This window comes from Solibacillus sp. R5-41 (genome assembly GCF_002736105.1).
Lineage (GTDB): Bacteria > Bacillota > Bacilli > Bacillales_A > Planococcaceae > Solibacillus.
This window is the reverse complement of sequence record NZ_CP024123.1, coordinates 4083014-4283411: the sequence shown is the minus strand read 5'-3', so window position 1 is coordinate 4283411 and position 200398 is coordinate 4083014. Positions and strand designations below refer to the sequence as shown.

Here is a 200398-nt window from a genome sequence, read left to right as displayed (position 1 = left end):
TATAGAATTTGTGAAAAAGTTGTAGATAAGGGGTGTGGATAAAAAAAGGGGACAAAATAATTATTCACAACTTACGGGGACAATTCCCAAAGAGTTGTGGATAACTTGAGGGAGGGGGAAACTAGCTTATTTTCCTTGAGTGTAGGCAAGTGTGAAAAGAAGATTAAGTTCTCGGTGGTCGTGAACGCAATTTGAAAGGAGTTTATTAGAGGACGTTAGTTTAACTTGCTTAAACGGATGTCGTAGATTTTTTTGGGGAGGCTTTTCGAGCATGCTCCAGGAAAACCTGGACAAGAAATAGCCGAGGTGTAATTGATGTTTGTTGCATTCAGGTGAAACGGCTATTTGAGCTACAATATGCATGCTTCAATTCAACATTTGGACGCAATGAGGTATAATGATAGAAGTACTCCATGAACAAAAATAAGAAAAAATTGAATAGCCATTGACAAATGGTTGAAATTATTTATATAATGTCATGGTCTGTATGTAGAAATAGATATAGTAACATTCGAATGCAGGAGGTGTATACAAATGAAACGTACGTACCAACCTAAAAAACGTAAGCACTCTAAAGTACACGGTTTCCGCGCTCGCATGAGCACAAAAAACGGCCGTAATGTTTTAGCAGCTCGTCGTCGTAAAGGAAGAAAAGTATTATCAGCATAAGTCCACTGAGCCACATCAGTGGTCTTTTTTTCTTTTATTTCCGATTGAAGCAAAAAAGAACCAATGATTAGATGGGACAGGTGAATGGATCAATGAATAAACGCCAACGTATTAAGAAAAATGAAGATTTTCAAAAGGTGTTTAGAAAAGGTAAGTCATTTGCGAATCGCCAATTTGTTGTTTATTGCTTAAAGGGTGAACAACAAGAGGTGTTTCGCATAGGCTTATCGGTAAGTAAAAAAGTTGGGAACGCGGTTACACGTGTTCGAGTAAAACGCTATCTTCGCCAAGCTTTTCTTGAATTAAAAGATGAAGTAAGAAAAGATATGGATTATGTTATTATCGCCAGAACGCAGGCGGCCACATTAAATTTTGATGAAACAAAAAAAAGTTTAGAACATGTATTAAAGGTTGCACGGGTTCTAAAAAAATAATATTGATAGAGAGAGTTATTTTCTAGCTGGCCTATATAAGGATGTCATTTACAGTGAGTCGTGATTAGTTTCACATGAAGCATTAAAATAATGGGTCAATTAGTAGTATAAAAACGGATTCACATGGTAAAATATTGTCATAAAATTGAATAGGTTTGCTTTAGGAGGAAGAAGATTGAAGAAAAATCTTTGGTTAATGCTATCACTTGTATCAGTAGTTTTACTTCTTTCAGGTTGTAGTGAATTTGATCAGCCAATCTCAGCTAAAAGTGAAGGTTTTTGGAATGAATTTATCGTTTGGCCACTCGTATCATTCATTAAGCTTTTTGCGGACATGTTTTCGAGCTACGCACTTGGGATTATTATTGTAACAATTATTATCCGATTAGTAATTTTACCGTTAACAATTAAGCAAATTAAGAGCTCTAAAAAAATGCAGGAAATTCAGCCGAAGCTAAAAGAGTTACAAGCAAAATATAGCTCTAAAGACGCGGCTACACAACAAAAGTATCAGCAAGAAATGATGCAATTAATGCAAACTTCTGGGGTTAACCCACTTGCTGGATGTTTACCAATCTTTGTTCAAATGCCAATCTTAATTGGTTTCTATCATGCAATTAGCCGTATGAATGCAACACCAGCATTTGAATTAGGCACATTTTTAACATTGCCTTTAGCAGAACCAAGTATATTATTAGCAATTATTGCGGGTCTTATCCAATATGTTGTATTAATGACGGGTCCTGCTGTTGATAATCCACAAATGAAAATCATGATGTATATCATGCCATTAATGATTATTGGTTTCGGTATAGTTTTACCAGCAGCCTTATCATTATATTGGGTGGTCGGAAATATTGTTTCTGTATTACAAAACCTTGCAATTTACAAACCTTGGAATAAAAATAAACCGGAAGCTGCCGATACAGGAGGAGCGAAATAGTGAAACAAACTACGCAAATAGGCGCAACATTAGAAAAAGCGATCTCATTGGCGTTACAAAAGCTTGGCCATTCACGTGAACAAGTTGATGTGGAAGTTTTACAAGAAGGTAAAAAAGGATTTTTAGGTTTTGGGGCACGTCCTGCTGAAGTACGTGTCACAGTAAAAGAAATAGTTCAATTAAAAGAGAATAAAGAAATCACCGAGCAGCCAGTCATTAGTGAAAATCTACAACAAACTGCTACGGAAATTTCTGAGGAAGAGCCAAATCATATAAATGGGGCACAACCAATTCACCATGAACTGCAAGCTGAGGTTGACCCAATTGAGGAAGCGAAGAAATACTTAATAAGTATTGCAGAACCAATGGGGATTACAGATTTATCAATCGAACATACGTCGGATGGTAAAAATGTTTTGTTTAAATTATCAAGTGAAAAAGCGGCTTTATTAATTGGTAAGCGTGGTTATACATTAAATGCGCTGCAGCAAATAACACAGCTGATGTTAAACAAAACAGCTAAATCTTTTATGATTTTACAAATTGATGTGGAAGATTATCGTGAACGTCGTCAAATAGCACTGGAACAATTAGCAGAGCGAATGGCAGACAAAGCAACGCATACGCGTAAGCCTGTCACATTTGAGCCAATGGCATCATACGAACGAAAAATTATTCATAATGCGTTAGCAAATCGCCTAGATATCGAAACATATTCAGAAGGCGTTGAACCGAATCGTTATTTAGTAATTGAACCGATTAAATAAGTTGCGGTCAAATTAGCTTATTCATACAGACAATAAAAACGGCCCATTCCACTGGAAAGGCCGTTTTTATATTTCACTTTAAAAAGAGGAATCAAATGACATTACTTTAGATTTTGCTTAAAATATGTTAGTCTAAATTGTTAGAGAGTACAGTTCGGTAGCAACTTATCCACATGTGGATAATGATGAATTAGGAGGATACAAATGGAATTCGATACGATTGCTGCGATATCCACACCAATGGGAGAAGGAGCTATTGCGATTGTTCGTTTAAGTGGCGATGAAGCAGTAGAAATTGCAGATAAATTATTTAAATCACCAAACGGGAAACGTTTAACAGAAGTACCGTCACATACGATTCATTATGGGCATTTAATTGATCCAAAAACTGATGAAATAGTAGAAGAAGTAATGCTATCATTAATGCGTGGTCCAAAAACATTTACGCGTGAGGATGTCGTTGAAATTAATTGTCACGGTGGAATTGTGTCAGTAAATCGCGTATTACAATTAGTATTACGTTCAGGCGCAAGATTAGCAGAACCAGGAGAGTTTACAAAACGTGCTTTTTTAAATGGGCGAATTGACTTATCACAAGCAGAGGCTGTAATGGACTTAATTCGTGCAAAAACAGATCGTGCAATGAATGTAGCACTTGGTCAAATGGACGGGAAATTATCAAGATTGATTACCTCTTTACGTCAAGCGTTACTAGAGACATTGGCACAGGTAGAGGTTAATATAGATTATCCAGAGTATGATGATGTAGAAGAAATGACGATTCCGGTCTTGTTAGAAAAATGTAGCTGGGTCCGAGAGGAAATCATTCAATTATTACAAACTTCATCTCAGGGAAAAATATTACGTGAAGGACTTTCTACAGTTATTTTAGGACGACCAAATGTAGGTAAATCCTCACTTTTAAATAGTTTAGTACAAGAAAATAAAGCGATTGTAACGGATATTGCAGGGACAACGCGTGATATTATAGAAGAATATGTAAATGTGCGTGGTGTACCATTACGCTTAGTAGATACAGCAGGAATTCGTGAAACAGAGGATATTGTAGAACGCATTGGTGTGGAGCGTTCACGTGAAGCGTTAAAAGACGCGGATTTAATTTTACTTGTTCTTAATTATGGGGAAGAATTATCAGTTGAAGATGAGCGTTTATTCGAAACAATTCAAGCGATGGATTTTATCGTCGTGGTGAATAAAACGGATATTGAGCGTAAAATCGATTTAAACCGTGTGCATGAATTAGCTGGCAAGCATCGTGTTGTAACGACGTCATTATTAAAAGAAGAGGGCGTTATCGAGCTTGAAGAAGCCATTGCTGCTTTATTTTTTGAAGGCCAGATTGAAGCAAATGACTTAACGTATGTTTCAAATGCGCGCCATATTGCATTACTTCACCAAGCGCAAGCAACAATTGAAGATGCATTAATGGCAGCTGAATCGGGTGTACCAGTAGATATGATTCAAATTGATGTAACACGTACATGGGAAATCCTTGGCGAAATTATTGGAGATACTGTGCAAGAAAGCTTAATTAATCAGCTATTTTCGCAATTCTGTTTAGGGAAATAAATTCTATTTGAGTAAAGAAAGGAAGAACAGCATGCCAACAAAATATGAGGCAGGCACATTTGATGTGATTGTTGTCGGAGCAGGACATGCCGGCGTCGAAGCAGCTTATGCAGCAGCAAGAATGGGTGCAAAAACACTCATGTTGACAATAAATTTAGATATGATTGCATTTATGCCATGTAATCCTTCAGTAGGTGGACCAGCAAAAGGAATCGTCGTGCGTGAAATTGACGCATTAGGTGGTTTAATGGGGAAAGTCATCGACAAAACCCATATCCAAATGCGTATGTTAAATACAGGTAAAGGACCTGCTGTACGTGCATTACGTGCACAAGCAGACAAATTCCAATACCAGCATGAAATGAAACGAGTATTAGAAGAAGAGCCAAACTTACAAATTCATCAAGCGATGGTCGATGAATTAATTATTGAAGAGGGCGAAGTTAAGGGGGTTATCACACAAATCGGTGCGATTTACCGAGCGGCAGCTGTTATTATTACATCCGGTACGTTTTTACGTGGTGAAATCATAATTGGTGATTTGAAATATTCATCAGGACCGAATAATCAGCAACCATCCATTAAGTTAGCAGATAACTTAAAAGAACTTGGCTTGGATTTAATTCGCTTTAAAACAGGTACGCCGCCTCGTGTGAATAACCGTACAATTGATTATTCAAAAACGGAAATTCAACCCGGTGATGATGTACCACGAGCGTTCAGCTTTGAAACAACAGAATTTATTATGGATCAGCTCCCTTGCTGGTTAACGTATACGAGTGAACAAACACATAAAGTAATTGAAGATAATTTACATTTATCACCAATGTTTTCTGGGATGATTAAAGGAACAGGTCCACGTTATTGTCCATCTATTGAAGATAAAGTAACACGCTTTAACGATAAACCACGTCACCAAATTTTCTTGGAGCCAGAAGGACGTAATACACGTGAAGTTTATGTACAAGGGCTTTCAACAAGCTTGCCAGAACATGTCCAAAAAAAATTAATTGCTAGTGTCCCTGGCTTAGAAAATGCAGAAATGATGCGTGCTGGTTATGCGATCGAGTATGATTCAGTCGTTCCAACTCAATTATGGCCAACACTTGAAACGAAAAAAATTAGCGGTTTATATACAGCGGGTCAAATTAACGGTACGTCAGGCTATGAAGAGGCAGCGGGTCAAGGATTATTAGCAGGAATGAACGCGGCAGCCAAAATTTTAGGACGTGCAGAAATTATTTTAAGCCGTTCAGACGCTTATATGGGTGTACTCATTGATGACTTAGTAACAAAAGGGACAAATGAACCGTATCGTTTATTAACATCACGTGCGGAATATCGTTTACTTTTACGTCATGATAATGCCGATTTACGATTAACAGAAATCGGCTATAAAGCAGGTTTAATCTCAGAGGATCGCCATGCAAAATTCCAACTAAAAAAACAACGAATTGAAGGAGAAATTACTCGCCTTCGTGAAGTCATTATTAAGCCAAATGAAACGACACAAGCCGTTATTCGATCAGTTGGTGGAACGGAATTAAAAGATGGAATCCGTGGAGCGGATTTACTAAAACGTACGGAAATGCATTATGAACATATCGCGACATTAATACCATCGGATGTAGCGCTATCTGAAGATGAGCAAGAGCAAATTGAGATTCAATTAAAGTATGAAGGCTATATTCAAAAAGCCATGCAGCAAGTAGAAAAAATGAAAAAATTAGAGAATAAGAAAATTCCCGAGAATATTGATTATGATGCCATCTCAGGAATCGCAACAGAAGCGCGTATGAAATTAAAAGATGTACGTCCATTATCTATAGCGCAAGCTTCTCGTATTTCGGGTGTAAACCCAGCAGATATTTCGATTTTACTTGTGTATATTGAGCAAGGTAAAATTGCTCGCATTAATACGATGTAACTCCTTTTAGCAGAAGTTACCCACCCATAGAGGTGGTAAGATGAATGCGGTTTTTTAAATTCCTACTTTTGCGGGTGTCCAATAATTCACCGAAAGAAGATGGGCCCCGGCGGATGTCACAGAATAGGTAAGGAGGACTGCGCAATGAAGGTCAGTTAGCTGTTGTCGAATGGATACGACAACAGCTAACATCCTGTGCAAGTAAAAAGCTAATTCTGGATGTAATTATGCCGGGGCATGATTGATTTATTAGAGTGTCCTTTAAGAAAAGCAATGATTAAATTGCTTAAATGACGTAGTGAAAAGCTTACTACGTCTTCTAAAGGCACTCCTTCATAAAGGAGACTGGCTATATGAACGAAAAACAATTTATCGAGGCGTTAAGAAGCAAAGGAATTGAATTAACACAACAACAAATTGCGCAGTTCAAAACATATTTTGAACTACTTGTTGAGTGGAATGAAAAAATGAATTTAACAGCGATTACGGACTTAGAAGGTGTTTATTTAAAGCATTTTTACGATTCAATTAGTGCATCTTTCTATTTTGATTTTACAAAAGTAACAACTGTATGTGACGTTGGGGCAGGTGCAGGCTTCCCAAGTATTCCAATTAAAATTTGCTTCCCCCATCTAGAAATTACCATTGTCGATTCATTAAATAAGCGCATTACGTTTTTAAACCATCTAACAGAACAATTACAATTACAAAATATGAACTTTGTCCATGCTCGTGCAGAAGAGTTTGGTCAAAACAGTCAGTATCGTGAGCAATTTGATGTGGTGACAGCACGCGCGGTGGCACGTCTATCAGTTTTATCAGAGTTATGTATTCCACTAGCAAAAGTGGGCGGCTATTTTGTTGCATTAAAGGCAGCAGCAGGAGCAGAAGAAATGAAAGATGCAGCAAAGGCAATCTCTACATTAGGCGCGAAAGCAAAAGAAGAGTTTGCTTTCCATTTACCGGTTGAAGAAAGTGAGCGTTCACTTTATATTTTTGATAAAGTAAAGACCACGCCTAAAAAATATCCACGTAAACCGGGTGTACCAAATAAAAGCCCAATCAAATAAAGGGGAATTTCAATGCGTTAAGAGAGTCCTAATCTGTTTGTGGTTAAAATCAATAACATAAATAATGAAATGTTTTCGTCTTTTGATGCATACATATTTATTTTTATGTTGTTATTCTAAAATTACCGTTCATTGGACACTGTACTTTTGCGAGTGAATCATAAATAATATTGAATATGAGCTAGATAGTTACTTAAAGGTGGTGCCACACGGATGAAGAGTACTTTTTCACGTTTTTTCGGAGGCGGAGTGAAGCAAGAACAAGAGCCAGAAGTAAAAAGTGAAGTAGAAGTAATAGAAAATGTATCTATGGCTTCAGAAGAAGTAGTTAAAATTCCAATAGAAAAAATCATTCCAAACCGTTATCAGCCTCGTACTGTTTTTGATGATGAGAGGATTGAAGAGTTAGCAAGAACCATACACACACATGGCGTAATTCAACCGATTGTAATTCGTCCAATAAGTGATCAACCAGGGAACTATGAGATTATTGCAGGAGAACGCCGTTACCGAGCGATGAAATCTCTACAATGGACAGACGTACCAGCCATTGTACGCAATTTAAACGATAGGGAGACCGCTTCTATTGCACTTATTGAAAACCTTCAACGTGAGGAATTAACTGCAATTGAAGAAGCACTTGCCTATCAGCAATTGTTGGAGATGCATTCACTTACACAAGAAGCACTTGCACAGCGTTTAGGGAAGGGACAATCTACGGTAGCGAATAAACTACGATTGTTAAAGCTTCCTCAATTTGTTCAAGATGCGATTTTAAACCGCGAAATTTCAGAACGACATGCACGAGCGTTAATTGCGATAAAGGATGAACAATTACAGTTACAACTAATTGCTGCAACGAAGGAATTTGAATGGAATGTAAGACAGCTAGAAGACCAAATCCAAAAGCTATTGCAGCCAGAAGAGCCTGAAGTAAAAAGGGAAAAACCAAAGCGAAAAGCAATTAGTAAAGATGTGCGAATTGCATTAAATACGATTAAACAATCATTATCTATGGTTAGTAAAAGTGGTATTAATGTGAAAACAGAAGAAGAAGATACAGAAGATTATTATCAAATTACTGTAAAAATCCCAAAAAAGAAATAAACAAAAGTCTCCTATGTAATCTTATATAGGGGATTTTTTAGAATTTAAATAAATAATTTAATATAAATTGGATTAAATTACAAAATAAATTAATTTCATGCAACGTTTTAGATGATTTTTTGTTAGAATTAAAGTAGATTAAACTTAATTTCAGAAAATACCAAAAATAATGATGAGTCTCGAAGTTTTAATTAATGATTCAACCTAAAACGAAGTGATGAAAGCAGGTGCGCATTTGGGACGTATAATTGCAATTGCCAATCAAAAGGGTGGCGTAGGGAAAACGACGACATCTGTAAATTTAAGTGCATGTTTAGCTTTTTTAGGAAAGAAAGTATTATTAATTGATATCGATCCCCAAGGCAATGCTTCTAGTGGACTTGGAGTTAGAAAAGGTGACTTAGAAAGTTGTATTTACGATGTTTTAATTAATGATGAGGACATCAAGGAAGTAATTCAACAAACAAAAATTGATAATTTATATGTTGTTCCTGCAACGATTTCGTTAGCTGGTGCTGAAATTGAATTGGTGTCGACCATTTCACGTGAAGTTCGATTAAAAAAGGCGTTACAAGAAGTGAAGGAACGTTTTGATTTTATCGTTATTGATTGTCCACCATCATTAGGGTTATTGACGATTAACGCCTTGACAGCCGCGGATGCTCTAATTATTCCTGTGCAATGTGAATATTATGCGCTAGAAGGATTAAGTCAGCTATTATCAACAGTTCGCCTTGTACAAAAGCATTTAAATAAAAGTTTGATGATTGATGGCGTCCTTTTAACAATGTTAGATGCACGTACGAATCTGGGTATTCAAGTAATCGATGAAGTAAAACGTTATTTTCAAGATAAGGTCTATCATTCGATTATTCCGCGTAATGTTCGATTAAGTGAAGCGCCGAGTCATGGAAAACCGATTATTCTTTATGATGCAAAATCGCGCGGTGCAGAATTATATTTAGAGTTTGCAAGGGAAGTGATTAAAAATGGTTAAAGGTTTGGGAAAAGGAATCGATGCATTATTTCGTGAAGAGTCTGTACATATGGAAGATCAAGTACAACAAATTGCCTTGACGAAAATTTTAGAAAACCCCTTCCAACCGCGTAAAATTTTTGATGAAACAGCCATTACAGAGCTGTCTGCATCAATTATTGAACATGGGATTATTCAACCGATTATCGTAAGAAAAAAAGGTAGAAAATATGAAATCGTTGTTGGTGAACGTCGCTTTAGAGCAGCTAAGCAAGCTGGTTTAGTTGAAATACCAGCGATTGTGAAGGACTTCGATGAGCAGCAAATGATGGAAGTCGCTATTTTAGAAAACTTACAGCGTGAAGATTTAACACCCATCGAAGAAGCAGATGCTTATAATAGTTTAATTAATCAATTGAATTTTACACAGGAAGATTTGGCAAAGCGATTAGGAAAAAGCCGCCCTCATATTGCCAACTTAATTCGCTTATTACAATTACCTGAGGAAATCCGTGAACTTGTAAATAGTGGACAACTATCAATGGGGCATGGACGTGCTTTATTAGGATTAAAAAATAAACGTCGTATTCCTGAAATTGCAAAAAAGGTTATAAAGGATCAATTAAACGTTCGCCAGCTTGAAAAGTTAATTCAAATATTAAATGACGACGTTTCACGTGAAACAGAAAAAGAAAAAAAGGATGTTCATGTCCAAGCAACTGAATCCCAGCTACGGGAATATTTCGGAACACAAGTACAAATTAAAAAGGTGAAAAATAAAGGTAAGATTGAAATTGAATTTTATTCAGATGATGACTTACATCGAATCTTAGAAATTTTAAAGTTAGAAGAGCAATGAGAAATTTATCCTATAAGTTAAAAACGGCATTTTGATTCAAAATCAAAATGCCGTTTATTTAAAGGAACGAGTCCTTTTTAGGTATTCGTCCCTTTTTTGTTCCCAATAAAAAGGGGGGACATCATCTAAAGTTTAATTCGCAAGAGTGTTAAAATCAGTGATATTAAATGAATAATAGATTTTAATTTGCTTCAGCAGAAATCCTCCGCTCCTATAAGTAAGGGGATGAATGTCAGGAATGCCCTTAATTCAGTGGGGTTTCAAACCCCGGCTGAATTAAGTTAAAGCCCCTGGCGTATGTTACAGATTTTTAAAGGAGTTTTTCGAGCATGCTTGAAAAAAATCTGGACGCAATTACGCCGAGGCGTAATGGATTGTTAAATATAAATAGACTTATGCAGAAAGAGGTAAAATTATGGTGTTATTGGGATCTTTATTGAATGCTTTATTTATCATTATTGGTGCATTACTTGGTCGCATGTTTAAAAATATCCCTGAGTCAATGAAGAAAGCCGTTATGTCGATTATTGGTCTTGCGGTGGCAGTACTAGGTATTCAAATGGGATTTGAGAGCGGTAACTTTATTATTGTTATTAGTAGTTTAGTTGTTGGAACGATGATTGGCGAGTGGTTAAACCTTGATAAACAGTTTAATCGATTTGGCCAATGGGTAGAATCGATTTTTGGGAAAAAAGCAGAACAAGGATCAATTGCAGAAGGTTTTGTGACGGCAACGCTTATTTTTGCAATTGGTTCAATGGCAATTATAGGTGCGCTAGATAGTGGTCTGAGAAACGATCATAATGTTTTGATTACAAAAGGAATTATTGATGGATTTACTTCGATTATTTTAGCATCTACGTTAGGAATTGGTGTGTTGCTTTCCGCTGTTCCTGTTTTTGTTTATCAAGGGTCAATTGCCCTGTTCGCTGGTGTCATTAGTACATATATTCCTCAAGAAGCACTTGATTTATTTATTAAGGAAATGACAGCAACGGGCGGAATTATGATATTAGCCATTGGTTTGAATGTCGCTGGTTTAACGAAAATCCGCGTAGCCAATTTGCTTCCGAGCATTGGTATGGTTACGATTTTGGTTGCCGTTGTTTTTATCTTTCAATAAATGACGTTGCCAAGCAAGCATGAGTGCACGAACGATTTTATCACCCATTGAATATGTTAGATGCAACCTTGTGTTTTGTAATACAGTTGCTTCCATAAAGCCTCCGACGTTGACAATTCCTTTCACCGAAATGTTACCGACTGGGGGCAATTGCTTTTTTACGGCCTTTCCAGGATAAAGTGGCCCTTGATGAAGCAGTATGGAACCAATAGCATCCGATTCACCTAAGCAAGCATCAATAGCGATTATAAATGGATTTTGAAACTCCATGTGCAACTGTTCTTGTTTTTCGATTAAATTTAAAGCATGTAACGGCTGCTCCAATGTGCCGACAATACGGAATGGGAAAGAAAAGGCACTATTTAATTGGCTACCAATAATCGGTCCAAGTGCATCACCCGTAGATCGGTCCGTACCAATACAACAAAAAACGAGCGCTTCGTGATCAAATGGGATAAGCTTTAAGAAGGCGTCACTTAGATCCCAAACGGCACTTGTTTGTTCATAATGAACAGAATAATTTTGTGGAATAAAATCATAATTTTTCATATTGCATAAACTCACTTTCTTATTTTATAGTTGATAACTCGAGAAATCACATAATATACGATATATTTATGCAGTATATTCAATTTGAAAGACTGTTATACAAGAGGTGGAAAATTTGGAAAAAGAAATAAGTTTAGTAAAAGACGATTTAAAAGGAATAGCACGTTATACATCGGAGTTTTTGGACTATATAACGAGTCAAAAGTTTTGGGATTTAATTATTACAGCGTCATTTAAAATATTGGCGATTCTAATTATTTCTTATTTAGCTGTGTTTATTGGGAAAAAAATGATCACACGTATCTTCTTAATTCGGGTACACACTAATGAGCGCCGTCAACTGACCATTGTAAAGTTAATGCAAAGTGTATTAAGTTATTTAGTCTATTTCTCTGCCATTATGGGGATTTTATCGGTAATTAATATTGATGTTGCCGGGTTACTAGCAGGGGCTGGGATTGCGTCTGTTGCCATTGCATTTGGTGCACAAAGCTTAGTGAAAGATATCATAACGGGATTCTTTATTATTTTGGAGGAACAGTTTAGTGTAGGGGATTATGTAAGAATTAACGCTGCTGAAGGAACTGTAATGGAAATTGGCCTTCGTACAACGAAAATAAAAGGAATTACTGGGGAACAATTTATTATTCCAAATGGTACGATTAATGATGTGACGAACTTTTCGATTAATAATTCGAAAGCGATGATTGATATGCAAGTTGCATTAGAGGCGGATATTGAAAAAGTTCAAAAAGTAATTCAAACTTATTTAGATACATTGCCAAAACAATATGAGGAGCTTGTAAGTACACCATTATTTATTGGGGTGATAAATACAACAAGTACAGAGGCAATGATTCGCATATCATTAGAAACTTTGCCGTTACAGCAGTATGCAATTTCACGTATTATTCGTAAAGATGTAATCGATATTTTAACGAAAAATGGCATACCACTTGCGGTGCCAAAGATGATGTTCTACGAAAAAGGTCAAGGGGGAGAATAAGTAATGGAAGCAAAGCAATATCTATTAAATGACATTGTTGAAATGAAAAAACAACATCCTTGTGGTACAAATGAATGGAAAATTATTCGCTTAGGTGCCGATATTCGCATTAAATGTGAAGGTTGCGGACATAGTGTAATGATTCCGCGTCGGGAGTTTGACAAGAAATTAAAAAAAGTACTTCGTTCAACAAATACACAATAAATTGTAAAATAGACTTTTGTACGAGGAATCAATATAATAGACAAGGTTATGGAAATATAGAAAATTACGGACTAAACATAGAAAGGTTGTGTCATTTATGGCATTAACAGCTGGTATAGTTGGTTTACCAAACGTAGGGAAATCAACATTATTCAATGCAATTACAAAAGCGGGGGCACTTGCTGCCAACTACCCATTCGCAACAATCGATCCAAACGTTGGAGTAGTAGAAGTTCCAGATTATCGTTTACAAAAGTTAACGGAACTAGTTGTACCGAAAAAAACAGTTCCAACTTCTTTTGAATTTACAGATATCGCGGGTATCGTAAAAGGAGCTTCACAAGGAGAAGGTTTAGGGAATAAGTTTTTATCACATATTCGTGATGTAGATGCGATTTGCCAAGTTGTTCGTTGCTTTGAAGATGAAAACATTACGCATGTATCAGGAACGGTTAATCCAATCGATGATATCGAAGTAATCAACTTAGAGTTAATATTGGCTGATTTAGAATCAGTAGACAAGCGATTACAAAAAGTTGCAAAAATGGCGAAACAGAAAGATAAAGAAGCACTTATTGAAGAGCCGATTTTAACAAAAATTAAAGAAGCTTTAGAAAATGACCAACCTGCACGTGCAGTGGAACTTTCTGAAGATGAATTTAAAGTAATTAAAGGCCTACATTTATTAACGATTAAGCCAATGCTTTACGTAGCCAATGTATCAGAAGAAGAAGTAGCTGATGCGGATAACAATAAGTATGTTCAAATGGTACGTGATTTTGCAGCAAAAGAAGGCGCTCACGTCATTACGATTTGTGCAAAAGTAGAAGAAGAAATTTCTGAGTTAGAAGACGAAGAAAAAGCGATGTTTTTAGAAGAGTTAGGTATTAAAGAATCAGGATTAGACCAATTAATCCGTGCTTCTTATGACTTACTTGGCTTAGCAACTTACTTTACTGCAGGTGTACAAGAAGTGCGTGCATGGACGTTCCGTAAAGGTATGAAAGCGCCACAATGTGCGGGTGTTATCCATTCGGACTTTGAGCGCGGCTTCATCCGAGCAGAAACAGTTGCTTATGATGATTTAGTTGAGGCTGGTTCACAAGCAGTAGCAAAAGAATCAGGTAAAGTCCGTTCAGAAGGTAAAGAATACGTTGTCCAAGATGGCGATGTTCTATTATTCCGTTTCAACGTTTAAAGAGAAGGAAGAGTTGTCCAAAACGAAATTTTGGGACCAACTCTTTTTTTTGTACGGTAGAAAGGATAAAATTTTTAGTAAGTTCACAAAAAGAAAGGAAGATAGGGATGCTTAATGTGGCAATAAAAATAGATGAATTAGAAAATAATAAAACATTATCAAATGAAATTTTAACAGCCCTTTATGAGCAAAAGCTATTAAAGGTTTTTGTACCGGATATATTAGGTGGACTTGGGAAAAACTTAATAGATGGATTAAAAATTTTCCGACAGATGGGCCAATTAGATGGCAATATTGGCTGGGCGGTGACAATTGGCTCTGGCGGTAATATGTTTCTCCCATTATTTCAACATGATGTAGGCAAAATATATTTTGAACCTGAAAATGCAGTAATTTCAGGAAGCGGTAAACCGAATGGCACGGCACATAAAGTTGAAGGTGGCTATATCGTTTCAGGTAGTTGGCGTTATTGCAGCGGTGCAGATTATGGCACTACTTTTACAATGAATACGATAAATGAAGAAAACGGAGAAATCGTCACATGTAGTGTTAAACGTGGAGATGTAACGATTATACAAGATTGGCAAGCTATTGGATTAAAAGCAACCGCAAGCCATACGATTCAACTTGAAAATGTATTTGTTAAAGATACGGAAATATTTCAATTTGACCAAATTCAAAATAACTATAATCTACCTGTACATACCTTCCCATTTTTAACGTTTTCAGAAAGTTCGTTCTTTTCTTTGGTTATCGGGATGGCGCATAATGTTTTAACGAAACAGCAAAAAGCACTTAATGAGAAATTTAATGAAGAGCATAGCCGTTATCAAATCGTTTCAGAAAAAATACAACAAGCGCAAACGATTGTCGATCAAATTGAAGTAGCGTTTGATGCAGAAATAGAAACACTTTGGCAACAGCATACACAGCTACAAATAGATGAACAATTGGTAAGTGAGTTTTCGCAGTTTTGCCAAACAGCATCTAGTGAGTTACTGAGTGAGCTTCAATTACTAATGCGTTATTTTGGTATGGAGGCTGTATTAGAAACGAGCGAACTTAGCTATTCATGGCGTAACTTTTGCACAGCCAGTCAGCATGCTTTTTTAACACCATAATAAAATTTAAAAGTGATTAAAAATAAAAACAATAGTAGAAGAAAAAAAATATCACTTGAATGTCATTTTTTATTATGCTACAATTCATTGATGTGAGTAATAGAATTTACTTACTCCTTGCTCCCTATTTTTAGGAGAGCCCAAGTCCATAAGGAGGTGCAAACACAAATGAGAAAGTACGAATTAATGTACATTATCCGTCCAAACATTGAAGAAGAAGCGAAGAAAGCTTTAGTAGAGCGTTTCAACGAAATCTTAACTTCAAATGGTGCTGAAATCGTTGAAGCAAAAGATTGGGGCAAACGCCGCTTAGCTTACGAAATCAACGACTTACGCGAAGGTTTCTACCAAATCGTAAAAGTAAACGCTGATTCGGTTGCAATCAACGAATACATTCGTTTAGCTAACATTAGCGAAGACATTATCCGTCACATCGCTGTTCGTGAAGACGCAAAATAATTTTTAACTTAACTGCTGAAAAAGGAGGTTGAACTGATGATTAACCGTGTAGTATTAGTCGGAAGGCTAACAAAAGATCCTGAGCTTCGATATACACCAAGTGGCATCCCAATGGCACGTTTTACAATTGCTGTAAACCGTACGTTTTCAAGTCAATCTGGTGAAAAAGAAGCAGACTTTATTGGTTGCATTGCTTGGAGAAAACAAGCGGAGAACTTAGCAAACTTCATGAAAAAAGGGAGTTTGATTGGTGTTGAAGGGCGTATCCAAACAGGTAGCTTTGAAGGACAAGATGGGAAACGTGTTTACACAACGGATGTTGTAGCAGATTCTGTGCAGTTCTTAGAACCACGCGGAGGAGCAAATGCATCTCAAGGTATGCCAAATCAGCAGTATGGCGGACAAAATTATGGAGGCGGCCAGCCGTCTTATAATAGTCAACCAAATGCTCAATATGGCGGCGCGCAACCACAGCAGGATTCTTATGGTTCGTATCAACAACAGCCACCTCAAAATCAGCAAAATTATACACGTGTAGATGAGGATCCATTTGCTAATAGCAAAGGACCGATTGAAGTATCTGAGGACGATTTACCGTTCTAAGAATTCAAACATCTATAAATAAAACTTAAAGGAGGAATACGATAATGGCACCACGTCGCGGAGGCCGCAAACGCCGTAAAGTTTGCTACTTCACTTCTAACAACATTACGCACATCGATTACAAAGATGTAGATCTTTTAAAGAAATTCATCTCTGAGCGCGGTAAAATTTTACCACGTCGCGTAACTGGAACTTCAGCTAAATACCAACGTAAACTTACATCTGCAATTAAAGTTTCACGTATTATGGCTTTACTTCCATTCGTTGCAGAAGAAAAATAAGAATTGCTTTGGCGATATAAGCGCTAAAACATTCAAAACCGGTCAACTTTCTTGAAAAAGAGAGTTGACCGGTTTTTTGTTGGTCAAATAAAAATCCATTGCATGGAAAAATGAACGGATTATTTGAAAGAAATAAAGCTGTATAAGCAATTTATTTCGCATTCCGGTAACGCATATTTGTTTGCACATCCAAAAATGGTACAATGGAATGGTGAGAAGAGTTTTTTGAATTAGATAAAGGAAGGTTCTCCATGCAAAATAATCAGTCAAAGAAGCTAGCACAAGGAGCTATGATGATTGCGCTATTTGCCGTTTTAATGGCAATTGTTTTTTATGTGCCGTTAGCGAATGTTGTTGCAATGCTTATTGCCCCATTACCAATCATTTGGTATAGCGCGACATATGATAGAAAATCATCATTATTAGTTACGTTCATTGCAGTTATTATTACATTTTTTGTTGGTGGGTTAATCATTTTACCATCATCATTAATCTTTGCTGCTGCCGGAATGGCAATAGGTGATGCCATTTATAATAAAAAAAGCAAAGTCTTTATGTTTATCTCCACAAGTATTGTAGTATTAATTACATTTGCCAATCTATATTTGATTTCCTTACGTTTATTTGAATTTGATTTTATTAATGATTCACTTGCCCTATTACGTAAGAGTTACGAGGAATCAATTGAATTTGCCGAGAGTATGACTGGACAGACACCGATTTCAAAAGAAGGCTTAGCAGATATGTTTAGCATGCTGGAAATGACAATTCCAGCTTCGATTACGTTAGCGGTGTTTACATTTGCACTCATTTTTATTTCAGTCAATTTACCAATTGTTAAACGCTTTAAAGTAGATGTACCGAAATTCTCAAGCTTTAGTCATTTACGATTACCACGAGCTGTTTTATGGTATTACTTAATTACACTAACAGTTAATTTATTTATTCAACCAGAGCTTGGAACACCATTATATGTAGTCATGATCAATGTATCACTCATTTTATGGGTATTACTTACGTTACAAGGGATTTCAGTTATTCATTTTACAATCGATACATTTGGTTTACCGAAAATGTTAAAGGTACTTAGCACGATTGTAGCTATACCGCTGTATTCATTTGTCATCTTACTTGGGATTATTGATTTAGGATTTAATATTCGAGAGTATATTCAGGCAAAGAAACAAAAATGAGGAGCTGATTTAAATGGGGATTATTCGTAAAAGACCAATTCGATACCCACTTTTAGCACTATCCGCACTCGGTATAGTTACAGCTATCCTTATAATAAGTTGGAATTTATGGATTGGTATTGCGTATATTTTAATTTTTATTTTATTTATTGTATATGCTTGGAAAGTGGAAGCTATTACGCATATGGAAACAGAAAAACATATTGAATCCCTTTCCTTCCGAATGAAAAAGGTTGGCGAAGAAGCCTTTTTAGAAATGCCGATTGGGATATTATTAATTAACGATCAATATGCCATTGAATGGGCGAATCCATTCATGTTGAAAGTGCTAGATACGGAGTCGTTAATTGGTCATGATTTATTTGCGTTATCAGAAGGTTTGTATACGTTAATCAATCAAGAGCAAAAGAGTGAAATGACCATTACGATCCTCGACCGGAAATATCGTGTGTTTTATAAGAAGGAAGAAAAGTTGCTTTACTTCTTTGATGTGACGGAGCAAGTAGAAATGGAAACGCAATATTTTGCTGATCAAACGATATTAGCTATTTTATTCATTGATAATTATGATGAAATTACATCAGGTATGGATGACCAATCACGAAGTTTAACGAATACGATGGTTACTTCTATTATTAATGAATGGTCTGCGCATTATGGAATTTATGCAAAACGTATTGCATCGGATCGTTTCATCGCAGTTTTAAATGAATCCATCTTAAGCGAATTAGAGCAAAAGCGTTTTTCGATTTTGGATGTTATGCGTGAAAAAACAATGCAAAAAAACCTGAGCTTAACATTGAGTATTGGCATTGGTGCTGGCTCGGCTTCTTTAGTGGAACTCGGACAGCTTGCACAATCCAGTCTTGACTTAGTTTTAGGGCGTGGTGGTGACCAAGTAGCGATTAAGCAACCAAATGGGAAATTACGCTTCTACGGGGGGAAAACGAATCCAGTAGAAAAGCGCACAAGGGTACGTGCGCGTGTCATTTCACATGCTTTACGTGATTTAATTCAAGATAGTGATAGGGTCTTTGTTATGGGACATAAACATCCAGATATGGATTCCATCGGTGCCTGTGTAGGCGTCCGAAAAATGGCGGCGATGAATGGAATTGATGGGTATGTTGTCGTGAATTTTGATGAAGTGCGTGGTAGTGTCGGGCGCTTGATGGATGAAATCGAGGGAAAAACGGACTTTTATGACTGTTTTATTACACCGGAAGAGGCACTATCTAAAATTACGTCCAAATCGCTTGTCGTTGTTGTTGATACGCATAAACCAAGTATGACAGTGGATCAGCGATTACTTAGTAAAACGGACAAAGTCGTTGTCATTGATCATCATCGTCGAGGCGAGGAATTCATTGAAAACCCGACGCTTGTCTATATGGAGCCATATGCATCTTCTACTGCAGAGCTCGTAACAGAATTATTAGAATACCAACCGCAATTAGAAAAATTAGTGATGCTAGAAGCAACGGCATTATTATCGGGGATTATTGTCGATACGAAAAGCTTCACTTTACGAACGGGTGCACGCACATTTGAAGCAGCTTCTTATTTACGGACACTTGGAGCAGATACAATCTTAATTCAACGCCTTTTAAAGGAAGATGTGGATACGTATGTAGCACGATCGAAAATCATTCAAACCGTTCAATTCCCTCACAAAGGGGTTGCGATTGCGAATGGTGAGGATAATAAAACATATGATTCGGTATTAATCGCGCAGACCGCAGATATTTTACTGACAATGAAGGATGTTTCGGCATCGTTTGTTATTGCACATCGTAGTGATGGCCTCATTGGGATAAGTGCTCGTTCGCTTGGGGAAGTCAATGTACAGCTAATTATGGAGAAGCTGGGCGGTGGCGGACATTTAACGAATGCGGCAACACAAATGGAAGCAAACTCAATTGGTGAAGTGAAAAATTATTTAATTAAAGCAATTAATGAAGTAGTCGAAGGGAGTAATGAACAATGAAAGTCGTATTTTTAAAAGATGTAAAAGGTAGAGGTAAAAAAGGTGAAATTAAAGACGTAGCAGAAGGGTATGCGCGCAACTTTTTAATTAAAAATGGTCATGCAAAAGAGGCAAATAATCAAGCTATGAGTGAATTACAAGGCCAAAAACGTTTAGAAGAGAAAAATGCAGCAGCTGAATTACAAGCAGCAAAGGATTTAAAAGAACAGTTAGAAGCAATTACAGTAGAGATTAAAGCTAAATCTGGAGAGGGCGGCCGTTTATTCGGTTCTGTATCAACAAAACAAGTAGCAGATGCACTACAAAAGAAACATGGCTTTAAAATCGATAAACGTAAAATGGAGTGCAATGATGGTATTCGTTCATTAGGTTTTGCAAATATCCCAGTAAAATTACACCTAGATGTAAAGGCTACTCTAAAAGTACATGTAATTGAAGAATAAGGAGCGACAACTATGAACGAATCCATGATGGACCGCGTTCCGCCGCACAATCATGAAGCCGAGCAATCGGTTATTGGTGCGATATTCCTTGAACCACAGGCACTTATCACAGCATCCGAAATAGTTATGGCAGATGATTTTTATCATATCGCACATCAAAAGATTTTCCAGACGATGCTAACGTTAAGCGACAAGGGAAAAGCGATAGATGTTGTTACTGTAACAGAAGAGCTTTCAGCGAAAAAGGAACTTGAAGATGTAGGTGGACTTAGCTATTTAACCGAGCTTGCAAGTGCAGTTCCAACAGCTGCGAACATTGCACATTATGCAAAAATTGTTGAAGAGAAGGCGTTATTACGTCGCTTGATTCGTGTTGCAACTAAAATTGCAGAAGATGGTTATACGCGAGAAGATGAAGTAGAAATCCTTTTAGCTGAAGCTGAGAAGAAAATGCTAGAAGTATCAAATCGCAAAAATGCTGGAGACTTTAAGCATGTTAAAGATGTATTAGTTCAAACATTTGATAATATTGAGCAGCTCCAATCACGTGAAGGAGATGTAACGGGTATTCCGACCGGTTTCCGTGATTTAGACCGTATGACAGCTGGTTTCCAACGTAATGATTTAATTATTGTTGCAGCTCGTCCGTCGGTTGGTAAAACTGCCTTTGCTTTAAATGTAGCGCAAAGTGTTGCTGTAAAGGCACGTGAAAATGTAGCGATATTCTCACTTGAGATGGGAGCAGATCAGCTTGTTATGCGTATGCTTTGTGCAGAAGGGAATATTGATGCACAACGCTTACGTACTGGAGCTCTAGAACCTGAAGATTGGCGTAAGCTAACAATGGCGATGGGAAGTCTTTCAAACTCGGGCATTTTTATTGATGATAGCCCAGGTGTACGAATGACAGATATTCGAGCAAAATGTAGACGCCTAGCGAAAGAAAATGGACTCGGCATGATTTTAATCGATTATTTACAGCTCATTTTAGGTAGCGGGAAACCTGGTGAAAACCGTCAACAGGAAGTATCGGAAATTTCACGTTCCTTAAAAGGATTAGCGCGTGAGTTGAAGGTTCCAGTTATTGCACTATCACAGCTATCCCGTGGTGTAGAGCAACGTCAAGATAAACGACCGATGATGAGTGACCTTCGTGAATCGGGTTCAATTGAGCAAGATGCCGATATTGTTGCCTTTTTATATCGTGATGATTACTATGACAAAGAAACTGAGAGTAAAGATATTATCGAAATTATTATAGCTAAGCAGCGTAATGGCCCGACCGGTACGGTAAGTCTTGCATTCCGCAAAGAATATAATAAATTCTTAAATCTAGAATTTACACCACCACCAAGGGAAGAATAGCTATTTAATTAAATAAAAAGCGGCAAACCATCACTTTGACTCTGATTAAAGTGATGGTTTTTTGTGAGGGAAAGTCCAGCATAGATGCCAAAATAACTACATTTATTAGGGAGTAATCAATGATTGTTTGTATTATAATATTAGGTAAATTAACAAAAATATAGCAAAAAAGATAATATAATCCTTATTATTTGAATATAAAGATAGAAAAAGGTCTATTACTATAAGGGTATATGTGAAAAATATTCAAAAAATAATACAGTTTCATTACAAAAAGGCTATAGCAGTTCATTTGAAATAAGAAATATGTTACATTAACGAAGTGTGATTTTAACAATATACATTTAAACAAATGATATTTTGGAAGGGGCTTTACCATGATTTCGAAAAGAGATAAATTTGACTTTAAAAAATCAAGTCTAAATCTATTGAAGCGTCGTAGTGTAAAATTTAAAACAGCCACGATTTTTGCACTATTTCTATCAACAGCGACACTTAATATAGGTTTTGCTAATGATACAGATAAAGAAAAATTTGAAAAGATTTTCCACGTTTATGTGGCGGATTCATATATGGGGGCAGTTGCCGATGAAGCAGCTGTACAGCAAATAATTGAACAAAAAGAAAAGGAAGCAAGCGTTCAATTTAAGGGATTAAACATCGATGCGAGTTCAAGCGTTTCATTAATACCTGAACAAGTATTTAAAGTAGAGGCCGATGAGCAAGCGACATTAGCAAAACTACAAGATAGTATTACAGTTCAAGCTCAAGCTTATTCCGTACAAGTAGATGGCAAGGATGTAGCTTACTTAAAGGATGAAAATGACTTTAAAGCGGCAATTAACGGATTGAAGCTTCAATATGTTACACCAACAGAACTAAATGAATTGGAAGCTAGACCAACTACGGCTTCTTTACCCCCATTGAAGGATGATGAAACGCGAATTGTTGATTTAACATTATCGTCGGAAGTAAAAGGTAAACAAGTTGAAGTAGCACCGGCAGAAATTTTAACGGTTGATGAAGCAATTCAAGTATTACAAACAGGTTCAGTTGAAAAAGAATTATATGCGATTCAATCAGGTGATGTACTAGGTTCAATTGCCAGTATGCATAACTTAACAACAGACCAATTATTACAATTAAACCCATCAATTACAGAGGATTCCGTTTTGCAAATCGGACATCAACTAAATGTTACGGTGGAAAAACCATATGTATCAGTGAAAGCAGTTTATGAGAAAAAGCAAGTAGAAACAGTTGATTTCACGAAAGTTGTGAAAGAAGACGATACAATGTTAAAAGGTAAAAGCGTAGTAAAACAAGAGGGTGCTACAGGTAAAAAAGAAGTATCGTATGTAATTTCTGAAGAAAATGGTGTTCGTACAGAGCGTGTGCAAACGAATGAAAATACATTAGTTGATCCAGAAGACCGCGTTGTTGTCATTGGTACAAAAGTAGTGCCATCTGTTGGGACGGGCACATTTGCTTGGCCTGCAAACGGGGGACGTATTTCAAGCCAAATGGGTACTCGATGGGGACGTTATCATTACGGGATTGATATTGCACGTCCATCAGATTACACAATCAAAGCATCGGATAACGGGATTGTCAAAACAGCTGGTCGACATGCAACATACGGAAACTATGTAGTAATTAACCATAATAATGGATACGAAACATTATATGCTCATTTATCAAAAATTGGCGTATCGGTTGGACAAGTTGTTGAAAAAGGTTCTTCACTTGGTGTGATGGGATCAACAGGTCGTTCAACAGGGACACATTTACATTTTGAAGTTCACAAAAATGGTTCGGAAGTAGATCCATTAGCGTATTTAAATTAACCTTTTGAGGGACAGCCCATTATGGGGCTGTTCTTTTTTAGTGGATCAGAAAAAGAAAGTTGATATAGGAAATCACTATTGCCTCGCACAATGATTGTACGATGTTGTAAGTTATATTTCGATAATAGTTCATCTTTTATTTCCCGGAAAATACCTATTGAAAACATCTCAATAATGCACCGAAGTGAAAAGCATGTTAGAGTAAAGTAAGTGATATAAAAATAAACCGTTGATTATATAGAATTATAAATTAGTAGGGAATGGGGCAAGCTGTATGAATAAAACGATTTTAGTTGTAGATGATGAAAAACCAATTGCAGATATTTTGCAATTTAACTTAATTAAAGAAGGCTATCGTGTCATTTGCGCATATGATGGGGACGAGGCATTACAAAAAGTAGAAGAAGAACAACCTGATTTAATGCTACTTGATATTATGCTTCCTAAACGTGATGGGATGGAAGTATGCCGTGAAATACGCAAAAAATATGATTTTCCGATTATTATGTTAACAGCAAAAGGTTCAGAGATTGATAAAGTACTCGGCTTAGAAATGGGCGCGGACGATTATGTCACAAAACCATTTAGTACACGTGAATTAATTGCACGTGTAAAGGCTAATATGCGTCGTTTAAATGTTCCTGTACAAGTTGAGGAAGCCCAAGTAGAAACGAATGATATTGTTGTTGGTTCTTTAACTATTCAGCCAGATGCTTATTTAGTATTAAAGCGGGAAGATGCCATCGAGCTAACACATCGGGAGTTTGAGTTGTTACATTATTTAGCAAAACATATCGGTCAGGTCATGACGCGTGAGCATTTACTGCAAACGGTATGGGGCTATGATTATTTTGGCGATGTTCGTACGGTAGACGTAACGATTCGTCGTTTGCGTGAAAAGATTGAAGATAACCCAAGTCATCCATTATGGATTGTAACAAGACGAGGAGTTGGCTATTACTTACGAAATCCTGAACAGGAGTAGACTATATGCAAAAAGTGAGTTTTTTAAAGTCTATACATGTTAAGCTTGTGCTGATCTATGTATTGTTAATTGTCATTGCTCTACAAATTATTGGGATTTATTTCTCCAAAGAGCTTGAGGATAGTTTAAAAAATAATTTCCAAGATTCTATTTTGCGAAGAATGGAACTCGTTCAATATAGTATACGCGAAGAGATGCTAAAAGAACGTATTGAAACAGCATCTACACCTACGTCTGAATCGGGCATAGGTGCAATTTTGCGTGAATTTTCAACCGATGATATTAATGAAATTCGCGTAATTGATAGTCGAAATCGTATTTTAGCAACTTCCGAGGATAATCAGTCCATGGTCGGACAGCGTGCAAATGATGATATTGTCCGAAAAGCGATGTCAGCTGAAACATTACAAGAAAATATTTCCCTTGATAAACAAACAATGCAGCGCGTCTGGGTTTTAGCAGCGCCTATTACCGATACAGTTGGACCAAATGGTGAAGTATTAGGTGTCATTTACATTGAATCCGATATTGAAAAAGTGTTTGATCAAATGAATGAAATTAATCGTATTTTTGCTGCTGGTATTGCAGTGTCGCTTGTGATTACGATTATATTAGGTATTTTAGTAGCGCGTACAATTACACGGCCAATTTCCGATATGCGTAAACAAGCTCAGGCGATGTCAAAAGGAAACTTCTCTCGGAAAGTACGTGTTTATGGTACAGATGAGATTGGTCAATTAGCTATTGCCTTTAACCATTTAACAAACCGTTTACAAGAGTCACAATCTACAACCGAAGCAGAACGTCGGAAACTTGCAAGTGTGCTTAGTAATATGACGGATGGTGTTATTGCGACCGATCGCAAAGGAAAGATTATTTTAATAAATGAACCAGCCCTTAGCTTATTGCATGATACGCGTGAGTCCACGTTGAATCGTCCCATTGCATCCGTTTTAGGTTTAGATCAGGAATATAGTTTTGAAGATTTAATTCATATGAAGGAATCGGTGAGTTTAGATTTCAGTACAAGTGATGCACCGTATATCTTGCGTGCTAATTTTTCAGTCATTCAAAAAGAAACGGGCTTTGTAAATGGTCTCATTACCGTTCTTCATGATATTACAGAACAGGAAAAGATTGACATGGAACGCAGAGAATTCGTGGCAAACGTTTCTCATGAGTTACGAACACCATTAACGACAATGCGCAGTTATTTAGAGGCACTTGCAGATGGTGCTTGGCGAGATGAAATGATAGCACCAACCTTTTTAAATGTGACACAAACAGAAACTGAACGAATGATTCGTTTAGTGAATGACTTGTTACAATTATCGAAAATGGATAGCCAAGAATATGAATTAAGTTTCGAATTTGTTGAGTTTAATAAATTTTTTACACATATTATTGATCGATTTGAAATGTCTAAATCAAAAAATGTAGAATTTCTCCGTCTCTTACCAGAAACAAGCTATTTTGTGGATATTGATAGGGATAAATTAACACAAGTAATGGACAATATCATTTCGAATTCATTGAAGTATTCTCCTGATGGTGGAAATATTCGATTTGGTTTTACTGTTCATGAAAATATGTTGCGCGTCATGATCTCCGATGATGGGATGGGCATTCCAAAAGAAAATGTCGGGCGAATATTTGACCGATTTTACCGAGTCGATCGTGCCCGTGCCCGTTCGATGGGCGGCACTGGCTTAGGTCTTGCTATTGCAAGGGAAATGATTGAAGCACATGGCGGGAAGATTTGGGCGGAAAGTGAGGAAGAGGTAGGGACAACTATTTTCTTCACATTACCTTTTGAACTTGACGGAGCGGGGGATTGGGAATGAAATATATCGAACAAATTAAATCCTACCTATTAACTTTTCTTGTCTTACTCAGTATTGTTTTGACATTAATGATTTGGAATTATAAGCCGGAGTATGCGTTCATTGAAGAAGCGCAAGTGGATGAGACTATGATTGGTAATACTAAGCAATTACAGGATGTATTGAAACCATACCGCATACTGTTTCGACAGGACGATCAATTTTATGGCACTGTTTCAAATGATGTCATTCAGGATGTTTATAATAAATTATCAACTTGGGATGCACATGAAATTGATTTGATTAATAGCAATTTATCTGATGCGAAAATGAATGAAATGTTGCGTTGGAATAATCGTTTAACACTATTCTTTAATGATGAAGTGCCATTGCAAGTATTTAGTGGTATTTTATCTTTTAATGAAAAGGAACTACCTGATGCGAGTTTTACCCGGTTAATATTGGATTGGACCGATGTTTCATCTAACAATCAATTACAGCTGTTATTTTTAAATACCGAAAAACGAATTTTATTTCGCTCAACTATAGAATTACCTAATTCGATCCAATTTATGGAGGAGATTGTTGACCCAATAAAAGAGTACCAAGCTTATTTTGAGGTGGAACGTGATTCATCGCTATCATTGTATGTCGTACAGGAAGCGATGGAATCTATCCAATATACGTACTTTATGGACAAAACCTCACCGGATATATTTAAAAATATACTCTTTGGGGACCCAGGCATTGTTCAGCGCAATATCGAAAGTACACAGGCAGAAAAATATACAGATGGAACATCTTTAATGACCGTTGATACACAAAATCATATTTTGAATTATGTATACCCACCGGCCGAAAGTATTGCACCAATTCCATCTGCTCGGCTGTTGTTTGATAGCTTTGATTTTATTAATGATCATGGAGGATTTACAGCCGATTTCCGTTTTTCTTCAATGAATGTAGGCAAGCATGTGATTGAATATCAGTTATTTGTACAAGACTACCCGATTTATAGTTCTACGACGACATCTAGAATTATTACAACATGGGGCGAGAATCGAATTTTCCGCTATCGTAGACCTTATTATTCAATTGATCCAAGCAATGATATTAAAACCTTTCGAACAATGAAGCAGCTCGCATCTGGAGAAGAAGTTATTGAATACCTTAAAAACAAGGAAGTCCAACCGTTTGATGAAATAGATGAAATTATTATTGGGTATCATTTAATGCAGGATACAAAGCAAGGCCTATTTTTACTTGAACCAAGCTGGTTTATTATTTCAAATAATGTGTGGACACGTATTTCACCCGAGCAATTAGGGGGGGCAAACGATGGATTGGAATAGGTCAAAAACTATTTTTATTGGCGTGTTTTTAATACTCAATATCTTTCTGTATTTCCAATACCTAGATAGTTATAATGGAGAGCAGCAGCTGGAAGTATTGGGGAAAACGACGGAAATTGAGTCGCGTTTAAAAGAGGATAATATTACGTATAGTAACCTCCCGACTAATATAGAAGTCACATCGTATTATTCAGGGGCAATCAAAAACTTCAAACCATCTGAAGTTCCTTATTTTGCAAATCAACGTACAGAAATTATCGATGATAATAAACTCGTTGTGACAATGGAGAAACCCGTTAAGCTAAAGGAAACAACTACGAAGGATAGCTATACAGAATTTTTGCATAGCTATGTCCATGAGGGTACTTCATATATTTTATGGAAAGTGGATGAGGAAAAGCGACAAGCGACGTTTTTCCAAAAGATTAATAATCGCACACTTTACTATAATGTACGAGGTTATGTCCAAATTTATTGGGATGAAGAGGGGCGTGTTTTCGCATATGAGCAAACGATCCTTGAAAACCATGAAAAATTAGAAAATAAAAAATCAATTTTACCACCAATCCAAGTGCTTCAAATATTATGGGGGAAAAATTTATTAAAACCAGATTCTCAAGTGACTAGTATGAATCTTGGCTATTCAACGCTTGTTCAAATTACACAAACACAAGTATTCGCCCCGACATGGGAAGTGCGCGTGTTAACATCCGATAAAACGGAAGAAATTCATTTCGTAAATGCGGTGGACGGGAAAATCGTGGATATTCAAAATGATTTAACAGAGATTGATGCAGTTGAGGAAGCAGAAGAGTAAGGAGTTTTAAGAATGCGATTTAGTGTTTTAGCAAGTGGTAGTTCAGGTAATGCCATCTATGTGGAAAATGATGAACACTCTTTTTTAGTAGACGTAGGTTTAAGTGGGAAGAAAATGGAGCAATTGTTCTCTAAAGTTGATCGCGATATGAAAAATTTAACTGGCATTTTAGTAACGCATGAGCATAGTGATCATATTAAAGGACTAGGTGTCGTCGCTCGAAAACATAAGATTCCCATTTTCGCCAATGCACTAACATGGAATGCAATGGATGGACTAATAGGAAATATTCCAACTGAATTGCGCTTTCATTTTGATATGGAAACGGTGAAAACTTTTGGTGGTCTTGATATTCAATCATTTGCGGTTTCACATGATGCGGCCGATCCTATGTTTTATACATTTAATCAAGATGGGCGGAAACTCGTTGTCATTACGGATACAGGCTATGTCAGCGACCGCATGAAAGGCCATATTGCGGCTGCGGATTCCTATGTATTTGAAAGCAATCATGATGTCAGTATGCTACAAATGGGGAAATACCCGTGGAGCATTAAGCGCCGTATTTTATCTGATGTGGGACATGTTTCGAATGAAGATGCAGCTGTGGCAATGAGTGAAGTTGTAGCGGAAAAGCCAACACAAATTTATTTAGCCCATTTAAGCAAAGATAACAATATGAAAGATTTAGCACGTATGAGTGTTACCCAAACATTGCAGTCATGTGGCGTGATTACAGGGGAATATGTAAATCTGCACGATACGGATGCGGAAGAACCAACAATGCTTATACCAGTTTAACTTGCTTCAGCATTAATCCTCCACGTCTATAAGTGGAGGATTAATGCCAAATATGCCCTTATTTCAGTGTGGGTTCAAACGACGGCTGAATCAAGTTAAAGCCCCCGGCGGATGTCATAGATTTTTAGAGGAGTTTTTCGAGCAAGCTCGAGAAAAATCTGGACGCAACTATACCTCGGCATAATTAATAATCAAGAAAAGAACTTTGCGAAAATTTGTGCAAAGTTCTTTTTTTTTGGGCAAGCTATTACTTTCCCAAAAAAAATACTGTGGAAAAAGAAAATTTTAGTTCTTTTTTAAGTAGGATTTAAGTAATTTTCATCTAATTTTAATGTTTTATGTGTATTCTAACAGTAGGCAAAACAATGGAAGGATGATTGAGATGAGTAATTTTCCAGAGGACGAACAAAAATTAGAAATAAACGATAGAGCAGTGGAATTAGAAGAGCGTTTAAAACGGGAAGAAATCGAAAGACAGCAACGTATACAAAGGAAAAATAATAAAAGTGGCAGTAAAGTCGGCTACTTTGTTTCAGGATTGAGCGGTATTGTCGTGGGAGCCTTGTTATTATGGCTACTACTCCCTTCACTTGCAAGTCAATTACCTGGTACGAATCAAGCTTTAACAAATTCATCTGAAAAAAATCAAACGACAATTGAACAAACAGCAACAGAAGTAAAGTCAGATGTCGTAACAGCGGTTGAAAAGGCTTCGAGTGCTGTTGTAGGTATTACGAATATTCAAGAGGTTATGCCAGACTTTTGGAATAGAAGCGCGACTACAACACAAGAAGTTGGTAGTGGATCAGGTGTTATTTATAAAGTGGCAGGTGACAGAGCGTATATCGTCACGAATCATCACGTCGTACAAGGTGCGAAACAGTTAGAAGTGACATTAGAGGACGGTTCAAAAGTAGAGGCACAAAATGTTGGCAGCGACATGTGGACGGACTTAGCAATCATTTCAATTCCAAGCGAGGGCATTAAAACAGTGGCGTCATTTGGTGATTCTGATTTACTAAAACAAGGTGAAACAGTTATCGCCATCGGAAATCCACTTGGTTTAGATTTCTATGGCTCCGTGACAACAGGTGTTGTATCGGGTAAAGATCGTTCTGTGCCAGTTGATTTAAATGAAGACGGTGTAGAAGATTGGTCAACGGATGTTTTACAAACAGACGCAGCAATCAATTCAGGAAACTCAGGCGGTGCATTAATTAATATTGCCGGTCAATTAGTTGGAATTAACTCCATGAAAATCGCCGCATCTTCGGTAGAAGGTTTAGGCTTTGCAATTCCAATTAATTCAGCGATTCCAGTAATTGAGGAGCTTGAAAAAACAGGTGAAGTAAAACGCCCAACAATCGGCATTTCATTAGTCGATTTAACGGAAGTGCCGGCTTATTATCAGCAACAAACTTTACAATTGCCAGCTGAAGTAACAAATGGTGTTGTCATTACTCAAGTTGCTCCAGGCTCAGCAGCAGAAAAAGCGGGCTTAAAACAATATGATGTCATTATAGATATGGATGGCGAGAAAATTGATGGATCCATTGCACTTCGAAAACATTTGTATAATCAAAAAGAAATTGGCGATACATTAAATGTTAAAGTATATCGTCAAGGCAAAATAGTAGAGGCAAAATTATTATTAACAGATAGTGCACAATTATAAGTTGTGGATAACTAAAAAGGATAATATTTGTGAGTAGCGGGTACAAAGGGAAATAGCTTTCCTTTGCTACTCGTTTTTTCTTTGTTACAATAGATTGTGGATAACATTATGTGAAATGTGTATAAGTTTGTGGAAATTTCAGAATAGAAAGAAGGCATAAAATTGAAAAAATATAGTTGCGAAACCCATATAGATCACGCTTTAGATATGCACGTGGCAGAAACTGGCGAGTTCCCAATGATGGATTTATTGAAGGAAGGGGAAAAGTTATCAACAGTTTGTTCTTATTGCGAAGAGCAGGCAACATATATTGTATCAAGTAAATAACTTTACACAATATATGGGGAACCCCTGTGAATATGTGGATAACTTTTGTGGATAACTTGTTTGTAAATGGAATGTAAAGGTGGATAAGTTGTGAATATTACGATTGTCTCGGTTGGAAAACTGAAAGAAAAGTATTTAAAAATGGGCATTGATGAATATGTTAAACGCTTAGGTAGCTATGCAAAGGTGGAACTTGTCGAAGTGGCGGATGAAAAAGCACCTGAGCAATTAAGTGATGCCGAAATGGAACTCGTGAAAAAGAAAGAAAGCGAGCGCATCTTAGCTAAAATAAGTGACGGCACTTACGTAATTGCCCTGGCACTAGACGGTAAAATGAAAACAAGCGAGCAAATGGCAGCAGACCTCGACGCCCTAATGACTTACGGAAAAAGTAAAGTCGCCTTTGTAATTGGTGGATCCCTAGGCTTACATGATGATGTACTAAAGCGCGCGGATGAAAAGCTATGCTTTGGAAAAATGACATTGCCACACCAGCTAATGAAGCTTGTTTTGGTTGAGCAAATCTATCGAAGTTTTAGGATAATTAAGGGAGAACCGTATCATAAGTAAGTGAGTTTTTTTAAGGCAGCATCAATTTTTATATTGGTGCTGCTTTTTTGGAGGGAAATAAATGAGTATGATTTTATGTTTAGGTACAAATATTGAGATGCCGATTAATGATGAAGATAACATTGAGAAATCTTTATTTGTATTAGACAGTTGTAGAGAAGAAGGTTTAACAATTCAAAGAAATGTTTTTTCAACACCATTTGCGTATGAAATTGACTTCAATTATGGTTACGAAAGCATTTGGGCAATGACAAAATATAATGAACAATATTCGCCGCATAATTTTATAAAAGCTAAAGCTACATTTAATGCTTTTTGTGAGGAACTGAAAAAGATTATTCCAAAGGAAGACTTTTGTGAATTTTATTATTGCTGGATTGGTGAAGAAATAGATTCTATAGAAGGTAGGTTAGAACTTAATTTAAACAAAGTAGTTGAACAGTCGGTTTATATAGATGAGAAATTTTATATCAAATTCATCAATGAAGAGCCTAATTTTATTTCAACAAAAAACCGCACTTACAATAGTTACGGAGAACCGTATCATAAGTAAGTGCGGTTTTAAAAAAGATCATTTAGGACGTTGAATTTGAAACGTCTTAGGTGGTTTTAATTTAATGAGTAAGGAAATATAAATTTTCGCAGTAGGCAACATTGAAAATGCTATTATTTACGTTTATAGCAAAGTGCTTTTGATCATGATTTTAATTGATAGCCCAATAAAAATTTCATGGAAACAAAAAAGGCAACATCTCACAAGGAGATGTTGCGGTAGAATTCTTTGTTCCTGAAGAACTCTAATGGGTTTGGCACCCAACAATGGTAATTTCCTCAATCTGAAATTACCATTGTTCAGTGTCAATAATTGTTGAACATTACTTGATTATTATAGCATAGAAACCTGTAATATAATAATTAAGTATGTATTCTGTGTATACATTCGATTTATAGTTGTATAAAAATCGCACTTAAGCCTATTACGGAGAACCATATCATAAGTAAGTGCGGTTTTTCACGCCCCATAAGGATTCTAAAATAAAAATAGCATCATTCGATAATAATCTGAATGATGCTATTTAAAATCATATATTTGATTGTTGAACATCCGAAGCTGTCGTTTTATATTCTCCTCTTACATTCGTTTTTCTTGTTAAAGAAAAGACTGCACATGCTAAGGCAATGAGAACAAGGCAACCCCCATACCAAGCTGCATGTGAGATAGTATTTGTTTGATTTAAAACAATACCCCCAAATCCAGATCCCATGGAAATACCGATTTGTAATGCTGAATTGTTAAAGCTTTGCTGAATATCCGATGTAGCAGAATCTGTTTGAATTAGATAGCTTTGTTGTGGTGGAGATAGACTCCAGCTTAATGCTCCCCAAATCATCATTACCGGTATAAATACAATGAGTGAGAAGGTAGTGAATGGCAGTAAGAACAGCACAATAGCAAATGAGATTATGACAATAAGGATACTTTTAGGTGCGCCAATCCTATCTGAAAGTGTTCCCCCAAATGCTCCCCCGCTTACCGCTCCAATACCAAATAAAAGATAACAAAGGCTAATCCAATAAGAATTCAGATGAAGTTCCGTTTCCAAAAATGGAGTGAAATACGCATAGATCGTATAATGTCCTGCCAGCATAAACATGGTAGCAAGATGTGCACTCCCGATTTTTAAGCTGGCAACGGCCTTTAATTGTTGTGAAAGTGGAATTGTCACTTCACCAGGAATTCGCTCCAAAAAGATGGAAATCAGGATAAAGGAGCCTACTGATAGAATTGCAATTCCAAGAAAAATTACCCGCCAACCAAAAATATCGGAAATGAGAATACCTAGTGGCACACCCATGACAAGCGATGAACTAATTCCCATGTAAATTAGTCCTAGAGACTTTGCTCGATGGTCTGGTGAAACAACTTTTGCTGCTATTGTTAAGGATAGCACTACGATAAGTGCTGTACTCATAGCACTTAAAACCCGGGCAATCATCATAAAGGTAAAATTTGGACTAAAATAAGTTATGATATTACTGATGAAAAAAATAAACAAGGAAATAAGGTATAACTTTTTTCGTTCAATTTTGCTCGTTAAAACTAATAACACTGGACCGGAAATCGCAAAAATAAGTGCGAAGACTGTAATCAGCTGTCCAGCAGAGCTTAATGAGATATTCATATCTGTTGCGATAATTGGAAGTATACCGCCAACGATCAATTCTACCAAACCAACGGCAACTGTTGATAATGCTAGTATAAAAACTTTGAAATTCATATTCTGCTATACATCCTCTCTGATGAAAAAATTAGAAAATAAAAAAATCCTGATTACAAAAAATGAATAGTTCATTTTCTGTAATCAGGATTTTAAGGTTCCTGGTAGAGACCCTCAAGCCGTATTCTTGAGGTTATACAGTAATATTCGTGTGTAATAAGCGAGCACGTTGAATAGTTTACTAGCTTTCATTTGAATTATCAAGTGTTTAACTTTAGTTTTGATAATACCAATTGGCAAAATATTAACCCCATTTAGATATATTTGGTCAAATGCCTGTTCAATCATTTGCTAATCTCACTATTAATCAGGGTGAGGGTAGTTGTAGAATGAATATATCTAGAGAGAGGTTTTCCACTGCTTATTGGTCCGACTTCTTTGTATTTTCCAGGTGGTTGATTATCCATACTGTGCTTTTTTAATCCTTCATAATATGTCATCTTTTTTTAATATGGTGATATTATTTGGGATAATTCAGGTGGGTATTGTGTTTGTATCTAAAGTACAATACTTTATAAAGATTTAGATGCTCACAAGTATCAAAAAATATAAAAATATCAAACCTCTTGAAAATGGCAATCCACGTTTATTTATACTAATCGCAGAGACAAGAAAATAGAATTAAGCTCTTAAAAGGATATTGTAAGAAGGAAAAATGTAGGAGGAATACTATGAGTAAAAAAGATGAAGAATTAACACAATTCAGGAGTGTTTTGAAGGAACTAAAGAAAGGCGAAGAAGAAAGTGCTGCTACTGCTGTTGTAGGACGGAGTAGAGGAACCGCCAATATCTCTGGAGCATTATTTAAGCTCATTTTTAAATTATGGGGAGTAAAGATATTTTTATTTACATTGCTTCTCATAGCCATCATATCTGGAGTTGTTTGGTTTCTCTCCGGTAGTACCCTTAAAAAGGAAAGTACAACATTTGTAGAACAGGTCCAAGATTTAGCAACGCTTGCAACAGCTGAAGCCCATATAAAAGTAATCATTGAGGAAGAGGATAATAAATTGTTCGGAAATGATATTTCGGTTAATTTGCCGGGTACAAAGAGAGAGATATTATTAATTGTTCCTGCTACAGTTATTGCAGGAGTTGATCTTAAAGGGATAACTTCAGATGATATAAAAATCAATGATAAGGAAAAGGAGCTAGGAATCGTCCTACCACGAGCAACGCTTATACAGGACCCAACAATTCAGATGGATAGTGTCAAAACTTTCTCAGACGAAGGGCTATTCCGTGGGGAAGTGCAATGGAAAGAAGGATTTGATCTAGCGGCAGAAGCACAGGAGAAGGTTAAAGATGAGGCCATTGAAATAGGCTTATTAGAATCAGCGGAAAAAAGTGCGGAGAAAGTTCTTAAAGGTTTTTTTAGCAACCTTGGTTATACTGTGAAAATAACATTTAGATAGATTGAAAAACTATAAGCTTCAAATAATGAAATATCTAAAAAGTACATAAAATGGAATATTATGAGGACTTTGTAGAGCTTGTAGCAAACGAAGCAGACGCATCATTGGATTTGTAATTAAGTACGATGTAAAAAATGCATCTATACTAGTTACGGAGAACCGTATCATAAGTAAGTGCGATTTATGAAACCACCAGAGTGCTGTTGAGACAGTATTTTGGTGGTTTTTATTTATCCAAATTTAATAAATGGTGATAATCAATGAAAGCAAAGTATACTTCATCATCAATACATGAGATAAATTTGAGCAATAAATAAAGTGCTAAGCATTTTGAATATAAAAATTTGAACGCAACGTTATGTCTGATTACTATGATTAATGTACTTATTATATTTTAGAAAATAATCTTCTTTACCATCCTTTAAGGCACATGAATTATTTGCCCATTCTAAATTTCGGGGCATTTAAAAATGTAAGGTGTGGAGATTTGGTTAATTAACAAGCCCAGTAAAAAAGGAATAACTGATACGAACGATTACATAGACAAAGCGCATAGTATATTGAATAACAATTACACGAAAGGCGGAATCCGTTGTATCATCCACAAATTTGGTTTCACCCATTCTCCGTTTCACGTGAAATAACCGTGACAGGGAATGGAGAAATTGATGCACAGCCCGATTATGTCCAAATTCAGATTGAAGTGCGCACAGAAGGAAAAGATGTCAGTCTAGCTCAGCAAGAAAATGCCATCATCATGAATCGCGTTATTGAGTCAATTGTGGCGTTAAATATTCCAAGAGAGGCAATCCAAACAACTGTTTATACGATTTCCCCAAACTACGATTATATTGAGGGAAGACAGATATTTAGGGGCTTTGAGGTACAAAATGCGATTACTGTTAAAATAACGGATATTAGTCAAGCTGGTATGGTTATTGATACAGCTATACAAAATGGGGCAAATCATGTTTCAGCTATTCAGTTTAAAATAGAAAATTCGGATGCCTACTATCAAAAGGCCCTTAATTTAGCACTTGTTAATGCAATAGCGAAAGCCAAATCCATGGCTGAAACGATGTATGTACCCTTACAACCTATACCAGTCGAAATTATTGAAGAGAGCCATAATGTCACACCAGTTCCGTATAAGTCGGTTCAATTGAGTAATCAGGAATTTATGACGCCTATTGAGCAGGGGAGAATTCCTATTACTGCCTCTGTTCGAGTGAAATTTCGATTTTAATGGTGCACATTCTAAACTACCCCCCCTCTGTCCATGATTTGGTAGAGGGGAGTTTGTTAATAATTATTTTCCGTATAAATGAATGAAGCTTTTATCATCCATAATTATAAGCGAGCGGAGTGGCAGGGCATTAACTTGTGTTACGGAGAAAGGTACCATAAGAAGGGACTGTTTATGCGAATAACCATTTAGAACGTTGATTTGACAGCATTTTAAATGTTTTTTCATTATGAGACAAAAAAGAAAAAATCTGAGAATCAATAGACATTTTGAAAAAAGAGAGAAGATTACAAACCTATTGGAAGGCATAAAAAAATAAGCAAAAAAGAACCAAATGTGGTTCTTTTTTGCTTATTATAAGGATTCAAATTACCTTTTTGTACATATATAGAAATCCTAAGGATAGGCTGGTCATAGATATGTTAGTTTAATATTGTTACCTTTAATTGTTTTACCCCAAAATTGATTGCATCCTGTTGAGAAGGAATAAAGACATCGATTCGATTCCCTTTAATTGCTCCGCCAGTATCCCCTGCGATCGCTTCACCATAGCCTTCTACATAAACTTTACTGCCAAGTGGAATAACAGTTGGGTCAACTGAGATGACCTTTGCATTTGGGTTTGCTTTCAGGTTTATTCCAGTAGAGGTAATACCAGAACATCCCTCACATGAAGCCGTATAGGCTGAAGCTTTCACTATAATTTCCTTTGAAGCTGATTACTTGTTGATGGAGCAGTTGCTTCAGGTGTACTATCCATCGAAGCTGAATTACTTGTTGATGGAGCAGTTGCTTCAGGTGTACTATCCATCGAAGCTGAATTACTTGTTGATGGAGCAGTTACTTCAGGTGTACTATCCATCGAAGCTGAATTACTTGTTGATGGAGCAGTTGCTTCAGGTGTACTATCCATCGAAGCTGAATTACTTGTTGATGGAGTAGTTGCTTTAGGTGTACTATCCATCGAAGCTGAATTACTTGTTGATGGAGTAGTTGCTTTAGGTGTACTATCCATTGAAGCTGAATTACTTGTTGATGGAGTAGTTGCTGAAGTTGTAGTTTCCTTTGATTTATGTGCTGCAGGCATCATTGGTTTTTCAGTTACAACCGTATTACTAGTTTTCAAACCATCCCAGATGAATAGATTTAAACCTGGATGAATGAGATCAGTATGTAATTGGTTCCATTCTTTAATTTGCGAAACTGTTACTTGATGATCTAGGGCTATGTCCCATAATGTATCACCTTGCTTAACGGTATATTGTTTTTGCTGTGCAATGGTTAGGACATCCCCAGGGTGAATAAGGTCGGTAGTAAGATGATTCAACGTTTGGATATTTTCTACAGATGTATTATTTGCGCGAGATAGATCCCAAAGGGTATCTCCTTTTTGTACAGTAATCGTTGCAGCTTGAACATTAGCACTTAAAGTTACCGAGAGCATTGCAACGGGAACAATTGATATAATTTTTTTAAGCATTCATTTATCCTCCATATTCTTGGTTGCTAATTTAAAATAATCGTAACATAGATTTTTCTGAGAAAAAGAACAAGTAGGTGTTAATTCGTTTACGACTATGGCATTTATATTGCAATAATATTTCTAGAGCCGCTTTTAAAGAAGAAATCCAGTTTATTCCGTTTTAAGCACATCTTCTATTTATTTTAGTAAAATTTTATAATAGGAAGCTGTTGTTTGTAATGGTGGTAAATCGGTACCAAAATACATTTGTCTTAGGTGTGACTAATTCACTTAACTATGCGATCAGGCAAGCATTTCAGGAGGATTATAACTGTGTCCTTAACCGCGCTAGCTCACAAAAAGGAAAACTAATAAAATGGACCAGAAAAAAGACGACTAAGTTAAAGTGAAATCTTTAGTCCAGACTTCAAAATGAAAACCTCATTTAGATCCATCACGGTGAACCGTATCATAAGTAAGTGCGGTTTTTTAGAAGAGGCTGGGACAAAACCTTAAATTTTAAGAAAGAGGAGCAAAGGCCACGCCTCGGAAAGCGTCCGTCGTAGCGGACTTCAACTCTTACAGCAAAAAAGTGTTAGATCGACATCAGTCAATCTAACACTTTTTCTCTTTTGTCCCAGCCTCGTTGCAAGTGAACGGAACGGGCGCAACAAGCGGCGTCGTGAAGAACGTAGCGCTGACAGTAGGAGCGAACTGGTCGTTTCCGTAATTTCGAGTGTAGATAAAGTGGATACAGTGCTAACCGGGGATACGGTAAAAGTGGTGAAAATTAAGCGGGCAATCTAGACTCCCTAACGGCAACTACAAACTTCCTGCTACGGAAGTATTGTTCGATTAATTATCCAAACAGCTTGGAGCGTGATGGAAAGTATTACACTGTCGTCAATAGCATGACGAACAGCGCGTACTCGCTAATTTGGCACCCGGTGACACTCGCGGACGTGGATGGACATTGGTCTAACGACTTGGCGTAACGGTTCGTGGTCAATGGCATCAATGCAATGGAATGCTGGTTAGCAGCTATATCTGGAAATATTTGCCTATTTTAAGCTTCGAAAATAGAGTTAAAGATGCTTCTAGGTATTCATTGGTAAAATGTGTGAGATTGACTATCATTCTCAATGATGATAAGATTTTTTTGTTTATAAGGGAAGAGAATGAAGTAACCGAAGAATGCGGAATAAGATTATGTGCCCCTTTTATGATCGGATTTATCGGATTGGCCATGGGGTTGCGATCGTATGGGGATTATTTTTGCAGAACAAAAAAACTATTAGGAGTAGTGACAAACATGATTAAATCAAAATTTTTAATGGGTAGTACAGTAGGTATTATGGCATTAGGTTTAGTTGGCTGCCAAGCCTCTGATAACAGCCAAAAGGAAAAGGAAAGTGCAAAAGTTGTTAGTGAACCTGTAACTATCGTTGATGGTAGAGATAAAGAAGTTGTTCTTGAGAATGGATATGCTGAAAACTTCGTGCTATTTCCAGCCGAGGGATCTGAAATGCTTTCTATTACACAATCCGCTAAACCATACTTAGGCATGGTAAAAAATGATCAAGAGAATAATATTAAAGGCGATGTCGTTGCAAAAAAATATCCGAAAATTCTAGATGTGAATTCTGACATCATGCATGGTGATTGGTCAAAGCCAAATGTTGAAAGTATTTTAAATTTGGCCCCTGATGTTGTTTATCAATGGAATTTTGGAGAAGAAGGAATTAAACCTCTAGAAGATGCTGGCATTGATGTTGTAGCTGTAAACTGGGGTACGTATGCTGACGATATTGAAAGATATACGTTATACGGTGAAGCTCTAGGAAAGCAAGATCGAGTAGATGAGGTATTTGCACACCATGAGAAATCTAAACAAGCCGTTCTTAAAGTAACTGAAAGCCTAACAGAAGATGAGCAACAAAATCATGTATTTATAGGCAATGTAGCTGAAAATAAAATTACAACATGGGGAACAGAACTCCCTCACACTGCAGTACATAAGGTAGATAACCTTACCTATACAGTTGGAAAATTTGATACACCAGATGCTGAAATCAATGTAGAAACCTTACTAGAATGGGATCCTGATATGATCGTTATTGGCGATTTCCTAAAAGATATCACTCCCGAATATTTCTATAACCATCCTGTTCTTAAAAACCTGACAGCTGTTAAAGAAAAAAGAGTGTACAAAGCCCCTACAGCATCTCAACTAGATAATCCAGGAATTACTTGGTATTTCTATGCTTTCTTAGCGACTCCAGAGAAGTTCAAGGATTTTAGTATGCGCGAACAGGTTCGTGAAGATTATAAATTGTTGTACAATATCGATGTAACTGAGGAAGAAATTGATCAAATTCTAAATGTTGAAGCGAACAAAAATAGCAAATACTTCGACATGTTTATGCAATAAGGAGATGTTTTGATGGCAACAGCAAGACAGAGGAAGCTTAGGACCTTTTACGTATTATCCTCTCTTTCCTTAATTATTTTAATGGTGGCAGCGATTTGTATCGGAAGATACACAATCGCCCCGCTAGATGTTTTCCATTCAATCTTTAACCCAGATTCAATTTCAGACCCGAAGCTTTCAGTAGTCGTACACGAAATTAGAATACCCCGCGTACTGTTAGCGGTGGTTGTAGGGGCTGGTATTGCTGTTGCTGGGGCTGCTTTGCAGGCTACATTTGGTAATCCGCTCGTAAGTGAGCATATTTTGGGCGTATCATCGGGAGCAAGCTTCGGTGCAGCTATTGGCATAATAACAATTGGAACAACGCTTGGCACGCAGTTTTTGGCCATACTCTTTGCGTTTGCAGGGATGTACCTCACATATAGCATCGCAAAAAGACGTGGGCGTCTCACTGTGCTTATGCTCGTTCTTTCAGGAATTATTACTAGCGCATTATTCGACTCTGGCGTCTCCATACTAAAGTTTATGGCCGATTCCAAAAATGAACTTCCTGCTATCACCTTTTGGCTTATGGGCTCACTTGCTGGACCTTCGAAGGAAACCATTATTAGAACAATGCCTAGTATTTTGATTTCTTTATTTGTCCTCTATAAATACAGATGGCATCTAAATCTTCTTTCACTAGATGAAGATGAAGCGATTTCGTTGGGCGTAAATGTAAAAAAAATGCGTGTTATTATCATATTCTTCACAACAGTCATTGTGGCGTCAATTGTATCTATTGCTGGCATTATTAGTTTTGTTGGGCTAATTGTACCGCATTTTACACGGATGATCGTCGGAACAGACAATAAACATTTAGTGCCAGCAGCTATGATTATGGGCGCTATATTTATGCTAATTACAGATACACTCGCAAGATCCCTAACAGCAGCAGAAATTCCATTATCTATTATAAGCTCGCTTCTCGGTGTACCATTCTTTATTTATCTTCTTAGAAGAACAGGAGGTGTGTGGGATGATTAGAGTTGAAAATCTTAACTTTCAATATCCCAACTCAGAAAGACAGATATTTAAAGATTTATCCTTTAACGTAAAAAAGGGTGAAACATTAGCCATCTTAGGAGCAAATGGGATTGGTAAGACAACCTTTGTAAAATGCTTATTAGGATTTTTAGAATACAAATCAGGAAATATTTTAATAAATGATAAATCTGTTAAACAAATGTCTGCAAGTGAGTATTGGAAACTAGTAGCCTATGTGCCACAATCTAAAAAATCGGCGTTTGGATTTACTGGGCTTGAAATGACTGTTATGGGTTTATCTCCTCATGTGAGAATGGGCAGGCTTCCTAAAAAAGAGGATTACGAGAGAGCCTATGAACAATTAAGAAGGCTAGGTATTGAGCATCTAAGTGAACAAAATTGTAATAAGATGAGTGGCGGTGAGCTACAAATGGTTTTAATTGCAAGAGCCCTTATCAAGAATCCTAAAATACTCATAATGGACGAACCAGAATCCCATCTTGACTTGAGAAACCAACTAAAAATATTGAATATTGTCGAAGAGTTAAATCAGCAAGGGGAATATTCTATTATTATAAATACACATTTCCCACATCATGCCTTTCGTATAGCAAACTCGACTTTGCTTTTAGGTAAAGATGGGTATATTTTCGATGAAACTGAAAAAGTAGTGAATACCGATAATTTACGAAATTATTTTGGTATTAATTCTGAAATATTATCGTATGAACAAGCAGAGAAATCCTATTCAACAATATTGCCAATAGATTTGCATAAATTTTAACGATGAAAAGGTGTAAAAATGAAAAAAATCGCTTATGTTACAACAGGAACAAGTGCGCAGTTAATCAGCTATTGGGATTACGCTCATTACATGGATCAATTAATTTATGCTGATGACCTTCCTAATTTTAATCTAGCAGAATTCGATGCAGTTATTGTTTCTTGTCATTGTCATAGTGACCGCATACTGCCACACAAAAAACAACTTAACGAATATGTTAGAAATGGTGGCTTTCTTTTAATTTTTGCACTTAACAATGTTGATAAGCTTTTAGATGTTGTAGATATAGAGTGGGTCGATTCAAAAATCAAGGATTGGTTATGGTGGACTAAGCCAGATGGTAAAATAGAGCTATATGTTCCGGATAATATAAATCATTCCTTTTTTGAATATGTAAAGCCTGAGAATTTACGTTGGCACTGGCATGGATCATTCAAAGGAAATCATAACGGTACTACATTGCTCGCGATAGAAGATACTGATGAGTCTGTTATCGTTGATTTTGACGATTTAGAAGGTGGTGGTAGAGTGTTTATCACAACACTAGACCCTCATAGTCATAATGGTCAACGATTTATGCCAGCAGCTATGAAACTACTTCAAGAATTTTACCCATGGATTCATAATGAGCTTGGTATTGATAGGAATAAGATTAATCCGTTTAAAGTGGCTTATTTGCAAACAACATCGTTTGACTCTGAGAATACGCCTTCATATTTAGCGAAGACCTTTGAAGGCACAGGCGGACAAATCGAATACTATGGCGTTCGTCCTATTCCGGATGAGGTTTGGGACTGTGATATCATCTATTACCCTGGTCTGGGTGACAATATCTATATGCAGCGATACTCGGATAGAATGATGGAATATATCAAGAATGGTGGACAATTTATATTAAATATAGAAGTAGCTATATGCTGGCTGCCATTTTTAAAGCCATTCCAAACGGTGCCTCCAACTCCTTATACGAATCTCAAGGTAAGAATAGAAAATGATCCATTTGAATTTTTTAAGAATATGCCAGATGACTTTGATGGGTGGAGCGGCATAATAGGGCAGTATTCAAGAGGATTTACGCGATTACCTGAAAATGCTATAGGTCTCACATCCATAGGGGCTGACAATGCAAATTACTCAGCAGATTATTTATGGCAATATCCTACGTTAGATGGAAGTGGCGGAAAGGTATTCGTGCATAACGGTGATAATATGGTGCGATATCCTGATCACGGCGAGCATAAAGAATGCCTTGTTCGTGATATTTGTGTAGGTCTTATGAAATATCGCAAAGCAGTTGTGCCTTTTGCTGGGGTGCAAGTTAAAGAATGAAACTATTAGGAGACAAAGATGAAAAAAATAGCTTATGTTACAACAGGAACAAGTGCACAGCTAATCAGCTATTGGGATTTTGCTCATCACATGGATCAATTCATATATGTGGAGGACCTGTCTAACTATAACTTGGATGAATTTGGTGCAGTCATTATTTCTTGTCATAGTCACAGTGACCGCATTCTGCTTCATAAAAAACAGCTTAATGATTATGTTAGAAATGGCGGATTTCTACTCATCTTTGCACTTGATAAAGCGGATCAGCTATTAGACGTTGTAGATATAGAGTGGGTTGATTGTAACACTAAGGATTGGTTATGGTGGACGAAACCAGAGCGTAAAATAGAACTATATGTTCCCGATCATGAAAGCCACTCCTTTTTTGAATATGGGAAGCCTGAGCATTTACATTGGCACTGGCATGGTGCATACAAGGGAAATCATAACGGGACTACATTGCTTGCGATAGAAGATACTCATGATTCCGTTGTCATTGATTTTAATGATTTAGAAGGCGGGGGTAGAGTTTTTATCACAACACTTGATCCTCATAGTCATAACGGTCAACGATTTATGCCAACAACAACTAAATTCCTTCACGGGTTTTATCCATGGCTTAATAACGATCTTGGAATTGATCGAAATCAGATACAACCGTTTAAAGTGGCTTATTTACAAACAACCGGGATAGATTCTGTGGATACACCCTCGTATTTAGCAAAAACATTTGAAGGTACAAGCGGACAAATCGAATACTATGGTATTCGTCCTATTCCAGATGAAGCTTGGGACTGTGATATCATCTATATCCCTGGTCATTGCGATCAAATATATTTGCAACAATATTCGGATAGAATAATGGATTATGTTAAAAATGGCGGACAACTCATATTAAATATAGAGGTTGCTGTTTGCGTGCTTCCAATTTTAAAACCATCCCAAACGGTACCACCTGCTCCCTTTACGAATCTCAAGATAAGAGTAGAGAATGATCCATTTGAATTTTTCAAGAATATGCCAGAAGATTTTGATGGCTGGGAAGGGATACTCGGGACGTATGCAAGAGGATTTACTTCATTGCCTGAACATGCTATAGGTCTCACATCCATAGGGGCTGAACATGCAAAATATTGGGCCGATTATATATGGCAGTATCCTACAATAGATGGAAGTGGCGGGAAGGTACTTGTGCATAATGGTGGCGATTTGATACGATATCCTGATCACGGCGAGCATAAAGAATGCCTACTTCGCGATATTTGTGTTGGTCTTATGAAATACCGCAGAGCCGTAGTGCCTTTTGCTGGGGTACAAGCACCTTAGTGAAATGTTCCCAGAAATGTGTCCTTATATTTCAGAGACGATCGCTTCCCTAAATTCAACAGGGGATCGGTCGTTTATCTTTTTATGTGAAGTGAAAGAGTTATATTATCGTACTATAAGTAATCATTGAGGTGTCTGTTGGAATGTCTTCAGAGAAATTTTTCAAGCATCCTTTGGGAGTTATGTTCGCTGCAACATTAGCGTCATTACTGTGGGGGAGCGCTTTTCCATATATTAAACTTAGCTATGACGAACTGGAGATTGGCAAAGAAAATTGGTCCGAGCAGCTTTTGTTTGCAGGCTACCGCTTCGTCCTTGCCGCGCTGCTCATCCTATTGTTCATGAAATTAATACGTAGGAAGGTTGGATATCAGCGAGGGACGTTGCTCAAGGTCAGCAAAATTGGGCTTTTTCAAACCTTTCTTCAGTATGCCTTTTTTTATTACGGCATGAGTATGATCACAGGTATCCAAGGTGCGATTATCGCGGGGACGACCTCGTTTTTTCAGATATTGATTGCACATTTTATGTATAGAAACGACCGTGTTAATTTGAGAAAGATCATTGGTATTGCACTAGGCTTCGGGGGAGTAATTTTGGCTAACGTGACGAAAGGAGAGATGTCCCTTCATATGGGTGTTGGGGAAATCTGCTTGCTGCTTGGCTTGTTTTTCGGCGCGTTTGGTAATGTTCTTTCCAAAAACGAAGCGAAGGAGTTGGATGTCCTATACATGACGAGCTGGCAGATGTTGCTTGGCGGAAGCGCCTTGTTAGCTGTCGGTGCGTCTTTTGCAGGGCCTTTTCCGTTTGCGTTCACTTGGAATGCGATGCTGATGCTGTTCTATTTGGCGTTTCTGTCTGCCACAGGCTTTGTACTTTGGAATAATATTATGAAATACAACAAGGTCGGAAGCGTTTCGATGTATTTGTTCTTGACGCCGGTGTTTGGTGTGGTATTGTCAGCGTTGATGTTAGGTGAAGTTGTGCATCTAATGGTACTTGCAGCGCTGGGCTTGGTTGTATCGGGCATTGTGATCGTCAACCAACAGAAAAAGAACGCGACACATCCTTCAAGGAAATGGTTTAGTAGGCGTGCTGGATATCGACAGTCCCGTGATGAATCGATTTGATGCGATAGATCAGCAGGGGTGTGTGAGTTACTCCATCACAGCCGAACTTCTGTCACAGGGTCGACTAATAGTTCTCTCAAAAAATTTGCCTTATAGATGATACGTTGAACCTTATCATAAGTAGGTGCGATTATTGTAAGAGAGTAATTCATTTATATTGGGATTTGACATCTATCCCCATGTAGTGTATTGTCTTTTTAGATAAAATACCTGGAAATTCTCAGGAGAGGTTCATAGCTGATACCCTCTATAAAAAACTATGGATACATGACAAATACGCCATGTCCATAATTGGACATGGCTTTTTTTGATTCAATCCTGTAAGTTGTATAGAAAATGACAGCGCCTCTCCTTGAAAAGATTCGGTATTACTTTTCAAGGAGGTTTTTTTTATGACTGGCCGCAAGCCTACTGAAGGATTAAATGATTTAACACTATTAGGGAATCAGAATACACAATATGCAACTGACTATGCACCTGAGGTATTAGAGTCAGTAGAAAGTTTGCATTCGAATCGTGATTATTTCGTGAAATTTAATTGTCCGGAGTTTACGAGTTTATGCCCAATTACAGGACAACCGGATTTTGCAACAATTTATATTTCATACATTCCAGAGAAAAAGTTAGTTGAAAGTAAATCATTAAAGCTTTACTTATTTAGCTTTAGAAACCATGGTGATTTCCACGAAGATTGCGTGAATATTATTATGAATGATTTAATCAAGCTACTAGATCCAAGATATATTGAGGTTTGGGGAAAATTCACGCCACGTGGTGGTATCTCGATTGATCCATGGTGCAACTATGGAAGACCAGAAACAAAATACGAAGAAATCGCAAATTACCGTTTAATGAATCATGATTTGAATCCAGAAAAGATTGATAATCGATAAAAGGTATTTGCCCGTTAATGCGAGATGAATTGAATAGATCCTTGTTGGCAAGGAAGAGGTTATTAGCGACCCTCTTAAAAAAACTAAGATGAAAACAGCACCTCTCTTAGCGTGCTGTTTTTTCTTGATTAAGGAGATTTTAATATGATTCAGGATAAAGCACTTGTTGTATTTAGTGGAGGACAAGATAGTACTACTTGTTTATTTTGGGCAATTGAACATTTTGCGCAAGTTGAGGTCGTGACTTTTGATTATGGTCAAAGGCATCGTCTTGAAATTGAATGTGCTAAAGAAATCGCAAATGAAATAGGTATCAATCATCATATTCTTGATATGTCCCTGCTGAATCAACTTACTTCGAATGCTTTAACACGTGAAGAAATAAAGATTGAAGAAAATAGTGATGGGCTACCTTCGACTTTTGTTCCTGGGCGTAATCTACTTTTTCTTTCATTTGCTGGTGTTTTAGCAAGTCAAATAGGAGCAAAGCATATAGTGACAGGCGTTTGTGAAACCGATTTTAGCGGCTATCCCGATTGTCGTGACATTTTTATCAAATCATTGAATGTAACATTAAATTTATCAATGGACCGTACCTTTGTCATTCATACACCATTGATGTGGATTAACAAAGCACAAACATGGGAGTTAGCAGATCAACTTGGCGTATTAGAGTTTGTGAGAGAAAGAACACTAACTTGCTATAACGGTATAATTGCAAATGGTTGTGGTGAATGTCCGGCTTGTAAGTTACGAAAAAAAGGGCTTGAGGATTATATAAACGCTAAAAGTAAATTTCACGATGAGAATATATAAGTGTTGCTAAGCTTTTACAGAGCTAGTGGTATTTAAAGGAGGAAAATTATGAGAGTATTATTCTATTTATTGTCGATTGTAATTGCAAACGTGGTAACAGCAAGATTTGCACCGTTAGAGTTTGGAATGTTTATCGTTCCTATGGGGACACTTTTTGTTGGAGCAACCTTCATTTTTCGAGATCTTGTGCAAAATAAGTATGGTCGAGCAAAAACATATATTTTTATTTTCTTAGCGTTACTCTTATCTGGAGTAGTTTCGTTTTCACTTGGGGATACTTTGATGATTGTTGCAGCATCTGCAATATCGTTTGTCATTGCTGAAACAGCTGATACGGAAATCTATACACGCTTGAAGCTACCAATGGTTTGGAGAGTTTTCTACAGCGGAATTGTTGGCGGTCTTCTTGATTCTGTTATTTTTGTCATCGTTGGATTAAGCCCACTTGGAGCAGGATTTATACCGTGGGAAGCTGTACCGGCCGCTATTGTAGGCCAAGTAGTTGTGAAGACAGTCATTCAATTGCTAGGTGCTTTAATTTTAAAACAAGGATTGGCAATAAAAGAGAAGCGTCTAACGGGAGTATAAGTAAGAAGCTTTGCCATCTAGATATGGTACATTTCCCTAGTTACACTAAATGCTAGAGAAAAATAATGGCTATATTAAAACGAATCGCACTTAGTGTTGTTACGGTGAACCGTACCATAAGTAGATGGAGTTCCCTTAAATATATGTGAAATAATAATTACAAATTGGTTTGTCCTTGAATTAAGTTTTTACTGACATCAAAAAAGCCAGATTATTAACCTACTTTGTTTTAACCCTTTAAACCTGGTTCAACCTACATCTTAATAAGTGAACACATCAAATAAAAATGTATACTAAAAATCCTAGTAAGTATAGAATGGGACAGTTAGCATTTGGTGTAGGAAGGGTGATAAATATGTTAAAAGCATATGCTTGGCTAACTGTTTGTGTAATGGTATGGGGAAGCAATTTTGTATTTGGGAAGATGTTAGTTCAAGACTTTTCTCCAACACTATTAACAATGCTTAGACTTTTGTTTATTGTACTATTTTTACTTGGCATAGCTGTATACAAAAAACATTTTAAACGATTGAAAAAATCGGATTTACTCATAGTTTTCTTACTAGGGGTTATTGGTGTTTTTATTAACCAGTGGTCTTTTTTTGTCGGTTTACAAACTGCTGATCCAACGACGTCTGCATTAATTTTAGCAACTACTCCTATTTTAACGGGTGTATTAGCTGCCATCTTTTTAAAAGAAACATTAACAATCCGTATGTTGATGGGGTCTATTGTAGCGGTTTTTGGTATTTATTTTGTTGTTGCAAAAGGGGATATATCTTCTTTGCATATTGATAAAGGTCTATTTTGGATTGTTCTAACGATGATAACTTTCGCCATTATGATTATTATGACGAGACTACTTTCTCATAGAATCGATCCACTGACCATTACTTTATATTCTAATGTTGTAGGTTTAATTGTGTCGATTCCTTTTGTATTTACACTAGACAAGCCTTTACAAATAAGCACGAAGATGTCAGATTGGTTATTTCTAATTGGAACGGCTGTTGTTGTTCATGGTATCGCAACATTAATTTGGAATCAAAACATTAGACATGTGGATGCTTCAAAGGCTTCTATATTATCGAATTTAGAGCCTTTTGTCGCCATGGTAATGGGATTGATCTTGCTATTCAAACCAATAACCGGAGCAGAAATCTTAGGCTCACTATGTATTGTCGGAGGAGTAGTGCTATCTACGTATCAACGAAAAAAGTTAAATAGCCAGTCCAATTAACAAGACCTACATTATAAATAATTTTAAAATATCCCGAATATGGGAAGAACTTTGATATCAGTTTAGATTATTAATGAACCACATTTAGATAAACCACGGAGAACGTGATCACAAGTAAGTGAGGTTAACTGACTCTAAATAGATAGCCATCGTTCGCAAAACTTGTTGTTGCGAATCCAATCGATACTAGTAAAAGAAAAAATAAACTAACAAGGTTTTTTTTAAAAGGTTTACATATAAACGTTTTATGCTATATTATAATAATAATTTTCAGAAAATAAAAGAAACTTATCATAAATATATACAATTTAGTTTTATTAGGTGAAGAAGGCTAAGCTCTAAGTGAGATGAACCGAAGTGCGGATAAATATGTTAATATAATAATTAGCGTGTTATAATAATTTTTGTTGTAATTTTTTAATGCTTTGTTTAAACGGTAGTTGGATAGTCTTCATTAGCATATTAAGTTATAAAACTATCTAGTTATAATGTGAATGCAGAGAAGAAAATAGCAAAAATCAGAGATATCTTGTTTTGTGGATGTTTTAAAAGAGGGTACTTGTATTGAAACTGGTTAGTTTTAAAAAGGTACTCTATTTTTATTTTCAATTTTGTATTCCTATGGGGTGAACAGGGGATACTCTTAAATAAAGGAAGTGAATCTATGGATTGGTTTGGCAGTATATTGGCAGAAGTAAACACATTGTTATATTCATATGTATTAATTATATTGTTAGTGGGAACGGGTGTATTTTTTACCTTTAAAACAAAGTTTATGCAATTTAGATTAATCCCAGAAATGTTTAAACTAATTACAGAAGCAGCGCCAAAAGATAAGTCAGGTAAAAAAGGTATATCTTCCTTTCAGGCATTTACAATATCTGCTGCTTCTCGTATTGGAACGGGTAATATAGCGGGTGTTGCGACGGCAATTGCTCTTGGTGGTCCTGGTGCGATATTTTGGATGTGGATGATTGCGCTAATTGGAGCGGCATCTGCACTAATTGAAAGTACATTAGCACAAGTTTATAAAGTGAAAGACAAAAGTACTGGATTGTTCCGTGGTGGCCCTGCCTATTATATGGAACAGGGATTAAATAAACGGTGGATGGGTATTCTTTTTGCCGTAGTTATTACAATTACTTACGGTTTTATTTTTAATGCAGTACAGGCAAATACGATTTCCATTGCTTTTGAAGATAGCTTTGGTACTAATCGAGTTGTTGTAGGTTTAATAATGGCTGCCTTAACAGGAATTATTGTCTTTGGTGGATTAAAGAGAATTGTAAGTTTTACTCAAGTAGTTGTTCCAGTTATGGCAATTTTGTATATTGGACTTGCGCTTATTGTTGTAATCTTAAATATTTCTGAACTTCCGAATGTATTTCTTCTAATTATTAAATCTGCTTTTGGATTGGAAGAAGCCTTTGCGGGAATGTTAGGGGCAGCAATAATGAATGGGATTAAACGTGGTTTATTCTCCAATGAAGCAGGGATAGGTTCTGCACCTAATGCTGCAGCAACAGCGGCTGTTTCTCACCCAGTAAAGCAAGGCTTGATTCAAGCACTAGGTGTATTTATTGATACATTAGTAGTTTGTACAGCAACTGCTGCTATTGTATTATTAGGTGATGCATATCTTCAATCTGACGCAACTTCTGTCAATTTAACTCAAGCCTCTTTAGTTGGAAATTTAGGTGACTGGGCAGGGATTTTCTTAGCAGTAATTGTATTTATGTTTGCTTTTAGTACGGTTATCGGTAATTACTATTATGGTGAATCGAATATTAGTTTTATTAAAGAGTCAAAGATGGGCTTATTAGTATTCCGTATATTTGTCGTACTTTTTGTTATGTTTGGTTCAATTGCAAAGGTACAAGTTGTATGGGATTTAGCGGATTTATTTATGGGTATTATGGCAATCATAAATTTAATTGCTATTCTGCAACTGTGGAAAGTGGCCAAACCAGTTATTAACGATTACTTAATCCAACGTAAGCAAGGCAAAGATCCAGTTTTCTATAAGAAAAACGTACCTAATATTGGCGAAGTTGAATGTTGGGGAGAAGATGAAGAATTAGAAAAAAACCGTTAAATTAAAGAGAGTGCCCAAGCTTTTGGGGCACTCTCTTTTTAGTATACCAAGCATATTTATTTCATCACTTATAGAGGTGGGGTTTTCCGTTGAATGAAGATAAACGATAACTTCCTATATAAAGGACACAACACACTGCTATGAATAGGAGGTGTGTTATGTCTGTTTATGGTTTTGTTTGATTTGGGTCTATTTTGCAATTTCCTTTACAACTTCGATTGTAAATTCTGCACCGTAATGACCGGCCTTCTCTAAGTCTTCAATATTGTCATCTGTTACTTCAGAGTTAGAAATTGTTCGTAATGAAAGGAATGGAACATCTAGTAAATGAGTAACTTGAGCAACAGCAAATGCTTCCATTTCTTCACCGCTAGTTCCAAAGTTCTCGTGGAACCAATTGATGCGATCAATTTCTCGATTCCACCAGTCACCACTTCCGATAACTCCCTCTACAACTTGCCCATGTTTATATTTATCAGCTACATTTTTCGCGGCTTCAACAAGCTCAGGATCACTTGGTAATGATGAATAGTTTTGTGTCTCTCCATTTTTATCCTTAAGCTCTGTTGCCATATGAATCCAGTTTTCTGGTTTCATCCCTTGCCCATCTTCCACACGATCAGAGCGGAAGCTTCCGATATTAATTACTTCTGTAGCAATTACTGTATCGAATACGTGAATATCTGGATCATGTCCTCCAGCTGTTCCTTGATTGATTACTACTTTAGGATTATATTTTTCAATTAATAAAGTTGTTGATGCCGCTGCATTAACCATTCCCACTTCTGTTTGGGATACTACAACCGGAATACCTTCAATTTCCCCTATATAAAAGGAGAAATTACCGTGTTTCTCCTCTTTATAATCGCCCATTGCCTTTAAAAACTCTGAAACTTCAACATCCATTGCTCCTTGAACTGCAATTGGTTGTTCCTTTGTCTGTTGCTTGTCTAATTCAGTTGACTTTCCTTCATTGGATGAACATCCCGCTAACAATAAAAGTAAGATAGCAATGTTCGTAAATAACTTAAAATTCCTGTTCATTATTTCGTTTTCCTCCGAGACATATAGTCAAACACGAATATTAAAAGTGTTTGGCAGTTTAATAGTTTGCATTTAGGAGTATACTATATTAGAAAAACTTTAACAAGGGAGAATAACGAATTTAGCTTATTGAAGTGAATTAACAAAGGAATTATTGCTTCGGAAGAATGATTAGGAGCGGTTAAAAAATTACTAATGTCGCTAAGAGGCATTGGAGCATGGTCAACAGATTAAGTTATAATGAAATGCCTCCATTATACTTTTTCCTTACCAATTATTGATGTCGGTCTACATAATGCATTAAAGAATGTATTAGCGCTTGGGCATAAATCGACTCTAGAGGAAATTGAAGAATTAGCTTCGAATTGGAACGGTTGGAAGGCAAATGCTACATATTAATTGTGTAGTTCGTTATATGAGGACAATTCCGAATATACACATAAGAGAATCTTGCGACGATTAAATATTCATCTCCCACTGAAGGCTAACAAGTCTTTTCTGTGGGATTTCTTTTTTCTCTTGCATCTAACGTAACGTAAGATTTTATAATGGAGCAAAGGGAGTGGATTTTATGTTTTCGATTGGGCAATTTGCGAAGAAAACAGGATTAACAGTTCGAGCTTTACGATTTTACTCAGATAAAGGGTTGCTTGAACCATGCTACATATCAGAAGCAGGGCATCGTTATTATAATGACGAAAGTATTGTAAAGGTGCAAAAAATAATGACATTAAAATATTTGGATTACTCACTTGAAGATATAGAGGTGTTATTTTCAAAAGGAGAAATAGGGTTAATTGAATCGTTGAAGTTTCAGCGCAACCAGTTAGAGAAAAAAAGAAAGCAACTTGATAATGTCATTGTTAATTTAGATCAGGCCATTGCAATTGGAGAGCGCAGTGAGACGATTGAACCCACGTTATTTTTGTCGGTCATTCATAATTTGCTGAAGGAAGATGAACAGAAGGAATATTTGAATCAGTATTTGCCGAAAGCGCTTGTTAATAAACTTTATAATTATTTTGGAATGAATTTAATTGAGATGAACCATCAATATATTTTGCTTACACATCAACTTAAGAAAGCTTTCGTGGAACCAATTCCAGATAAGTATTTACAGTCTTTAATTGAACAGTATGTCATGCTCATCCCGCAAGAACTCGCTAAGGAAATAGCAGAAGCACTAATGGAATATGAGCTGCTAGAGATGGATGAGTGGTTATTTCCATCACCATTTACCCAAGATGAAGAGGCATGGTTCCTAGAGCAAGCAATGCGTTTAGGATTATATGGAGGTTACGATGATGAATAGCTCTTTTAAGGGAATTTGGCGGCTTGTGCAAAATAGTAAGCTTTCGAAAAGACTTATGATAGGGACGTTGCTACTAAGTATTTTTGAAACATTAATTGGGCTAGGTGTCCCGCTTATTACAATGCGTATGATTAATGATTTTTCAACGATAGGTTTTTCACTGCAAGCCATCTTGCTGGTTGGATTATTTCTTATTTTTCAAGCGGTACTGGGTGGCGTTACATTTTATATGATGCGTAAGTTAGGAGAGCGCATTGTAGCTAATTTACGTAGTACAGTGTGGGGGCATGTGCTACGTTTAAAGGTGCCTTATTTTGATGAGCATGAATCTGGGGAGACAATGAGCCGTATTACACAGGATACGAATGTAATTAAAGCACTCATTACAGATCATTTTATCAGCTTTGTATCAGGCTTATTTGCGATTGTCGGTGCGGTTGTCATTTTAATATGGATTGATTGGAAGATGACGTTACTAATGTTGGTGGCAGTGCCATTAGCAATTGGCGTCTCACTGCCACTCGGTCAACGCATGCATAAAATTGCAAAGGTAAATCAAGATGAGCTGGCAAAGTTTAGCGGACATTTAGGGCGTGTACTGACGAATATTCGTCTTGTTAAAACGGCGCAAACAGAAAGCTTTGAGCAACAAAATGGAGAACAAAAGATACAAAAATTATATTTATTTGGTCTGAAGGAAGCGCGTATTTTGGCAGTGTTATCACCAATAATGACGCTGATAATGATGATTGTGTTGATATTGTTATTTGGTTATGGTGGTGCAAAAGTAGCGACAGGTGCCATTTCAGCTGGAGAACTTGTCGCAATCATGATATACCTCGTGCAGATTATTATTCCGTTTACACAAATGGCGACATTTTTTACAGCCTTACAAAAGGCAATGGGCGCAACCGAGCGCGTGCAGGAAATTTTACAGCAACCGATTGAAGCAGGTGGTAATGCGGTCATAACAAAAAACAGTGCATCAATTGTGTTTGACCGAGTTGCTTTCGGTTACAATGATAAACCGCTTCTTGAGGAAGTATCGTTTGAAATCCCAATGGGCAAAACAACCGCTTTTGTAAGTGCGAGTGGTGGTGGGAAAACGACAATGTTTTCATTAATAGAGCGCTTTTACGATACGACAAGTGGAGAAATTCGTTTTGGGCAACAATCAATTGATCAAATGGATTTGGCAAAATGGCGCGGTTTGTTTGGATATGTAACACAGGAATCTCCTTTGATGAATGGGACGATTCGTGACAATGTAACGTATGGCAGTGGGCAAGTTTCAGAGGGAGAGATTGAGTCGGCGCTAAAAAACGCAAATGCATGGGAATTTGTGAAACAGTTGGAAAATGGATTGGCAACAGAGGTTGGTGAAGGTGGCATTAAGTTATCTGGTGGGCAGCGTCAGCGTATTGCCATTGCCCGCGCGTTGTTAAGGGATCCGGCCATTTTACTATTAGATGAAGCAACATCTAATTTAGATAATGATGCAGAACGAGAAGTACAAAAGGCACTAGAACAAGTGATGCAAGGGCGTACAACCGTAATTATTGCCCACCGATTGTCTACGATTATACATGCCGATCAAATTTTAGTGTTTGAAGACGGACGAGTGACCGGTGCTGGCACACATAGTGAATTGCTTCAAAAGCATGCCTATTATCAGCAATTGATTCAACTGATGATTCATTAATCGTTAATTAAATTATTTATTGTAAAACATTACTTTAAAGGTGTGATACGAATGGAACAAGAGTTTCCATTGCTTGAAACAGAGCGGTTAGTTTTAAGAGAAATAACAATAGAAGACGCGTCAAGTATTTTAAATTATTTATCGGATAAAGAAGTGATGAAATACTATGGATTAGAACCATTTCAATCTGTGAACGATGCGTTAGATGAAATATCATGGTACCAATCTATATTTAGTAATAAAACAGGAGTTCGTTGGGGAATAACAGTAAAGGATCAGCAGGAATTGGTAGGAAGCTGTGGCTTTTTAAACGTGGATGCGCAACATGCGAGAGCCGATATTGGTTTTGAACTAAATCAATCTTTTTGGGGACGGGGCATTGCAAGTGAAACACTTAAACCAATCATTACATACGGGTTTAAACAATTAAAGCTACAAAGAATACAAGCGCTAATCGAGCCTGCCAATATCGCATCTCAAAAATTAGTGGAAAGGCATGGATTTGTAAGAGAAGGTTTGTTAAGAAGTTATGAATATACTTGCGGGAAGTTTGATGATCTGTATATGTATTCTTTGCTAAAGCAAGATTTTGAAGCAATAACTAATAAATAAAATTTCTAATTCATATAAATGCTGCTCGAAAACTAATTTTGATTTAAGGTTTTCGGGCCTTTTTTAATGCATCTCATATTATATGAATACTCATTGTGTACCCGTATTGAGTAAGATATCTGCCGGGGGCTTAACTTCTCAACAAAGGTCATGTGAATATGACTGAAAAATCTGACCCTTCTATTTCTGTGTTAATTGGCTATTTTAAAAGGGTTAAATAAAGATATACTGAAGCTATACTAACCACAAGGAGATGTTGAGAAATGGATATTTTATTAGGGTCAGATGTAGTAAGTAAAGGAATGTCACTTATACAAAATGGTGGGGTCATTATGGATGTAATGAACGCAGAGCAAGCAAAAATTGCTGAAGCAGCAGGGGCAGTCGCTGTTATGGCATTGGAACGTGTGCCTTCTGATATTCGTGCGGCTGGTGGGGTAGCTCGTATGGCAGATCCACGAATTATGGAAGAAGTGATGAGCGCGGTTTCTATTCCGGTCATGGCAAAAGCTCGTATCGGTCATATCATTGAAGCACGTATGTTGGAGGCAATGGGGATAGATTTCATAGATGAAAGTGAAGTGTTAACACCTGCTGATGAGGAGTACCATTTATTAAAAAATAAATATAACGTACCATTTGTTTGTGGCTGTCGTGATTTAGGAGAGGCTGCGCGCCGAATTGGTGAAGGTGCAGCCATGCTAAGAACAAAAGGTGAGCCAGGTACAGGAAATATCGTCGAAGCAGTACGCCATATGCGAAAAGTAAATGCACAAGTACGTGCCGTTGTTGCGATGAATGATGATGAACTCATGACAGAGGCAAAAAATTTAGGAGCACCGTATGAAGTATTACTTGCAATTAAACAAGCAGGTCGTCTACCGGTTTCTAACTTTGCAGCTGGTGGCGTATCAACACCTGCAGATGCAGCATTGATGATGGAGTTAGGAGCAGATGGTGTATTTGTTGGTTCGGGTATTTTTAAGGCAGAAAACCCAGAAAAGTTTGCTACTGCAATCGTTCAAGCGACAACAAATTATCAAGATTATGAGCTGATTAATAGTGTTTCAAGAGGAATTGGATCCCCGATGAAAGGAATTGACATTCGCGGTTTAGCGCAACATGAACGAATGCAGGACCGCGGCTGGTAATAAAAAAGACAAGTTTATATTAAAAAAACTAATTAAAAGTGTAAATCAAAGCCGCCCGTTAGCTTTGGTTTACACTATTTTTGTGGAACAAAACAGACAGCTATTTTACCTACCCCATGTCAGTAATTATAAGTACGTTCAGTTGAATCAATTTCGCTTTTCCCTGTAAAACATGCCATAATAGATAGATTATGAAACAGTGAGGATGACTCGATGGAACAGATACGTGAATTATATGTAAAACCAAAATTTATTAAGCAGATGACGAATGGTTATCCGCTTATTTTAAAAGAAGCGATCGACATGCCAGAGGTGGCTATTGCAGAAGGAACTATAGTGCAATTACTCGACGCACAAGGCGGTTATATTGCGACAGGCTATTATGGTGAGCAAAATAAAGGCATTGGCTGGGTGCTATCACGCAAACAAAAAGAAGTGATTGATGTGCGCTTCTTTACGAAAAAGATTCGTGAAGCTGCTGAAAAGCGTGCAGACTTTTTTGCATCAGAAGACACGACTGCTTTCCGTGTATTTAACGGAGAAGGTGATGGTGTTGGTGGTTTAACAATAGATTTCTTCAATGGCTTCTATATGGCGAGTTGGTATAGTGAAGGAATTTATGCTTTCCGTGATGTTGTGTATGAGGCATTAAATAGTGCACTAAACACGCGCGGTATTTATGAAAAATTACGCTTCAATACAAACGGTCAATATGTAGATCAAGATGATTATGTGTCAGGTGAAAAAGGGGACTTCCCGTTAATCGTTCTAGAAAACGGCATGAACTTTGCGGTTGATTTAAACGATGGAGCGATGACGGGTATTTTCCTTGATCAACGTAATGTTCGTAAAGCACTACGCGATCAGTACGCAATGGACAAAACCGTGTTAAACACTTTCTCTTACACAGGTGCATTTTCAGTAGCAGCAGCGCTTGGTGGCGCATCGGGTACGACAAGTGTTGATTTAGCGAAGCGTAGCTTGTCAAAAACTATTGAACAATTTTCAGTGAATGAGATTGACTATGAATCACAAGATATTAAAGTCATGAATGTATTCGATTACTTTAGTTATGCAAAGCGTCATGATTTGAAGTTTGATGTCGTTGTGCTAGATCCACCGAGTTTTGCACGTACAAAGAAAATGACATTTAGTACAGCAAAGGATTATCCGAAGTTATTAACAGATGCACTTGCGATTACGAATGATCATGGTATCATTATCGCTTCAACGAATAATGCAAGCTTTGACATGAAAAAGTTTAAAACATTTATTGAACAAGCATTTAAAGACGCAAATACACAATACAAAATCGTAGAACAACATCAGTTACCAGAGGATTTTGTAGTACCACATAACTTCCCGGAATTTAACTATTTAAAAGTAGTGATAATTCAAGTCATAAACTAAAAGGACGAAATTGATGAAATATAATAAAACAATTATGTTAAAGCTAATTAATGAACACCGTGAGTTACATGATGAGTTAAAAAAACTAAAAGCCGAAATGGGATTAGAGAAAAATTTTGCAATAAAGGCATTGTACCATTCATTTGTTGCAAGCGATGGCCCGTATATTAAGGACTACCAAGACTTAGAACGTCTTTATAAATAAAATAACTATGCTTGGCCGATTCAGGAAATTGTGAATCGGCTTTTTTAATTTACAAAATTGCATGGCTCGTCTATCTACTATCCTTTTTCCATTGAAAGTAACCAAAGAAAATCATCCTCAACAAGAAATTGAAGGTCAAAGCCTAGGTGAATTAGTTTCTCCGCTTTTTGTTGTTTAGCGCTAATACCACGACGTTTATTTCCTATAATAACGAAATCTGTTTCTGTTGTAACAGCACCTTGTAAAAATCCTCCACAAAGGCGCACCCTTTTCGCAGCTTCTGAACGAGTCATTGTAGAGAGGGCCCCTGTAAAAACCAATTGCTTATTATAAAAGGGATGCCTTAAGGATTCATATGACTCCTTAAGATAGATGACTTCTGAGTTGTTGTTATTTTTATGCATACGGAATCTCCCTTATTTTCATTAACATTAAAGGTATTCCCATTATTACATTTTCAACTGACCATTGACAAAAGCATCGTATTGAAAGACTGACTTTGGTAAAATGTACATAATAAAAATAAATAGAATAATCAAAACAATATTTTGAGCAATGACTGGGGTGCGTACATATGAATAAACGAAAACGAGCATTATGGGGATTTATTATCGGTGATGCGTATGGTGTGCCGATGGAATTTATGGAACGAGATTCTTTTGAAATTCATGACATGATTGGCTATGGTTGCTGGGATGTACCGGCTGGAACATGGTCGGATGACAGTGCGATGACGCTTATTACGATGCAACATCTAATTGAAGATACATCCATTGCTGATTTAAAGCGCGCCTTTTGTAATTGGGTTTATCGTGGGCATTGGTCATACAATGATGAGCCCGCATTTGATGTTGGGATGACCATTGCAGAAGTCATTAATCGTTGGGAAACAAAGGGTCCTTTTGAAGCAGCAAAAGCGGATGAACAAAGCAATGGCAATGGTGCCCTTATGCGAATTCTCCCAGTTGCCTTTTATAGCTATGGTCGTGCAATAGAGGACCGTTATGTGAATGATTATGCGACGTTAACGCATGGACATATTCGCTCGACACTTTGTTGCTTTCATTATACATATATGGTGCATGCGTTAATGGATGATTTATCATTGGAGGCTAGCTTAGCACGTGCAAATGAACAATTACTTAGTAAATTGAATGATTATCCAGAGGAAAAGGTCCATTTTGAACGCATATTAAATATTACTACGTTATCACGAGAGGATATTCAAAGTAATGGATATGTCATTCATACACTTGAGGCGGTTTATTGGAGTTTGTTAAATAGTAAAAGCTACTATGATGCCATTTTCCAAGCAGTGCATTTAGGGAATGATACGGACACGATTGCTGCGATTACAGGTGGTCTAGCGGGTATTTATTATGAGGAGCTGAATATTCCAAACGACTGGATGGCACTCATTCCAAAGCAAGAAGAAATCGATCATCTCATTAATCGTTTTGTGAAGGTAATCTTTTAAATTCCTTCAGTAAAAGACTCTACTCTATATGTATTGAGATGAATGGAAATTAGAATAATCTGAATATTTATGTGTGTACATTTGTAAATATATAAATAGTAAATCAATAACGGCGATTTCTTTAAATTGAAGGAGGTGTATTTTATGAAGCAACTTTATATAAAACAAAAGGTATTCAGCCTTGGTGGTAAGTTTACGGTAAAGGATCAGCAGGAAAATGATCGATATTATGTAGAAGGCAGCTTTATGCAAATTCCAAAGACGTTTTCAATTTTAAATACTACTAGAGATGAAGTCGGACTCATTACGAAAAAAATATTTAGCTTATTACCGAAGTTTTTTGTGGAGGTAAATGGCCGAGAAATACTGACAATCCAAAAGGAACTTTCATTTTTTAAAGCACGTTATACGATTGACGCAGTAGGAATTGAAATAAATGGGAACTGGTGGGACATGAATTTCGAAGTGCTGCAGCATGGTAATGTGATCGGAAAGGTAAGCAAGGAATGGTTCACTTGGGGCGATAGCTATAAAGTGGACATATTAAATGATGAGATGGAAACAATAATTATTGCAATTGTTGTAGCCATTGATTGTGTAAAAGCAGACCAAGCAGCATCTTCTTCGGCTGCCTCGACGTAAAAACGGTTCTACTTTTAAATCTGTACGGGTGAAATCAATTGCCTGTACAGTTTTTTTGATGATAAAAAATACTTTTCACCACAACAATTATCAAAACACGGAAGCAAAGGTTCTCTATAATTTGATTGAGAGGTGAGGCAAATGAATAACTATGTACAGCAGATGGTTGACTGGATTGAGGAGAATTTAACAGGCGAATTTTCATTAGATAAATTGGCAAATGATTTAGGGTATTCTCCTTATTATTGCTCCTTTCGATTTCACCAAGCAACAGGAATAAGTATGAGACGCTATGTCCTTCTTAGAAGATTGTATTTATCAACAGCTGATTTAAGAAATAATCGCAAAGTTATTGATATTGCGTTTGATTACGGTTATTCCTCACAAGAAGCGTATAGTAGGGCCTTTAAAACTGTATTTGGGATAACGCCACGAGAATTCCAAATTAAGCGTTTACCTGTTCAATCATTTGAGAGGCTTTCAATTTATCAAAGTGGGGATGGAGATAAAATGGTTTTGAATCGAGAGCGAGAATTAAAAAAATTAAAAAATTTAAATCGTGAATTATTTGATAGAAACGTGTTAAATATTTTAAACGGCCAAATGATGTATGAAGAATTTAAAGAAAAAAAGCTGATGGGTGACTCAGATTGTGTGCCTTTTAATGAAGCAATGTGTGTTCATGTGACGACAAGACAAATATTTGATGAAGAATTTATTCGCATGAGGGCAGCTTGCCATCAAAGTTCTGTTGAAGAATACCAGAAAACAGTGATCCATTCAGTAAAACCGTTGCTTGAAAACGAGTATAAATATATTGTTTTATGGTTTGGTGAGGATGTATTTTGCCAGATGAATCTTCTTACATTGCTTGCCTACTTGGAGCAAAAAGGCTATAAAGGGCGCGTATTTTTCAATCAATTCCGTGATGATGAATTTAAGGTGAATCAAATGGAACTCGAATTAGGAAATTATACAATGATCTATGAGGATGTTTTAGTACATCATAAAAAAACATCCGTCGAGGTGTTACCAGTATTGTATCAAGCTATTCATTGGTTTTTAGAAATGCAAATGGAAAATAATGAGGTCATAAAATATATTAGAAATAATCAGCACGTACCGACACCGGAACTAGTGAAGCAATTATTCACTCTATTCCCGACATTAGGGTATGGCGACACACAATACATGGAGCACATTAATAAAGTGAAATTAAAATGATTAAATAAAATAGGAACTATTACTATCCAGTATTTTACTTCTATCAAAAAAATGATTTGAAGATATTCTTCCGATACAAAAAATGCTCACAATTGTTAGAGATTTCTTGAAATTAGTAACCTTTTCAATAGCTTAGTACTAAGCCAACTCGAATATATTTTAATCTTTTCACAATTGTGTTACACTACAATGAGTTAAAAAATGATACAGAAAGAAAAATAGGCGCAACCATTTATATAGTCGAACATTTAAGTGAGCGCTTACATTATTTCTGCAAATCGTAATATATATATAAGGGAAGGTAAATATGAGTAACAAGCATATTAAATCAGACGTTATCTTAATTGGTGCCGGTATTATGAGTGCGACTTTAGGTACAATGCTTAAAGAATTAGCACCCGATTGGAAAATCACAGTATTTGAGCAGTTAGGTAAAGCAGGCGAGGAAAGCTCTCACGAATTAAACAATGCAGGTACAGGTCATGCTGCATTATGTGAGCTTAACTATACAAGTGAAAAGTCAGATGGCTCTATTGATATTACAAAAGCAATTGCAGTAAATGAACAATTCCAAGATTCACTACAATTTTGGTCCCATCTTGTGAAAAACAAACAAATTAAAAATCCTCAAGATTTTATTATGCCAATACCTCATATGAGTATGGTTCAAGGTGAGAAAAATGTTGAGTATTTAAAAAAGCGTCATGAAACAATGATTGGAAATCCACTATTCAAAGGAATGGAATTTTCAGAGGATCCTGCGACATTAAAACAATGGATTCCATTAATTATGAACGGCCGTAAATCAAGTGAACCGATTGCTGCTACAAAAATCGATTCAGGTACGGATGTAAATTTCGGTTCATTAACACGTATGTTAATCACGAATTTACAAAACCAAGATGTAAATGTGAATTATAACCATAGCGTTAAAGGTTTAAAACGCATGCCTGATGGTACTTGGGAAGTGAAAGTACATGACAAAGAAACCCACAAAATGGAGTATCATTCAGCTAAGTTTGTATTCTTAGGTGCTGGTGGTGGTAGCTTAGAGTTACTACAAAAAACAGGTATCCCTGAAAGTAAGCACATCGGTGGATTCCCTATTAGTGGTCTATTCTTAGTATGTAACAATCAAGAAATCGTCGAACAACATCATGCAAAAGTGTACGGTAAAGCGGCAGTTGGTGCACCACCAATGTCAGTACCTCACTTGGATACACGTTATATCGATGGTAAAAAATCATTATTATTCGGTCCATTTGCTGGATTCTCACCTAAATTCTTAAAAACGGGCTCAAACATGGACTTAATCGCAACTGTAAAACCGCATAACTTAGTTACATTATTAGCTTGTGGTGCGAAAAACATGGACTTAACAAGTTATTTAATCGGTCAAGTATTATTATCAAAAGAAAAACGTGTTGAAGAATTACGTAATTTCGTTCCAGGAGCGAAAAGTGAAGATTGGGAAGTTATTGTAGCTGGTCAACGCGTACAAGTAATTAAAGATACAGCCGCAGGTAAAGGTACATTACAATTCGGTACAGAAGTTGTAAGTGCACACGATGGTTCAATTGCCGCATTACTTGGTGCATCTCCAGGTGCTTCAACAGCAGTTTCGGTTATGATAAAGGTAATCAAACAATGTTTCCCAGAGGAAGTTAAAAATTGGGAACCAAAGATTAAAGAAATGATTCCTTCATATGGCAAGAAACTTGGCGAAAATCCAGAGCTTATTGAACAAATTCATGCTTCAACTGCTGAAACATTAGGCTTACACAAAAACTAATTCATAGTAAAATAAAGGGAACCTTTAATCAAATAATGATAAAAGGTTCTCTTTTTTGTATAAACGAAGAAAACTGCCGTATTATTTGGTACGAGACATGCCATTCTATTGCATAATCTGTATATTAATGAACAGAAATTTAGCAGAATAATCTTATTTAAAACCGAGGGGAATATATGTATCGATTAGATGTTTCATCACCACTAGGAATGGTTGAAATTACGAGCACAGAGAACGCAATTACAGCGGTGTTATTTGTTGATCGAGAAGAAACAATCCATGAGCAAACAAGCGAAACACCGACTGTATTGAAAGATTGCTATGAACAACTAATACAATATTTTAACGGCGAGCGTACGAAATTTACCGTTCCATATGAAATGTATGGCACAGACTTTCAGAAAAGTGTTTGGACTGCTTTAACGACGGTACCTTTTGCCAAAACCGAATCTTATAAAGATATTGCAATTAAAGTAGGCAATGAAAAGGCTGTACGTGCAGTAGGAACAACGAATGGAAAAAATCCAATAAGTATTATTGTGCCATGCCATCGAATTATTGGAGCAAATGGCAAACTAACGGGTTATGCTGGCGGTCTATGGCGTAAAGAATGGCTGCTTATGCATGAGCAAAAAATGGCAAAAGAATAGGAATGATTAAATGAATGAGCAGCAGTATGAAAAGTTACTAAATATTAATACATCGGGCAATCAGTATGGTTTTCCAAAGTTAGCCCAGTACCATCGCTATGAGCCGACCCCATACAGCGGATTAGAACAATTATTTGAGCACTACATATTACCTGAAAATGCATGTTTAGTAGATATCGGATGCGGGAAAGGCCGTGTGCCGATTTATATCCACCATCAATTTCAAATACCAGTAGTAGGAATTGAGATGGACCAAAAGTTTTTTGTAGAGGCTGAGCATAACCGCGAGCAATATTTAAAGAAGTTCAAAAGAAAAGGTGAGTCCATTCAATTTATTAATAAGCTAGCAGAAACCTATAAAATAGCAGACAAGGACAATGTATTTTTCTTTTTTAATCCATTTTCTATTCATGTTTTTCGACAGGTGATGAACCATATCTTTGATTCAATTGAACGAAAAAAGCGTGTAGTAGATGTTATTTTATATTATCCCGCGCCAGAGTACATGCTTTATTTACAGCAGGAATTAGCATTAAATTTTCTTATAGAAATCAAATTGATGAATGAAAAAAATGAGAATGAACGGATTGTCGTATTTCGAATGCCCTAAATGAAATTGATGCCTTGTATTGGAAAAACTACAAAAGTAGTAAGAATAAATTGAAATTAATTAGAAAATACTAAATTTACAGAAAAATCACACTAGACTAAAAATAAAGTTTCCCTTACAATACAGAAGTTAGAATAATTCAGTGTCAAAGGTCATACCTTTTTTATTCTGAAAATTTAAAAAATAGATTGTGAAGGTACTAGATGTTCGGTATAATTATCTGAAATATCTAACAACTAAAGTGTTTAGGGGGAATAACAATGACACACAAAAACAAAATGAAAAAGTATGGCTCTCTTTTTATGGCAACAGCTTTACTGACAGGTGCTTTAGCAGGATGTAATACGGACGGTGATACAAGCTCTTCGGGTGGAAGTGGTAATTCCGCATCAGATGTAATTAAAATTGGTGCTAACTTAGAATTATCAGGGGGTGTAGCATCCTATGGTTCTTCAATTGGTGATGGTGCAAAACTTGCCATTGAAGAAATTAATGCAGCTGGCGGTATTGACGGTAAAAAGCTTGAATTAATTACAGTTGATAATAAATCGGAAAACTCTGAAGCAACGACAGCCGCAATTCGTTTAGCTGAAAAAGAAAAAGTAGTAGCAATGCTTGCACCAGCTACTTCTGGTAACTCCGTAGCGACAGTTGAAATTGCAAATAAATATAAAGTGCCAATGGTAACAGGATCAGGTACTTCACCAAATGTAACGGTAAATGAAAATGGGACAGTAAATGAATATGCGTTCCGTACATGCTTTATCGATCCATTCCAAGGAACAGTGGCAGCTAATTTCGCAACGAAAGATTTAGGTGCTAAAAATGTTGCAATTTTTGCTGACAATGCATCAGATTATGCAAAAGGCTTAGCTGCTTCATTTAAAGAAACGGTGGTAGCAAATGGCGGTACGGTCGTTGCTGAAGAAGCATATGTAGCAAAAGACGTTGATTTCAAATCGACATTAACAAATATTAAAGGGAAAAACCCTGACTTCATCTTTATCCCAGGTTATTACGAAGAGGTAGGCTTAATTGTTAAGCAAGCCCGTGATCTTGGCATTGATGTCCCGTTAATGGGGGCAGATGGTTGGGATTCTCCAACGTTAGTTGATTTAGCGGGTGCTGAAGCCTTAAATAACACGTATATTACAAATCACTATTCTTCTGAGGACCCTGATGCGAACATTCAAAAATTCGTTGAAGCATTTAAAGGAGAATATAATGAAGCACCAAACGCATTCCACGCATTAGGCTATGATTCAATTTATTTCATTGTTGATGCGATTAAACGTGTAGATGGTGACATTACGAGTGAAGCGATTCAAAAACAACTTGCTGCAACAAAAGACTTAAGTTTAATTACAGGTACCTTCACAGTAGATGAATTCCATAACCCAGTAAAATCTGCAACGGTTTTGGAATTCGTAAATGGTAAACAACAGTTCAACTCTAAAGTTAATCCTTAAGTTCTTAACAAGTAGGGGGGCGAACTAGCCCTCCTTTTTTTAGTGGATTAGAACGGTTCAGTTTTCTTATAGTGTCATATTTCATCATACACAAAAAGGAGTGAAATTTATGGAATGGATCCAACAGCTTGTCAATGGTATTTCACTCGGTAGTATCTATGCGCTTATTGCACTGGGCTATACGATGGTATACGGGATAATTAAATTAATCAACTTCGCACACGGTGACGTATTTATGCTCGGTGCCTTTATTGGCTTTTATGCGATCGCACGTTGGGAAATGAACGTCTTTCTAGCTTTGATTTTAGCTATGATTTTATGCGCAGTTATTGGAGTTATTATTGAGCGTGTTGCTTATAAGCGTTTAAGAAATGCAACGCGCATAGCGGCTTTAATTACAGCAATCGGGGTTTCATTACTAATTGAATATACGGTTATCTTCTTCCGAGGAGCGTCACCATCCGCTTATCCAACAATCTTTGAAACGAGTAATTTTGAAATTTTAGGTGTAAAAATTAGTACGCAATCTATTTTAATTTTATCCGTTTCTATTTTCTTAATGATTTTATTACAATTTATCGTTCATAAAACAAAAATCGGGAAAGCCATGCGTGCAGTATCTCATGATGCAGACGCAGCGCGATTAATGGGTATTAACGTTGATAATACCATTTCGGCAACATTTGCAATTGGTTCAGCATTAGCAGGTGCAGCAGGCGTAATTTTCGGTATTTATTATACGCGTATTGACCCGTTGATGGGGGTTTTACCAGGGATTAAAGCGTTCATTGCAGCCGTACTTGGTGGAATTGGAATTATTCCAGGTGCGATGGTCGGCGGTTTAGTACTAGGTGTGGTAGAAACAATCGTATCCGCATTAGGCTACTCTTTATGGCGCGATGCAGCGGCATTTGTTATTTTAATACTTATTTTAATTATACGACCATCGGGTATTTTCGGTAAAAATGCTCGAGAGAAAGTGTAGGTGGATAGCGTATGAAAAAGTCAAAAGTTTTTTGGAGTTATCTCGCACTAGCGCTAGTAATCTATGCAGTCGTTCAATTTTTAATTAGTGGGAATATGGTTAGTTATGCTAGCCAAAACATGTTAATTACGATGTGTATTAATATTATGCTAGCAGTTAGTTTACATGTTGTTATCGGAATAACAGGTCAATTCTCAATTGGTCATGCAGGTTTTTTAGCTGTAGGTGCTTATATTTCCGCAATTTGTACAATGAAATTCGGGATGCCGTTCGTTACAGCGATTTTAATAGGAGCTGTTGTTTCAGCACTTGCGGGTCTTTTAGTAGGAATTCCGTCCTTACGTTTAAAGGGGGACTATTTAGCAATTGCAACTTTAGGATTTGCAGAAATCATTCGTATTGTGTTTGTCAATATTGATTATGTTGGTGGCGCAGCGGGAATGCAAGTGACGCATCAATCCACTTGGACATATGCATTCTTTGGTGTATTTATTACGATATTAGTCATTTCTAATTTTACAAAATCACGCCATGGACGTGCATGTATAGCCGTTCGTGAAGATGAAATAGCGGCCGATGCGATGGGAATTAATACAACTTACTATAAAGTTATTGCCTTTACGATTGGATCTTTCTTTGCAGGAGTTGCAGGTGCAATCTATGCGCATAACTTCTATATTATCCAACCAACTGCTTTTGGCTTTTTAAAATCATTTGATATTTTAATTTTCGTTGTACTAGGTGGATTAGGTAGTTTATCCGGTTCAGTAATAGCGGCGATTTTCTTAACGGCAATCTCTACTTACTTACAAGGCTTCCCAGAGACGCGTATGATTATTTATTCTTTAGTCTTAATTTTAGTCATGCTTTACCGTCCAACCGGGTTGATGGGAACGAAAGAGATTACACACCTCTTTAAGTTTGGGAAAAAGGGAGGGACACGTATATGAGTGCACTTCTTAAAGTTGAAAATCTAGGCATCCAATTTGGCGGACTAAAGGCTGTACAAAATGTGAACTTGTACATGAATCAAGGAGAGCTAATTGGTTTGATCGGTCCGAACGGTGCTGGTAAAACGACAACATTTAATATGCTAACGGGTGTCTATGCTCCGACAGAAGGATCAGTTCTATTTAATGGGAAATCGATTGGTGGATTAGACCCTTATAAAGTAACAAGACAAGGAATTAGCCGTACATTCCAAAATATTCGACTGTTTAAAGAGTTGTCTGTGTTAGATAACGTAAAAGTAGCGAACCACGGACTCGCAAAACATAATGTATTATCGAGTATTTTTCGCCTGCCAAATCATTTTTCAGGCGAGGCCAAAATGGAAGAGGAATCATTAGCATTTTTAAAAATATTTGGTCTAGATAGTTTCCGTGACGAACTTGCCAAAAACTTGCCGTATGGGATGCAACGTCGTTTAGAAATTGCACGTGCGCTTGCAGCAGGGCCAAAGCTGCTGTTACTAGATGAGCCAGCAGCAGGAATGAATCCTCAGGAAACACATGATTTAATGGAATTAATCTCCTTTGTTCGTAAGGAATTTAACTTAACGATTTTACTGATAGAACATGATATGAACTTAGTTATGGGAATTTGTGAGCGAATCTATGTGTTGGATCATGGGCAATTAATTGCGGATGGAACACCAGCAGAAATTCGTTCAAACCCAAAGGTAATTGAAGCGTATCTTGGTGAGGAGGTTGCAGAATAATATGCTAAAAGTGAATGACATCGACGTGTATTACGGCAATATTCAAGCGTTAAAAGGAATCTCCCTCGAAGTAAATGAAGGTGAAATTGTAACGTTAATTGGTGCGAATGGTGCAGGAAAAAGTACATTACTCAAAACAATTTCTGGACTATTAAAGCCAAAGCGTGGGTCGATTGAATATTTAGGTTCAGCAATTGATGGCAAGGCGGCACAATCTATTGTAAAAGCAGGAATCTCACATGTACCAGAAGGTCGCCGAGTATTTGCAAATATGACGGTAGAGGAAAACTTGGAGCTTGGTGCTTATTTACGAAATGATCGTGACGGGATTAAAAAAGATATGGCGCATGTTTACGAGTTATTCCCGCGTTTACTGGAACGTCGTAAGCAGCAATCCGGTACGTTATCTGGTGGCGAGCAGCAAATGTTGGCGATGGGACGCGCACTAATGGCTAAACCGAAACTAATCATTATGGATGAGCCGTCAATGGGGCTTGCACCGCTTATGGTGAAAAATATCTTTAACATTATTGAAATGGTGAACAAGGAAGGAACAACTGTGCTATTAGTTGAGCAAAATGCGAATATGGCCTTATCAGTTGCGCATCGTGCCTATGTATTAGAAACAGGGAAAATCGTCCTTTCAGGAACAGCAAAAGAGCTACAGGAAAGTGATGAAGTAAAAGCAGCTTATTTAGGTGGTTTATAAAAATGAATTACCCCTCGGCGTAATTGCGTCCAGATTTTTTCGAGTTTGCTCGAAAACTCCTCTAAAAAACTGTGATATCCGCCGGGGGCTTTAACTTGATTCAGTTCTGGTTTGAACCCCCACTGAATTAAGGGTATACTTGGCATCCATCTGCCATTTATAGAAGTGGAGGACTTTTGCTGAAAAAGTTAAACTGTGGCTGTCCCTAAAGTAAAAAAGCCAAAACGTAGATTTAAAATCGCGTTTTGGCTTTTTTAATTCGAGTAATATTGTTGTAAAACGGGCTTATTAGAACTAGCAAAATTTTTATTGTTTTGGTGTATAGTTTAGCAGTGTAAATAGTTCATCTTTTTCTGTATTAGTTAAATCGCGCCACTGGCCAACTTTTAAATTGCCTATACGAATGTTCATGATGCGTATACGTTGCAGTCGTTTTACAGAATAGCCAAGCGCAGAACACATACGTCGAATTTGACGGTTTAACCCTTGCTCTAAAATGATTTTGAAAACATGGGACGAGATTTTTTCTACACGACATGGCAAAGTTTTCGTATCTAAAATTTCAACACCTGAGCGCATCTCTTGAAGGAAATCTTCTGAAATGGGCTGATCCACTTGGACGACATATTCTTTTTCATGATGGTTTTCAGCACGAAGAATTTCGTTGACGATATCCCCATCATTAGTCAGTAATAATAACCCTTCTGAATCTTTATCCAAACGGCCAATATGGAAAATACGCAATGGATGATTCACGAAGTCGACAACATTTCCTTGGATATGTTTTTCTGTTGTACTCGTTATGCCGACTGGTTTATTCAGCACAATATATACGAGTTGCTCCTCTTTTTTGACCGGTTTCCCGTCAACGTAAACATCATCGCCATCTGTAACCTGACTTCCGATTGTTGCAAGTTCACCATTAATTGAAATACGTCCTTCTTCAATCCACTTATCTGCACCACGACGAGACACGATACCTGTTTCTGCTAAAAATTTATTGATTCGCATAATTTTCACCTACTATTAGAATACATTCAGTATACAATAAATGACGCATAAATTCGCCTCGGTGTAATTGATAAAAACAATTTTCGGAAAAGTGAAGCTTAAAATTGAAATCTTTCTACTTTTCTGACAATATAGTAATTGAAGATACTTTTACATAGAGTCTTCTTTTCAGCGTAAATGGCACTCTACTAGAAGGTATTGCTCAAAATATTATGGCAAAGGGGAGAATTTTCAATGACAGAGGTTAATGTAATGACAAACGTTTATGCAAATCCAAATACGGAAGGTGCGCTCGTACATTTTAAGGAACGCTATGACAATTTTATTGGTGGAGAATGGGTTGCACCGACAAATGGTGAGTATTTTGACAACGTTACACCAGTAACTGGTAAAGTATTCACAAAAGTTGCTCGTTCAACAGAAGCGGATATTGAATTAGCTTTAGATGCAGCTCATGCAGCAAAAGATGCTTGGGGAATTACATCGGCTACTGAGCGAAGTAATATTTTGTTAAAAATTGCGGATCGTATCGAACAAAATTTAGAAATGCTAGCCGTTGCGGAAACTTGGGACAATGGTAAAGCAATCCGTGAAACATTAAATGCCGATTTGCCACTTGCGATTGATCACTTCCGTTATTTTGCTGGAGTATTAAGAGCGCAAGAAGGCTCACTTAGCCAGATAGATGACAATACGGTTGCCTATCATTTCCATGAGCCAATTGGTGTAGTCGGACAGATTATCCCTTGGAACTTCCCGTTGTTGATGGCAGTATGGAAGCTAGCACCAGCACTAGCTGCTGGAAACTGCGTTGTTCTTAAACCGGCTGAGCAAACACCGACTTCTATTTTAGTATTAGCGGAGTTAATTGGAGATTTATTACCTCCTGGAGTGTTAAATATTGTAAATGGTTTCGGCTTAGAGGCTGGAAAACCGTTAGCATCAAGCCCGCGTATCGGTAAAATTGCCTTTACTGGTGAAACGACGACGGGACGCTTAATTATGCAATACGCATCACAAAATTTAATTCCTGCGACATTAGAGCTTGGTGGGAAATCCCCGAATATATTCTTTGAAGACATTATGGATGCAGACGATGCATTTTTAGATAAGGCAGTAGAAGGCTTTGTATTATTTGCACTTAATCAGGGAGAAGTATGTACATGTCCATCTCGTGCACTTATTCAAGAGTCGATTTATGAGAAATTTATGGAACGTGTATTAAAGCGTGTAGAAGCGATTCAAACAGGAAACCCACTGGATCCAAACACTATGATGGGCGCTCAAGCATCTTCTGAACAGATGGAAAAAATCCAATCTTATTTACAAATTGGAAAAGAAGAAGGCGCAGAATGTTTAATCGGTGGTGAAAGAAATGACCTAGGTGGCGATTATGCAGAAGGCTACTATATTAAGCCAACTGTGTTTAAAGGTAATAATAAAATGCGTATTTTCCAAGAGGAGATTTTCGGTCCCGTTGTAGCGGTAACGACATTTAAAACGAAGGAAGAAGCGTTAGAAATTGCGAATGATACATTGTATGGTCTAGGCTCAGGTGTTTGGACGCGAGATATGAATACTGCATACCGCTTCGGACGTGGAATTCAAGCTGGACGCGTATGGACAAACTGTTATCACGCATATCCTGCACATGCAGCATTTGGCGGCTATAAAATGTCGGGTGTTGGGCGTGAGAATCATAAGATGATGCTTGGTCATTACCAACAAACGAAAAACTTACTTGTGAGTTATGATGAAAACCGCTTAGGCTTCTTCTAAGAGAGGAGGTGCAAAAATTGGTTGAACGTGTTGTGGCAACCGATGCAGCATTAGCGTTAATTGGCAAGTTGAAAGAGCGCCATGGTCCGGTTATGTTTCATCAATCAGGTGGATGCTGTGATGGTTCCTCGCCGATGTGTTACCCTGATGGTGATTTAATCGTTGGCAATCAGGATATTTTATTAGGCTATATTGGGGAGAGTCCGTTTTATATGCACAAAAATCAATATGATTATTGGAAACATACACAAATTATTATTGATGTCGTGGATGGGCGCGGTGGCATGTTTTCCCTTGAAGGAGTGGAAGGGAAACGCTTCTTATCTCGCTCTCGTGCATTTAATAAAATGGAACTCGAACAACTGAAACAGTAATAGTAGGCACGAAAAAGTAGGGGATCATACTTTTTCGTGTCTTTTTGATGTGAAGAAAGGTCATTCACTTTAGAAAAATAAGCGTATAATACTTTTAAGGGCGTGAGAGAATGCAAAAGGAAGCTTTCAGGTATTAGTGTGGTCTATGAAATCTATACCAAATATGTTAATTCTGTTTTCACGTGAAACAATTTTATATAAGAGATGAATGATACTTTACTGGATATTTAGGACACCGGTTGTAAGGTAGTTTAAAATCCGCAATTATCTAACAGCCTATAAAAGTGGGGAACTTCCGCTAAATAGAAGCTAAAGAGGGAATAGCGGCATTAAAGGAGCAATTGAAATGAAAGAAACAAAATTATGGATTAATGGAGTTTGGGAACATACAAAAGAATACTATAACTTAACCGCACCTTATACAGGCGAGGTCATAGCAAAGGTGGCAAAAGCAAAGCCGGCAGATGTAGAGCGTGCGATTGTGGGTGCTCATAACGTATTTCAGACATTCAAAAATGTCCCTGCCTATGAGCGTGCTGAAATTTTATATAAAGTTGTTGCGATTATGAGAGAGAGAAAACAAGAACTTGCTGAAATTTTAGCAATGGAAGCAGCCAAACCGATAGCGGCAGGCTTAGTAGAAATCGATCGAACAATTGCAACGTATCAGTTCGCCGCTGAATCCGCTAAACAATTGACAGGGGAGACGGTACCGATGGATGCAGCCCCAGGTGTGACGGATCGAATCGGTTATACAAAGCGTATCCCTCTAGGTGTAGTTACAGCGATTACGCCGTTTAACTTTCCATTTAACTTGATCGCACATAAATTAGGTCCTGCCTTTGCAGTAGGCAACACGGTAGTTTTAAAACCCGCTACACAAACGCCATTAAGCTCAATTGTAATGGCGGGAATTTTTAAGGAAGCAGGCTTACCAGATGGCGCACTACAAATTGTTACAGGAAGTGGAAGCGAATTAAGTGATCGATTGGTAACGCATCCTCTCGTTAAAAAAGTAACGTTTACAGGAAGTGGCACAGTCGGGTTAAAACTGAAAGAAAAGGTTGGCTTGCGCAAAATTACGCTGGAGCTTGGTTCAAATGCGGGGCTAATTGTAGAGCCTTCGACACCGCTTGAAAAAATAATAAAACGCTGCGTGAGTGGTGCATTTGGATTTGCTGGACAAGTTTGTATTTCATTGCAACGTATTTATGTGCACCAATCCATTTATGAAAAGTTTACGAAGCTATTTGTAGAAGAGACGAAAAGGCTTGTCGTAGGTGATCCACTTCAAGAAAATACAGATGTTAGTGCAATGATTCATCCAGGTGAAGTTACACGCATAAAAAATTGGATTGAGCAGGCAGTTAGTGAGGGAGCGGTTGTTGAGACAGGCGCGGAGTTTACAGCGCGTACATGTACGCCAACTGTTATGACGAATGTACAGCCTCATATGAAAATTGTATGTGATGAAACATTTGCACCGATTGTTTCGATCGTCCCCTATGAAACGTTAGATGAAGCAATTGCATATATCAATGAATCGAAGTTAGGATTAAATGCCGCAATTTATACAAATGTGTTAACTGACGCAATGAGAGCCACAGATTTGTTGGAAGCGGGTACGGTCATTATTAATGATATTCCGACTTTCCGTGTAGACAATATGCCGTATGGTGGCGTAAAAATGAGTGGCTATGGTAGAGAAGGTATTAAATATGCAATTGAAGAAATGACAGACTTAAAATTCATTACAATGAAATTAAACTTTTAAGTGAACGGCTACGATCCAACGAAAGAAAGTAGTAACATGAAACGTATTAAGGAAAGGATGTTTTACGATGAATACCGTATTACCAATGAGTTACTCCCGCACAATTCAAACGCGATTAGTATTACCACCCGATACAAATCATCATAATTCAATTTTTGGGGGGAAAGTATTAGCTTATATTGATGAAATCGCGGCAATTGCAGCGATGAAACACGCACAAGGGGAAGTTGTGACAGCATCCTTTGACTCGGTTGATTTTGTTTCGGCTGCATATGCAGGAGATATGATTGAGTTGGAGGCGATTGTAACAGGCACTGGGCGTACATCGATGGAAGTGTATGTCCGAGTTGTTACTCGAAATATTAAAAATGGTTCTAAAAAACTAACGACAGAATCCTTTGTAACGATGGTAGCAATTGATGAACAAGGTAAACCGAGAGAAATCCCAGCAGTAGAACCGAACACCGATTTTGAAAAACATTTATTTGATACTGGACCCATTCGTCAAGAACATCGGAAAGCAAAACGCGCACTATCTAAAAAAAGAAGAGGCTAATTTTACGGCAAGTATTAATTATATACGACAAAAATTCACCATTTCGTAAAGTAACGAAGTGGTGAATTTTTGTTTTCGTGCAACTTATGTCAATCGTGTAATTCATGAACAATGCGCAACAAAGAATCAGATGAAGTGGATACAAGTGTAGCTGTTTGTGTTAAGCCTGTAATAACAGTAGAAATCGATTGGATATCCTCTGTCGTATCTTCATATTTTGATTTAATTCCTGACACCGCTTCGGTAATGGATGTAAAGGAGTCCGCTAAACTTTTTTGTGTTTCGACACTCATTTTTATTTGCTCATCAACACTCGTAACAGAAGTGGACATTTGTTCAATATTTACTTCGGTTTCTTGAATGAGATGAGAAACATTTTGCACGGCATTTTTCGTTTCTTCCGCAAGTTTTCGTACTTCATCCGCGACAACTGCAAAACCTTTCCCGTGCTCGCCTGCCCTTGCTGCTTCAATCGAGGCATTTAAAGCAAGTAAGTTCGTTTGATCGGCAATGCCTGTAACGAGACCAACAATTTCAGAAATTTTTTGAGAAGAACGGCGTAAATTCACCATGGAAGTCTCTAAAATATCTACACCATCTAATACCGTTACCATCAGAGCTGTTTGGGTAGCGAGATGGGTTGTACCAATAGTGGATTTATCCTCAGTTTCTGCTACTAAATTCAGCCCTTCTTTTGTAGCAAGTGTGATGTCTTCTGTTTGCCCTGCAATTTCTTGAAGCGACGCATTTGTTTCATCACTGATGCTATTTAATTCTGTTGCGGTGCGTTGAATACGATCAATTAACTTTTGTTTAATTATCTCATCTTCATTGCGAATACGTTGTTCTTCAAGCTCGTACGCCTCAATAACGAGCTGTTGCTCAAAGTTAATTAATTTTGAAAATGCATTTATCGCACGTCCCATATCATGTGAAGGCATATCTATCGTTTGGATAAAATCAATAAATGTCGTCATCAACGATTGGAATGAGGCAATATACCATTTTGATTTTAATCCGATTCGTACATGAACATGTGCAATAACTTTGCGTTCTTCGATGTAAGCAGAGTCAATTCGACATTTAAAGATATCTTCTAAATGTTTATTTAATGTTACTTTTAAACGCTCGATTTGCGTGGTGTTTTTAATGATTTTTACTAAATCAGGGCTCAAACTAATAGCCCCATAAAATTGTTCAATCATGACAGGAATGATGTCATGTATATAGGGCTGAAGCTGTTTAATGATTGCTAAATCCTCACGTGTCAATTTCAATAGTTGTAGCTGCTTATTTAACTCAGGGTATTTGGAAATGTCTAAATAAACTTCATTAGAATATTTCGCAGGATCAAAAAATGTTTGATTTGAAGCTTTAGATGATTTAGAGAACCAATTAACCATTGTTTTCCTCGTTTCATAATTTTCTCGGTTATAAACATAATACGCCTTTTTAGTAAGATAATCAGTATTATTTTACTATATGTTGCGAAAAATAGTGACATTTGTATTTTAATTTTAAACAATGTAAAATATAGGGTGGAAAAACAACTTATATTTACAAGTAAAGGACGTTGTATGATGAAGTTTCATAAAGGTCGTTTAAAATTTGTATTACCCTTATCTATTGGCGTTGCTATTGCCTCGTATATTATGTTGGTGAATAATTATCAAGAAGTTTCAGAACAAAATCGGTTGTTTATTGCTATTGGTGCAGCCATTTTAACGGCAGTCATCTCGTATTTCCTGTTTCCTCAAGAAGGGGATAATCCAGATGATCGAGGTCCCTATTAACGATGCAATACATAAAAAATCTCGATGATCATAGTCGAGATTTTTTATTTTTGTTCAGCTTATATTTATGAATCTTTTTGAAGTTCCACACGTAAATTAGGTATTACTTCTATTAGTAGGGGTCATACTGCCCGTTACTGCGGGATTAATTAATTTAAATCAAAGTGAGGTTGAATACAAATGGAATCTAAATGGTCAAAAGTAATTATTCATGCAAGCGCATTTTTTGCTCCCTTTTTAGTCCCGATTCTATTTTTCATAATAAGTACTGAAGAAGATGTGAAACGAATTTCGATGCAAGCGTTATTATTCCAAGTTATTTTTGGTATTTTTATCGCCATTGCGGGAGTACTTTCATTTATATTAATTGGGTTACCATTCTTATTAATATTCTTGGCAATTTTCTGGATTGCACCAGTTATTGGCATTTTTAAGGCATTATCCGGTTCAGATTGGAATTACCCAATTGTAGGTCGTTGGGTTTAGCAATTAACTTTCCCACAAAGCGCAAAACCACTATTTCAACTTTTGTTGGAATGGTGGTTTTTTATTTGGAACAGACAAAGGTTGTTCGAACCAAATATTAAATGTATAAATTTTCAAGAAAATCCCCATAAGTAAATAGAGAAATTAACTTGTTTCAGCAGAAAGTTCTTATTTCTATAAGTGGGGGATGAATGCCAAGTATGACCTAAATTCATTGAGGGTTCAAACCCAGGCTGAATCAAGTTAATGCCCCGGCGGTGTCACAGATTTTAAGGGGAGTTTTTCAAGCGAGCTCGAAAAACATCTGGACGCAATTACGCCGAGGCGTAATTGATCTTCGTGAGCAGGGTTTATAATTTGCATTTAGTTTTTTGCCTATTGTATATTTAAGTCAAAGATAGTCAAAGTCAGTTGGTAGTGAGGTGAAAGACAGCATGAGTAATATATCTGACATTATTGAAGGGTATTTAAAAGAGGTTATTGAATTAAAAGGACAAGGACATATTGAAATTAAACGGAGTGAACTTGCCGATAAGTTTCAATGTGTACCTTCACAAATCAACTACGTCATTAATACACGATTTACTGCTGAACACGGTTACCTTGTAGAAAGTAAGCGTGGAGGTGGGGGTTATATTCGAATTTTGCGCGTAACAATCCACTCAAAAAAAGATTTATTAGATGAAATGGACACACAAATTGGTGAGGGCATAGCGCAAACAAATGCAAATCGCATAATTTACAGAATGCTTGAAGAAGCGATTATTTCCGAGCGCGAGGCAACGATTATGAGAGCGGCAATGGATCGTGAGACATTACAATTACCATTGCCAGTACGTGATCAACTAAGGGCACATATTATGCGTGCGATGTTAAAAGTAATTTCGTTTGAGAAGTGAGGGGGCTGTTAAATGATATGTGGACATTGCAAGCAAAGACCTGCTAATGTGACCGTTACACAAATTCAAAATGAACAAAAAGTTGAACGGCATTATTGCGAAATATGTGCTGCACAATTTCACCCGTTTCAATTTGAAGCAAGTAATGAGCCTGTTTCAATTCATCAATTTATTTCCAATTGGTTGAATTTCTTACCAGCTTCGACTACGAAAGAAATTAAACAAGCAACAGAGAAAAAAACAACGAATTGTCCCACATGTGGTTTGACGTATCGACAATTTTTAAAACAAGGTAAGTTTGGTTGTGAAAATTGTTATGAAACGTTTAGTGGGCAATTGCCACAGTTACTTGAACGTATTCAAGCTGGTACAAAGCATGTTGGTTTTAAAGAGCAAACGATTTCTATAGAAAAAATAAAGTACCAAATAGAGACGCTACGTGAACAATTGCAACGGGCTATTTTAGCGGAACATTTTGAAGATGCAGCAAAATTTCGAGATGAAATTCGCTTGCTTGAAAGTAAAGTTAATTTGGGAGGTGAGGAGCAATCATGAATATCGAGCATTTTTTAACGAATGCCAATCCAAGCTGGATGCGAAATGAGGATGATTCGGATATCGTCATAAGTACACGCATTCGACTTGCTCGAAATATTGCCAGGACACGATTTCCGAATAGCTTTACTGAAGAGGAAGCACAAGGAATAGAAGATGAATTGATGAATGCTTTATTTTCACATGAAAAGAACCCGTATCATTTTTCTCATTTTCCTATAAAAGATTTACCACAATTACAGCGTCAAATTTTGGTTGAAAAACATTTAATTAGCCCCAATTTAGCGAACCGTAAAAAAATTGGTTCTGTTTTTTTAACAGAAGATGAGTCATTCAGTATTATGGTGAATGAAGAAGACCATATCCGAATACAATGTTTAGCCTGCGGAATGCACATTGAAGATGCATTTGAGAAAGCGCGCAAAATAGACCGTTATTTAAGTCAGCATATTACTTATGCATATCAAGAGCGATTTGGTTATTTAACGAGCTGTCCAACAAATGTCGGTACAGGTTTGCGAGCATCGGTCATGTTACATTTACCAGCCCTAACCTTTACGAAACAAATGAATGCATTAATTCAAATGATGACAAGATTAGGAATGGTTGTAAGGGGTATATATGGAGAAGGTAGTGAAAATTTAGGTAGTGTTTACCAAATTTCAAACCAAATAACTCTAGGGAAATCTGAATTGGACATTTTGCAGGAGTTACGTGATGTTGTCGAACAAGTGATTAAAAAAGAGCAAAGTGCTCGAAAGGCATTACTTATTCGCGCACCATCGACTTTGGAAGATCGTTTGAGTCGGTCACTCGGTACTTTAAAATATGCGAAAATTCTATCGAGTGAGGAAGCGGCAAGTTGCTTATCTAATATTCGTCTCGGTGTAAGTTTAGGGTTATTAGAGCCGATTTCTCAAAGTCGACTGAATGAATGTATGTTATTAATCCAGCCGGGATTTATCCAGCAATATGTCGGAACAACGTTGCAGCCAGCTGAACGCGATATGTATCGTGCAAAGCTGTTACAAGATAAACTACGACAACAAGATGAAAGTTTTAATAATGGGGAAAAAGGGGAGGATTCTATATGATGTTTAATCGATTTACACAACGCGCACAAAAGGTGTTACAACTTGCTCAAGAAGAGGCAATTCGCTGGAAGCATAAAGAAATTGGAACAGAGCATATTTTACTTGGCCTTATTCGTGAAGGTGGTGGAATTGCCGCAAAAGCATTAGAGGCAATTAATATTAGTCCAAAAATGATTGAATCGGGTATTGAAGAGCTTGTAGGAAAAGGAACAGAAGAGGTTGGTCCGATTGTCCATTACACACCGCGTGCAAAAAAGGTGATTGAATTATCTTTAGATGAATCACGTAAACTCGGTCATGCGTATGTCGGAACAGAGCATATCTTATTAGCGTTAATTCGTGAAGGGGAAGGCGTTGCAGCGCGTGTATTAGCTAATACAGGCGTAAGTATTAATAAGGCTCGTCAGCAAGTATTATTACTTTTAGGGAATAATGACACAACTAATGGTAGCGGGACACCAATGAACCAAACCGTTAATACGCCAACATTAGATAGTTTAGCACGTGACTTAACAGTGATAGCGCGTGAAGGTTCACTTGACCCTGTCATTGGTCGTTCAAAGGAAATTACGCGTGTCATTGAAGTATTATCTCGTCGTACAAAAAATAATCCGGTATTAATCGGTGAGCCTGGCGTTGGTAAAACAGCCATTGCAGAAGGGTTAGCACAGCAAATTGTGAATAATGAAGTGCCTGAAATTTTACGTGACAAACGCGTAATGACTTTAGATATGGGGACAGTCGTAGCAGGAACGAAATACCGTGGTGAGTTCGAGGATCGTTTAAAAAAGGTAATGGATGAAATACGCCAAGCGGGGAACATTATTTTATTCATCGACGAACTGCATACTTTAATTGGCGCTGGTGGTGCAGAAGGTGCGATTGACGCATCAAATATTTTAAAGCCATCTTTGGCACGCGGAGAATTGCAATGTATTGGTGCGACGACATTGGATGAGTACCGTAAATATATTGAAAAAGATGCAGCACTTGAACGCCGCTTCCAGCCAATTCAAGTAGATGAGCCGACTGTTGATGAAACGATTCTAATTATTAAAGGGCTACGTGATCGTTATGAAGCGCATCACCGTGTAAAAATTACTGATGAAGCAGTGGAAGCGGCAGCGAAATTATCAGACCGTTACATTTCAGATCGTTTCCTACCAGACAAAGCCATTGATTTAATTGATGAAGCTGGTTCAAAAGTACGTTTGCGTTCTTATACGGTTCCGCCAAATTTAAAAGAGTTAGAAGATAGTTTAGAAAGCATAAAATCTGAGAAAAATGCCGCTGTATCTAGCCAAGAATTTGAAAAGGCCGCAGCGCTTCGTGACTCAGAACAAAAGGAAAAAACAAAATTAGAGCAAATGAAAAAAGAGTGGAAAGAGAAGCAAGGAAAAGAGGAATCTACAGTAAATGTGGATGATATCGCGCAAGTAGTTGCGATGTGGACCGGAATTCCTGTTTCAAAAATTGCTCAGGAAGAATCCGCAAAACTATTAAATCTTGAAGAAGAATTACACAAACGTGTAGTTGGTCAAAGCGAGGCGGTAGAAGCGATTTCTCGTGCAATTCGCCGTGCTCGAGCAGGCTTAAAGGATCCGAAACGTCCGATTGGCTCATTTGTATTCCTTGGTCCAACGGGTGTAGGTAAAACAGAGCTAGCACGAGCTTTAGCAGAGGTCATGTTTGGTGATGAGGATTCGATGATTCGTGTCGATATGTCTGAGTATATGGAAAAGCATTCGACGTCTCGTTTAGTTGGTTCACCTCCAGGCTATGTAGGGTTTGACGATGGGGGACAATTAACAGAAAAAGTTCGTCGTAAACCATATTCTGTTGTGCTTTTAGATGAAATTGAAAAGGCGCACCCAGATGTGTTCAATATTTTATTGCAAGTGCTTGAAGATGGGCGATTAACAGATTCGAAGGGCCGAACAGTAGATTTCCGTAATACGGTTGTAATTATGACATCGAACGTTGGAGCAGATGCCCTTAAATATCAAAAATATGTTGGTTTTAATGTTGGGGATACGACAACGAAGAATAAAGATATGAAAGGGACGATGCTAGAGGAATTGAAAAAGGCATTCCGTCCAGAGTTCTTAAACCGTATTGATGAAATGATTGTGTTCCATTCATTAGAAAAAGAACACTTAAAGGAAATCGTTACTCTTATGGCGCAGTCTTTAATAAATCGATTAAAAGAGCAGGATATCGAGTTAGAGTTAACGGATGCAGCACTTCAAAAAATTGTGGAAGAAGGCTATGATCCACAATATGGTGCCCGCCCATTACGTCGTGCAATACAAAAACACGTAGAGGACCGCTTATCAGAAGAGCTATTAAAAGGTGAAATTGATAAGACTCAAAAAGTTGTGTTAGATTTCGTAAATGAAGAATTTATGGTGCACAGCCAAAATAGTGTGCCTACTAACTAATTTTACGGCAAAGCCTAAGTTACCAACGTTGTGTTGGCTCAAAGTCCCTAGCGGATGTTACAGATTTTTAGCGGGGTAGGTTTTTTACTACCTCGTTTTTCTATTCAAATAGGAATTTTAGCGAAAAGAATAGGCGCTATGAATAGTTTCATGTACAATGTAAGAACAAACATTCGGAGGATTTAGTACATGGCAAAGAAAAAATCAAAGTTTTTATGTAATAGCTGTGGTTATGAGGCAGCTAAATGGATGGGGCGATGTCCTGGTTGTGGTGAATGGAATACGATGAATGAAGAAGTTGAAGTCATTTCAAAGGGCCCACGTGGGGCTTTTCAGCATTCCTCAACGACGACAAAAGCAATTCCTATTATTAATGTAGATACACCTGAGGAAACCCGTATTGTCACACAAATGAATGAATTTAATCGTGTGCTAGGGGGAGGCATTGTACCAGGTTCATTAGTGTTAATTGGAGGAGATCCTGGAATTGGGAAATCTACTTTACTACTCCAGGTTTCTGCACTGCTTTCTAATCAAGGAAAGCGCGTATTATATATTTCTGGTGAGGAATCCGTTCGCCAGACAAAGCTACGTGCAGAGCGTCTAGGCGTCAAATCTCCAGAGCTGTACATTTATTCGGAAACCAACTTAGAATTTTTAAATCAAACAATAGAAGAGGTTCAGCCGAAGTTTGTAATTGTAGACTCCATTCAAACAGTGCACCATCCTGAAGTGACAAGTGCACCAGGTAGTGTTTCGCAAGTGAGAGAATGTACGGCGGAATTGATGCGTATTGCAAAAACAAAAAATATCGCCATTTTCTTAGTAGGGCATGTGACGAAAGAAGGTCAAATTGCAGGACCACGTATTTTGGAGCACATGGTTGATACAGTGCTTTATTTCGAAGGAGAGCGCCATCACAATCATCGTATTTTACGAAGTCAGAAAAACCGTTTCGGATCAACAAATGAAATTGCAATTTTTGAAATGTTACATGGTGGACTGAAGGAAGTATTAAACCCTTCTGAGCTATTTTTACAAGAGCGTTCACAAGGGGCACCGGGTTCAACAATTGTGGCTTCGATGGAAGGGACACGTCCGATCCTTGTTGAAATTCAATCACTTGTGACACCAACGAGCTTTAATTATCCGAAGCGCATGGCAACGGGGGTAGACCAAAACCGTGTACAATTACTGATGGCTGTGTTAGAAAAACGAATGGGTATGATGCTACAAGCGCAAGATGCTTATATTAAAGTAGCCGGCGGAGTGAAATTAGATGAACCTGCGATAGATTTGGCGGTTTTAACAAGCGTTGTTTCTAGCTTTAAAGATCAGGCAGTCCGTCCAACTGATTGTTTTATAGGGGAAGTTGGCTTAACCGGTGAGGTACGTCGTGTTTCACGTATTGAGCAACGCGTACAAGAAGCTGCTAAATTGGGTTTTAAGCGTGCGATTATTCCAGCTTCAAATATTGGTGGTTGGGAGTTCCCAGAAGGAATTCAAGTCGTTGGTGTCGAAACGATAAGTGATTCCTTAAAATCATCGTTTCGTGATTTATAAAGAATACAGCATAAAAAGGGAAGTTCACCAAAATGGCGACTTCCCTTTCTATTACGCTTTTACTGATGAAGTTTTCTTTACAAATGCATCTCTTGTGAAAATACCAAATGGCTTGCCAATCGGTAAAAACGTAAAACCGAAATGCTTGTTTAAAACATTAGCACCCGCACCATACAATGATAAAAGGGCAATCGTTAGCTCCGAATAAGCAGCGAGTAAGTGCATACCGTGTTCCATAATACCAAATGAGCTTAAAGTTAAACCAATGAATAAGAAATCAATCATAACAAAAATGGCAAATAAAACTTTATTCGTTTCGGCTGCTCCAATTGTCATGAAAAGGGTAAAGATTAAGTAACCTAAATAAACAACACCTAGCTGACGAGTATCAGCAGATACTTGTAATGCTTCACCGAATACGCCAGCTTGGATAAACCAGCTTGTACCAACACCCATCCAGAATAAGCCGTAAGCACCGAATGCCGTTGTACCAAATGTATTATTATGTTTTGCATCTAACACAGATGCATAAAATTGAGCGATTCCGCCTAAGAAAATTGCCCAAGGAAGTACTAAACCTACGCCTTCTGTCCATCCAATTTTTTGAGTGGACGCAACAAACGTCACAATGGCTAATCCAAATAAACCAATGGCTGATGGATCCGCAGTCGAAATTTTTATTTCTTTTGTTGTATTCATAACGTTTTCTCCTTATCCAGGGTGCATTTCTTTATGTATATATTCGGATAATATACTAAAATAATGTAATTAACTATATAATGATAAAATTTTGAAGAAAGAATGTCATTAAAGAATGAATACAATACAAATTTAACAATAAAATTATGTTAAAAAGCCCATTTTTATGTAAAAATATAATAGGGTAACTTATTTTTAACAAAGTGATTAAAAATATTGATTTCTGTTGTAGTACAAATTCGGGACTTGTTCGTCGCATCAAACGAATGATATATGTATAATTATTTTTAGGAGGTGAATAGCGTGTTAAAGCGAATTATTCAAGTAGCATTTTTATTTATCGGGGGAGCATTAGGTCTTATTTTCTTACCGCCATTATACGAGTTTATGAATTTATCATCTAATCCATGGCTTAATAATCCATATATCTCGGTTGCGATAGGTGCTACGATGTTATTTGTATTATCTTTTGTATTATCTGATTATTTTGTGAGACTTATTACATGGTCTGAGGAAACTTTGTTTAAATTGCCTGCTGCTGATTTATTATTTGGTACGTTTGGTTTGATCGTCGGATTAAGCGTAGCAACATTAGTTGGAGTAGCGATTAATCAAATGAATATCCTTGCGGTGACGGCAGTCATTCCAGCGATTTTATCAATTATTTTATCAATTATTTTAGGATATTTAGGGTTCCGATTAGGTTTTAGTAAGCGAGAAGAGCTCCTGCAAATGTTTTCGGGAAATGCTTCATCAAAAAAGAAGTCAGCTGAAGCACCACCAGTCAAATCGCGAGAGCTTTATAAATTACTTGATACAAGTGTCATCATAGATGGCCGGATTGCAGATATTTCTACAACTGGATTTGTTGAAGGAACGCTTGTTGTTCCACAGTTTGTATTAACCGAATTACAGCATATCGCGGATTCTTCGGACACATTAAAGCGTACGCGTGGTCGCCGAGGTCTAGATATTTTAAAGCGTCTACAAGATGAACGCGCTTCGAAAGTATTAATTACGGAAATTGATTTTGAAGATGTAGCGGAAGTCGATCTAAAATTAGTGCGTTTAGCGAAAAAAATGGATGCGCAAATTTTAACGAATGATTTCAATTTAAATAAAGTTTGTGAATTACACAGAGTTCAAGTGTTGAATATTAATGATTTAGCAAATGCAGTGAAGCCAGTTGTGATACCTGGTGAAGATATGCAAGTTGTCGTGATTAAAGATGGGAAAGAGCATAATCAAGGCGTTGCCTATTTAGATGACGGGACAATGATTGTAGTAGAAGGTGGTCGCAGTTATATTGGACAGGCGATTACGGTAACGGTAACGAGCGTACTCCAAACGTCGGCAGGCCGTATGATATTTGCGAAGCCAAAAGAAGATTAGGGAAGTGAAGATTTTGCGTTATGAAGTCGTTTTGCCAGCAGCTGGTAGCGGGAAACGCATGGGAGCTGGGCAAAATAAATTATTTATACCACTAGCAGGAAAGCCCATTTTGGTGCATACATTATCGGTGTTCGAGCAAGATGAAAATTGCACAGGAATTTGGCTTGCAGTTAAAGATGAGGAACGCGCATATATTCAAACATTGCTTAAGCAATACCAAATTTCCAAAGTAAAGGGCTTACCAACAGGTGGTGTGGAACGACAGCACTCGGTTCATTCTTGCATTAAAGAGATGACAGCCGTGGAAGTTGTGCTTGTCCATGATGCGGCACGCCCATTCATTACGACATCAACAATTACGAAGCTTGCGCAGGTTGCGTTCGAAAAAGGTGCGGCCATTGCGGGAGTGCGTGCAAAAGATACAATGAAAATTGTAAAAAAGGGCCTCATTAAAGAGACTGTAGACCGTGAATCGTTATGGATGATTCAAACGCCTCAAGCATTCCGTTTTGATTTAATAGTAAAAGCACAGGATGTCGCAGAAAAAGTAGGTTTTCTAGGGACGGATGAGGCGATGCTCGTTGAACGCTTAGGAAATGAAATTCATATTGTAGAAAGCGATTATGAAAATGTCAAAATGACAACGAAGGAAGATTTAATTTTTGGTGAAGCCATTTTAAATCATCGTCAAATGTAAATAACTAAAAGCACCACGAAAGGATTAAAACTTTCAGGGTGCTTTTTTAAATCTTTATTTCGAAAATGTTATTAGAAACTCTAAATGGGCGTAAGCTATTTTGTGAGGGATGGAAATGACTTGAAGGGTTATTATTCGTTAAAAGGAATTAAGAAGAAATGCAGAAAAATTAGTGCTTTTATCGGAAGTTGATTATACTAAGGCTATAGAGAAAATTAGAAAGAAGGTGAAGGCTAGTTTATCATTACTCGATAGGCTAGCGTGGAATATGTTTCGAATTGGACAAGGTTTTGATGTACACGAGTTTGCGGAAGGGCGTCCTTTAATTATTGGGGGTATTACAATCCCGCATGAGCGCGGACTTTTAGGACATTCAGATGCAGATGTACTATTACATACAGTGACAGATGCAGCACTTGGAGCAATTGGAGAAGGGGATATTGGACGTCACTTCCCAGATACAGATCCAGAGTGGAAAGATGCAGATTCAGCTAAATTACTGGCGTTTATTTGGAAAATGGTAGAGGAACGTGGCTATAAATTAGGTAATGTCGACTGTACAATTATGGCGCAGCGTCCAAAGATGGCACCTTATATTATACCGATGCAAAATCGCATTGCTGAATTATTAAATGCAGAGCCATCTCAAGTTAATGTGAAGGCTACAACAACAGAAAAATTAGGCTTTGTTGGTCGTGAAGAGGGAATTGCCGCGATGGTGACAATTTTATTAATCAAGGCATAAAATACGAGCGAGTGCCAAATTTCGGCGTAAGCAACTTTTATTTAACATTTGCAAGTGGTAAAATGAATAATGATAAAGATTGACATAAATTTTTTAAGCAATTTTAGGAGGCACAATCATGACTAAAACAGTTCGCGTTCGTTATGCACCATCGCCAACAGGATTTTTACACATTGGTGGGGCACGTACGGCGCTATTTAACTATTTATATGCAAAACATCATAACGGTACTTTCGTAGTACGTATTGAAGATACAGACATTGAGCGTAATGTAGAAGGCGGCGAAGCATCTCAACTTGATAACTTACGCTGGTTAGGTATTACACCGGATGAGTCAATCGATATTGGGGGACCTTATGCGCCATATCGTCAAATGGAACGTTTAGATATTTACAAAGAGCATGCCGAAAAAATGCTTGCTGCAGGTCAAGCGTACAAATGTTTCTGTTCTTCAGAAGAATTAGAAGCTTCACGTGAAATTCAAAAAGCAAATGGTGTAGCGGCACCTACGTATGATGGTAAATGTCGCCACTTATCAGCTGAAGAAGTAGCACAAAAAGAAGCAGAGGGCATTTCACATACAATTCGTATGCGCATCCCAGCAAATGTTACGTATAAGTTCACAGACTTAGTTCGAGGTGAAGTATCATTCGAATCTAAGGATATTGGCGACTGGGTATTAGTAAAAGCAAATGGTATCCCTACGTATAACTATGCGGTTGTATTAGATGATCACTTCATGGACATTACACATGTATTCCGTGGAGAAGAGCATTTATCAAACACACCAAAACAAATGATGATTTTCGATGCATTTGGCTGGGAATACCCACAATACGGCCATATGACGCTAATCGTAAATGAAGATCGTAAAAAATTATCAAAACGTGATGAATCGATCATTCAATTCGTTGCCCAGTATAAAGACCTTGGTTATTTACCAGAAGCAATGTTTAACTTCTTCGGCTTACTAGGCTGGTCTCCAGAAGGCGAAGAAGAAATTTTTTCACATGATGAGTTCGTTCGATTATTTGATGAAAAACGTTTGTCAAAATCACCGTCAATGTTTGATAAAACAAAGCTTACGTGGATGAATAACCAATACATTAAAACATTATCTCATGAAGCGGTCGTAGCACTTGCTCTACCACATTTACAAAAGGCAAATGTCCTACCAGAAACGTTAACAGAAGAGCAGCACGCTTGGGCTTCTGCAGTAATCGGTCTTTACCATGAGCAAATGAGCTTTGGTTCGGAAATCGTAGAACTTTCTAGCCTATTCTTTACTGAAGAAATTGAATATGATGAAGCAGCAAAAGAAGTGTTAGCGGGTGAAATGGTACCAGCAGTAATGGCGTCATTTAAAACGCAATTAGAAGCATTAGAGTCATTTGATGCAGCTTCAATTAAAGCTTCAATTAAAGCCGTTCAAAAGGATACAGGGGCAAAAGGTAAAAACTTATTCATGCCAATTCGTGTCGTAACAACGGGTCAAACACATGGTCCAGAACTGGCGGATGCAATTAGCTTAATCGGCAAAGAAAAGGCGATTGCTCGCGTAGAAAAATTTGCAAATTAGTAAGCAAAAGCATTGATTTTTCATAGAATAAATGTAAAATGAATTTACATTACACATAACATAACGCGTTGAGAAGGAGAAGTACGTGGCGCACGCCTTTTAGAGAGGATCATCACCGGCTGAAAGTGATCTAGGTCAGGGCAAAACTGAAATGCACCTTCGAGTATTTAGTTGAACGATTGTAGTAGGCTAAATCGCTTTGTCCACGTTATCGGGCAATTTTAAGCGGAAGAGTCTATGTGCCTCTTCAACCAGAGTGGAACCGCGCGATACAAGCGTCTCTGTCACCTATTTTTAGGTGATGGAGGCGCTTTTTTAGTGGCTAAGAAAACAGGATTTTAGAAAAAAGGGGAGGGATTGGCATGTTTAAAAGAATGAAAGAAGATATTGATAATATTTTTGAGAATGATCCAGCGGCAAGGAGCGTTTTTGAGGTCGTTTTAACGTATTCTGGTTTGCATGCGATTTGGTCACATCGCATTGCACATTGGTTTTTCAAAAGAAAGTTATTCTTTTTTGCCCGCGTAATTTCACAAATGAGTAGATTTTTTACAGGAATCGAAATTCACCCAGGGGCAAAAATAGGTCGGCGTTTCTTTATTGACCATGGAATGGGTGTCGTCGTTGGAGAAACTTGTGAAATAGGTAATGATGTAACGATTTATCAAGGAGTAACACTAGGTGGTACAGGGAAAGAAAAAGGAAAGCGCCACCCGACGTTAGAAGATGGTGTGCTTGTTGCAACAGGTGCAAAAGTACTTGGTTCGATCACAATCGGTGAAAATAGCAAAATCGGTGCGGGCTCCGTTGTACTAAAAGAAGTTCCGCCAAATGCAACTGTTGTAGGGATTCCTGGGAAAGTGGTTATGATTGATGGCGTCCGTACAGAAGCAAAAAAATTAGACCATCAAAATATCCCAGACCCAGTTGGGGATCGTTGTGATTCACTAGAGCAAACACTTCAGCATCTACAACAGGAAATTTCCAATTTGAAAAAGGAGCAATGAAAATGACGATTCAAATTTTTAACTCACTTACAAGACAAAAAGAAACCTTTCATCCTATCGAGGAAGGGAAGGTAAAAATGTATGTTTGTGGTCCAACTGTTTATAACTACATTCATATTGGGAATTCGCGTCCTGTAATTGTATATGATACAGTTCGCCGTTATTTCCAATATGCAGGTTATGATGTGAAGTTTGTTTCAAACTTTACCGACGTTGACGATAAAATTATTAAAGCGGCCAATGAATTAGGCGAGGAAACATTCGCTTTAACGGAGCGTTTTATTGCGGCGTATTTTGAAGATATTACAGCATTAGGATGCCAAAAGGCAGATGCCCATCCCCGTGTAACCGAGCATATGGATGATATTATTGAATTTGTAAAAGTGTTAATTGATAAAGGCTATGCCTATGAATCACAGGGAGATGTTTATTACCGCACACGTAAATTTGATGGCTACGGAAAACTATCCCATCAATCTGTGGATGATTTAAAAATAGGCGCACGTATCGAAACGGGCGAAAAGAAAGAAGACCCATTAGACTTTGCTCTTTGGAAAGCAGCTAAACCGGGAGAGATAAAATGGGAATCTCCATGGGGCGAGGGGAGACCGGGCTGGCATATTGAATGTTCAGTAATGGCGCGTGAACATTTAGGCGATACAATTGATATTCATGCAGGTGGGCAAGATTTAACATTCCCACATCATGAAAATGAAATTGCACAATCAGAAGCGCATAATGACAAAACATTTGCGCGTTATTGGATGCATAACGGGTATATCAATATTGATAATGAAAAAATGTCGAAATCATTAGGAAACTTTATTTTAGTTCATGATATTCGTCAACAAATCGATCCACAAGTATTACGTTTCTTCATGTTATCTGTTCATTACCGTCATCCGATTAACTTTGCGCAAGATTTAGTGGAAGCAGCAAAAAATGGATTAGAACGTATTCGTACAGCTTATGCCAATATCGCACATCGCTTAACGGCAACAGCAGGACTTGCGGAGGGAAGCGAACAGTGGCTTGGGGAAATTGCGCAAGTGAAAACGAATTTTGAAGAAGCGATGAATGATGATTTCAATACGGCCAATGCAATTTCGACTTTATTTGAACTATCGCGTATTGCCAACGTTTATTTAAACGAAGCCAATACAGATCCGAAAGTGCTACAAGCGATTTTAGACACATTTACACTTATCGGGGATGTATTAGGTATCCAAGTGAAAGTAGAAGCAGGCTTACTTGATGAAGAAATTGAAGCGTTAATTGAAGAACGTATTACCGCACGAAAAAACCGAGACTTTGCGCGATCTGATGAAATTCGCGATCAGTTGCTTAACATGGATATTATTTTAGAAGACACTCGTCAAGGAACGCGCTGGAAACGAGGTCAGTAAATGCATAATTTAACACAGCAAGATGTAAAACAACTAAATGCTTTAGCATTAGCCTACATGGGAGATGCCGTGCTAGAGCAAAGAATTCGAGAGCATTTACTTTTACTCGGTAAAGTAAAGCCAAATACGTTGCATAAAGAGGCAACGAAATATGTTTCAGCAAAAGCGCAGTCAATGATTGTTTATCGTATGATGGAAGAACATTTTTTATCAGAGGAGGAGCAAGCGGTATTTCGCAGAGGGCGCAATGCTAAATCTGGCTCTGTTCCGAAAAATACCGATGTTCGCACTTACCGAAATAGCTCTGGTTTTGAAGCTGTACTAGGTAGTCTATTTTTAAGTAAACAGCATGATCGTGCCAATGAAATTATTGACTACGCAATTCAAATCGTAGAACAGTCAAAAGGAGTGTCGTAACATGACGGAACAAAATGGAGAAATGATTGCAGGTAAGAATCCGATATTAGAGGCGCTTCGTTCAGGTCGTGAAATGAATAAGATCTGGGTTGCAGAAGGTGTAAAGAAAACAGGAATTAATGAATTGCTTGATTTAGCACGAGAGCGCGGCGTTTTAGTGCAATTCGTACCAAAGAAGAAAGTGGATCAATTAACCGATGCGAATCACCAAGGTGTGGTGGCATCGGTTGCTGCCTATGATTATGCAGAGCTAGATGATTTATTCAATGCTGCGCAAGCAAAAAAAGAAGATCCATTCTTTATCTTATTAGATGAATTAGAAGACCCACATAATTTAGGGTCAATTATGCGTACAGCCGATGCGATTGGCGCGCACGGAATCATTATACCGAAACGTCGCGCGGTTGGTTTAACGGCGGTAGTAGCAAAAGCTTCAACGGGTGCCATTGAGCATGTTCCAGTTGTGCGTGTTACAAATTTAGCGCAAACGGTGGATGAATTAAAGGAACGTGGTGTATGGATTGCTGGAACAGATGCAAAAGGTTCAGCAGATTATCGGAAAATGGATGCAACGTTACCACTTGCTTTAATTATTGGTAGCGAAGGAAAAGGAATGAGCCGTCTATTAAAAGATAAATGTGATTTCTTATACCACTTACCAATGATTGGACATGTAACATCTTTAAATGCTTCGGTAGCAGCGGCATTACTTATGTACGAAGTGTATCGCAAGCGACAAGAAGTTAACGGATGAGGCGATGCAAAATATATTGCTAGTAGATGGCTATAATATGATTGGTGCATGGAGTGAGTTGCGTCCGTTACGTGAGCCGAATTTTGAAGATGCGCGAAATCGTTTAATTGAACGCATGGCCGAATATAAAGCACACACTGGATGGCGAGTAATTGTTGTGTTCGATGCACATCTCGTTCCGGGCACCGAACAGTTATATGTACGACATGCTGTGGAGGTCATTTACACACGTAAAAATGAAACAGCAGACGAACGCATTGAAAAGTTATCGACTGAGCTAAAAGGAAGAAAAGTTCAAATTCATGTCGCGACATCCGATATGACTGAGCAAAATGTTGTATTTGGACATGGTGCATTACGCAAATCTGCGCGTGAGTTTGAAATTGAAATGCAAATAATCCAATCAAAAATTTCGGCAAAAGTAAAAGAAACGCAAGGGGAAAAACCTGCCTCGAGAATTAAATTATCAAAAGATGTAGAGTTACAATTTGAAAAATGGCGGAGAGGCCTTAAGTAATTATTTGCCCATAAATTCCAATTAAGTTATACTGTTCCTAATGATTCTGGCGTAGCTGAGGTGATATCATTGCTTAAAAGTGAAAAGATTCAAGTCATACAGCAGTTTGAACAATTAACAGATGAAGCCCTTGTTGGACAAGTGCATCTAGGCAATGCGGATGCGTTAGATTTTTTGATTTCGAAATATCGGCTTTTTGTGAAAGCAAAAGCTAGATCTTATTTTTTAATTGGTGCGGATAAAGAAGATATCATTCAAGAAGGAATGATTGGCTTGTATAAGGCGATTCGTGACTTTAAGGAAGATAAACTTGCGTCGTTCCGTGCATTTGCAGAATTATGTATTACAAGACAAATTATTACTGCCATTAAAACGGCGACACGTCAAAAGCATATTCCGCTTAATTCATATATTTCATTAGACAAACCGATTTATGATGAAGAGTCGGAGCGTACATTGATGGATGTCATCACGAGCCCGATTTCAGAGGATCCTGAGCATTTAATGATCAATCGTGAGGATTATAGTCATCTTGAGAAGAAAATGAGTGAAGTATTAAGTGAGTTGGAACAGCAAGTGTTGATTCGTTATCTAGAAGGACAATCATATAATGAAATTTCAGAAGAATTGAATCGGCATGTGAAATCAATTGATAATGCGTTACAGCGTGTGAAGCGGAAATTAGAGCGTCATATTGAGTTGAAAGAAATGACTTAATGACCATTGACGCGTGTTGACATCAAGAAATTTAGGTGTTAGTCTTTAAAAGACAAACTGCCGAAAAGGTGATCGTTAATGGCGAAGAAAGTTGTTATAAGTTGTGAAAAATGCGGTTCAAGAAACTACAATGTACCAAGAAAAGAAGGTACAACAGAACGTCTTGAATTAAAGAAATTTTGCTCGCATTGCAATGAACATACAGTGCATAAACAAACGTTATAAATGAAGAATAGATAAACAAGTTATTCGGAGGTTAGGCTAAGATGAGTAAAGTGACAAACTTTTTACAAGATGTCGGTTCAGAAATGCGCAAAACAAGCTGGCCGAAAAGTAAAGAGCTAACAAAGTATACAGTAGTAGTTATTTCAACAGTTATTGTAATGGCGTTATTCTTTACAGTAGTAGATTTAGGATTCTCAGAATTATTCCGTTGGTTCTTGTCTTTATAAGTTGTAACATGTTAATATTTCGAAATAGCCCGTCCATACTATATAACGGGTTTTTTCATTTGTTTTAACTTCTTTCGGCAGAAGTCTCCTGTTTTTATAGACGGTGAGATGGAAGTGGATTTTAAGTTACTATTTTTGCGGGTGTCCAAACAACCGGTGAAAGACGCAATTATGCCGAGGTGTAATTGATATAGCGTGATGAATTTTTGTGCATAGGGAGTAAATTACCTAACACATTTTTATGTAAAGGAGGGGCGGACGATTTAGTCCTACCTATATGGAAAAAAATTGGTATGTAGTTCATACTTATTCTGGTTATGAAAACCGAGTAAAAGCAAATCTAGAAAAACGTGTTGAAACAATGGGGATGCAGGATAAAATTTTCCGCGTTATCGTTGCAGAACATGAAGAGATTGATGTAAAAGAAGATGGTAAGAAAAAGGCGGTAATGCGTAAAGTGTTCCCAGGTTACGTATTAGTAGAACTAATCATGACAGATGACGCGTGGTATGTAGTGCGTAATACACCGGGTGTAACTGGATTTATCGGTTCTTCAGGTGGTGGGGTAAAACCAACGCCGTTATTACCAGAAGAAGCAGATCGTCTACTTGAACAAATGGGCATGACAGAAACACTGATTGGTGAAGTAGATATTACTGTTGGTGAAGTTGTAGAAGTATTGGAAGGACCTTTTGCGCACTTCCAAGGTCGCGTTGAAGAAGTTGATGTCGAAAATGCGAAAATAAAAGTACATGTTGATATGTTTGGCCGCGAAACAGTAATGGAACTGGAGTTTGCCCAAGTTAAAAAAATATAACATTATTTTTACTTGATAAAGCAAATTAAAAGTGGTATCATTTCATAGGTCAGCCTGTCAATTTTGTTTGATAGGTGATTATATTAGTTTTAATGTTATCGGCAAGTTAGCTGACGAACAGATATTGAGTGGGAGGGGCAACCCTATTACCACATCACGGACTTAAGGAGGTGTGTCTCGTGGCTAAAAAAGTTATTAAAGTTGTAAAACTTCAAATCCCTGCTGGTAAAGCAAACCCAGCGCCACCGGTTGGTCCTGCATTAGGTCAAGCAGGTGTTAACATTATGGGATTCTGTAAAGAATTTAACGCTCGTACTGCTGATCAAGCTGGTCTTATTATCCCAGTTGAAATTTCAGTATTCGAAGACCGTTCATTCACTTTCATTACTAAAACTCCACCTGCAGCAGTATTACTTAAAGTAGCGGCTGGTATCCAATCTGGATCTGGTGAACCAAATCGTAAAAAAGTTGCAACGGTTAAACGTGATAAAGTTCGCGAAATCGCAGAACAAAAAATGCCAGACCTTAACGCTGCTTCAGTTGAAGCTGCTATGTTAATGGTTGAAGGTACTGCACGAAGCATGGGTATTACTATCGAAGACTAATAACCATCTTCACACTTGATGATGTTTTGTTTTTTTAGAAGGTTGCGGCACTCCGATATTGTTTGAAGAGTGCGCAACCTTTATTCGTGGGAGGTCAAATCCGTTAAAACCACAATCAAGGAGGAAATTATAATGGCTAAAAAAGGTAAAAAACTGCAAGAAGCAGCTAAATTAATCGACCGCGCAGCTCTATATTCTGTAGAAGAAGCAGTAGCTTTAGCGCAAAAAACAAGCACAGTAAACTTTGATGCAACTGTAGAAGTAGCATTTAAATTAGGTATCGATACTCGTAAAAATGACCAACAAATCCGTGGTGCAGTTGTACTTCCACACGGTACTGGTAAAACTCAACGCGTATTAGTTTTCGCTAAAGGTGAAAAACTTAAAGAAGCAGAAGCTGCTGGCGCTGATTATGTAGGTGATGCAGAGTACATCCAAAAGATCCAACAAGGTTGGTTTGAATTCGATGTAATCGTAGCAACTCCTGACATGATGGGTGAAGTTGGTAAACTTGGACGTGTATTAGGTCCTAAAGGTTTAATGCCAAACCCTAAAACAGGCACAGTTACTTTTGACGTAACAAAAGCTATCGAAGAAATTAAGGCTGGTAAAGTTGAATACCGTGCTGAAAAAGCTGGTATCATCCACGCACCAATCGGTAAAGTTTCTTTCGATACTAAAAACTTAGTAGAAAACTTCTTAGCGGTATTTGAAGTAGTTCAAAAAGCAAAACCTGCTGCAGCAAAAGGTACTTACATGAAGTCTGTAAACATTACAACTACAATGGGTCCTGCTGTAAAAGTTGACGCTAGCGCAGTAACTAAATAATTAATTCCGGTTGTAAAAACCGTTAATTTAAATTAAATTAATTGACAACACACCGCTTACTTGGTAAGATGGATGCTGTTGTGAATCATCCATTTGTACCGTAGACAGTAGGAGTGACTTGTCACTTAATGATCCTGCCGAGGACATAGGAGTTCGGATTCTTTTTAAGATGATGTACTTTCTGCCTCTATGTCTCTAAGATGTAGAGGCTTTCTTTGTCGGTATAAATGACTCATTCTAATAGGAGGTGTCATCATGAGCAAAGCAATCGAAACTAAAAAAGTTCAAGTTCAAGAAATCGCTGATAAATTTTCAGCTGCTGCTTCTGTAGTAGTTGTAGATTACCGTGGTTTAACTGTTGCACAAGCAACTGAATTACGTAAGCAATTACGTGAAGCGGGTGTTGAGTTTAAAGTTTACAAAAATACTTTATCTCGTCGTGCTACTGAATCTGTTGGTCTTGAAGGAATCAATGAATTTTTAACTGGTCCAAACGCTATCGCATTCTCTAACGTGGATGTAGTAGCTCCTGCTAAAATTATCAACGATTTCGCTAAGAAAAACGAAGCACTTGAAATTAAAGCTGGTATTATCGAAGGTACTGTGGCATCTGCTGAAGACGTTAAAGCTCTTGCAGAACTTCCATCTCGCGAAGGTCTACTATCAATGCTTTTATCTGTACTTCAAGCTCCAGTGCGCAACTTCGCACTTGCAACAAAAGCTGTTGCAGAACAAAAAGAAGAGCAAGGCGCGTAATTTTCGCATCCCAACTTCAAAAAACGGCTTAGTGGCCTAAAAACTATAAAACATTCCATAGGAGGAAATTAAAATGAACAATGAGCAAATCTTAGAAGCTATCAAAGCTATGACAGTTCTAGAGTTAAACGATTTAGTAAAAGCAATCGAAGAAGAATTCGGTGTAACAGCAGCAGCTCCAGTAGCTGTAGTAGCTGGCGGTGCAGCAGCAGCAGAAGAGAAAACTGAATTTGACGTAATCTTAGCATCAGCTGGTGCAGAAAAAATTAAAGTAATCAAAGTGGTTCGTGAAATCACTGGTTTAGGCCTAAAAGAAGCTAAAGAGGTTGTTGACAACGCTCCTAAAGCTCTTAAAGAAGGTATCTCTAAAGATGACGCTGAAGCTATTAAAGCTAAACTTGAAGAAGTTGGCGCTTCAGTAGAAGTTAAATAATTTTAGTTTAACTTTCGTTGCTAGGCGTTATGCTTAGCTTCATAAGAAAAGCTCGTCACAGTTTTGCGGCGAGCTTTTCTTTATTTTAATTTTTTGAGGAGGCGTGTCATATGTCTGAACATTATTATTCCAATAAGCCTCAAACTGATAGTAAACCACGCCAATGGAAGTTTACTTTATTAGGAAATACATTTATGTTTGAAACAGATGCAGGTGTATTTAGCAAAAGCGAAGTAGATTTTGGCTCCCGTGTGTTAATAGACGCTTTTGAGATGCCAAAAATTGCAGGAGATATACTTGATGTTGGTTGTGGTTATGGACCGATTGGATTGTCTATTGCAAAAGTAAATCCAGAGCGTGAAGTGTTAATGATGGATATCAATACGCGAGCTGTTGCGTTGTCACAAAAAAATGCACAACTAAACGGGATTCAAAATGTACGAATTTTTGAAAGTGATGGCTTAAGTGCTGTATCACCTGAAACGAATGCTGCAGCTATTTTAACAAATCCACCTATTCGTGCTGGTAAGGATACAGTTTTTAAGTTTTATGACGGTGCCTATCAATTGCTAGTTGAAGATGGTGAACTGTGGGTTGTAATTCAGAAGAAGCAGGGTGCGCCTTCAACGGTGAGTCATTTAGAGGGAATGTTTTCAAAAGTAGAAGTTGTCGAGAAGAAAAAAGGGTACTGGATCATACGTGCAAAAAAATAAGTAAGATTGACTCGGAAGATTGACTTGACAAATTGACTATGATAACATTATAAAATGCAAAATTATTATTTTGAGGTAGTGTGCCCTTTTGCATAACATAAAGGTTTTTATGGGCATACTTACTAAGAATATGTTTAGTTTAACCGAAAATGAGGTCTTATAAAAGACTCGTTTTCTTTTCGTCTTTCGAAATCATACACTATTTGTAAGGTTTTGCAAAGACCTATTATCGCTTTATTGAGGGGTGAATGAGTTGACAGGTCAACTAGTTCAGTACGGACAACACCGCCAGCGTAGAAGCTTTGCGCGTATTAGTGAGGTGCTGGAACTTCCGAATTTAATCGAAATCCAAACAGCATCTTATGAGTGGTTCCTTGAAGAAGGGTTGCGTGAGATGTTCCACGACATTTCTCCAATCGAAGATTTTACAGGTAATCTTTCATTAGAATTCGTCGACTACAAATTAGGAAATCCTAAGTATGATGTTGATGAATGTAAAGAACGTGACGTAACTTATGCTGCACCATTGCGCGTAAAAGTACGTTTACACAACAAAGAAACAAAAGAAGTAAAAGAACAAGAAGTCTTCATGGGTGATTTCCCATTAATGACGGAAACAGGCACGTTTATTATTAATGGTGCTGAGCGCGTTATCGTTTCGCAATTAGTTCGTTCTCCAAGTGTATATTTCCACGACAAAACGGACAAAAACGGTAAAAAAGGTTTTGGCGCAACAGTGATTCCAAACCGTGGTGCATGGTTAGAATACGAAATTGATGCAAAGGATGTTGTATACGTTCGTATCGATCGTACACGTAAACTTCCAGCAACAGTATTATTACGTGCATTAGGTTTCGGTTCAGATCAAGAAATTTTAGATATCATTGGTGACAATGAATACTTACGTAACACGCTTGAAAAAGATAACACAGAAAGCACTGAAAAAGCGCTTCTTGAAATCTATGAGCGTTTGCGTCCAGGTGAGCCACCAACAGTTGAATCAGCGAAGAACCTTTTATATTCTCGCTTCTTTGACGCAAAGCGCTATGACTTGGCGAATGTTGGTCGTTACAAAATGAACAAAAAGCTTCACATTAAGAATCGTCTGTTTAACCAAACGATTGCTGAAACACTTGTAGATTCAGAAACAGGTGAGATTCTTGTAGAAGCAGGTACATTATTAGATCGTCGTACTTTAGATAAGTTAATCCCTTATTTAGAAGCGGGTACGGGCTTCCGTACACTAACACAAGTTGGTGGTGTATTAGAAGAGGATATTACAATCCAATCGATCAAAATTTTCGCACCGAATGACGAAGCTCAAAAAGAAATTAACGTTATTTCAAACGCATATATCGATGAAGAAGTGAAGAATATTACACCAGCTGATGTAATCGCTTCTGTATCATACTTCTTCAACTTATTATATGGCGTAGGGAATACAGATGATATTGATCACTTAGGTAATCGTCGTCTACGTTCAGTTGGTGAGCTTTTACAAAACCAATTCCGTATCGGTTTATCTCGTATGGAACGTGTTGTACGTGAGCGTATGTCAATCAATGATACAGCTGCTATCGTGCCACAACAATTAATTAATATCCGTCCAGTAATTGCGTCAATTAAAGAGTTCTTTGGTAGCTCGCAATTATCGCAATTCATGGACCAAACAAACCCACTTGCAGAATTAACGCATAAACGTCGTCTATCTGCATTAGGACCTGGTGGTTTAACTCGTGAGCGTGCTGGTATGGAAGTACGTGACGTTCACTATTCTCACTATGGTCGTATGTGTCCGATTGAAACACCAGAGGGACCAAACATTGGTTTAATTAACTCGCTTTCATCGTTCGCAAAAGTAAATAAATTCGGCTTCATCGAAACGCCGTATCGTCGTGTTGATCCAAACACAAGTGCTGTAACGAAGGATATTCATTACTTAACGGCTGATGAAGAAGATAACTATGTAGTTGCACAAGCAAACTCTTTATTAAATGAAGATGGTACTTTCGTGAAGGAAGAAGTTGTAGGACGCTTCCGTGGAGATAACACTGTATTTAGTAAAGACCGTATCGACTACATGGACGTATCACCAAAACAGGTTGTATCTGCTGCCACTGCATGTATCCCGTTCTTAGAAAACGATGACTCTAACCGTGCGTTAATGGGTGCGAACATGCAACGTCAAGCGGTTCCATTACTTTATCCAAATGCACCATATGTAGGTACAGGTATGGAACACGTAGATGCACGTGACTCAGGTGCTGCAGTCATTGCAAAATTCGACGGTATTGTTGAACATGTTGAAGCACGTTCTATTCACGTTCGTCGTATTGAAACAATTGAAGGCAAAGAAGTTAAAGGTGATTTAACAAAGTACAAATTACAAAAATTCATTCGTTCAAACCAAGGTACTTCATATAACCAACGTCCAATCGTAAAAATTGGCGATCGTGTGAAACCTCGTGATATTTTAGCTGATGGTCCTTCAATGGAAAAAGGCGAATTAGCACTTGGTCAAAACGTACTTATCGCATTCATGACATGGGATGGCTTTAACTACGAAGATGCGGTTATTATGAGTGAACGCCTTGTAAAGGATGATGTATATACATCTGTTCATATTGAAGAATATGAATCAGAAGCACGTGATACAAAACTAGGACCTGAAGAAATCACACGTGATATTCCAAACGTAGGGGAAGATGCACTTCGTAATTTAGACGATCGTGGTATCATTCGCATCGGTGCAGAAGTTCGCGACGGTGATATTTTAGTAGGTAAAGTGACGCCTAAAGGAGTTACAGAGTTAACTGCGGAAGAGCGTTTATTACATGCTATCTTTGGTGAAAAAGCACGCGAAGTACGTGACACGTCTTTACGAGTACCACACGGAGCGGGCGGTATTATCCTAGATGTTAAAGTATTTAATCGTGAAGATGGTGACGAATTACCACCAGGAGTTAACCAATTAGTACGTGCTTATATTGTTCAAAAACGTAAAATCCGCGTTGGGGACAAAATGGCCGGACGACATGGTAACAAAGGGGTTATCTCACGTATCTTACCAGAAGAAGATATGCCGTTTATGCCAGATGGCACACCGGTAGACATCATGCTTAACCCACTTGGCGTACCATCTCGTATGAATATCGGACAAGTTTTAGAGCTTCACTTAGGTATGGCAGCACGTTATTTAGGCGTACACATGGCTACACCTGTATTTGACGGCGCTAACGAAGATGATGTTTGGGAAACGATGGAAGAAGCTGGTATGGATCGTGATGGTAAAACAACACTTTATGATGGACGTTCAGGTGAGCCATTCGACAGTCGTGTATCAGTTGGTATCATGTATATGATCAAACTTGCCCACATGGTTGACGATAAACTTCATGCACGTTCAACGGGACCTTACTCATTAGTAACGCAACAACCGCTTGGTGGTAAAGCACAATTTGGTGGTCAGCGATTCGGTGAGATGGAGGTTTGGGCACTTGAAGCATATGGTGCTGCTTACACATTACAAGAGATTTTAACTGTAAAATCAGATGATGTTGTAGGTCGTGTGAAAACATACGAAGCCATTGTTAAAGGTGAAAGTGTTCCAGAACCAGGTGTTCCTGAATCATTTAAAGTATTAATTAAAGAACTTCAATCACTAGGTATGGATGTGAAGATGCTAACAATCAACGACGAGGAAGTAGAACTTCGCGACCTTGACGATGAAGAAGAAGTAACTGCACCAGTTCCTGAAATGGAAAATCCAAAACCTGCTGATGATAAAGAAGACCCAGTAGAGTCAATTGAATAATTTCAAATTGAATCGGGCAGGTTATGTCCTGCTCGATTCTTCTTTATGAATGGTAATGTATAAAGGCAAATTTCATTATGGCCTAGTATGAAATATTGCAATTGCCGAGCTACAAATAAAGTCATTTAAAGACTTATAACTAAAGGGAGGTAGGCTCCTTGATAGATGTTAATGAATTTGAATATATGAAAATTGGTTTAGCTTCCCCTGATAAGATTCGTTCTTGGTCATATGGTGAAGTAAAAAAACCAGAAACAATTAACTACCGTACATTAAAACCAGAAAAAGATGGTCTATTCTGTGAACGCATTTTCGGACCAACGAAAGACTGGGAATGTCACTGTGGTAAATACAAACGCGTTCGATATAAAGGCGTAGTTTGTGACCGTTGTGGGGTTGAAGTAACACGTGCAAAAGTACGTCGTGAACGTCAAGGACACATCGAACTTGCAGCACCTGTATCTCATATTTGGTATTTCAAAGGAATTCCAAGCCGTATGGGTCTTCTTTTAGATATGTCTCCGCGTGCATTAGAAGAAGTGATTTATTTCGCTTCTTATGTTGTGATTGAGCCAGGTCAAACTTCTTTAGGTTTTAAAGACTTGCTTTCTGAGAAAGAGTATCGTGCATACCGTGAAAAATTTGGTAAAGATTTTGAAGCGGCAATGGGTGCAGAAGCAATTAAACGCCTATTAGAAAAAATTGATCTTGAAGATGAAACAGCGTCTCTAAAAGAAGAGCTTAAATCTGCACAAGGGCAACGTCGTACGCGTGCGATTAAACGTTTAGAAGTAATCGAATCATTCCGTAACTCAGGTAACAAACCAGAATGGATGATTTTAGATGTACTTCCTGTAATTCCACCAGAGCTTCGTCCAATGGTGCAATTAGATGGTGGTCGTTTTGCAACATCAGATTTAAACGATCTTTACCGTCGTGTTATTAACCGTAACAACCGTTTAAAACGTTTACTTGACCTTGGTGCACCGAGCATCATCGTTCAAAACGAAAAACGTATGTTACAAGAAGCGGTAGATGCCCTAATCGACAATGGTCGTCGTGGTCGTCCGGTAACTGGTCCTGGTAACCGTCCTTTAAAATCCCTTTCACATATGTTAAAAGGGAAGCAAGGTCGTTTCCGTCAAAACTTACTTGGTAAACGTGTAGACTATTCTGGTCGTTCAGTTATCGTAGTAGGTCCAAACTTAAAAATGTACCAATGTGGTCTTCCGAAAGAAATGGCAATCGAACTATTTAAGCCTTTCGTAATGAAAGAATTAGTAGAACGTGGCCTTGCTCATAACATTAAGAGTGCAAAACGTAAAATTGAGCGTTTACACAATGAAGTTTGGGATGTTTTAGAAGATGTGATTCGTGAGCATCCGGTATTACTTAACCGTGCACCGACACTTCACCGTCTTGGTATCCAAGCATTTGAGCCTACATTAGTAGAAGGTCGTGCAATTCGTCTTCACCCATTAGTATGTACAGCTTATAACGCTGACTTTGATGGTGACCAAATGGCGGTTCACGTACCATTATCAGCAGAAGCACAAGCAGAAGCTCGATTATTAATGTTAGCTGCTCAAAACATCTTAAACCCGAAAGATGGTAAGCCAGTAGTAACACCATCTCAGGATATGGTATTAGGTAACTATTACTTAACGCTTGAACGTGAAGGCTCAGTTGGTGAAGGTTCAATCTTCAACGATGCCAATGAAGTGTTAATTGCATACCAAAACGGTCATGTTCACTTACATTCTCGTATTGCAATTAAAGCAAGTTCTTTAAACAATCCAACGTTTACTGAAGAGCAAAATAAAATGTTCTTATTATCAACAGTAGGTAAAGTAATCTTTAATGAAATTTTACCACGCTCATTCCCGTATATTAATGAGCCAACGTCTGTAAACTTAGAGCAAAAAACGCCTGAAAAATATTTCGTTGATTTAACAATTGCCGATGAATTACTGAAAGAAATTGAAGCAACTGAGGGCTATGCTGGTTTATCTGAAGAAGAAAAAATCCAAGCACAACGCCGTGCAGTATTAGCGAAGCATTTCACAAATGTACCAGTTATTGATCCTTTCCGTAAGAAGTTTTTAGGAAATGTAATTGCTGAAGTGTTTAAAGAATTCCATATTACAGAAACGTCTAAAATGCTTGACCGCATGAAAGACTTAGGTTTCAAATATTCTACACGTGCAGGTATTACTGTAGGTGTATCCGATATCGTGGTATTACCAGATAAAGGTGTCATCTTAGAAGAAGCACAAGAAAAAGTAGATAAGGTAATGATGCAATTCCGTCGTGGTTTAATCACTGAAGAAGAGCGTTATGATCGTGTAATTTCAAGTTGGTCGAATGCTAAGGATATTATCCAAGGTAAGCTGATGAACTCATTACAAAAAACAAACCCAATCTTCATGATGTCTGACTCTGGTGCCCGTGGTAACGCATCGAACTTTACACAGTTAGCTGGTATGCGTGGTCTGATGGCCAACCCGGCTGGTCGTATCATTGAGTTACCAATCAAGTCTTCATTCCGTGAAGGTTTAACAGTATTAGAGTACTTCATCTCTACTCACGGTGCGCGTAAAGGTCTTGCCGATACAGCACTAAAAACAGCCGATTCAGGTTACTTAACTCGTCGTTTAGTAGACGTTGCACAAGATGTAATCGTTCGTGAAGACGACTGTGGTACAGACCGTGGTTTATTAATTGGAGCTTTAATGGAAGGCAACGAATTAATTGAAGCGTTAGACGAACGTATTGTTGGTCGTTATACGAAGAAAACAATTCGCCATCCAGAAACAGGCGCAGTTATTTTAGAACGTGATGGTTTAATCACTCAAGATGTTGCTCGTGTTATTTCCGATGCCAATATCGAAGAACTTACAATCCGTTCAGCATTCACATGTAATACAAAGCATGGCGTATGTAAAAAATGTTATGGTATGAACTTAGCAACTGGTGAAGGCGTAGAAGTTGGTGAGGCAGTAGGTATTATTGCTGCGCAATCAATTGGTGAGCCAGGTACACAGTTAACGATGCGTACATTCCATACAGGTGGGGTAGCCGGTAACGATATCACACAAGGTCTTCCACGTATTCAGGAGATTTTCGAAGCGCGTAATCCAAAAGGTCAATCCGTTATTTCGGAAATCTCAGGTACAGTTGTTGAAATCGAAGAAATTCGTGAAGGACTAAAAGAAATTACTGTCCAAGGTGACGTGGAAACACGTAAATATCAGGCACCATACAACGCACGATTAAAAGTGCAAGAAGGTGACGCGATTATCCCTGGTCAAACATTAACAGAAGGTTCTATCGATCCGAAACAATTACTAAAAGTAAAAGACGTATCGACAGTTCAAGAATATCTGTTAAAAGAAGTACAAAAAGTATACCGTATGCAAGGGGTAGAAATCGGTGACAAACATATCGAAGTAATGGTTCGCCAAATGCTTCGTAAAGTTCGTGTAATCGAAGCGGGTGATACAGACTTATTACCAGGCTCATTACTAGATATTCACCAATTCTCTGAGGCAAATGCTGAGTCTGTATTAAAAGGCAAAAATCCAGCAACTTGTCGTCCTGTCATTTTAGGTATTACAAAAGCTTCTCTTGAAACAGAATCATTCTTATCCGCTGCATCATTCCAAGAAACAACTCGTGTGTTAACGGATGCTGCAATTAAAGGTAAGCGTGATGAACTTCTAGGTCTGAAGGAAAATGTAATTATCGGTAAGCTTGTTCCAGCAGGTACTGGTATGCAACGTTATCGTCAAATCCGTATGGAGCAAGATGGTAAAGAATTAACAGTAACTGAGTAACAAACTTTCAACAAATTAATTCCGGTAGAGGATAATCCCTCTGCCGGAGTTTTTCTAAAAATAACTGTGTATTTATACCGCTAAAAAAGAACAGATATTCTTTAATGATATTGGTTGACAGTGTAAGTTTGAAATGATAATATATTGAAGGTTGATAGTTAACTGTCTGTACTTTGGAGGATATGCAAATGTCTTATGATCAAGTAAAACAGGCTAGTAAAACAATCATAGGTATAAAGCAAGCAGTGAAAGCGATGCGTGCTGGACAAGTAACAGCTCTTTTTGTTGCAATTGATGCAGACAATTGGGTAACCGATCCGGCCATTCTTCTCGCGAAAGAAATCGGGATACCAGTTTATCTTGTTAATTCAAAAATAGAACTTGGTAAAGCTTGCGGCATTCATGTTAGCGCTGCGGTTGTTGCGATTACTGCGATGTAGTTTTTGTGTGTATAAATGCACAAAGACTTTGTTTTTACCCAAAAAATGAACCACCTGGATGTGTGGTATTGAAACAAGGAAAAAATGAAGGGAGGACAAATCGATGCCTACAATTAACCAATTAGTACGTAAGCCTCGTCAATCTAATAGCACGAAATCAAAATCTCCAGCGTTAAACAAAGGATATAACTCATTTAAAAAATCTTTAACTAACGTTAAATCTCCACAAAAACGCGGAGTTTGTACTCGTGTTGGTACAATGACACCACGTAAACCGAACTCGGCTTTACGTAAATATGCGCGTGTACGCTTATCTAACCTACTTGAGGTTACTGCGTATATCCCAGGTGAAGGTCACAACCTACAAGAACACAGTGTTGTACTTATCCGTGGCGGACGCGTAAAAGACTTAGCTGGAGTTCGTTACCACATCGTACGTGGTGCATTAGATACAGCTGGTGTTAATGGTCGTTTACAATCTCGTTCTAAATACGGTACTAAACGCCCGAAAGAAAAAAAATAATTTAACTTAAAATATGTAATTACTATTTGAAAGGAGGAAAACACATGCCTCGTAAAGGTCCTGTTTCCAAACGTGACGTGTTACCAGATCCACTTTATAACTCAAAGCTAGTAACTCGTTTAATCAATAAAATGATGGTTGATGGTAAAAGAGGTACTTCTCAAAAGATTTTATACGGAGCTTTCGAATTAGTTCAAGAGCGTTCAGGTCAAAATCCTTTAGAAGTATTTGAATCAGCATTAAACAATGTAATGCCAGTTCTTGAAGTACGCGCTCGCCGCGTTGGTGGTTCTAACTACCAAGTACCGGTTGAAGTTCGTCCAGAACGTCGTTCAACTTTAGGTCTTCGCTACCTAGTTAACTATTCTCGTCTTCGTGGTGAGAAAACTATGGAAGAGCGTTTAGCTAACGAAATCTTAGACGCTTCTAATAACACTGGTGCTTCTGTTAAGAAACGTGAAGATATGCACAAAATGGCGGAAGCTAACAAAGCATTCGCTCACTATCGCTGGTAATTTGATTTAAGCTCTAGGAAACTAGAGCTTAAATTTTACTTAAATAGTTAACCCAATATGGAAGGAGAAATTTCCTATGAAACGCGAATTCTCTCTAGAGAAAACTCGTAATATTGGGATCATGGCTCACATTGATGCTGGTAAAACAACAACAACAGAGCGTATCCTTTATTACACTGGTAAGATCCACAAAATCGGTGAAACACATGACGGCGGTTCGCAAATGGACTGGATGGAGCAAGAACAAGAGCGTGGTATCACGATCACTTCTGCTGCAACAACAGCTCAATGGAACAACCACCGTATTAATATTATCGATACTCCAGGACACGTAGACTTCACTGTAGAAGTTGAACGTTCTTTACGCGTTCTAGATGGTGCTGTAACTGTACTTGATGCTCAATCTGGTGTTGAGCCTCAAACAGAAACTGTTTGGCGTCAAGCTACAACATACGGTGTACCACGTATCGTATTTATCAACAAAATGGATAAAATGGGAGCAGACTTCTTATATTCTGTAGGAACGTTACATGACCGTTTACAAGCAAACGCTCACCCAATCCAACTACCAATCGGTGCTGAGGATCAATTCTCAGCAATTATCGATTTAGTAGAAATGAAAGCTACTTTCTACGGAAACGAAGAAGGTACAGCAGTTACTGAAGGAGAAATTCCTGCAGAACATTTAGCACAAGCTGAAGAATACCGTGAGAAATTAATCGATGCTGTTGCAAGTGTTGACGAAGATCTTATGGTAAAATATCTTGAGGGTGAAGAAATCACTGTTACAGAGCTTAAAGCGGCTATCCGTAAAGCAACGATTGCAGTTGAATTCTACCCTGTTTTATGTGGTACAGCATTCAAACACAAAGGTGTTCGTAAAATGCTAGACGCAGCAGTTGATTACCTACCAGCACCAACTGACGTACCAGCGATTAATGGTACTAATGTTGATGGTGATGAAGCAGTTATCCGTCATTCTTCTGATGAAGAGCCATTCTCAGCTCTTGCATTCAAAGTTATGACAGATCCTTTCGTAGGTAAATTAACATTCTTCCGTGTATATTCTGGTGTATTAGACGCTGGTTCATATGTACAAAACTCTTCTAAAGGTAAACGTGAACGTGTAGGTCGTATCCTACAAATGCACGCTAACTCACGTGAAGAGATCGCGAAAGTATTCGCTGGGGATATCGCAGCAGCTGTAGGTCTTAAAGACACTACAACTGGTGATACATTATGTGACGAGAAAAACCTAGTTATTCTTGAATCAATGGACTTCCCTGAGCCAGTAATTTCACTTTCTGTAGAACCAAAATCTAAAGCTGACCAAGATAAAATGGGTCAAGCATTAGCTAAATTACAAGAAGAAGATCCAACTTTCCGTGCTCATACTGACACAGAAACTGGACAAACAATCATCTCTGGTATGGGTGAGTTACACTTAGATATCCTAGTTGACCGTATGAAGCGTGAATTCAAAGTAGAAGCTAACGTAGGTGCTCCAATGGTATCTTACCGTGAAACATTCCGTGGCTCTGCTAAGGTTCAAGGTAAATTCACTCGTCAATCTGGTGGTCGCGGTCAATACGGTGACGTAACGATCGAGTTCTCTCCAAACGAAGAGGGTAAAGGTTTCGAATTCGAAAACGCTATCGTTGGTGGTGTTGTACCTCGTGAATACATTCCTGCTGTAGAAGCTGGTTTACGTGATTCTTTAGATCGCGGTGTAGTAGCTGGTTACCCACTTATCGACATTAAAGCAAAATTAGTATTCGGTTCTTACCATGACGTTGACTCGAATGAGATGGCGTTCAAAATTGCTGCATCTATGGCTCTTAAAGAAGCTGCGAAGCAATGTAACGCAGTTATCTTAGAACCAATGATGAAAGTTGAAGTTGTAATTCCAGAAGAGTACCTTGGTGATATTATGGGTAACATTACTGCTCGTCGCGGTCGCGTAGAGGGTATGGATGCTCGTGGTAACTCACAAGTAGTACGCGCAATGGTGCCACTATCTGAAATGTTCGGATATGCTACAACTTTACGTTCAGGAACTCAAGGTCGCGGTGTATTCTCAATGACATTTGATCATTATGAAGAAGTACCAAAATCAATTTCTGAAGATATCATCAAAAAAAATAAAGGTGAATAATTGAATTTTCATCTTGCATGAAGTATAAATAATTTGTAAGCTATGATTGACTGGTTATGAACGGGGCCCTGTTTGTAATCAGCAATCTTAGAATAAAAAAAAATTAAAACATATCTCTGAGGAGGCTTTTTCTAATGGCTAAAGAAAAATTTGACCGTTCTAAAACCCATGCTAACGTTGGTACAATTGGACACGTTGACCATGGTAAAACTACTTTAACTGCTGCAATCGCAACAGTTCTTTCTAAAAAAATGGGTGGGGAAGCGAAGTCATACGCTGATATCGACAACGCTCCAGAAGAAAAAGAGCGTGGTATCACAATCAATACTTCTCACGTAGAATACGAAACTGATACTCGTCACTACGCACACGTTGACTGCCCAGGACACGCCGACTATGTTAAAAACATGATCACAGGCGCTGCTCAAATGGATGGCGGTATCTTAGTAGTATCTGCTGCTGATGGTCCAATGCCACAAACACGTGAACACATCCTTTTATCTCGTCAAGTAGGTGTTCCATACTTAGTAGTATTCATGAACAAATGTGATATGGTTGACGACGAAGAATTATTAGAATTAGTAGAAATGGAAATCCGTGACCTACTTTCTGAATATGACTTCCCAGGCGACGATATTCCAGTAATCAAAGGTTCTGCTCTTAAAGCATTAGAAGGCGAAGCTGAGTGGGAAGAAAAAATCGTTGAATTAATGGACGCTGTAGATTCTTACATCCCAACTCCAGAACGTCAAAATGACAAACCATTCATGATGCCAATCGAGGACGTATTCTCGATCACTGGTCGTGGTACAGTAGCAACTGGTCGTGTTGAACGTGGTCAAGTTAAAGTCGGCGAAGTAGTTGAAATCGTTGGTATTACTGAAGAAGCTAAAACTACAACTGTAACAGGTGTAGAAATGTTCCGTAAATTATTAGACTATGCTGAAGCTGGTGACAACATCGGTGCATTACTACGTGGTGTAGCTCGTGAAGATATCCAACGTGGTCAAGTATTAGCTAAACCAGGCTCAATTACTCCACACACAAACTTCAAAGCTGAAGTTTATGTTTTATCAAAAGAAGAGGGTGGCCGTCATACGCCATTCTTCACTAACTACCGTCCTCAGTTCTACTTCCGTACAACTGACGTAACAGGTATCTGTAACTTACCAGAAGGCGTTGAAATGGTAATGCCTGGTGACAACATCGAGATGACTGTTGAGCTTATCTCTCCAATCGCTCTTGAAGAAGGTACAAAGTTCTCTATCCGTGAGGGTGGACGTACTGTTGGTGCCGGCGTTGTTGCTTCAATCCAAAAATAATTTGAGCTTAAGCTAATTTTTAAAACCCCCTACTAGGACGCTTGTAGGGGGTTTTTATTTTTTTAGCGTAATTCAAAGTCTCTACGCAATTACGCTATGGCGTCATTTATTATAAAAATCGAGTAAAAAGGCATTTTGATTAAATTCAAAATGCCTTTTACTCGTAAGGGAAACTTAATTGTAAATTATATGAATACTTTTTTTAGTCTCTCTGGTAGCAACTTATTTAAGACTCGGCTAATTATAATTATCGCAGCGATTAAGATAATTAATGACAGGCCCCATTTAAAATATTGATTTAATTCAAGTATCAAAAGCCAATCAAAAATTTGAGCGATCAAGCCAAGGCTAACCGAATAAATACCTACAAACGTAATGAAACCAAATATTACTTCATTTTTTGCAATGTCCTTTAATTGCTCACGATGATTGATCATTTTAAACAATGCAAATATAGAAAAAAGTACGACTAATACAACAGATATTTTCAAGATGTCACCTCTAATGTGTAATTCTCATTCTATTATACGGGATATTATAAATAACTTCATGTAGTAGCATCTATTTAATGGATCTTTATCTAATGTATATAGTTAAAGGGCATAATGGTTATGCAAAATATGTATTTCATTTATATACCATTATCCAATTATAATAATAGATAAGAAGAGGGGATTTCTTTTCTAGGTGGATGAGCAAATATAGATTTTACGAAATCCAAGTAAGAATGGACAGCAACTAAGTATGAATGGGTCCTTGTTGTGTCCGACTAAACCAAATAAAGATGTTCAAGGGGGATATTGTTTATGTCAACATTTGTACAAGTGGGGAGTTTACAAGTAGCATCAACTTTATACGATTTTATTAACGAGAAAGTAATACCGGGCAGTGAGGTAGAGCAAGTTGCATTCTGGAATGGCTTTGATCAACTGATTCATGACTTAGCACCAGAAAATCAAACGTTATTAGCAGAGCGTGATAATTTACAAGAAGCAATTAATCAGTGGCATAAGGAAAATAAGGGGAATTTTGATTTTGCTGCATATAAAGTCTATTTAGAAGGAATTGGTTATTTAGAGCCGAAAGTTGAGCCTTTTAATGTATCGACTGAAAATGTAGATTCAGAAATTGCATTTCAAGCTGGTCCACAATTAGTTGTACCAGTAAGCAATGCGCGTTACGCAATTAATGCGGCCAATGCACGTTGGGGTAGTTTATATGATGCGCTTTACGGAACAGATGTCATTGGTAATGAAGATGGGGCAGAAGCAGGGAGAGGATATAACCCGGTTCGTGGTGGAAAAGTAATCAATTATTCAAAACATTTTTTAGATGATGCGGCTGCATTACAAGGGGCTTCTCATAAGGATGTTGTGAACTATGCAATTGTCGATGGTTTATTACAAGCGACGTTATCAAACGGACAAAAAACAGGTTTAGTTCAAGAAGAGAAATTAGTCGGCTATTTAGGGGAAACGGCTGATCCAACTGCTGTATTACTTAAAAATAATGATTTACATGTGGAAATTCAAATAGATCGCCTACATCCAATTGGAAAGAATGATGTAGCGGGTGTGAAGGATGTTGTTTTAGAATCGGCTATTACTACGATTATGGACTGTGAGGATTCCGTAGCCGCTGTTGATGCAGAGGATAAAGTTGAAGTTTATTCGAACTGGTTAGGTTTAATGAAGGGCGACTTAACAGCTACGTTTGAAAAAGGGTCAAAAACGCTGACGCGTACATTAAATCCAGATCGTGTATATACAAGTCCAACTGGTGGAAGTGTGACAATTAATGGACGCTCATTAATGTTCATACGTAATGTGGGACACTTAATGACGAATTCGGCGATTTTATATAAAGATGGTCAAGAAGTGCCTGAAGGAATTATGGACGGCGTAATTACAAGTTTAATTGCCAAACATGAGCTGCTTGGTAGTGGACAATATAAAAACTCGCAGGAAGGCTCTGTTTACATCGTAAAACCGAAAATGCATGGCTCAAAAGAGGTTGCATTTGCAAATAAATTATTTGAACGTGTGGAAGATTTAATTGGTGTAAAACGTTTTACATTAAAAATTGGTGTAATGGATGAAGAACGTCGTACATCCTTAAATTTAAAAGCATGTATTCGAGAAGTGAAGGACCGTATTGTTTTCATTAATACAGGCTTTTTAGATCGCACAGGAGATGAAATTCATACATCGATGGAAGCGGGTCCAATGATTCGTAAAGGTGAAATGAAAACGTCTACTTGGTTAGCGGCATATGAAAAATCAAATGTCGCAGTCGGTCTAGATGCAGGTTTACAGGGACGCGCTCAAATAGGGAAAGGGATGTGGGCGATGCCGGATTTAATGGCAGAAATGCTTAAGCAAAAAATTGCGCATCCACAAGCAGGTGCAAATACAGCTTGGGTACCGTCTCCAACAGCAGCGACGTTACATGCTATGCATTATCACCGAGAAAATGTAAAAGAAATTCAAAAAGGCATTACAACTTCAGAAGATTTACAAGATGCAATTTTACAAATTCCACTAGCGCCGTCAACGGATTGGGCACCGGAAGAGGTCCAACAAGAGCTAGATAATAACGCACAAGGGATTTTAGGATATGTTGTGCGCTGGGTAGAGCATGGCGTAGGATGTTCGAAAGTTCCGGACATTAATAATATTGGTTTAATGGAAGACCGCGCGACATTACGTATTTCAAGTCAGCATATGGCAAACTGGCTACATCATGGTATTTGCACAGAGAAGCAAGTACAAGAAACGATGAAGCGCATGGCAAAAGTAGTAGACGAGCAAAATGCAGATGATCCAGAATATGTTGCAATGGCAGCTAATTTTGATGAATCCGTAGCGTTCCAAGCGGCTTGTGATTTAGTATTCAAAGGATATGAACAGCCAAGTGGTTATACAGAGCCAATTTTACACAAAAAGCGTTTAGAAGCAAAAGTGAAGTTTGCTCAAAAAGTGAACGCTTAATCAAATGATAAAAAGCGACTTTGATTGATTCTAGTCAGTCAAAGTCGCTTTTTTTCTTTGCTTGGAAATAATGCCGTTTACTCGGGCATAAAACCACGTGCAAGTTCGATAAATTCGCGAACAGCAAAGGGTAAGTATTTATTTTTCTTCCACGTAATGCCGAGCTCCAAATGAATGACTTGCTCTTTTAAAGGAACGGTTTGAATCGTGTCATATGTAATTTTTTCAGCAATTCTTTGTGGGAGTAATGCAATGCCGATCTTAGCTTGCACCATTTCGATAAATAAATCCTTTTGAGATGTTTCACAAGCAATCGTTGGGAAAAAACCAAATTTCGAGCATTCTTCAATAATGCGGTCATATAAAATAAAATCATTTCGGTAAATAATAAATGCCTCCGACTGTAAATTCGACAGTTCAATAAATTCCTGCTTCGCTAGCCGATGATCTTGATGAACAATTAATACAAGTGGATCTTTTACAAATCGAATTGTTTCTAATTGTTCATTTGTCGAACAGAAGCTACATACTAAGCCTATGTCGAGCTCTCCAGCTTCGATTCCCTGTCGAATCCGTTTTGTGCCAACTTCAGTTAATAAAATTTCAATGTATGGATATTTTTCTTTATAATAGCTAATTAATTTCGAAAAAAATTCAGCCCCGACAATTGGAGGAATACCAATTCGAATTTGTCCCTTTTTTAAGTCCATTAAATCAGTTAGTTCGGAGCGTAGATTATGGAAAGACTCAAGCACCTGTAAGGCATTTATTAAAACAGCATGCCCAGCATCGGTTAATTCAAGTTGCTTGGATGAACGATAAAATAGCGGTACACCAAGCTCAGTCTCTAAATTTTGAATGGCTTTACTGATAGAAGGTTGCGATACATGCAATGTAGTGGCGGCTTTCGTAAAGCTTAATTGTTTTGCAACTTCAACAAAATATTCAATTTGTCGGATATCCATGACGGCAAACCCCCCTTAGGAACGATTGAATTCATTATAACAAACATATCTTCATTCAGTGGGTGTTTAAACACCCACTGAATGAAGACAGAGCCTCTGGCGGATGTCACAGTTTTTGAAGGGTGTTAATTGCGCAAATGCAATTTAAAATTTCACTCAATTAAGCTAAAGTGAAATTTATGGAAATAGTTGTAAGTTCAACGTTCATGTATAATATAATAGTGTTTAAAGGAGTGGGTAATCTTGAAAATCATGTTAATAGAAGATGATCCGTCAATTTTCGAATTGATACGTGAGCGTTTTGCACAATGGGATATTGAAGTAATAGGTCCTACAAATTTTCAGCAAGTAATGGATACATTTGTGAAAGAACAGCCTGAGCTTGTCCTGATAGATATTCAATTACCAGCATATGATGGCTTTCATTGGTGTCGAGAAATCCGTTTCGTATCAAAGGTACCAATAATCTTTCTATCCTCACGGGATCACCCTATGGATATGGTGATGGCGATGCAAATGGGAGCAGATGATTTCGTGCAAAAGCCATTCCATATGGAGGTGTTGGTTGCGAAAGTACAGGCATTGTTGCGCCGAACATACACGTATCAAGACCAGGCACCTGAAATTATCCAATGGAACGGAGCGCAAGTAGATTATAGCCGTAGTGATGTAAGCTTTAAAGGGCAAAAAATCGCGCTAACTAAAAATGAGCTTTATATATTACGTGTGTTGTTATCTCAAGCCGATAAAATTGTGTCACGCGACGAATTAATGCGGAAACTTTGGGATGATGAGCGTTTCGTAAATGATAATACGCTAACAGTTAACATGAATCGCTTACGACAGCGTTTAGAGGAAATTGGATTAGAAAATGTTATTTTAACGAAAAAAGGGCTCGGATATATGGCGGTAACTTTATGATTGGGCTATTTTTAAAGGAGCACGCACAGTGGTTTCTGTTTTACTTTTTATCACTAATTTGTTTGAACGGTTTGCTAGTCCTAGATAGCGGGCTTTATAATGTGTCGATTATATATTTAAATAGTGTGTATAGCGTGCTTTTTTTCCTCTTCATTGGCTGGCGCTATTTAAAAGATTGGACGCAGTTTCATAGAATGAAAAATCAAGGTTTTGAAGACTTAGACCGTATGCAAAGCCCCTATATGTCACTTATGGCAGAACGTTTTCAACAGGAATTTGTACAACAAACAAATGAGCTCAATAACAAGAAAATTCAATTGTTAGAGGAGCGCGATGATTTACTTGCATGGGTACATGAAGTGAAAACACCATTAACAGCTTTGAAAATTATGATTGAGCACGTGGAAGATAGTAAGCTTCAAACGCGTCTTGAGCATGAATGGTTTCGTCTGTACATGCTTGTTGACCAACAGCTCCATCAAACACGGCTCCAAACGATGGAACAGGATAATCGTTTAGAGAAAGTTGAACTACACAAAGTAATTTCAAGTGAAATACGTTCGTTAAAAGCTTGGTGTATTGAAAAAGGGATTGGTTTTGAAATAGAGGATTTGGAGCTAGTAATTGTGACAGATTTGAAGTGGCTGGCGTTTATTTTCCGTCAAATCTTATCAAACGCGGTGAAATATAGTCATGCGAATTCAGAAGTGCGTATTTTTATGTCTCAGCAACAAGGAAATTGGGCATTACATATACAAGATAGCGGGATTGGGATTGCACCAGAGGATTTACCGCGGATTTTCCGGAAATCGTACACAGGCTCAGTAGGTAGAGAATCGACGGTAGCAACAGGGATGGGACTTTATTTAGCGCAAAATGCTGCAACAAAGCTTGGTATAAAACTCACCGTAAATTCAAAAGTCAATGAAGGCTCAACGGTTACGTTAATATTTCCTGAACAAAATGAATATACGAAACTTTACGGTATGTGACGAAATTGTCATATGCCGTTTCTTATTGTCATGTAAATCGAACGATTATTGTGAATAAAGATTGTACAATTAAGGGCATAAGGAAGCTGAAAGGAGCACAATGATGAGTATTTTAGTTGGACGTAAAATTAAGAAGACATATGGTAAGAAACAAATGGCCTATGAAGTATTAAAGGGCATAGACTTAGAAGTAGAAAAGGGTGAATTTGTCGGGATAATGGGTTCTTCAGGTTCTGGTAAGACGACGCTCTTAAACGTTCTTTGTTCGATTGATCGTGTAACAGAAGGTCTTGTAGAAATTGAAGGGCGACAATTACAAAAAATGAATGAGCGTGAGTTAGCGAAGTTCCGCCGAGATCAATTAGGCTTCATTTTTCAAGACTATAATTTACTTGATACATTAACGGTAAAAGAAAACATTTTATTGCCGTTATCCATTACAAAAATTCCGAAGGCTGCGGCAGAGGCACGTTTTTCGGAGCTTGTGAAAATATTAATGATTGAAGATATTGCAAATAAATATCCTAATGAAATTTCAGGTGGTCAAAAGCAGCGAACTTCTGCAGCGCGCGCACTTATTTCTAATCCGTCAATTGTATTTGCAGATGAGCCAACCGGAGCATTAGATTCTAAGTCAGCAACAGCATTACTGAGTAATTTAGTAAATATTAATGAACAAAAAAATGTGACAATTATGATGGTGACGCATGATGCAGTAGCGGCTAGCTTCTGTTCACGTGTGTTGTTTTTAAAAGACGGACAACTTTATACGGAGTTATATAAAGGTGAGAAAACTCGCAATGAATTTTTCCAGCAAATTTTGCATACGCAAAGTGTGCTAGGTGGTGACGGTCATGAAGCTTAATCAGTTAGTTTTTAAAAGCATGTTGAAAAATATCAAACATTATTATTTATACTTTTTTGCCCTAATTTTCAGTGTAACCCTGTATTTTTCATTTGTGACATTGCAATATAATGAGTCGGTTATGCAAACGGCAGCGAATAGCGGCACCGCTTCAGCAGGTTTAAAGGCGGCAACGTATATATTGTATTTTATCGTATTATTTTTTGTGCTCTATGCGAATCATTTATTTATGAAACGTCGTAGTAAGGAAATCGGGTTATACCAATTAATCGGTATGACGAAAGGTTTAATTATTCGTCTTATTGCACTTGAAAATATTGTACTTTTTGCTGGTGCAGTGCTAATTGGTATGTTATTTGGGTTTTTAAGCTCACGTTTTTTTGCGATGGTGTTGTTAAATGTTCTTGAGAAAGATACCGTTGTGGCAATGTCATTTAGTTTAGAAGCGTTAAAACAAACGGTCCTGTTGTTTGCAATTTTACTAACTATTATTTTAGTGCAGATGTCCATTATGATTCGTCGTGTATCATTGCTATCGCTTTTCACTGCGTCAAAGCAAGCAGATGAACGCGTGAAACGCTTTAGCCCCCTACAAATGGTAATGGGCGCTATCGGGATTGTACTGATTAGCTACGGCTATTACGCATCCACACAGCTTTTCTCAGCGGATGACGTAAAATATTTGTTTCTAAACATGATGATTATTTTAGCTACGACGATTGGCGGTACATTCTTCGTGTTTCGTTTTTCAATATCCTTCTTATTGAATTTAGTGCGTATGAAGAAGAACGGGCATTTATCACCAGTTGATGTACTTGCATTAACACCGATTATGCACCGTATGAAAGGGAACGCGAAGTCACTAACATTAATTACAATACTAACAGCAGTATCTCTTGCGATTTCAATCCTTTCTTATATTTCGTATTATTCTGCGGGTGAAAAGGCATTTTCAGACTCGCCAACAGATTACACATTATATGAAGACAATGGGAAGGAATTTTTAGCCGCATTAGATGCAGAAGAAATTGATTATGATGCGGTGGATTTACGTTTACAAAAGATGGAGTTTTCACTTGAAGAATTAGTTGCCGAGCATATGAAAAATAATGATATGTGGAAAATGGACATGGAAATTCATGCTGTGCCATTATCGGACTATGTAAAACGTTATCCAGGATTGAAGTTAAAAGGAAATGAAGCAATCATTACGGGATATAATAATTTATTATCAGAAATGATTCCTTTAGAACCAGGGAACGTAACGATGAAAGCTGGAGACCAAAGCTATCCGGTTGAGGTAATGAAAATAAAGGATGAATATTTAATTGGTGGTATTGTTGCTGGCAATGGGCCAGCATTAGTCGTGTCAGATGCATTATTTGAGCAATTGGTGCAGCACAAAGACATGTCGGTTTGGCATAAGCAAACATCCGTTTCATTGCATGACCGAGGTGATTTAGCTCGTGCAGAAACGCTCTATAAAGAAACGAGTGCCAATCATTATGAATTTTCTAAGGCAGATGAAAATGGCGAATTAAACTTAAATAAGCGTGATCAATTAAGTTTGGAAGGATCGCGGATGAACTATATTAGTATGATGGGTGTTACCATTTTCACGACAGCCTTTTTAGGGTTAGCCTTTTTAGTAGCAACGGGCAGCATTTTGTATTTCAAGCAAATGACTGAAGCGGAAGAAGAACGTGAAGCTTACACCATTTTACGTAAAGTTGGTTTCACTCAGCAGGAGATTTTACGCGGAGTTTATATGAAGCAGGCGTTTAATTTCGGATTACCGCTAGCGATCGGTTTGTTACACAGTTATTTTGCAGTTAAATCAGGATGGTTCTTATTTGGATCAGAGCTTGTTACCCCGTTACTTATAACAATGGGACTTTATATTGTAATGTATATCGTCTTTGCATTGCTATCTATAAGTTATTATAAAAAAGTAATTAAAGAGTCATTATAAGGTAACAGACTGTCAACTTAGTGTGAGTTGACAGTCTATTTACATTGACAGCATGTAAGTGAAATATTATACTTTAACACATTAGTAATTTAGCATACGAAAGTGAAGTGTAATAGATGAATGCAGTATTAGTGGCAGTGGGTATCATGCTTATATTGAGTTTAATGCGTGTTAATGTAGTGTTATCTCTAACTGTAGGGGCCGTTTTAGGTGGACTTGCAGGTGGATTGAATGTGCTGGATACGATCGATGCTTTTGTTGGTGGGTTAGGTGGAGGTGCTACGATTGCACTTAGCTACGCTTTACTTGGAGGTTTCGCACTGGCTATTTCACGTACAGGCATTCCAGAAGTTTTAGTGCAGCTGATTTTAAAGCTCGTACAGCGTGAAGGTGAATCACAAAAGAAAGGCTTAGCGAAGGCATTGATCATCTTTGTGTTACTATCACTCGCTATTATGTCGCAAAACTTAATTCCAGTGCATATCGCATTTATTCCATTAATTGTTCCACCAATGCTTAAGTTAATGAACATGTTAGAAATGGATCGCCGTTTAATTGCGTGTACGTTAACATTTGGTTTAATTATGCCGTATATGTTTATGCCATTTGGCTTTGGTTTAATTTATCAAGAACTTATAGTGACGCAAATGGGCTTAGCGGGCATGGAGGTAGCGCTTACAGATGTTCCTAAGGCAATGGTTGTTGTTGCCCTAGGAATGGTTGTGGGCCTTGCTACGGCGTTTGTCGTGTATCGTAAGCCACGTAAATATAAAATGATTGAAGTAGAGACTGAAGAACAATCAAAAGTAGAAGTGAAACCGCGCAATATTTTATTTGCTGCAATTGCATTAGTCGCTTCAATGGCTGTTCAGATCCCAACAGATTCAATGATTATCGGTTCTTTAGTTGGGATTAGCGTATTGTATCTTACTGGTGCATTAAAGGCTAAGGAAGCAGACGAAGTATTAACGGACGGTATGCGTATGATGGCATTTGTAGGTTTTGTTATGATTGCAGCAAATGGTTTTTCAGCTGTAATTAATGCAACAGGGGATGTCGAGCCACTTGTAGCTGGTGCAATGGATATATTTGAGGGGAATGTAGCAATTACCGTATTTGTTATGTTAGTTGTAGGACTCATTGTTACAATGGGAATTGGTTCTTCTTTTGCTACCATTCCAATCATTGCAGCCATCTTCGTCCCGCTTGCCGTAGAACTGGGCTTAAGTGAATTAGCCATTATCTGTTTAATTGGTACAGCGGGTGTACTTGGAGATGCAGGATCACCTGCTTCGGATTCGACACTGGGTCCGACAGCGGGGCTTAATGTAGATGGACAACACAATCACATTTGGGATACATGTGTTCCAACATTTCTATTTTATAATATTCCACAAATCATTTTCGGTTGGTTAGCAGTGGTTTTCTTCCTATAGTATATGCATCACTTTCCTCGTTTGGAGAGTGATGATTTTTTTATAATGTGAGTAAATTTATTGAAATAACATGGTGAATACTAATTTTAATAAATTTATAATCGTTTGAGTTGATTTCGATATAATAATCTTATATACTAATAAACGGCTCAAAGAGAGCGAATGTAGAAAATAAGAATAAAACATTATTAAAAAGAATTTTGCTAAACCACTTGCGAACTTCTTTTTTATTGTGTATAATGTTTAATGTTGGTCTTTGACTGCGATGAAGCGAGAGGTTGCCGACACACCCGGCCGCTTTGCCATGGCGGTGTGTAGGAGAAATTTTCGTGGAGAATGTCTAGAAAATAGGCGAGAAGGAGGGAAAGTAATGGCAAAACAAAAAATTCGTATTCGTTTAAAAGCGTATGATCACCGTATCCTTGATCAATCTGCTGAGAAAATCGTTGAAACTGCGAAGCGTTCAGGTGCTGGAGTATCGGGTCCGATCCCACTACCTACTGAAAGATCTGTTTATACAATCTTACGTGCGGTTCATAAGTACAAAGATTCTCGTGAGCAATTTGAAATGCGCACACACAAACGTCTTATCGACATCGTTAACCCGACACCACAAACTGTTGATGCGTTAATGAAGCTTGATTTACCATCTGGCGTTGATATCGAAATCAAACTTTAATGGTAAAAACAAATATACAAAACTTTTTCTTAAAATTAACAGGAGGTGTGACAAATGACTAAAGGAATCTTAGGTAGAAAAATTGGTATGACTCAAGTTTTCGCTGAAAACGGTGATTTAATCCCGGTAACAGTTATCGAAGCTACTCCAAACGTAGTTTTACAAAAGAAAACTGTTGAAACTGATGGTTACGAAGCGGTTCAAATTGGTTTTGAAGACAAGCGCGTTAAGCTTTCTAACAAACCAGAACAAGGCCACGTAGCAAAAGCGAACACTGCTCCTAAGCGCTTCATCCGTGAGTTCCGCAACTTAGAAGTAGCGGCTTACGAAGTTGGTCAAGAAGTCAAGGTTGAAATTTTCGCTGAAGGCGATGTAATCGATGTAACAGGTGTAACAAAGGGTAAAGGTTTCCAAGGTGTTATTAAACGTCATGGTCAATCTCGTGGTCCTATGTCCCACGGTTCTCGTTACCACCGTCGTCCAGGTTCAATGGGCCCAGTTGCTCCGAACCGCGTATTCAAACAAAAGAAATTACCTGGTCAAATGGGTGCAACTGTTGTAACAATCCAAAACCTTGAAATCATCAAGGTGGATGTTGAACGTAACCTATTATTAGTAAAAGGTAATGTCCCTGGTTCTAAAAAAGCATTAGTAACAGTTAAAACTGCTATTAAACAAAAATAATTCTCTTAAAGAAAGGAGGAAACAGGAATGACAAAAGTATCTTTACTTAGTCAAACAGGTGCTTCAGTTGGTGAAATCGAATTAAACGATGCGGTTTTCGGAATCGAGCCAAACGAAGCGGTATTATTCGACGCAATTATTGCTCAACGCGCATCTTTACGTCAAGGTAATCACAAAGTAAAAAACCGTTCAGAAGTTGCTGGTGGTGGTCGTAAACCATGGCGTCAAAAAGGAACTGGTCGTGCACGTCAAGGTTCGATCCGCTCTCCACAATGGCGTGGCGGTGGTGTTGTATTCGGTCCTACTCCACGTAGTTACGCTTACAAATTACCAAAAAAAGTTCGTCGCTTAGCTCTTAAATCAGCTTTATCGGCTAAAGTGTTAGAACAAAAATTAGTAGTTCTTGATGCATTAACTATCGATGCACCAAAAACAAAAGATTTCAAAGCAGTACTTGCTGCATTAGAAATCAACAAAAAAGCATTATTCGTTACTGCTGAAGTAAACGAAAATGTAGCTTTATCTGCTCGTAACATCCCTGGTGTTACAGTGTTAACAGCTGAAGGAATCAACGTATTAGACTTAATCGGTCATGATAAAGTTGTATTCACTCAAGATGCTGTAAAAAAAGTTGAGGAGGTGCTTGGATAATGGAAGCACGTGATATCTTAAAACGTCCGGTCATTACTGAGCGTTCTTCAGAAATTATGGCAGAGAAAAAGTATACTTTCGAAGTAGACACTCGCGCTAACAAAACTCAAGTTAAAAACGCAGTTGAAGAAATCTTCGGCGTAAAAGTTGAGAAAGTAAACGTAATGAACTACAAAGGTAAGTTCAAACGCGTTGGTAAATTCGGTGGTTACACAAACAAACGTCGTAAAGCGATTGTTAAATTAACTGCTGATTCAAAAGAAATCGAATTATTCGAAATCTAATTTTTGATATATTGAACTTTTAAGAAGGAGGGAAAACAAATGGCGATTAAAAAGTATAAGCCAACCTCAAATGGTCGACGTAACATGACGTCATCTGACTTTGCAGAAATCACAACTAATAAACCTGAAAAGTCTTTATTAGCTCCGAAAAAACGCAAAGCCGGTCGTAACAACCAAGGTAAAATTACTGTTCGTCATCACGGTGGTGGTCATAAGAAACAATACCGTGTTATCGATTTCAAACGAATTAAAGATGACATTCCAGGACGCGTTGCTACAATCGAATACGATCCAAACCGTTCTGCGAACATCGCATTAATTAACTATGCTGATGGTGAAAAACGTTATATCCTAGCTCCGAAAGGTCTTGAAGTAGGTCAAACGATCGTTTCAGGTCCAGAATCGGACATTAAAGTAGGTAACGCGTTACCACTAATCAACATCCCAATGGGTACAACTATCCATAACATCGAAATGAAACCTGGTAAAGGTGGACAATTAGTACGTTCTGCTGGTACTTCTGCACAAGTACTTGGTCGTGAAGGTAAATATGTAATCGTTCGTTTACAATCTGGCGAAACACGTTTAATCCTTGCAGCTTGCCGTGCAACAATTGGTCAAGTAGGTAACGAACAACACGAACTAATTAACATCGGTAAAGCCGGTCGTTCTCGTTGGTTAGGTAAACGCCCAACAGTACGTGGTTCTGTAATGAACCCTAACGATCACCCACACGGTGGTGGTGAAGGACGTTCTCCAATCGGACGTAAATCTCCAATGACGCCTTGGGGTAAACCAGCTCTTGGTTACAAAACTCGTAAAAAGAAAAATAAATCATCTAAATTTATTATTCGTGGACGTAAAAAATAATGTGGTAAACCTACGGTTCGATTCGCGGACCGTGGACGTATCACGGAGGGAGGTTCCTAAATGGGCCGCAGCTTAAAGAAAGGTCCTTTTGTTGATGACCACCTACTTAAAAAGGTGGAAGCACAAGAGGCTTCTGAGAAAAAGCAAGTTATTAAAACTTGGTCTCGCCGTTCTACTATCTTCCCGAGCTTTATCGGTTTAACAATCGCTGTATACGATGGTCGTAAACACGTTCCAGTATACGTGACTGAAGATATGGTAGGTCATAAACTTGGCGAGTTCGCACCAACTCGTACTTATAAAGGTCACGGTGCAGACGATAAAAAAACAAGACGCTAATTTTGAGAGGAGGTAATTCCTAATGACACAAGCTAAAGCTATCGCTCGTACAGTTCGTATCGCTCCTCGTAAAGTACGTCTAGTAGTAGACTTAATTCGAGGCAAGCAAATCGGTGAAGCAGTTGCAATTTTACGTCATACTCCAAAAGCGGCGTCTCCAGTCGTTGAGAAAGTATTAAAATCTGCAGTTGCTAACGCTGAACACAACTATGAGTTAGATATTAATAACCTAGTTGTATCTGAAATCTTCGTTGATGAAGGTCCAACTTTAAAACGTTTCCGCCCACGTGCGCAAGGTCGTGCATCGGCAATTAATAAACGTACAAGCCACATTACTATCGTGGTATCTGAGAAGAAGGAGGGGTAATCCGTGGGTCAAAAAGTACATCCAATAGGACTACGTGTTGGTATTATTCGTGACTGGGAATCAAAATGGTTCGCTGAAAAAGACTACGCTGATCTATTACACGAAGATATCAAAATTCGTAAATATATCGAAACTAAACTTAAAGATGCATCTGTATCTAAAGTAGAAATCGAACGCGCTGCAAATCGCGTGAACGTTACAATTCACACTGCGAAGCCAGGTATGGTAATCGGTAAAGGTGGTACGGAAGTAGAAAACTTACGTAAACACTTAACTGATGTAACTGGTAAACGTGTACACATCAACATTATTGAAATTAAACGTGCTGATCTTGATGCGAAATTAGTAGCTGAAAACATCGCTCGTCAACTTGAGAACCGCGTATCATTCCGTCGTGCTCAAAAACAATCAATCCAACGCACAATGCGCGCTGGTGCAAAAGGTATTAAAACACAAGTATCTGGTCGTTTAGGTGGCGCTGATATCGCGCGTGCTGAACACTATAGCGAAGGAACTGTTCCGCTTCATACATTACGTGCTGACATTGATTATGCACATGCTGAAGCAGACACAACATACGGTAAACTAGGCGTTAAAGTTTGGATCTACCGTGGTGAAGTCCTTCCTACTAAAAAGAACTCTGTGGAAGGAGGCAAATAATTATGTTATTACCAAAACGCGTAAAATATCGTCGTGAACACCGTGGTAACATGCGTGGTGAAGCGAAAGGCGGTAAAGAAGTATCTTTCGGTGAGTGGGGCTTACAAGCTACTACAGCATCATGGATTACAAACCGTCAAATCGAATCTGCCCGTATTGCAATGACACGTTACATGAAACGTGGCGGTAAAGTTTGGATTAAAATCTTCCCGCACAAGCCTTATACGAAAAAGCCTCTAGAAGTCCGCATGGGTTCTGGTAAAGGTTCTCCTGAAGGCTGGGTAGCAGTAGTAAAACCAGGAAAAGTAATGTTCGAAATCGCTGGTGTATCTGAAGAGATCGCACGTGAAGCACTTCGTTTAGCATCACACAAACTTCCTGTGAAATGTAAAGTAGTAAAACGTCAAGAAACTGGTGGTGAATCTAATGAAAGCTAATGAAATCCGTGACCTTGCCACTGCTGAAATCGAATTAAAAGTGAAATCACTGAAAGAAGAGCTTTTCAACCTTCGCTTCCAATTAGCGACTGGTCAATTAGAAAACACAGCTCGCATCCGTGAAGTTCGCAAAGCGATTGCACGTATGAAAACTGTGATTCATGAAAGAGAAATCAGTGCAAACAACTGATAAAGGAGGTTTTCAAGTATGACTGAGCGTAACCAACGCAAAGTTTACACAGGCCGCGTAGTTTCAGATAAAATGGATAAAACAATTTCTGTTTTAATTGAAACACACAAAAAGCACAAGCTTTATGGTAAACGTGTAAAGTACTCTAAAAAGTTTAAGGCTCATGATGAGCTAAACACAGCGAAAATCGGTGATATCGTACGTATCATGGAAACTCGCCCGCTATCAGCTACTAAGCGCTTCCGTTTAGTTGAAGTTGTTGAAAAAGCGGTTATTATCTAATAACACATTTCGGAATAAAACTAATTTCCGAAGGGAGGTAACCTAAGTGATCCAACAAGAAAGCCGTATGAAAGTTGCTGACAACTCAGGTGCACGTGAAGTTTTAACAATTAAAGTACTTGGTGGTTCTGGACGTAAAACTGCTAACATCGGTGATATCGTTGTTTGTACAGTCAAGAAAGCAACACCAGGTGGCGTTGTCAAAAAAGGTGACGTCGTTAAAGCTGTTATCGTTCGCACAAAATCAGGTGCTCGTCGTAAAGACGGTACCTACATCAAATTTGACGAGAACGCTTGCGTAATCATTAAAGATGATAAATCACCACGCGGAACTCGTATTTTCGGACCAGTTGCACGTGAATTACGTGATGGCAACTTCATGAAAATCGTTTCTCTAGCTCCAGAAGTTCTTTAATTTCATGACAGTACCAATCAAGGAGGTGCGACACATAATGCATGTTAAAAAGGGCGATAAAGTAAAAGTAATTACTGGTAAAGACAAAGGTAAAGAAGGCGTAATCTTAGCTGCTTTCCCAAAACAAGACCGCGTTCTTGTTGAAGGTGTAAACATCGTTAAGAAACACGTTAAACCTAACCAACTTAACCCTCAAGGTGGAATTGTATCTCAAGAAGCTGCAATCCACGTTTCGAACGTAATGCTAATCGATCCTAAATCTGGCGAGCCGACTCGTGTAGGTTATGAGATCAAAGATGGCAAAAAAGTTCGTGTTGCAAAAAAATCAGGTGTAGTAATCGACTAATAAGTAAAATGAGAAGGGAGGTACACACATGAGCCGCCTAAAAGTAAAATATTTAAACGAAGTTTCACCTGCTCTTATGAGCAAGTTCGAATATAAATCAGTTATGCAACTTCCTAAAGTTGACAAGATCGTAATCAACATGGGTGTTGGTGACGCTGTTCAAAACTCAAAAGCTCTTGATGTAGCTGTGGAAGAATTAACAATCATCACTGGTCAAAAACCAGTTGTAACTAAAGCTAAAAAATCTATCGCAGGTTTCCGTTTACGTGAAGGTCAAGCGATCGGTGCTAAAGTTACATTACGCGGTGAGCGTATGTATGAATTCCTGGATAAATTAATCTCTATCGCACTTCCACGTGTACGTGACTTCCGTGGTGTTTCTAAAAAAGCATTCGACGGTCGCGGTAACTACACATTAGGTGTTAAAGAACAATTAATTTTCCCAGAAATCGATTACGATAAAGTTTCAAAAGTACGCGGTATGGACATCGTTATCGTAACAACAGCGAATTCTGACGAAGAAGCTCGCGAGTTATTAACACAGTTCGGTATGCCGTTCCAAAAGTAATAAAACAAGGAGGGCGAAAACGTGGCTAAAAAATCAATGATCGTTAAACAACAACGCACGCAAAAGTTTAAAGTACAAGAATATACACGTTGTGAGCGCTGTGGGCGTCCACACTCAGTATATCGCAAATTTAAACTTTGCCGTATTTGTTTCCGTGAACTTGCATATAAGGGACAAATTCCTGGCGTTAAAAAGGCCAGCTGGTAATCCCCTAAATTGGGAAGGAGGTAAATTTTCATGACAATGACTGATCCGATTGCAGATATGCTGACTCGCATTCGTAATGCGAACATGGTTCGTCACGAGAAGTTAGAGGTTCCTGCTTCTAACGTAAAGAAAGAGATCGCTGAAATTTTAAAGCGTGAAGGTTTCGTACGTGACGTTGAGTATGTAGAAGACAACAAGCAAGGTATCATCCGTATTTTCTTAAAATATGGTAAAGATAACGAGCGCGTAATTACTGGTCTTAAACGTATCTCTAAACCAGGTCTACGTGTATACGCTAAAACTAACGAAGTACCTAAAGTACTAAACGGTCTTGGTATCGCTTTAGTATCAACTTCACAAGGTTTATTAACTGATAAAGAAGCGCGCGCTAAAAAAGCAGGCGGCGAAATCTTAGCATACATTTGGTAATAAGTAAGAAAAGAACGGAGGTGCAACATAAATGTCTCGCGTAGGTAAAAAACTTATCGAGGTACCTGCTAATGTAACTGTTGAATTCAAACCTGAAAACACAGTTACAGTAAAAGGTCCTAAAGGCGAATTAACTCGCCAATTCCATCAAGATATGAAAATCGAGCAAGAAGGCAACACTATCTCAGTTGTTCGTCCTTCTGAGTCTAAAGAACACCGTACTAACCACGGTACAACTCGTGCGTTATTAGCTAACATGGTAACGGGTGTTTCTGAAGGTTTCTCTCGCTCTCTAGAACTTATCGGTGTAGGTTACCGTGCACAATTACAAGGCAACAAACTTGTATTGAACGTTGGTTACTCTCATCCAGTAGAGTTTACACCTGAACAAGGTTTAGAGGTTGAAGTTCCTTCAAACACTAAAATTATCATCAAAGGTATTTCTAAAGAGCGTGTTGGTGCTTTAGCATCTAACATCCGCGACGTACGTCCACCAGAGCCATACAAAGGTAAAGGTATTCGTTACGAAGGTGAATTCGTTCGCCGTAAAGAAGGTAAAACAGGTAAATAATGCAGCTTAAAACTGTATTAATCTAGAAAGGAGTGACCTCTGTGATTACGAAACAAGACAAAAATCAAGTTCGTAAAAAACGTCATGGGCGTGTTCGTTCTAAAATTTCGGGTACTGCACAACGTCCGCGTTTAAACGTATTCCGTTCTAATAAGAACATTTATGCACAACTGATCGACGATGTAGCTGGCGTAACTTTAGTTTCTGCTAACACTCAAGAAAAAGCTTTCGAAGGTGCTGCTGCAAACGTAGAAGCTGCTGCTAAAATCGGTGAAACAATCGCTAAACGCGCTGCTGAAAAAAATATTACTACTGTGGTATTTGACCGTAGCGGTTACTTATATCATGGACGTGTAAAAGCTTTAGCTGAAGCTGCACGTGAAAACGGCTTAGAATTTTAAGAAGAAGGAGGGACATACTTCATGAGTCGCATTGACGCAAACAAATTAGAACTTGAAGAACGCGTAGTTACAATTAACCGTGTTGCTAAAGTTGTTAAAGGTGGTCGTCGCTTCCGCTTCACTGCATTAGTTGTAGTTGGAGATAAAAACGGTCATGTAGGTTTCGGTACTGGTAAAGCCCAAGAGGTTCCAGATGCGATCCGTAAAGCTGTTGAAGACGCGAAGAAAAACTTAATCGAAGTACCACGCGTGGGTGGAACTACTCCACACTTAGTGCAAGGTCGCTTCGGTGCAGGTTCAATTTTAATCAAACCTGCTGCTCCTGGTACAGGAGTTATCGCTGGTGGTCCAGTACGTGCTGTATTGGAACTTGCTGGTATTACTGATATTCTTTCAAAATCTCTTGGTTCAAACACACCAATTAACATGGTGCGTGCAACTGTAGCAGGTTTAACTGAATTAAAACGCGCAGAGGACGTTGCAAAACTACGCGGTAAATCAGTGGAAGAGTTATTAGGATAAGGGGGGAATTATAATGGCTAAATTACAAATCACCCTTGTTAAGTCTGTAATCGGTTCTAAACCAGGTCAACGTAAAACTGTTGAAGCTTTAGGCCTACGCAAAACTAACCAAACTGTTGAACAAGCTGACAACGCAGCTATTCGCGGTATGTTAACAAAAGTAGCTCACTTAGTTACTGTTAAAGAAATTTAATTTCAATTATATGAACAAGGAGGTGCCACCCAAATGAAACTTCATGAGTTAAAACCAGCAGAAGGTTCACGTAAAGTACGTAACCGCGTTGGTCGTGGTATCGGTTCTGGTAACGGTAAAACTTCTGGTAGAGGTCATAAAGGCCAAAACTCTCGATCTGGCGGCGGCGTTCGCCCAGGATTTGAGGGGGGTCAAAACCCATTATTCCGTCGTTTACCTAAACGAGGCTTTACGAATATTAATCGTAAAGAATACGCGATCGTTAACCTTGATGCGTTAAACCGTTTTGAAGATGGTGCAGAAGTAACACCTGCATTACTATTAGAAACTGGTGTCGTGAGCAATGAAAAAGCTGGAATTAAAATTCTAGGTCATGGTACGTTAAATGTTAAGCTTAACGTAAAAGCTCACAAGTTCTCTGCTTCAGCTAAAGAAGCAATCGAGAATGCTGGCGGAACAACTGAGGTGATTTAATGTTTCAGACGATCTCTAACTTTATGCGCGTTCGAGATATACGAAATAAAATCATCTTTACTTTATTAATGTTAATCGTTTTCCGTATCGGGACATTCATCCCGGTACCAAACGTTAACGCAGATGTATTAAAGGCGACTGATGAGTTTAACTTAGTAGGTTTCCTTAATACGTTTGGCGGTGGTGCTTTGGCAAACTTCTCTATTTTTGCGATGGGGATTATGCCTTACATCACAGCCTCAATTATTGTCCAGTTACTTCAAATGGACGTTGTACCAAAGTTTGCAGAATGGTCGAAACAAGGTGACGTGGGCCGACGTAAGTTAGCTCAATTCACACGTTATTTCACAATTGTGCTAGCATTTATTCAATCTTTCGCAATGTCGTTCGGGTTTAACCAGTTCTACGGTGGGTCATTGATTGTAGATACTAGCGTTCAATCGTACTTAACGATTTCAATCGTGCTTACTGGTGGTACAGCATTCCTATTGTGGTTATCAGAACAAATTACTGCTTATGGTGTTGGTAATGGTATTTCAATCATTATCTTCGCTGGTATCGTCGCGGCGCTTCCTAACACAGTAAACCAAATTTATGCACAACAAATTGAAGGCGCAGGAGATCAACTTTTCATTAAGATTATTATCCTGATGCTATTAGTTTTAGTGCTACTTGCTGTTATAGTTGGTGTTATTTACGTTCAACAAGCGTTGCGTAAAATACCAATTCAATATGCAAAACGAGTTGCTGGTAATTCGCCTAAAGTGGGCGCACAACAAACGCACTTACCGTTAAAAGTAAATGCTGCAGGGGTTATTCCGGTAATCTTCGCGGTAGCGTTCATGGTGACACCTCAAACTTTAGCGACATTCTTCGGTGATAACAAAGTAACTGCATTCATTACGAACACTTTTGATTATTCAAAACCTGTTGGGATGGTCATTTACATTGCGTTAATCGTGGCATTCACATATTTCTATGCATTCATTCAAGTGAATCCAGAAAATGTGGCCGACAACTTGAAAAAGCAGGGTGCTTATATTCCGGGCATTCGTCCAGGTAATGACACACAAGCTTACTTAACAAAAGTTCTTTATCGTTTGACATTTGTTGGTGCGCTATTCCTTATCGCAATTTCAGTCATGCCAATTCTGTTCATTAACTTTATGAACCTGCCGGCTTCGGCTCAAATCGGGGGAACAAGTTTAATAATTGTAGTTGGTGTTGCACTTGAAACGATGAAACAATTAGAGTCTCAACTCGTTAAGCGTCATTATAAGGGCTTTATGAAATAAGGCAGGTTTAGGAAACATATATGTTTCCTGAGCCAGCGCTATTTTAAAGGGGAGCATTCGTATGAATATCGTTTTAATGGGTCTACCTGGTGCTGGTAAAGGTACTCAGGCTGACAAAATTGTTGAGAAGTACGCAATCCCTCATATTTCTACAGGTGACATGTTCCGTGCTGCCATTAAAGAAGGCACAGAACTAGGTTTACAAGCAAAATCGTTTATGGATCAGGGAGCATTAGTTCCCGATGAAGTAACGATTGGTATTGTTCGAGAGCGTCTTGCACAAGCAGATTGCGAAAAAGGATTCTTATTAGATGGATTCCCACGTACAGTCCCTCAAGCTGAAGCTTTAGATAGCATCCTTGAAGAACTAGGTCGTCCAGTTGAACATACGATTAATGTTCAAGTCGAAAAAGATGAATTAATTGCACGCTTAAGCGGCCGTCGTATTTGTAAAACTTGTGGCACATCTTACCACTTAATTTTCAATCCTTCAAAAGAGGAAGGGAAATGTGATAAAGATGGCGGCGAATTATACACACGTGCGGATGACAATCCAGAAACAGTTGCAAACCGTCTGGAAGTAAATATGAACCAAGCACAGCCTTTGCTTGATTTTTATAAAGCTAAGGATGTACTGACAAACATTAATGGACAGCAAGAAATTTCAAAAGTATTTGCTGAACTTGATGCTCTATTACAGGGCAGCCGCAGCTGATACCCGTCCGGGCGCTAGACAGCTTCCGCGGGAGGCGTGCGGAGGCAACAACGAAACATAATTTTTTGAGAGTTGCAAAAGCATATTATGCCCGGTATATACTATAAAGGTTGAGCACATTAATCGTGTGACGACATCTTTTTAAGGTATAATGGGTTTCGTGGAAGCATCTGTGTAACGGGTATGAATCTCTCATCCAAGACATTCCGGCTATCGTGTTAACATAAGGGATACAGTTCCTTTATCGGGTACTGTACATTCCATGGATTGTGTGAAGCGAAACCAGACAAGCGTCTTATTGAACATCTCTCATGCAATCCAGAACATATGTTGAAACGAGTTGCTTCTTTAATAGGAGAAAACAGTTGCAAGAGCTCACTAGAGTTTTTTGATATTTGCATATAGAAGGGAGACGAGAAGATGGCGAAAGACGATGTTATTGAAGTCGAAGGAACAGTTGTTGAGACTTTGCCAAACGCGATGTTTAAGGTAGAATTAGAAAATGGGCACACTGTGCTCGCACACGTATCTGGAAAGATTCGTATGCACTTTATCCGTATCCTACCTGGAGATAAGGTTACTATTGAGTTATCTCCATATGATTTAACTCGCGGTCGTATCACATACCGTTTTAAATAATCTTTTGCACTCCGGACTACTAAGGAGGTTAGGTTAGATGAAAGTGAGACCATCTGTGAAACCGATCTGCGAAAAATGTAAAGTAATTCGCCGACGCGGTAAAGTAATGGTAATCTGTGAAAATCCTAAACACAAACAAAAACAAGGGTAATTAAACAAGGAGGTGCACAACGTATATGGCACGTATTGCTGGTGTTGACATTCCTCGCGACAAACGCGTGGTAATTTCATTAACATACATTTTCGGTATTGGTAAAACGACTTCTCAAAAAGTATTAGCTGCAGCAGGTATTGACGAAAGTACTCGCGTTAAAGACTTAACAGAAGATCAATTAAACCAAATTCGTGAACAATTAGACTCATACAAAACTGAAGGTGATTTACGTCGTGAAGTTTCTTTAAACATCAAACGTTTAATGGAAATTGCTTCATTACGTGGTATCCGTCACCGTCGTGGTTTACCTGTTCGTGGTCAAAATACGAAGAACAACGCTCGTACGCGTAAAGGTCCTCGTAAAACTGTAGCGAACAAGAAAAAATAATTAAGTAAAGGAGGTTCCTTCTTAAAATGGCTCGTAAACAACAAACTCGTAAACGTCGTGTGAAAAAGAATATCGAAGCTGGTATTGCTCACATCCGTTCTACATTTAACAATACAATTGTAACAATTACTGATATGCAAGGTAATGCTTTATCTTGGTCTTCAGCTGGTGCATTAGGTTTCCGTGGTTCACGTAAATCAACACCATTCGCAGCTCAAATGGCTGCTGAAACAGCTGCAAAAACGTCAATTGAACATGGCATTAAAACTTTAGAAGTTACTGTTAAAGGTCCTGGTTCAGGTCGTGAAGCTGCAATTCGTGCACTTCAAGCTGCTGGTTTAGATGTAACTGCTATTAAAGACGTTACTCCAGTTCCTCATAACGGTTGCCGTCCGCCAAAACGTCGTCGTGTATAATAGGTGCATCTTAGAAGGTTAACTTCTGAGTACATCATTTTACTTTGTGCAATTGTCTTGTGCATATATAATGTCTATCTAAGATCGACAACTATGATGGTATGAACCTATACATTAGATGTTTTGAAGGAGGGTAAATTGGAATGATCGAAATTGAAAAACCAAAGATTGAAACAGTGGAGATCAGCGAAGCTGCCAAATATGGCAAGTTTGTTGTAGAACCGCTAGAACGCGGATATGGAAACACTTTGGGTAATTCTTTACGTCGTATCCTTCTGTCTTCATTACCTGGAGCTGCTGTAACGTCAATTCAAATTGACGGCGTACTACACGAATTCTCTACTGTAGAAGGCGTTGTAGAAGATGTTGCTTCAATTATCTTAAACGTGAAAAAGCTAGCTTTAAAAATCTACTCTGACGAAGAAAAAGTCATTGAGATAGATGTGAAAGGTGACGGAACGGTTACTGCTGCTGACATTACACATGACAGTGATGTAGAAATTTTAAATCCTGATCTATATATTGCAACAATCGCTAAAAACGGTCACTTACGTATGCGTATGTACGCACAACGAGGCCGTGGTTACACTCCTGCTGATCAAAACAAACGTGAGGATCTTCCTATCGGCGTGATCCCGATCGACTCTATTTACACTCCAGTTTCACGCGTCAACTTCCAAGTTGAAAACACTCGTGTTGGACAAAATTCTGACTACGATAAGTTATCACTTGATGTGTGGACTGATGGTAGCATCGGTCCAAAAGAAGCGATTTCACTTGGAGCTAAAATTTTAACAGAGCATTTAAACATCTTCGTGGGCATGACGAACGAAGCACAAACTGCTGAAATCATGGTCGAAAAAGAAGAAGATCAAAAAGAAAAAGTATTAGAGATGACTATCGAAGAGCTTGATCTTTCTGTTCGTTCTTATAACTGTTTAAAACGCGCTGGTATCAATACGGTACTAGAATTAGCGAATAAATCAGAAGATGATATGATGAAAGTACGTAACTTAGGTCGTAAGTCTTTAGAAGAAGTAAAAGCGAAGTTAGAAGAGCTTGGTTTAGGATTACGTAATGAAGACTAAGCGAAAACTTAAAAATTAAGCTAGATCAGATACAAATAAAGGAGGGAAACGTCCATGGGTTACAGAAAACTTGGTCGTACAAGTTCTCAACGTAAAGCATTATTACGTGACTTAGCTACTGATTTAATTATCAACGAGCGTATCGAAACTACTGAAGCTCGCGCTAAAGAAACACGTAAAGCTGTTGAAAAAATGATTACTTTAGGTAAACGCGGAGATTTACATGCACGTCGTCAAGCGGCAGCATTTATCCGTCGTGAGTTAGTAACAGTTGGCGAAGGTGAAGAAGCAAACACTGTTTTCGCACTTCAAAAATTATTTGACGATATTGCACCACGTTATGCAGAGCGTCAAGGTGGTTACACTCGTATTCTTAAAGTAGGTCCTCGTCGTGGTGACGGCGCACCTGTAGTAGTTATCGAATTAGTTTAATTCTGACGAAATGGTGAAGAGGGGTGTCCGGTTCACCGGTTGAACCCGCACCCCTCTTTTGTTTTATCTTTAAAGTGATTTATACGACAATAATTAAGCTGAGCGTTATGATGAGCGGGGCAATTTTGCTGGCGACTCGTTTAGCTCTCCGCACCTCATTCATTGGATGATTAGGCTTGAGCACCTAATGATCCTGAAAATGTTACGACAAGCGCATTTCTGTGAATGAGGTGCGCGCTTTTTTATTTAATAAAGTAAGAAAGTATCACTTACTTATGGAATTTTGACTTGAGCATCAAAATTCTCCATATACATATGTAAACATAAAGTACGTTTAATGGAGGACAACCTGTCTGACTATTGGAAAACGTGCTTTATTTTTATATAGGTACGCGTTATTTCCTGGGAAAAGGTAGCATCTATCTCTTGAAACGTGTAATTTATTAGTAGAGCAGAGAGGAGTTGAGTAATCATGTCTGAAATTTTATCATTTAATGATATAACGTTTTCCTATACACCGGAAAATCCAGAAGCACGAAAAGCAGTTCAAGATGTATCCTTTTCGGTAAATCAAGGTGATTGGATTGCGATTGTTGGACATAATGGCTCAGGTAAATCTACAATGGCCAAATTGATGAGTGGCTTGTTGTTTCCAGAGCGAGGGGAAGTAAGGGTTAAGCGAGATGTATTAACAGAAGAAAACTTATGGAGAATACGTTCTCAAATCGGTATGGTCTTTCAAAATCCAGACAATCAATTTGTAGGGGCAACGGTTCAGGATGATGTTGCGTTTTCTTTAGAGAACAATGGAGTTCCATATGAGGAAATGGTCATACGTGTAAAGGAAGCGTTAGAGCAGGTGAAAATGGAAGGCTTTATCAACCATGAGCCACATCATTTATCAGGTGGGCAAAAGCAGCGTGTTGCGATTGCTGGAGCACTTGCGATGCATCCACAAATTTTAATTTTAGATGAAGCGACATCCATGCTCGATCCACAAGGGCGAGAGGAAGTACTTAAAATAGTACAAGCATTGCGTGAAAAAATTGGCTTAACGGTTTTATCGATTACGCATGATTTAGAAGAGGCGCTATTGGCGGACCGCGTTATTTTTATGAATGATGGGAAAAAATATGCGGAAGGTACACCGGCCGAAATATTTGCACTTGGTGACGAACTCGTTGATTTTGGGCTGGATTTACCATTTGCTACAAAGATGACAAAACTCTTACAAGCACAAGGTGTACAGTTTGTAGGACAACATATGACAGAAGAAGAGCTGGTGAATGATTTATGGACATCAAACTTCAACAAGTAAGCTATGCTTATTCAAAGGGTACACCGTTTGAAAAGTATGCGTTGCATGATGTTGAACTAACCATTTCAAGTGGGACATACGAAGCAATCATTGGTCACACAGGTTCAGGGAAGTCGACAATCCTACAACATTTTAATGGGCTTTTAAAGCCGTCTAGTGGAACAGTTCATATCGGTGACCGTGTGATTGAGGCGGGCAAAAAGGCAAATGAATTAAAGTCTGTTCGTCAAAAAGTAGGCATTGTTTTTCAATTTCCGGAGCATCAATTATTTGAAGAAACTGTGCTGAAGGATATTATGTTTGGTCCGATGAACTTTGGTGTTTCTGAAAAGGATGCAGAAAAGCGTGCACGTGAATTAATTTCGCTTGTTGGTTTGTCTGACAATATTTTAGAAAAATCGCCATTTGATTTATCGGGAGGCCAAATGCGTCGTGTTGCGATTGCAGGCGTACTTGCGATGGAGCCAGAAGTTATTGTATTAGACGAACCGACTGCTGGACTTGATCCAAGAGGACAAAAAGAAATTATGGATTTATTTTATAAGTTACACAACGAAAAAGGGCTTACGACAATTCTTGTAACGCATAGTATGGAGGACGCAGCACGTTACGCGGACCGAATAGCTATTATGCATGAAGGGAAATGTGTGTTAACGGGTGAGCCTCGTGTATTATTTGCGGATAGAGCAACATTGGAAAAATACCGTTTAGAGCCACCACGTGTCGTACGCTTCCAGCATAAAGTAGAGCAGATGATTGGTAAAAAATTATCAAAAGTGTGCTTAACGGAAGAAGAGCTAGCTGTAGAATTGGGGCAAGCTATTCGAGAGGGGCGTGGCGAGCAATGATGGAGAAAATGATCTTTGGCCGTTACATACCCGGAAATTCGTTTGTGCATCAGCTCGATCCACGCTCAAAATTAATTTTTGTTTTTGCTTTTATCATTATCGTTTTTTTAGCAAATAATATTGTTACGTATGCGATTTTGTTAGCATTTACGTTGTTCGTTATTTTGATGTCTCGCATTCGCTTTTATTTTTTAATTAATGGGCTAAAACCCGTTATCTTTTTAATGGCATTTACATTTATATTGCATATTTTGATGAATAAAGAAGGAGCCGTGTTACTTGATCTGGGCTTCATGAAAATTCATGAAGAAGGATTAAAGCAAGGTATTTTTATTTCAATGCGTTTTTTAGTGCTTGTGTTCATTACGTCGATTTTAACATTAACAACATCACCGATTTCGATTACAGACGGATTAGAAACGTTATTAAATCCATTGAAGAAAATCAAGTTACCTGTGCATGAACTAGCACTCATGATGTCAATTTCTTTGCGTTTTATTCCTACATTAATGGATGAAACAGATAAAATTATGAAGGCACAGATGGCACGTGGTTCAGACCTTAGTGCAGGACCTATTAAAGATCGCTTAAAAGCGGTTGTCCCGTTATTAGTTCCGTTATTTGTGAGTGCTTTTAAACGTGCGGAGGATTTAGCTACGGCAATGGAAGTACGTGGCTATCGTGGCGGTGAAGGGCGTACAAGATACCGTCAGCTTAAATGGGATATAAAAGATACGATGAGTTTAGTTATGCTCTTAGCGGTCGCTGCAACGTTGTGGCTGTTACGCAACTAAAGGAGTAAGGAAATGACGAGAATAAAAGCGATTATTAGTTATGACGGTACGCAATTTGCTGGCTATCAGGTACAGCCTGGGAAGCGTACTGTACAGCTTGAAATTGAAAAAGTACTTTCCAAGATGCATAAGGGCGCAACTGTAAAAATCATAGCAAGTGGACGAACGGATGCACGTGTCCATGCAACAGGGCAGACGATTCATTTTGATACGTCATTAATGATTCCCTCTGATAACTACATGAAAGCGTTAAATGTGCAGCTACCGCGTGATATTCGTGTGCTACAGCTCGAACAAGTGGCCGATGATTTTCATGCACGTTATGATGCGGTCGGAAAGCGTTACCGGTATATTTGGGATTGTGGTACAGTTCAAAGTCCATTCCGTCGTCACTATGCAGTGGAGACAAATGGTATTAAACCAAACGTTACAGCAATGATCGATGCTGCAAGGGCGATTGTCGGTCAACATGACTTTAGCTGCTTTTGCGCGGCTAATACGAGTGTAATCGATAAAGTGCGTACAGTAAGTGCTCTCGATTTTGAATGGCATCAGGAAGAGCTCCATATGACCATTTCAGGAGACGGATTTCTATATAATATGGTACGCATTATTGCAGGCACCTTGTGGGAAGCCGGCATTGAAAAACGGGATTTTGCGTCGGTTGTACAAACGATTGCCTCACAAGACAGGAACCAATCTGGTAAAACTGCACCAGCACATGGTTTGTATTTAGAAGAAGTCTTCTATGATAAAGAATAATTCTTCAATAAAGATTTTTTTGACTTTAGTCATAGTTTTTAATGATTAAATGGAAATTATTTTGGGTGAATTCAAGTCAATTCAGCAATCTAAAAGAGTTTAACAACCTTTCCAGGTGTTCAATTAAATATCTTGACTTATAACGCGATACATTATATGATGATGTATGGTATTTTCATTACCACCACAAAATAAGCCCCGAAACTTATAAGTGTTTAATAATGAAAAATAACGGTAATCAATATCGATTAGGAGGATACAAATATGCGCACAACATTCATGGCTAAAGGTCACGAAGTAGAACGCAAATGGTTAGTAGTTGACGCAGAAGGCCAAACGTTAGGTCGTTTAGCTTCTGAAGTAGCTGCTATCTTACGCGGTAAACATAAACCAACTTTCACACCAAACGTTGATACAGGTGATCACGTAATCATCATCAACGCTGAGAAAATTGAGTTAACAGGTAACAAATTAAAAGGTAAAATTTACTACCGCCACACTCAATTCTCTGGTGGTTTAAAACAACGTACAGCTGGTGAAATGAAAGAAAAATACCCAACTCAAATGCTTGAGTTAGCTATCAAAGGGATGCTTCCAAAGAACTCTTTAGGTCGTCAAATGTTCACTAAACTGAACGTTTACACTGGTTCTGAGCACCCACATGCAGCACAAAAACCAGAAGCTTACGAGCTACGCGGTTAATATACAATAATAGGAGGAAATAACCTTGGCACAAGTTCAATACATCGGCACAGGTCGCCGTAAAAGTTCTACAGCTCGCGTACGTTTAGTACCAGGCGAAGGCAAAATCGTAATCAACAACCGTGATGTTGCTGATTACCTACCATACGAAACTTTATTATTAATCATCAACCAACCATTAGAAACAACTGAAACTAAAGGTTCTTATGATGTACACGTTAACGTAAACGGTGGTGGATTCACAGGTCAAGCTGGTGCAATCCGTCATGGTATCGCTCGTGCATTATTACAAGTTGATCCAGATTTCCGTTCAGCGCTTAAATCAGCGGGTCTATTAACTCGTGATTCACGCATGAAAGAACGTAAAAAACCAGGTTTACGCGGCGCTCGTCGTGCACCTCAGTTCTCAAAACGTTAATCTTTCCGATTATACAATTTTGCGAATTACAAAACCCTTTCTCACATTTGTGGGAGAGGGTTTTTTTCTCTTTGATGCTATCCTAACTATAAATCCACTTTGTGATATTTACCCAATAGGTACAACAAAAGCACTCAGTCAGAATATGTATCTGATTAAGTGCTTAAATGGTACTCGTTATTGTATTGAATGATTGCAAGTAACGATCAATGCTCAATCTCACCGAGCGATAATAATTTTTGTCCAATTTGATTAATGGATACATAACCCTCGCTCATTTCGTGCATGCTCGCGGTGTATTCCTCGGTAAATGAGGCGATTTGCTTTGTATATGCATTAATATGTTCAATGGAGTCCGTAATAGTGAGTAGCTGGTGCGCGATACTATTGGCACTATTGGTACTATTTTGCGCCATTTTTTGAATTTCATTTGCTACAACAGCAAAGCCTCTGCCGTGTACACCGGAACGTGCAGCTTCAATAGATGCGTTTAATCCTAAAATTTTGGAATGCATTGCAATATCTTTCACAGCCCCAACAATGGAGTTAATCTGTTGGATATTGTCATTCATTTGCTCTGCATACTTCGATAATTCGACTAAACGTTTCGATACATCGGTACTTGCCAACGCTAGTTGCTCGGTCGTTGCAGACATTTCTTGAACAGAACCAGACAGCTCGTTTGCTACGATGCGCATATCGCTTACACGGCTATTTGAAATAACACCTGTAACAACGCCAACGATTACCCCGTTATCATATACTGGGACAGAGGATGCTATGTAAGGGAAACCAAATGCTTCCTCGCTACGTTCCTCACGTAAAAATCTTCCACTCTTCATCGCACGAACACTTGTCGTATTGCGATGTTGCTCAACCGTTTCACCTAGTGTAATCTTTAAATCCACTGTTTTTCCACGTTTATAACCGACTACTTTTTCGGTATCAAAAATCAAAATGCAGGCGTCTTCGGGATAAGTCGATTGGTAAAATTCAATAGACTCAACTATTACCTTTAATTTTTGATTCACTAAAAACACCCCTTCTCTCAAATGCATTTAATTAATCAACTATTCCAATAAAACAATATACTTCTTCAACTATATATTAAATATCTTTAATAAGGAATGCCTAGACAAAACTTCCAAGACTATGTACGAAAAACTAGATTTATTGTATACAAAAGCATACAATTGTATTCAAAATAAGGAGAGGTGAATTGTATGTACTCTGAACATAATGAAATGCATCAACGTGAACATGAAAAGTGTAATGGGGAAAGGCGTCGTAAAGGGGCTCAAACATTTCGAAGAGGGCGAGCGCTAGAGTTTTATCGACAGTTAGATACGAAGCGCGACACATTGAAAAAACAACTGGATTCCAATGAGCTTCAATCAATTCATTCTGTAATCGCGGGCGAGCTAAAGGCAACAGAAGCTATAATGAATGAATTTGTTGTTACATTTAAATTAACTGAAATACTTGGAGAAACAACAGAAGAATAGATTTTAGAAGGAATAGAGGAAGTGGTGCTTCAACATGCAAGCCGTATTAAAACTTACAAAATATATAAGGCCTTATATCGTTTTTGCGATTATAGCACCAGTCATGATGCTTATTGAAGTGGGAATGGACTTACTACAACCAACTATATTACAGCATATTATTGATGAGGGAATCTCAAAAGGGGATACCTCGTATATTTTAAAAATGTTTGGACTCATGATGGGAACATCGATTATCGCTCTAATTGGTGGGATAGGCTGTTCGGTCTATGCGTCAAAAACAGCTGTTAATTTTGCTACCGATTTACGACAAGATTTATATGAAACAATCACGTACTTATCAAATAACAGTAAGGATAAATTTACATTGGGCAAACTGATTACGAATTTAACGAGCGATGTGGAAATGCTACAGCGTGCCGTAACGATGCTTCTTAAAATTTTCGTGCGTGGACCAATGATGTTCATCGGTGCGGTTGTCATTGTTTTTGTAACAGCACGTGAGTTCTTTCCAATTTTATTAGTCGTTGTGCCAATATTAGCCTTTGCTATGTACTTTTTTACTTCACTATCAGGCAAGCTGTTTCACAAAGTACAGCGTGTTGTGGATCAAGTGAACATGAAAGTACAGGAAAACTTGGCGGGTATTCGTGTCATTAAGGCATATAATCGAAAAAATCATCAAATTGAACAGTTTACAGATGTGAATACGCAATTAATGAAGCGCAGTATGACAGCGGATCAAATTATTGGCGTGTTAGCACCGTTAACGATGTTTGTTGTGAATTTAGGGATTGTAGCGGCACTTTGGCTCGGAGCAATTCAAGTTGAAAGTGAAACAATACAAGTAGGTGTCATCCTCGCCTTTATAAACTATTTAATGATGGTCATGCAAGGGCTAATGAGTTCTTCCATGGTACTTGTTCAATTAGCACGTGCCATTCCGAGTGCAGGACGTATTGTTGAAGTGTTAGATGAAAAAGCTGATATTCAAAGTCCAAATCAACCGGTACAAAAATCTGTGCGAGGAGAGGTTGAATTCGAACAGGTAAGCTTTTCTTATATAGAAGGAACAGAGCCTGTTTTAAAAAATGTGAGCTTCCATGCAAAAGCAGGAGAAACAATCGGCATTATTGGAATGACGGGTAGTGGGAAATCAACGCTTGTCAAAATGATTTCGCGTTTGTTTGATGTCGACCAAGGTGTAGTCAAAATTGATGGTGTACCAATCCAACAATATGATGTAGAGCAACTACGTCAATCGATTGGCTTTGCGCCACAAAAAGCGACGTTGTTTTCAAAAACAATTGCTGAAAATATTCGTTACGGTAATGAAACGGCAACGGATGAACAACTAGAAGAAGCATTGGTAGCAGCATGTGCAACAGAATTCATAGAAAAGCTACCATCACGGACAGCACATTTACTAACACAAGGTGCAACGAATTTATCAGGTGGTCAAAAACAACGGCTTGCAATGGCGCGGGCATTTATTCGTAAACCGGCAATTTTAGTATTAGATGATGTGACGAGCGCGGTAGATAGTATTTCAGAAAAGAAAATTCAGCAGGCAATTGAACAGCAATTTGGGCAGGCAACAAAATTTATCGTGTCTGCAAAAATTTCTTCGATTCGCCATGCCAATCAAATTCTTGTCATGGATGATGGTCATATCGTAGCGCGTGGATCACATGAGGAGTTATTGAAAACAAGTTCGATGTATCAAGAAATTGATAAAACGCAAGAAGGAAAGGGAGGTACCCTACATGACTAAACATCCGGGTGGGCCTCCGTCACCAATGGGACATCCCGGTGGTAGATTTTCAGGAGCGGTTGTAAAACCAAAAAATCAAAAACAAACATTGTTACGCATTTGGAGCTATTTGCGATTGCAAAAAGTCGAGCTCCTAAGCGTCATCTTGATTGTCGTTATTAGCACGCTGTTAAGTTTAGTAGGACCATTTTTAATCGGGAAAACAATTGATGATTATATTGTCAAATTAGATGTAAATGGTGCGGTGAAAATGGCACTCGTTTTAGCAGGCGTTTATATTGCATCATCTGTATTAACATGGGTGCAAACTTTTGTGATGATTCGCATCTCTCAAAAAACGATTCACCGATTACGCCAGCAACTATTTGAACAATATCAATCCTTGCCACTAGCGTTTTTTGATAAGCGTAAGCAAGGTGATTTAATGAGTCGTATGACGAATGATATTGAAAATTTAAACGCAGCGCTTTCACAAAGTGTCATTCAAATCGTTTCTTCCTTTTTAACGATTATTGGTACGGCATTTGCTCTATTTTATTTAAATTGGGTACTTGCTCTTGTAACGCTTATTATTATTCCATTAATCGTTTGGGCGACGAAGCAGATTATTAAGCGGAGTAGTGTAAATTATAAAGAACGTCAGCGTAAATTAGGGATATTGAATAGCTATATAGAAGAAACAATTTCAAATGCTGATATTATTACGTTATTCGGCAATGAAAGGCAAGGTATTGAAGAATTTCAGGAAGCAAATGAAAACTTGCGTACGTCGGCTATGCGCGCGGATACCATTTCGGGCTTTATGGGTCCAATCAATAACTTTATGAATAATTTAGGATTGAGTTTAGTTATTGGTACAGGGGCGATTATGGCTGTAACGAGTGGTCTTTCAATTGGAGTTATTGCGTCATTTGTTACGTATACTCGCCAATTTTTCCGCCCAATTAACCAACTATCAAATTTACTGAATACGTTTCAGTCAGCGATTGCTGGTTCAGAACGTGTTTTTGAAATACTTGATGAAACGCAGGAAGTAGCAGATGTTACAAATGCAAAAGTAAAAGATAAGTTTGCGGGGAATGTCACGTTTCAAAATGTTCAATTTGCCTATGAACAAGGGAAACCCATTTTACATGGTATTAACTTTCATGCCCAAGCGGGAGAAACGATTGCCATTGTCGGTCCAACTGGCTCTGGGAAAACAACAATTATTCAGCTGCTTACGCGTTTTTATGATGCTACAGGCGGACGGATATTGCTAGATAGCCAGCCAATTGAGCATTATCAAATGAGTAATGTACGAAATCACATTGGTGTTGTTTTACAGGATACGTACTTGTTTTCGGGTACAGTCCGTGAGAATATTCGATTCGGTAAGCTTGATGCCACAAATGAAGAAGTAGAAGAAGCGGCTAAAGTTGCGTATGCACATAATTTTATTAAATACTTACCAGAACAGTATGAGACCGTGCTGACTAGTGGCGGGTTGAATTTAAGTCAAGGACAGCGCCAACTTATCGCCATTGCTCGTGCGATTTTAGAAGATCCGGATTTATTGATTTTAGATGAAGCGACTTCAAGTGTCGATACAATGACTGAAGTACACATTCAAAAGGGGCTAACGAATTTGATGAAGGGACGTACAAGCTTTGTCATTGCACACCGTTTAAAGACGATTGAAAATGCCAATCAAATTCTCGTTATCAATGAAGGGCAAATAATCGAACAAGGAAATCATCAAACTTTAATGAACAAACAAGGCTTTTATGCTGCATTGCAACGTCAGCTAATGGCTTGATAGGGAATAATCCACCGTCCGTTAGCGTATATTAGGCAAAAAGGGCGGTGGTTTTTTTGAGGCGTTGGCTTGCATTAATTTTTGTTATTTTTTGCTCGATGATGGTCGTTGTTTATGAAACAAGTGCATCGGATAAACGATTTTTTTTGCCGGAGCCTTTAGGTGGGTTGAAAATTGTATTAGATGCAGGACACGGGGGAATAGATGGGGGCGCATCCAGTGGGGAAATAATTGAGAAAGAAATTACGCTAGCGATTACTAAAAAAGTTGAACGTCAGCTAACACGTTTAGGGGCAGAAGTCATTTTAACGCGTAAAACGGATGGCGATGTGATTAGTGAACAGGCATCGAATGAACAAAACCTTACGAACCGGGAGCGGAAAAAACAAGATATCTTTTTACGCGAATCGCTCGTGCAGTCAAATGATCCGGATTTATTTGTAACGATTCATGCCAATGCGATTCCAAATGCGAAGTGGCGAGGTGCACAAGTATTTTTCCATAAGGGCGGACATCCGAATAGCGAGTTATTAGCTAAAGCGGTCCAGCAATCGTTACGCGAAACACTGGAAAATACAGAACGAGAAGCGCTATCGATTAAACAAGTGTATTTATTGAAAAAGGTAGATGCACCAGCAGCATTAGTTGAAACAGGCTTTATAAGTAATGAAGAAGAGAGAAAATTATTGGTGACAGATAGCTATCAAGAAAAAATAGCCTTTGCCATTGCACGCGGAATTGAAAATTATGTAAACCTAAATATAGACTAAGCAACATGTAATAGTAATAAGAAATGAGTGTGATATACTAGCATTGGATATTCAATTTAGGGGAGTGTTTGATGTGTTAAACGTGCAAAAAGTTCAAGAACTAGTAGGACAATTACAAGATCCGTTTTTACATAAATCCTTAGCAGAAACAAACGGAATAACTAATGTTTCAATTAAAGAAGAAAAAATGCATGTCAGCGTTCGTCTTGCCATTGCTAAAACGAATACGCCAGAACAAATGACACTTCAAATGAAAGTTGTTGAAGTATTAAAAGAAAATGGCGCGGCTTCTGTCGGCATTCGTTTTGAAGAATTATCACAAGAAGCATTACAAGCATTCCGCGGACAAGCAACAGAAGCGGAAGCACAAGATATTTTATCACCATTATCAAGCGTGCAATTTATATCAATTGCTTCAGGTAAGGGCGGCGTAGGGAAATCAACTGTTTCAGTAAATTTAGCAGTTGCGCTTGCTCGTTTAGGTAAAAAAGTTGGCTTAATCGATGCTGACATTTACGGCTTCAGTGTGCCGGACATGATGGGTGTTACAGAAATGCCTGTTGTAAAAGATAATCGTATTTATCCAGTAGAGCGTATGGGGGTAAAAGTAATTTCAATGGGCTTCTTCGTTGAAAATAATGCACCAATTGTATGGCGCGGCCCGATGCTTGGAAAAGTGTTAGATCAATTCTTCCGCGATGTGGAATGGGGCGATTTAGATTATCTTCTATTAGACTTACCACCAGGCACTGGCGATGTGGCATTGGATATTCACCAAATGTTACCGTCATCAAAAGAGATTGTTGTGACAACACCGCACCCAACAGCAGCATTTGTAGCAGCTCGTGCAGGTGCGATGGCATTACAAACAGACCATGAAATTTTAGGTGTTATTGAAAATATGGCATGGTATGAAAATAAAGACGGCGAAAAAGAATATATATTCGGTCAAGGTGGCGGTCCTAAGTTGACAGAAGAATTACGTACTAAGTTATTAGGGCAAATTCCACTAGGTCAGCCAGACTGGACAGATGAAGATTTTGCTCCATCTATTTATGCAGCGCAACATCCGACGGGTAAAATTTACTTAACAATTGCAGAAGAAGTGATTGCACAGTTAAAAAAATAATGAAAAAACGATTGCTTATGGGTCTACCTAAGCAATCGTTTTTTATTAGACATTTTGGAGGCCTACTCGGCACTGTCTCCCCCGCCACTGTCCTTGCTATCTTTAGAATCTGACTTTTCCCCAGAAGTTGGCGCCTCTCCGCTTTTCTTAATGAGTTCTTGCCATTTAGTTTGAAGGAGTGGATTTTCAATTGTGTCCATTACAGACTTTTCAATTTCCTTCTTAATTTTTGAACCTTTTAAGATGGACTCCAGCTGTTTTTGCATTTCAGGCTGATCGAAAAAGGAAATTAAATCTTCTTGATAGGAGGAATCTTTCAGTAAATCCTTCAGTAAATCCTCTTGCTGCTTTTTCATGCTTTTTGCGAAGGATTCCTTAAATTTAGGATCTTCAAAAGTTTTTTTCCAAAATTCCTCTGCTTCTTTAGAAAGTAACGTTTCCTCGGTTGCCTTTTTAACTTCTTCTGTATCTAAAACGAGAAGCTCACGAAAGCTCTTTTCTTCAAATAATTGACGAATTGCCTTCTTCCCTTCCTCAGTTTGTACTGCATCGACCATGATCTTCTTCACTTCTTCATAAGAAAGGGTTGTTGTTTTTGCATCACTACAGCTAACGAGAAATAATACCATTAGACTAAGGAAGAAATAACGCCGCACCATCTTTATCAGTCCTTTCTGCAACTAATCGCTTTCATCTATTGTTCACAATTTTACAGATAATATGTAAGAACCTAGAACATCGGTCGCTTTTTTTAATTTCGCTTGGTAAAATAAACAAATATATTAAAAATTGGGGGACGTTATGTCGTGACAATACGAAATTGGTTTAAATTTTCCTTTTGGGCATTATTAATTGGCGGTGGAGTGAATGCAATTGCCTCGTTAATAATACGATGGAGCTTCTTTCAACCTTACTTATTAAATGGAGAAATTGGAGAATTTCTTGCTGCATTTGTTTGGATGATTTTCCTCGGGTTTACAATGAGCGTAATGGCGCAGGCAGGATTCTTTGCCTACTTAACATTACACCAAGTTGGCGTAAATATTTTCCGTTCGCTAACATTGTGGAACTGGATTCAAATGTTATTAATTATTATTGTGCTTGCTGATATTATTATTTTCCGTTTTTCCCCAGGCGCGGAAACGATAGCAGACTGGGTATTTTATGTTTTTTTGCTTGTTGTATTAGTTGGGGCAGCCGTTGCAACGGGTTTGAAAAAAGTGAAAATGACACAAAAACCACATGTTTTAATTTCAACAATTTTCTTTATGATTGTAGTTACGTCATTAGAATGGATCATTGCTTTAATGGGACGACAAGATAATATTGATGTATATGTCGCATTATTATTATTCCCACTTGTTGCAGTAAATGCATTCCAAATTTTAATGCTACCTAAATACAATGCGCAATCTGAAGTAGACCGCAAAAAATTAGAAGAACGTCGAAAAGCTCGTAAAGAAGTGGTGAGAACTGCAAAGGCGTAAAATAGTTAAAAGACAGAAATGTTGTGACATAACGTTTCTGTCTTTTATTTTTGAATTGAGACTTCCTACTATCATAGAATAATGCACATATATATTTCAAAATTGAATGTGTGCGAACCAATATTGAACTTGTAAAATTATTTGGGGTAACGTTTTGTAGTAACTTTATAGCCAAATATATTTTCTTCTAAAGAAATAAGGGTATGCTTATTAATAAATTGGTCAATGACTTCAAAAGCGAGCGATTGTTGTCGGTGCAGGGGGGCGCTTATGAAATCACCATCTGCTAATGACATGTCGAGCTCGGTTAAAGATTGTGTCGGTGCCAAAATATTTATTTCCTTTGCAAATAATTGTTCTTGCAGGGCTGGTTCTACAATATAATCAGCAGTAGCGAACCAAAGTGGCAAATGTCCAAATGCTGTTTGGAATATAGTAAGTTGTTTTTTCAATAATGTAGAATCCTCATAATCCTTACTAGAATGCCCAAGTAATCCGACGTTGAGTTTTTTGTCTTTCAATAGTTGCACTAATTCCGGGCTGCGTTGTATCCATTCGCTATCAACTAAAAATAATAGGGAAGGTTCAGAAAGAGCGTCAATCCATTCAGCTAATCCTTTGTGAGAATAGCTTAGTTCAATAATTAAAGAATGCCCATATTGCCCTTTTGAGATAATAGTGGGCGAGTCCGTCATCTGAAAAGTAGGTAATTTGAAAGTTTTTTCATTAAAATAAAACAAGACCAGAAATACACAAAAAACCAGTGATACCAAACGTTTCAACATAATAATATTCCCTCTTCCTAATAGATTTATACGCAAGAAATTGATTTCCTTAAAAAAACTTATGAAATAGTGTTGACGGTTATAACAAATAGGTGTTATTATAAGTGAGTCGCCAAGAGATGACGCGACAAACGAAACAACATGAACCTTGAAAACTGAACAAGCAAACGTTAATGATTTAAACGTTTAAGTGATGAACTTAAACAAAACATAGATATCAACTTTATGTTGATACGCTAGCAAAGCAAATGAGCTTTCAAACTAACTTTTATGGAGAGTTTGATCCTGGCTCAGGACGAACGCTGGCGGCGTGCCTAATACATGCAAGTCGAGCGGACTTTCATTGGATGCTTGCATCCTTTGAAAGTTAGCGGCGGACGGGTGAGTAACACGTGGGTAACCTACCCTGTAGATTGGGATAACTCCGGGAAACCGGGGCTAATACCGAATAACACTTTTGAGCTCATGTTCGAAAGTTAAAAGATGGTTTCGGCTATCACTACAGGATGGGCCCGCGGCGCATTAGCTAGTTGGTGAGGTAACGGCTCACCAAGGCAACGATGCGTAGCCGACCTGAGAGGGTGATCGGCCACACTGGGACTGAGACACGGCCCAGACTCCTACGGGAGGCAGCAGTAGGGAATCTTCCACAATGGACGAAAGTCTGATGGAGCAACGCCGCGTGAGTGAAGAAGGATTTCGGTTCGTAAAACTCTGTTGCAAGGGAAGAACAAGTAGCGTAGTAACTGGCGCTACCTTGACGGTACCTTGTTAGAAAGCCACGGCTAACTACGTGCCAGCAGCCGCGGTAATACGTAGGTGGCAAGCGTTGTCCGGAATTATTGGGCGTAAAGCGCGCGCAGGTGGTTTCTTAAGTCTGATGTGAAAGCCCACGGCTCAACCGTGGAGGGTCATTGGAAACTGGGAAACTTGAGTGCAGAAGAGGATAGTGGAATTCCAAGTGTAGCGGTGAAATGCGTAGAGATTTGGAGGAACACCAGTGGCGAAGGCGACTATCTGGTCTGTAACTGACACTGAGGCGCGAAAGCGTGGGGAGCAAACAGGATTAGATACCCTGGTAGTCCACGCCGTAAACGATGAGTGCTAAGTGTTGGGGGGTTTCCGCCCCTCAGTGCTGCAGCTAACGCATTAAGCACTCCGCCTGGGGAGTACGGTCGCAAGACTGAAACTCAAAGGAATTGACGGGGGCCCGCACAAGCGGTGGAGCATGTGGTTTAATTCGAAGCAACGCGAAGAACCTTACCAGGTCTTGACATCCCATTGACCACTGTAGAGATACAGTTTTCCCTTCGGGGACAACGGTGACAGGTGGTGCATGGTTGTCGTCAGCTCGTGTCGTGAGATGTTGGGTTAAGTCCCGCAACGAGCGCAACCCTTATTCTTAGTTGCCATCATTTAGTTGGGCACTCTAAGGAGACTGCCGGTGACAAACCGGAGGAAGGTGGGGATGACGTCAAATCATCATGCCCCTTATGACCTGGGCTACACACGTGCTACAATGGACGGTACAAACGGTTGCCAACCCGCGAGGGGGAGCTAATCCGATAAAACCGTTCTCAGTTCGGATTGTAGGCTGCAACTCGCCTACATGAAGCCGGAATCGCTAGTAATCGCGGATCAGCATGCCGCGGTGAATACGTTCCCGGGCCTTGTACACACCGCCCGTCACACCACGAGAGTTTGTAACACCCGAAGTCGGTGGGGTAACCTTTATGGAGCCAGCCGCCGAAGGTGGGATAGATGATTGGGGTGAAGTCGTAACAAGGTAGCCGTATCGGAAGGTGCGGCTGGATCACCTCCTTTCTAAGGATATATTCGGAATCATTCCTTATGGAATGAAACATTAACGTTTGCTGTTCAGTTTTGAAGGTTCATCTTTATGATGAAATACTTCAAAACTTGTTCTTTGAAAACTGGATAAAACGACATTGAAAGCAATAAACAAACAAATGATCAAGAAATTGATCGTGCAATCTTTTAAAATCTTACTCATTTGAGTAAGTGTAACTTATTGGTTAAGTTAATAAGGGCGCACGGTGGATGCCTTGGCACTAGGAGTCGAAGAAGGACGGCACTAACACCGATATGCTTTGGGGAGCTGTAAGTAAGCTTTGATCCAGAGATTTCCGAATGGGGGAACCCACTATGTTTAATCACATAGTATCTTCACGTGAATACATAGCGTGTTGAGGACAGACGCAGGGAACTGAAACATCTAAGTACCTGCAGGAACAGAAAGAAAATTCGATTCCCTGAGTAGCGGCGAGCGAAACGGGAAGAGCCCAAACCAAAGAGCTTGCTCTTTGGGGTTGTAGGACATTCTATACGGAGTTACAAAAGAATGAGATAGTTGAAGCGGCTTGGAAAGGCCCGCCATAGAAGGTAAAAGCCCTGTAAGTGAAACCTCATTCCCTCTTGAATGTATCCTGAGTACGGCGGAACACGTGAAATTCCGTCGGAATCTGGGAGGACCATCTCCCAAGGCTAAATACTACCTAGTGACCGATAGTGAACCAGTACCGTGAGGGAAAGGTGAAAAGCACCCCGGAAGGGGAGTGAAATAGATCCTGAAACCGTGTGCCTACAAGTAGTTAGAGCCCGTTAATGGGTGATAGCGTGCCTTTTGTAGAATGAACCGGCGAGTTACGATTACGTGCGAGGTTAAGTTGATGAGACGGAGCCGCAGCGAAAGCGAGTCTGAATAGGGCGAATTAGTACGTGGTCGTAGACCCGAAACCAGGTGATCTACCCATGTCCAGGGTGAAGGTGAGGTAACACTTACTGGAGGCCCGAACCCACGCACGTTGAAAAGTGCGGGGATGAGGTGTGGGTAGCGGAGAAATTCCAATCGAACCTGGAGATAGCTGGTTCTCTCCGAAATAGCTTTAGGGCTAGCCTCGTGATTGAGAATACTGGAGGTAGAGCACTGTTTGGACTAGGGGGGCATCTCGCTTTACCGAATTCAGACAAACTCCGAATGCCAGATATTTATACACGGGAGTCAGACTGCGAGTGATAAGATCCGTAGTCAAGAGGGAAACAGCCCAGACCACCAGCTAAGGTCCCAAAGTAATCGTTAAGTGGAAAAGGATGTGGCGTTGCTTAGACAACCAGGATGTTGGCTTAGAAGCAGCCACCATTTAAAGAGTGCGTAATAGCTCACTGGTCGAGTGACGCTGCGCCGAAAATTTATCGGGGCTAAACGATTCACCGAAGCTGTGGATGCATCCGTATGGATGCGTGGTAGGAGAGCGTTCTAAGGGCGTTGAAGTCAGACCGGAAGGACTGGTGGAGCGCTTAGAAGTGAGAATGCCGGTATGAGTAGCGAAAGACGGGTGAGAATCCCGTCCACCGTATGACTAAGGTTTCCTGAGGAAGGCTCGTCCGCTCAGGGTTAGTCGGGACCTAAGCCGAGGCCGATAGGCGTAGGCGATGGACAACAGGTTGATATTCCTGTACCACCTCCTCACCGTTTGAGAAATGGGGGGACGCAGTAGGATAGGGTAAGCAGAGCGTTGGTTGTCTCTGTTCAAGCAGTAAGGCGTGTGTGTAGGCAAATCCGCACACTAATACGTTGAGCTGTGATGACGAGTCCGTATGGACGAAGTTCCTGATTTCACACTGCCAAGAAAAGCCTCTATCGAGGTGAGAGGTGCCCGTACCGCAAACCGACACAGGTAGTCGAGGAGAGAATCCTAAGGTGTGCGAGAGAACTCTCGTTAAGGAACTCGGCAAAATGACCCCGTAACTTCGGGAGAAGGGGTGCTCTTGAGCGTGCAAGCGCACGAGAGCCGCAGTGAATAGGCCCAGGCGACTGTTTAGCAAAAACACAGGTCTCTGCAAAACCGTAAGGTGAAGTATAGGGGCTGACGCCTGCCCGGTGCTGGAAGGTTAAGAGGAGTGGTTAGCGCAAGCGAAGCTACGAATTGAAGCCCCAGTAAACGGCGGCCGTAACTATAACGGTCCTAAGGTAGCGAAATTCCTTGTCGGGTAAGTTCCGACCCGCACGAAAGGCGTAACGATCTGGGCACTGTCTCAACGAGAGACTCGGTGAAATTATAGTACCTGTGAAGATGCAGGTTACCCGCGACAGGACGGAAAGACCCCGTGGAGCTTTACTGTAGCCTGATATTGAATTTTGGTACAACTTGTACAGGATAGGTAGGAGCCAGAGATCTCGGAGCGCCAGCTTCGAAGGAGGCGTCAGTGGGATACTACCCTGGTTGTATTGAACTTCTAACCCATGCCCCTTAACGGGGTAGGAGACAGTGTCAGGCGGACAGTTTGACTGGGGCGGTCGCCTCCTAAAGAGTAACGGAGGCGCCCAAAGGTTCCCTCAGAATGGTTGGAAATCATTCGTAGAGTGTAAAGGCATAAGGGAGCTTGACTGCGAGACCTACAAGTCGAGCAGGGTCGAAAGACGGGCTTAGTGATCCGGTGGTTCCGCATGGAAGGGCCATCGCTCAACGGATAAAAGCTACCCCGGGGATAACAGGCTTATCTCCCCCAAGAGTCCACATCGACGGGGAGGTTTGGCACCTCGATGTCGGCTCATCGCATCCTGGGGCTGTAGTCGGTCCCAAGGGTTGGGCTGTTCGCCCATTAAAGCGGTACGCGAGCTGGGTTCAGAACGTCGTGAGACAGTTCGGTCCCTATCCGTCGTGGGCGTAGGAAATTTGAGAGGAGCTGTCCTTAGTACGAGAGGACCGGGATGGACACACCGCTGGTGTACCAGTTGTCTTGCCAAAGGCATCGCTGGGTAGCTATGTGTGGACGGGATAAGTGCTGAAAGCATCTAAGCATGAAGCCCCCCTCAAGATGAGATTTCCCATTACGCAAGTAAGTAAGACCCCTGAAAGACGATCAGGTAGATAGGTTCGAGGTGGAAGTGTGGCGACATATGGAGCTGACGAATACTAATCGGTCGAGGACTTAACCACAATTTATTGCACAATTTCAATGAAACGTTTATCCAGTTTTGAAAGAACAATCTTTCATAGTGAAGTGATGATGGCAAAGAGGTCACACCCGTTCCCATACCGAACACGGAAGTTAAGCTCTTTAGCGCCGATGGTAGTTGGGGGCTTCCCCCTGTGAGAGTAGGACATCGCTTCGCGCAAAAAGTCGTTGCTGATTTAGTCAGTAGTGGCTTTTTTATTTTTTATATAAATGTTTAACAGTACTATTACTTTACATTAAGTATTAGACTGTCCATTAGGGATTTCTAAAAGTGAATTAAAGTAAAATGTAAGGCAGAAACGTTGTTAACTTAACGTTTCTGCCTTTAGTTATATCTACTCTTAACGATGTAGTGTTAATTTTACAAAATCCTTAAATGCCTCTTCTTCCTCAATAAATGGATTATGATTTGATTCTTCAAAAATCGATAATTGAGCATTAGAGATTAAATTAGCGATTTCAATCCCAAATTCTACAGGACATTGAGCATCATATTCTCCAGCAAATACAAAGGTTGGAATTTGAATAGCTGTTAATTGCTCACGAAGGTCAAAGTTTTTAACTTCAACTTTTCGAAAATAATCAAGATTTCTTCCAATGGTACGCCCACTATTTGGACGCATCAACGCCGATTTAAGCTTTTCCTCAGAATAATAAGACATTAAAGCCCATTCGTAATCCAATTCCTTGCGTTCCTCTTGTAATGTAGCAGGGTCATTAAGTAGCTCCATAATTTCAATAATTCGCGAATAATTATCGTTATTAGGGCTATAAATACTGTTTGGATGGCTTGCATACGCGTTACTTGCTGCAGTACATCCAGCTACTACCTTAGTTAACGATTCGGATGCTTCAATAGCATACTGTAGCGCAAGCATGCCTCCAGTTGAATGTCCTGCAAAAGCCCATTTTTCAAATCCTAAGGCCACTCTAATTGCCTCTAAATCACGAATCACTTCTTGTAAACTGAGTTGTTTATCATCTTCCACATTAGCAGAATTTGCTGCGCCTCTAACATTAATTAAATATACTTTATAATCTTCGGTAAATGGATTTGCAAATAAATTTCCTCGTGAATTGAATTCCATGTAAAAATGAGTAATTGCTAATGGCTCGCCATTCCCAGCTACAAAATATTCAAAACGCCCTCTACTTGTTTCTATATAATTTGTTTCCCACATAACAAAGCCCCTATCTGAAAGTAATAATAATTTAAATAATTCTCGTAATGTGATTGATGAAAAACTTTCTTAAAAACATTTTAGCATTTTACGGGAGTTAAAGTTAGAATAATTAATTAATTCGAAACTTTATTTTGTATGCTTCGTAGAGAAAGTAATGGATAATTATGAGGAGGATCATGATCGATGAAAAAGCTTCTTGTTTTAATGGGGATAACTGCTGTACTTGCAGGGTGTGGAGATAAAGAACAGCAATTGAAACCCGTAACTACTGAACAACAGAATAACGAGGAGGGACACGTGTTAATGAATGAAAAGATGCTGGGAAAATGGCAGGGAGAGATTGAAATTCCACAAATGCCGTTAGAAATTATTATTAACTTACAAAAGGGTGGGGGCTCAATTACTGTACCCGCTCAAAACTTAACTGATTTTCCGTTTGAATCTGTCCAATATAAAGGCGAGGAAATTAAAATCCTAATTAATTTGGCTGGTTCAGTTATAAAAATTGCAGGGAAATTTGATGGTGAGTATATTAACGGTACCTTTGCGCAAAATGGGCAAACATTCCCGGTTAAGTTCAAAGCTTATGAAGAGGAAGTTATAACATATGAAAAGGTTCAAGTTCCCGTAGAAGGTGGAATATTAAAAGTAGCGCTTCAGATGCCAGAGCAACCAACAGGGGAACTTGTGATTATTCAAGCTGGTTCTGGGCCGACGAATAAAGATGGCAATACAGTCGGTGGCGGTAGAAATAATAGTCTAAAAATGTTAGCAGAGGGATTGGCGGAAAAAGGTATTGCATCGGTTCGTTTTGATAAGCGTGGAATAGGTGAAAATATGGCGCTAATCGCGAAAGAAGAAGATCTTACAATAGATCAATTAGTGGGGGATGTAAGTGACATAATCACCTTTTTTAAGCAAGATAAACGTTTCCAAGAAGTTCATTTAATTGGTCATAGTGAAGGTGCTTTAATCATGACGCTAGCAGCCCAAAATAACAATGTAAAATCACTCACATCATTAGCAGGAACGGGACGAAGAGCAAATGTGAGATTAGAAGAACAGTTAAAGAAACAATTACCACCAAATTTAATGCAACAGTCGCAACAAATATTAGAAAAGCTACTAATTGGAGAACGGGTTAAAACGGTGCCAGTTGAGCTTCAAAGCCTCTTCAGACCATCTGTGCAGCCTTATTTCATTTCATGGCTTAAATATGATCCTAAAGAGGAAATAGGCAAAGTCCAAGTGCCTGTATTAATTGTTCAAGGACGAAATGATATTCAAGTGACAGTAGAAGATGCTGAGCTACTAAAAGCGGGAAATTCAGTAGCAAAGATTGTTTATTTTGATGAAATGAATCACATATTAAAGGAGACTTCTAGTAATTTTGAACAAAATTTAGCGAGCTATTCTAACCCCGAGCTTCCATTAGCTAATGGTTTACTAGATGAAATCATAAAAATAATACAATAAGTTATTTGAAGAGGGGCATGATCTTTTGAGATTATGTCCCTCATTAAAAAAACCAATAAACTATAATAAAATGCAGGAACTAAACTGAAATCTATTCTTGCAACACATACATACAGCTAGATTAGGGATATACAAATATATGTGAATTCGCCGCCTTCCACATTAGCGGCGTCCTAAATTATGAAGGCTTTGGAGTGTAAAATTTTGTATAGGATGGCCTTGCACATAGCACACAGATGAGTTGTATAGATTGGTGCGGGCATTACTGAACGCCTCATGTGCTGAACCAGCCTAATAAACGCACACTTTATGAGAATTCATATTAGAAGAATTACACCAATAGAAGAGAATTTTTCCTTTTTTATTAACGCGCATATCTCAATAAAAAACCAAAAAACACTTGAAAAATTTATTAACGTTGCTATAATAATAAATGTGCTTAAGGGATATACTCAATTGCACAAATCTAAATAGTAATGTTCCGAAGTAGCTCAGTGGTAGAGCAACCGGCTGTTAACCGGTTGGTCGTAGGTTCGAGTCCTACCTTCGGAGCCATTTTTTTGCTCATTTTAATGGGAAAATGAGATCAATTATAACTTTTTAAAAAAAGTTATAAAAAAGGCTTGCACTAATGCAAAAATGATGTTATTATAAATCTTGTCTTAAAGAGTTCGAGAGTTCGACATCCATGGCCCGTTGGTCAAGCGGTTAAGACACCGCCCTTTCACGGCGGTAACACGGGTTCGAATCCCGTACGGGTCACCATTTAAGAATTTACAAACTAATAGTAAGTAACACTTGTTTATAATGGAGGATTAGCTCAGCTGGGAGAGCATCTGCCTTACAAGCAGAGGGTCGGCGGTTCGAGCCCGTCATCCTCCACCATTTATTTAGAATGTGTTATAACTTATATCGGTGGGGTAGCGAAGTGGCTAAACGCGGCGGACTGTAAATCCGCTCCTTAGGGTTCGGCGGTTCGAATCCGTCCCCCACCACCATCTTATAAAATGTTTGGGGTATAGCCAAGCGGTAAGGCAACGGATTTTGATTCCGTCATGCCCTGGTTCGAATCCAGGTTCCCCAGCCATTTTTTTGTTTTATGAGCCATTAGCTCAGTTGGTAGAGCATCTGACTTTTAATCAGAGGGTCGAAGGTTCGAGTCCTTCATGGCTCACTTTTATTTTTATAATGATAAGTGTACTTAAATAATAAATTTCAATCCTTTACTTATGAAAAATAAGTAAAGGATTTTTTGCGTATAAAAAGGGAAACTTTACGAATGTCTCGAATTTTCAATATAGGCTTAAATTGAGCTGAAAGTTAAAATAAAGTATGAGCAACTTTAGAGGAGGCAAAATGGATGGGGAAAAAGAATGTTTCAATTATTGGGGTGCCATGTGATTATGGACAACAAAGACGTGGAGTAGATATGGGGCCGAGTGCAATTCGTTATGCGGGGTTACAAAATCGTTTAACGGTACTTGGTTATAGCGTAGAGGATGAGGGCAATATTCATGTAATAGATCAGACATCGAATGTACAGGCGGATGCGCAATTATTAAATTTAGATGAGGTTGTCAAAGTAAATACAGCATTAGCTAGGAAAGTGAATGAAGTAGTTGAAAAGCATCGTATGCCTTTAGTTTTAGGAGGAGATCATAGCATCGCAATTGGGACGCTTGCAGGTCTATCCAAGCATTATCAAAACATGGGGGTTATTTGGTTTGATGCGCATGCGGATTTAAATACGCCTGAAACGACCCCGTCTGGAAATATACATGGTATGCCGCTTGCAACAAGCTTAGGTCTTGGTCATGAGAGATTGACGACGATTTTACATGACGGACCTAAAATTAAGCAAGAGAATATCATTATTATTGGTGGTCGCTCAATTGACGAGGGCGAACGTAAACTCATAAAAGAACGTAGAATTAAGGTATATACTATGTATGATATTGATCGATTAGGCATGACGTACGTAATGGAAGAAACGCTAGCCTATTTCCGTGAGAAGAAAATTGACGGATTACACTTATCATTAGATTTAGATGCACTTGACCCACTTTATACACCAGGAGTAGGAACTCCGGTAGCGGGGGGGATTACGTATCGTGAAAGTCACTTAGCGATGGAAATGATTCAGGAATCCGGTCTACTCACATCGGCAGAGTTCGTGGAAGTAAACCCAATTTTAGATGAGCGCAATAAAACAGCAGATGTGGCGGTGGCATTGATAGGTTCGCTTTTTGGAGAAACATTAGTTTGAATAATTTGGAAAAAAATCCGTCCACTTAAATATAAAATTTGTTATAATAAAATCATGCGTTTTTGAAAGGGCAAATATAACAATGAACGATTTGAATAAAATTCACACCAACAGGATAAATTTTAAATCGTTTTCAAAAGTATTTATAAAAAGTGAAACCTTTTGATAAATGAGACGTAAATATAGAACAGCTATAAAGGTGGAGAGGGAAGACACATGGATGCGTTAGTTAATAAAAGAATAAAGCAAGTGCTTAAAGGTGATCAAAACGCATATGCCGATATTGTTAACCTCTACCAGCACAAGCTGTACCAAGTTTGTTATCGTATGCTGGGCAATAAACAAGAAGCGGAAGATATTGCACAGGAAGCGTTTATACGTGCCTATATCAATCTTCATTCGTATGATCAAAATCGAAAATTCTCTACCTGGCTTTACCGAATTGCAACCAATTTATGTATCGATCGCATACGCAAAAAAAAGCCGGATTATTATTTAGATGCAGAAGTTGCGGGGACAGAGGGATTGAATATGTATTCTCAAATCGCAGTGGATGAACAGTTACCTGAAGAGGCTGTTGAGCAAATGGAACTTCAGGATCGTATTCAATACGAAATTAGCCGCTTACCAGATAAATATCGTTCCGTAATCGTCCTAAAATACATCGAAGAATTATCGTTACTTGAGATTAGTGAAATATTAGATATGCCGCTTGGTACAGTGAAAACACGTATTCATCGGGGACGTGAAGCACTGAGAAAGCAATTAAACAACGTATAGTAGGAGGCAGATAGGCATGAAAATGTGTCCGTCACAAATCGTGAATTTTATGCACGAATATTTAGATGGCGATATTAGTCGCGAGCATGAGCAAGAATTAAAGTACCATTTACAAGCATGCCAAGATTGCCAACAACATATGCATGAATTAAGTGACACAATTGCGTTTATTAAGAGCGCAGCGCATATTACTGCCCCGCCTAGCTTTGAGGATCAAGTAATAAAGCGTCTACCAAAACGCAAAAATTCAGTAGGCATTAAACGTTGGTTCCGTCAGCATCCAGTTCTTGTTGCAGCTGCTGTATTTTGCTTATTTATGAGTGCCACTTTGCTTGGCAGTTTCCCTGATGACGATCAATTTTCTGTTACAAAGCAACCCAATTTAGTCGTGAATGGTCAAACTGTCATTGTTCCGGCAGGTGAGGTTGTAAAAGGGGATATCGTTGTCAAAAACGGTGACATTGTTATTGAAGGAGAAGTAGATGGTGATGTAACGGTAATAAATGGCAATTATATGGCGTCAACAGCGGTTGTAACAGGTCAAGTTAAAGAAATTGATGAAGCATTTGGCTGGTTATGGTATAAAATTAAAAAAGGATTTGATGATTTTACTAATTTGTTCGAATAAATCCGCAACTTTCTCGTTTTATTAACGTTTTATAAGAAAAGGCAAAGTCTACTCGGTTGGGTAGACTTTTTTCTGCTATAAAGTTAATCATAGCGAGAAATATGCTATACTAAATTCATTATGAATCGTTATTAAAAGTGGGGGATGCCACATGCAATTAGTTGAGCAATTTACAGATATAACCGCTGTAGAGGTTATATTTAAGTTATTGGACGTACTGCTTGTATGGTACGTAATTTATAAAGCATTAACCCTCATAAAAGGAACAAAGGCTGTTCAATTATTAAAAGGGTTATTTGTCATTGTTTTAGCCAAAATTGCGACGTATATATTTGGACTCAATACGCTCGATTGGCTGTTACAAGAAGTCATTGATTGGGGTTTCTTAGCAATCATCATTATCTTCCAACCTGAAATTCGTCGTGCCCTTGAACAAATCGGTCGAGGTAAAATTTTTCAGCGAACGAATATTCAGCAAGAAGATGAACAAACACGTTTAGTCGTAGCGATGAAGAAATCCGTAAGCTATATGGCAAAACGTCGCATCGGTGCCCTTATTTCGATTGAAAAAGAAACGGGGCTTAATGAGTATGTGGAAACGGGGATTAGGATGGATGCCCAAATTTCCTCGGAGCTATTGATTAATATCTTTATTCCGAATACGCCGTTACATGATGGTGCAGTACTTATTCAAAAAGATAAAATTTCAGCATCGGCATGTTATTTACCACTTTCAGAAAGCGCATTTATTTCAAAGGAGCTAGGTACACGTCACCGAGCTGCACTTGGGTTAAGTGAGGTAACAGATGCGATTACAATAATTGTGTCAGAGGAAACGGGTGCGATTAGTATTACAGCAAACGGCAACCTACATCGTAATTTGTCACTGACGGAATTTGAAGAGTTATTACGCAAAATGTGGTTTGGCCCTGAGCAAGATTCAAACTTAGCTTCTAAGTGGACTTGGGGAGGGAAAAAGAATGGATAAATTATTCGATAGCCCATGGATACTACGTTTAACAGCATTAACTTTGGCTGCCTTATTATTTTTCTATGTCCAAACAGAGATGAAAAAGGGCGTCGATTCAGGCTCAGCTAATGAAACGGATATCATAACAAATGTACCGCTAGAAGTTTATTATGATGAAAGCAATTTATTCGTTACGGGGGTACCTGATACGGTTAATGTCAAAATTTCTGGACCGACGCCAATCGTGTTAAAGACAAAGCTTGAGAAGGATTTTAAAGTGTTTGTTAATTTAAACTCATTGTTAATTGGCGAGCATAGCGTTACAATACAGCAAGAAAACTTTTCTGAAAAACTAAATGTCGAAATCGAACCTAGATCCATTAATGTAATAATCGAAGAAAAGGTCGTAGGAGATTTTCGAGTTGAGCCAGATATGAATAATAGTCTTGTAGCGGATGATTACATCGTAAATAACATGACGGCCAATCCAAGTCGCGTATCCATTACCGGAGCAAAAAGTGTTATAAATAGCATTAGCTATGTGAAAGCAACTGTTACAGGTGAAAAGGGCATGAAAGAATCCTTTGAGCAGGATGCAACTGTTAAGGTATTAGATCGTGACCTAAATAAGCTGGACGTACAAATAAGTCCAGAGAAAGTAAAAGTGAAAGTCGATATGAGTGAATATAGTCGAGATTTTCCGCTTACAATTAAACAAATAGGTGAAACAGCTGAAGGGGTAACGATTGAAAAATTGACGACCGAACCTTCAAAAATTGCTGTTTACGGGACTAAATCAGTAATTGATTCAATTTCAGAAGTTTTGGTAGAAGTGGACCTTTCTAAAATCAAACAATCAGGACCTTATGAATTTAATGTGACTTTACCAACAGGTGCAACAAAACTATCACAAGGAAAAGTAATTGTTCATGCGGATGTTGTAAAAGAGTTAGTAAATCCAAATGAATCAACAGAAAGCCCAACTGAAGATGGAGTTAGTACAGATGGGACAGAGGATAATTGATTCGTCATTATAATGGATAATTCAGACAATCGTATGGAATGTCAAGTGTTGAAGGAGAGAAAAAAGTAATGGGTAAATATTTCGGAACAGATGGTGTTCGAGGTGTCGCGAATAGTGAATTGACGCCAGAGTTTGCGTTCAAATTAGGTCGAATTGGAGGCTATGTTTTAACAAAGGATTCAAAAGATCGACCAAAAGTATTAATCGGGCGTGATACACGTATTTCTGGAGAGATGTTAGAAGGCGCATTAGTAGCAGGGCTGCTTTCAATTGGAGCGGAGGTTATGCGCTTAGGTGTTATTAGTACACCAGGTGTTGCATATTTATCTCGCGTGATGAATGCAGAAGCAGGTGTTATGATTTCGGCTTCACATAATCCTGTCGCGGATAACGGCATTAAATTTTTCGGACCAGATGGCTTTAAATTGACGGATGCACAAGAAGCAGAAATTGAAGCATTAATTGATGCGGAAGAAGACACATTACCACGTCCAGTAGGAGCTGACATTGGTTCAGTGAGCGACTATTTCGAAGGTGGACAAAAATATATTTCTTACTTAAAACAAACGGTTGATGAAGATTTTGAGGGACTTCATGTGGGATTAGACTGCGCGCATGGTGCAACTTCTTCATTAGCAACGCATTTATTTGCTGATTTAGAGGCAGATATTTCAATGATGGGCTCATCACCAACAGGTTTAAATATTAATGATGGTGTCGGCTCCACTCATCCTGAAAAACTTGCCGCATTTGTATTAGAGCGCGGTGCACATGTAGGTTTAGCATTTGATGGTGACGGTGACCGTTTAATTGCAGTTGATGAAAATGGTCAAATCGTGGATGGCGATCAAATTATGTTCATCATTGGTAAATACTTAAATACAAAAGGTCGTTTAAATAAAAATACGATTGTCTCAACGGTTATGAGTAATATGGGCTTCTACAAAGCAGTAGAGGAAAATGGCATGACAAGTGTGCAAACAGCTGTTGGTGACCGATACGTAGTTGAAGAAATGCGTGCAAATGACTATAATGTTGGCGGCGAGCAATCGGGTCATATCGTATTTTTAGATTATAATACGACTGGTGATGGCTTACTTACAGGAATTCAACTTGTCAGCATTATGAAAGCAACAGAAAAAAAACTTTCTGAGCTTGCAGGTGAAATGACGATTTTCCCACAACGTTTAGTAAATGTGCGTGTAACAGATAAGCATGCTGTAACGCAAAACGAAAAAGTAGCAGCAGTAATTGCTGAAGTGGAAGCAGAAATGGCTGGTAACGGTCGTGTGTTAGTACGCTCATCAGGTACAGAACCTTTAGTCCGTGTCATGGTAGAAGCAGCAACAGAAGAAGCGTGCGAAACGTATGTAAATCGTATTGCAGATGTTGTACGTGCTGAAATGGGATTAGTAGAATAATTAATTATGGGACGTAATCACTTTAGTTGTGGTTGCGTCCTTATTTGTAACAAATATTTGACGTACTGCATAAATTTTTGTATGATAATATTGTTCTTGGTAAATTCAATAAAATTCCATTTTGTTGAAAAAGAGCATCAGTGTAAAAGGAGGAACGTTTAACACTTTAAACAATCGGAAAATAATTATAGCGCCTGAGCTAAGGAATCGAACGGATAGCAAACCTTAGTTGACGAGGTGGAGGTTTATCGAAATTTCGGCGGATGCCTCCCGATCGCATGCCCGGTCGTAATTTTCGTTTTAAAACAGAGGAGTAATCCTGTGCACAGAAAAACGAAACGGCAACAAATACACACGTAATGCAGCTGCAAAGCTTTTGGAAGTGAAGCGCGGATTAGTCAGAATCCCTTCACCAATTGCCTTTGTAGATTATTTTGACTTCTCCTTTTTTCGCTTACCGCTATCAAAGGTGTATTTTCATGAAGAGTAAAAATCTATAAGGGCACAAATATTTGCTTTTCGCGTTACGTGATGACGTTCGGAGGAAAAAGAAAATGTGTGGAATTGTTGGATATAATGGCGTTTTAGACGCGAAGGAAATTTTATTAAAAGGCTTAGAAAAATTAGAGTACCGAGGCTATGACTCAGCAGGTATTGCGGTGCACAATGAAGAGGGCGTAACTATCTTCAAGGAAAAGGGACGCATCGCAGACCTACGTAAAGCTGTAAATGAAGACGTAGAAGCAAATGTTGGAATCGGGCATACACGTTGGGCAACGCATGGTGTACCAAACCGTTTAAATGCGCATCCTCATACGAGTGCATCGGGTCGCTATACATTAGTGCACAACGGCGTCATTGAAAACTATCACTTATTACAAAAAGCCTATTTAAAAGGTATTCAAATGAATTCAGATACAGATACAGAAGTGATTGTTCAATTAGTTGATTTATTCGCAAAGGAAGGGCTGTCAACAGTAGAAGCTTTCCGCAAAACATTATCATTACTACATGGCTCTTATGCATTAGCACTTTTAGATAATGAAGATTGTGAAACGATTTATGTTGCCAAAAATAAATCACCATTGCTCGTTGGAGTTGGGGAAACATTTAATGTGATTGCTTCGGATGCAATGGCTATGCTACAAGTAACTGATCAATTTATCGAGCTACATGATAAAGAAGTTGTCATTATTCGAAAAGATCATGTTGAAATTTCGACACTAGGTGGCCGTCTTATAGAGCGTGAGCCATATACAGCACAACTCGACGCTGCGGATATTGAAAAAGGGACTTATGCGCACTATATGTTAAAAGAAATGGATGAGCAGCCAACTGTTATTCGTAAAATCATTCAAGCGTATGAGAACGAAACAGACGTTACAATTGATACGAATATTTTACAAGCACTTGCAGCAGCGGATCGTTTATATATTATCGCAGCAGGCACAAGCTACCACGCTGGTTTAATCGGGAAACAATACTTTGAAAAAATCGCAGGCATCCCAGTGGAAGTGCATATAGCGAGTGAATTTGGCTACAACATGCCGTTATTATCGGAAAAACCGTTGTTTATCTTCATTTCACAATCAGGTGAAACAGCGGATAGTCGCCAAGTATTAGTTAAAATTAAAGCACTTGGCTATGAAGCATTAACAATTACAAACGTACAAGGCTCAACACTTTCTCGTGAAGCCGACTACACATTATTGTTACATGCAGGTCCAGAAATTGCGGTTGCCTCAACAAAGGCTTATGTTGCGCAGGTGGCCGTATTAGCGGTGACGGCATATGCAGTTGCAAAAGAAATGGATATTGTGATTGATTTTGACTTAAAGCAAGAACTCGCAATCGTTGCAAATGCAATTCAAACAATTATTGATTCAAAAGATGTGATAGAGCAAATCGCCGAGGATTACTTAAAGATCGCGCGCAATGCGTTTTTCATCGGGCGTAATATTGACTTCTGTGTATCATTAGAGGGCGCATTAAAGCTAAAAGAGATTTCTTATATTCAGGCTGAAGGTTTTGCTGGTGGGGAATTAAAACATGGTACAATTGCGCTTATCGAAGAAGGTACACCTGTATTTGCACTCGTAACGCAAAAAGATGTTGCACTAAACATTCGCGGTAATGTGAAGGAAGTTGTAGCGCGCGGCGCAAACGCATGCATCCTCTCTATGCTTGGCATGGAAGAAGAAGGCGATACATTAGTCATTCCAAAAGTAAATGACCTACTAACGCCACTTGTATCAGTAGTACCACTCCAATTAATCAGTTACTATGCAGCATTACATCGCCGCTGTGACGTTGATAAGCCGAGGAATTTAGCTAAGAGTGTTACGGTTGAGTAGTGCGGGTATCGTTGTTTTGACGATTGTTGAATGACAAAAAAGTCGGGAACTGAACAAAAAAGTCGGGAACTAGACAAAAAAGTCGGGAACTAGACAAAAAAGTCGGGAACTAGACAAAAAAGTTGGGAACTGACATTCGACGATATAAAATAAAGTAAAAAAATGAAATCAACTAAAAAACTCGATCCATTAGCTATGGGTCGAGTTTTTTAGTTTAAATTTATTTAAGTCTGTTTTCTCAAGGATGTTTTTTTCAACTAACGGAGCAGGTTAGTTGTACAAATTGACTGTATTTATTAAAGCAAAAATGGGAACTATAAAAGATTCAAACCATACAATCATTTACTTTTTCTTTATGATGTCTTGCCAATTCGGAGGAAGTTTGTAGGTTTCTATATGCTTAAAATTTTTAAGACTGACCCCACTACCTGCCGAAATAGAAAATGTTAATTGGTCTTTTCCAACTTCAATATGCGGACCAACAACTGGAGTGACTTCAATGGTTACTAAAAACAGAAAACCCCGATATCCATTTGTTCTTTCCATCTTTAAAATTTTTATTTGGTACGGATACACCAAAGGACTTGTGGTAAGATAATCTGAATAGTAATTAGAAACTGCCTCTTGAACATTTGGTAAAAGTAGTGAAAAAAACAAGTCCATCATGAGTTCTTCTTTAGACTCTTTAGCAGGCTGATAATAATCTGGTTCAGCATAAGTTAATATTGCTGGCATTAGAAGTAACAGTAAAAAAGAAGGAACTATAATAATTTTTTTCATTTTCACACCACCCTTAATGTTTATTTTGTTCAGAAATGATTAACTTATCTCAAGCAAATATTTCATTTTTATTTTTATTAAGCTAACGAGTGCTTTACTTCAAGAAGGAGTAAAGCATTTTTTCTTATTGAACTAAAGCATCAGTTTAGTTAAAGAGGCAGATGTATCGGTAAAGGCATCGAAGTAGTATATAAGAAAAGTTACTCAAGTAACTGGCAGTTTAGTTCAATAAATGATATTTGAAGTTTAGTGGGAATAAACATAAAAAGACGGGGGTGTGTTTATGTTCAAAAAAAGATTAATTTTAATCTTCGCAGTAATTTTATCGTTAGTAATTGCGGGCTGTAATGACGAAGAGTCAATTGAGAAAAAAGAAGAAGTTATTCAACACAATTGGAAGGAAAGTCCACTTTTTGAATCAGGCAGTTACACAATGATTGGTGAAGAAGGACGCTTAGGTTTTCTCTACAATGATGCTGAAGTTGATAGGTTTTATCCTGATAAAGTCCAAAAGTACATGTGGCATTTTTGGGGTGAAGAACAAGAGTTGGAAGGAGAACTAAAAGTTGTTGCCACACATGAAAATGATGATGAAGAAATCTATGTGACTGGTGGGGGACTAAGCAGTGCAAATAATGGGGCAGACAAACACATGCCATCTCACATGTCATTACCCAAAAGTGGAATGTGGAAGTTAGATGCTTATATTGGAGATAGACTATTTGGAAGTGTTTATGTAAAAGTTCATGAGAAATAATAAATTATTGAACTAACGAGGCAGGTTAGCTTTTTCTTGTTGAACTAACGGGGCAGATAACCGTATTAAGTGGTTTTAGAACTCCTATACAGGCATATACTCAAATTAAAGAAGGAGTGTACTAACTGAAAAAGAGTAAAGTCATTTTAATTGGGACCATTCTAATTTTATTTGTTATAACCTTTCTATTTATCAATAACTCCTCATCAAAAGGAGATATATCCGAAGTTCCACCTACGATAAGTGCACAGCAACAAGCAGAAAATGAAAAAAAATTGACGGAGATTGAAAATTTCATCTACGGAGATAGTGGAATCATTAAACAAGTAAATGATGAATTAGTGAAAAAAGGTTTTAGATTTCAGACGTTGGTTATGGCAAATTCTGTGGATGATGTTCAAGTGAAATATATCTTAAACAATAAAAACGCTACTGAATCCGAACAAGAAGTGGTAAAATCAATTTTCTTTGAAATAGTTAAAAAGAATAATTTAGATTCAAATGCATTTAACCTTAAAGTGGCTGATAGTGATGATGGACCAGATTGGTAAGTAGGTGCTTTTTTCACTAACGGGGCGTTAGTTTAAATAGGACCATCATTTTTGATGGTCCTTTTTTATTGAACATATTGTACTAACGGGTGTTACGGTGCAATAAAGTGATCGACAATAATCAATTTATCATCGGTAGTTTTGTAGAAGGAATTCTCTCTTAGTTAGTAGAATAATGAAAGAATAAAAGATTTCATTAAGAGGGGGATGAATTTTGTATATTGAAAATATCAGAAAAACAATAAAAGCCATGACTGATGAACAGTATGTTGACTTCTTAAATAAATTAAGAAAAAACCTGAAATATAAATTTAGTATCGAAATAAAACTCTCTCAATTAAAAATACAAGTGGAGAATTTTGTTGAAAATAAAATAGAGAAAATATCCATTAAATATTTGGAAGCCTATTTATTCACGTTTGATGATCTCGCTGTACAGGGTGGGTTAAAAGCCATTCTTCATGGTGAAATGACCGTCGCTCGTACTTGGAGAGATTTGTTAATGATTTCGACTCAAGATCAACCCTTACCAAAGGGGATAAAGATTGATTTAATAGATGATGTATTAATAAAAGATATCAAATCCTTGTTTATGAATGTATTGAAATACTGTGCAAATGAAAATAAAGAAATACTTCAACATAATATACATGCTGTTAATAACTTTCTAACAATACAGAAGGACTTAGATGAATAATTAACGGGTTCGGTTGATGGGGAGAAAAGCGTTAAAAACAATGTAAATGACACTCTAATTAGCATATATTTAAACAGTAAATTCTCTATATAAATGGCAATTAAAAACGCTCAGAAAAGTCTGAGCGTTTTTTGATGCAATATTTTACTCTAATTGGTGTCTCGTTAGAAAAATGCGAAAACAACGGTAAAATTATGCCGAATACATCTTATATAAATTTATTATAGAATGTAACTGTTATTCGTTAGACGATTCGACTTTAGAGATCACTCCGCTATACATAGCTTTCCATCTACCATCGTCTTCCATTTCGGCTTGATATAATTCTAGAGTGCCTTTATACAAATGCCCTTCAACATCTTTTGTAAATTCGAAGAATTCGGGTTGTTGTTTTACTTCATGAAAATCGGCATAATATACTTCAGTTTTATAAATAGGTAATCCAGAAGGTGTGTGTAAATATTCTTTCGTAGTTAAGTAGGAAATACCTTGAAAATCTAAAATTGTTTCAGTTTGAACCTCCGTAGAGATCACTCCGCTATACATAGCTTTCCATCTACCATCGTCTTCCATTTCGGCTTGATATAATTCTAAAGTGCCTTTATACAAATGCCCTTCAACATCTTTTGTAAATTCGAAGAATTCGGGTTGTTGTTTTACCTCATGGAAATCGGCATAATATACTTCAGTTTTATAAATAGGTAATCCAGAAGGTGTGTGTAAATATTCTTTCGTAGTTAAGTAGGAAATACCTTGAAAATCTAAAATTGTTTCAGTTTGAACCTCCGTAGAATGATAGTCGTCTTTTAATTCTTTCACTTGTGTCACCGCATAAGAACTATTTGAAAATGAAAAAATACCACAGACTAATATTGTTAATAGTAAAAATATACTTAATTTCTTTTTCATTAACATCCCCCTTCCAATAATTGTATATATCATATACTGTACTATAATTTTCGTGAATATTCAATTTAATTTAAGTTTGAAAGTATCTTGATACATAGATTAAAAACCTTCAAAAAGCATCATCTGTTAACATTAAGTGCTTAACGTTGTAAATCCCATTAATTTGACGAGACACCTATATAGTTGATTTAACATAAATTACCTATTATCCTTCAAAAAATAAGTTCGCTTCTATTAAGCGAACTACCTTAGATAAATTATATCTTTTAAATCAAATATTTTATCTGTAATTCCCAATCGTTGTGCGGGTGTTTCCATTGTTCCATTTGATTTAAATGTAAAACAAAAGTTGTAATAAGTTCGCACCTTTTTTAGCACTAGTTTTAACAACACCACATAAATTTATGTGGTCTCTTCAAAGTGTATGCTAATTGATGTGCTAATTTGGGTGCTAAATTACCTTAAGTGCTGATATAACAACAAAAAGAGGGACACCAATTCATTTGCGAATTGTGTCCCTAAATATACTGCTATTTAATGTTTTCTCCCCATCAACCGAACCCATTAATGAATAATCTAGGTCCTTTTTGTATGGAGAAAAATAAATTTATGTAGTTTATAATTTACATTTTTAGTTAAGAATAAATACATAAAGTAAATTATGATTTACGTTAATTGAAATAAAAAAATATTTCCGATAAATAAAAGTTATAAAAAGATTTGTAATGATTTCTTTTTCTACTTTTTTACGTTTTTGAGCTAGAAAATTTTACAGCATGAAAGTAAGGAATCACCTGTTTATGATAGGTACAGACAACTTAGAGCAAGGGAGAGATACCAATGGCAAAGAGGAGAACAGAATTAACAGAAAAGAAAATTGCTGAAATGGAGAAGGAAGGTCGTGGTCAGGGAACAGGTGAGAATTATAAGCCTTGGATTACCATTCAAGATTTTCCGTCAAGTGGTTTAGTGACAAGAAGCAAAGGATGGAAAACCAAAAGAATACACCACTTCCTATCCAAATTAGAACGCGATTACTTTTATGTATTGGAGTGGAATCGAAATGTCGTTGATATAAGAGAACAATATCCACTCACACGAGAAGATACGTTATTCATCGCTGAAAATAAAGGCTTTAAACATCCGACAGATCCAAAATCGCAAAATCCTATCGTAATGACAACCGATTTTCTCATTACGTTATCTAATTCAAACGGTTTTACTCATGTTGCAAGGACGATAAAACCATCAAAGGAATTGGAAAACGAACGAACTATTGAGAAATTTGAAATTGAAAGGTCCTATTGGGCTGATCGAGGGGTTGATTGGGGAATCATCACGGAAAAAGAAATGCCAAAAAACATGATCGAAAATGTTGAATGGCTGCATTCCTCTTATTTTGAAATGGAAGACTTACCAAGTTCGACTCTTCAAACCTATATCCAACAAATGAAAACTTTCATTCAAAAATACAACACCTCAATTATTGAAATAGTCACAGAGTTTGATAATAAATTCCAATTAGATAACGGCATGGGATTAGAAATTTTAAAACACTTAATAGCACGCCGAGAACTGCAAGTAGATATTAATCAAAAGATTCATACTCACCTTTGGTGTGAAGATGTATTTAACTAAATACCACTAAAAAAAAGGAAGGAAGAAATTTAATGTTTGTCATTAATGACATTATTAGTTTTGAAGAGGCGATTGGTGAAAAACAATTAGAGCGTATTCTATGGATCGATGAAGGTAACGTAATTTGCTACACCATTAATATTGAAAAAGTAAACGCATTACCTATCAAACGGAAAATATCAGATTTGGAGCAATTGTTCGCTGATCAATTATTATCGTTGGTTGATAGTGATCCGTATGGTTTTGTCTATCAAGTTGAAGAAAAAATTTCTGAAAGAAATTTAATACTTCGAGATGAACGATGGAAAAGTATCGAAAGCATGGTTTTACAAGAGCCAGATATATATGAAAAAGATAAAAGGGGGCAGCTTGTTCGTTTTTCAGTTGAAGACACAGGAAAAAGCAAACGATTGTTCTATAAGTACATGGTCCAATACTGGCAAAGAGGCAAAGTGAAAAATGCATTGTTACCCGATTATACAAACTCTGGAGGTAGAGGGAAAGAAAAAACTTATACAGATCAGAAAAATGGGAGACGAAGAAAATTTGAAACGATAATCGGAGAAGGAATTATTGTCACTGATGAAATCAAAAGAACGTTTGAAGTTAGCGTGAAAAGGTTTTATCATACCGTTAAAAATAATCCTTTAGCCACGACGTATGATTTAATGCTTAAAACCTTCTTTGTGGCTGATTATCGTTATGATAACGGTGTAAAGAAACCCATTCTGTTAGACCAAGATCAGATCCCAACTTTTAGACAGTTCCAATATTGGTATGGGAAGACTTATCTATCTGAAGAAAAACTTCGTAAACGAAAAGGAAACCGAAAATATGAAACAGATCATCGAGCTGTATTAGGCACTTCAGTTGGTGATTTATATGGACCAGGAACGAAATATCAGATCGATGCAACAATTGCAGATATTTATATTGTTAGTTCATTTAATCGAAACTGGATTATTGGTCGCCCTATTATTTATGTGGTGATTGATGTTTTTAGCCGTATGGTGGTTGGTTTGTATGTAGGACTTGAAGGACCTTCTTGGTTTGGGGCAATGATGGCACTTGCTAATACAGCAAGTGATAAAGTTTCCTATTGTAAACAATACAGCATTGATATTGAAAAGGAAGAATGGGCTTGTCATTACCTACCCCAGACACTCCTTGCTGACCGTGGGGAATTGGAAGGCTACAATGTCGAGCGTCTTGTCTCTGCTTTCCATATGAAGGTAGAAAATACACCGCCATATCGAGCAGATTGGAAAGGAATAGTTGAGCAACACTTCAGAACCATTAATACAACTGGAATCAAACCTTTCCTTCCTGGTGTTGTAGATACAGATGTAAGAATTAGAGGGGATAGGGATTATCGATTAGATGCCACTTTAACGCTAGAGGAGTTTACAAGCGTTATTATCAAATGTGTTCTTTATCATAACAATCACCATTGGTTAAAAAATTACAATCAAGATGAAATGATGATTCATGATGAAGTCTCACTTATTCCACGTGAATTATGGAACTGGGGCATTAAAAACCGTTCAGGAAAACTTCGTTCTTATTCGGAAGATATCGTAAAAATGCATTTGCTTCCAACGGCAAATGCCCGAGTAACGTCTAAAGGTATTGAATTTAAGAGAATGCGTTTTAGCAGCGAGACGGCATTAAAAGAAAACTGGTTTGGAGAAGCAGTGGAAAAGAGTTGGCAAATCCCGATTTGTTATGATCCTAGGAATATGTCACAGATCTATTTGCAAAGTGAAGATGGTAAAAGTTATGAAGTAGCCACTTTACTAGATCATCATAAGAAATATGTAGATAAGACAATGGAAGATGTGGAGTATTACTTTGATTACGAATTGTTAAAGAAACAACAATATGCACATGAAGAAACTCAACACAAAGTTGATTTAACAAGTGATATTGAACACATTGCCCAAAAGGCAAAGAAATCTTTAAATGGAGAAAAAGTTAATATGAGTAACAATCAAAAAGTTAAAGGTATTCGCGATAATCGAACAATGGAAAAAGAAGCAAAGCGGAAAGAGGAAGCCTTTTTATTGGCGGATACAAATCGACTTGAGCAATCGGATGTACCTGATTTGATTATAGAAGAAACAACGACCCAACAAAGCGTTTCAAAGATTGAATTGTTACGTCAAAAACAAAAGGAGAAATTAAAAAATGCAAGAGTTAGTCACTAATGATAGGCAACTATTGTACGGAAAAGAAATGGTAGATGCTATATATAGTGAACAAATTGTACAAGATTATGAATTTAATCCTTTAATTGAGGCACTGCCGCCAATATTTACGGAGGATGAAGTAATCGAACAATTATCAGTTTTCCCATCGTTTGATGAAAAAGAACGTGCTCTAAACTCTAATTACCGTTTTCATTGTGTCCAGAGATTATTTCAATACTTTCAACCGTTTGAAACACACTTGGATTTAGAACAACGAATTTCAAGGGCAATTCGCCAAGGTTATTTACACCGAAATCCAATGCAGAGAGAAGAAGTCATGAGGGTGCACGAAAGTTATCAAGCGATAAAAGCGGGTAACTTTTTAAAAAACTATCAAACAGAAGCAAAACGGACAGCTGCTGGATTTACGATTATTGGTCTTTCGGGTATTGGAAAATCAACCGCAATTGAACGTGTTTTATCTTTTTATCCACAATTAATTAAGCATCGTGAATATAAGGGAAAACCATTCATTTTCACACAAATTAGTTGGCTGAAGTTAGAGTGCCCATTTGATGGGTCGTTAAAAGGATTATGTATAAGTTTTTTCTCTGAATTAGACCGACTATTAGGTTCCAACTATCTAAATAAGTTCGGAGCCTCAAGAAATACGACAGATTTAATGCTTCAACGAATGGCACACCTTGCAAGCCTTCATGGGGTTGGTTTGCTGATTATTGATGAAATTCAGCACCTTAGCCTTAGTAAAAGTGGCGGTTCGGATAAAATGCTAAACTTTTTTGTTACGTTGGTAAATACCATTGGCATTCCTGTGTTGATGGTCGGTACCAATAAAGCGATTTCTATTTTGCAAAGTGAATTTCGTCAAGCAAGACGTGGAAGCGGTCAAGGAGATATGGTCTGGTCACAAATGCCAAAAGATATGTCATGGGAGTTATTTGTGGAGGGAATGTGGGAGTATCAATGGACGGCAAATTACACACCTTTGACTGAGGAACTCAGTGATTTTATTTACGAAGAAAGTCAGGGAATTATTGATATTGCAATCAAACTTTTTATGTTATCTCAGGTCAGTGCGATTTCGACAGGCACAGAAAAAATAAGTAAGAAAATCATGAAAAAAGTGGCGAATGATAGTTTAAGATTAGTTAAACCAATGTTAGATGCCTTGAAGTCAGGTATTCCAAGTGAAATTGCCAAGTATGAGGATATTCGTCCCATTGATATAGATGAAGAAATGGAAAGATACAAAGCTTCCGTTGACTTGCAAGAAAAAATTCGCATTCAAAAGAAATTACAGCAACAAAAAAGAGAGAAAGCGGAACAATCTCTTTTAGAAGATGTGACCTTGCAACTGTTATCGATGGATTTTGATTCAAAGGAAATTGAGCGTGCTGTAAAGAGCGTATTAAACAAATTTGGAGAGGATGTCGAAAAACCGACGTTGCTAAAAGAAGCAGTAAAACTCCTTATTGATAAGGATGAAATAAAGACGGAGAACACAAATAAGAAAAAGAAAGTTAGCCAAATAAGTGGAAATTATTTAGGTGGTCTAATGAAAGAAGCAAGACAGAAGAAGCTATCTGTTCATGAATTGTTTCTCCAAAAAAATATTGTTAAACAACCTTCAGAAGAGTTCTGGGAGGAGGGTGAACATGCTGCATTGGTTTCCAACGCCATATCCTGATGAATTATTATACAGTGTTCTAGCAAGGTACCATGTTAGGTCTGGTAATACGAGTCCTAAAATGACAACAGAAGAACTGTTTGGAAAAAGGACAGTTAGAGCAGTTTGGGGCTTACCTGCTAATTTAAATACCTTCTTAAGGAATACAGGAGATTATTGGGATGCAGAACAATTAATTTTCAACTATACAATGTATCCTTATTACTCTGCCTTCCTGCTTCCAAAACAAGCAAAGCAAGTTAAGCAATCTATGATGGGGAATAAGGGTGGAGCCATCCACACTCGAATAGGAGTAGTAGCAAGCAATGTGAAATTAAAGGACAACCTTTGGGTATGCGGGGATTGTATCAAAGAAGATATGGATGCTTATGGTGAAACGTATTGGCGTCGAGTTCATCAGGCTCCAGGTGTCTTTATCTGCCCGAAACATGAAACGGCACTAGAGGAAACAATCGTTTCCATGAAAATTCAAAACCAACATGAGTATATTGTCGCTTCACCATTTATTGAAAGAAAAAAGGTTAATCTTAATTGGTTAAATAAAAATGAGGTTCATCTTTTGATAAAGCTGGCGAAAGCAACTGAATCTCTACTAAAAAACATTTACCTCCAATCAATGGAAAATACGATTCGAAATAAATACTTGGAGTTATTGAAGCAACAGGGATATGCGAGCGTCAATGGCTTTTTGAAACGGGACAAGTTGTACCAAAGTTTTGGTTCGAAATTTTCCGACCGCAGCTTAGAACTATTGCAATCACCTATATTTTTTGAGGAATCGGATTGGCTAACGATGATTTTTCAAAAACACCGCAAATCTTTTCATCCAATTCGGCACCTACTAGTCATGATGTTTTTGGATACCGATTTGGAACATTTTTTTGATAAGGAGGAATATAATCCTTTCGGAAAAGGACCTTGGCTATGCTTAAATGTTGCATGTCCAAATTCCCATAAACCAGTTATAACAGATTTAGCGATCACAAGGTGTTACGACACAGGAAATCCAGTAGGAACATTCCGATGCGAATGCGGCTTTGTATTTTCAAGAAGGGGACCTGACATAAATAAGGGTGACCGTTACCGCATTGGGACAATTAAAGATTTCGGTCATGTTTGGAAAGAAAAAATTGTGAAGTTGGTTAATGAAGAATACTCTCTTACAGAAATTGCGAAGGAAATGCAGGCAGACCGTGCTACAATCAAAAAATATGCTGTCGAGTTGGAATTAAGTGTTTCGTGGAAACTTCCGAATGTAGAAAAAAAGAACGGAGACACTGTTTTGCGGCAATTGAACAAACAATTGCTTGAGAGGAAAAATATATGGTTAGAACTTCAGGAGGAATTTCCTGAAAGGTCAAAAACAGAATTGCGAAAAATTGCACCTAATGTTTACGCCTTTTTATATCGAAATGATTGGGAATGGCTTAACGAATTTTCTCCCAAAGGGAAAAGAAATCACCCTCCAAATCAGCGGATTGATTGGGAAAAACGGGATATGGAATTGGTAAATCAAGTTATGAAAGTGGTTCAAAATTGGGATGTGGTCGTTGAAAAACTAAAAAGAATAACAATCGCTTCTGTTGGAAGGAAAATGGATAGGTTATCATTATTACAGAAAAAAGCGGATAAGCTACCGAAAACTATGAATTACATTTATGAAGTTCAAGAAAGTATGGAATCGTTTCAAATACGGCGGGCAAACTTTATTATTGATAAATTAAAACATGGGTGCGAACCGATTATTGAATGGCAAATATACAGAAAAGCAGGTTTACGACATACTGGATTATCAAATAAGGTAAAACGCTTTATTTCGTTAAAGGTTTCAGAGTATTCCACAGCAAAAAACAAAGGGGAGAAGATATGATCAGTTTTTTCCCCACACCTTATAAGAATGAAACTTTTCATAGTTTACTTTCTAGATTTCATGTTCGTATTGGTTCGTTAAAAGATTCTACCACCATTGATTTTCTTTATGAAAAAAGGGTTAACCCTGGAAACGTAGAGTTTCCAGTCCAATTGCAACAAATTCAAAGGAACTTACGATTCGAACATCCTTATACATTCAAAGATTGGTTGTTCAATCATTCAAGTATTCTTTACTACACTCCATTCTTAACCACCAAAAAGTTTGATGAGATATCAAAATCCATTGAAAACGAAACTTTGATCACGGGGAAATTATCTCACTATATTGGTTTAGCCTCAAGTTCAATTGAAAATTTAAAGTATCTACGTTTTTGTGATAGATGTTTGAAAGAATCAATAGAAAAACATGGAGAAGGGTACTGGAATATAATGCACCAACTCCCTAGCGTTCGTATGTGTCATATTCATTACAACTATCTTTCCATTTCTGATGTTCCTGTAAATACAAAAATCCGAAAGCAAATTTTTATTCCATTAACAGAAAACATGAAGGTTATAGCAAATGAGTGGATTCCTGATGATGAAAAAGATTTCTATATTTATTTAGCGAACGAAACATGTTACCTATTTAATCAACCTTTTCAGGCAATCTCGCATAAAAAAGTACACGATTGGTATGTGCAAAAATTTATGGAAAGATCGTGGATGAATTTAAATTCTATATTCAATCGACAAAAATTTGTTAAAGAGCTCTATACTACTTTACCTAAAACCTTTATCGAACAGAATAAATTAGATCCTAATGAAGTTGATTGGATTGCTAATCTGCTATCAAAAAATTATAGGGTATTTGTGCATCCTATTCGTATTTTGGCATTAAATTATACGTTGGGTGCTTCTTTAAAAGAGGCTTTTTATGATGATATTAAAAAATTTACACCATTTGGGTGTGGTCCTTGGATTTGTCAAAGTTCTGTGTGTCTTTTTTATAATCAGCCTTATATAAAGGATATTGAAATTAAAACAAATAAAAAAGACGGGCTTCCATTAGGCATTTTTGAATGCCCTTATTGCGAATTCACCTATATGCGAAAAGGACCCGAAAAAAGTAATGAAGAAAAATTTAATCGCTCTAGAGTCTTGAATTACGGAAGCCTTTTTAAAAAGGAACTTCTCTTTCTTGTTCCAAAGTATGATTTTAATTTTTCAGCAATTTCCAGAGTATTCAATGTGGATTCTAAAACCTTAAAAGCGTGGTACGAGCGTTGGCAAAATGATTTAGAAGATGAAATTGATTTTAAAAAGAAACGAAACGAAATGCGGAAATTTTGGGAGGGAAAAATTAAAGAAAACCCGCAACAAACTCGTTCTTTCTTTCAAGGTAAACATCCCAAAGAGTACCAATGGATATCTTACAATGATCGAGAATGGCTCGAAAATCATTTTCCTGAACCAGTGGAAGTCACTTTTAAATCAAGGAAAAAAAGAGATCGAACTACTTACGATAAGAAAGATTGGAGTAAACTTGACCTGGAGTTTGTAAAAAAAATTAACGAAACTATTAAAAAATTATACGCAATTTCCCCTCCCATCCGCATTACTAAACGTGCAATCGAAAAGGAAATTAATTATATTGGCTTTTTTCAAAGATATACAAGTAAATTACCTTTATCAAATCAATTAATAAATAGTCGATTAGAAGATTACGAAAACTTCAACCTTCGCCGAATTGATTGGTTTGTAAAAGATAGTTTAGACAAAGGAGAAGGCATTTCGAAAACGAAAATCTTGGAGAAAATTTGCATTTCAAATATCACACCAAGAATTGAAGAAAAGTTAAGGGATATATTCACTATAAAATATTAACATTTATGATTAAACCGTTTTCTTTTTACGTTATTGCCATATTTCCATTATTTTACGAATTTTAGTTACCGACTTTTTTCATGGAACATTAGGAAATGGACAAAAAAGCAGGGTTTCGAGTGAAGTGAAAAGTCATATTTCACTTATGGTAACCAAAAACGAAATTTAACATTAAAATGTCATTTAAAAAAGGTCAAAAAAATAAGAAAGAGAGGTCCAAATACCTCTCTTTCTTCCATCAATTTTTCACCAATCAAACTAAACCAAATCAACTTTATTACCCATCAACTTTACCAACAACTAATATTACCATAAATATACAGGGTATTAAATTCAAAGTCAAGCAATTTCCTGAAAATTTATTTGACGGAAAGTTCTTCCGAAATTACTTCTTTAACTTTTTCTGATTCAAGATTTAAAATCTTTCCTTTGTATGTTCCTTTAGAAGTTTTTTTATCCTCGTCTAAAATGTGGTTATTTTTTTCCAAAATAGAAATAATTTCTTTTGTGGTATTGGTAGGAACATTTAAATTCTTTTCTAACGTATTAATCAAAATTTTATAGCCTAACGCAAAATCCTGATTTCTTGTTTCTAAACTCCAGTTGTAGATAATGCCAATTGCAGCATCTACATATTCCTCTGCTTTATATTCTATGATACTTAATCCTAAAAAATCATATAAGTTATAAAAATTATTTGCATAAGTTGTTATGTTATTTTTTCCATCGGAAACTGCGTCTTCTAAGTAATAAAGATCAACGATTTTACCCTTATACATAAGACGACTTACTAATGGAATCATGTCACTGTCAGCCGTAACAATAACATAGCGATTGATATTTAATTCACGATATGTACTTTCAATTACATCAATGCTAAGTTCTATATCTGACGAATTTTTTCGTTTGTCTTCATCTTTTCCGTTGGAATAAACATGACGTATTTGAACTCGTTTCTTTTGGAGGCTTGTTAAATTAGTATCGACCTTATCGAAATCAGCATATGCTTTAAATGTTCTAACATTTTCTCTTCCGTATGTATTCCATAGTTTTTCAAAAATATTTTTTTCTGATTCATTAGAATTAGGATTATGTTTATGATTGTTCATTAAAGTCCAATACACATTGTCATAATCGATGAAGATACCAACATTTTCCTCTCTTGAATTTCCCTCTGGTTGAACAGGTGAATATACTATTACTTCATCTTCGGTTAAACTACCCATAATTATCTCTCCTTTTAATTTAAATTTATTAACAAAAGTAGATACTCCACTTTCATATGTATGAAATTACTCTTTATAGTAAAAATAACCTATATAAATTTAATTATATACTAATTATTAAAATTATTAAACTAATGGAAATAATTATTTAAGTATCCGCATAGTTCTGTAACAGTGAGAGTTTATTTTTAGCTAGCTGGTAAAAGCACATAGCATTAGAAGACGTGGTTACTCCACGTCTTTCACTTTTTTATAAAGTGAGCAAATGAATTTTATTTTCACCATTTAATTTTTTTAAATTCGCTAGGATTCCATACCATGATTTTTCAGGGGCATATGATTCATTAGTTCCCGACTTTTTTGTCATGTTGAAAAAATCCTAGTTCCTGACTTTCTTTTTCGTGAAGTGTTTCACAAAACGTAAGAATGCGGTTTTGAGCGTTTCTAAGTTCCCGACTTTTTTGTCTTTGAACAACGATTGTAGAATGACAACAAAGTCGGGTACTGACATTCGACAACATGCGTCATATAAATAAATTGATTACAGCAAATTAAAAAAGCTCGATCCTTTCATGGGTCGAGTTTTTTAATTCCAATTGAAGACGTTTTAAGACATACGTAGAAAAGCAGAGTTTAGACCGACCGTTGGCTGCTACAGAGGGAATCTTAGATGAAGAAGACCTATTAAATCTAATAAATGCTGTTATGAATAAAACAGAAAACGAAATTCCACAAACACAATTAAAAGACCTGTTTACTCAAATAGAAGCCAATGTATCGCTTGATTCGTTGTTAGAGAATCAAATAAAAATTAATTCTATAAAATCGGTTTCTTTAAGTGATGGAATGATATCAGACGTAATAATATTAAGTATTACTGAAGGTAAACACATATATAGGTTTGAGAAAGATTTTTTAAATGATATTTCAGAAGAGTTAACTACATTTAAGTAAATGGAAGGTCTACTGGAATTTTGCGTTGTATTTTCAATAATTGATAATAAATTTTGATAATCTTAATAAAATCATCTTTCCCCTAAAAAAATCTTAGTGGAGAGATGATTTTTTCATTGGCTAGCATTATCAAAGTTGTGAAGAAATATATTTAAACTAGTGGCGCAAAATAGTTGAACAAGCCATTAGGTGATAAAATAAAAAAACAATAGGGAAATCATATTTTTATCAAGAGTAAAATAAAATTACTATTATAGTAATTGCGTAGCTTAATTTTTTCTACGCGAATGAAGGGAGAGTTTGTATGGAAAATGATTGGGATAAAGTGATAGGCTCTCTTTCAAGAATAAAAGTTTTGTCAAATAAAAATAACGCGCCAGTAACTATAAGTGGTGTCCCTGATGATTTGAAGTGTATAGGTGTCGGGACAGATGCGGCTGTTTTTCAGTCACTTTCCACCCCAGCTTATGCATTTAAATTATATGCCAAGGACAAAGTAAACAAAGTAAAAATTGAAGCAAATGTTTATCAAATGCTAGGGGTTTCGCCTTTCTTTCCAACATGCTTTGCCTCATATGACGATTTCCTCGTTTTAAGTTACGAAGATGGGAAAACGCTCTTTGACTGCATTTTACAAGGTATTCACATTCCAGAAACGGTTGTAAATGAAGTGGAGGAAGCAAGGAAACATGCTCGGGATAAGGGACTAAACCCACGTGATATCCATTTGAAAAATATTTTATTACAAAATGGCAGAGCGAAAATAATTGATGTCTCTGAATATGCACTTCCAGGTAATGATTTTCGATGGGAGCATTTAAAAAAGGGATATGAGCAATACTATCATTTAGTAGATGGAAATTCAGTTCCATTTTGGTTGGTAGAAACGATTCGGAAGTGGTATAACCAGCAGGGGAAGAATGCCTCTTCATATGAAGAATTTACAAAAACTATTTTAAAACTTCTATATAAAAAATAATTGAACTAACTCTAATTAAAATATTTGTGAAATAGGTAAAACCTCGTATTTTGATCAAACTTTGTTCAAATATGAGGTCTATTTTTATGCCGAAATTGAGGATTGTCCGCTAAAATAAAGGCACGATGTTTATAAAAAAGATACGATGCTTTCCGCCTTTGGATAACCATTTAACACAAGGAGAATAACTTTATTGTCACTAAACAGTTCGTAATCAATCTTTCAATTCAGATATTCTTTTCACTATAAAAATCCCCTTCAGATAATAAGATCCAAAGGGGGAACCGGTACGACCTTACTTGAAATCTACAGCAAGTTTATTCGGTATTCTTTCGAGCTGGTATTAGTGTGGTAGTTAGTACAACTACATTAGGCAAAATACTCCATAATAAAAACAGCCAGTTGCCCGTCACGATAGAGAGGGTTGTAAAAAAAGTAAATGAACAAGCAACGACAATTAAGCCAACTTTTGCACGGGAAAGTTGTTTAGATGGTGAAACGGTCATGTTAATTGTCAAAACTATCCCAATTATCGCCCAACTCCCCAAGTGCGTTAAAAGAATAAGACCTAGAACCATTGCGGTGCTTAATTCAACTCCAAACATAATGAGCGAAAAGAAAACGTAAATCGCGCATAGTGTCAAATACCATGAATAAGATCTCGCCCTTTGCCAAATATGGTAGTACAACTCATCTAAACCTCTGTTTTCTCTTGCCTTTTTCCGTCCGAACCACCATCCAAGAAGCCCACAAAGCATGCCTCCGTATAATCCAATCATACCTCCGATAGAAATTTCCATAATTACATTCCCTCCTCTTCGAATAGAAACACTTCTTCAATTGTGCAGTTGAAAACCTTGGAAATGTTGTATGCAAGCTCTATAGATGGATTGAATTTTCCGGATTCAATTGCGATGATTGATTGCCTTGAAACGCCAACTTGTTTAGACAATTCTTCCTGCGTAATCTTCTTCAAGTTCCTTAATTCGCGAATTTTGTTTTTCATAAAGCCTCCTTATTCAATGTAAAGTAAACTGTACATTTGTTGATAAGTAAAGCTTACTTTACATTGTGCGGTATGTCAAGTGGGCTTTACAATTTCATTTTTAGTTATAGAAATCTTTGGGATATGTCCGGGAACGTAACAAAGCCATATTAGTGTTAAAATGAGAAGAGATTAAAAAGTAGGATACTCAAATAATTATTAGAGCATTAAAAAAACTAGAAGTATTAATTTCTGAGATCATATTTATTGAGGGCCACGCAATTATGCCGAGGCGAAATGGCTTGAAGAAATAAAATTTTACTAAAAGAATAGGAGACTATAAATGGAAATATCAATTAGACAAGAGCGTCCTGAAGACTATAGCAAAACCGAAGAAGTTGTTAAAAGCGCATTTTTAGATGAAGAATATAGTGATAAGAAAGAGCATGAACTTGTACATCGAATTAGGAAGACTGAAGCATTTATTCCTGAGCTTTCATTAGTCGCATTAAATCAAAACGAAAGCATTGTAGGGCATATTCTTTTATCAAAAATAAAAATAGTTGATGGTGAAAAAGCGGTTGAATCTTTGGCTCTTGCTCCAGTTTCCGTGTTACCGGAATATCAAAAGAAGGGAATTGGCAGCCAATTAATAAAAGAGGTTTTAAAAAAGGCGGAAGAAGCGGGCTTTCATTCAGTAATTGTTTTAGGACATAGCGAATATTATCCGAAATTTGGTTTTAAACAAGCGAAACTATGGGATATAAAAGCGCCTTTTGATGTTCCAGATGAAGTATTTATGGCGATTGAACTAACTGAAAAATGTCTTGAAAGTGTTAGAGGAATCGTTCAGTATTCAGAGGCCTTTTCAGAATAAATCTTGATGCATCCGTTCGCCTATAATTAAAATAAGCGAGCGGATGTATTACTTTTAAGGAGTATTGTGCTGAGTGAAGATACATTATAGTCTTACCTTAACCTCCGTACCGTCCTGAGCTTTGACATCTACTAGCATGATGCCCTTATAATTTTTCAGTTCTTTGACGATAGGCTTTAGCAATTTTTTATCTATTAGTGGAAAAGAAAAGTCCAGTTTTTTTCTTTTGAAGGACTCTTTAGTCCATTTGTTTAAATTGCGCTGAAAAAGTTTTGAAGACAAAATTGAAATTGCAATGTTTAAAACGGCATATGGAATGGGGATGGTAAATCGAACGCCTTTTGATTTCACTTTTACATGTATCATAAGGAAACCACTAATCAATGATGACTGAAACGGTATCGCCGTTTGCTGATTTAACATCTACAATTGGTCCTACTAATTCGTTATCAATTGCTTCAATAATAAGGTTGATGTCTAAGTCTTTAACGTATTTTTCCGATTGCGGAATGCTTGCAGCGATGCTATGTCCAGCCATTAATACGACTTTGACAAGCTTGATAGGCAAATTGACCGCAACATTATCATTTTCAGCTGATACTACACGGATTTTTAATGTTTTATCAAAATAGTTATCCGATTTTTCGGGTACATTATTACCTATTTCTTCTTTCTCTTTTAATACTTGAATCAGTTCTGATCCTGTTTCAGCATCAATTTTGCCTTCTTGAACCATTTTTAATACTTTTGTAATTTCCTCTTTCATAATCGAATCCCCCTAATCTTCTTTTAAGAGCTTAATGGCTTCTTCTGCTGTGATTTCGCCATTTTCCAACATTGTTACAACTTTTTTCTCATCTACTTTATTTTTCTTCTTCTCGTATCCAAGGGACTCAATGATGTCTGTTAGCTTACCACGAACTGTTGGATACGAAATTCCTAATTCCTTTTCAACTTCTTTAATACTTCCTCTACATGTTAAAAATACTTCTACAAAATGAAGCTGATCCTTTGATAAAGATGCTAGCTTAGATAATTCAAACTCATTTTCAATCGTAGTGTGACAATGCGAACAATGTAACTTTGTAATTTTCAACGTTTTACTGCAGACAGGACAATTTGTAATTACTTTATATGCCATAATGAAATCCCTTCCTTCTAATTGCTTTAATTATATAGCAGATAATTGAATGTGTAAATTGAAATATTTTATTTTATTTTAAATAAAAATCAATAATATTAATTTTATTATTAATTTATTTAATTTTTATCGTTTATTCATTTAATGGAAAAGAATGCAATGATCAAAGGAGTGTATCAATATTTTAAATTAATTTTCAAGGCGGTATTCTTAGAAGTAATTGGATAAGCGAAATCATAAATTTCCACATATGAAAAGGAAGATACCTCTTATTATGCTTTAGTAACCACTTATTATTGAATTTACATTGTTAGGAAATTCATGTGGTAAAATTATGGTAATGGAGGAATATATGGATGAAAATTCACTTAGTAATTAATAATGAGCTTGAAGAAACTGAAATTCATATTCATGTAAAAGAGTACAATGAGCAAATTGAACAATTGATGAGGCAATTACAATCGACACAGGTTTCAAAGATGATTGATGGTTATTTAAAACAAGAAATCCACATGCTCAAGATTGATGAAATTTATTCGATTTATGCGGATGGATCAAAAGTCTATTTACAAACAGAGGAGCAGGAGTTTGAGGCGAAGAAAAAATTGTATGAGCTTGAAGTACAATTTGCAAAGGATTTTGTTCGTGTGAATAAATCTACACTTATTAATCTGAATAAAATTACCTCGATTCAATTAGCGACGATTGGAACGACTCAAGTTCTTTTAGATAATGGCGTTTCGATACATATTAGCCGAAAATATTTAAAAGAATTGAAAGTACAATTAGGAATTGGAAAGGGGTACTAACATGCAATTTTTTCGTAGTGTAATAATTAGTGTACTCATCTCGCTAAGCTGCTCTTATATCATTATGTCATCGATGATTTTCACATCAAATGGCGTAATGAATGGGCAGCAATTAATAGTAGAAGTCATCATCGCAATCGCGTTGGGGTTAGCGATTAGTGTAATTTCACAAATTTTTAAGGTTGAACAAATACCATTTATAGGGCAGTTATTGTTGCATTTTTTAGGAATTCTAGTCTGTGTATTTACAGCAGGTTTTATTGGGAATTGGTATGACATATCGAATGTATCGACGATTATGGTTGTGTTGATCATAACAATAATCATTTATTGTGGTACGTGGTGGGGTATGCAAAACTTAGTGAAAAAAGATGTAGATGAATTGAATAAAACGATTAAAAAGAGAAGAGGTGAAATGAAATGAAAAGGATTATACAAGTTGAAAATTTGCAGAAGACATATGGTCAGCATAAAGCTGTAAAAGGTATTTCATTTACAGTTGAAGAAGGTACGCTCTTTGCTTTTTTAGGAACAAACGGTGCTGGCAAATCTACTACAATTGAAATTTTATGCACATTATTGCAAAAAACAAGTGGTACGGTTCGTATTAATGACTATGATTTAGATGAGAATAATCAAGCGAATATCCGAAAGTCAATTGGTGTTGTTTTTCAACAAAGCTTGTTAGATGACAAATTAACGGTTTATGAAAATATTATACATCGAGGAAAAATGTATGGTCTATCGAAAGTTCAGTTACAGCAAAATTATCAATTTGTTTCGACCTATTTACAGTTAGATGATATTGAGCAGAAAAAATACAGTGCATTATCAGGTGGTCAAAAGAGACGGGCCGATATTGCAAGAGCGTTAATTCATCGCCCAAAAATATTATTTTTAGATGAGCCAACTACTGGGTTAGACCCTCAAACGCGTCAATTTGTTTGGCAGGCCATTAAAAGATTGCAAGAGGAAACAAATATGACGGTGTTTTTAACAACTCATTATATGGAGGAAGCTGCCGTTGCAAATCAGGTTGTTGTTTTGAAAAATGGGGAAATTGTTGCCGAAGGGACACCGGATGCATTAAAAACGAAATATGCCTATGACCAGCTAGAAATTGTTTTTCAAAATATAGCTGAAGGGGAAAAGTGGCTACAACAAAATGGGGTAACCTTTACTGTACGAAATTGTGTTTTTTCGATTCGAGTTACTTCTACCATGCATGCTTTAGCATTATTAAAACAAATGGAACCATTGATTGCATCATTTGAGGTGATTAAAGGCACGATGGACGACGTATTTATTCATATTATGCATGAGGGGGATGCGGTTTAATGGAAGCATTAATTAGTTTAGTAGCTCGGAATAATAAAATGTTTCGAAGAGATAAAACACAAGTATTCTTTTCATTATTATCTATCATCATTGTGATTGCTTTATACGGTATCTTTCTACAAAAGATGCAAGTTGATTCCATTGAACAGGTGACTAAAGCTACTCCAGAAACAATAACAATGGTAAATGAATGGTTAGTTGCGGGTTTATTATCAATGATTGCGGTGACAACGACACTTGGTGCATTTGGAATCGCTATACAAGATCTTGAATCTAAATCAGCAGCCGATTTTTTAACGGCACCTATTTCAAGAGCAAAAATTCAACTTAGTTATATAATAAATGCTTTTTTCATCGGATTTATCTTTTCATTCATAGCTTTTATTGCATGCGAAGTTTTTATTGTTGCAACAGGTGGTCAGCTATTAAATAGTACGGAAATGGTGAAAGTGATAGGGATATTAATTTTATCTGTCCTATTAGCAAGTACATTTAATATGTTTCTCGTATTATTTGTTCACTCACAAAATGCGTATTCTACATTAACTACAATTGTTGGAACAGTAATAGGGTTTCTCTGTGGTGTGTATGTTCCTTTTGGGGTATTGCCTGGATTTGCACAAAACCTGATTATGTATTTTCCAATCAGTCATACGACTGTTCTTTTACGCGAGGCATTTATGCATAACTCAATACAAACTGTTTTTGCAGGGGCACCAGATGCACAGGTAGAGGCTTATAAAATAAACTATGGCATCGTCTATGAAATGAATGGCAAATTACTAGCTTCTACTACGAGTTTGCTTGTTATATTAGTCACAACAATTGTACTAGCAGTGTTATCCATACTTATATTTAAAAAGAAGAATAAATAGAAACGACTATTTAAGAAACGTATTGCATTTGCATAAATACAAAATAAGACCACTCTGATGGGTGGTCTTATTTTGTGTGTGGTCGCGATTGTAAATGGAACAAGTTATCCAAATGATGACGGTGTAGAGTTATTATTAAAGTAACGAAGTGGAATGGAAAATTAAGGTGTTTTAAACGGGTTACTTTAACATAGACGACAAAGTTTACAAAAAGCACTTCAGTAACAATTGAGAATAACTACCTCAATATCCAATAAAAGTGAACTTTTTCCAAGAGTCATTTGTTTATAAAGTATAACGTGAAGAAAGGGGTGCCTCGAATTGACCGAACGAGAATTATTCGATGCATATAACAAAGATGTATACCGCACCTGCTATTACATGCTGCGGAACAAACAAGATGCAGAGGATATTTGCCATGACGTGTTTGTCACAATTTTTCGCCAAGATTGGAAAGATGTTGAGCATACACGGGCATGGATTATGCGCATCGCGATGAATCATTGCTTAAATTTACTAAAAAGGAATCAAACCCAGCGTGAAAAGCAGGAGCAGATTCAATGGTCCCATGAACAGACTACGGCATCGGTTAAATCGGTAGACACTATCCTATTAGAGAAAACAGTTGCAGCTGAATGGGAGGAACTTTTGAAGCAGCTTCCAGATAAGTTGATGGCAGTTGTTACCCTCCGCTATATTGGCGAGTTATCGATGGTGGAAATTGCAGAAATCTTAAAAATACCTGTAGGCACAGTGAAGTCGAGGCTTCATAAGGCATTGAAAATTTTGCGCAAAAAGCTTGAATCCAATAACAGCTCATGGTTGAAGGGGGAGAATCAATTTGGAACGCTTTGAAAAGAAGATTAAAAATGAAATGAAGGAACCGGATAATATATCTTATCCAGATTTTGATCAAATGTGGAACGATATTCAGCAGGATGAACTGAAGACTAATGGAGGCAAACCAGTTGTAATTGTTCCTCGAAGACGAAAACGATTTGCCTTAATAGCGGGGTTAACTGTCGCTTTATTGGCAACACCCGTTTATGGAGCACTAACTTATGACTGGTCCAACATCCTTTCTTATAGAGAGGGTATTCAGACAGCGTTAGAACAAGGACTTGGACAATCAATCGAGCAATCCGTTACAAAGAACGACATAAAGCTAACCGTGCATACAGCATTTTTAGACGATAACAGAACCGTCCTACTGTATAGTTTGAAACCTGGCACATCATGGGCTGGAAAGGAAGTAAGCTTTGAACAAATCGGGCTGAAGGATCTTAAGGGTAATTTAATAGAAGGAAGATATACACATAAGTGGAATGATGAGCTCGGTATGTTCCAAGGTTATTTTGAGACTGATTGGGTTGCAAAAGGAAAGACGGCTGATGTTGAGTTTGTTATAGAGAATATTAAGTTAATTGGCGATACGAGTCAGCCAATTAACTACGACCCTAACGACCCCAATAAGCAAGTGTTTCAAGTTCAGAAAGGCGGGATTGGTAGCGTAACGATGGAAACATTTGAACAGCCGGAAGATAAAGTGCTTCTTCGATCAACCGTAACATTTACAAACCCTGAGATGGTAGGTAAAAGTTGGGTACGCATTGAAGCTATTGATAACACGAATAAATCTATTACAGAAGCAGAAACATCTTACTTCGGAACTCGAACAGCGACAGGAGAAGAAGTAAACCGCCAAATATTCAAATCTGACGCCTTACGTGAGGAGGGCACCAAATTCCAGCTAACTTATGTTCACACACTAGAAACTACTGAAGGTAACTGGAGCTTAAATTTAGCTTTGTCTAAAAAACATTTGGAAAACGGATCATTTAAGGAAGTGTTAAATATCCCTCTGGTTGATGTGCCTGGCGAAAGGGAAATTCGTGAGATGACAGTTACACCAACTCAAGTTCGCCTCATTATCGAAGGTAGAGGTAGATATTACACATTCCCTTATAGGGACTATCAACTGGATGTAGGAGGGACTCTATTAACTGGGCGTGTATGGAGTATAGAAGGAAAACCTAACAATATGGAGCTACGTTTTGAAATGACTGGAATTGATGCGATGAGTTTGGTAAATCAACCCATGACGTTTATCGCCAAGCGCCGCGTCGATGAAGCTGATGGCGACAACAATCCGATACGCTTGACCGGCATATCAGCGGAACCTCAAAACTTAACCACTCACATTGGGGGTTATCCGATTTCATGGACTTATTATATGAAGGACAATAACCTCTATGTGGAATCCTTAAGCTCAGACTCAACATTCGGGGGAGTCGTTCAAACCTATTATCTAGACGGTAAAGAGCGGGAGTATGGAACGCCTGCGATGTTGGGGATATTTGGCGATGATAATAATAAAAATATGGATGTGTATGAGAATTTCGATAAGACCGAGCTCGACATTTTCATTTCGAATTATACAACCCATAAGCGCGACGATGTACTACGTGTTCCGCTTAAGCATGGAAAATAACGTGGCATCGAGTTATATTGTGGAACTAAATAGTGTTCACGCTATTAATCAATGAAGATAATGAAATGGGGAAGTTTGAAAAAGTGGATGTTTCCCTTTATATAAAATGATGAGTGGTACCAGCTAATGTTATGTTCAATGGACGAATATATATCTTTCATAAGGACACCTTATAATTAGGAGGTGTCCTTATTGGCAATTAGGATTTTATTATTACTACTATTTGTTAGTATTAGTTTTACAACAGGTGCATCAGCTGAAGTTCCACTTAAAGCTGCCTTTATAAGAGATCATCAACTTTGGATGAAGGAGGGCGATAAAGAAACGCAACTTACAAAAAACACTTATGTATCTAATCCACAGTGGTCAAAAGATGGTCAATTTATTGCGTATACAGCAGGTGATAAAAATGGCGAAAACACCAATTTATTTATGATTTGAAGAAAAAGGAAAACTATTTGCCATATATCTCAATTGAAACGAGTAATTATAAGTGGTCACCAACATCCAATCAACTAGCGTACACTTCGGGTGGTGTCTTAAATGTTACAAAAACAAAAAATGGTCGACCACAAGGTTTTGAAAATGTATCTCTAGGTGTTAGTGATTTTGAATGGTTCCCCAACGGAAAAGAGTTTATCGTTTCATCTCAATCTAATCTGCTACCTACTGGATGGGAACCAGTTCATCTTTTTAAGGTGCCCGTAGATGCAAATCTTGATTCGAATAAAATAAAACCTTTTTACACCGTTCAAACAAATACATCTGACTTATTTGCGATTGATGCAGAATATTTCAAATGGAGTCCTGATGGAAAATGGGTTAGCTTCCTATTAACACCCACTGCATCTTGGTCCGCTGATAGCAATACACTATCTGTACTTTCATCAGTAGGAGACAACTTTCAAGTTATAGGAAAAATGCTTGGGAATGAAAGTTGGATAAAGTGGTCCCCTACAAAAAATCAACTAGCCTTTATATCAGGTGAAGGGAGATTTTACGTTGAAAACAAAAATGCAGCAGTTGCTGATATTCCATTCGAGAATAAACCTAAAGAATACACACCAAAAGGTTATGTTGACCTTGATTTAGAGTGGTTTTCTCCGGATGAGATAATTGTTGCTCGGGCAAAAGAAAATAAAAAGTGGAATGAGGGACCAGTTCCAGCTTTGTTTACAGCGCTATATGTAATTAATATTAAATCAGGAGAACAAAAGCAGCTGACCTTTCCAATTAACAATAAAATAGATAATTCACCTCAAGTGGTTGGTTCAACTATTACTTGGTATCGAACATCTGCTAAAGAAAACAAAGGAGATGTTTGGATTAAAGAAAGAATTGATGGTCTAGAAAATCGGTGGTTAAAAAATGTAGACTCGGCACCAATTTTTTTCTAAAAAAAGTAACTGAAACAATCACAGATGTTGGGGAAATTAGAATTAAAGAAGATACGTAAATTGTAGAAGATGATGAATTAACAACAACAGAAACGTTTGCAAGATATTGTTAGCTTTACACAGCGAGGATTCTACAAAACTAGTGGAATCCTCGCTGTTTTCTATTCCAAGGTGGAAAAGCCTCAATCATTTGGGGGGCTGCTCCAAATAATTTTAAAAAATTATAGCGGAAGATCTTTTCGTTTAAATACTTCTAAACTCGCAATATAAAGAACAATGCCAACACCTAAAAGAATGCCAAACTTCCACCAATAGTTACAGCCTTCTAAAATAGCGGCTGTATCAAATAGTGCATTCATTGTGAAATAGCTGAGTACATCAAGGCTTTCGTCAACGGAACTTAGTAGCTGAAATAAGAAAAAAGCGATGGGAATACCAGCTCCAAAAGCAAGCGAGTTTTTCGATAAGTTGCAATAGCTTGAGAAGAAGAACGAAATGCCGCTAATGGCAAACATTAATAAAAATAAACCAACATTCAACATCATAAAATCAGCTATTACAACATCCACATCAGATTGAAATACTTGAAGCGCAATGAAGCCAGCAGCTGTTTCAATACTGAACATCACAACTAAAGCGATAACTAAGAAAGAAGCCTGTGTCACAATTATTGTTGAGCGTTTTGTAGGTGTTGATAATAAGTAAGCCATGGAGCCACGATCAACTTGAGCAGCAATTAAACTATTTGCAGTCATAATGATATAAATAATTGGAAAAATAACACCGTGAATCGAATAAAATGTAGAAGCAAGCATGCTCAGCAATGTCGTTTGTGCAAAAAATCCTGCAAATGGCGTACCTTCTACCATATGACTAATATCTGTTATCATACTATCATCGAAAACAGAGACCATTACGATTTGCAATAAAGTTAAAACAAGAGTGAAAATAAGCCAAAGCTTTATATTAGCACGCAAAGTTTGTTTGAAAATCGTACTATTAAACATGAGTATGACCTCCTGTATATAATTGATAGAAATATTCTTGAAGCGTATGTTTTTGCTCGGTTAAGTTATCGAATGAATATGTTGATAAAATTGCTAAAAAATCATTCAATGAATTGTTCTCAACCGTGACAGAAACCGTTGAATGACTAATACAAATTGAATTGAGATTCTCTTGAACAAAACGCGAACAGTCCTGCGCATTGCTAAACTCGATAATAAATTTTTGCGATTTATATGACGTAATTGTTGAAATTGGAGTATTTGTAATGATTTTACCGTCCTTAATCATCGCTACTTTATCACAGGTTTCTTCAATTTCCTCGAACATATGGCTCGACATAAAAATCGTTTTGCCCTTTGCTTTTTGCTCTTTCATAATTTGTATAAACTCTGCACGCATTAACGGATCCAGTCCAGTAGTCGGCTCATCTAAAATTAGAATAGGAGAGTCAGCCATCAACGCGACAACAATGGCTGTTTTTTGCTTCATTCCTTTTGACATCCGTTTAATATTTGCAGAGGGGTCAAGCTGTAGCCGATTTACTAATTCATTTGCATAGCTTAAATCTGTTAGCTGTAATAGCGCGGCTTGTTGATGAATGAAATCCCAACCAGTGGAGACATCCGGAAAGGCAATTTCTCCAGGGATGTAGCCAATCCACTGCTTAATTTCCGCAGCATTTTTCCACGCATCCATGTCATTAATTTTCACTGTACCGGAATGTGGCTTTAAAAATCCCATCAAATGGCGTATTGTAGTTGTTTTGCCCGCCCCGTTTGTACCGATAAATCCAAAAGCTTCACCTGATTCAATAGCAAGATTAATCGTGAAAATGCCTCGACTATTTCCGTAATCTTTCGTTACATTAACTAATTCAATCATTGTCATGATAATCCCCCTCCTACACGGCGATCGTAAAATTCCATGAAATGCTTTTCTAAACTAAAAGTCACTTCGCTGAAACTTGAGACAGGGAAATTGGCTACTAATTTAATGAGCTGTGATAAGTCTTTAGGACAGCAGCCAATTTGAAGCTCATATGTTTGTTCATTTTTAAGGAGTAAATGGAATTTTACATCTGCTTCAATTTGTTGCACAAGCTGTGTATAGTACATGTTGTTTTCGACTGTCACATGAAAGACCTTTTCTGTCATTTTTAATAATTCTTGTTTATTAAATGAAGAAATGATATGCCCATCTTTAATAATCGAAATTTCATCACAAGTAGCATCGACTTCAGTAAAAATATGACTGGAAAGTAAAATGGTCTTGCCACGCCTTTTTTCATCTCTTACGAAATCGATAAAACGTTGCTGCATAATCGGATCTAACCCACTAGTCGGCTCATCGAGTATAAGTACATCTGGATCATGCATGAATGCCGTCACAATCGCTAATTTTCTTTTCATACCAAGTGACATTCGTTTCACCTTACTTGAAGCATCTAGCTCAAAGAAATCGAGTAGTTTTTTACAATGCGTATCATTTTTTACCTTTCTTAAATCCATCATCATTTGAATAAATTGTTTGCCTGTTAAATGTTCAGGTAATGCGACTTCTCCAGGTAAATAGCCAAGCTTTACTTGAATCGTACTCGCATTTTTCCAACTATCCAGTCCATTTACGGTTACGACACCCTGTTGTGGTTTTGAAAAGCCCATAATATGCCGAATAGCTGTCGTTTTCCCAGCTCCATTTGGTCCAAGAAAGCCATACACCGTCCCCTTATTAACATGAAATGAAACATCAAAAATCCCTCGTCCATGTCCATAATCCTTTGTGACATGCTGTAATGAAATGACCGTCATCTTCCCACTCCTTCCATGTATGGTTTTTAAATGTTTGAATATTAACACTAATATTATCATAACAAATTCCATTAATAATTAATTTTCTCGGACTGTAAAGCGCTTGTAGATGCTTACTGTTATTTCTTCATGATATTCATGTTGCTTGTTTAATACGCATACCCTTACAAGGTATATAGATTTGAGCTTTAACATGAAAAAAGCATTTACAGCAAATAAAAAAGGTGGGGGATTATTGGGGAATTATCAATTATTTATATTAATTTCATTGGTTTTGTTAACAATAGTAGTTGTAGCGATGGGAATCATTTGGAGAAAAAAATTTCGAACGATGCACGGAATGATTATTTCCATGTTCTTCGGAATGAATGTAGGTTTGACGGTAGGTGTTTTATTTGGTGTTACGTACCAAGGTAATTTATTTCACTCGACAATTTTATCTCTCGCTATTGGTGTACTTGCCGGCTCGGTGTGCGGCTTATGTTTTGGGTTACTCTCAGTGTTAGAGGGGCTAATGGCTGGTTTGATGGGCGGTATGATGGGGGCAATGCTAGGAGAGATGATTCGTGTAGAGCAGTCGTTTAGTTTGATCCAGCTATTTTTATTTCTCACGGGTTGTACAATTTTTATTATGGGCGTGTTGAAAAACCCAAAAAATGCTCAAGTGACTACGAAAAGATGGATATTAAAACCAATTGTCCTTTCGATTTTACTAAGTGTATATATCATTGTAGGTAATTCTTTAGCAGAAAACTTTGAGAACTTTAGCAGCGCGGATTCATTAAATGGTCATCATCCCCCATCATATACATCAACAGATGATACTGCTGCCGAAAAACAAGTTATTGTTATAGAAGCTGATGAAATGAAGTACTCGACCAATCAAATTGTTGTAGAGAAAAATAGAACTGTCCATTTAACATTTTCTAACCGAGACCAAATCGATCATTACGTTGAAATTAATGCTCCAGTCCTTCCAATTGATAATGAATCTATACACCATCAAGGGACAGAATATAATAGGACACTTCTTCATGCTGAGCCAAATAATACAGTAACCTCAACTTTTACGCCGACTGAGCCAGGGACATATGAATTTGTATGCACAGTTCCTGGACATAAGGAGTCTGGTATGGTCGGACGATTAATTGTCAGATGATTTATTTTAACGGAGATAATACATCGCGATTAAATGGATTTAACTTGTATTAACGAAATTCCATATTTTTACTGAATCCAATGGAGGTTAAAATCTCGGTGGATATCATAGATTTTTAAATGGATTTTTTGATGCGTAATTGATAAAGGTATTAACCTATTTATTGTGGAATCTAATGTTAGGAGGAGAGAATAATGGAGTAGGCTGCCGCTAAAAAAGGGGGAAACCAGTGTAGTGAAAGTAAAATTGCCTCTTATTTACTTTGGGTTACCCCAAATGGCGAAAATTTAGAGATTGTTACGGATAATCATAAACAAGTGAAATTAACAAAGCAAGATCCACAAGCTTGTATGAAATTTTAACAGGGGAAGAATTGAAAAAGTAATGTACTGTTTGCCAAATTTTAAATCGAAATTAACTCCACGTAATGATGATGTACGATTTAATAATAGACTTGTGTAGCGTACTGAAGTTTCATTTATAATCTTATACAAATGTAGGGGGAATGAAAGGTGAGACTTGGTTTGAACAATGATGAAGTTTTACTTGTGCCTTATGATGAAGCTTGGAAAGTTGAATTTACGCGAATTCAAGACGAGCTTTTGAGTTGTACAAAATTAACAAGTAATCAGATTGAGCATATTGGAAGTACGTCAATTGAAGGAATACGAGCAAAGCCAATTATTGATATTTTAGTTGGGGTAGAAAATTTAGAAACACTTGAAAGACCTTTCTTCAAAGACTTAGAGAAGGCTGGATTTTATAAATTGCGAGTGGTGCGTCCAAATGAAATTGTTTGTGCTAAATTTTTCGATGAAACGTTTCAAGTGAAAACGCATTTTATTCACATTGTTCAGTATGAAAGTGTGAAATGGCAGCAGTTAATATTTTTCAGAGATTACTTAAAAAGAAATGAAGAGGCTAAAAAACAGTATGAGCACTTAAAGGAATCCTTTTTTCAAACGGACTTAAGTGGCATCAATTCCTATACAGATTATAAAGAACAATTTGTAAAATCTATTTTTGAGAAAATGAAACTATGAATATGTACGGTCGTTTTTCCGTAGAATTAAGTTTACGCAATTGTATGATTGCTATTTTGCGGATTACTTAAAGGAGCTGATCATTTGATTTCCATTTTAGAAGATATACAAGAGCTAGCCCTTCTGATTATTATCCTTTCTAGCGCCATGTATTGTAGGCAACTAAAACTTACAAAGTGGAGAAGAAAGCTTACTAAAGGCGAAATGACCATGTATATTCTTACTTCAATCGCTCTTCCATTATACGCGGTTCTCTATTTGGCTTTTCTTTTGGGAGATTAATAATCATTTTAATTATTGGTTTAAAATTGTGAATGAATTTGATGATAACTTTGATGGACATCTATTAAAAACGGTGCGAATGGTGCTGAGTTTGGAAAGGGGATATTAAAAGGTAATGAAAGCACAACTTGAATTAGCGATTAAATTAAGACAAGAGGGGGAATTAATTGAATCCAATCAACTATTATTAGAAATGATTAATAAAGAACCACAAGATGCTTATTTAAATTACCAATGTGCATGGAGTTTAGATGTGTTAGGTGAAGAATCAAGAGCTGTTCCATTCTATGAAAAAGCCATTCAAAATGGGTTAGCTGGAGAAGACTTAGAAAATGCACTTTTAGGACTTGGTAGTACATACAGAACATTAGGTGAATATGAAAAATCAAGGGAAGTATTCCAACAAGGAGTCACCTTATTTCCTAATAATCGAGCGATACAAGTGTTTTTTTCGATGACTTTGTACAATTTAAATGACCATAAAACAGCTATGGAATTTTTACTAAAATGTTTAGTAGAAACGACATCAGACGCAAACATAGAAAATTATAAAAGGGCAATTGATTTCTACGCGGATAAGCTGGATGAAGTTTGGAATTAATTTTGAATACCTCAAAAACAATAAGTCAGGTAGGTGTTGATTAGCATGCTTTTAGAAAAGAAAAGTGTAATAGCGCATTTAGAATATTCTATTGATTGGGTAGAAAGCTTAATAGAATTAAATGAAAATGATTGGCGGA

General features: G+C 37.7%; 200 protein-coding genes, 6 tRNA genes, 3 rRNA genes, 1 pseudogene, 2 riboswitches and 2 other annotated features (1 of these 214 only partly in view). Of the genes and pseudogenes, 184 read left to right on the top strand and 26 right to left on the bottom strand.

Features of this window, described 5'->3' with window-relative positions:
* The first annotated feature begins 534 nt into the window (after positions 1-534).
* The 11 genes from rpmH (at position 535) to CSE16_RS21160 (ending at position 11465) form a co-directional block, all read left to right on the top strand.
* Complete coding sequence (rpmH, locus tag CSE16_RS21210) at positions 535-669, top strand: 50S ribosomal protein L34 (protein ID WP_099425702.1); 135 nt, start codon at positions 535-537, stop codon at positions 667-669.
* Positions 670-761: 92 nt separating this feature from the next.
* Positions 762-1103: a ribonuclease P protein component gene (gene rnpA, locus CSE16_RS21205; protein WP_099425701.1), complete on the top strand. Its 342-nt coding sequence runs from the start codon at positions 762-764 to the stop codon at positions 1101-1103.
* A gap of 175 nt (positions 1104-1278) precedes the next feature.
* The gene (gene yidC, locus CSE16_RS21200) at positions 1279-2046 is read left to right on the top strand and encodes a membrane protein insertase YidC (RefSeq protein WP_099425700.1); all 768 of its coding nucleotides are present in this window, start codon (positions 1279-1281) and stop codon (positions 2044-2046) included.
* Positions 2046-2813: an RNA-binding cell elongation regulator Jag/EloR gene (gene jag / locus CSE16_RS21195; protein WP_099425699.1), complete on the top strand. Its 768-nt coding sequence runs from the start codon at positions 2046-2048 to the stop codon at positions 2811-2813. The genes yidC and jag overlap by 1 nt, the downstream gene beginning before the upstream one ends.
* A gap of 204 nt (positions 2814-3017) precedes the next feature.
* Positions 3018-4403: a tRNA uridine-5-carboxymethylaminomethyl(34) synthesis GTPase MnmE gene (gene mnmE / locus CSE16_RS21190; RefSeq protein WP_099425698.1), complete on the top strand. Its 1386-nt coding sequence runs from the start codon at positions 3018-3020 to the stop codon at positions 4401-4403.
* Positions 4404-4434: 31 nt separating this feature from the next.
* The gene (gene mnmG, locus CSE16_RS21185) at positions 4435-6330 is read left to right on the top strand and encodes a tRNA uridine-5-carboxymethylaminomethyl(34) synthesis enzyme MnmG (RefSeq protein WP_099425697.1); all 1896 of its coding nucleotides are present in this window, start codon (positions 4435-4437) and stop codon (positions 6328-6330) included.
* 353 nt (positions 6331-6683) lie between these two features.
* Positions 6684-7400: a 16S rRNA (guanine(527)-N(7))-methyltransferase RsmG gene (gene rsmG / locus CSE16_RS21180; RefSeq protein ID WP_099425696.1), complete on the top strand. Its 717-nt coding sequence runs from the start codon at positions 6684-6686 to the stop codon at positions 7398-7400.
* A 213-nt stretch (positions 7401-7613) separates the two neighbouring features.
* On the top strand, positions 7614-8507 hold the full coding sequence (noc, locus tag CSE16_RS21175) for a nucleoid occlusion protein (RefSeq protein WP_099425695.1): 894 nt from the start codon (positions 7614-7616) through the stop codon (positions 8505-8507).
* A 235-nt stretch (positions 8508-8742) separates the two neighbouring features.
* Positions 8743-9504, top strand: coding sequence for a ParA family protein (locus CSE16_RS21170; RefSeq protein WP_099425694.1), 762 nt, complete (start codon positions 8743-8745; stop codon positions 9502-9504).
* On the top strand, positions 9497-10342 hold the full coding sequence (locus CSE16_RS21165) for a ParB/RepB/Spo0J family partition protein (RefSeq protein WP_099425693.1): 846 nt from the start codon (positions 9497-9499) through the stop codon (positions 10340-10342). Before CSE16_RS21170 ends, CSE16_RS21165 begins: the two co-directional genes overlap by 8 nt.
* Before the next feature lie 415 nt (positions 10343-10757).
* Positions 10758-11465 (top strand): DUF554 domain-containing protein, encoded by a 708-nt coding sequence (locus CSE16_RS21160; protein ID WP_099425692.1) that lies wholly within the window; start codon positions 10758-10760, stop codon positions 11463-11465.
* Here the strand turns inward: CSE16_RS21160 and yyaC are convergent.
* Entirely contained in the window at positions 11382-12014 is a 633-nt protein-coding gene (gene yyaC, locus CSE16_RS21155; protein WP_099425691.1) for a spore protease YyaC, read from the bottom strand. The genes CSE16_RS21160 and yyaC overlap by 84 nt on opposite strands.
* A 115-nt stretch (positions 12015-12129) precedes the next feature.
* Between yyaC and CSE16_RS21150 the strand changes: the two genes are divergently transcribed.
* From CSE16_RS21150 to CSE16_RS21050, 21 genes are all read left to right on the top strand, one after another.
* Entirely contained in the window at positions 12130-13020 is an 891-nt protein-coding gene (locus tag CSE16_RS21150) for a mechanosensitive ion channel family protein (RefSeq protein ID WP_253896133.1), read from the top strand.
* A 3-nt stretch (positions 13021-13023) separates the two neighbouring features.
* Positions 13024-13224 (top strand): DUF951 domain-containing protein, encoded by a 201-nt coding sequence (locus tag CSE16_RS21145; RefSeq protein WP_099425689.1) that lies wholly within the window; start codon positions 13024-13026, stop codon positions 13222-13224.
* A gap of 97 nt (positions 13225-13321) precedes the next feature.
* Positions 13322-14422 (top strand): redox-regulated ATPase YchF, encoded by a 1101-nt coding sequence (gene ychF, locus CSE16_RS21140; protein ID WP_099425688.1) that lies wholly within the window; start codon positions 13322-13324, stop codon positions 14420-14422.
* 107 nt (positions 14423-14529) lie between these two features.
* Entirely contained in the window at positions 14530-15543 is a 1014-nt protein-coding gene (locus CSE16_RS21135; RefSeq protein WP_099425687.1) for an acyl-CoA dehydrogenase family protein, read from the top strand.
* Positions 15544-15711: 168 nt separating this feature from the next.
* On the top strand, positions 15712-16002 hold the full coding sequence (gene rpsF, locus CSE16_RS21130) for a 30S ribosomal protein S6 (protein WP_099425686.1): 291 nt from the start codon (positions 15712-15714) through the stop codon (positions 16000-16002).
* Positions 16003-16038: 36 nt separating this feature from the next.
* Positions 16039-16605 carry a single-stranded DNA-binding protein gene (gene ssb / locus CSE16_RS21125; protein WP_099425685.1) on the top strand — a complete coding sequence of 189 codons (567 nt, stop codon included), beginning with the start codon at positions 16039-16041 and terminating at the stop codon, positions 16603-16605.
* A 41-nt stretch (positions 16606-16646) separates the two neighbouring features.
* Positions 16647-16886: a 30S ribosomal protein S18 gene (gene rpsR, locus CSE16_RS21120; RefSeq protein WP_172954456.1), complete on the top strand. Its 240-nt coding sequence runs from the start codon at positions 16647-16649 to the stop codon at positions 16884-16886.
* A 251-nt stretch (positions 16887-17137) separates the two neighbouring features.
* A complete protein-coding gene (locus tag CSE16_RS21115; RefSeq protein WP_099425684.1) occupies positions 17138-18079 on the top strand; it encodes a YybS family protein in 942 nt (313 codons plus the stop codon).
* A gap of 13 nt (positions 18080-18092) precedes the next feature.
* On the top strand, positions 18093-20066 hold the full coding sequence (locus CSE16_RS21110) for a DHH family phosphoesterase (protein WP_099425683.1): 1974 nt from the start codon (positions 18093-18095) through the stop codon (positions 20064-20066).
* Positions 20063-20509, top strand: coding sequence for a 50S ribosomal protein L9 (rplI, locus tag CSE16_RS21105; protein WP_099425682.1), 447 nt, complete (start codon positions 20063-20065; stop codon positions 20507-20509). The genes CSE16_RS21110 and rplI overlap by 4 nt, the downstream gene beginning before the upstream one ends.
* A 12-nt stretch (positions 20510-20521) precedes the next feature.
* The gene (gene dnaB, locus CSE16_RS21100) at positions 20522-21874 is read left to right on the top strand and encodes a replicative DNA helicase (RefSeq protein ID WP_099425681.1); all 1353 of its coding nucleotides are present in this window, start codon (positions 20522-20524) and stop codon (positions 21872-21874) included.
* Positions 21875-22251: 377 nt separating this feature from the next.
* The gene (locus CSE16_RS21095) at positions 22252-23721 is read left to right on the top strand and encodes a M23 family metallopeptidase (RefSeq protein WP_099425680.1); all 1470 of its coding nucleotides are present in this window, start codon (positions 22252-22254) and stop codon (positions 23719-23721) included.
* Positions 23722-23995: 274 nt separating this feature from the next.
* The gene (yycF, locus tag CSE16_RS21090; protein WP_099425679.1) at positions 23996-24706 is read left to right on the top strand and encodes a response regulator YycF; all 711 of its coding nucleotides are present in this window, start codon (positions 23996-23998) and stop codon (positions 24704-24706) included.
* Between the two features lie 5 nt (positions 24707-24711).
* Positions 24712-26550, top strand: coding sequence for a cell wall metabolism sensor histidine kinase WalK (walK, locus tag CSE16_RS21085; RefSeq protein WP_099425678.1), 1839 nt, complete (start codon positions 24712-24714; stop codon positions 26548-26550).
* Positions 26547-27881 (top strand): YycH family regulatory protein, encoded by a 1335-nt coding sequence (locus CSE16_RS21080; RefSeq protein ID WP_099425677.1) that lies wholly within the window; start codon positions 26547-26549, stop codon positions 27879-27881. The genes walK and CSE16_RS21080 overlap by 4 nt, the downstream gene beginning before the upstream one ends.
* Positions 27868-28698, top strand: a complete 831-nt coding sequence (locus CSE16_RS21075) for a two-component system regulatory protein YycI (RefSeq protein WP_099425676.1) — start codon at positions 27868-27870, stop codon at positions 28696-28698. Before CSE16_RS21080 ends, CSE16_RS21075 begins: the two co-directional genes overlap by 14 nt.
* A gap of 12 nt (positions 28699-28710) precedes the next feature.
* Entirely contained in the window at positions 28711-29499 is a 789-nt protein-coding gene (locus CSE16_RS21070) for an MBL fold metallo-hydrolase (RefSeq protein ID WP_099425675.1), read from the top strand.
* A gap of 382 nt (positions 29500-29881) precedes the next feature.
* Positions 29882-31174 carry a S1C family serine protease gene (locus CSE16_RS21065; RefSeq protein WP_099425674.1) on the top strand — a complete coding sequence of 431 codons (1293 nt, stop codon included), beginning with the start codon at positions 29882-29884 and terminating at the stop codon, positions 31172-31174.
* A 162-nt stretch (positions 31175-31336) separates the two neighbouring features.
* The gene (locus CSE16_RS21060; RefSeq protein ID WP_099425673.1) at positions 31337-31501 is read left to right on the top strand and encodes a CxxH/CxxC protein; all 165 of its coding nucleotides are present in this window, start codon (positions 31337-31339) and stop codon (positions 31499-31501) included.
* A 90-nt stretch (positions 31502-31591) separates the two neighbouring features.
* Positions 31592-32071 carry a 23S rRNA (pseudouridine(1915)-N(3))-methyltransferase RlmH gene (rlmH, locus tag CSE16_RS21055; RefSeq protein ID WP_099425672.1) on the top strand — a complete coding sequence of 160 codons (480 nt, stop codon included), beginning with the start codon at positions 31592-31594 and terminating at the stop codon, positions 32069-32071.
* A gap of 61 nt (positions 32072-32132) precedes the next feature.
* Positions 32133-32624, top strand: a complete 492-nt coding sequence (locus CSE16_RS21050; protein ID WP_099425671.1) for a hypothetical protein — start codon at positions 32133-32135, stop codon at positions 32622-32624.
* 529 nt (positions 32625-33153) lie between these two features.
* Here the strand turns inward: CSE16_RS21050 and CSE16_RS21045 are convergent.
* Positions 33154-34350, bottom strand: a complete 1197-nt coding sequence (locus tag CSE16_RS21045) for an MFS transporter (protein ID WP_099425670.1) — start codon at positions 34348-34350, stop codon at positions 33154-33156.
* 61 nt (positions 34351-34411) lie between these two features.
* Positions 34412-34511, bottom strand: a riboswitch (purine riboswitch).
* Positions 34512-35021: 510 nt separating this feature from the next.
* On the opposite strand from CSE16_RS21045, the gene CSE16_RS21040 reads away from it, so the two are divergent.
* Together CSE16_RS21040 and CSE16_RS21035 are read left to right on the top strand one after the other, a co-directional pair.
* Positions 35022-35765, top strand: a complete 744-nt coding sequence (locus CSE16_RS21040; protein WP_099425669.1) for a DUF4230 domain-containing protein — start codon at positions 35022-35024, stop codon at positions 35763-35765.
* A 592-nt stretch (positions 35766-36357) separates the two neighbouring features.
* Entirely contained in the window at positions 36358-37011 is a 654-nt protein-coding gene (locus tag CSE16_RS21035; protein ID WP_099425668.1) for an SIMPL domain-containing protein, read from the top strand.
* A gap of 422 nt (positions 37012-37433) precedes the next feature.
* Here CSE16_RS21035 and CSE16_RS21995 read toward each other — a convergent pair whose 3' ends face one another.
* Positions 37434-37709 carry a 3D domain-containing protein gene (locus CSE16_RS21995; protein ID WP_253896132.1) on the bottom strand — a complete coding sequence of 92 codons (276 nt, stop codon included), beginning with the start codon at positions 37707-37709 and terminating at the stop codon, positions 37434-37436.
* A complete protein-coding gene (locus CSE16_RS21030) occupies positions 37709-38491 on the bottom strand; it encodes a LysM peptidoglycan-binding domain-containing protein (protein WP_253896131.1) in 783 nt (260 codons plus the stop codon). Before CSE16_RS21030 ends, CSE16_RS21995 begins: the two co-directional genes overlap by 1 nt.
* 1294 nt (positions 38492-39785) lie before the next feature.
* Between CSE16_RS21030 and CSE16_RS21025 the strand changes: the two genes are divergently transcribed.
* The 11 genes from CSE16_RS21025 (at position 39786) to CSE16_RS20975 (ending at position 52131) form a co-directional block, all read left to right on the top strand.
* The gene (locus tag CSE16_RS21025; protein WP_157764874.1) at positions 39786-40904 is read left to right on the top strand and encodes an ABC transporter substrate-binding protein; all 1119 of its coding nucleotides are present in this window, start codon (positions 39786-39788) and stop codon (positions 40902-40904) included.
* 12 nt (positions 40905-40916) lie between these two features.
* Positions 40917-41930 carry a FecCD family ABC transporter permease gene (locus CSE16_RS21020; RefSeq protein ID WP_099425666.1) on the top strand — a complete coding sequence of 338 codons (1014 nt, stop codon included), beginning with the start codon at positions 40917-40919 and terminating at the stop codon, positions 41928-41930.
* The gene (locus CSE16_RS21015; RefSeq protein WP_099425665.1) at positions 41923-42714 is read left to right on the top strand and encodes an ABC transporter ATP-binding protein; all 792 of its coding nucleotides are present in this window, start codon (positions 41923-41925) and stop codon (positions 42712-42714) included. The genes CSE16_RS21020 and CSE16_RS21015 overlap by 8 nt, the downstream gene beginning before the upstream one ends.
* A gap of 18 nt (positions 42715-42732) precedes the next feature.
* Entirely contained in the window at positions 42733-44043 is a 1311-nt protein-coding gene (locus CSE16_RS21010; RefSeq protein WP_099425664.1) for a hypothetical protein, read from the top strand.
* Between the two features lie 18 nt (positions 44044-44061).
* Positions 44062-45369, top strand: coding sequence for a hypothetical protein (locus tag CSE16_RS21005; RefSeq protein ID WP_099425663.1), 1308 nt, complete (start codon positions 44062-44064; stop codon positions 45367-45369).
* A gap of 143 nt (positions 45370-45512) precedes the next feature.
* On the top strand, positions 45513-46499 hold the full coding sequence (locus CSE16_RS21000; RefSeq protein ID WP_099425662.1) for a DMT family transporter: 987 nt from the start codon (positions 45513-45515) through the stop codon (positions 46497-46499).
* Between the two features lie 220 nt (positions 46500-46719).
* Positions 46720-46766, top strand: a riboswitch (PreQ1 riboswitch).
* Positions 46767-46891: 125 nt separating this feature from the next.
* Positions 46892-47392, top strand: coding sequence for a preQ(1) synthase (gene queF, locus CSE16_RS20995; protein ID WP_099425661.1), 501 nt, complete (start codon positions 46892-46894; stop codon positions 47390-47392).
* A gap of 144 nt (positions 47393-47536) precedes the next feature.
* Entirely contained in the window at positions 47537-48208 is a 672-nt protein-coding gene (gene queC, locus CSE16_RS20990; RefSeq protein ID WP_099425660.1) for a 7-cyano-7-deazaguanine synthase QueC, read from the top strand.
* Positions 48209-48256: 48 nt separating this feature from the next.
* Positions 48257-48796, top strand: coding sequence for a VUT family protein (locus CSE16_RS20985; protein ID WP_099425659.1), 540 nt, complete (start codon positions 48257-48259; stop codon positions 48794-48796).
* A 355-nt stretch (positions 48797-49151) separates the two neighbouring features.
* Positions 49152-50036: a DMT family transporter gene (locus CSE16_RS20980; RefSeq protein WP_099425658.1), complete on the top strand. Its 885-nt coding sequence runs from the start codon at positions 49152-49154 to the stop codon at positions 50034-50036.
* A gap of 664 nt (positions 50037-50700) precedes the next feature.
* Entirely contained in the window at positions 50701-52131 is a 1431-nt protein-coding gene (locus CSE16_RS20975; RefSeq protein ID WP_099425657.1) for an alanine/glycine:cation symporter family protein, read from the top strand.
* 189 nt (positions 52132-52320) lie between these two features.
* On the opposite strand, the gene CSE16_RS20970 is transcribed toward CSE16_RS20975, so the two are convergent.
* On the bottom strand, positions 52321-53175 hold the full coding sequence (locus CSE16_RS20970; RefSeq protein ID WP_099425656.1) for a 5'-methylthioadenosine/S-adenosylhomocysteine nucleosidase: 855 nt from the start codon (positions 53173-53175) through the stop codon (positions 52321-52323).
* 571 nt (positions 53176-53746) lie between these two features.
* On the opposite strand from CSE16_RS20970, the gene CSE16_RS20965 reads away from it, so the two are divergent.
* From CSE16_RS20965 to CSE16_RS20940, 6 genes are all read left to right on the top strand, one after another.
* Entirely contained in the window at positions 53747-54487 is a 741-nt protein-coding gene (locus tag CSE16_RS20965) for a MerR family transcriptional regulator (RefSeq protein WP_099425655.1), read from the top strand.
* Positions 54480-56189, top strand: coding sequence for an ABC transporter ATP-binding protein (locus CSE16_RS20960; RefSeq protein ID WP_099425654.1), 1710 nt, complete (start codon positions 54480-54482; stop codon positions 56187-56189). Before CSE16_RS20965 ends, CSE16_RS20960 begins: the two co-directional genes overlap by 8 nt.
* A gap of 51 nt (positions 56190-56240) precedes the next feature.
* Positions 56241-56801 (top strand): GNAT family N-acetyltransferase, encoded by a 561-nt coding sequence (locus tag CSE16_RS20955; RefSeq protein ID WP_099425653.1) that lies wholly within the window; start codon positions 56241-56243, stop codon positions 56799-56801.
* 263 nt (positions 56802-57064) lie between these two features.
* Positions 57065-57952, top strand: coding sequence for a pyridoxal 5'-phosphate synthase lyase subunit PdxS (pdxS, locus tag CSE16_RS20950; protein ID WP_099425652.1), 888 nt, complete (start codon positions 57065-57067; stop codon positions 57950-57952).
* 213 nt (positions 57953-58165) lie between these two features.
* Positions 58166-59362, top strand: coding sequence for a class I SAM-dependent rRNA methyltransferase (locus CSE16_RS20945; protein WP_099425651.1), 1197 nt, complete (start codon positions 58166-58168; stop codon positions 59360-59362).
* A gap of 13 nt (positions 59363-59375) precedes the next feature.
* Entirely contained in the window at positions 59376-59567 is a 192-nt protein-coding gene (locus CSE16_RS20940; protein WP_099425650.1) for a hypothetical protein, read from the top strand.
* Between the two features lie 77 nt (positions 59568-59644).
* Here the strand turns inward: CSE16_RS20940 and CSE16_RS20935 are convergent, their stop codons facing one another.
* The gene (locus CSE16_RS20935) at positions 59645-59971 is read right to left on the bottom strand and encodes a BRCT domain-containing protein (protein ID WP_099425649.1); all 327 of its coding nucleotides are present in this window, start codon (positions 59969-59971) and stop codon (positions 59645-59647) included.
* 170 nt (positions 59972-60141) lie between these two features.
* Between CSE16_RS20935 and CSE16_RS20930 the strand changes: the two genes are divergently transcribed.
* The 11 genes from CSE16_RS20930 to CSE16_RS20880 all read left to right on the top strand — a co-directional run bounded on the left by CSE16_RS20930 (position 60142) and on the right by CSE16_RS20880 (position 70845).
* Entirely contained in the window at positions 60142-61044 is a 903-nt protein-coding gene (locus tag CSE16_RS20930; RefSeq protein WP_099425648.1) for an ADP-ribosylglycohydrolase family protein, read from the top strand.
* Positions 61045-61188: 144 nt separating this feature from the next.
* On the top strand, positions 61189-61686 hold the full coding sequence (locus tag CSE16_RS20925) for an LURP-one-related/scramblase family protein (RefSeq protein ID WP_099425647.1): 498 nt from the start codon (positions 61189-61191) through the stop codon (positions 61684-61686).
* Between the two features lie 141 nt (positions 61687-61827).
* Complete coding sequence (locus CSE16_RS20920; protein ID WP_099425646.1) at positions 61828-62910, top strand: helix-turn-helix transcriptional regulator; 1083 nt, start codon at positions 61828-61830, stop codon at positions 62908-62910.
* Between the two features lie 307 nt (positions 62911-63217).
* Positions 63218-64702 carry a malate:quinone oxidoreductase gene (locus CSE16_RS20915; RefSeq protein ID WP_099425645.1) on the top strand — a complete coding sequence of 495 codons (1485 nt, stop codon included), beginning with the start codon at positions 63218-63220 and terminating at the stop codon, positions 64700-64702.
* 176 nt (positions 64703-64878) lie between these two features.
* A complete protein-coding gene (locus CSE16_RS20910; protein ID WP_099425644.1) occupies positions 64879-65352 on the top strand; it encodes a methylated-DNA--[protein]-cysteine S-methyltransferase in 474 nt (157 codons plus the stop codon).
* Between the two features lie 10 nt (positions 65353-65362).
* On the top strand, positions 65363-65962 hold the full coding sequence (locus CSE16_RS20905; protein WP_099425643.1) for a class I SAM-dependent methyltransferase: 600 nt from the start codon (positions 65363-65365) through the stop codon (positions 65960-65962).
* Positions 65963-66222: 260 nt separating this feature from the next.
* Entirely contained in the window at positions 66223-67431 is a 1209-nt protein-coding gene (locus CSE16_RS20900; RefSeq protein ID WP_099425642.1) for an ABC transporter substrate-binding protein, read from the top strand.
* A 109-nt stretch (positions 67432-67540) separates the two neighbouring features.
* On the top strand, positions 67541-68416 hold the full coding sequence (locus CSE16_RS20895; RefSeq protein ID WP_099425641.1) for a branched-chain amino acid ABC transporter permease: 876 nt from the start codon (positions 67541-67543) through the stop codon (positions 68414-68416).
* Between the two features lie 11 nt (positions 68417-68427).
* On the top strand, positions 68428-69366 hold the full coding sequence (locus CSE16_RS20890; protein ID WP_099425640.1) for a branched-chain amino acid ABC transporter permease: 939 nt from the start codon (positions 68428-68430) through the stop codon (positions 69364-69366).
* Complete coding sequence (locus tag CSE16_RS20885) at positions 69363-70136, top strand: ABC transporter ATP-binding protein (RefSeq protein ID WP_099425639.1); 774 nt, start codon at positions 69363-69365, stop codon at positions 70134-70136. The genes CSE16_RS20890 and CSE16_RS20885 overlap by 4 nt, the downstream gene beginning before the upstream one ends.
* Position 70137: 1 nt before the next feature.
* A complete protein-coding gene (locus tag CSE16_RS20880) occupies positions 70138-70845 on the top strand; it encodes an ABC transporter ATP-binding protein (protein ID WP_099425638.1) in 708 nt (235 codons plus the stop codon).
* Positions 70846-71151: 306 nt separating this feature from the next.
* Here the strand turns inward: CSE16_RS20880 and CSE16_RS20875 are convergent, their stop codons facing one another.
* A complete protein-coding gene (locus CSE16_RS20875) occupies positions 71152-71856 on the bottom strand; it encodes a pseudouridine synthase (protein ID WP_099425637.1) in 705 nt (234 codons plus the stop codon).
* A gap of 252 nt (positions 71857-72108) precedes the next feature.
* Here CSE16_RS20875 and adh point away from each other — a divergent pair, with 252 nt between their 5' ends.
* The 4 genes from adh to CSE16_RS20855 all read left to right on the top strand — a co-directional run bounded on the left by adh (position 72109) and on the right by CSE16_RS20855 (position 76339).
* The gene (adh, locus tag CSE16_RS20870) at positions 72109-73635 is read left to right on the top strand and encodes an aldehyde dehydrogenase (RefSeq protein WP_099425903.1); all 1527 of its coding nucleotides are present in this window, start codon (positions 72109-72111) and stop codon (positions 73633-73635) included.
* Between the two features lie 17 nt (positions 73636-73652).
* Positions 73653-74009: a DUF779 domain-containing protein gene (locus CSE16_RS20865; RefSeq protein WP_099425636.1), complete on the top strand. Its 357-nt coding sequence runs from the start codon at positions 73653-73655 to the stop codon at positions 74007-74009.
* 346 nt (positions 74010-74355) lie between these two features.
* Complete coding sequence (locus CSE16_RS20860) at positions 74356-75783, top strand: aldehyde dehydrogenase family protein (protein ID WP_099425635.1); 1428 nt, start codon at positions 74356-74358, stop codon at positions 75781-75783.
* 67 nt (positions 75784-75850) lie between these two features.
* Positions 75851-76339: an acyl-CoA thioesterase gene (locus tag CSE16_RS20855; RefSeq protein ID WP_099425634.1), complete on the top strand. Its 489-nt coding sequence runs from the start codon at positions 75851-75853 to the stop codon at positions 76337-76339.
* A gap of 89 nt (positions 76340-76428) precedes the next feature.
* On the opposite strand, the gene CSE16_RS20850 is transcribed toward CSE16_RS20855, so the two are convergent.
* Entirely contained in the window at positions 76429-77742 is a 1314-nt protein-coding gene (locus CSE16_RS20850) for a globin-coupled sensor protein (protein WP_099425633.1), read from the bottom strand.
* A 177-nt stretch (positions 77743-77919) separates the two neighbouring features.
* Between CSE16_RS20850 and CSE16_RS20845 the strand changes: the two genes are divergently transcribed.
* The 7 genes from CSE16_RS20845 (at position 77920) to radA (ending at position 85170) form a co-directional block, all read left to right on the top strand.
* Complete coding sequence (locus CSE16_RS20845; protein ID WP_099425632.1) at positions 77920-78132, top strand: acyltransferase; 213 nt, start codon at positions 77920-77922, stop codon at positions 78130-78132.
* Between the two features lie 180 nt (positions 78133-78312).
* A complete protein-coding gene (locus CSE16_RS20840) occupies positions 78313-78618 on the top strand; it encodes a magnetosome magnetite crystal formation protein family (protein ID WP_099425631.1) in 306 nt (101 codons plus the stop codon).
* Positions 78619-79052: 434 nt separating this feature from the next.
* A complete protein-coding gene (locus CSE16_RS20835) occupies positions 79053-79517 on the top strand; it encodes a CtsR family transcriptional regulator (RefSeq protein WP_099425630.1) in 465 nt (154 codons plus the stop codon).
* Between the two features lie 12 nt (positions 79518-79529).
* Positions 79530-80072, top strand: coding sequence for a UvrB/UvrC motif-containing protein (locus CSE16_RS20830; RefSeq protein ID WP_099425629.1), 543 nt, complete (start codon positions 79530-79532; stop codon positions 80070-80072).
* Positions 80069-81166 carry a protein-arginine kinase McsB gene (locus CSE16_RS20825; protein WP_099425628.1) on the top strand — a complete coding sequence of 366 codons (1098 nt, stop codon included), beginning with the start codon at positions 80069-80071 and terminating at the stop codon, positions 81164-81166. Before CSE16_RS20830 ends, CSE16_RS20825 begins: the two co-directional genes overlap by 4 nt.
* Positions 81163-83607 carry an ATP-dependent Clp protease ATP-binding subunit gene (locus tag CSE16_RS20820; RefSeq protein ID WP_099425627.1) on the top strand — a complete coding sequence of 815 codons (2445 nt, stop codon included), beginning with the start codon at positions 81163-81165 and terminating at the stop codon, positions 83605-83607. The genes CSE16_RS20825 and CSE16_RS20820 overlap by 4 nt, the downstream gene beginning before the upstream one ends.
* A 189-nt stretch (positions 83608-83796) precedes the next feature.
* Positions 83797-85170: a DNA repair protein RadA gene (radA, locus tag CSE16_RS20815; RefSeq protein WP_099425626.1), complete on the top strand. Its 1374-nt coding sequence runs from the start codon at positions 83797-83799 to the stop codon at positions 85168-85170.
* Positions 85171-85221: 51 nt separating this feature from the next.
* On the opposite strand, the gene CSE16_RS20810 is transcribed toward radA, so the two are convergent.
* Positions 85222-85869 (bottom strand): acetate uptake transporter, encoded by a 648-nt coding sequence (locus CSE16_RS20810; protein WP_099425625.1) that lies wholly within the window; start codon positions 85867-85869, stop codon positions 85222-85224.
* A 303-nt stretch (positions 85870-86172) separates the two neighbouring features.
* Here CSE16_RS20810 and CSE16_RS20805 point away from each other — a divergent pair, with 303 nt between their 5' ends.
* The 25 genes from CSE16_RS20805 to tuf all read left to right on the top strand — a co-directional run bounded on the left by CSE16_RS20805 (position 86173) and on the right by tuf (position 112309).
* On the top strand, positions 86173-87261 hold the full coding sequence (locus CSE16_RS20805) for a PIN/TRAM domain-containing protein (RefSeq protein WP_099425624.1): 1089 nt from the start codon (positions 86173-86175) through the stop codon (positions 87259-87261).
* 13 nt (positions 87262-87274) lie between these two features.
* Positions 87275-87958: a 2-C-methyl-D-erythritol 4-phosphate cytidylyltransferase gene (gene ispD / locus CSE16_RS20800; protein ID WP_099425623.1), complete on the top strand. Its 684-nt coding sequence runs from the start codon at positions 87275-87277 to the stop codon at positions 87956-87958.
* A gap of 268 nt (positions 87959-88226) precedes the next feature.
* Positions 88227-88703 carry a 2-C-methyl-D-erythritol 2,4-cyclodiphosphate synthase gene (gene ispF / locus CSE16_RS20795; protein WP_099425902.1) on the top strand — a complete coding sequence of 159 codons (477 nt, stop codon included), beginning with the start codon at positions 88227-88229 and terminating at the stop codon, positions 88701-88703.
* A 118-nt stretch (positions 88704-88821) separates the two neighbouring features.
* The gene (gene gltX, locus CSE16_RS20790) at positions 88822-90282 is read left to right on the top strand and encodes a glutamate--tRNA ligase (protein ID WP_099425622.1); all 1461 of its coding nucleotides are present in this window, start codon (positions 88822-88824) and stop codon (positions 90280-90282) included.
* Between the two features lie 59 nt (positions 90283-90341).
* Positions 90342-90568: a binding site (T-box leader), on the top strand.
* A gap of 76 nt (positions 90569-90644) precedes the next feature.
* Entirely contained in the window at positions 90645-91289 is a 645-nt protein-coding gene (cysE, locus tag CSE16_RS20785; protein ID WP_099425621.1) for a serine O-acetyltransferase, read from the top strand.
* Between the two features lie 2 nt (positions 91290-91291).
* Positions 91292-92695 (top strand): cysteine--tRNA ligase, encoded by a 1404-nt coding sequence (cysS, locus tag CSE16_RS20780; RefSeq protein WP_099425620.1) that lies wholly within the window; start codon positions 91292-91294, stop codon positions 92693-92695.
* A complete protein-coding gene (locus CSE16_RS20775; protein WP_099425619.1) occupies positions 92696-93112 on the top strand; it encodes a Mini-ribonuclease 3 in 417 nt (138 codons plus the stop codon).
* 1 nt (position 93113) lies between these two features.
* On the top strand, positions 93114-93866 hold the full coding sequence (rlmB, locus tag CSE16_RS20770) for a 23S rRNA (guanosine(2251)-2'-O)-methyltransferase RlmB (RefSeq protein ID WP_099425618.1): 753 nt from the start codon (positions 93114-93116) through the stop codon (positions 93864-93866).
* Positions 93867-93870: 4 nt separating this feature from the next.
* Positions 93871-94383, top strand: coding sequence for an NYN domain-containing protein (locus CSE16_RS20765; RefSeq protein WP_099425617.1), 513 nt, complete (start codon positions 93871-93873; stop codon positions 94381-94383).
* Between the two features lie 69 nt (positions 94384-94452).
* Positions 94453-95100 carry an RNA polymerase sporulation sigma factor SigH gene (gene sigH / locus CSE16_RS20760; RefSeq protein ID WP_099425616.1) on the top strand — a complete coding sequence of 216 codons (648 nt, stop codon included), beginning with the start codon at positions 94453-94455 and terminating at the stop codon, positions 95098-95100.
* Positions 95101-95178: 78 nt separating this feature from the next.
* Positions 95179-95325 (top strand): 50S ribosomal protein L33, encoded by a 147-nt coding sequence (gene rpmG / locus CSE16_RS20755; protein ID WP_099425615.1) that lies wholly within the window; start codon positions 95179-95181, stop codon positions 95323-95325.
* Positions 95326-95366: 41 nt separating this feature from the next.
* The gene (gene secE / locus CSE16_RS20750) at positions 95367-95552 is read left to right on the top strand and encodes a preprotein translocase subunit SecE (protein ID WP_099425614.1); all 186 of its coding nucleotides are present in this window, start codon (positions 95367-95369) and stop codon (positions 95550-95552) included.
* A 277-nt stretch (positions 95553-95829) separates the two neighbouring features.
* A complete protein-coding gene (nusG, locus tag CSE16_RS20745; protein ID WP_099425613.1) occupies positions 95830-96369 on the top strand; it encodes a transcription termination/antitermination protein NusG in 540 nt (179 codons plus the stop codon).
* A 179-nt stretch (positions 96370-96548) separates the two neighbouring features.
* A complete protein-coding gene (rplK, locus tag CSE16_RS20740; protein WP_008406998.1) occupies positions 96549-96974 on the top strand; it encodes a 50S ribosomal protein L11 in 426 nt (141 codons plus the stop codon).
* Positions 96975-97106: 132 nt separating this feature from the next.
* Positions 97107-97802 carry a 50S ribosomal protein L1 gene (rplA, locus tag CSE16_RS20735; protein ID WP_099425611.1) on the top strand — a complete coding sequence of 232 codons (696 nt, stop codon included), beginning with the start codon at positions 97107-97109 and terminating at the stop codon, positions 97800-97802.
* Positions 97803-97882: 80 nt separating this feature from the next.
* Positions 97883-98027 (top strand) — a sequence feature (ribosomal protein L10 leader region).
* A gap of 30 nt (positions 98028-98057) precedes the next feature.
* A complete protein-coding gene (gene rplJ, locus CSE16_RS20730; protein ID WP_099425610.1) occupies positions 98058-98558 on the top strand; it encodes a 50S ribosomal protein L10 in 501 nt (166 codons plus the stop codon).
* Between the two features lie 73 nt (positions 98559-98631).
* Positions 98632-98991 (top strand): 50S ribosomal protein L7/L12, encoded by a 360-nt coding sequence (rplL, locus tag CSE16_RS20725; protein ID WP_099425609.1) that lies wholly within the window; start codon positions 98632-98634, stop codon positions 98989-98991.
* Positions 98992-99101: 110 nt separating this feature from the next.
* Complete coding sequence (locus CSE16_RS20720; protein WP_099425608.1) at positions 99102-99704, top strand: class I SAM-dependent methyltransferase; 603 nt, start codon at positions 99102-99104, stop codon at positions 99702-99704.
* A 244-nt stretch (positions 99705-99948) separates the two neighbouring features.
* Entirely contained in the window at positions 99949-103518 is a 3570-nt protein-coding gene (rpoB, locus tag CSE16_RS20715) for a DNA-directed RNA polymerase subunit beta (protein WP_253896129.1), read from the top strand.
* Between the two features lie 158 nt (positions 103519-103676).
* On the top strand, positions 103677-107354 hold the full coding sequence (rpoC, locus tag CSE16_RS20710; protein ID WP_099425606.1) for a DNA-directed RNA polymerase subunit beta': 3678 nt from the start codon (positions 103677-103679) through the stop codon (positions 107352-107354).
* 188 nt (positions 107355-107542) lie between these two features.
* Positions 107543-107794: a ribosomal L7Ae/L30e/S12e/Gadd45 family protein gene (locus CSE16_RS20705; RefSeq protein ID WP_099425605.1), complete on the top strand. Its 252-nt coding sequence runs from the start codon at positions 107543-107545 to the stop codon at positions 107792-107794.
* A gap of 103 nt (positions 107795-107897) precedes the next feature.
* Positions 107898-108317 carry a 30S ribosomal protein S12 gene (gene rpsL / locus CSE16_RS20700; protein ID WP_099425604.1) on the top strand — a complete coding sequence of 140 codons (420 nt, stop codon included), beginning with the start codon at positions 107898-107900 and terminating at the stop codon, positions 108315-108317.
* A gap of 44 nt (positions 108318-108361) precedes the next feature.
* Positions 108362-108832, top strand: coding sequence for a 30S ribosomal protein S7 (rpsG, locus tag CSE16_RS20695; RefSeq protein WP_099425603.1), 471 nt, complete (start codon positions 108362-108364; stop codon positions 108830-108832).
* A 76-nt stretch (positions 108833-108908) separates the two neighbouring features.
* A complete protein-coding gene (gene fusA, locus CSE16_RS20690; protein WP_099425602.1) occupies positions 108909-110987 on the top strand; it encodes an elongation factor G in 2079 nt (692 codons plus the stop codon).
* A gap of 134 nt (positions 110988-111121) precedes the next feature.
* A complete protein-coding gene (tuf, locus tag CSE16_RS20685) occupies positions 111122-112309 on the top strand; it encodes an elongation factor Tu (RefSeq protein WP_099425601.1) in 1188 nt (395 codons plus the stop codon).
* Between the two features lie 185 nt (positions 112310-112494).
* Here the strand turns inward: tuf and CSE16_RS20680 are convergent, their stop codons facing one another.
* Positions 112495-112800: a hypothetical protein gene (locus tag CSE16_RS20680; protein ID WP_099425600.1), complete on the bottom strand. Its 306-nt coding sequence runs from the start codon at positions 112798-112800 to the stop codon at positions 112495-112497.
* A gap of 315 nt (positions 112801-113115) precedes the next feature.
* Here CSE16_RS20680 and CSE16_RS20675 point away from each other — a divergent pair, with 315 nt between their 5' ends.
* Positions 113116-115299, top strand: a complete 2184-nt coding sequence (locus CSE16_RS20675; protein WP_099425599.1) for a malate synthase G — start codon at positions 113116-113118, stop codon at positions 115297-115299.
* 77 nt (positions 115300-115376) lie between these two features.
* Here the strand turns inward: CSE16_RS20675 and CSE16_RS20670 are convergent, their stop codons facing one another.
* A complete protein-coding gene (locus CSE16_RS20670) occupies positions 115377-116264 on the bottom strand; it encodes a LysR family transcriptional regulator (RefSeq protein WP_099425598.1) in 888 nt (295 codons plus the stop codon).
* Positions 116265-116507: 243 nt separating this feature from the next.
* On the opposite strand from CSE16_RS20670, the gene CSE16_RS20665 reads away from it, so the two are divergent.
* From CSE16_RS20665 to rpsI, 40 genes are all read left to right on the top strand, one after another.
* Positions 116508-117185: a response regulator transcription factor gene (locus CSE16_RS20665; protein ID WP_099425597.1), complete on the top strand. Its 678-nt coding sequence runs from the start codon at positions 116508-116510 to the stop codon at positions 117183-117185.
* Positions 117182-118177: a sensor histidine kinase gene (locus tag CSE16_RS20660; protein ID WP_099425596.1), complete on the top strand. Its 996-nt coding sequence runs from the start codon at positions 117182-117184 to the stop codon at positions 118175-118177. Before CSE16_RS20665 ends, CSE16_RS20660 begins: the two co-directional genes overlap by 4 nt.
* 103 nt (positions 118178-118280) lie before the next feature.
* The gene (locus CSE16_RS20655; protein ID WP_099425595.1) at positions 118281-119042 is read left to right on the top strand and encodes an ABC transporter ATP-binding protein; all 762 of its coding nucleotides are present in this window, start codon (positions 118281-118283) and stop codon (positions 119040-119042) included.
* Entirely contained in the window at positions 119032-121014 is a 1983-nt protein-coding gene (locus CSE16_RS20650) for an ABC transporter permease (protein WP_099425594.1), read from the top strand. The genes CSE16_RS20655 and CSE16_RS20650 overlap by 11 nt, the downstream gene beginning before the upstream one ends.
* A 116-nt stretch (positions 121015-121130) precedes the next feature.
* Positions 121131-122450 carry a Na+/H+ antiporter family protein gene (locus tag CSE16_RS20645; protein ID WP_099425593.1) on the top strand — a complete coding sequence of 440 codons (1320 nt, stop codon included), beginning with the start codon at positions 121131-121133 and terminating at the stop codon, positions 122448-122450.
* Between the two features lie 370 nt (positions 122451-122820).
* A complete protein-coding gene (gene rpsJ / locus CSE16_RS20640) occupies positions 122821-123129 on the top strand; it encodes a 30S ribosomal protein S10 (RefSeq protein WP_008406970.1) in 309 nt (102 codons plus the stop codon).
* Positions 123130-123183: 54 nt separating this feature from the next.
* Positions 123184-123813 (top strand): 50S ribosomal protein L3, encoded by a 630-nt coding sequence (gene rplC / locus CSE16_RS20635; protein ID WP_099425592.1) that lies wholly within the window; start codon positions 123184-123186, stop codon positions 123811-123813.
* 27 nt (positions 123814-123840) lie between these two features.
* Entirely contained in the window at positions 123841-124464 is a 624-nt protein-coding gene (gene rplD, locus CSE16_RS20630) for a 50S ribosomal protein L4 (protein WP_099425591.1), read from the top strand.
* On the top strand, positions 124464-124748 hold the full coding sequence (gene rplW, locus CSE16_RS20625; protein ID WP_099425590.1) for a 50S ribosomal protein L23: 285 nt from the start codon (positions 124464-124466) through the stop codon (positions 124746-124748). The genes rplD and rplW overlap by 1 nt, the downstream gene beginning before the upstream one ends.
* A 39-nt stretch (positions 124749-124787) precedes the next feature.
* Complete coding sequence (gene rplB, locus CSE16_RS20620; protein ID WP_099425589.1) at positions 124788-125618, top strand: 50S ribosomal protein L2; 831 nt, start codon at positions 124788-124790, stop codon at positions 125616-125618.
* A 60-nt stretch (positions 125619-125678) separates the two neighbouring features.
* Positions 125679-125957 (top strand): 30S ribosomal protein S19, encoded by a 279-nt coding sequence (gene rpsS, locus CSE16_RS20615; protein WP_099425588.1) that lies wholly within the window; start codon positions 125679-125681, stop codon positions 125955-125957.
* Positions 125958-125979: 22 nt separating this feature from the next.
* Positions 125980-126324 (top strand): 50S ribosomal protein L22, encoded by a 345-nt coding sequence (gene rplV / locus CSE16_RS20610; protein WP_057986287.1) that lies wholly within the window; start codon positions 125980-125982, stop codon positions 126322-126324.
* A gap of 3 nt (positions 126325-126327) precedes the next feature.
* On the top strand, positions 126328-126984 hold the full coding sequence (gene rpsC, locus CSE16_RS20605) for a 30S ribosomal protein S3 (RefSeq protein ID WP_099425587.1): 657 nt from the start codon (positions 126328-126330) through the stop codon (positions 126982-126984).
* 2 nt (positions 126985-126986) lie between these two features.
* Positions 126987-127421, top strand: coding sequence for a 50S ribosomal protein L16 (rplP, locus tag CSE16_RS20600; protein ID WP_099425586.1), 435 nt, complete (start codon positions 126987-126989; stop codon positions 127419-127421).
* Positions 127411-127611: a 50S ribosomal protein L29 gene (gene rpmC, locus CSE16_RS20595; protein ID WP_057986282.1), complete on the top strand. Its 201-nt coding sequence runs from the start codon at positions 127411-127413 to the stop codon at positions 127609-127611. The genes rplP and rpmC overlap by 11 nt, the downstream gene beginning before the upstream one ends.
* An 18-nt stretch (positions 127612-127629) precedes the next feature.
* Positions 127630-127893 (top strand): 30S ribosomal protein S17, encoded by a 264-nt coding sequence (gene rpsQ / locus CSE16_RS20590; RefSeq protein ID WP_099425585.1) that lies wholly within the window; start codon positions 127630-127632, stop codon positions 127891-127893.
* 46 nt (positions 127894-127939) lie between these two features.
* The gene (rplN, locus tag CSE16_RS20585) at positions 127940-128308 is read left to right on the top strand and encodes a 50S ribosomal protein L14 (protein ID WP_008406955.1); all 369 of its coding nucleotides are present in this window, start codon (positions 127940-127942) and stop codon (positions 128306-128308) included.
* Positions 128309-128345: 37 nt separating this feature from the next.
* Entirely contained in the window at positions 128346-128654 is a 309-nt protein-coding gene (rplX, locus tag CSE16_RS20580; RefSeq protein ID WP_057986278.1) for a 50S ribosomal protein L24, read from the top strand.
* A gap of 28 nt (positions 128655-128682) precedes the next feature.
* Positions 128683-129222 (top strand): 50S ribosomal protein L5, encoded by a 540-nt coding sequence (gene rplE, locus CSE16_RS20575; protein ID WP_057986277.1) that lies wholly within the window; start codon positions 128683-128685, stop codon positions 129220-129222.
* A gap of 21 nt (positions 129223-129243) precedes the next feature.
* On the top strand, positions 129244-129429 hold the full coding sequence (gene rpsN / locus CSE16_RS20570) for a 30S ribosomal protein S14 (protein ID WP_008406949.1): 186 nt from the start codon (positions 129244-129246) through the stop codon (positions 129427-129429).
* A gap of 30 nt (positions 129430-129459) precedes the next feature.
* Positions 129460-129858: a 30S ribosomal protein S8 gene (rpsH, locus tag CSE16_RS20565; protein WP_057986274.1), complete on the top strand. Its 399-nt coding sequence runs from the start codon at positions 129460-129462 to the stop codon at positions 129856-129858.
* Between the two features lie 31 nt (positions 129859-129889).
* Positions 129890-130429 (top strand): 50S ribosomal protein L6, encoded by a 540-nt coding sequence (gene rplF, locus CSE16_RS20560; RefSeq protein WP_099425584.1) that lies wholly within the window; start codon positions 129890-129892, stop codon positions 130427-130429.
* A 41-nt stretch (positions 130430-130470) separates the two neighbouring features.
* Positions 130471-130830, top strand: coding sequence for a 50S ribosomal protein L18 (gene rplR, locus CSE16_RS20555; RefSeq protein WP_099425583.1), 360 nt, complete (start codon positions 130471-130473; stop codon positions 130828-130830).
* A gap of 21 nt (positions 130831-130851) precedes the next feature.
* A complete protein-coding gene (rpsE, locus tag CSE16_RS20550) occupies positions 130852-131352 on the top strand; it encodes a 30S ribosomal protein S5 (protein ID WP_099425582.1) in 501 nt (166 codons plus the stop codon).
* A 13-nt stretch (positions 131353-131365) separates the two neighbouring features.
* On the top strand, positions 131366-131545 hold the full coding sequence (rpmD, locus tag CSE16_RS20545) for a 50S ribosomal protein L30 (protein ID WP_057986266.1): 180 nt from the start codon (positions 131366-131368) through the stop codon (positions 131543-131545).
* Positions 131546-131578: 33 nt separating this feature from the next.
* Complete coding sequence (rplO, locus tag CSE16_RS20540; RefSeq protein ID WP_099425581.1) at positions 131579-132019, top strand: 50S ribosomal protein L15; 441 nt, start codon at positions 131579-131581, stop codon at positions 132017-132019.
* Entirely contained in the window at positions 132019-133314 is a 1296-nt protein-coding gene (gene secY, locus CSE16_RS20535; RefSeq protein ID WP_099425580.1) for a preprotein translocase subunit SecY, read from the top strand. The genes rplO and secY overlap by 1 nt, the downstream gene beginning before the upstream one ends.
* Positions 133315-133375: 61 nt before the next feature.
* Complete coding sequence (locus CSE16_RS20530; protein WP_099425579.1) at positions 133376-134029, top strand: adenylate kinase; 654 nt, start codon at positions 133376-133378, stop codon at positions 134027-134029.
* Between the two features lie 420 nt (positions 134030-134449).
* The gene (gene infA / locus CSE16_RS20525; protein WP_016839390.1) at positions 134450-134668 is read left to right on the top strand and encodes a translation initiation factor IF-1; all 219 of its coding nucleotides are present in this window, start codon (positions 134450-134452) and stop codon (positions 134666-134668) included.
* Positions 134669-134705: 37 nt separating this feature from the next.
* Positions 134706-134819 (top strand): 50S ribosomal protein L36, encoded by a 114-nt coding sequence (gene rpmJ, locus CSE16_RS20520; protein ID WP_000868344.1) that lies wholly within the window; start codon positions 134706-134708, stop codon positions 134817-134819.
* A gap of 25 nt (positions 134820-134844) precedes the next feature.
* Positions 134845-135210, top strand: a complete 366-nt coding sequence (rpsM, locus tag CSE16_RS20515; protein WP_057986258.1) for a 30S ribosomal protein S13 — start codon at positions 134845-134847, stop codon at positions 135208-135210.
* Positions 135211-135236: 26 nt separating this feature from the next.
* Positions 135237-135626, top strand: coding sequence for a 30S ribosomal protein S11 (gene rpsK, locus CSE16_RS20510; RefSeq protein WP_099425578.1), 390 nt, complete (start codon positions 135237-135239; stop codon positions 135624-135626).
* A gap of 143 nt (positions 135627-135769) precedes the next feature.
* Entirely contained in the window at positions 135770-136714 is a 945-nt protein-coding gene (locus tag CSE16_RS20505) for a DNA-directed RNA polymerase subunit alpha (protein WP_099425577.1), read from the top strand.
* 54 nt (positions 136715-136768) lie between these two features.
* Positions 136769-137146, top strand: coding sequence for a 50S ribosomal protein L17 (rplQ, locus tag CSE16_RS20500; RefSeq protein WP_057986252.1), 378 nt, complete (start codon positions 136769-136771; stop codon positions 137144-137146).
* A 472-nt stretch (positions 137147-137618) separates the two neighbouring features.
* Positions 137619-138464: an energy-coupling factor ABC transporter ATP-binding protein gene (locus CSE16_RS20495; protein WP_099425576.1), complete on the top strand. Its 846-nt coding sequence runs from the start codon at positions 137619-137621 to the stop codon at positions 138462-138464.
* A complete protein-coding gene (locus CSE16_RS20490; RefSeq protein WP_099425575.1) occupies positions 138440-139312 on the top strand; it encodes an energy-coupling factor ABC transporter ATP-binding protein in 873 nt (290 codons plus the stop codon). Before CSE16_RS20495 ends, CSE16_RS20490 begins: the two co-directional genes overlap by 25 nt.
* Entirely contained in the window at positions 139309-140106 is a 798-nt protein-coding gene (locus CSE16_RS20485; protein ID WP_099425574.1) for an energy-coupling factor transporter transmembrane component T family protein, read from the top strand. The genes CSE16_RS20490 and CSE16_RS20485 overlap by 4 nt, the downstream gene beginning before the upstream one ends.
* Positions 140107-140118: 12 nt before the next feature.
* A complete protein-coding gene (truA, locus tag CSE16_RS20480) occupies positions 140119-140868 on the top strand; it encodes a tRNA pseudouridine(38-40) synthase TruA (protein ID WP_099425573.1) in 750 nt (249 codons plus the stop codon).
* Between the two features lie 264 nt (positions 140869-141132).
* Entirely contained in the window at positions 141133-141570 is a 438-nt protein-coding gene (gene rplM / locus CSE16_RS20475; protein ID WP_099425572.1) for a 50S ribosomal protein L13, read from the top strand.
* Positions 141571-141595: 25 nt separating this feature from the next.
* Positions 141596-141988 carry a 30S ribosomal protein S9 gene (rpsI, locus tag CSE16_RS20470; protein WP_099425571.1) on the top strand — a complete coding sequence of 131 codons (393 nt, stop codon included), beginning with the start codon at positions 141596-141598 and terminating at the stop codon, positions 141986-141988.
* Between the two features lie 206 nt (positions 141989-142194).
* On the opposite strand, the gene CSE16_RS20465 is transcribed toward rpsI, so the two are convergent.
* Positions 142195-143019 carry a methyl-accepting chemotaxis protein gene (locus CSE16_RS20465; protein WP_099425570.1) on the bottom strand — a complete coding sequence of 275 codons (825 nt, stop codon included), beginning with the start codon at positions 143017-143019 and terminating at the stop codon, positions 142195-142197.
* Between the two features lie 192 nt (positions 143020-143211).
* Here CSE16_RS20465 and CSE16_RS20460 point away from each other — a divergent pair, with 192 nt between their 5' ends.
* From CSE16_RS20460 to CSE16_RS20440, 5 genes are all read left to right on the top strand, one after another.
* Complete coding sequence (locus CSE16_RS20460; RefSeq protein WP_099425569.1) at positions 143212-143493, top strand: 2-keto-3-deoxygluconate kinase; 282 nt, start codon at positions 143212-143214, stop codon at positions 143491-143493.
* Positions 143494-143527: 34 nt separating this feature from the next.
* Entirely contained in the window at positions 143528-145267 is a 1740-nt protein-coding gene (locus tag CSE16_RS20455) for an ABC transporter ATP-binding protein (RefSeq protein ID WP_099425568.1), read from the top strand.
* On the top strand, positions 145260-147065 hold the full coding sequence (locus CSE16_RS20450; protein ID WP_099425567.1) for an ABC transporter ATP-binding protein: 1806 nt from the start codon (positions 145260-145262) through the stop codon (positions 147063-147065). Before CSE16_RS20455 ends, CSE16_RS20450 begins: the two co-directional genes overlap by 8 nt.
* A 56-nt stretch (positions 147066-147121) precedes the next feature.
* The gene (locus CSE16_RS20445; RefSeq protein WP_099425566.1) at positions 147122-147835 is read left to right on the top strand and encodes an N-acetylmuramoyl-L-alanine amidase; all 714 of its coding nucleotides are present in this window, start codon (positions 147122-147124) and stop codon (positions 147833-147835) included.
* 73 nt (positions 147836-147908) lie between these two features.
* Positions 147909-148964, top strand: coding sequence for an Mrp/NBP35 family ATP-binding protein (locus CSE16_RS20440; RefSeq protein ID WP_099425565.1), 1056 nt, complete (start codon positions 147909-147911; stop codon positions 148962-148964).
* 62 nt (positions 148965-149026) lie between these two features.
* Here the strand turns inward: CSE16_RS20440 and gerD are convergent, their stop codons facing one another.
* Positions 149027-149620: a spore germination lipoprotein GerD gene (gene gerD / locus CSE16_RS20435; RefSeq protein WP_099425901.1), complete on the bottom strand. Its 594-nt coding sequence runs from the start codon at positions 149618-149620 to the stop codon at positions 149027-149029.
* Between the two features lie 150 nt (positions 149621-149770).
* Between gerD and CSE16_RS20430 the strand changes: the two genes are divergently transcribed.
* Complete coding sequence (locus CSE16_RS20430; RefSeq protein ID WP_099425564.1) at positions 149771-150451, top strand: KinB-signaling pathway activation protein; 681 nt, start codon at positions 149771-149773, stop codon at positions 150449-150451.
* A 137-nt stretch (positions 150452-150588) separates the two neighbouring features.
* Here CSE16_RS20430 and CSE16_RS20425 read toward each other — a convergent pair whose 3' ends face one another.
* On the bottom strand, positions 150589-151236 hold the full coding sequence (locus CSE16_RS20425) for a polysaccharide deacetylase family protein (protein ID WP_099425563.1): 648 nt from the start codon (positions 151234-151236) through the stop codon (positions 150589-150591).
* Between the two features lie 267 nt (positions 151237-151503).
* On the opposite strand from CSE16_RS20425, the gene CSE16_RS20420 reads away from it, so the two are divergent.
* From CSE16_RS20420 to rrf, 3 genes are all read left to right on the top strand, one after another.
* Positions 151504-153060 (top strand): 16S ribosomal RNA (locus CSE16_RS20420).
* 210 nt (positions 153061-153270) lie between these two features.
* Positions 153271-156197, top strand: a 23S ribosomal RNA gene (locus tag CSE16_RS20415).
* Positions 156198-156257: 60 nt separating this feature from the next.
* Positions 156258-156373 (top strand): 5S ribosomal RNA (gene rrf, locus CSE16_RS20410).
* The 16S, 23S and 5S rRNA genes sit together here, the layout of an rRNA operon.
* A 184-nt stretch (positions 156374-156557) precedes the next feature.
* On the opposite strand, the gene CSE16_RS20405 is transcribed toward rrf, so the two are convergent.
* Positions 156558-157397, bottom strand: coding sequence for an alpha/beta fold hydrolase (locus CSE16_RS20405; RefSeq protein ID WP_099425562.1), 840 nt, complete (start codon positions 157395-157397; stop codon positions 156558-156560).
* Between the two features lie 186 nt (positions 157398-157583).
* Between CSE16_RS20405 and CSE16_RS20400 the strand changes: the two genes are divergently transcribed.
* The 14 genes from CSE16_RS20400 to glmS all read left to right on the top strand — a co-directional run bounded on the left by CSE16_RS20400 (position 157584) and on the right by glmS (position 168319).
* Positions 157584-158876, top strand: a complete 1293-nt coding sequence (locus tag CSE16_RS20400; protein WP_099425561.1) for an alpha/beta fold hydrolase — start codon at positions 157584-157586, stop codon at positions 158874-158876.
* A 480-nt stretch (positions 158877-159356) separates the two neighbouring features.
* Positions 159357-159431, top strand: a tRNA-Asn gene (locus CSE16_RS20395).
* Between the two features lie 135 nt (positions 159432-159566).
* Positions 159567-159641, top strand: a tRNA-Glu gene (locus tag CSE16_RS20390).
* Between the two features lie 44 nt (positions 159642-159685).
* Positions 159686-159761: transfer RNA gene (locus CSE16_RS20385), tRNA-Val, on the top strand.
* A 29-nt stretch (positions 159762-159790) separates the two neighbouring features.
* Positions 159791-159874 (top strand) — tRNA-Tyr (locus CSE16_RS20380).
* Positions 159875-159888: 14 nt separating this feature from the next.
* A tRNA-Gln gene (locus CSE16_RS20375) sits at positions 159889-159963 on the top strand.
* Between the two features lie 14 nt (positions 159964-159977).
* Positions 159978-160050, top strand: a tRNA-Lys gene (locus CSE16_RS20370).
* Between the two features lie 186 nt (positions 160051-160236).
* Positions 160237-161142: an arginase gene (gene rocF / locus CSE16_RS20365; protein WP_099425560.1), complete on the top strand. Its 906-nt coding sequence runs from the start codon at positions 160237-160239 to the stop codon at positions 161140-161142.
* A 216-nt stretch (positions 161143-161358) separates the two neighbouring features.
* On the top strand, positions 161359-161922 hold the full coding sequence (gene sigW, locus CSE16_RS20360) for an RNA polymerase sigma factor SigW (RefSeq protein WP_099425559.1): 564 nt from the start codon (positions 161359-161361) through the stop codon (positions 161920-161922).
* A 16-nt stretch (positions 161923-161938) separates the two neighbouring features.
* Positions 161939-162550, top strand: coding sequence for an anti-sigma factor family protein (locus tag CSE16_RS20355; RefSeq protein ID WP_099425558.1), 612 nt, complete (start codon positions 161939-161941; stop codon positions 162548-162550).
* 151 nt (positions 162551-162701) lie between these two features.
* Positions 162702-163538 carry a diadenylate cyclase CdaA gene (cdaA, locus tag CSE16_RS20350; RefSeq protein ID WP_099425557.1) on the top strand — a complete coding sequence of 279 codons (837 nt, stop codon included), beginning with the start codon at positions 162702-162704 and terminating at the stop codon, positions 163536-163538.
* Positions 163531-164544, top strand: coding sequence for a CdaR family protein (locus CSE16_RS20345; protein ID WP_099425556.1), 1014 nt, complete (start codon positions 163531-163533; stop codon positions 164542-164544). The genes cdaA and CSE16_RS20345 overlap by 8 nt, the downstream gene beginning before the upstream one ends.
* 68 nt (positions 164545-164612) lie before the next feature.
* On the top strand, positions 164613-165965 hold the full coding sequence (glmM, locus tag CSE16_RS20340) for a phosphoglucosamine mutase (protein WP_099425555.1): 1353 nt from the start codon (positions 164613-164615) through the stop codon (positions 165963-165965).
* Between the two features lie 554 nt (positions 165966-166519).
* On the top strand, positions 166520-168319 hold the full coding sequence (gene glmS / locus CSE16_RS20335) for a glutamine--fructose-6-phosphate transaminase (isomerizing) (RefSeq protein WP_099425554.1): 1800 nt from the start codon (positions 166520-166522) through the stop codon (positions 168317-168319).
* A 342-nt stretch (positions 168320-168661) separates the two neighbouring features.
* On the opposite strand, the gene CSE16_RS20330 is transcribed toward glmS, so the two are convergent.
* Entirely contained in the window at positions 168662-169099 is a 438-nt protein-coding gene (locus CSE16_RS20330) for a DUF3888 domain-containing protein (protein WP_099425553.1), read from the bottom strand.
* 283 nt (positions 169100-169382) lie between these two features.
* On the opposite strand from CSE16_RS20330, the gene CSE16_RS20325 reads away from it, so the two are divergent.
* The 3 genes from CSE16_RS20325 (at position 169383) to CSE16_RS20315 (ending at position 171104) form a co-directional block, all read left to right on the top strand.
* The gene (locus tag CSE16_RS20325; RefSeq protein ID WP_099425552.1) at positions 169383-169856 is read left to right on the top strand and encodes a hypothetical protein; all 474 of its coding nucleotides are present in this window, start codon (positions 169383-169385) and stop codon (positions 169854-169856) included.
* A 275-nt stretch (positions 169857-170131) separates the two neighbouring features.
* Positions 170132-170407: a hypothetical protein gene (locus CSE16_RS20320; RefSeq protein WP_099425551.1), complete on the top strand. Its 276-nt coding sequence runs from the start codon at positions 170132-170134 to the stop codon at positions 170405-170407.
* A 214-nt stretch (positions 170408-170621) separates the two neighbouring features.
* The gene (locus CSE16_RS20315; protein ID WP_099425550.1) at positions 170622-171104 is read left to right on the top strand and encodes a hypothetical protein; all 483 of its coding nucleotides are present in this window, start codon (positions 170622-170624) and stop codon (positions 171102-171104) included.
* Between the two features lie 237 nt (positions 171105-171341).
* On the opposite strand, the gene CSE16_RS20310 is transcribed toward CSE16_RS20315, so the two are convergent.
* Positions 171342-172013, bottom strand: coding sequence for a hypothetical protein (locus CSE16_RS20310; protein ID WP_099425549.1), 672 nt, complete (start codon positions 172011-172013; stop codon positions 171342-171344).
* 840 nt (positions 172014-172853) lie between these two features.
* Here CSE16_RS20310 and CSE16_RS20305 point away from each other — a divergent pair.
* From CSE16_RS20305 to CSE16_RS20285, 5 genes are read left to right on the top strand one after another with little or no spacing between them, the layout of a single operon-like run.
* The gene (locus tag CSE16_RS20305; RefSeq protein WP_099425548.1) at positions 172854-173651 is read left to right on the top strand and encodes a TnsA endonuclease N-terminal domain-containing protein; all 798 of its coding nucleotides are present in this window, start codon (positions 172854-172856) and stop codon (positions 173649-173651) included.
* Between the two features lie 32 nt (positions 173652-173683).
* On the top strand, positions 173684-175858 hold the full coding sequence (locus CSE16_RS20300; RefSeq protein WP_099425547.1) for a Mu transposase C-terminal domain-containing protein: 2175 nt from the start codon (positions 173684-173686) through the stop codon (positions 175856-175858).
* Positions 175859-175871: 13 nt separating this feature from the next.
* On the top strand, positions 175872-177548 hold the full coding sequence (locus CSE16_RS20295; RefSeq protein WP_253896128.1) for an AAA family ATPase: 1677 nt from the start codon (positions 175872-175874) through the stop codon (positions 177546-177548).
* On the top strand, positions 177451-179418 hold the full coding sequence (locus CSE16_RS20290; RefSeq protein WP_099425545.1) for a TnsD family Tn7-like transposition protein: 1968 nt from the start codon (positions 177451-177453) through the stop codon (positions 179416-179418). The genes CSE16_RS20295 and CSE16_RS20290 overlap by 98 nt, the downstream gene beginning before the upstream one ends.
* Positions 179415-181286 (top strand): TnsD family Tn7-like transposition protein, encoded by a 1872-nt coding sequence (locus tag CSE16_RS20285; RefSeq protein ID WP_099425544.1) that lies wholly within the window; start codon positions 179415-179417, stop codon positions 181284-181286. The genes CSE16_RS20290 and CSE16_RS20285 overlap by 4 nt, the downstream gene beginning before the upstream one ends.
* Positions 181287-181645: 359 nt before the next feature.
* Here the strand turns inward: CSE16_RS20285 and CSE16_RS20280 are convergent, their stop codons facing one another.
* Entirely contained in the window at positions 181646-182512 is an 867-nt protein-coding gene (locus tag CSE16_RS20280) for an NYN domain-containing protein (RefSeq protein ID WP_099425543.1), read from the bottom strand.
* Positions 182513-183157: 645 nt separating this feature from the next.
* On the opposite strand from CSE16_RS20280, the gene CSE16_RS20275 reads away from it, so the two are divergent.
* Positions 183158-183466 carry a hypothetical protein gene (locus tag CSE16_RS20275; protein WP_099425542.1) on the top strand — a complete coding sequence of 103 codons (309 nt, stop codon included), beginning with the start codon at positions 183158-183160 and terminating at the stop codon, positions 183464-183466.
* A 304-nt stretch (positions 183467-183770) separates the two neighbouring features.
* Positions 183771-184445: a serine/threonine protein kinase gene (locus CSE16_RS20270; RefSeq protein WP_099425541.1), complete on the top strand. Its 675-nt coding sequence runs from the start codon at positions 183771-183773 to the stop codon at positions 184443-184445.
* 317 nt (positions 184446-184762) lie between these two features.
* Here the strand turns inward: CSE16_RS20270 and CSE16_RS20265 are convergent, their stop codons facing one another.
* On the bottom strand, positions 184763-185245 hold the full coding sequence (locus tag CSE16_RS20265; protein ID WP_099425540.1) for a hypothetical protein: 483 nt from the start codon (positions 185243-185245) through the stop codon (positions 184763-184765).
* 2 nt (positions 185246-185247) lie between these two features.
* Complete coding sequence (locus tag CSE16_RS20260) at positions 185248-185451, bottom strand: helix-turn-helix transcriptional regulator (protein WP_099425539.1); 204 nt, start codon at positions 185449-185451, stop codon at positions 185248-185250.
* Between the two features lie 322 nt (positions 185452-185773).
* Here CSE16_RS20260 and CSE16_RS20255 point away from each other — a divergent pair, with 322 nt between their 5' ends.
* On the top strand, positions 185774-186307 hold the full coding sequence (locus CSE16_RS20255) for a GNAT family N-acetyltransferase (protein ID WP_099425538.1): 534 nt from the start codon (positions 185774-185776) through the stop codon (positions 186305-186307).
* 84 nt (positions 186308-186391) lie between these two features.
* On the opposite strand, the gene CSE16_RS20250 is transcribed toward CSE16_RS20255, so the two are convergent.
* The 3 genes from CSE16_RS20250 to CSE16_RS20240 are packed head-to-tail and all read right to left on the bottom strand — an operon-like array spanning position 186392 to position 187448.
* On the bottom strand, positions 186392-186673 hold the full coding sequence (locus tag CSE16_RS20250; protein ID WP_099425537.1) for a hypothetical protein: 282 nt from the start codon (positions 186671-186673) through the stop codon (positions 186392-186394).
* 10 nt (positions 186674-186683) lie between these two features.
* Positions 186684-187073 (bottom strand): SHOCT-like domain-containing protein, encoded by a 390-nt coding sequence (locus CSE16_RS20245; RefSeq protein ID WP_099425536.1) that lies wholly within the window; start codon positions 187071-187073, stop codon positions 186684-186686.
* Positions 187074-187085: 12 nt separating this feature from the next.
* A complete protein-coding gene (locus CSE16_RS20240) occupies positions 187086-187448 on the bottom strand; it encodes a DUF2089 domain-containing protein (protein WP_099425535.1) in 363 nt (120 codons plus the stop codon).
* Between the two features lie 356 nt (positions 187449-187804).
* Between CSE16_RS20240 and CSE16_RS20235 the strand changes: the two genes are divergently transcribed.
* From CSE16_RS20235 to CSE16_RS20205, 7 genes and pseudogenes are all read left to right on the top strand, one after another.
* Positions 187805-188257 (top strand): LytTR family DNA-binding domain-containing protein, encoded by a 453-nt coding sequence (locus CSE16_RS20235; RefSeq protein WP_099425534.1) that lies wholly within the window; start codon positions 187805-187807, stop codon positions 188255-188257.
* Between the two features lies 1 nt (position 188258).
* Positions 188259-188681: a DUF3021 domain-containing protein gene (locus tag CSE16_RS20230; RefSeq protein WP_099425533.1), complete on the top strand. Its 423-nt coding sequence runs from the start codon at positions 188259-188261 to the stop codon at positions 188679-188681.
* Complete coding sequence (locus tag CSE16_RS20225; RefSeq protein WP_099425532.1) at positions 188678-189595, top strand: ABC transporter ATP-binding protein; 918 nt, start codon at positions 188678-188680, stop codon at positions 189593-189595. The genes CSE16_RS20230 and CSE16_RS20225 overlap by 4 nt, the downstream gene beginning before the upstream one ends.
* Positions 189595-190470 (top strand): ABC transporter permease, encoded by an 876-nt coding sequence (locus CSE16_RS20220; RefSeq protein ID WP_099425531.1) that lies wholly within the window; start codon positions 189595-189597, stop codon positions 190468-190470. Before CSE16_RS20225 ends, CSE16_RS20220 begins: the two co-directional genes overlap by 1 nt.
* A gap of 321 nt (positions 190471-190791) precedes the next feature.
* Positions 190792-191325: an RNA polymerase sigma factor gene (locus CSE16_RS20215; protein WP_099425530.1), complete on the top strand. Its 534-nt coding sequence runs from the start codon at positions 190792-190794 to the stop codon at positions 191323-191325.
* The gene (locus tag CSE16_RS20210; RefSeq protein WP_099425529.1) at positions 191312-192961 is read left to right on the top strand and encodes a DUF4179 domain-containing protein; all 1650 of its coding nucleotides are present in this window, start codon (positions 191312-191314) and stop codon (positions 192959-192961) included. The genes CSE16_RS20215 and CSE16_RS20210 overlap by 14 nt, the downstream gene beginning before the upstream one ends.
* Positions 192962-193153: 192 nt before the next feature.
* Positions 193154-194358: pseudogene (locus CSE16_RS20205) on the top strand (translocation protein TolB).
* A gap of 221 nt (positions 194359-194579) precedes the next feature.
* On the opposite strand, the gene CSE16_RS20200 reads toward CSE16_RS20205, so the two are convergent.
* The 3 genes from CSE16_RS20200 to CSE16_RS20190 are packed head-to-tail and all read right to left on the bottom strand — an operon-like array spanning position 194580 to position 197174.
* On the bottom strand, positions 194580-195365 hold the full coding sequence (locus tag CSE16_RS20200; protein WP_099425528.1) for an ABC transporter permease subunit: 786 nt from the start codon (positions 195363-195365) through the stop codon (positions 194580-194582).
* Complete coding sequence (locus CSE16_RS20195; RefSeq protein ID WP_099425527.1) at positions 195358-196254, bottom strand: ABC transporter ATP-binding protein; 897 nt, start codon at positions 196252-196254, stop codon at positions 195358-195360. The genes CSE16_RS20200 and CSE16_RS20195 overlap by 8 nt, the downstream gene beginning before the upstream one ends.
* Positions 196251-197174, bottom strand: a complete 924-nt coding sequence (locus CSE16_RS20190) for an ABC transporter ATP-binding protein (RefSeq protein WP_099425526.1) — start codon at positions 197172-197174, stop codon at positions 196251-196253. Before CSE16_RS20190 ends, CSE16_RS20195 begins: the two co-directional genes overlap by 4 nt.
* A 193-nt stretch (positions 197175-197367) precedes the next feature.
* Here CSE16_RS20190 and CSE16_RS20185 point away from each other — a divergent pair, with 193 nt between their 5' ends.
* From CSE16_RS20185 to CSE16_RS20165, 4 genes are all read left to right on the top strand, one after another.
* Positions 197368-198333: a plastocyanin/azurin family copper-binding protein gene (locus tag CSE16_RS20185; RefSeq protein ID WP_099425525.1), complete on the top strand. Its 966-nt coding sequence runs from the start codon at positions 197368-197370 to the stop codon at positions 198331-198333.
* 512 nt (positions 198334-198845) lie between these two features.
* Complete coding sequence (locus tag CSE16_RS20180) at positions 198846-199376, top strand: GrpB family protein (RefSeq protein WP_099425524.1); 531 nt, start codon at positions 198846-198848, stop codon at positions 199374-199376.
* 397 nt (positions 199377-199773) lie between these two features.
* Entirely contained in the window at positions 199774-200259 is a 486-nt protein-coding gene (locus tag CSE16_RS20170; protein ID WP_099425522.1) for a tetratricopeptide repeat protein, read from the top strand.
* A gap of 45 nt (positions 200260-200304) precedes the next feature.
* A protein-coding gene (locus CSE16_RS20165; RefSeq protein WP_099425521.1) for a DinB family protein crosses the window boundary here: on the top strand, positions 200305-200398 show its 5' end (the start). The gene runs 377 nt beyond the window's last position; the window shows 94 of its 471 coding nt (coding positions 1-94); it begins with the start codon at positions 200305-200307; the stop codon falls past the right edge of the window.

Bases quoted from the DNA above. Each gene is read 5' to 3' on its own strand.
- rpmH (WP_099425702.1), top strand. From the start codon at position 535: ATGAAACGTACGTACCAACCTAAAAAACGTAAGCACTCTAAAGTACAC.
- rnpA (WP_099425701.1), top strand. From the start codon at position 762: ATGAATAAACGCCAACGTATTAAGAAAAATGAAGATTTTCAAAAGGTG.
- mnmE (WP_099425698.1), top strand. From the start codon at position 3,018: ATGGAATTCGATACGATTGCTGCGATATCCACACCAATGGGAGAAGGA.
- mnmG (WP_099425697.1), top strand. From the start codon at position 4,435: ATGCCAACAAAATATGAGGCAGGCACATTTGATGTGATTGTTGTCGGA.
- rsmG (WP_099425696.1), top strand. From the start codon at position 6,684: ATGAACGAAAAACAATTTATCGAGGCGTTAAGAAGCAAAGGAATTGAA.
- noc (WP_099425695.1), top strand. From the start codon at position 7,614: ATGAAGAGTACTTTTTCACGTTTTTTCGGAGGCGGAGTGAAGCAAGAA.
- CSE16_RS21165 (WP_099425693.1), top strand. From the start codon at position 9,497: ATGGTTAAAGGTTTGGGAAAAGGAATCGATGCATTATTTCGTGAAGAG.
- CSE16_RS21160 (WP_099425692.1), top strand. From the start codon at position 10,758: ATGGTGTTATTGGGATCTTTATTGAATGCTTTATTTATCATTATTGGT.
- yyaC (WP_099425691.1), bottom strand. From the start codon at position 12,014: ATGAAAAATTATGATTTTATTCCACAAAATTATTCTGTTCATTATGAA.
- CSE16_RS21145 (WP_099425689.1), top strand. From the start codon at position 13,024: ATGGAAGCAAAGCAATATCTATTAAATGACATTGTTGAAATGAAAAAA.
- ychF (WP_099425688.1), top strand. From the start codon at position 13,322: ATGGCATTAACAGCTGGTATAGTTGGTTTACCAAACGTAGGGAAATCA.
- CSE16_RS21135 (WP_099425687.1), top strand. From the start codon at position 14,530: ATGCTTAATGTGGCAATAAAAATAGATGAATTAGAAAATAATAAAACA.
- rpsF (WP_099425686.1), top strand. From the start codon at position 15,712: ATGAGAAAGTACGAATTAATGTACATTATCCGTCCAAACATTGAAGAA.
- ssb (WP_099425685.1), top strand. From the start codon at position 16,039: ATGATTAACCGTGTAGTATTAGTCGGAAGGCTAACAAAAGATCCTGAG.
- CSE16_RS21115 (WP_099425684.1), top strand. From the start codon at position 17,138: ATGCAAAATAATCAGTCAAAGAAGCTAGCACAAGGAGCTATGATGATT.
- CSE16_RS21110 (WP_099425683.1), top strand. From the start codon at position 18,093: ATGGGGATTATTCGTAAAAGACCAATTCGATACCCACTTTTAGCACTA.
- rplI (WP_099425682.1), top strand. From the start codon at position 20,063: ATGAAAGTCGTATTTTTAAAAGATGTAAAAGGTAGAGGTAAAAAAGGT.
- dnaB (WP_099425681.1), top strand. From the start codon at position 20,522: ATGAACGAATCCATGATGGACCGCGTTCCGCCGCACAATCATGAAGCC.
- CSE16_RS21095 (WP_099425680.1), top strand. From the start codon at position 22,252: ATGATTTCGAAAAGAGATAAATTTGACTTTAAAAAATCAAGTCTAAAT.
- yycF (WP_099425679.1), top strand. From the start codon at position 23,996: ATGAATAAAACGATTTTAGTTGTAGATGATGAAAAACCAATTGCAGAT.
- walK (WP_099425678.1), top strand. From the start codon at position 24,712: ATGCAAAAAGTGAGTTTTTTAAAGTCTATACATGTTAAGCTTGTGCTG.
- CSE16_RS21080 (WP_099425677.1), top strand. From the start codon at position 26,547: ATGAAATATATCGAACAAATTAAATCCTACCTATTAACTTTTCTTGTC.
- CSE16_RS21075 (WP_099425676.1), top strand. From the start codon at position 27,868: ATGGATTGGAATAGGTCAAAAACTATTTTTATTGGCGTGTTTTTAATA.
- CSE16_RS21070 (WP_099425675.1), top strand. From the start codon at position 28,711: ATGCGATTTAGTGTTTTAGCAAGTGGTAGTTCAGGTAATGCCATCTAT.
- CSE16_RS21065 (WP_099425674.1), top strand. From the start codon at position 29,882: ATGAGTAATTTTCCAGAGGACGAACAAAAATTAGAAATAAACGATAGA.
- CSE16_RS21050 (WP_099425671.1), top strand. From the start codon at position 32,133: ATGAGTATGATTTTATGTTTAGGTACAAATATTGAGATGCCGATTAAT.
- CSE16_RS21045 (WP_099425670.1), bottom strand. From the start codon at position 34,350: ATGAATTTCAAAGTTTTTATACTAGCATTATCAACAGTTGCCGTTGGT.
- CSE16_RS21040 (WP_099425669.1), top strand. From the start codon at position 35,022: ATGAGTAAAAAAGATGAAGAATTAACACAATTCAGGAGTGTTTTGAAG.
- CSE16_RS21030 (WP_253896131.1), bottom strand. From the start codon at position 38,491: ATGCTTAAAAAAATTATATCAATTGTTCCCGTTGCAATGCTCTCGGTA.
- CSE16_RS21025 (WP_157764874.1), top strand. From the start codon at position 39,786: ATGATTAAATCAAAATTTTTAATGGGTAGTACAGTAGGTATTATGGCA.
- CSE16_RS21020 (WP_099425666.1), top strand. From the start codon at position 40,917: ATGGCAACAGCAAGACAGAGGAAGCTTAGGACCTTTTACGTATTATCC.
- CSE16_RS21015 (WP_099425665.1), top strand. From the start codon at position 41,923: ATGATTAGAGTTGAAAATCTTAACTTTCAATATCCCAACTCAGAAAGA.
- CSE16_RS21010 (WP_099425664.1), top strand. From the start codon at position 42,733: ATGAAAAAAATCGCTTATGTTACAACAGGAACAAGTGCGCAGTTAATC.
- CSE16_RS21005 (WP_099425663.1), top strand. From the start codon at position 44,062: ATGAAAAAAATAGCTTATGTTACAACAGGAACAAGTGCACAGCTAATC.
- CSE16_RS21000 (WP_099425662.1), top strand. From the start codon at position 45,513: ATGTCTTCAGAGAAATTTTTCAAGCATCCTTTGGGAGTTATGTTCGCT.
- queF (WP_099425661.1), top strand. From the start codon at position 46,892: ATGACTGGCCGCAAGCCTACTGAAGGATTAAATGATTTAACACTATTA.
- queC (WP_099425660.1), top strand. From the start codon at position 47,537: ATGATTCAGGATAAAGCACTTGTTGTATTTAGTGGAGGACAAGATAGT.
- CSE16_RS20985 (WP_099425659.1), top strand. From the start codon at position 48,257: ATGAGAGTATTATTCTATTTATTGTCGATTGTAATTGCAAACGTGGTA.
- CSE16_RS20980 (WP_099425658.1), top strand. From the start codon at position 49,152: ATGTTAAAAGCATATGCTTGGCTAACTGTTTGTGTAATGGTATGGGGA.
- CSE16_RS20975 (WP_099425657.1), top strand. From the start codon at position 50,701: ATGGATTGGTTTGGCAGTATATTGGCAGAAGTAAACACATTGTTATAT.
- CSE16_RS20970 (WP_099425656.1), bottom strand. From the start codon at position 53,175: ATGAACAGGAATTTTAAGTTATTTACGAACATTGCTATCTTACTTTTA.
- CSE16_RS20965 (WP_099425655.1), top strand. From the start codon at position 53,747: ATGTTTTCGATTGGGCAATTTGCGAAGAAAACAGGATTAACAGTTCGA.
- CSE16_RS20960 (WP_099425654.1), top strand. From the start codon at position 54,480: ATGAATAGCTCTTTTAAGGGAATTTGGCGGCTTGTGCAAAATAGTAAG.
- CSE16_RS20955 (WP_099425653.1), top strand. From the start codon at position 56,241: ATGGAACAAGAGTTTCCATTGCTTGAAACAGAGCGGTTAGTTTTAAGA.
- pdxS (WP_099425652.1), top strand. From the start codon at position 57,065: ATGGATATTTTATTAGGGTCAGATGTAGTAAGTAAAGGAATGTCACTT.
- CSE16_RS20945 (WP_099425651.1), top strand. From the start codon at position 58,166: ATGGAACAGATACGTGAATTATATGTAAAACCAAAATTTATTAAGCAG.
- CSE16_RS20940 (WP_099425650.1), top strand. From the start codon at position 59,376: ATGAAATATAATAAAACAATTATGTTAAAGCTAATTAATGAACACCGT.
- CSE16_RS20935 (WP_099425649.1), bottom strand. From the start codon at position 59,971: ATGCATAAAAATAACAACAACTCAGAAGTCATCTATCTTAAGGAGTCA.
- CSE16_RS20930 (WP_099425648.1), top strand. From the start codon at position 60,142: ATGAATAAACGAAAACGAGCATTATGGGGATTTATTATCGGTGATGCG.
- CSE16_RS20925 (WP_099425647.1), top strand. From the start codon at position 61,189: ATGAAGCAACTTTATATAAAACAAAAGGTATTCAGCCTTGGTGGTAAG.
- CSE16_RS20920 (WP_099425646.1), top strand. From the start codon at position 61,828: ATGAATAACTATGTACAGCAGATGGTTGACTGGATTGAGGAGAATTTA.
- CSE16_RS20915 (WP_099425645.1), top strand. From the start codon at position 63,218: ATGAGTAACAAGCATATTAAATCAGACGTTATCTTAATTGGTGCCGGT.
- CSE16_RS20910 (WP_099425644.1), top strand. From the start codon at position 64,879: ATGTATCGATTAGATGTTTCATCACCACTAGGAATGGTTGAAATTACG.
- CSE16_RS20905 (WP_099425643.1), top strand. From the start codon at position 65,363: ATGAATGAGCAGCAGTATGAAAAGTTACTAAATATTAATACATCGGGC.
- CSE16_RS20900 (WP_099425642.1), top strand. From the start codon at position 66,223: ATGACACACAAAAACAAAATGAAAAAGTATGGCTCTCTTTTTATGGCA.
- CSE16_RS20895 (WP_099425641.1), top strand. From the start codon at position 67,541: ATGGAATGGATCCAACAGCTTGTCAATGGTATTTCACTCGGTAGTATC.
- CSE16_RS20890 (WP_099425640.1), top strand. From the start codon at position 68,428: ATGAAAAAGTCAAAAGTTTTTTGGAGTTATCTCGCACTAGCGCTAGTA.
- CSE16_RS20885 (WP_099425639.1), top strand. From the start codon at position 69,363: ATGAGTGCACTTCTTAAAGTTGAAAATCTAGGCATCCAATTTGGCGGA.
- CSE16_RS20880 (WP_099425638.1), top strand. From the start codon at position 70,138: ATGCTAAAAGTGAATGACATCGACGTGTATTACGGCAATATTCAAGCG.
- CSE16_RS20875 (WP_099425637.1), bottom strand. From the start codon at position 71,856: ATGCGAATCAATAAATTTTTAGCAGAAACAGGTATCGTGTCTCGTCGT.
- adh (WP_099425903.1), top strand. From the start codon at position 72,109: ATGACAAACGTTTATGCAAATCCAAATACGGAAGGTGCGCTCGTACAT.
- CSE16_RS20860 (WP_099425635.1), top strand. From the start codon at position 74,356: ATGAAAGAAACAAAATTATGGATTAATGGAGTTTGGGAACATACAAAA.
- CSE16_RS20855 (WP_099425634.1), top strand. From the start codon at position 75,851: ATGAATACCGTATTACCAATGAGTTACTCCCGCACAATTCAAACGCGA.
- CSE16_RS20850 (WP_099425633.1), bottom strand. From the start codon at position 77,742: ATGGTTAATTGGTTCTCTAAATCATCTAAAGCTTCAAATCAAACATTT.
- CSE16_RS20845 (WP_099425632.1), top strand. From the start codon at position 77,920: ATGAAGTTTCATAAAGGTCGTTTAAAATTTGTATTACCCTTATCTATT.
- CSE16_RS20840 (WP_099425631.1), top strand. From the start codon at position 78,313: ATGGAATCTAAATGGTCAAAAGTAATTATTCATGCAAGCGCATTTTTT.
- CSE16_RS20835 (WP_099425630.1), top strand. From the start codon at position 79,053: ATGAGTAATATATCTGACATTATTGAAGGGTATTTAAAAGAGGTTATT.
- CSE16_RS20830 (WP_099425629.1), top strand. From the start codon at position 79,530: ATGATATGTGGACATTGCAAGCAAAGACCTGCTAATGTGACCGTTACA.
- CSE16_RS20825 (WP_099425628.1), top strand. From the start codon at position 80,069: ATGAATATCGAGCATTTTTTAACGAATGCCAATCCAAGCTGGATGCGA.
- CSE16_RS20820 (WP_099425627.1), top strand. From the start codon at position 81,163: ATGATGTTTAATCGATTTACACAACGCGCACAAAAGGTGTTACAACTT.
- radA (WP_099425626.1), top strand. From the start codon at position 83,797: ATGGCAAAGAAAAAATCAAAGTTTTTATGTAATAGCTGTGGTTATGAG.
- CSE16_RS20810 (WP_099425625.1), bottom strand. From the start codon at position 85,869: ATGAATACAACAAAAGAAATAAAAATTTCGACTGCGGATCCATCAGCC.
- ispF (WP_099425902.1), top strand. From the start codon at position 88,227: ATGTTTCGAATTGGACAAGGTTTTGATGTACACGAGTTTGCGGAAGGG.
- gltX (WP_099425622.1), top strand. From the start codon at position 88,822: ATGACTAAAACAGTTCGCGTTCGTTATGCACCATCGCCAACAGGATTT.
- cysE (WP_099425621.1), top strand. From the start codon at position 90,645: ATGTTTAAAAGAATGAAAGAAGATATTGATAATATTTTTGAGAATGAT.
- cysS (WP_099425620.1), top strand. From the start codon at position 91,292: ATGACGATTCAAATTTTTAACTCACTTACAAGACAAAAAGAAACCTTT.
- CSE16_RS20775 (WP_099425619.1), top strand. From the start codon at position 92,696: ATGCATAATTTAACACAGCAAGATGTAAAACAACTAAATGCTTTAGCA.
- rlmB (WP_099425618.1), top strand. From the start codon at position 93,114: ATGACGGAACAAAATGGAGAAATGATTGCAGGTAAGAATCCGATATTA.
- CSE16_RS20765 (WP_099425617.1), top strand. From the start codon at position 93,871: ATGCAAAATATATTGCTAGTAGATGGCTATAATATGATTGGTGCATGG.
- rpmG (WP_099425615.1), top strand. From the start codon at position 95,179: ATGGCGAAGAAAGTTGTTATAAGTTGTGAAAAATGCGGTTCAAGAAAC.
- secE (WP_099425614.1), top strand. From the start codon at position 95,367: ATGAGTAAAGTGACAAACTTTTTACAAGATGTCGGTTCAGAAATGCGC.
- nusG (WP_099425613.1), top strand. From the start codon at position 95,830: ATGGAAAAAAATTGGTATGTAGTTCATACTTATTCTGGTTATGAAAAC.
- rplA (WP_099425611.1), top strand. From the start codon at position 97,107: ATGGCTAAAAAAGGTAAAAAACTGCAAGAAGCAGCTAAATTAATCGAC.
- rplJ (WP_099425610.1), top strand. From the start codon at position 98,058: ATGAGCAAAGCAATCGAAACTAAAAAAGTTCAAGTTCAAGAAATCGCT.
- rplL (WP_099425609.1), top strand. From the start codon at position 98,632: ATGAACAATGAGCAAATCTTAGAAGCTATCAAAGCTATGACAGTTCTA.
- CSE16_RS20720 (WP_099425608.1), top strand. From the start codon at position 99,102: ATGTCTGAACATTATTATTCCAATAAGCCTCAAACTGATAGTAAACCA.
- CSE16_RS20705 (WP_099425605.1), top strand. From the start codon at position 107,543: ATGTCTTATGATCAAGTAAAACAGGCTAGTAAAACAATCATAGGTATA.
- rpsL (WP_099425604.1), top strand. From the start codon at position 107,898: ATGCCTACAATTAACCAATTAGTACGTAAGCCTCGTCAATCTAATAGC.
- rpsG (WP_099425603.1), top strand. From the start codon at position 108,362: ATGCCTCGTAAAGGTCCTGTTTCCAAACGTGACGTGTTACCAGATCCA.
- fusA (WP_099425602.1), top strand. From the start codon at position 108,909: ATGAAACGCGAATTCTCTCTAGAGAAAACTCGTAATATTGGGATCATG.
- tuf (WP_099425601.1), top strand. From the start codon at position 111,122: ATGGCTAAAGAAAAATTTGACCGTTCTAAAACCCATGCTAACGTTGGT.
- CSE16_RS20675 (WP_099425599.1), top strand. From the start codon at position 113,116: ATGTCAACATTTGTACAAGTGGGGAGTTTACAAGTAGCATCAACTTTA.
- CSE16_RS20670 (WP_099425598.1), bottom strand. From the start codon at position 116,264: ATGGATATCCGACAAATTGAATATTTTGTTGAAGTTGCAAAACAATTA.
- CSE16_RS20660 (WP_099425596.1), top strand. From the start codon at position 117,182: ATGATTGGGCTATTTTTAAAGGAGCACGCACAGTGGTTTCTGTTTTAC.
- CSE16_RS20655 (WP_099425595.1), top strand. From the start codon at position 118,281: ATGAGTATTTTAGTTGGACGTAAAATTAAGAAGACATATGGTAAGAAA.
- CSE16_RS20650 (WP_099425594.1), top strand. From the start codon at position 119,032: ATGAAGCTTAATCAGTTAGTTTTTAAAAGCATGTTGAAAAATATCAAA.
- CSE16_RS20645 (WP_099425593.1), top strand. From the start codon at position 121,131: ATGAATGCAGTATTAGTGGCAGTGGGTATCATGCTTATATTGAGTTTA.
- rpsJ (WP_008406970.1), top strand. From the start codon at position 122,821: ATGGCAAAACAAAAAATTCGTATTCGTTTAAAAGCGTATGATCACCGT.
- rplC (WP_099425592.1), top strand. From the start codon at position 123,184: ATGACTAAAGGAATCTTAGGTAGAAAAATTGGTATGACTCAAGTTTTC.
- rplD (WP_099425591.1), top strand. From the start codon at position 123,841: ATGACAAAAGTATCTTTACTTAGTCAAACAGGTGCTTCAGTTGGTGAA.
- rplW (WP_099425590.1), top strand. From the start codon at position 124,464: ATGGAAGCACGTGATATCTTAAAACGTCCGGTCATTACTGAGCGTTCT.
- rplB (WP_099425589.1), top strand. From the start codon at position 124,788: ATGGCGATTAAAAAGTATAAGCCAACCTCAAATGGTCGACGTAACATG.
- rpsS (WP_099425588.1), top strand. From the start codon at position 125,679: ATGGGCCGCAGCTTAAAGAAAGGTCCTTTTGTTGATGACCACCTACTT.
- rplV (WP_057986287.1), top strand. From the start codon at position 125,980: ATGACACAAGCTAAAGCTATCGCTCGTACAGTTCGTATCGCTCCTCGT.
- rplP (WP_099425586.1), top strand. From the start codon at position 126,987: ATGTTATTACCAAAACGCGTAAAATATCGTCGTGAACACCGTGGTAAC.
- rpmC (WP_057986282.1), top strand. From the start codon at position 127,411: ATGAAAGCTAATGAAATCCGTGACCTTGCCACTGCTGAAATCGAATTA.
- rpsQ (WP_099425585.1), top strand. From the start codon at position 127,630: ATGACTGAGCGTAACCAACGCAAAGTTTACACAGGCCGCGTAGTTTCA.
- rplX (WP_057986278.1), top strand. From the start codon at position 128,346: ATGCATGTTAAAAAGGGCGATAAAGTAAAAGTAATTACTGGTAAAGAC.
- rplE (WP_057986277.1), top strand. From the start codon at position 128,683: ATGAGCCGCCTAAAAGTAAAATATTTAAACGAAGTTTCACCTGCTCTT.
- rpsH (WP_057986274.1), top strand. From the start codon at position 129,460: ATGACAATGACTGATCCGATTGCAGATATGCTGACTCGCATTCGTAAT.
- rplF (WP_099425584.1), top strand. From the start codon at position 129,890: ATGTCTCGCGTAGGTAAAAAACTTATCGAGGTACCTGCTAATGTAACT.
- rpsE (WP_099425582.1), top strand. From the start codon at position 130,852: ATGAGTCGCATTGACGCAAACAAATTAGAACTTGAAGAACGCGTAGTT.
- rpmD (WP_057986266.1), top strand. From the start codon at position 131,366: ATGGCTAAATTACAAATCACCCTTGTTAAGTCTGTAATCGGTTCTAAA.
- rplO (WP_099425581.1), top strand. From the start codon at position 131,579: ATGAAACTTCATGAGTTAAAACCAGCAGAAGGTTCACGTAAAGTACGT.
- secY (WP_099425580.1), top strand. From the start codon at position 132,019: ATGTTTCAGACGATCTCTAACTTTATGCGCGTTCGAGATATACGAAAT.
- CSE16_RS20530 (WP_099425579.1), top strand. From the start codon at position 133,376: ATGAATATCGTTTTAATGGGTCTACCTGGTGCTGGTAAAGGTACTCAG.
- infA (WP_016839390.1), top strand. From the start codon at position 134,450: ATGGCGAAAGACGATGTTATTGAAGTCGAAGGAACAGTTGTTGAGACT.
- rpmJ (WP_000868344.1), top strand. From the start codon at position 134,706: ATGAAAGTGAGACCATCTGTGAAACCGATCTGCGAAAAATGTAAAGTA.
- rpsM (WP_057986258.1), top strand. From the start codon at position 134,845: ATGGCACGTATTGCTGGTGTTGACATTCCTCGCGACAAACGCGTGGTA.
- rpsK (WP_099425578.1), top strand. From the start codon at position 135,237: ATGGCTCGTAAACAACAAACTCGTAAACGTCGTGTGAAAAAGAATATC.
- CSE16_RS20505 (WP_099425577.1), top strand. From the start codon at position 135,770: ATGATCGAAATTGAAAAACCAAAGATTGAAACAGTGGAGATCAGCGAA.
- rplQ (WP_057986252.1), top strand. From the start codon at position 136,769: ATGGGTTACAGAAAACTTGGTCGTACAAGTTCTCAACGTAAAGCATTA.
- CSE16_RS20495 (WP_099425576.1), top strand. From the start codon at position 137,619: ATGTCTGAAATTTTATCATTTAATGATATAACGTTTTCCTATACACCG.
- CSE16_RS20490 (WP_099425575.1), top strand. From the start codon at position 138,440: ATGGACATCAAACTTCAACAAGTAAGCTATGCTTATTCAAAGGGTACA.
- CSE16_RS20485 (WP_099425574.1), top strand. From the start codon at position 139,309: ATGATGGAGAAAATGATCTTTGGCCGTTACATACCCGGAAATTCGTTT.
- truA (WP_099425573.1), top strand. From the start codon at position 140,119: ATGACGAGAATAAAAGCGATTATTAGTTATGACGGTACGCAATTTGCT.
- rplM (WP_099425572.1), top strand. From the start codon at position 141,133: ATGCGCACAACATTCATGGCTAAAGGTCACGAAGTAGAACGCAAATGG.
- CSE16_RS20460 (WP_099425569.1), top strand. From the start codon at position 143,212: ATGTACTCTGAACATAATGAAATGCATCAACGTGAACATGAAAAGTGT.
- CSE16_RS20455 (WP_099425568.1), top strand. From the start codon at position 143,528: ATGCAAGCCGTATTAAAACTTACAAAATATATAAGGCCTTATATCGTT.
- CSE16_RS20450 (WP_099425567.1), top strand. From the start codon at position 145,260: ATGACTAAACATCCGGGTGGGCCTCCGTCACCAATGGGACATCCCGGT.
- CSE16_RS20425 (WP_099425563.1), bottom strand. From the start codon at position 151,236: ATGTTGAAACGTTTGGTATCACTGGTTTTTTGTGTATTTCTGGTCTTG.
- CSE16_RS20405 (WP_099425562.1), bottom strand. From the start codon at position 157,397: ATGTGGGAAACAAATTATATAGAAACAAGTAGAGGGCGTTTTGAATAT.
- CSE16_RS20400 (WP_099425561.1), top strand. From the start codon at position 157,584: ATGAAAAAGCTTCTTGTTTTAATGGGGATAACTGCTGTACTTGCAGGG.
- rocF (WP_099425560.1), top strand. From the start codon at position 160,237: ATGGGGAAAAAGAATGTTTCAATTATTGGGGTGCCATGTGATTATGGA.
- sigW (WP_099425559.1), top strand. From the start codon at position 161,359: ATGGATGCGTTAGTTAATAAAAGAATAAAGCAAGTGCTTAAAGGTGAT.
- CSE16_RS20355 (WP_099425558.1), top strand. From the start codon at position 161,939: ATGAAAATGTGTCCGTCACAAATCGTGAATTTTATGCACGAATATTTA.
- cdaA (WP_099425557.1), top strand. From the start codon at position 162,702: ATGCAATTAGTTGAGCAATTTACAGATATAACCGCTGTAGAGGTTATA.
- CSE16_RS20345 (WP_099425556.1), top strand. From the start codon at position 163,531: ATGGATAAATTATTCGATAGCCCATGGATACTACGTTTAACAGCATTA.
- glmM (WP_099425555.1), top strand. From the start codon at position 164,613: ATGGGTAAATATTTCGGAACAGATGGTGTTCGAGGTGTCGCGAATAGT.
- glmS (WP_099425554.1), top strand. From the start codon at position 166,520: ATGTGTGGAATTGTTGGATATAATGGCGTTTTAGACGCGAAGGAAATT.
- CSE16_RS20330 (WP_099425553.1), bottom strand. From the start codon at position 169,099: ATGAAAAAAATTATTATAGTTCCTTCTTTTTTACTGTTACTTCTAATG.
- CSE16_RS20325 (WP_099425552.1), top strand. From the start codon at position 169,383: ATGTTCAAAAAAAGATTAATTTTAATCTTCGCAGTAATTTTATCGTTA.
- CSE16_RS20310 (WP_099425549.1), bottom strand. From the start codon at position 172,013: ATGAAAAAGAAATTAAGTATATTTTTACTATTAACAATATTAGTCTGT.
- CSE16_RS20305 (WP_099425548.1), top strand. From the start codon at position 172,854: ATGGCAAAGAGGAGAACAGAATTAACAGAAAAGAAAATTGCTGAAATG.
- CSE16_RS20300 (WP_099425547.1), top strand. From the start codon at position 173,684: ATGTTTGTCATTAATGACATTATTAGTTTTGAAGAGGCGATTGGTGAA.
- CSE16_RS20290 (WP_099425545.1), top strand. From the start codon at position 177,451: ATGAATTGTTTCTCCAAAAAAATATTGTTAAACAACCTTCAGAAGAGT.
- CSE16_RS20285 (WP_099425544.1), top strand. From the start codon at position 179,415: ATGATCAGTTTTTTCCCCACACCTTATAAGAATGAAACTTTTCATAGT.
- CSE16_RS20280 (WP_099425543.1), bottom strand. From the start codon at position 182,512: ATGGGTAGTTTAACCGAAGATGAAGTAATAGTATATTCACCTGTTCAA.
- CSE16_RS20270 (WP_099425541.1), top strand. From the start codon at position 183,771: ATGGAAAATGATTGGGATAAAGTGATAGGCTCTCTTTCAAGAATAAAA.
- CSE16_RS20265 (WP_099425540.1), bottom strand. From the start codon at position 185,245: ATGGAAATTTCTATCGGAGGTATGATTGGATTATACGGAGGCATGCTT.
- CSE16_RS20260 (WP_099425539.1), bottom strand. From the start codon at position 185,451: ATGAAAAACAAAATTCGCGAATTAAGGAACTTGAAGAAGATTACGCAG.
- CSE16_RS20255 (WP_099425538.1), top strand. From the start codon at position 185,774: ATGGAAATATCAATTAGACAAGAGCGTCCTGAAGACTATAGCAAAACC.
- CSE16_RS20250 (WP_099425537.1), bottom strand. From the start codon at position 186,673: ATGATACATGTAAAAGTGAAATCAAAAGGCGTTCGATTTACCATCCCC.
- CSE16_RS20245 (WP_099425536.1), bottom strand. From the start codon at position 187,073: ATGAAAGAGGAAATTACAAAAGTATTAAAAATGGTTCAAGAAGGCAAA.
- CSE16_RS20240 (WP_099425535.1), bottom strand. From the start codon at position 187,448: ATGGCATATAAAGTAATTACAAATTGTCCTGTCTGCAGTAAAACGTTG.
- CSE16_RS20235 (WP_099425534.1), top strand. From the start codon at position 187,805: ATGAAAATTCACTTAGTAATTAATAATGAGCTTGAAGAAACTGAAATT.
- CSE16_RS20230 (WP_099425533.1), top strand. From the start codon at position 188,259: ATGCAATTTTTTCGTAGTGTAATAATTAGTGTACTCATCTCGCTAAGC.
- CSE16_RS20225 (WP_099425532.1), top strand. From the start codon at position 188,678: ATGAAAAGGATTATACAAGTTGAAAATTTGCAGAAGACATATGGTCAG.
- CSE16_RS20220 (WP_099425531.1), top strand. From the start codon at position 189,595: ATGGAAGCATTAATTAGTTTAGTAGCTCGGAATAATAAAATGTTTCGA.
- CSE16_RS20200 (WP_099425528.1), bottom strand. From the start codon at position 195,365: ATGTTTAATAGTACGATTTTCAAACAAACTTTGCGTGCTAATATAAAG.
- CSE16_RS20195 (WP_099425527.1), bottom strand. From the start codon at position 196,254: ATGACAATGATTGAATTAGTTAATGTAACGAAAGATTACGGAAATAGT.
- CSE16_RS20190 (WP_099425526.1), bottom strand. From the start codon at position 197,174: ATGACGGTCATTTCATTACAGCATGTCACAAAGGATTATGGACATGGA.
- CSE16_RS20185 (WP_099425525.1), top strand. From the start codon at position 197,368: ATGAAAAAAGCATTTACAGCAAATAAAAAAGGTGGGGGATTATTGGGG.
- CSE16_RS20170 (WP_099425522.1), top strand. From the start codon at position 199,774: ATGAAAGCACAACTTGAATTAGCGATTAAATTAAGACAAGAGGGGGAA.